The sequence below is a fragment of the Duganella zoogloeoides genome, from assembly GCF_034479515.1.
In the GTDB taxonomy this organism is placed as follows: Bacteria; Pseudomonadota; Gammaproteobacteria; order Burkholderiales; family Burkholderiaceae_D; genus Rugamonas; species Rugamonas zoogloeoides.
Window position 1 is genome coordinate 456,802 of sequence record NZ_CP140152.1, and the last position, 226,396, is coordinate 683,197.

The following is a 226,396-nucleotide window of genomic DNA, read 5'->3' on the forward strand; positions in this document are numbered from 1 at the left end:
TGAACTGTCGGCGCAGTTCGACGAGATCGAAGACCCGTACCTGCGCGAGCGCAAGGCCGACATCCAGCAGGTGGCCGAGCGGGTGTTAAAAGTACTGATGGGCACCGAGCAGATATTGCCGCCGCCGGTCAAGCTGGGCGACGACGAATTCCAGCCGCAGATGATCATCGTCGCGCACGACATCTCGCCGGCCGACATGCTGCAGTTCCGCGACCGCTCGTTCATCGGTTTTGTCACCGATGTCGGCGGCCAGAACTCGCACACGGCCATCGTCGCCCGCAGCCTCGACATCCCGGCCGCCGTGGGCATGTCGGGCGCCTCGACCCTGATCGAGCAGGACGACTGGCTGATCATCGACGGCGACGCCGGCGTGGTCATCGCCAACCCCAGCGTGGTGGTGCTCGAGCAGTACCGCGACCGCCAGAACGCAGCGATCCGCGCCCGCAAGAAGCTGGGCAAGCTCAAGAAAACCCCGGCCATCACGAAAGACGGCACCGAGATCACGCTGCTGGCCAATATCGAGCTGCCCGACGACTGCCCGGCCGCGATGGAGGCGGGCGCCAATGGCGTCGGCCTGTTCCGCTCCGAGTTCCTGTTCATGGGCCGCAAGGGCAAGATGCCGTCCGAGGACGAGCAGTTCGAGCAGTACAAGAAGGCCGTGGTGGCCATGAAAGGCCGCCCGGTGACGATCCGCACGCTCGACATCGGCGCCGACAAGCCGCTCGACCAGGCCGAGCACACGGCATTGAACCCGGCGCTGGGCCTGCGCGCGATCCGCTACTGCCTGGCCGAGCCGCAGATTTTTCTGATCCAGCTGCGCGCCATCTTGCGCGCGTCGGCGTTCGGCAAGGTGCGCATCCTGATCCCGATGCTGGCGCACGCGTTCGAGATCGACCAGTCGCTGGCAATGATCGCGCAAGCGAAGGCCGAGCTGCGCGAAGAACACGTCAAGTTCGACGAGAACGTCGACGTGGGCGCGATGATCGAAATCCCGGCCGCCGCGCTGGCGCTGCCGATGTTCGTCAAGCGTATGAACTTCCTGTCGATCGGCACCAATGACCTGATCCAGTACACGCTGGCGATCGACCGGGTTGATTATGAGGTCGCACACCTTTACAATCCGCTGCATCCGGCTGTGCTGCAATTGATCGCCATGACGATTGCGGCCGGGCATAAAGCCGGGATCGACGTCGCCGTGTGCGGCGAAATGGCGGGCGACGTCAAGCTCACCCGCCTGTTGCTGGGCCTGGGACTGCGCGAGTTCTCCATGCATCCGGCGCAACTGCTCTCGGTCAAGCAGGAAATCCTGAACAGCGACCTTGCGCGCATCATGCCGCAAACCCGCAAGATCATGCGCTCGATGGAACCTGGTGTAATTGCAGACGCGGTCGAACAATTACAGCTCTTGTAAGTCGGTGGGACCCATCCTCGCGGTCCCACCTTGATAGATGGCCCGTGGGGCCGCCCCAATAAAAAAATCGAAACCATCATGTCATCCCTGGGATACGTCACCCCGCAAACCATGCACTTCGCCGAACCGTTGCCGCTGCAAAGCGGCGCGCAGCTGCGCGACTACATGCTGATGTACGAAACCTACGGCACCCTGAACGCCGACAAATCGAACGCGGTGCTGGTCTGCCACGCCCTGAACGCCTCGCACCACGTGGCCGGCGAATACGAAGGCAAACCGAAAAGCACCGGCTGGTGGGACAATATGGTCGGCCCGGGCAAGTCGCTCGATACCGACAAGTTCTTCGTCATCGGCATCAACAACCTCGGCTCGTGCTTCGGCTCCACCGGCCCGATGCACACCAATCCCGCCACCGGCAAGCCGTACGGCGCCACCTTCCCGGTCGTCACCGTGGAAGACTGGGTCAGCGCCCAGGCGCGCCTGGCCGACCGGCTGGGCATTACCCAGTTTGCCGCCGTGATGGGCGGCTCGCTGGGCGGCATGCAGGCGCTGGCCTGGAGCATCATGTACCCGGACCGCCTGCGCCACTGCGTGGTGATCGCGTCCACCGCCAAGCTGTCCGCGCAAAACATCGCCTTCAACGACGTCGCCCGCCAGGCTATCCTGTCCGACCCCGACTATCGCGGCGGCGACTTTTACGAGTACGGCGTGGTGCCGAAAAACGGCTTGCGGGTCGCGCGCATGGTCGGTCACATCACCTACCTGTCGGACGACGACATGGCCGAAAAATTCGGCCGCAAATTGCGCGCCGTGGCCGACGACATTGCTGCCACCGGCACCTATAAATTCGACTTCGGCGTGGACTTCGAGATCGAATCGTACCTGCGCTACCAGGGCGACAAGTTCAGCGAATACTTCGACGCCAACACGTACCTGTTGATCACCAAGGCGCTCGACTACTTCGATCCGGCGCGCCACCACGGCGGCGACCTGTCGAAGACGCTGGCCGCCACGCGCGCCAATTTCTTCCTGGCGTCGTTCACCACCGACTGGCGCTTCTCGCCCGAGCGTAGCCAGGAGATCGTCAAGGCCCTGATCGACAACCGCCGGCAAGTGACTTACGCCGAAATCGACGCCCCCCATGGCCACGACGCCTTCCTGCTGGAAGACCCGCGCTACCTGAACCTGGTGCGTGCGTACTACGACCGGGTCTGGAATGACATCAACGCAGTCAAGGAGGCCGCATGAATTTCGACGACTTGAGCGCGGCCCGTCCCGATCTCGCCTTTATCGCCCACTGGGTGCCGGCCAACGCGCACGTGCTGGACGTCGGCTGCGGCGACGGCGTGATGATGGACTACCTGCAAAGCGACAAGCGCTGCAGCGGCTACGGCATCGAGATCGCCGACGACAAGGTGCTGGCCAGCACCCGCCGCGGCGTGCAGGTGGTGCAGCAGGATATGGAAAAAGGCCTGGCGCTGTTTGGCGATAACAGTTTTGACACCGTGCTGTGCCTGTCGTCGCTGCAGATGATGAAGCACGTGGAAGCGCTGCTGCGCGACATCGTCCGGGTGGGCAAGGAGGTGATCGTCTCGTTTCCCAACTTCGCCTACTGGCCGCACCGCGTGGCGCTGCTGCGCGGACGCATGCCGGTGTCGAAATCGCTGCCGTACGAATGGCACGACACGCCCAACCTGCGCTGCGCCACCATCAACGATTTCCGCGACCTCGCGCACGACTGCGGCGTCGAAGTGATCGACTGCGTGGCGCTGGCCGAAGGCAAGCGCGTCGATTTCCTGCCCAACCTGCGCGGCGATTTGGCGGTATTCCGCCTTCGCAAGAAAGCCCATTGATGAACGCCCCGGAACAGAAGAAAAGCTGGATCAGTTACCTGAACGGCCGCACCATTTCCATCCTGTTCCTGGGCTTTAGCTCCGGCCTGCCGCTGTACACGCTGATCTACCTGATGCAGGCGTGGCTGGCCACGGCCGGACTCGATGTGAAGGCGCTCGGCCTGTTCGGCCTGATGACGTTCCCGTACACTTTCAAATTCCTGTGGGCGCCGCTGATGGACCGCTACAGCATCGGGCGCCTGGGCCGGCGCCGGGGCTGGATGGCGGTCACGCAGATCGGCCTGTTCCTGGTGATCGGCGGCGTGGGCATGTTCGATCCGAAGCAGGAGCTGTCCCTGATCGTGCTGGCGGTGGCGGCGATCGCCTTCCTGTCGGCCAGCCAGGACGTGGTGGTGGACGCCTATCGCCGCGAAATCCTGGCCGAGGAAGAGCAGGGCCTGGGCGCGGCCATTATCGTCAATGCCTACAAGGCGGCCAGCCTGATTCCCAGCGCGCTGGGACTGGTACTGGCGGACAGCATGTCGTGGCAGGCCGTGTTCTGGATCGTGGCCGCGTTCATGCTGCCCGGTTTCATCTGCACCTTGCTGGCCAGGGAGCCGGCCGTGTATGGCGCACCACCAAAAAACCTGGAGGAAGCGATCGTCCTGCCGTTCAAGGAATTCATCCAGCGCGACGGCTTGAAACAGGCGATCATTATCATCATGTTCGTGCTGCTGTATAAAATCGGCGACACCATGGCCACCGCCTTATCGACCAAGTTCTTCCTCGATATCGGTTTTACCACCAAGCAGATCGGCCTGGCCGCCAACGCCACCGGCTGGTGGGCCAGCCTGGCCGGCGGCGCGGTGGGCGGCATCTGGATGATCAAGCTTGGCATCAACCGCGCGCTGTGGGTATTCGGCGTGTTGCAGGCGATCGCGATTCTTGGTTTTGCCTGGCTGGCCAAGGTGGGGCCCGACCCGTTCCTGCTGAGCGCCGTGTTCGGCTTCGAGGCGTTCGCCAGCCTGGGGCTCGGTTCGGCGGCACTGGTGGCGTTCATGTCGCGCGCCACCGACCCGCGCTACACGGCTACCCAGTACGCGTTGTTTTCCAGCCTGGCAGCGGTGCCGCGCACATTCATCAATGCGTCGGTAGGGTATATTGTCGCGGAAACCGGCTGGTTCTGGTTCTTTATGGTCTGCTTCATGCTGGCCTTTCCAGCCATGCTGATGCTCCCGAAAATCGCTCCATGGAATAAACGAGATGAAAAAGCTTAAATTCAAGAGCGCCGCGCTGGCGCTGGCCTGCGCGATCAGCGTGCTGCCGGCGCTGCCGGCCCTGGCCCAAAACGACGGCATCCCGGTCGAGAGAATGTCGCGCATGCGCAGCATCGGTGGCGACGCCGACCAGGTCAACCAGCAGTCCAAACTGCAATATGACCAGATGCTCAAGCAGGCCCACGAAAAAGACGCTGTGGCCACCGACAGCAATCCACAATTGATACGGCTGCGCGCGATTGCCAACCGCCTGATCCCGTTTACCAAGCGCTGGAATCCGGATTCCGCCAACTGGAAGTGGGAAGTGAACCTGCTCAATTCGCCCACCGTCAATGCATTCTGCATGCCGGGTGGACGCATCGCCTTTTACAACGGTATCCTGACCAAGCTCAATCTCACCGACGACGAAGTTGCCGCCGTGATGGGCCACGAAATCGCCCACGCGCTGCGCGAGCATGCGCGCGCGCAGGCCGGCAAGAACGCCGTCACCAGCACCGTTGCACGCGTGGGCGGCTCGCTGCTGGCCGGCTACTTCGGCCTCGACCCGCGCCTCGGTGACGCTGGCGGCAGCGCCGTGGCGCAGGTCTCGGCATTAAAATTCTCGCGCAATGACGAATCCGAAGCCGACCTGGTAGGCCTGGACCTGGCCGCCCGTGCCGGCTACGATCCGCGCGCCGGCGTGGCGCTGTGGCAGAAGATGGCGGCCGTGAACAAGAGCCAGCCGATCGGCTTCCTGTCCACCCACCCGACCGGCAGCGACCGCATCAAGAACATGAACGACCACATGAACCTGGTGCTGCCCGTGTACGCGCGCGCCAAGGGGCTCGACGTCAACAAGCTGCCGCCATACCGTTCGCTGGCGCTGCCGAAATCCTGATGTCGGCGCCGTCCCCGGCGCATCGTCAGCAGCATCCGCTGCCGATGCGCGACGGTGTCGCGCCCAGCTATTTATGGCTGCCTGAAGGCCAGTGGCCCGACATGATCACCTTCCTGGCCGCGCATTTTGCCGACGTACCGGAATCCACCTGGCGCGAACGCATGGCGCGCGGCCACGTGGTCGATGGCGACGGCAAACCACTGGCGCCGCACAGTGCCTACCGGCGCGGCATGCGCATCTTTTACTACCGCGAGTTGGACGAAGTCGAAACGCCAATCCCGTTCCAGGAAGAGATCCTGTTCATGGACGACCACCTGGTGGTGGTGGACAAGCCGCATTTTCTGCCGATGACGCCGACCGGGCGCTTTCTGCACGAGACGCTGCTGGTGCGGCTGAAAAAGACGCTGGGAGAACCGGCGTTGACGCCGATCCACCGTCTCGACCGGGAGACTGCCGGCGTGGTGATCTTCTCGCGCCGCCAGGAGAGCCGGGGCGCGTACCAGTCGCTGTTCCAGCAGCGCGTGATCGAGAAAGAATACGAAGCGCTGGCGCCGCGCCTGGACGGCGTGCAGTTCCCGTTCACGTATCGCAGCCGCATGGTCGATGGCGACAAGTTCTTCATCATGAAGCAGGAGGAGGGCGCACCGAATTCGGAGACCATCATCGACGTCATCGAACACCGGATGGAGCACACGCGTTACCGCCTGTTCCCCCACACGGGCCGCAAGCACCAGCTGCGCCTGCACCTGTCCTCGCTGGGCATCCCGATCCTGAACGACGCCTTTTATCCAGTGGCATTGCCAAGCGGGCCTGACGACTACGCCAAGCCGCTCAAACTGCTGGCCCGCCGCATCTGCTTCCTCGACCCGCTCAGCGGCGACTGGCGCGAATTTTCCAGCCAGCGCAGTTTGTAGGGTATTAAAACGGGACGGCCTGGAACTTGGCTACCGGGGAGTGCTTAAACGGTACGCGATAGGCGCCGCCAGCGACCAGTTCTGAATAGGCCACTACCTGTGGCCACCATTTGACCAGACGTTCCGACTGCGCCCAGAACCTTTGAGTGGACCACTGTGCATCGAGAATGAACACGGTGTGCCCCGCGCGCCGGATGGCCTCACGTTCAGCGCCGTGCTGTTTCTTGAAACGATCGATGGAAATAATGTACCACTGTCCATCCTGGGCCAGCTCGCCAATCCAGGTCAGATCTTTCGCGTCCCGCGCGAAGCGGTCGGTCAAGTGGATGACGTTTTCTACTTGAGGAGCAACCTTCGATAATTCCCTGATGCCGTGGGCAAGATAGGGCGATAAATATCGAAGAATAATTCAAGCTGCGAGTCTTTCTTCGAAGTCGATGGCTTCGGTTACCATCCTCGGCGTGATATCGAAGACTCTGGACACCATGTCCTTGTCCCGGCCTTCCGCGAGAAACGAGGCGTAAATGGTGTCGGTGGGAATGCCGGCGCTGGCGATGATCGGGGTGCCGAATTGCAGCGCGGGATCGAGCACGATGGTCTTGCGTTTGCCCAGTGGGAACCAGCGCACGGCACTCTCCTCATCGTACTCGATGCCGACGTACAGGGACGAACTGACGATGTCCGCGAAAACAAATTGCCTGTGCACGACATCGACGATCTTTTCATCGCCGGTGGCCGCTTCCACCGCTTGCAGAAAGATGCGCTTGCCATCGGTGCGGAACTGGCGGTTGGTCAGCGGATAATCGTTGCCGAAGTATTCAGTAGCGGCTTCAATCGTGGCGCGGATGACATTAAGGTCCACACCGTGCTCGACAAACGCCGCCACCATGCGCAGCTCCAGCAAGTCGCGAAAACCAATGACCTCGCCTGGCAAGTCCTGGCCGGTGAACTGCGTGGTCCATAAGGGCTCCGACCGCACATGCTCGCCTTTGTATTTGCGCGTGTAACCTTGCAGCCAGCGTCGCAGTGAGCGCGAATCCGTCCCGACCAGGCGTGCAGCCTGGTGCAGCGGGTAGATGCCGGTGCCGATGAGGTCCATGAGGTCGATGAAAGAGCAATATGCGTGTGGTTGACGTTATCAGAACCCCCGCGCTTGATCAATCTTTACGCGCAGCGGTGCGCAAAAATCACTCGTGCGCGTAGTCGATAATCAGCGGCGCATGATCGGAAAATTTCTCTTCCTTGTACACGGCCACAGTGGTGGCGCGGGCGGCGATGCCGGGGGTGGCGACGTGGTAGTCGATGCGCCAGCCGACGTTCTTGGCGTAGGCCTGGCCGCGGTTGCTCCACCAGGTGTACTGCTCTTCGCGCGGGTCGAGGCCGCGGTGCACATCGACATAGCCCACTTCGTCGAAGATGCGGGTCATCCATTCGCGCTCTTCGGGCAGGAAGCCGGAGTTTTTCTTGTTGCCTTTCCAGTTCTTGAGGTCGATCTCTTTATGGGCGATGTTCCAGTCGCCGCAGATCACCACTTCGCGGCCTTCCGCGTGCAGCAGTTGCAGGTGCGGCAGGAACAGGTCCATGAAGCGGAACTTGGCTTCCTGGCGCTCGGGGCCGGACGAGCCGGACGGGCAGTACACGGAAATCACGGTCAGGTTGCCGAAGTCGCAGCGCACGTAGCGGCCTTCGCGGTCGAACTCGGGAGCGCCGAAGCCGATCACCACGCGGTCCGGCTCGATGCGGCTGTAGATGCCGGTGCCTGAGTAGCCTTTTTTCTCGGCGTAGTGGAAGTGGCCGTGGTAGCCGCCCGGGTTGAGGAATTCCGGCGTCATGTCCGGCGCTTGCGCCTTGAGCTCCTGGACGCAGACGAAATCGGCATCCTGCTTGGCCAGCCAGGTGAAAAAGCCCTTGGACGAGGCGGAGCGGATGCCGTTCAGATTGGCGGAGATGATTTTTGGCATGGGAACAAGTGCTTGAAAAAGCGTCGAAATTTTGGAATGCGTTAGTGTAGCGGTAAAATACCGGCACCTTCCAGAATTGAATAGAAATGAGGCAGCATGAGCAATTTACGTCAGGATTTCATCGCGTTTTCGGTCAAGACCGGGGTGTTGCGCTTTGGCGAGTTCACCACCAAGGCCGGGCGCCAGTCGCCGTACTTCTTCAACGCCGGCCTGTTCCATGACGGCGCCACGCTGGCCCAGCTGTCGCAGTTTTACGCGCAAACCCTGCTCGACTCGGGCGTGGAATTCGACATGCTGTTCGGACCCGCCTACAAGGGCATCACGCTGGCCTCGGCCACCGCGATGGCGCTGGCCGGCAAGGGGCGCAACACGTCGTTTGCCTACAACCGCAAGGAAGCCAAGGACCACGGCGAAGGCGGCACCCTGGTCGGCGCCAAGCTGGCCGGCAAGGTGGTCATCATCGACGACGTGATCTCGGCCGGTACCTCGGTGCGCGAGTCGGTGGACATGATCCGCGCTGCCGGCGCCGAGCCGTGCGCCGTGCTGATCGCGCTCGACCGTATGGAGCGTGCGGGCAAGGACGGCCAACTGTCACCGAACTCGGCGGTGCAGGAAGTGGCATTGCAATACAACATCCCGGTCATTTCCATCGGCAACCTCGACGACCTGTTCGGCTACCTGAACGGCGCCGGCGCCGATCCGCAGCTGCTGCAACACAAGGAAGCGGTGGCCACCTATCGCGAGCGCTACGGAATTGCATAAAGTGCTACATTGGTAGACATCCATATTTCTATGGTGTAACCTTTTAGCGCGGCGTGCAGACCGTGGACAATTGAGGCGCACATGAATATTGCAACATTGAAAGTACACGGCGGCGATGACGGCCTGGCCGACATCCGCGACGGCTTGCCGATCGAGCCCGATGGCGACTGGCGCAAAGGTGACGTCAAGCCGGACGGCCGGGTACGCATCGATTCCGGCTTCTACGTGCGCCTCGCAACCGATGACAATCCTGACGAGCTGCTCAAGGCGATCCGTACCTTCCTGGCCGAATCGTCCGCGCGCGGCATCCACTTCGAGCGCGCCGACGTGGCGGCCGAGCTGCGCATCTCGTTCAGCTCCGAACGCGGCGCGGACACGCCCACGCTCGACTTCTCGCTGGCGGACCTGACCCTGCTGGTGGAAATGGGCATCAACCTCAGCATTACGGCCTGACCTCAGAGTCCCAGCCACAGCCGGTACAGCGGCAACCCCAGTAGCACATTGACCGGGAACGTGATGCCCAGCGCAGCGAGCATCGCCAGTCCGATGTCGGCTTGCGGGATGGCGGCGCGGATCGCTGCCGGCGCCGCGATGTAGGACGCGCTGGCCGTGAGCGCCGCCAGCACCAGCGTGGTGCCCGGTGGCAGTCCCAGCAAGGTGGCGACGGCGATGCCGGCCCAGGCCAGCACGAACGGCGCCACCGCTGCGAACACCATCAGCCGCCAGTGCTGCAACGGCAGTGGCCGGCACACGCGCGCCGTGCACAGGCCCATTTCCAGCAAGAAGATCGCCAGCATCGCCTTGAACCCGCCCAGCATGACCGGCGCGATCGGCGCCATGCCGTGCGGCCCGTACAAAGCGCCGATCAGCACGCCGCCGCCAAGCAGCACCACGCCGCGGCTGGTGAGCGCTTCGCGCCAGATGGCCATGCCGCCGTGGGCCGACGTTGCGCCACCCTGGCGCCGGTGGTGCAACCACAGCATCACCACGATGGCCGGCAGTTCCAGCATCACCAGGTACAAGGTGGTTTGCGGACTGACGGCCAGGCCCTCGTGTTCGGCCAGGGCCAGGGCCACGGCAAAGGTGCCGGCGCTGACCGAACCGTAGTGGGCTGCAATGCTGAGCGCGTTGGGACGGTCGAGCCGCACCAGGCGGCGCAGTACCGGGTAGCACAGCAGCGGCAGCGCCACGCCGAGCGCGGCCACCACCAGCAGTTCGACCACGATGGCGCCGGTGACATGGCCGTGCAGCGCCATGCCGCCTTTTAAGCCGAGCACCAGCATCAGCAGGATGGCCAGCGTGTCGTACGTGGGAGAGGGCAGTTTCAGGTCTGATTTGACGAGGCCTGCGCACAGGCCGAGGGCAAAGAAAGCGATAACGATGTCGGGCATGAAGAGAAGTTTCTAATTGGAATGCTCGTCATTGTGCCCAGCGCAGCGTATATTGAATAATAAAACCTTCTGCAATAGGGCATAGAGCATCATCTATGCATCGACCACCATGAACATCCGCCACCTGAGTTTTCGCCTGCTGCAAATCTACGTTCAAGTGGTGCGCAGCGGCAGCATTTCCGCCGCTGCCCGCGCCATGCACCTGACCCAGCCCACGGTCTCGCTGCAAATGAAACGGCTGGCGGAGGCGGTCGGCGCGCCGCTGTTCGAGCAGCGCGAAGGGCGCTTCGAGCGCACTGCCGTGGGCGAAGAACTGTTTTGCGCCGCCTGCGACGTGCTGGGCCGCTTCGACGATTTCAACGGCTACCTGGAGCGCGCGCGCGGCGGCGCGTCCGGCCACATTAACGTGGCCGTGGTCACCACGGCGAAATACGTTTTGCCGCGCATCATGGGCGCCTTTTACCGGCAGTTTCCCGAGATCGGCATCACGCTCAGCGTGGGCAACCGGGCCCAGATTGTCAGCCGCTTCGAGCGCCAGGAGGATGAACTCTATGTGTTCAGCCATCCGCCGAGCGGCCCGCAGGTGCAGGCCGCGCGCATCCTGCGCAATCCCTTGCAGATGATTGCGCCGCTCGATCACTGGGCCGCTGGCGGGCCGCCGGTGACGATGGCGCAGTTGCGCGGCGAGCGTTTCCTCGTGCGTGAGCCGGGGTCGGCCACGCGGATGATGTTCGAGTCGTGGCTCAGCGCCCAGGGCATGGATCTCGGCAACACCATGCAGGTCGAGAGCAACGAGGCGATTCGCCTGAGCGTGGCGTCGGGGTTGGGGGTGTCGGTGATTTCCGAGCACACCTTGCAGGAGGGCCGCGAACGGCTGGCGGTGCTGCCGGTGGCCGGCTTTCCGCTCGAGAGCAACTGGTACCTGGTGGCGCGCAAGGACCGCCGCCTGTCGGCGCCGGCGCACAGCCTGATCCGGTTTATCGCCGGCCACCTGCACGAGTGCGTGGAACCCGACTGGGTGGCGCCCGGCATTGCCGGGCTGGACGCGCAGTTCATGCCGGCTGCGCGTGCCTGAACCGTTACTCCAGCTTCCAGACGTACATCTCTTGAGCCACGATTCGACCGGCTTCGAACGCTGCCAGGCGTTGCAAATTGTAGCAAGAGCGTAACCACCGTTTGCGCGCGGCGCGGCATTGCCCTCAGCGCGCGCGGTGCCGCCGGAACCAGCGCGACAGCGCCCACCACGCCAGGGCGGGAACGATCCAGATCAGCGGCACCGCGTAGTACGGCAGGTGCAAGGTGTTGTTGCCGGCCAAAACCAGCGTGAGCATCAGGCTGGCAGCGAGTCCCAGTCCCATGCACAGTTGATGCGCCCACGGCGCGCGCGAACGGAACAGGCTGATCACGTACGCGAACAGCAACAGCAGGGTGGGGATCATGCCAAACAAGACGATGGTGGCGGTGCCAGGCGGGGGATGGGCGCTGGCGTCGGTGGCCGCGATGGCCAGCAGCAGTGCCGCACAACCGCGCCTGCACAGCAGGTTCGCAGATTGTTGCGCCCTGCCTGGTGCGGGGTATGCGTGGTGCATGGTGGCCCGGTGGTAGGGGACGGCGCTCGGCAGGATGCCGGCGCCGGTCCGTGGTTTAACCGGCCAGCTTGGCCTTCAGCAGCTCGGTCAGCTGGGCCGGGTTGGCTTTGCCGCGCGAGGCTTTCATGGCCTGGCCGATCAGGGCGTTGATCGCTGCTTCCTTGCCGGCGCGGTACTGCTCGACCGACTTGGCGTTGGCAGCGAGCACTTCGTCAACGATCGCTTCGAGCGCGCCCGTGTCCGAAATCTGTTTTAGGCCTTTCGACTCGATCAGCGCATCGACCAGGTTGTCGTCGTCGGACTTGGCCGCCCACATGTCGCCAAACAGTTCCTTGGCGGTCTTGTTGTTGATGGTGCCGTCGGCGATGCGCTTGAGCATCAGCGCCAGTTGCGCCGGTTTGACTGGTGCGTCGCCGATATCGACACCTTCGCGGTTGACGGTGGACGAGACGTCGCCCATCAGCCAGTTGGCGGCGGCCTTGGCGTTGTCCTTGCCGGCCGCATCGACCACGGCCACGAAATAGGTGGCCATCGCTTTCGAGGCGGTCAGCACCAGCGCGTCGTACTCGGGCAGCGCGTAGTCGGAAATGAAGCGCGCGCGCATGGCGTCCGGCAGTTCCGGCATCGCAGCTTTCACCTGTTCGATCCAGGTGTTGGAGATGACCAGCGGCGGCAAGTCCGGGTCGGGGAAGTAGCGGTAGTCCTGCGCGTCTTCCTTGCTGCGCATTTCGCGCGTTTCCTTGCGGTCCGGGTCGTACAGGCGCGTCGCTTGCACGACCTTGCCGCCGTCTTCGATCAGCTCGATCTGGCGGCGCACTTCGACGTGCACGGCTTCCTCGATGAAGCGGAACGAGTTCAGGTTCTTGATTTCGCAGCGGGTGCCGAATTCAAGCTGTCCTTTCGGGCGGACGGACACGTTGATGTCGCAGCGGAACGAGCCTTCCTGCATATTGCCGTCGCATACACCGAGCCACATCACCAGCGAGTGCAGGGCCTTGCAGTAGGCCACCGCTTCGGCGGCGCTGCGGATTTCCGGTTCCGAGACGATTTCCAGCAGCGGCGTGCCGGCGCGGTTCAGGTCGATGCCGGACATGCCGGCGTAATCTTCGTGCAGCGATTTGCCGGCGTCTTCTTCGAGGTGGGCGCGCGTGAGGTTGACGGTCCTGGTGACGAACTGGCCGTCCTTTTCGTAGCCGAACGTGACCGCGCCGCCGATGACCACCGGGTCTTCGAACTGGCTGATCTGGTAGCCCTTGGGCAAGTCCGGATAAAAATAGTTTTTGCGAGCGAAGATCGAGGCCGGCGCGATTTTCGCGCCCACGGCCAGGCCGAAGCGGATGGCGCGATCGACGGCCTGCTTGTTCATGACCGGCAGCACGCCCGGCAGCGCCAGGTCCACGGGGCTGGCCTGGGTGTTGGGGGCCGCGCCGAACGTGGTCGGCGAGCCGCTGAAGATTTTTGATGCGGTGGTGAGCTGCACGTGGTTCTCAACACCGATGACGACTTCCCATTCCATATTGTTCTCGCTTATGTTCTTTAGATACCGCTCGGTGCGCGGGTGTGCCAGTCGGTCGCCTGCTGGTAGGCGTGGGCGACGTTGAGCAGCTTGGCTTCGCCGAAATGCTGGCCGATGATTTGCAGGCCCACCGGGCGGTTGGCGTTCTTCTCGCCCTGGCCGAAACCGACCGGGATCGACATGCCGGGCAAACCGGCCAAGCTGGTGGACAAGGTAAAGATGTCGGCCAGGTAGGCGGCGACCGGGTCGTCGGACTTGTCGCCCAGGTCCCAGGCCACGGTCGGGGCCACCGGTCCCATGATGACGTCGCACACGGCGTCGGGGCCGTTCAGTACCGCTTCGAAGTCCTGCGCGATCAGGCGCCGGATCTTTTGCGCCTTGAGGTAGTAGGCGTCGTAGTAGCCGTGGCACAGCACGTAGGTGCCGACCATGATGCGGCGTTTGACTTCGGCGCCGAAACCTTCGGCGCGGGTTTTGCGGTACATGTCGCCCAGGTCCTTGTAGCCATCGGCGCGGTGGCCGAAGCGCACGCCGTCAAAACGCGACAGGTTCGATGACGCTTCGGCCGGGGCGATCATGTAGTAGGCCGGAATCGACAGCGCCGTGTTGGGCAGCGAAATATCGACCAGGGTGGCGCCCAGTTCCACGTACTTGGCCAGCGCGGCGCGCACAGCGTCTTCCACGTCCTTGGCCAGACCTGCGCCGAAGTACTCTTTCGGCACGCCGATGCGCAGGCCGGTCAACGGCTGGCCCAGCTCGCGCGTGAAGTCTTCGTCGATGCCGCCCAGTTCGGGCGTCAGGCTGGTGGAATCGCGTTCGTCGAAACCGGCCATGGCGTTGAGCAGCAGGGCGCAGTCTTCAGCGGTTTGCGCCATCGGGCCGCCCTGGTCCAGCGACGAGGCAAACGCGATCATGCCAAAGCGCGACACGCGGCCATAGGTCGGCTTGATGCCGGTGATGCCGCAGAACGCGGCCGGCTGGCGGATCGAGCCGCCGGTGTCGGTGCCGGTCACGCCTGGCGCCAGGCGCGCGGCCACGGCAGCGGCCGAACCGCCGGACGAGCCGCCCGGTACCGCGGTCTTGTCCCAAGGATTCTTGACGGCGCCAAAGGCCGAGTTTTCATTGGCCGAGCCCATGGCGAATTCGTCGCAATTGAGTTTGCCCAGCGTGACCATGCCGGCGGCGCGGAACTTTTCCACGACGGTGGCGTCGAACGGGCTCACATAGTTGGCCAGCATCTTCGAGCCGGCGGTGGAGCGCCAGTCGCGGGTGACGAAAATATCCTTGTGGGCGATCGGTACGCCGGTGAGCGGCGTGGCGGTGCCATTGGCGATACGTTCGTCGGCCTCGGCGGCCTGGGCCAGGGTGAGGGCGCGGTCCACGTGCAGGAAGGCATTCAGGTCGCTTTGCTCGATACGGTCGAGGAAATGCGTGGCCAGCTCGGTGGCGGTGATGGCTTTGCTTTGCAGCAACGCGGACAGCTCTTTGATAGTTTTGGTGTGCATGGCGTTCAATTCAGAATTCGTGGTGCCTTGGTTGTCAGTCGTACAGGTACCGATGACCGTTTTGTTACCCGCCGCTCCGTCATTCCCGCGCACGCGGGAATCCATGGAACGCTGGCATGGCAAACTCGGTATGGATTCCCGCTTTTGCGGCGGTCCGCCGAAGCGGAATGATGGCTTATCGGTCGCGGGCGGCGGACGCGTTACTCAATCACCTTCGGCACCAGGTACAACCCATCCTGGGTCTTCGGCGCCACGGCCTGGTAGTCGTCACGGCGGTTGGCTTCGGTAGCGACGTCTTCACGCAGGCGCAGGGCGATATTATTCATGTGGGCGGCCAGCGGGTGGCTCAGCGGGGCCACACCGTCGGTATCGACTGCCTGCATCTGCCCGGCCAGCGCGAAAATGCCGTTCAGTTGGTCGAGAGCGGTGGCGCTCTGCGCGTCGCTCATCTCCAGTTGTGCCAGCTTGGCAATACGTGTTACGTCGGATAGGGTCAGGGACATGGCGTAGGGCGCGGGGGAAGCCGCGCAAATGTTTAAATTGTTACAATGATAAAAACTTGAAATTCCGCTAAATCGCCGGTAAAAGCCGACGATTGCCGCTTATCTTGCGGACTCGACTGATACACTTTCGGGCCGATTTTCGGTAAATCGCATTCAAATTATAAGGTAGAATGGCGGGTTGATGCGTTGCCGGCGCTGAATCATTGCTGCTGCAGCATTTAAGAATCTCGAAAAAACTGTTGCGCAGGTTTTTCAAGCTTCCCTTCACGGATTTCCTTATAACGGTTACGCGCACGTCAGTGGCGCCACAGGACACACATGTTTGGTTTTTTACGCAGGTATATTTCCACCGATCTGGCCATCGACTTGGGCACGGCCAACACTCTGATCTACGTACGCGGCCAGGGCATCGTCCTGGATGAACCGTCGGTCGTTGCGATCCGCCAAGAGGGCGGCCCGAACGGCAAGAAGACGATCCAGGCAGTCGGCAAGGAAGCAAAGCAGATGCTGGGCAAGGTTCCCGGCAATATCGAGGCGATCCGCCCGATGAAAGACGGCGTGATCGCCGACTTCACCGTCACCGAGCAAATGCTCAAGCAGTTCATCCGCATGGTGCACGACTCCAAGTTCTTCCGTCCGTCGCCACGCATCATCATTTGCGTGCCGTGCGGTTCCACCCAGGTGGAACGCCGCGCGATCCGCGAATCGGCGCTGGGCGCGGGCGCTTCGCAAGTGTACCTGATCGAGGAACCGATGGCAGCGGCCATCGGCGCCGGCCTGCCAGTGTCGGATGCCACCGGTTCGATGGTGGTCGATATCGGCGGCGGCACCACCGAGGTGGGCATCATCTCGCTGGGCGGCATGGTCTATAAAGGCTCCGTGCGCGTCGGTGGCGACAAGTTCGATGAAGCGATCGTCAACTACATCCGCCGCAACTACGGCATGCTGATCGGCGAGCAGACCGCCGAGGCGATCAAGAAGGCCATCGGTTCGGCCTTCCCGGGTTCGGAAGTGAAGGAAATGGAAGTCAAGGGCCGCAACCTGTCCGAAGGCATTCCACGTTCGTTCACCATTTCGTCGAACGAAATCCTCGAAGCGCTGACCGACCCGCTCAACAACATCGTCTCGGCCGTGAAAAACGCGCTGGAACAGACCCCGCCCGAACTGGGCGCCGACATCGCCGAAAAAGGCATGATGCTGACCGGCGGCGCGCTGCTGCGCGACCTCGACCGCCTGCTGATGGAAGAAACCGGCCTGCCGGTGCTGGTGGCCGAAGATCCGCTCACCTGCGTGGTGCGCGGCTCGGGCATGGCGCTCGAGCGCATGGACCAGCTGGGATCGATCTTCTCCTACGAGTGATCCGATAGATAAAACCGGGGCCGCTAAGCGGCCCCGGTTCATTGGGTGAGTTGACAGTCTGGTTGGCGCGGGAGCGCCGGATTATTGAAAGTCATGGAATACAGTCCTCCGCCACTTTTCAAGCAAGGCGCTTCGGCGCGGGTCAAGATGACGGTGTTCGCCTGCATATCGATCGTGCTGCTGCTGGTCGATTCGCAGATGCGCACCCTGGGCACGGTGCGCCAGGTCGTCGGCACCGTGCTGCACCCGCTGCAAATGGTGGCACTGCTGCCGCGCGACGCCATCTATGGCGCCGGCGATTATTTCTCCTCGCTCGCGGAGATGAAAAAACAGGTCGATGAACTCAAGCGCCAGCAGATCGCCGATGCCCAGGCGCTGCAGCAGGCGCAGTTGCGCACGGCCGAAAACAACCAGTTGCGCCGCCTGATGGGCGCGCGCGAGCAGGTACCCACCAAGTCGATGCTGGCCGAAGTGCTGTACGACGCGCGCGACGCCAGCAGCCGCAAGATCATCCTCAACCGGGGCAGCAACAGCGATGTCTCGCTGGGACTGCCCGTGATTGACAACCAGGGCGTGGTGGGGCAGGTCACGCGCGTGTTCCCGTTCACGTCGGAAGTCACGCTGCTCACCGACAAGGACCAGGCCATTCCCGTGCAACTGCTGCGCAACGGCTTGCGCAGCGTGGCCTATGGCCGCGGCAAGATCGGCTCACTGGAACTGCGCTTCACTGCGCCCAACGCCGATATCAAGGTCGGCGACATCGTCGTCACGTCCGGCCTCGATGGCATATACCCGGCCGGCCTGGCCGTGGCCCGCGTGACGCAGGTGGACAGCAATGCCAACGGCGCTTTTGGCGGCGTGATCTGCCAGCCGCTGGCCGGCATCCAGAACAACCGCCAGTTGCTGATCCTGATGTCGCCACCCGAAATCGCGCCACGTCCGCCCGACGAAGAACCACGCGTGCCGCGCAAGGGGAATAACCGCATGGCGCCGATCAAGGATCCGGTCAAGGAAGAGGCGCCGGCGGCTGGTGCTGCGCCTGCCGCCGGTACGGCTGCTGCCACGGGTTCCGACCTGATACCGAAGGCGCCGGCTGCGACGCCGCCAGCCGCAGCGCCGGCAACTGGTGCGCCAACTGCCGCCACGCCAGTTGCTACGCCGGCTGGCGGCACGCCTACTGCTGCTACCCCAGCCACCAGAGTGCCCGCCATCGGCACGCCAACTGCTGCTACCCCGACCACCAGAGCGCCCGCCACCGGAGCACCCGCCGCCGGTACGCCGGCTGTCACCCCGCCAGCGGCAAGGACGCCAGCCACCGTCCCCGCCAACAGGGCACCTGCCACCGGAGCGCCGGCCGCCGGAGCGCCGGCCGCCACCCCCACCAAGGAACCGGCCCGATGAACCGTCCTCACTACATTCTTCTGCCGGTCAGCCCGCTGTTCATCGCTTTCAGCCTGCTGTGCGCCTTTTTACTGAACCTGCTGCCGTGGGGCCACCTGATCGGCGTGCCCGATTTCGTCGCGCTGGCGCTGGTGTTCTGGGGCGTGCACCAGCCGCGCCGCGTCGGCATCGGCACGGCCTTTTTCCTCGGCCTGCTGATGGACGTGCATGACTCCACCCTGCTGGGCGAGAACGCGCTGTCGTACACCTTGCTGTCGTACTTCGCCATCATGCTGCACCGGCGCGTGACCTGGTTCCCGCTGGCGACCCAGGCCACGCACGTATTCCCGCTGCTGGTCATGGCGCAGTCGGTGCAGCTGCTGGTGCGCTTCTTCGCGTCCGGCCAGTCGCCGGCGTGGTATTTCTTCCTGGAGAGCGTGGTGGCCGTATGCCTGTGGCCTGTGGCGTCTTGGCTGCTGCTGGCGCCGCAGCGGCGCGCGGTGGACCGCGATCACACGCGGCCGATCTGACGGTTGGTAGTGCATGACTGAGCTCAAGGACAACCAGCTGGAACTGCACAAGTTCCGTCTGCGCCTGACGGTGGTGGGCGGCGTGGTGCTCACCTGCTTTGTCCTGCTGCTGGCGCGCCTGGTGTGGCTGCAGGTGATCAAGCACGAGGACTACGCCGTCAAGGCCGAGGACAACCGCATCTCGCTCGTGCCGATCCAGCCCAACCGGGGCCTGATTGTCGATCGCAACGGCGTGGTCCTGGCCCGCAACTACTCGGCGTACACGCTCGAGATCACGCCATCGAAACTCACCGCCTCGCTGGACGAGACCATCGACGCGCTGTCGAAATTGGTGGCGATCGACATCAAGGACCGCAAGCGCTTTCGCCACCTGCTCGAAGAATCGAAACGCTTCGAGAGCGTGCCGCTGCGCACCCGCCTGACCGACGAGGAGGTGGCGCGTTTCACGGCCCAGCATTTCCGCTTTCCCGGCGTGGAAATCCAGGCGCGCCTGTTTCGCCAGTATCCGCTGGGCGAAACCGCTTCGCACGTGATCGGCTTCATCGGCCGCGTCAACCAGGCCGAGGCCCGTGCCCTGGCCGACAGCGACCAGGGCGCCAACTACAACGGCGCCGACCATATCGGCAAGGAAGGCATCGAGAAAAGCTACGAGCGCCAGTTGCACGGCACCACCGGCTTTGAGGAGGTGGAAGTATCGGCTGGCGGGCGCGCCGTGCGCACGCTGTCGCGCCGCAACGCCACGCCCGGCAGCAACCTGATCCTGTCGATCGACATCGAACTGCAAAAGGTGATCGAGGAAGCGTTCGGCGAATGGCGCGGCGCGCTGGTCGCCATCGAGCCGGAGACGGGAGACATCCTGGCCTACGTCTCGCGCCCGGGGTTCGACCCCAACCTGTTCGTCGATGGCATCGACACCCAGAGCTGGAACGAACTCAATACCTCGCTCGACCGGCCGATGGTGAACCGTCCGCTGTCGGGCACCTACCCGCCTGGATCGACCTTCAAGCCGTTCATGGCGCTCGCTGCCCTGGAGCGCGGCTACCGCACGCCGGGCCAGAGCATCCACGACGCCGGCTTCTTCACGCTGGGCGGCCACCGCTTCCGCGACGACAAGCCGGGCGGCCACGGCACGGTGGACATGTTCAAGTCCATTTCGGAGTCGTGCGACACCTATTACTACATCCTCGGCAACGAGATGGGCATCGACACCATCAGCGAATTCATGAAGCCGTTCGGCTTCGGCCAGCTGACCGGCATCGACCTCGAACACGAAAAGCAGGGCGTGCTGCCGTCGAAAGAGTGGAAACGCAACCGCTTTAAAAAGAACGCGGCCGCGCAGCGCTGGCAGCTCGGCGACACCATTTCGATCAGCATCGGCAACGGCTATAACAACTACACGCCGCTGCAGATGGCGCACGCAGTGGCCAACCTGGCCAACAACGGTGTGGTGATGAAGCCGCACCTGGTGAAAATCCTCGAGGACGGCGGCACCCATGCGCGCCAGCTGACAGTGGCGCGCGAGAGCTACCGCATCCCGCTCAAGCAGCAGAACGTCGATTTCATCAAGAGCGCCATGGTGGGCGTGACCACCGGCGGCACCGCCAGCAAGGTATTCGCCAACGCCGGCTATGTCTCGGGCGGCAAGACCGGCACCGCGCAACTGTTCGCCATAAAGAAGAACGAGAAGTACAACGCCAAGCTGGTGGCCGCGCACCTGCGCGACAATGCGCTGTATACGGCCTTTGCGCCAGCCGACAAGCCGCGCATCGCGATTGCGGTGGTGGTGGAGAACGGCGGCTTTGGCGCCGCCGTGGCCGCGCCGATCGTGCGCAAGGCGCTCGACTTCTACCTGCTGGGCAAGCGCCCGAACCAGAAAGACACCACGCCGGTGCCGAAGGAAGACGCCGTGCTGCGCTCGGTGGAGGACATCGAGGCCGAACATGGCGTGGTCGAACCTAAACCGGGTGTGGACACCCCGGGCAATACCGAATAAGGAACCCGCAATGCGCATCCACGAAAGGCGCTCCCTGGGGCGCCGCCTTCGCCCATACTTCACGGTGTTCGATGGCCCGCTCACGCTGATCATCGTCGCCCTGCTGACGGTGAGCATGATCACGCTGTACTCGGCCAGCATCGGCATTCCCGGCAAGATGGAAGACCAGGTGCGCAACATCGTGCTGTCGTTCCTGGTGATGTGGCTGGCCGCTAATATCTCGCCGCAGACCATGATGCGCATCGCCGTGCCGGCGTACGCGGCCGGCATGATACTGCTGGTCGGCGTCGCTTTGTTCGGCATCATCAAGCTCGGTGCGCGGCGCTGGCTGCACCTCGGCATCGACATCCAGCCGTCGGAGTTCATGAAGATTGTCACGCCGATGATGCTGGCCTGGTTCTTCCAGCAGCGCGCCGGCCAGTTGCGCTGGCATTCGTACCTGCTCGCCGCCGTGCTGCTGATGGCGCCGGTGCTGTTCATCGTGCGCCAGCCCGACCTGGGTACGGCGCTGCTGGTGGTGGCCGCCGGCTTTACCGTGATCTTCCTGGCTGGCCTGGCGTGGAAGGCCATCGGCGTGCTGCTGGTGCTGTTCGGCGCCAGCCTGCCGGTGATCTGGACCCTGCTGCACGATTACCAGCGCGAACGCGTGATGACGCTGATCGACCCCACCTCCGACCCGCTGGGCAAGGGCTTCCACATCATCCAGTCCACCATCGCGGTGGGCTCGGGCGGCATGACCGGCAAGGGCTGGACCCACGGCACCCAGGCCCACCTCGAATTCGTCCCCGAGCGCACCACCGACTTCATCTTCGCCGTGTATTCCGAGGAGTTCGGCCTGATCGGCAACCTGGTGCTGCTGCTGCTGTACCTGCTGCTGGTAGGGCGCGGCCTGATGATCGCCGGGAATGCCGCCAATTTGTTCAGCCGCCTGCTGGCCGGCGCCATGACGATGATCTATTTCGCCTACGCGTTCGTCAACATGGGCATGGTCAGCGGCATCCTGCCGGTGGTGGGCGTGCCGCTGCCGTACATGAGCTACGGCGGCACCGCGCTGCTCACGCTCGGCCTGGCCGGCGGCATCCTGATGAGCATCCAGCGCCACCGCAAGCTGGTGCAGACCTGATGGCGGCCTTTAACTCGGAGCGCTCCCTGTTCCAGCGCGTGCGCCCGTACGTGGCGGTGTTCGATCTGCCGCTGGCGCTGATCATTTTGCTGCTGCTGTCGGTGGGGTTGGTGACGCTGTATTCGGCCGGCCTGGCCATTCCCGGCAAGGTCACCGACCAGCTACGTAATATCGGCGCGGCGTTCGTCGTCATGTGGCTGGCCGCGAACACGCCACCACAAACCCTGATGCGGCTGGCCGCGCCCGTGTATGCGCTGGCGGTGCTGCTGCTGGTGGCGGTGGCGCTGTTCGGCACCATCAAGGGCGGCTCGCGCCGCTGGATCACCGTCGGCGTGCAGATCCAGCCGTCGGAATTCATGAAGATCGCCATGCCGCTGATGCTGGCCTGGTACTTCCAGCTGCAGGCCGGGCGCCTGCGCTGGCATACCTACGCGGCGGCGGCGGCATTGCTGGCGGTGCCGGTGTTCCTGATCGCGCGCCAGCCCGACCTGGGCACTGCCTTGCTGGTGGTGGCCGCCGGCGGCGCCGTGATCTACCTGGCCGGCCTGGCCTGGAAGGTGCTGGCCGCGCTGGTGGTGATGGGCTGCGCCGCAATGCCGGTGCTGTGGACCATGTTGCACGACTATCAGCGCGAGCGTGTGCTCACACTCATCGATCCGTACCACGATCCGCTGGGGCAGGGCTTCCACATCATCCAGTCGATGATCGCCATCGGCTCCGGCGGCGCGGGCGGCAAGGGCTGGACCCATGGCACCCAGGCCCACCTGGAATTCATCCCCGAGCGCACCACCGATTTCATTTTTGCCGTGTTCTCCGAGGAGTTCGGCCTGGCGGGCAACCTGGTGCTGGTGACGCTGTACCTGCTGCTGATCTGGCGCGCCACGTCGATTGCGCTCAATGCGCCCACCTTTTTCACGCGCCTGCTCGCCGGCGCCATCACCATGATTTACTTTACCTATGCCTTCGTGAACATGGCCATGGTCAGCGGCATCGTGCCGGTGGTCGGCGTGCCGCTGCCGTTCATGAGCTACGGGGGCACCGCGCTGTTTACCCTCGGGATCGGCGCCGGCATCCTGATGAGCATTTCGCACTTCACTCGCACCGTGCGCCATGGCGCCGGCAGTCATGCGCCGGCCTGGGGAGTGACGGCATGATCGAAATCAAGGATACCGAGCGCGAACTGCGCGAGTTCCGCACCCGTATCGCGGTGCTGGTCGGCGTGGTATTCGTCTGCTTTTCGCTGTTGCTGGCGCGCCTGATCTGGCTGCAGGTGATCAAGCACGACGACTTCGCCGTCAAGGCGGAAGAGAACCGCATTGCCATCGTGCCGATCGCACCCAACCGGGGCTTGATCTACGACCGCAACGGCGTGGTCCTGGCCAATAACTATTCGGCCTACACGCTCGAGATCACGCCATCGAAACTCACGGCGTCGCTCGACGACACCATCGAGCAGCTATCGACGCTGGTCAATATCGAGGTCAAGGACCGGCGCCGCTTCAAGAAGCTGATGGAAGAGTCGAAACGCTTCGAGAGCGTGCCGCTGCGCACCCGCCTCTCCGACGAGGAAGTGGCGCGCTTTTCCGCGCAGCGCTTCCGTTTTCCCGGCGTGGAAGTGCAGGCGCGCCTGTTCCGCCAGTACCCGCTGGGCGAGACGGCGTCGCACGTGATCGGCTACATCGGCCGCATCAACCGTGCCGATGCCGCTGCCATCGACGAGCGCGAGGACACCGCCAACTACCGCGGCACCGACCATATCGGCAAGGAAGGGCTGGAAAAAAGCTACGAGCAGCAGCTGCATGGCCGCACCGGCTACGAAGAAGTAGAAGTGTCGGCCGGCGGCCGGGCCATCCGCACGCTGTCGCGCAAGCCCGCCACGCCCGGCGACAACCTGATCCTGTCGATCGACATTGAGCTGCAAAAAGTGGTGGAAGACGCCTTTGGCGAGCGCCGCGGCGCGCTTGTCGCCATCGAGCCGGAGACGGGCGACATCCTGGCCTACGTCTCGCGCCCGGGGTTCGACCCCAACCTGTTCGTGGACGGCATCGACACCCAGAGCTGGAACGAACTCAATACCTCGCTCGACCGGCCGATGGTGAACCGGCCGCTGTCCGGCACCTACGCCCCCGGTTCGACCTTCAAGCCGTTCATGGCGCTGGCCGCGCTGGAACTGGGCAAGCGCACCACCACCTATGCCACCTACGACCCCGGTTTCTACATGCTGGGCGGGCACCGCTTCAACGATGACGTGGTGGGCGGTCACGGTTCGGTGGCCATGCACCGATCGATCGTGGTCTCGTGTAACACGTATTATTACGAGCTCGGTCACGACATGGGCATCGACATGATCCACGATTTCATGAAACCGTTCGGCTTCGGCCAGAAGACCGGCATTGACCTGATCGGCGAGAAAACCGGCGTGCTGCCGTCGCAGGACTGGAAGCGCAAGCGCTTCAAGGGTTCGGCCGGGCGCTGGGTGGGCGGCGACACGATCTCGGTCAGCAACGGCTCGGGCTACAACGCCTATACGCCGCTGCAGATCGCCCACGCCATGGCCAACCTGGCCAACAACGGCGTGGTGATGAAGCCGCACCTGGTGAAAATCCTGGAAAATGGCGGCACACGGGCGCGCACGCTTACGGTCTCCAAGGAGAGTTACCGGATACCGCTCAAGCAGGAAAACATCGACTTCATCAAGAACGCCATGGTGGGCGTGACCACCGAAGCCGGCGGCACCGGCGTGCGCGCCTTTACCGGCGCCGAATATCGCGTGGGCGGCAAGACCGGCACCGCGCAGGTGATCACGATCCGGAAAGGCGAGAAGTACAATGCGTCCCGGCTGGCCGAACGCCTGCGCGACAACGCGCTGTTCGTCGCCTTTGCGCCGGCCGAAAAGCCGCGCATCGCACTGGCGCTGGTGGTGGAAAACGCCGGCATGGGTGGCCTCGAAGCGGCGCCGATCGCGCGCAAGGCCATCGATTATTATTTGCTGGGCAAGCGCCCGGCCGGCAAGGATACCACCAAGGTCGAGAAGGAAGACGCCGAAGAGATCCTGCCGGTGGAAGGCCAGACGCTCGAAGAGCAGGCCGCCGCCGCCCGCCTCGAAGCGCAGGGCAACCAGGCGCCGGGACTGATGCCGACGGCGCAGCCGCCAGGCACGCCGGCACCGGCTCCGGCTCAAACACCAACGCCGGCACCGGCGCCCGCGCCGGCTCCAGTGCCAGCTCCGGCGGCGCCCACGCCCGCCACGCAGCCCGCGCCAGCGGTCCGCAAGAACTGAAAAGGATGACGACATGAGGCCAGGCTTCAACACCACGCCCGCCCGCTCGTGCGGCCACCACGCGGAACATGAATGGGCCGACAACGCGCTGGGCCATGCAGCAGTCCACACGCCAAACCGGGCGTCACGCCAAACGCCACACCGCATGGTGCCAGCAACGGCAAAGGCTCCGCTGCTGGTCCCAGTGTTATTGGCCGCCTTGCTGGCCGGCTGCGCCAGCGCGCCTGACGAACGGCTTCCCCGCACCTCGCGCGTGGGCGGTCCCGTGATCAAGGCGCCGCCCACCGGCAAGGCGCAACCGGGCCTGCCGGTGCTGCCGCCGGCCAATTCCGGGCGCGGCGGTTACTACCAGGACGACGGCCCTGGCGACAATCCGCCCGAGAACCTGGCCGCCGTGCCGGACGCCGAGGTGCGTAACGATCCGCTGCTGCCGCGTTCCAACCGCCCGTACGTGGTGCTCGGTAAAACCTACACGCCGATTACCGACGACGAGCCGTTTACCCAGGTGGGAATGGGTACGTGGTACGGGAAAAAATTCCACGGCCAGCGCACGTCGTCCGGCGAACTGTATGACATGTACAAGATGACGGCCGCCCATCCCACGCTGCCGATTCCATCGTATGCGCGGGTGTCGAACATGCTCACCGGCGCCACGGTGGTGGTGCGCATCAATGACCGCGGGCCGTTCCACTCCAAGCGCGTGATCGATGTGTCGTACACGGCGGCGCTCAAGCTTGGCCTGCTCAACAAGGGCAGTCACGAATTGAAAGTGGAGCGCATCCTGCCGGCCGAGATCGACCGCATGCTGGCCACGCGCGGCGGCGTCTCGACCACCAGCGGGCCGCGACTGGCATCGCAATCGCCGCAGGCATCGCCGGACAAGCGCCTGTCGTCGTTCAGGGGCGATGACGAAAAGCCGGCGCTGGTGCTGGCGCCGCGCGCGGTACCGGCCTCCGAGATCGAAGCACTGATGCTGGGCGACGGCGCAAAGGCCGCGCCTGCAGCAGCCGCCGCGCCGGCCGCGCCGCCGGCAGTGCCGGCAACTCCAGCGACCCAGGACGAGGCGCTCGCTGGCGGCTACTACCTGCAACTGGGCGCCTACTCGCGCCCGGACGGCGCGCGTCAGTTGCAAGGCCAACTGGCCGGCGCCGCGCTGGCGGCGTTGCACGTGGTGCAGAGCGGTCCCGTGTTCCGCCTGTTCAGCGGCCCGTTCGCCAGCCGCCAGGCGGCGCAAGACGCCATCGCCAACCTGCCGTCGGCGCTCAAGCTCAAGCCACTCGTCATCCAGCGCTGACAATTCGGGGTCAGTGCCGACATTCGGACATTTTTGAACTTAATCGCGCGATATTGGTCACCGTAGCGATGAGCTCGTGTCCAAATGTCGGCACTGACCCCGAAGTGGGGGTTAGCGGCAGGTGCGAACGTCGGTGTTGGGGAAGTCGGCGCGGATCTTGTCGAGGTCGGCCTTCAGTGCCGGCGCGACGTCGCGGAACTGGAATGCCAGCAGGCGGCTGCCGCTCATGCGCGGCGTGACGCGCGCCGTGCGCACGCCCTGCTTGACCAGCATTGCCAGCTGGTTTTGCGCTGCACCCTCGGTCTTGAATACGCCGAGCGATATGCCGTAGCGCAGCGGCGAATTATCCGAAATGACGTAGTAGTTGGTCACGCCCAGGCCGCGCAGTTCGGCCGCCTTGCGGTCGGCCGCTTCCTTGCTGCCTTGCGGCGGGATGTGCACGATGTAGCTCGACACCTCGGTGCCGGGCAGGTTGCGGCGCGACTGGCGGTCGCCCAGTTGCAGCGGTGCCAGGCGCGCCTCGAAACGGCGCGCCTCGGCCAGCACGAAGCTGCCGATTTCCACGCAGGCCAGCGGCGGCGCCGGCTTGGCAGCAGGCGTGGTGCCGGCGGCAGTGGCACTAGCTGCGTCAGTGTCGGTGGCGGCATTGGCGGCAACCGCAGGAGCGCTCGCCTCGGTGCGGTGCGCGCGCTCGGACGAGACCAGTGTCAGGTCTTTGGGGTTGAGCTGGCGCTGCAGGCGCTGCGGTTCGCGCTCGTTGCCGCTGAAATGCCCGAGGTAGCCCTGGCCGTACGCGAACAGCGCGGCATTGACGGCCAACAGCGAACAAAAGATAAATTTCAGCACGGGCGTCCCTGGTTAAAACGGTTCAGTGTCGGCGACCGAGGCGTGCAGGCCGATCAGCACGACATTGTCGATCAGGCGGTAAGACACCGTCAGCAGCGGCGCGATATGCGGCGCGGCGCCGCCCGACAGGATGCACATGGCCGCGCCATGCTGGGCGAACGCGTGTTCGATGGCGCCGCTCTGGGCCACCATGCAGCCGCTCAGGATGGCATCGTCGGTGTTGTCGGCGAAGCCGTCGGGCAGTTTGGCATCGTGCGCAATGCGGGGGAGCTGCGCCGTGTTGCGCGCCAGCGCGCCGGCCATCAGTCCCAGTCCCGGCAGGATCATCCCGCCCAGGAAAAAGCCGTCGGCGGTGATGGCGTCGATGGTGGTGGCGGTGCCGCAATTGGCGACGATGATGGACTGCCCCGGCGCCAGCGCATGGCCGCCGATGGCGGCAGCAAAGCGGTCGCACCCGAGTTGGGCCGGATTGCGGTAGCCGTTGGTCACGCCTGCCAATGCCGGCACGGATGCGAACCAGGTAATCGCCTGGTCCAGGTCTAGTGCCGGAAACGCCCGCTGCAACACGTATTCGAGCTGCACCCGCAGCGCGTTGCCGGCCACGTTGGCGATCACGATGCGGCCCACGCCGTGGCGCGCCACGGCTTCGCTCCAGGCCAGCTCCAGCTGCGGCAGGTCGGCATGGGTGACGGCGCCGTGTTCGAGCCAGTCGCCCGGGGTGGCATCATTGGCGGCGAGCGCCCATTTCACGCGGGTGTTGCCGGCATCGATCAGGAGCATGGGGTGTTTCCGGTTGATTGTTCGGGAGAGAGCCGCAGCGAGACATCGCCGGACAGCACTTCGACCCGGCCGCCTGCTGTATCGAGCAGCAGGCGGCCGATGGCGTCCACACCGACGGCGCGGCCCTGTTGCAGCACCTGGCCGTCGTCCAGCAGCACCACCTCGCGGCCGTGCCAGGCGTGCAGCGCGTTCCAGCGTTCGGCAAACGGCGCAAAGCCGGTGTCGTCGAATTCGGCCAGTACCGCTGCCAGCCGGCTCAATAGCGCGGCCACCAGCGCGTTGCGGTCCATTTGCGCCAGCCACGGGGCGGCGGCCACGCTGCGGCCTATCTGCTGTTCCAGCGCATCGGGCATCAGGAGGTTGATGCCTGTGCCTATCACGGCCCAGATGGCGCCATCGGTTTTATCGACGCAGGTTTCGACCAGGATGCCGGCCAGCTTGTCGCCACCCTTCAGCAGGTCGTTGGGCCACTTGATCTGCACCGGCACGCCCAGGCCGGCAAGGGTTTCGGCCAGCGCCACGCCGACGGCCATCGGCAGGCCGGTCATGCGGTGCAGCGGACCCTGGAAGCGCCACGCCAGCGAGAACATCAATGCCGCACCGGGCGCTGACAGCCAGCTGCGACCGGCGCGGCCGCGCCCCGCGCTTTGCTGGTCGGCAATGCGCAGCAGCGGGCCGCTCAAGGTGCCCAGGTCGTTCAGGCGCGCCAGCAGGTCGGCGTTGGTGGAACCGGTCTCAAACACCGCTTCGATCGCCACGTGGCTGGCGCTGGCGGCACACAGCGCGGTGATCGCGGCTGGAGAGACGAGCGTGGCGGGATTGTTCATGAAGTTTGTTTGCGCATTTTGCGCGGTTTGTGCGGCGCCTTGCCGAAGGCGAAGTCGTACACCGGGTTGGGCAGCAGGCGCAGCACCTTGGCCACCACGCCCATCTGCCACGGAATGACGGCATAGCTGCTGCCGGCGTCGATGACACGCGCGGCGCGCGCGGCGAATCGATCGGGCGCCATCAGGAACGGCATCGGGTACGGATTGACGCGGGTCATCGGGGTATCGATATAGCCGGGGCACAGCGTGACTACCTTGATGCCATAAGGCTTAAGCTCCAGGCGCAGCGATTCGCAGTAGCTGATCACGGCGGCCTTGGACGCGCTGTACGCCTCGGCGCCGGGCAGGCCACGGATGCCGGCCACGCTGCCGATGCCCACCAGTCGCGCCGGCGCGCGCTGCGCCTTCATGGTGGCGATGAACGGCGCGAACGTGGCGGCGGTGGCGGTGAGGTTGGTGGCGACGATGTCGGCAAACACCGGCAAATCTTCGGCGTATTCGGTGAGGGTGCCCACCGAGATGCCGGCGTTGGCGATCACCACGTCGATGCCGCCGGTACAGGTGATGAAGTCTTGCGCGGCAGCGGCAATGGCCGCGTGGTCGCGCACATCGACCGCGTAGGCGCGGTGGCGTTCAGGGTGGGGCAGGGTAGCGATCAGCTGGTCGAGCGCAGCGCCGCGCCGGGCCAGCAAGCCCAGTGTGGCGCCCAGTGCCGCGTAATGCGCGGCCAGCGCGGCGCCGATACCGCTCGAGGCGCCGGTGATGAACACGCGCTGGTGGCTCCACTCAGGCTGCATGGTGGCGCTCCACGGGCGCGTCCGGGCGGGACATGCTTACTTCTTTTCCGCTTTCGCCTTGGCGACCAGCACGTCCATCACCTGGAAGCCCTGCGCGTGCAGCTGCGCTTCGGTGGTGGCGGCCTTGGTGGCTTCGTCGGACATGGCCGGCGACGTCACGTACTTGCCGTCGATGGCGAACATCGGCCACGAATCGACACCGTAGGTATCCATCAGCGACGAGGCGCGGCGCACCTGGCCCTGCACGCCGAAGCCGCGGTAGGTATCGATGAACTTCTGGCGATCGACGCCCTGCTTGGCGATGAAGTCGAACACCAGCTCGTCGCGGTTCATGCGATTGCGGTTGACGTGCATCTCGGTGAAGATCTTGGTGTTCATGGCGTCGTTCATCAGGCCCATCGATTCGAGCGTGTAGAACATTTTTTGCTGCGGTAGGTCCGTCCCGGTACGCGAGATGTGCACGCGCTTGAAGATGATGGCGCCGCCTTGCTTCTTGATCCAGGCTTGCAGCGACGGGTCGAGCGCGTAGCAGTGCGGGCAGGCGTAGTCGAAGAATTCGATCACTTCCACCTTTTTCGCGTCGGCCTGTTGTGGCGTGGGCAGGGTGCGGTATTCGACGCCGTTTTTCGGGTCGGTAGGCGAGGCCGAGGCCGACAGGACCACGGCGCTCATCAGCATGGCGCTTACTGCGTATTTCAGGACTCGCATCTTCACTCCTTGGATTTACTTTTGATTGCGTACGACAGCCACATCGATGCCGTTTTCCGACAGCTTGCTGCGCACCTTGTTCATCGCCTCGACCTGCTGGAACGGGCCGATGCGCACGCGGTGCAGCACGCCGGTATCGGTGGTGCGGTCCGACAGCGTGGCTTCGAAGCCCAGCAGCGCCAGCTTGCCGCGCGCGCTTTCGGCGTCGGCCACTTCGCGGAACGCGCCAGCTTGCAGGTAATAGATGTATTTCTCGTCGCCGGCGGCCGCTGGCGTGGCGGCCGCAGTGGTTGGCGCCTTGCCGGTCGGTACCGGCGTGACGTTGGAAGCGCGCGGCTTTTCGGCCGGCGTGCCCTGGATGCGATCGACCACGGCCTGCAACTGGTCGGCAGCCTTGGCCGGTGCCGGCTCAGGCGGCGGCGGGGTGGCCGGCGCCGGTGGTGGCGGTTCGCGGCCCAGGTCCTTGGCGGCGGCGCGCGCCGCTTCCTTGTTGCCGTACATCGGCTTGTTCGGATCGGCCGCCTGGCCTGCCGTGGTTTCGGCCGACTTGCTGTTACGCGCCTTGTCGGTAAACGGCGAGGCGCCCTTGTTGATCACCAGCGCCACGACCACCGCCACGGCCAGGCCGATGACCAGGCCGATAACGATGCCGACGAAGGTATTGCCCTGTTGGCGCGGGGTACGGAGCTGCGGAGTGCGGAAAGTCATGGTGCTGGAGATCCTGGTCATTACATTTTATTGGGAGCCGAAACGCCGATCAGCGCCAGGCCGTTGCGCAGCACCTGGCGCGTGGCGACCATCAGCGCGATACGCGCAGCCTTGAGGGCCTCGTCGTCCACCAGCACGCGCTCGGCAAAATAGAAGCTGTGCAGGTTGGCGGCCAGGTCGCGCAGGTAGAACGCGATCTGGTGCGGGCCCAGCTCCGCTTGCGCGCGCGCCAGCGTGTCCGGGTACGCGGCCAAAGTAGCCAGCAAGGTCGCCTCGGTAGGCGCGGTGAGCGGCGCCAGGTCCACGTCGGCCAGCGCGGCTTCGTCGCCGGTCCATTGTTCCAGCATGCGGCAAATGCGCGCGTGGGCGTACTGCACGTAATAGACCGGGTTCTCGTCCGAGGTTTTCAGCGCCACATCGACGTCGAACACGAATTCGGTATCGGCCTTGCGCGAGATGAGGAAGAAGCGCACGGCATCGCGGCCCTTGGTGATGTCGCCGCCGCCCGACCATTCGATCAGGTCGCGCACGGTGACGTACGAACCGGCGCGCTTGGAGATTTTGACTTCTTCGCCGCCCTTCATGACGGTGACCATTTTATGCAGCACGTAGTCGGGGAAGCCTTGCGGTATGCCCAGGCCCACGGCCTGCAGGCCGGCGCGCACGCGGGCGATGGTGCCGTGGTGGTCGGAACCTTGCACGTTGATGGCCTGGTTGTAACCGCGCTGGAACTTGACGATGTGGTACGCAACGTCGGGCACGAAATACGTGTAGGTGCCGTCGGTCTTGCGCATCACGCGGTTCTTGTCGTCGCCGTAGTCTTCGGTGCGCAGCCACAGCGCGCCTTCTTCCTCGTAGGTCTTGCCCGACTTGTTGAGCATGTCCACGGCCGCGTCGACCTTGCCGTCCTGGTACAGCGACGATTCGAGATAGTAATTGTCGAACTTGACGCCGAACGCCTGCAGGTCGATATCCTGCTCGTTGCGCAGGTACGTCACGGCAAACGCGCGGATCGATTCGATGTCATCGATATCACCCGAGGCGGTGGCAGGCGCACCGTCGGAAGCCGACACCGTCTTTTGGGCCAGGAAGTCGGCCGCGATGTCGGCGATATAGTCGCCGTTGTAGGCCGATTCGGGCCAGGCGGCGTCGCCGGGCTTGTGGCCGCGCAGGCGCGCCTGCACCGAGTTGGCCAGGGTTTGAATCTGCACGCCGGCGTCGTTGTAATAGAACTCGCGCGTGACGTCGTAGCCCTGGCTGCCGAACAGCGACGACAGCGCATCGCCCAGCGCGGCCTGGCGGCCGTGGCCCACGTGCAGCGGACCGGTGGGGTTGGCGGAGACGAATTCGATGATCACTTTCTGGCCGGTGCCGGTGGCGCTGCGACCGTAAGCTTCACCTTGGGCCAGCACGGCCTTGACCACGGCCTGCTTGGCCGCTGCGGTCACGCGCAGGTTGATGAAGCCGGGGCCGGCGATATCCACGGACTCCACCAGGCCGGCGGCGGCAGGATCGGCGCGCAGCGCATCGACCAGGCGCGTGGCCAGTTCGCGCGGGTTCATCTTGAGCTGCTTGGCCAGTTGCATGGCGATGTTGCAGGCGACGTCGCCGTGCGACGGATCGCGCGGGCGCTCGAGCACGACGTTGGCGGAGACTTCGGTGCCAGCGAGGATCGGAGCGAGGGCGGCCTGGAACAGGGCGGTGATATCTTGTTTTTGTTGGGCGAGCATGAGCAGGGTGGCGGCGGGGCCGCGCTAAATAATCATCAAAATGCGAAGTGTTACGCTTCGGGCAGGCGCGGAAGCACGAGCCAAACTGCAAATATTATACTGGTTTGCCCGACCCCGGTCACCGCGCGTCGGTATCTGAAACGAGATTTACATCTGCGGCCCGCGCAACTCATCGCCATATGAAAGGTGCTGCTGTATACTGCGCGATCACGGCTGCCGGCCGCCATCTGGAATTAGCATATGAACAAGCAGCGACCGACACTCTCCCTGAAGTCCCCCGCCAAGCCCGCCGCGCCCAAGCTGCGCGCCAGCCACGCGCGCGACCTCAAGCCGGCGCTGCAAACAGGTTTTCATACCGGCCTCAAACCCGATTCCCTCGCATTTTCCCTGATCGGCGCGGCGCAAGCCGTGGCGCTGGTGCGCACCGGCACCAATCTGCCGCAGGCGCTGGTGCAGGTGTGGGCCCGCCTTGGTGGCGACGCCACGCCGCAGGCGCGCGGCGCCATGCAGGACATCAGCTACCGCTGCATGCGCCAGTTGGGCCAGAGCGAAACCCTGGTAGGCCTGATGGCGCCCAAGGCGCCCGAGCCGCTGGTGGCGGCCCTGCTGGCCTGCGCGCTGGCGCTGATCAACGCCCCGGACGAGACCGCGCCGTACGAAGAATTCACCGTGGTCGATCAGACCGTGACCGCCGCCGAAGCGCACCCGGACACCGCCCGTGCCAAGGGCATGGTCAACGCCGTGCTGCGCCGCTTCCTGCGCGAGCGCCAGAACCTGCTCGATACCGCCTCGCTGCAGCCGCTGGCGCGCTGGAACTACCCGCAATGGTGGATCGACGCCGTGCGCGCGGCCTGGCCGCAGGACTGGCAGGGCGTGCTCACCACCGGCAACACCGCGCCGCCGCTGACCTTGCGCGTCAACGTGCGCAAAAGCTCGGTGGAAGACTACCTGGCCGTGCTGGAGCAGGCCGGCATGGCCGCCACCCGCATCGGCCCGTCGGCCGTGCGCCTGGTCAAACCGGTGGCCGTCAGCCTGATCCCCGGCTTTCACGACGGCGTGGTGTCGGTGCAGGACGCCGGCGCCCAGCTGGCCGCGCCGCTGCTCGATGTGGCCGACGGCATGCGCGTGCTCGACGCCTGCGCCGCCCCGGGCGGCAAGACCTGCCACATCCTGGAACTGGCCAACGTGCGCGTGACCGCGCTCGACGCCGATGCCAAGCGCCTGGCGCGGGTGGGCGAAAACCTCGAACGGCTGCAACTGGACGCCGAACTCAAGGCCGCCCCGGCCGAGACCTCGGACTGGTGGGACGGCCAGCTGTTCGACCGCATCCTGGCCGACGTGCCGTGCACGGCGTCGGGCATCGTGCGCCGCCACCCCGATATCCGCTGGTTGCGCCGCAAGGGCGACACGCTCCAACTTGCAACACTTTCGGCCAAAATCCTCGACAACCTTTGGCAGATGCTTGCCCCCGGTGGTAAATTGCTGTTCGTGACATGTTCCTTGTGGCCCCAGGAATCCGAGGCGCAGGCGGCCGCGTTTGCCGTGCGCCACGGTGCCGCGCGCCTCGACGCGCCGGGCCAATTGCTTCCCGCCGGTGGCGACGGGCAGGATCACGATGGTTTGTTCTACGCGCTGTTCCAGAAAAATGCGTAACCGTTTTGCCCGCGATTTTGCCCAAGCTTTAGCCACCCCGCACCTGTTGAGCACCGTGACCCTTCGATTTCTGCGCCTGTTGATCGGCCCCTTGCTGCTATTGATTGCCTGCGCCATGCCGCAGGCGGCACGCGCTGCGGACGGCGTCGAGATCAAGCGCGCCTTTGTCGAAGCGACCGAAGAGGGCTACCGCCTGTCGGCCACATACGGCTTCGACCTCAATCACGGCCTCGAAGACGCGCTGCAATACGGCGTGCCGCTGTACTTCACCACCACCATCGAATTCTCGCGCCCGCGCTGGTACTGGTTCGACGAAAAAGCCATCGTCGCGCGCCAGACCGCCAAGATCTGGTTCAACGTGCTCACCCGCCAGTACACGGTGGGCATTACCGGCAGCGTGGCGCAAAGCTATTCGTCGCTCGACGATGCGCTGTTCCAGGTACGCCGCCCCAACCGCTGGATCGTGGCGCCGCGCGGCGCGCTCAAGGTGGGCGAGACCTACACTGTCAAGCTGTCGATGGGGCTCGACCCCAACTACCTGCCCAAGCCGATCCAGATCAACGCCCTCAACAACAATGAATGGCGCCTGGCGTCGGACAAGAAATCCTTCCTCTACAGGGCCGAATAAGTGACCAGGATGCTGCGGTATTTTGCCGTCATCGGCGGCGCCTTCGTCAGTATCCTGCTGTTCCTGCTGGCGTCGGCCTCCGACAATTCCGGCTTTTTCGACCGCTACTATGCCTGGCTGCTGGGGCTGAACGCGGCGGTGGCCGGTGCGCTGCTGCTGCTCGTCGCCATCTCGCTGTACCGCCTGTATGCGCGCTACAAGGATGGCAAGTTCGGCTCCAGGCTGATGACCCGGCTGGTGCTGCTGTTTGCCGCCATCGGCGTGTTGCCGGGTCTGGTGATCTTCCTGGTGTCGGTGCAGTTCGTCTCGCATTCGATCGATTCCTGGTTCAATGTGCCGGTGGAAGAAGCGCTCGAGGCCGGTATCGACCTCAGCCGCGCCGGGCTCGACGCCGCGCTTGGCGAGCTGACCGTGACCGCCTCCCGCGCCACCGAACGGCTGGCGCAGGAACCGACCGGCACCGAGCGCCAGATGCTTGCCGAACTGGTCAAGAACCATCCCGGCATGCAGAACGCCATCATCGTCGATGCCGAAGGCGGACTGGTGGTGAGCGCCCGCGCCAGCAGCGGCGGCAACCTCAGCGCCGACCTGCCCACCAGGGAGATGATGGCCCGCGCCAAGAGCGAGGTGGCCTACGGTGCACCCGAGGGCGGCAACGAACTGCGCAGCAACCTGGTCGACGTTCCCACCGCGCCCGTCAACCAGCCGGACAGCGCCAGCCAGCTGCGCCTGCGCGTGGTGATGGCCATTCCCGAGGTGGTGCGGCCCAACGGCTTCCGCCTGGCGCCGCGCTACCTGCAACTGATCCAGCTGGCGCCCGCCAAGCTCGCTGCCAACGGCGAGACCATCCGCAGCGCCTATTCCAACTACAAGGAACGCTTTGTCGCGCGCGTGGGTCTGCGCAAGATGTACATCGTCACCCTGACGTTGACCCTGCTGCTGGCCGTGTTCGGCGCGATTGCCAGCGCCTTCCTGATCGCCCGCGACCTGGCCCAGCCGCTGCTGCTGCTGGCCGAGGGCACGCGCGCGGTGGCCGAGGGCGACCTGTCGCCACGCCCGATCGTGGCCACGTCCGACGAGCTGGGCACGCTGACGCAATCGTTCAATACCATGACGCGGCAACTGTCGGACGCCCGCAGCGCGGTCGAGCGCAACCGCACGGCGCTGCAAAACGCCAAAGCCCACCTGGAATCGGTGCTGGCCAATATGTCGGCTGGGGTGATGGTGCTCGATGCCGAATTCCACCTGATCAGCTTTAACGATTCGGTCGAGCGCATCCTGCAATTGCCGGGCATGACCATGATCGGCCGCAAGCTCGACGAGGTAGATGGCATGCAGGAATTCGGCGCCGCCATCGTGGCCGGCTTTGCCGCCCAGAGCGCGCAGTCGGCCGCCGGGCGCACCGCCCAGCGCACCCACTGGCAGCGCCAGATCGAGGTGCCGCGCCGCTCGGCCAGCCTGGACGACCACGACCTGACCCTGCTCACGCGCGGTTCGCGCCTGCCGATCGAAGGCGGCAGCGGCTACCTGGTGGTGTTTGACGATATTTCCGACGTGATTTCGGCGCAGCGCTCGATTGCCTGGGGCGAGGTGGCACGCCGGCTGGCCCACGAAATCAAGAATCCGCTGACGCCGATCCAGCTGTCGGCCGAGCGCCTGCAAATGAAACTGGAAAGCAAGCTGGTCTCGCCTGATACCGAACTGCTGGCCAAGAGCACGACCACCATCGTCAACCAGGTGGCGGCCATGAAGCGCATGGTGGACGACTTCCGCGACTATGCGCGCACGCCGCCGGCGGTGCTCCATCCGCTCGACCTGAACGCGCTGGTGGGCGAAATCCTCGACCTGTACCTGAGCGGCGAGAGCAGTGACATCATCCACCCGCAACTGGCGCAAAACTTGCCGCCAGTCATGGGCGATGCGACCCAGTTGCGCCAGGTCATACACAACCTGCTGCAAAACGCCCAGGATGCCATGGCCGAGCTGCCGGCGGACGCCCCGGCGCCGCGGATTGACGTGGTCACCGAAGCGATTCATTATCGGGGCGCGGACGGTGGCGAACGGATGGCGGTGCGGCTGTCGATCAGCGACAATGGTCCCGGTTTCGCGCCCAAGATCCTGGCGCGCGCATTTGAACCATATGTCACTTCCAAGGCGCGCGGAACCGGCCTGGGCCTGGCGATGGTGAAGAAGATTATCGACGAACACGGCGGCAGGATCGATATCCAGAACCACACTGAAAGAAGTGGCGCGTCCATATTGATTTTGCTGTTAAAGTTAGCGCCGACAATGCAAAATGTTTAATCGAAGTAAGCTACGCATTTGGCAACTCAGTAAGCAAATAAATAAGCAAAACGACGCCGCACGACGGCGACATGTAGAAGGCGAGGGAAGATGGCAAACATACTGGTAGTGGACGATGAGATGGGCATCCGCGAGTTGCTCTCGGAAATCCTCAGCGATGAAGGACACGCAATTCAACTGGCGGAAAATGCCCAGCAGGCGCGCGAGGCGCGTGCCGCCGGCGCACCCGACCTGGTGTTGCTCGATATCTGGATGCCCGATACCGACGGCGTGACCCTGCTCAAGGAATGGCAGCGCGACGGCTTGCTGACGATGCCGGTGATCATGATGTCGGGCCATGCGACCATCGATACGGCGGTCGAGGCCACCCGCATCGGCGCACTGAACTTCCTCGAGAAGCCGATCGCGCTGCAAAAACTGCTCAAGGCGGTGCAGGCGGGTCTCACGCGCGCCCAGGAAACCGTGCGCACGCCGCCGGTGGCGCCGCGCCCTGTACTGGCGGCCCAGCCCGAGGAAGCGCCTGGCGCGGCCTTCAACGCCCCGAACCCGGCAGCGGCGATTGCCGTGCGCGGCGGCGCCACCGTGGCTGGCGCCGACAACCACTCGTTCAGCCTGTCGTTCGACCTGCCGCTGCGCGAGGCGCGCGACGCGTTCGAACGCATGTACTTCGAGCACCACCTGGGACGCGAAGGCGGCAGCATGACGCGCGTGGCCGAGAAAACCGGCCTTGAGCGTACCCACCTGTACCGCAAGCTCAAGCAACTGGGCGTGGAGCCGGGCAAACTGGCAAAAAAGGCCGCCTCGGCCCGTGACTGACGTCAACGCCACGGTGGCCGCCGGCCCCCGGGGGCCGGTGCCCACGTGGCTGGTCACGGGCCCCCGCGCCGGCGCGCGCGAGACCGCCATTGCCGCGCTGCTGCAGCCGGGCGTGCCCAGCGCCATCATCCTCGAAGGCCTGTCCGATGGCGGCTCGGCCCTGGTGTTTGAAGATTCCCCTCCAAAATATGCCGCGAATGTTATCCGGATCGCACCCGGCTGTTTGCATTGCAGCGGTAATCTCGTTTTACGGGTAACATTGAACCGTGTGCTGCGCCGTCCCCCCGCTCAGCTCTACATCAGCCTGGCCTCGGCCGAGCACCTGGCACTGCTGCGCGAGTGGCTGTCCGGGCCGCCGTACGATGCACTGCTGGCATTGCAACCCGATATCGCGGCCTGAACCCAGCCGGCAGATCGGCTCTTTGATCTACAGCAAGCCCTTGAATCGAACGCTTTCAGCCCCATTTCTGAAGCTGAAAGTGAAACCAAGCAGGCCCCCTGGAGAAAGGAAGCAATATGAATCTCATCTATAACAGCGAGCAGTACAGCGTTGTCGAGTTTGGCGCCGACCGTACTCTGGACGCCTTGCGCTTTGGCGGCTACGAAATCGTCGACAAAGGCGGCAAGCGCGAGATCTTCATCAATGGCGTCCTGGCGCAAAACTTCCGTCGCGATGTCAACGAACTGATCGCCAACGAGCCCACCATGGCTGAAATCGATGAATTTTTGGGCAGTTACGATGAGCTCATGAGTCAACCGGTGCTGTTGCATTAAGGTATAAATACTGCGCAGATACTCTTTGTGGCTGCGCATCGGGGGCCGATTCGGTTACGATGCGCACGCCAGCTTCACTTTAAGAGATCATCATGTGCCAACTTCTGGGCATGAACTGCAATGTGCCAACCGACATTGTGTTCAGCTTTACCGGCTTCGCCATGCGCGGCGGCCGCACCGACCACCACCACGACGGCTGGGGTATCGCCTTCTTCGAGGGCGCCGGCGTGCGCCACTTCGTCGATCACCAGGCCGCGATCGCTTCGCCGATTGCCGAGCTGATCAAGAACTACCCGATCAAGTCCACCAACGTCATCGCCCACATCCGCAAGGCCACGCAAGGCCAGGTCGCACTGGAAAATTGCCACCCGTTCGTGCGCGAGCTGTGGGGGCAATACTGGGTATTCGCCCATAACGGCGACCTCAAGGAATTCAAACCGCTGCTTAACGGTGCTTTCCGCCCGGTCGGCACCACCGACAGCGAGCGGGCTTTTTGCTATATTTTGCAGCAGCTGCGCGCGCGCTTCGGCGAGCAGCGGCCCACGCGCGACGATTTGCACGCGGCGCTGCAGCCGCTGGTGGCCGAGATCGCCACTCACGGCACCTTCAACATGCTGCTGTCGTCGGGCGGCGAGCTGTTTGCCCATTGCTCCACCCGCCTGTTTTACCTGGTGCGCCAGCACCCGTTCGACACCGCCATGCTGTCGGACGAGGATGTCACCGTCGATTTCGCCCAGGTCACCACGCCGGACGACCGCGTGGCCGTGATCGTCACCGAACCGTTGACCACCAACGAGCGCTGGATTGCCTTCGCCCCGGGCGAGCTGAAGCTGTTTATTGATGGCGCCCCGCAACAAACCATGCAAAGCGGCGATTAAAGCGGCGAAACGCAATCAGCGATCGCCACATGGGCAGGCATTGCTGTCAAAATGGTAGGCGACCTGCCCAATATCTTTGACTGATGCACATGATCGATCTTTCCGCCAACGACGACGGCGCCCGCAAGCTGCGCGTGCGCGAATTTTACCTGGGCCGCCAGCCCATCCTGGACCGCAACCAGGCGCTGTTCGGCTACGAGTTGCTGTTTCGTAACGAGCCGGTGGGGCCGGCGCTGGTCACCGACGAGCTGTCCGCCACGGCGGCCGTGATCGCCCACGCTTCGCAACTGGGCATGGAGCGCACCATCGGCGAGGCCCGCGGCTTCGTCAATGTCGATGCCGACGTGTTGCTGACCGATATCTTCGCTTTCCTGCCGCCCCAGCGCGTGGTGCTGGAGATCGCCGACACCATGGTGGCCACGCCGGAGTTGCTTGAGCGCATGCACGAATTGGCCAGCCACGGTTTCCAGTTCGCCCTGCATGGCAGCCACGAGGCTGGGCAAACCGCCGCCCTGTTGCCGTTGGTGCAATACGTCAAGATGGACGTGCACCACACGCCGCTGTCCATTCTGATGCAGCTGGCGCCGCAGTTCCACCAGCAGCGCAAGAAGCTGGTGGCGGAAAAGGTCGAGACGCGCGAGGAATTCAAGAACGCGCTCGACCTCGGCTTCGACTATTTCCAGGGCTATTATTTCTCCAAGCCCGTGATCATGAGCGGCAAGAAGCTGTCGCCGTCGCAGCTGGCCGTGATGGAACTGATGACCCTGGTCACGTCCGACGCCGACAACCCTGAAATCGAGCGCGCCATTAAGCGCGACGTTTCGCTGGCGCTGAACCTGCTGCGACTGGTCAACACGCCTGCCGTGGGCGCGCGCCAGCGCATCGATTCGCTGGGCCAGGCCCTGACCCTGCTGGGCCGGCGCCAATTGCAGCGCTGGCTGCAAATCATGCTGTATGCGGAACCGAGCAAGCGTGGCCACAGCATGACGCCGCTGCTGATGCTGGCCACCACGCGCGGCCGCCTGCTCGAACTGCTGGCCAGCCGGCTGCGCCCGCGCGAACCGCACGCGGCCGATGTGGCCTTCACGGTCGGCATCATGTCGCTGATGGACACGCTGTTCGGCATGCCGATGTATGAAATCCTCGGCCAGATCCCCGTGATCGACGAAGTCGCGGCCGCCTTGCTCGACCGTGCCGGTTTCTATGGCGAGCTGCTGACCCTGGCGGAGTCGCTGGAACGGATCGAGGAACTCGACCACCAGGTATTGCCCGCGCTGCGCGAACTGGCGATGAGCCCGGAAGAGCTGGTCGAGCTGGAGCTGGCCGCATTCGAATGGAGTGACAACGTCGTCCGCTACGCTTTGTGATGGGGCGCTCGCAAACCTGCTGCGCGGCTTGCGCCGGTTTTCGAGGCACCCCGAGACGACTGTTGTATGTTGGGGAAAAACCTGAGATTGCTGATTTGTAACTTGCTGCATAGATAGCAAAACGCTATGCTCGTTTGCTATCAAAACGGCAAGGATAATCATGGTTGCAGGATTACCGGTATTACTGCAGGTGGACGGCATCAGCAAATCGTATGGCGAGCGGCGCGCGGTCGATGGCGTGTCGTTCCAGGTGCGGCAGGGCCAGACCGTTGGCCTGATCGGCCCCAACGGCGCCGGCAAATCGACAACGGTCGGCATGATCTGCGGCCTGCTGCTTCCCGACACCGGCACCATCACGCTGGACGGCGCGCCGGTCGGTCAGGGCGCCAGTCCCGCCAAGGCCAATATCGGCTACGTGCCGCAAGACCTGGCGCTGTACGAAGACCTGCCCGCCATCGACAACCTCAAACTGTTTGGCGCCCTGTATGGCTTGAAAGGCGCGCACCTCAAGCAGCGTTGCGACGCGGTGCTGGCGCTGGTCAACCTGGCCGACCGCGCGCGCGACAAGCCCTCGACCTTCTCCGGCGGCATGAAGCGCCGCCTCAATATCGCCGCCGCGCTGCTGCACGACCCGCAATTATTGATCCTTGACGAGCCGACCGTGGGCGTCGATCCGCAAAGCCGCAACGCCATCTTCGACACCTTGGAGACCCTGCAGGCGCAAGGCCGTGCGCTGATCTACACCAGCCATTACATGGAAGAGGTGGAGCGGTTGGCCGACCATATCGTCATCATCGACCACGGCCGCGTGCTGGCCGACGAGACCCCGGCCGCGCTGTACCAGCGCCTGCCCGCGCAGGCGGCGCTGCACGCGGAACTGGCGGTGCCGCCCACGGCCGCGCTGCTGAGTGCCTTGCGCGCGCAACCGGGTGTGACCGCCATCCGCACCGAGGGGGCTGCGCTCGATATCGATCTCGCTGCCAGCGTGCACGCGGCGCCGGTGCTGGCCTGGCTGGCCGCGCAAGACATCCCGGTACTGCATTTCGCCACCGCCCGCACGTCGCTGGAAAACATCTTCCTCAACCTTACCGGCCGCAGCCTGCGCGACTGACGGGAACCACCATGACAGCCATCACTCCCTTCCTCGCACTGGTCCGCAAGGACCTGATCCTGTACGTGAACGACAAGCGCGCGCTGATGCTGCACTTGCTGATGCCGGTGCTGCTGGCGGCGATTTTCGGTTCGCTGTTCGGCGGCGCGTCGAAATCGAATACCGGCAAGATCGACATCGGCCTGGTGGTGCTCGACCAGTCGGCCAGCGGCCGCAAGATCGCCGCCGGCCTGAAAGCCGAAAGCACATTGCGGGTCACCGAGCTGACCGAAGCGCAAGCGCAGGAAAAGGTGCGCGCCGGTAAACTCGCGGTCGCGGTGGTGATCCCCGCCGGCTTCGGCGACGCCGCCGACAGCGCGCTGTTTGCCGGCCCCAAGGGCAAAAAGCCCGAGCTGCCGCTGTACTACGACCCATCGCAATCGACGGTGCTGGCGATGGTCAAGGGCCTGCTCACGCAGCAGGTGATGCAGACCACCAGTTCGGCCGTGATGGGCAGCGCCGGTGCCGCCACCACCGCCAGACAGCTGGCCGAAGTGCGCGCGGCGGCCCGCACCGATCCCGCCGCCGCGCAGCTGGGCGACTTCCTCGACAGCCTGAAAAAATTCCAGGACCAGCGCGCGGTGGCGGACGCGGAAAAGGCGCGCACCGGCGCCAAAGCCGATTCGGCATCCGAGGCGGGCGGCATGTCGATGCCATTCGCTACCCGCGACGAGGCCCTGTCCAGCGGCCCCAAATACAACGGCTACGCTCATTCGTTCGGCGGCATGGGCGTGCAGTTCATCCTGTTCATGGGCATCGAGATGGGCATCGCCATGCTGGCCGCGCGCCGGCTCGGCATCTGGAACCGGCTGCTGGCAGCGCCGATCTCGCTGGCCACCGTGGTGGCGGGGCGCGCGGTGTCGGCGACCGTGATCGCGGTCGGCCTGTTGTGCGCGATCTTCCTGTGTGCGGCGCTGATTTTCGGCGTGCAGGTGGGCAGCCTGGCGGGCTTCCTCGGTGTGGCCGTGGGCTTCGCGCTGGTCACCGCATCGTTCGGCCTGTTGATCGCGGCCTTCGGCAAGACGCCGGAAGCGGCGCGCGGCATCGCCGTGTTTGCGACCCTGATCATGGTGGTGCTGGGCGGCGCGTGGGTGCCGTCGTTCATCTTCCCGCAGTGGATGCAGACGGCCACGCTGGTCATGCCCACGCGCTGGGCCATCGATGGTTTCGACGCCGTCACGTGGCGCGGCCTGGGACTGGCCGGCGCGGCGCCGTCGATCGCGGTGCTGCTGGGTTTTGCGGTACTGTTCGGCGGACTGGCGGTGGCAAAATTTACCCGCGACGGGCGCGGGTAAGTTTTAATCAGCTCAGCTTAGCTCAGCTCAAGTTAGGCGCAAGCCAGCGCTCCACTTCCAGCTTGTCCACGCCACGGCGGGCGGCCATGTCGCTCACCTGGTCGTCGCCGATCTTGCCGACCACGAAGTATTTCGATTCAGGATGGGCAAAATAGAAGCCGGAGACGGCGGCGCCCGGGTACATCGCATACGACTCGGTCAGCACCATGCCGATGTCTTCGGCCTGCATGGTGTTGAACATCTCGCGCTTGACCGTGTGCTCCGGGTTGGCCGGGTAGCCGGGCGCCGGACGGATGCCCAGGTATTTTTCGGCGATCATCTCGTCGTTGGTCAGTGCCTCGTCCGGCGCATAGCCCCACAAGTCCTTGCGCACGCGCTCGTGCAGGTATTCGGCAAACGCTTCGGCCAGGCGGTCGGCCAGCGATTTGAGCATGATCGACGAATAGTCGTCGTGCGCATCCTCGAAGCGCTTTTCGTACTTCTCGATGCCGAGACCGGCCGTCACCGCGAACATGCCGATGTAATCCTTGATGCCGGAGTCTTTCGGCGCGATGAAGTCGGACAGGCACTGGTTCGGGCGCTGCACGCCATCGACCACCGGTTTCACACCCTGCTGGCGCAGGCCATAGTAGGTGAAGTCCACGGTGGTGCGGGTGTCGTCGGTATAGATCTCGATGTCGTCGTCGTTGACAGTGTTGGCCGGCAGCAGCGAGATCACGCCGTTGGCGGTGAGCCAGCGGCCGTCGATCAGTTTTTTCAGCATGGCCTGGCCTTCTTCATAGACCCTGGTGGCCGCTTCGCCCACCACCTCGTCGGTGAGGATGGCGGGGAACGGGCCAGCCAGGTCCCAGGTCTGGAAGAACGGACCCCAGTCGATGTATTTCGCGATCAGGGCCAGGTCGATATTGCGGAACTCGCGGCGGCCGATGAACTTCGGCTTGACCGGTGCGCAGGCGCCGTCGAACGACAGCTTCATGCGGTTGGCGCGCGCATCCTTGATCGACAAAATCGGCAGCGCCTTCTTGTTGGCGTGCTGCTCGCGGATGCGCTGGTAGTCGTCGGTGATCTCCTGGATGTACTGCTCGCGGCTCTCGGGCGTGAGCAGCGACTGCGCCACCGACACCGAACGCGACGCATCGGGCACGTACACTACCGGGCCCTCGTAGTTGTGGGCGATTTTCACGGCCGTGTGGGCGCGGCTGGTGGTGGCGCCTCCGATCAAGAGCGGAATTTTCAGCATGCGGAAGTGATCGTCGCGCTGCATCTCTTTCGCCACGTACGCCATCTCTTCGAGCGACGGCGTGATCAGGCCGGACAGGCCGATGATGTCGGCGTTTTCCAGCTTGGCGCGCGCCAGGATTTCGGAGCAGGGCACCATCACGCCCATGTTCACGACCTCGAAGTTATTACATTGCAGGACCACGGTGACGATGTTCTTGCCGATATCGTGCACGTCGCCCTTGACGGTGGCCATGACGATCTTGCCCTTCGGCTTGGCGACGATGCCGGTGCGCTTTTCCTCGGCCAGCTTTTCTTCCTCGATGTACGGGATCAGGTGGGCCACGGCCTGCTTCATCACGCGCGCCGATTTCACCACCTGCGGCAGGAACATCTTGCCCTGGCCGAACAGGTCGCCGACGATGTTCATGCCGTCCATCAGCGGGCCTTCGATCACGTGGATCGGGCGGCCGTTGGCAGCGAGCACCTGCTGACGCATCTCTTCGGTGTCGTCGGTGATGAACTGGGTGATGCCGTGCACCAGCGCGTGCGCCAGGCGTTTTTCCACTGGCGCGTCGCGCCATTCGAGGTTTTGCGCATCCTGCTTGCCGGCGCCGGCCTTCAAAGTGCCGGCGATGTCGATCATGCGCTCGGTGGCGTCGTCGCGGCGGTTGAGCACCACGTCTTCCACCCGCTCGCGCAGTTCGGCCGGCAGGTCGTCATAGACGCCCACCATGCCGGCGTTGACGATGCCCATGGTCATGCCGGCCTTGATGGCGTGGTACAGGAACACGGTGTGGATCGCTTCGCGCGCCGGGTCGTTGCCGCGGAACGAGAACGACACGTTCGACACGCCGCCCGAGATCTTCGCGTGCGGCAGGTTGTCCTTGATCCAGCGCGTGGCGTTGATGAAGTCCACCGCGTAGTTATTGTGCTCTTCGATGCCGGTGGCAATGGCAAAGATGTTCGGATCAAAGATGATGTCTTCGGGCGGGAAGCCAACGGTGTTGGTCAACAGTTTGTAGGCGCGCTCGCAGATTTCGATCTTGCGCTCGAAGGTGTCGGCCTGGCCCTTCTCGTCGAACGCCATCACGATGACGGCGGCGCCGTAGGCCAGGCACAGCTTGGCCTGGCGGATGAATTCTTCTTCGCCTTCCTTCATCGAGATCGAATTGACGATCGATTTACCCTGCACGCATTTGAGGCCCGCCTCGATCACCGACCACTTCGACGAGTCGATCATGATCGGCACGCGCGAGATGTCGGGTTCGGACGCGATCAGGTTCAAAAAGCGCGTCATGGCGGCGAGCGAATCGAGCATCGCCTCGTCCATGTTGATGTCGATGACCTGGGCGCCGTTTTCCACCTGCTGGCGCGCCACGCTCAGTGCTTCGTCATACTGCTCGTTGAGAATCATGCGCGCAAACGCTTTCGAGCCGGTGACATTGGTGCGCTCGCCCACGTTGACGAACAGCGAGCTCTCGTCGATGGTAAAAGGTTCGAGGCCTGACAGGCGCTGCGCCACCGGCACTTGCGGCACGGTGCGCGGCTCGGTCTTGGCCAGGATCTCGCCGATGGCCTTGATGTGGTCGGGCGTGGTGCCGCAGCAGCCGCCGGCGATATTGACAAAGCCCGCTTCGGCGAATTCGCGCAGCAGCGCCGAGGTGTCGGCCGGCAGCTCGTCGAAGCCAGTGTCGCTCATCGGGTTGGGCAGGCCGGCATTCGGGTAGATGCACACGAAGGTATCGGCAATCTGCGACAGCTCCTGGGCGTAAGGGCGCATCAGCGCCGCGCCCAGCGCGCAATTGAGGCCGATGGTGAGCGGGCGCGCGTGGCGCACCGAGTTCCAGAATGCCGGCACGGTCTGGCCGGACAGGATGCGGCCCGACGCGTCGGTCACGGTCCCGGAGATCATCAGCGGCAGGCGTTCCTGGCCCGGATTCTCGTCGTAGAATTTTTCGATCGCGAACAGCGCGGCCTTGCAGTTGAGGGTATCGAAAATGGTTTCGACCAGCAGCACATCGACGCCGCCTTCGACCAGCGCGCGGGTTTGTTCGTGGTATGCAGCGACCAGCTGGTCGAACGTGACGTTGCGGGCGGCGGGGTCGTTCACGTCCGGCGAGATCGACGCGGTTTTCGGCGTGGGGCCCAAGGCGCCGGCCACGAAGCGCGGCTTGTCGGCGCTGCTGTACTTGTCGCACGCGGCGCGCGCCAGCCTGGCCGCCTGCAGGTTCATCTCGTAGGCCAGGTGGGCCATGTGATAGTCGTCCTGGGCGATCGTGGTGGCGCCGAAGGTATTGGTTTCGATCAGGTCGGCGCCGGCCGCCAGGTAGCGCTCGTGGATTTCCTGGATGATCTGCGGCTGCGTCAGCGTGAGCAGCTCGTTGTTGCCCTTGACGAACAGCTCGCGCGCGCCGCTGTCGGCCGGCGCGGCGAAGTCGATGAAGCGCCCTGCGGGTCCGCCACGGTACGCGGTTTCATCGAGCTTGTACTGCTGAATGATGGTGCCCATCGCGCCGTCGAGGATCATGATGCGGCGCGCGAGGATCTCGCGCAGCTGGGCATCGGCCTTGGACATGACGGGACGGAACACGGAGTTATTCATTTGATACCTTCAGAGGATGGGGCAGGGACATCGCGGGTCTAAAATTATACGGCATTGCTGAATAAGCTTCAGCGGACCGCTGCGTTGGAACAACAATCTGCGGTTTTCCGGAAGTCCGAACCGGCTGGCCCGGCGCAGGTAGTGCTATGAAGTAACACCCGCCTACCTTTATACTGGCAGCTCCCTCGTTTAAGGAATTTTTGATGACTATTTCGTCTTTACTCCGCCTGGCGGTCGCCACCGCCGCGCTTGGCCTGACCCTGCAAGCGCAGGCCGAGAGTTTCGCCTCGTCGGCGTCGAGCGCCGGTTCCGCGTCGAGCGGCAGCGTCTCGGACTCGCTCGGCGATTCGAGCAACAGCTCGAGCGGCGACAAGCGCAAGGTGGCCGACGGTAATTACCGCATCCTCGAGATCGGCATCACCCCAGGCGTAAAAGGCGGCGCCGAGCGCACCCGCCTGACCTTGCAGCGTGAAGGCGAGGGCCAGCAGCGCGTGGTGCTCGATATGCCGCAATCGACGTTCACCCAGCAGAAGCTGGCTGCCGGCGACGCGCTGTATGCGCAGAACCGCGTCTATGGCATCGAGTTCGGCCGCATCGACAACCGCCAGCCGTTCTACCTGGTGCTGGCCGACGAGTGGTATGGCGAGCTGGCCTCGCGTCCGGTCACGCTGTAACGCCTTGCAGCGTTTTGCCACGCTGGCGCTGGTCTGGCTGGCCTGGCTGGCGGCTGCGGGCAGCGCCCACGCCGGCAGCAGTTCGGGCACCTCGCGCTTCTGCGACCGCTCGCAGGAGCTGACGGCCGTCGAACAAAGCCGCCTGCTGCGCTTTGCCGGCGTGCTGCGCGAAGAGTTGGCCCGAACCGACGGCGAGAGCGTGGCGCTGGTCAGCCGCTCCGGCCTCGACCTCTCGCGCTTTGGCATCCGCTATTCGCATGCGGCGCTGGCCTGGCGTTCCGACGCCGGCGTCTGGGCCGCGCGCCAGCTCTATTACGCCTGCGACGAACGCCGTCCGCGCATCTTCGACCAGGGCCTGGCCGGTTTTGTCATCGGTACCGACGACCCCAGGCTCGGTTACATCAGCATCGTGCGCATGCCGCCCGAGGCGGTGCTGGCGCTGCGCCCGGCCTTGCTCGACGGCCCGCGCGTGGGCCATTTGCTGGCCGCGCAATACAGCGCCAACGCCTATGCCTTCAGCACGCGCTACCAGAACTGCAACCAGTGGGTGGTGGAGATGCTGGCCACCGGCTGGGGCGACCTGGCCGACGATGACCAGTTAAGGGAACGGGCCCAGGACTGGCTGCGCACAGCGCGGTACACGCCGGCGCCGGTGCCGGTCGATTCGTGGTGGCTGATGCAGGCCGGCCGTTTCGTGCCGCTGCTGCACCTGGACGACCATCCCGACCACGACCGCGCGGCGCGGCAACTGGTGGTCAGCCTGCCGGCGGCGGTCGAGCGGTTTATCCGTGGCCGTTTTCCCGCCAGCGAACGGGTGGAACTGTGCCACGACGACAAGCAGGTGGTGGTGCGCCACGGCTGGACGCCGATCGCCGACGGCTGTATTCCCGATCCCGAACAGGGCGACCGGGTGATATCGCTAACCGATTAAGAGCACCTGGCTGCGCAGGCGCTCAAGCTTCTTACACTTCGGAGACGACCTGCGCCAGCGGACGGCGCACTTTTTTCAGGCCGGCCAGCCAGTCGCCTTCGGCTTCGCGGTAGCCGAGCGGCAGGATCACCACGCTTTTCAGCTTGCGCTCGCCCAGGTTCAGGATCTCGTCCACGGCTTTCGGGTCGAAGCCTTCCATCGGGGTGCTGTCCACGCCGTCGAAGGCGGCAGCAACCATCGCCACGCCCAGCGCGATATAGACCTGGCGCGCGGCGGCTTCGGCATTCTGCGCGTCGGTACGGCCCGCAACAATGGCTTTCAGTTGCTTGCGATACGCTTCCCAGCCTTCGTTGATGAAGCCGCGCTGCTCGTTGGTCATGTCGAACATCATGTCGATGCGTTCGTCGGTGATGTTGTCCCAGGCCGCGAACACCAGCAGGTGCGACGCTTCGCTCACGCCGGACTGGTTCCACGCCACGGCGCGGATCTTGGCGCGCAGGTCGGGGTTTTTCACGACCAGCACTTCGAATGGCTGCAAGCCGGAGGAGGTGGGCGCCAGGCGGATCGCTTCCAGGATGCGGTCGAGCTTGTCCTGCTCCAGGGCTTTGGCGGGATTGTATTTCTTGGTGGCGTAGCGCCAGTTCAGTTTGTCGATCAGGTCGGACATGTAAGCTCCAGTTGGATATGGTTGTCCAGTTTAAGGCAACTTGCAAATCCGCGTACGCGCCCGCCTGAATTCGACCCTCAAGCGAAGGTCTGTCCTTCGAGCGCGAAGCCCTTGATGAATTCCGCCGCCGGCAGGCGCTTGCCGCCCGGCTTTTGCAGCATGGTCAGGCGCAGCGCACCGCTGCCGCAAGCGACCACGATGCCATGGGCGTCGGCCGCCAGCACCTGGCCCGGATGGCCGGCGCCTTCGGTGACCTCGGCGCCCCACAGCTTGACGACCACGCCGCCCACGGAACCATGCGCGCCGGGGAACGGATTGAAGGCGCGGATCTTGCGATCGAGTTCGATGGCCGGCTGGCTGAAATCGAGCGCCGCTTCTTCCTTGCTGATCTTGGCCGCGTAGTTGACGCCTGCTTCCGGTTGCACCACGGCTTCCAGCTGGCCGTGCTTCATTTGGTTGAGCGCCTCGACGATCATCTTGCCGCCCAGGGCCGCCAGCTTGTCGTGCACCATGCCGGTGGTGTCGTGCGGACCGATGGCGATTTTTTCCGTCAGCAGCATCGGGCCGGTGTCGAGCCCTTCTTCCATTTCCATGATGGTGATGCCGGTTTCAAGATCGCCGGCTTCGATGGCGCGGTGGATCGGCGCGGCGCCGCGCCAGCGCGGCAGCAGCGAGCCGTGGATATTCAGGCAGGGCTTGATGTCGAGCGTACTGACCGGCAGGATCAGGCCATAGGCGGCCACCACCATCACCTCGTACGGCGTATTCAAGAGGCGCTCGTGCGCAGCCAGGGCCTGCTCGGCGCGCACGGGGTCGCGGCTGTCGGTGCGCAGCGACAGCGGCTGCAGCACTTCCATGCCGTGCGCCACCGCGTACTGCTTGACGGCGGACGGCTGCAGCTGCATGCCGCGACCGGCGGGGCGGTCGGGCTGGGTGAGCACCAGCGCGATCTCGAAGCCTGCTTCGTGCAGGGCTTGCAGGGCGACGGCGGCAAACTCCGGGGTGCCGGCAAAGACGATCTTCATCTGCTCTTTCTTGATTAGTAGCGGCGACCCTGGGCGCGCAGCGCCGCTTCGCGTTCCATGCCGCGTTCTTCCTTTTGCAGCTTGGCCTTGATGCGGTTGCGCTTGAGCGGCGACAGGTATTCGACAAAGACCTTGCCCTTCAAATGGTCCATTTCGTGCTGGATGCACACGGCCAGCAGGCCGTCGGCTTCCACTTCGAACGGCTGGCCCTTGACGTCAAAGGCGCGTACCTTGACCTTCGATGGACGCTCGACGCCGTCGTAGATGCCGGGCACCGACAGGCAGCCTTCGTCATACACCTGCTTGTCGTCGCTGGCCCACACGATTTCCGGGTTGATGTAAGCGACCAGTGCGTTTTTCTCTTCGGTGATGTCGATCACGACCACCTGCTCGTGCACGTCCACCTGGGACGCGGCCAGGCCGACGCCGGGGGCGTCGTACATGGTCTCGGCCATGTCGGCCACCAGTTGCTCGAGGCGCGCATCGAAAACCGTGACCGGCTTGGCAACCTTGTGCAGGCGTGGATCGGGGTAACGCAAAATGTTCAGGATGGCCATATATTTAGTCAGTACGGTAAACGCGCAATCACGCCGGAGGCGGGCGCTGTTTTGCTTGCTAGTTCAGGGGTTTGTGGGCAGAATTTGATTCAATACGGGCAACGCTTGCTGCCGCATCGATTGGATCGCGAATGAAAAATTTTATCACAGTCGGCCCATGCTTAGCGGCAGCCCTGCTATTTAGCGCGGTCCCGGCCATGGCAGCCCCGACCAGTTGCCAGTTCCGCACCGATGCCCCCGACCGCCACGTGGTCGTGCGCGGCGATACCTTGTGGGATATCGCCGGCAAGTTTCTCCAGCAGCCGTGGTGCTGGCCCACCGTGTGGGACATGAACCGCGACGAGATTGCCAACCCGCACTGGATTTACCCGGACCAGGTGATCTGGTTCGACCGCGCCGCCGGCCGCCTGCGGCTCGGTGACAACACTGGCGCGCAACATACGCCGGCGGTGCCCACCGAACGCCGCTCGCCGGCCGTGCGCAGCAGTGCCATCGGCGCCGCTGCCATCCCCTCGATTCCGCCCGGCGCGATCGAGCCGTTCCTGTCGCAGCCCCTGATCATCGAAAACGACGAACTGGCCCGCGCGCCGCGCATTGTCGCCACCGAAGACGGCCACGTTTTTATTGGCGAAGGCGACAAGGCTTATGTGCGTGGCGATCTCGGCGGCGCCACCACGTTCCAGGTGTATCGCCCGGGCCGGCCATTGAAAGACCCGGACAGCGGCCAGGTGATCGCCCACGAAGCCTATTATTTAGGCACGGTGACGGTGCAGCCGGCCGCGCCCGGCAGCGACGTGCACACGGCGCGCGTGACCAGCACCAAGGAGGAAATGGGCAAGGGCGACCAGTTGAAACCGCTGGCGCCGGCGCCGGCGCAAAACTACGCACCGCACGTACCCGCCACGCGGATCGATGCGAAGGTGCTGGCCGTGCATGGCGGCGTCACGTATGCCGGGCGGCACCAGGTGGTCAGCATTAATCGCGGCAAGCTTGACGGACTCGACATCGGCTCGGTGCTGCGCCTGTACCATGCGGGAAGAACTGTGCGCGACGCGACCGCCCCCACGGGCTGGTTTGGCCGCGAACAGCAGGTCAGGTTGCCCGACGAACAGGTGGGCAGCCTGTTTATCTTCCGCGTGTTCGGCCGCGTGTCTTACGGCCTGATCATGCAGGCGACAGCGCCCGTGGTCGTGGGCGACGCCGCCACCTCGCCGGAGTGAGAACCTATGTCAGCAGGGAGCAGGCAGCAGATTGCGATGGATCTGCATCGGGGCCAAGGCGCGAGGAAGAAGCATGGTCTTCCATGCGATGACGAGCAACGCCGGCCCCGTTGGCGAGACGCGCAAGCAGCGCCTTGCTCGCTGCTGAGATAGGTTCTCGATCACGCCGTGCAAGCCACGGAATCTTCTCTACTCCCCACGGCGTCCGCGCTGGCGGCCTGGCTGCGCCTGGAGCAAACCGGCGGCGTGGGCCTGATGACGGCGCACGCGCTGCTCGAACGCTTCGGCACGCCGGAAGCGATCTTCCAGGCCGGGTACGATGCGCTGCGCGCCGTCGTCAAGCCCGTCAGGGCCCGCGCCCTGCTGGCACCGCCGTCCGCCAATCTCGATCCGCAAGTGGACGCGGTGCAAGCCTGGCGCGCCCAGCCGGGTAACCTGCTGCTTACCTACGATCATCCCGAATATCCGGCGCTGCTGCGGCAGATTGCCGCCGCGCCGCTCATGCTGTACGTCAAGGGCAACCCCGCGCTGCTGCACCGCCTGTCGGTGGCCATGGTGGGCTCGCGCAATGCCAGCCTGATGGGCATGCAGAACGCCGAGCGCATGGCGCGCGCGCTGTCGGAGGCGAGCGTGACCATCGTCTCCGGGCTGGCGCTGGGCATCGACGCTGCCGCCCACGCGGGCGGACTGGCGGGCGCGGGCGGTACCGTGGCCGTGATTGGCACCGGCGCCGACCGTATCTATCCGGCCAGCAACGAGGCGCTGGCGCGCCGCATCGCCGAGCAGGGCTGCATCGTCAGCGAATATGCGCTGGGCACACCACCCCTGCGCGACAACTTCCCAAGGCGTAATCGCGTGATCAGCGGCCTGGCGCGCGCGGTGCTGGTGGTGGAGGCGGCCGCCAGGTCCGGTTCGCTGATCACGGCGCGGCTGGCCGTCGCCCAGGACCGCGACGTGTATGCCATGCCGGGCTCGGTCCACGCAACCTTGTCGAAAGGCTGCCACCGCCTGATCCGCGATGGCGCCAAGCTGGTGGAGACGGCGGCCGACGTGTTGTCGGAATTGAATATGGGGGTTGATGCGATGGCAACAGGGTCGCATTTTGACGACAGTTTTGTCGATCGCGTGCTGATCGCCATGGGCGACGAACCGATCCGCGCCGAGGCCCTGGCTGTGCACTTGCAGCAATCCGCTGCCGAACTGCAAGGGCAGCTGCTGGCGCTGGAGCTCGCCGGCTTGCTGGAAAGGTTGCCGGGCGGCTGGTTTCAGCGCCTGCGTTCGTAAATAGTGTTGCACACGGTAAATGGGGCGCTACTTGTGCCCGATCTGTTTTAACTGATAGAGTAGAGCCATGTTCGACATCCTAGTTTATCTCTACGAGACGTATTACCGTCCCGATGCCTGCCCGGAACCGGAGGCATTGGCCAAGAAGCTGTCGGCTGTCGGTTTTGACGACGTCGAGATCTCCGAGGCGCTGGTATGGCTTAACGATCTCACGGCCATGGCCGGCGTCGAGCACTCGCTCACCGCCGCTTCCACCGGCATGCGGATTTACGTCGACGAAGAGCGCGATGTGCTGGGCACCGATGCAATCGGTTTCATCCAGTTCCTCGAATCGGCCAAGGTACTCACGCCGCTGCAGCGCGAAATCGTCATCGAGCGCGCGTTGTCGCTGGAAGAAGCGCCGGTATCGCTGGGCCAGCTGAAGGTGATCGTGCTGATGCTGCTGTGGAGCCAGGGCAAGGAACCGGACGCACTGATGTTCGATGACCTTTTTGGCGCCGACGACGACGCTCCTCCCCGTCTTCTCCACTAGGCAAACCCGCGTGTACCGTTAGCCGCCGCGCCGTCATACCCGCGCAGGCGGGTATCCAATTTTCACGCTATCATTCCGACAACACTGTCACGCCACCCCCTTGCCATCGGCGACGCAAAAGTGCAGACTGCGGCGCGATCCATGTATGATGCGCATGCTAAACCACCCCAAGTGTTAAAAAACGAGATACCAAATATGAGCAAAACCCTCATCATCGCCGAGAAGCCATCTGTCGCGAACGACATCGCGAAGACGCTTGGCGGCTTTACCAAGCACGATGAGTACTTTGAATCCGACGAGTACGTGCTGTCCTCCGCCGTCGGTCACCTGCTGGAAATTGCCGTGCCGGAAGAGTACGACGTCAAGCGCGGCAAATGGAGCTTTGCCCACCTGCCGATGATCCCGCCGTACTTCGCGCTCAATCCGATCGCCAAGACCGAATCGCGCCTCAAGGTACTGAACAAGCTGATCAAGCGTAAAGACGTGTCCGCCCTGATCAACGCCTGCGATGCCGGGCGCGAAGGGGAACTGATTTTCCGCCTGATCGCGCAAAACGCCAAGGCCAAGCAGCCTGTGAAACGCCTGTGGCTGCAATCGATGACGCCGGGCGCGATCCGCGACGGCTTTACCCAGTTGCGCAGCGACGAAGAAATGATGCCGCTGGCCGATGCCGCCCGTTGCCGCTCGGAAGCCGACTGGCTGATCGGCATCAACGGCACCCGCGCCATGACCGCGTTCAACTCGAAAGAGGGCGGTTTTTATCTGACCACCGTGGGCCGCGTGCAAACGCCGACCCTGTCGATCGTGGTCGAGCGTGAAGAGAAGATCAAGAAGTTCGTGCCGCGCGATTACTGGGAAGTGCGCGCCGAGTTCGTGTGCGCCGCCGGCGTGTACGAAGGCCGCTGGCTCGATACCAAGTTCAAGAAGGACGACAACGATCCGGAAAAACGCGCCGAGCGCCTGTGGAGCAAGGCTGCCGCCGACAGCATCGCGCTGGCTTGCCGTGGCAAGCAGGGCGTGGTCACCGAAGAAGCCAAGCCCACCACGTCGATGGCGCCGGCATTGTTCGACCTGACCAGCCTGCAGCGCGAAGCGAACTCGCGTTTCGGCTTCTCGGCCAAGAACACCCTGGGCCTGGCCCAGGCGCTGTACGAAAAGCACAAGGTGCTGACTTACCCGCGTACCGACTCGCGCCACCTGCCCGAAGACTACATGGACACGGTCAAGCAGGCGCTGGAAACGGTGAAGGAGAATTCGAACTACCACCAGTTCGCCAAGCAGATCCTCGACAAGGGCTGGGTCAAGCCGAACAAGCGGATTTTCGACAATACCAAGATCTCCGATCACTTCGCGATCATCCCGACCACGATCGCGCCGAAAAACCTGTCCGAGCCGGAACAGAAGCTCTACGACCTGGTCACGCGCCGCTTCATGGCCGTGTTCTTCCCGGCTGCCGAGTTCCAGGTCACCACCCGTTACACCGAAGTGTCGGGCCACCAGTTCAAGACCGAAGGCAAGGTCATGACCAACCCCGGTTGGCTGGCGGTGTACGGCAAGGAAACCTCGGACGACGAAAAAGGTGACAAAGCCAACGGCAACAAGAACATCGTGCCGGTCGCCAAGGGCGAAAAAGTGTTGACCGACAAGGTCGATGCCAACGGCCTGGTCACCAAGCCGCCCGCGCGCTACACCGAGGCGACCTTGCTGTCGGCCATGGAAGGCGCGGGCAAGCTGGTGGAGGACGACGAGTTGCGCGATGCGATGGCCGGCAAGGGTCTTGGTACGCCAGCGACGCGCGCGGCCACCATCGAGGGCTTGATCAGCGAGAAATACCTGCTGCGTGAAGGCCGCGAGCTGATGCCGACCGCCAAGGCGTTCCAGCTGATGACCTTGCTGCGTGGACTCGGCGTGAACGAGCTGACCGCGCCGGAACTGACGGGCGAGTGGGAATACAAGCTGTCGCAAATGGAAAAGGGCAAGATTTCGCGCGATGAATTCATGCGTGAAATCGCCCAGATGACGCAGGTCATCGTCAAGCGCGCCAAGGAATACGACAACGACACCATCCCCGGCGAGTACGCCACGCTGGTCACGCCTTGCCCGAACTGCAGCAGCGTGGTCAAGGAAAACTACCGCCGCTTTGCCTGCACCAAGTGCGATTTCTCGATGAGCAAGACGCCGGGCAGTCGCCAGTTCGAGATCCCGGAAGTGGAACAACTGCTGCGCGACCGCACCATCGGCCCGCTGCAAGGCTTCCGCTCGAAAATGGGCCGGCCGTTTGCCGCCATCCTGCGCATCGTCCGCGACGAAGACATCAAGAATTTCAAGCTCGAGTTCGATTTCGGCCAGAACGACGATTCGGAAGATGCGGAACCGGTCGATTTCACCGGCCAGACCGCGCTCGGACCTTGCCCCAAGTGCAGTGGCGGCGTGTACGAAATGGGCCTGGCCTATGTTTGCGAACAAACCGTGGCGAAACCGAAAGGTTGCGATTTCCGCAGCGGCCGCATCATCCTGCAACAGGAAATCCTGCCCGAGCAAATGGCCAAGCTGCTCAACGACGGCAAGACCGATTTACTGCCGGGCTTTGTCTCGCAGCGCACGCGTCGGCCGTTCAAGGCCTTCCTGGTAAAAGGCAAGGACGGCAAGATCAGCTTCGAGTTCGAAGAGCGCAAAGCCAAGGCCCCGGCCAAGGGCAAGGCCGCAGCGAAAGCTGAGCCGGAAGCCGAAGGCGGCGCCGAAGAAGCGGCAGTCGCCAAGAAAGCCCCGGCCAAGAAGGCTCCTGCCAAAAAGGCTGCGGCTACCAAGGCGACCGCTGTCAAGAAGCCTGCTGTCAAAAAGGCACCTGCCAAGAAAGCGGCCGCCACGGCGGAGTAACCGGCAAAAAAGGGACGCTGCGGCGTCCCTTTTTTCTTGAATGGTGGAAATTCGTGGTCTATATTGGAAAGACCATGACTGTCTCCTTCAACCCTTCTTCGCCCAGCACCAGCAGTTTGTTTGCGTCGGCTGCGCCGGTTGCCGCCTCGCGCAATGCTGCGGCGCTGTCGTCGGAAGCGGTTGACCTGTCGGCGCAAGCGGCCGTGGTGGCCACGCTGGGCGGTAGCGGTAGCGGCGCCCCCGTGTATTCCGCCGCCGGATTGCTTAATACCCTGGCGCAGGCTGGCGTCAGCGAGGAAACCATCGCGGTGCCCAACGCCGGCAGCGACACCGATTCCTCGCAGCTTGCGGAACAGGTGCTGGACCAGGGAATATTGTCTGCTTATGCTGCTGCGGCTGGTGCCTCGGGCATCTATACCGCAGGTGGCAGCAGCGGCCTGTCCGATCAGGTATCGAGCAACTGGGCCGACATCCTCACATCCAATCCTTCCTACGCCAGCGCCGTTGTCGGCAGCTCGTTTGCCTCCGGCATCATAAGCACCCTCAGCGTCTCTGCCTGAGGTTCTGCCAGTTCAAGCTTTGTAGTGAGGATGTCATTACTGATGGTTACAATAATTGCCGTGTTACACTGTCATGCATAGCGGCAACTAATTCACATCGGTTGCATGCGGTTTCCTTCGCTTTATTCCTTTTTGTACTCCCACTCACAATGAAAAATTTGACTATCGGCACCCGCCTGGCGGGCGGCTTCGGCCTGGTTTTAGCCTTGATGACCCTGGTAACCTGGTTCGGCCTGAGCCATATGCACGGCGTGGCCGAAGCCACGCGCGACATGATGCAGCAGCCACTGGCCAAGGAGCGCATGATCAGCGACTGGTATCGCCTGATCTACACCAGCGTGCGCCGCACGTCGGCGATTGCCAAGAGCAGCGATCCATCGCTGGGACAGTTCTTTGCCGAAGAAACCAAGGCGTCGGTGGCGGAAATCGAGGCCTTGCAGAAGAAGATCGTGCCGCTGCTGGACAGCGCCGAGGAAAAGCGCCTGTTCGACGCCATGCAGGTCACCCGCAAAACCTACCTGGCCGAGCGCGACCAGATCATTGCGCTGAAAAAGGACGGCAAGGTGGAAGAAGCGGAACAAGTGCTGGTACAGCGCTTCATCCCGGTGGCCGCTAACTACCAGAACGCGCTGGCGTCGCTGCTGACCATGCAGCGCCACACCATCGACACCACGGCCGAAGCCATCGAAACCAGTTACCAGTCCAGCCGCCGCTTCATGATCCTGTTTGGACTCGGTGTGCTGGCGCTGGGGGCCGGATTCGCATGGCGACTGACGCGCGGCATCACGGTACCGCTGAGCCGGGCCGTGGACATTGCCGTGGCCGTCGCCAACAAGGATCTGACCAGCCGCATCGAGGTCGACAGCAGCGACGAGACCGGCCGCCTGCTGGCGGCATTGCGCACCATGAACGACGGCCTGATGGGCATCGTCAACGAGGTGCGCAACGGTACCGAAAGCATTTCGTCGGCCTCGAGCCAGATTGCCGCCGGCAACCTCGACCTGTCGGCGCGCACCGAAGAGCAGGCGTCGAGCCTGGAGCAGACGGCCGCGTCGATGGAAGAGCTGACCTCGACCGTGCGCCAGAACGCCGACAACGCGCGCCAGGCCAACCAGTTGGCGGTCAACGCGTCGGACGTGGCGCGCCGTGGCGGCGCCGTGGTGTCGGACGTGGTGGCGACGATGGAAGCCATCAACGGCTCGGCCCGCAAGATTGCCGACATCATCTCGGTGATCGATGGCATCGCCTTCCAGACCAACATCCTGGCGCTGAACGCTGCCGTGGAAGCGGCCCGCGCGGGCGAGCAGGGCCGGGGCTTTGCCGTGGTGGCCAGCGAAGTACGCACCCTGGCCCAACGCAGCGCCACTGCCGCCCACGAAATCAAGGCCCTGATCGACGACTCGCTCGCCAAGGTCGATACCGGCAGCGCCCTGGTCACGCAAGCGGGCATGACCATGAGCGACGTGGTGGACAGCATCCAGCGCGTGACCGACATCATGGGAGAGATCAGCTCGGCCACGCTGGAGCAAACCTCGGGCATCGAACAGGTCAACCAGGCCGTGAGCCAGATGGACCAGGTCACCCAGCAGAACGCCGCGCTAGTGGAAGAAGCCGCCGCCGCAGCCTCCGCCCTGCACGACCACGCCGACGCCCTGACCGCCGTCGTCCAGGTCTTCAAACTCCGCTAACACTTCGGGGTCAGTGCCGACATTCGGACATTTTTGAACTTTATCCTCCGGCGTTGGTCGTCACAGTGATGGGTTCGTGTCCAAATGTCGGCACTGACCCCGAACCTTTATATTGGTCGTCACAGTGATGGGTTCGTGTCCAAATGTCGGCACTGACCCCGAACCTTTACTGACCCCGAACCTTTATAGCTCGACGTTGATCATGTTGTCGTCGGGTTTGCGGCATTAGGGTCAGTGCCGACATTCGGACATTTTTGAACTTTATCCTCCGGCGTTGGTCGTCACAGTGATGGGTTCGTGTCCAAATGTCGGCACTGACCCCGAACCTTTATAGCTCGACGTTGATCATGTTGTCGTCGGGTTTGCGGTCGATCAGCTTGTTGTCGGGGTCGATGCCGGCCTTGGCGGGGCGGGCTTTGACGATGACCGTGTAGCGGTTGTCCTTCTGGTCGATCAGCTTGCGCTCGCGCAGCAGCGGCGCGCCGTTGTCGTCGTCCACGCCAATGTCGATGTAGTCTTTCAAGGTCACGTCGCGTTCCACGCCCTGGCCGCTCGAGCGCGACTTGGCGGCGCTCACCACCAGGTTCACCTCGTAGCGGCCGTCCGCCAGCTTGCGCGCGGTGCTGGCGACTGCGCGGTTGTCGTACAGGACGATGTGGTTGAACAGGTCGTCGATCAGGTAGGCCTGGTCGGGCGTGACCACCTTGCGCAGGGCGTCGATCAGCACCGTCACGCCCGGGTACCGGCCGCTGCCGCCTTTCGTGGCGTGTTCGGCCAGCAGCTGCTTGAGCACGGCGTTGATCTTGTCCTCGCCCACCAGGTCCTGCAACTGGTACATGGCCAGGCTGCCCTTGCGATAGTGGATATAGTCCTGGTTTTCATTGTCGGCCAGCGGCATTTCTTTCTTGCGCTCGAGCGCGCGCCCCACCAGGTACTGGTACAGGTCGTAGTACAGGAAGCGCCGCATTTTCGCTTCGCCGTAGGCGTGCTTCATCACCATCAGCGCCGAATATTCGGCCAGGGTTTCCGACAGCACACTGGCGCCGCGCACGTTGCCGCCAACTAGCTGGTGGCCCCACCACTGGTGCGCCACTTCGTGCGCGGTCACGTAAAACGGGTAGTCGATATCCTTCGGATTGCTGTCGTTGACGCGGGCGATGAAGCCCAGCGATTCCGAATACGCGATCGTGTTCGGATACGCCTGCGCATACGTGGCGTAGCGCGGGAACTCGACGATGCGCACCACCTTGTGCTGGTACGGGCCGAAGTTGCGGGTGTAGTAGTCGAGCGACTGCTTGATGCCCCGGTTCATCCGTTCGAGGTTGGCCTCGTGGCCCGGGTGATAGTAAATCTCGATGCCGACATCCTGCCACCAGTCGCGTTTTACAAGGTAGCGCGCCGACTGGAAGGCGTAGAAATTGAGCATCGGCTGCGCCACCCGGTAATGGTAGTAATGGCGCCCCTTGGCGCTCCATTCCTTGACCAGCGTGCCCGGCGCCACCGCTACCTGGCTGTCGCTGGTGCTGACCACGGCATCGAAGGTAATGGCGTCGGCGTCGTTGGCGGCGAAGTTGTTGGCCAGGCCGCCGGCGTCGTCGCGCGGCAGCATGCGTTCGCGCGCCGCCAGGCCGTGCTTGCGGCGGTCGCGGGCGTCGGCCAGTTCGTTCGAGGGCTGGTAGCCGATGTGCGGCAGCACGCCGTTGTTGAAGAAGGTGCCGTTGTTTACCACCGGCGTGTCCTGGCCCATGCCGAGGATGCCACGGGGAATGAACTCCACGTCGAATTCGAGCGCCAAGCGCGCACCGGGCGCCAGCGGCGTGGCCAGCCTGTAGCTGTAGAAGCCCAGATTGGCATCCTGCACGCCGGGACGCACCGCCTGGCTGAAGCGCGCGCGCCAGCCGGTGGCGGTCGGGTCCTGGTGGATGATGATGTCGGCCACCGGCTGCGCAGTCTTGTTCTGCAGGACGTAGCGGCCGTGCACGACCAGGCTGCGTGTTTCGGGCGTGATGGCCACATCGAGCTTGACGTCGGTGATGCGCGGCTGCGGCAGCACCGCGTACTGCTTGTAGCGGCGCTCGTAGTCGGCGCGGGCCACATCTTTTTGCCAGGCCGACTGGTAGCGGTTGAGCACGTGAGTGTTATAGAACAGCACGGCGCCGGCGCCGGCGAACACCAGGGTGCCCGCCGCCATTGCCGTCAGTACCGGCAAGCTCAGGCGGCGGCGCGCCAGTTGCAGGCGCTGGCGCCAGCCGTCGTTGGTGCCGCGCGCCCAGAACAGTACCGCCAGCACCATCAGCACGATCGCCGCGCCAAGCCAGTAGGCTTCGAACCAGCGCTCGCGCGGCAGGTAGTGGCCGTAGCCGTTCATGGCCGAGTACACGAAACGCGGCATTTCGCCATACAGCAGCAGCGGGTCGCCCAGCCCCAGCGAGGAGATGGTCACCGCCGCCACGTAGTACACGATCATGGCGAAGTACGCCAGGTAGCGCTGGTTGATCAGCACTTGCAGCGCGACCGCCAGCACGGCGCCCAGCGCATAGCCGGGAAGTTGCAGCAGGAACAGGTGGTACAGGTACAGCCCTGGTTCGAGCACAAAATATCCCTTGCCGATCTGGATCGCCATGCCGGTCAACATCACCACCAGCATCAAGAGCGCCTGCAGGCCGATCAGCGCGAACAGCTTGGCGAGCAGCGGCAGCCAGCCCGGCACCGGCAGCGCGTCGAGCATCTGCCCCATGTGCGCTTCGCGTTCGCGCCACACCAGTTCGCCCGCGTAGAACGTGGTGATCACCATCATGAACAGCGCGAACGTCTCGGATGCCGATTCGAGCACCAGGTACGTGGCAGGGTAGGTGCTGGTGCCGTACAGCGGTGCGAATTCCAGTCCGCTGGCCACCATCATCAGCACGCCGGCCAGCACCAGCACCAGGAAATAGATGTTCTTGATGGTTTCGCGCAGGTTCAGCCAGCTCATGCGTACCAGCAGCAGGCCCAGGCTGCGCGAAGCGAAGTCGGGTGTTTCTGCGGTATTGGTGGCGGCGGCAGTCAGCACGCGCGGCGCCTCGGCGCCGCCCTGGCGGCCGCTGTCGCTGGTGGCGATGAAGTGGAAGCGCCAGTAGCCGAGCAGCAGGCCGGCCAGCGCGAACGACGACCACAGCGCGCGGTTGACCAGGTACACGCCTTCGGGCCAGAACATGCGCGTGTTGCGCTCGACGATGGGCCAGTATTCGGTGAGGCGGATCACGGCCGTGGTGCCGAACGGATCGATCAGCGCGGCCAGGGTTTTGAAGTCGAGATCGCGCGCCAGGCTGGGCGCGATGATGTAGCCGATCAGCATGACCACGCTGCTGATGTACACGGGCAGCATGCGCCGGGTGAGCGCGGCCAGGATGAAGAACACGGCGCCGAAAATGAAAATGTTCGGCAAAATCACCACCAGGTACGGCACCAGGTAACCGGGCGCGCCGGGCTGGCCCAGCCGTTCCGGATCGATGCCCGGCAGCAGGCTGCCCAGCCAGGTGCCGAGGATGATGCTGGTGAAAATCACCGCCAGGGTCAGGTAGGCGCCGAGGAAGCGGCCGAAGATGTACTGGTGCTTCCTGATCGGCGCGCTGAAGAAGAAGTGCTGCATGTCGTGCTCGAAGTCCTGCTGCACCGAGCGCCCCATCACTGCGGCAATCACGATCACCCCGAGCGAACCGAGCGCGCTGACGGTAAACATCAGCGAGCGCGGCGAGTTGATGGCGGTGGCGCCGAAGGCGATGCTCGAGCCCTTGAAGTAGCCGCCGGCAGCGGCCATCCACAGCAGGGTCAGCGCCAGAAAGCCGGCGAAATACACCCAGGTGGAGAGCAGCCTGAGGCGCTGGCGCGCTTCGAAGAGGGCGATGGCGAACATGATGCAGCCTTAGTCGCAGTTCGCGGCGGCGCGGTGGCGGCCGGCGATGGTGGCGAAGTACACGTCTTCCAGGTCGCCCAGCGCTTCTTCGAAGCCGTCGCCGGGATCGGTTTCGCTGTACACGTGGATCAGGGTGCGGCCAGACAGCAGGCGCGAGGAAATGACCGGATGGCGGATCTGGAACGAGGGCAGGTCGCGCTTGTCGATGAAGCGGGCCCAGATCTTGTCGCTGACATCGTGGATCAGTTCCTGGGTGGGGCCGCACAGCAGCAGGTGGCCCTGGTTGATGATGGCCATGTTGGCGCACAGGTCGGCCACGTCGCTGACGATGTGGGTGGATAAAATCACGGTCTTGTCGTCGCCGATGTCGGACAGCAGGTTGTGGAAGCGTACCCGCTCCTGTGGATCGAGCCCGGCCGTGGGTTCATCGACGATGATCAGCTTGGGGTCGCCCAGCAGCGCCTGGGCGATGCCGAAACGCTGGCGCATGCCGCCCGAAAAGCCGCCGAGACGCTGGTGCCGCACCTCGAACAGGTTGGTTTGCTGCAACAAGCCATCGACCACTTCGCGCCGGCGGTTACGATTCGACAAGCCCTTGAGCGTGGCGAAATGGTCGAGCATCTCGTACGCCGTCACCTTCGGGTACAGGCCGAAATCCTGCGGCAGGTAGCCGAGCACGCGGCGCACCGCGTCTTTTTCGTCGAGCACGTCGATATCGTCGAGGAACACCGAGCCGGCATCGCACTCCTGCAAGGTGGCCAGGGTGCGCATCAGCGTCGATTTGCCGGCGCCGTTCGGGCCGAGCAAGCCGAACATCCCGGCCGGGATGGTGAGCGAAATATTGTCCAGCGCCACCACGCCATTCGCGTAGGTCTTGGACAAGTTGCTGATGCGTAATTCCATGGTAATTCCTCGATTCTGCCTGCGCATGGACCATGTTTCTACAAGGCCATACACTTTTCACATGATGGCATTGTATTGAATTTGTTCCATACATGGGGGGCGCTTGCGACAGGCGGCCGAAACCGCCGGCCAGACTGCGCAAACTGCCCACCAAAACGAGGTTCCCGGGCCTTAATTCCTGAACAGGACCTGCTCGCGGTTGAACCACCACCGGCACATGGCCAGCAGCAGCCCGGCCGTGACCGTGGACGAGAGCATGATGGCGGACAACATGCGGTATTCCATGGTGCCCTTGACCAGCTCCTTCATGGCCAGCGCCACGTTGGTCAGCGGCACCATGGCCCAGCCCCAGTTCATTTCCACGCCGGGCAGCAGCGCCACCATGGTGGGCAGGATGATGACGATGATCAGCGGCGAGATCATGCCGGCCGCCTCCTTGTAGCTCTTGGCGTAAATCGAGATCGCCAGCAGTATGGCGGCAAAGATGGCTGCCGTGGGCACCAGCATTACTGCCAGCAGTGCCAGGTCGAGCATGTTAATCGAACGCACCACCTGGGCCAGGTCGCCGCTGAACAAGTGGCCGCCAAAGGTGAGCACCGCGCCCAGGCTCGCGATCATCAACAGCGCCGAGGTCAGTCCCACCGTAAACAACATCAGGAACTTGGCCAGCACGATGGCCGTGCGCGAGACTGGCGCGAGCAGCAAGGTTTCCAGCGTGCCTCTTTCCTTTTCGCCAGCGCCGGTGTCGATGGCCGGGTACATGGCTGCCAGCAGGCACACCATCAATAGCAAATACGGCACCATGCCGCCCATCATCGCGCCCATTTGTTCGCGCTTGTTGGCAGTAGAGCGGTCGAGCAGGGCGACCGGGTCGAGCACGTAGCGCTGCTGCGGCGCGGAGAGGCCCATGTCGGCCAGCGCCTGCTGGCGCAAGGCATTGTTTTCAACGGCCAGCACCGCCATCACCCGCTTGCGGGTGACGTCGATGGTGGCGGCGCTGTTGTAATGCAGCTCGATTTGCGATTGTTCGCGGCGCGCCAGGGTATTCTGCGCCGCTGCCGGGATCACCAGCGCGAACTTGATCCGTTCGTCGGCAATCGCGGCGCGGATGTCGGCAGGCGCGGCCAGCGCCACCCGCTTGAAGCTCGGTTCGGCGGCGAAGCGCTGCGCCAGCGCGGGCGCGTGCTCCTGGCCGAAGATTGCGTATGCCATCTCCGCTTCGCGCGCCTGCTTGAACATCGACGAGGACAGCATGCCGAAGGCGGCAAAGATCAGCGGCATGGCAAACACCGGGATGACGATGGTGAAAATGAAAGTCTTGCGGTCGCGTATCAGCTCCAGCAATTCTTTCAGGTAGATGGTCCACATGGTCTAGCCTCCGCGATGGATGACGCCCACAAAGGCGTCGTACAGGTCGGCGCTGCCGCCCAGGTGGCGCAGCGCGTCCACGGTGCCGTGGAAAGCGGTCACGCCGTGGTTGACGATGCACACGCGGTCGCACACTTTTTCCACCTCGTGCAGGTGGTGGGTGGAAAAGATCAGCGGCACCCGCAGCGCCTTGTAGCTGGCGATAAAGTCGAGCAGGATCTTGGCCGACATCACGTCCAGGCCGGTGGTGGGTTCGTCGAGGATGACGATTTGCGGCTCGTGCACCACGGTGCGGGCGATCGCGCATTTCTGCTTCATGCCGGTGGAGAGCTGGTCGGCGCGCTTGTTGCCGTACTCGTTCATGTCCAGCAACGTAAACAGTTCGTCGCAGCGGCGTTTCAGGTGATCGGGCCGCATGCCGTGCAGCTTGCCGAAGTACTCGACGTTTTCGCGCGCGGTCAGGCGGCCGTACAGGCCGGTGCTGCCGGACAGGAAGCCGATATACTGGCGCGCCACCAGCGGATCGCGCAACAGGTCGACGCCGTTGGCGTGGATGCTGCCGGCGTCCGGCGTCAGCGCGGTGGAGAGCAGGCGCAGGGTGGTGGTCTTGCCGGCGCCGTTGGGGCCGAGCAAACCCAGCACTTCGCCGGGAGCGCAACTGAAGGACACATCGCGCACCGCGTGGAACCAGCCGTCGTGCTCGCGCACATCGCGCGCGGAGGCCGGCGCGGCGCCACGCTTGGGCAGGCGGAAACGTTTCGCCAGGCCTTTCACCTCGATCATAAAGTTGTCCTTTTTTTAAAATGTGCCCAAGAGTAACATGAGAAAAAACATTCGTCCAAGCCACACTTTGCTACCTGGCGCGCTACAAATCGCCCCCGGTGCTTGCTATAGTGATTACAAAGAAAGGCGCTCATGTTGACTCCCCAAATCAAAGACAAAATGTTGGCGGTCATGCAGGCCGGCGTGGATCGCAGCGAAGCGACGGGATTTTTTCGCACCGCCCTCGGGCTGTTCTACCTGTCTAGCCTGATGACCAAGGAGACCCTGGACTTCAAGCAGATCGACCGCGACTACAACCGCTTCATCTATCACGCAATCGGCAAGGGCCACACCATCACCAGCATCCTGCAATACATGAGCGGGGAAAAAGTGGTGCGGGTGGTGGAATCGAAGCGCTTTCTCAAATCGTTCGGCGAACTGTGTACCGAGGTGCCGGTGGAAAGCATTCCGTTTTTGCTGGGACTGAACCTGGGCGTGGCCAAGGACATCTCGAAAATCGACGTGCGCGGCCCGGTGGCCGACTACATCGAGCGCCAGCGGCAGCTGCGCGAAGAGGCGGATTCGTAACCGGCGTCTTATAATGGCGCTTTCAACAAGCGAGTTGACCATGGCTGCCCATTTCCACAATCCCCTCGACCGTTTTATCTCCGGCGCCGACAAGGCCCTGCGCGTGATCGCTGGCGTTGCCTCGGCTTCGCGACCGACCCCGGGCCAGTTTGCGCCTGATGCCGAGCTCAGCGAAGAAGAACGCCGCCACGCCGCCGGCCTGATGCGGGTGAATCATGTGGGGGAAGTGTGTGCGCAGGCGCTGTACAACTCGCAGGCGCGCTTTGCCCGCACCGAGCAAATCCGCCAGCAGTTCGAGCACTCGAGCCGCGAGGAAGAAGACCACCTGGCCTGGACCGCGCAGCGACTGGGCGAACTCGGTTCGCATACCAGCGTGCTCAATCCCCTGTTCTACGCCGGTTCGTATGCGCTGGGCACGGTAGCAGCCTTGCTGGGCGATCCGAAAAGCCTGGGGTTTGTGGTAGAAACCGAACGCCAGGTGGAAGCCCACCTGCAAAGCCACCTGGAAAAACTGCCGCCGCAGGATATCAAATCGCGCGCGATCGTGGACCAGATGCGGCTCGATGAAATCGAACACGGCGCGGCCGCGCAGGCGCTGGGCGCGGCAGAGATGCCGGCGCCGGTGAAAGCAGTCATGGCAGTCATGGGCAAGGTGATGACCACGACTGCTTACCGCGTCTAAATAATAACTAAGCGACCTCTACTATTTCAAACGAGTGGGTGATCTCGGCGGTCTTGCCGATCATGATCGATGCCGAGCAATACTTGTCGTGCGACAGCGAGATCGCCCGTTCTACCGCTTCCGGTTTCAGGCCCTTGCCGGTCACCGTGAAGTGGAAGTTGATCTTGGTGAACACCTTCGGATCGGTCTCGGCGCGGTCGGCCTTGAGCGTGCATTCGCAGCCGCGAATGTCGGCGCGGCCTTTTTTCAGGATCAGCACCACGTCATAGGCGGTGCAGCCACCGGTACCCAGCAACACCATTTCCATCGGCCGTGGCGCCAGGTTGTTGCCGCCGCCCTCGGGCGCGCCATCCATGTTGACCAGGTGGCCCGAACCGGTCTGGGCCAGGAAACTCATGCCCGACGGGCCATTCCAGCTGACTTTGCATTCCATCGCATTCTCCAAGTTATGTGGCCTTATTGTAATGGCCCGCGCCCAGCCTGTGTTTTCAGGGCCTGCACGCCACAGCGGGCTTGACGCCGCCAGTCGTTGCCGCTTATACTTGTCGGCTTTCCGTTCGCTCAGGAAAGTAAATAAGAAGGCCGAGTCCGCTGAAACCATGGCGGAACCACCATTTGAGCGTGTTTTAATATTTAGGAAGTCAACATGAAAACTTTTTCCGCTAAGGGCCATGAAGTCCAGCGTGATTGGTTCGTGATTGACGCGACGGACAAAGTCCTCGGACGTGTTGCCAGCGAAGTGGCACTCCGACTGCGCGGCAAACACAAGCCAGAATTTACTCCTCACGTCGATACCGGCGATTACATCGTCATCATCAACGCAGGCAAACTGCGCGTGACCGGCACCAAAGCAACCGAGAAGACCTACTACCGTCACTCGGGCTACCCAGGTGGCATCTACGAGACCAACTTCCTGAAAATGCAACAGCGTTTCCCAGGTCGCGCTCTGGAAAAAGCCGTCAAGGGCATGCTGCCAAAAGGCCCACTGGGCTACGCCATGATCAAGAAGCTGAAAGTGTACGCCGAAGGTTCGCACCCGCACGCTGCCCAGCAACCTAAAGCACTCGAAATCTAAGGAACTGACATGATCGGTAACTACAATTACGGCACCGGCCGTCGCAAGAGTGCAGTAGCTCGTGTGTTCATCAAAGTTGGCACTGGCCAAATCATCGTTAACGGCAAGCCAGCTGCTGAGTACTTCTCGCGCGAAACCGGCCTGATGGTTATTCGTCAACCACTGGAACTGACCGGCAACGTCGAGCGTTTTGACATCAAAGTCAACGTGCACGGCGGCGGCGAGTCGGGCCAGGCAGGTGCTGTGCGTCACGGCATCACCCGCGCCCTGATCGACTACGATGCAGCGCTGAAACCGGACCTGGCCAAAGCCGGCTTCGTGACCCGCGATGCACGTGAAGTTGAGCGTAAAAAAGTTGGTCTGCGCAAAGCACGTCGCGCAAAACAATTCTCGAAGCGTTAATTTTTCGCTTCCGGCATGCGGGCTTGCCCCGCGTGCCGTACAAAAAGCCGCCGGCCTTGTGTCGGGCGGCTTTTTTGCTATCTGGCTACTGTCATGCGGCGGTAGTCGTTGCCTGATAAAATGGCATTCGAATATTTCTCCACGCATCACTACTCAAGGATTAGAACATGATCAAAGTTGGCATCGTCGGCGGCACCGGATACACCGGAGTGGAATTGCTGCGACTGTTGGCAGTCCACCCTGACGTGCAGTTGACGGCCATTACGTCGCGCAAGGAAGATGGCTTGCCGGTTGCCGATATGTTCCCTTCGCTGCGCGGCAGCGTGGACATCGCTTTCTCGTCGCCCGACAAGGCCGACCTGACCCAGTGCGACGTGGTGTTCTTCGCCACCCCGCACGGCGTGGCCATGGCCCAGGCGCCGGCGCTGTTGGCGGCCGGCGTCAAGGTCATCGACCTGGCGGCCGACTTCCGCATCAAGGACAAGGCCGTCTTTGAAAAATGGTACAAGATCGAGCACACCTGCCCGGAACTCCTGGAAGAAGCCGCCTATGGCCTGGCCGAACTGAACCGCGCAGCGATCCAGGGCGCGCGCCTGGTCGCCAATCCTGGCTGCTATCCGACCACCATGCAGCTCGGCTACTACCCGCTGCTCAAGGCCGGCCTGATCGACGCCGGCGGCCTGATCGCCGACTGCAAGTCGGGCGTGTCCGGCGCCGGTCGCAAGGCGGAAATCGGCACCCTGTTCTCCGAGTCGAGCGACAACTTCAAGGCCTACGGCGTAGCCGGCCACCGCCACACGCCGGAAACCTCGGCCCAGCTGCAAAAGTTCACCGAAGATAAAGTGGCCCTGGTCTTCACGCCGCACCTGGTACCGATGATCCGTGGCATGCATTCCACGCTGTACGGTCGCCTGACCAAAGATGTCACCAACGAGGAACTGCAGGCATTGTTCGAAGAGCAGTACAAGGACAGCCCGTTCGTCGACGTGATGCCGTTCGGCTCGCATCCTGAAACCCGCTCCACCCGCGGCTCGAACATGCTGCGCCTGGCGCTGCACCGTCCGGACAACGGCAATACCGTGATCGTGCTGGTAGTGCAGGACAACCTGGTCAAGGGTGCATCCGGCCAGGCCGTGCAGTGCATGAACCTGATGTTCGGCCTGGAAGAGACCACCGGACTGAAACAAATCGCGCTGTTGCCTTGATTTGTGGGTTTTCGATGCCAAATCTGAGGGTGTCGGAGCAGGAAACCCGGCAGGGGTCTATAATGGCCGCTAAATGCTTAACTCGTAGGAGTCTCAAATGAATGCTGTTGCTGAAAGTCTGGACGTAATGCCAGCTCCTATCGTGTTTACCGATAGCGCTGCCGAAAAAGTCGCCCAACTGATCGAGGAAGAGGGCAATCCCGACCTGAAATTGCGCGTGTTCGTGCAGGGTGGCGGTTGCTCCGGCTTCCAGTACGGTTTCACGTTTGATGAAATCGTCAACGAAGACGACACCACCATGGTCAAGAACGGCGTCGAGCTGTTGATCGATTCGATGAGCTACCAGTACCTGGTCGGCGCGGAAATCGACTACAAGGACGACCTCGAAGGCGCCCAGTTCGTGATCAAGAACCCGTCGGCCACCTCGACCTGCGGTTGCGGTTCGTCGTTCTCGGTGTAAGTTTCGGACATACACGCGGCGCCCGGCGCCATGTAAAAAGGCGGTACAACCTCGGTTGTGCCGCCTTTTTTATGCGTGGTCCTGAAACAGTCAGCGCGGGTACAGCGCGCCCAGCACCCGTTCGCCGGCAGCGCCGGTAACAGCCGGCAGGTTGCCCGCCAGCCGCTCGGTGAACCGGAAACCGAGCCAGGCAAACGCCAGCGCCTCCACCCGGTTCGGCGCCACGCCCAATGCCTGAGTGGACGCCACCATCACCTGCTTGCCCAGCGCCGCACCGAGTTCGCTCATCAGGACGCTGTTGTAGGCGCCGCCGCCGCACACATACACGGCGTCCGCGCCGCTGCCGTGGGCCTGGATGGCCTGGGCCAGCGACAAGGCCGTCAAGCGGGTGAGCGTGGCTTGCACGTCCGCGGGCGCGGCCTCGCGGTATACGGCCAGGCGCGCGTCGAGCCAGTCGAGGTGGAACAGGTCGCGGCCCGTGCTTTTCGGCGGCGGCAGGGCCAGGTATGGTTCGCGCAGCAGTTCCGCGAGCAACTCCGGCAGCACCGCGCCGCTGGCGGCCCAGGCGCCGTCGGCGTCGTACTCCTTGTCCTGGTGGCGGGCGATCCAGGCGTCCATCAGTACATTGCCCGGACCGGTATCGAAGCCGGTGACCGCGCCATCGCCGCCCAGCACGCTGATATTGGCGATGCCGCCGATATTGGCCACTACCCGGGTGCTGCCGGCCTTGCCGAACAGCGTCTGGTGGAAGGCTGGCACCAGCGGCGCGCCCTGGCCGCCGGCGGCTACGTCGCGACTGCGGAAGTCGGCAATCACGTCGATGCCGCACAACTCGGCCAGCAGGGCGGGGTGGTTGACCTGGCGAGTAAAGCCCAGTTCGGGGCGGTGGCGGATGGTCTGGCCATGCACGGCCACCGCAGTGATCTCTGCGGCGGCGAGACTGGCATCGGCCAGCAGGGCCGCCACGCAGTCGGCATAGTGCCGCGCGAGTTGAATCGCCGCAGCCGCTTCGCGCTCGATCTCGTTGTCGCCGGGCGCCTGCAGCGCCATCAGCTCGGCGCGCAGCGCGGGCGGGAAGGCGATGTAGGCGGCGCCACGCGTGGTGATGTCGGCACCGGAAAAGTCCGCCAGTGCACCATCAACACCGTCGAGGCTGGTGCCCGACATCAAACCGATATACAGAGCCATGTCGCGTCCTTACGTCATTCGTTGGGAAAAATGTATTTTGCCTGAGCTTGCGTGTGCTGTCGCACGGAAGCGGACGCCGTGGCGGCGCATGATGATAAAAAAACAGGCCGATGCGGCGGCCTGTTTTCTAGAGTGAAGATTTACAGCGGGAAAAAATTACTTGGCAGCCATGCGGGTGTTGCCGCCGTTGAAGCCGGACTGGCCCGATTGCAGCAGGGCGATGCGGTGCGTCATGTCCGAAGCATAGACCTTGAAACGCGACATTTCTGCGGCGGTCAGAGGGGCCTGGGCTTGCACGTTCATCTTGTTCGGATCACGGGCTTCGCCGCCAACACGGAATTCATAGTGCAGGTGGGCGCCGGTGGACCAGCCAGTGTTGCCTACGTAACCGATGATGTCGCCCTGGCTCACTTTACCGCCCTTTTTGATGCCCGAACCAAAACGGCTCATGTGGGCGTAGGCGGTGCTGTAGTTGTTCCAGTGCTTGATGGTGACCAGGTTGCCATAGCCATTCTGGGTACCGGCAAATTCGATCGTGCCATCGCCAGCGGCGCGGATCGGCGTGCCGATAGGCGCTGGGAAATCGATGCCCTTGTGGGCTTTCCACTGGCCCGAGACAGGGTGCACGCGCATCGAGAATCCCGACGAAATGCGGGTGAACTCCACCGGCGACTTCAGGAATGCTTTTTTCAGCGACTTGCCGTCGAAGCTGTAGTAGCCGCCACCTTGCTTGCTTTGCGGATCTTCGTACCAGACCGACTGGTACGTCGTACCACGGTTGGTGAATTCGCCAGCCAGGATGCGGCCTGCCTTGACGAATTCGCCATCTTGCCAGAAGGTTTCGTACACCACGTTGAAGCGGTCGCCACGTTTCACATCGCCGCGGAAGTCGATATTGGTGGAGAACATTTCAATGATTTGCTTGACGATGGCGTCAGGCAGCTTGGCGCCATCCTTGTCGGAATCGGTTGCCGCGTACAGGTTGCTCGAAATGGTGCGCGCGTGCATTTCAACGCGGCGTTCCAGCTTCGCAGCTTCTTCCTGTGCAACAAAACTGTCGCCCTTGCGGGTGACCGTGATGTTTTTCACTGGCATGTCCTTGCCATCGACCACCGTCGCCCGCAGCCATTGCAGATTGCCGATTTCATCGGTTTGCGCTTGAACGCGCTTGCCGGTTTTCAGCTGCATGACGCCTTTGGCGATCTTGTCCTTCTTGATGAAGGACTCGGCGTCGTTGTCGTCCACGCCGAGGCGGGTCAACAGCGTTGCCAGCGTATCGCCGGAGCGTACGCGTTCTTCATGGACGAACTGTTCGGTGGAGGATTGCTGCTCGAGTGCGGAGATTTGCTTGCCGAGATCCGGCATGGCAACGGCTTCCTGAATCGATGTCACTGGCAAATCCGACGCGTCGGGAGCGAGTGGCGCCACTGCGGCAGCGCCAAAAGCACATACTGTGAGGGCGAAAGCCGAAGCGGAGATGATGCGCTTCTTCGGCGTGGAACCGACCAGTTTATATAAGCGTGAGCTCGTGAATTTATGTATTTGGTTCATGCAATCAGTTAGAATTTACCGCTTGAACTATTCAGGAACGTTTATTTTCTTCTAATTCTAATCGTTGTTCGTTTTCGTAGAGCAAGATTGATGGGATCACGGATTATAACAAAGTCCTGGCAACTGCTACCTTTTTCTGAAAAAAAACCTCTCAAAAGTTATGACTACCTCTTCCTCGACGCCGGCCCCTTCGAAAGCACTGCCCTTGAGCGACAATGTACAGGAGGCACTCGCGATCACCAAGCGCGGTGTCGACGAGTTGCTCATTGAAAGCGAGTTCGCCCAAAAGCTGGCCCGCTCCGAGCAATCGGGCGTACCGCTGCGCATCAAACTGGGCCTGGACCCGACCGCGCCCGACCTGCACCTGGGCCACACCGTGGTGCTCAACAAGATGCGCCAGCTGCAAGACCTGGGCCACCAAGTGATTTTCCTGATCGGCGACTTCACCTCGATGATCGGCGACCCGTCCGGCCGCAACGCCACCCGTCCGCCGCTGACGAAAGAGCAGGTCGAGCAAAACGCCATGACCTACTTCAAGCAGGCTTCGCTGGTACTTGACGCTGCCAAGACCGAAATCCGCTACAACTCCGAGTGGTGCGACCCGCTCGGTGCGCGCGGGCTGATCCAGCTGGCCTCGCGCTACACGGTGGCGCGCATGATGGAGCGCGACGATTTCACCAAGCGTTTCAAGAGTGGGACACCGATTGCGGTCCACGAGTTCCTTTATCCTTTGATGCAGGGTTACGATTCGGTCGCGCTCAAGGCCGACCTCGAGCTGGGCGGCACCGACCAGAAGTTCAACCTGCTGGTGGGCCGCGAACTGCAAAAAGACTACGCGCAAGAGCCGCAATGCATTTTGACCATGCCGCTGCTCGAAGGTTTGGACGGCGTGGAAAAAATGTCGAAGTCCAAGAACAACTACATCGGCATCACCGAGCCGGGCAACACCATGTTCGCCAAGATCATGAGCGTGTCCGACGAGATGATGTGGAAATACTATGATTTGCTGTCGTTCCGCTCGATTGCCGACATTGCGGCATTGAAGGCGACAGTCGCCGGCGGCGCCAACCCGCGCGACGCCAAGGTGGCAATCGCCCAGGAAATCGTCGCCCGTTTCCACTCGCAGGCCGCTGCCGAGGAAGCGTTGAACGACTTCGTCAACCGCTCCAAGGGCGGCATCCCGGACGACGTGGCCGAAGTCGCGCTTACCGGCGCGCCGCTGGGCCTGCCGCAACTGCTCAAGCAGGCCGGCCTGTGCCCTTCGACCTCGGAAGCGATGCGCATGGTCGATCAAGGCGGCGTACGCCTCGACGGTACCGTGCTCAGCGACAAATCGTTAAAAGTTGAAGCCGGCACCTTCGTGCTGCAAGTGGGCAAGCGCAAGTTCGCCCGCGTTACGCTCACAGTATGATCGCGCTGTTGCAACGGGTGTCCAGCGCCAGCGTGGTGGTCGATGGCGCCACCATCGGCGCCATCGACGCCGGCCTGATGGTGCTGGTTTGCGCCGAGCGCGGCGACACCGAAAAGGAGGCCGACACCTTGCTGGCCAAACTGCTCGGCTACCGCGTGTTCGGCGACGATGCCGGCAAGATGAACCGCAGCGTCGCCGACGTTGGCGGCGGTGTGCTGCTGGTGCCGCAATTTACGCTGGCCGCCGACACCCGTTCGGGCACGCGACCGTCGTTTACGCCCGCCGCCGCGCCGGCCGATGGCTTGCGCCTGTTTTCCCATTTCGTGGACCAGGCCAGGCTCAAGCATCCGGTGGTGCAGACCGGCCAGTTCGGCGCCGACATGAAAGTAACGCTTACCAACGACGGGCCGGTAACGTTCTGGTTACAAGTATCGGCGAAACCGAGTCCCACATAAAGGAAGCAGCAATGAAGCTGGTGAGTGACAGTGTGCGTAATGGCCGCCCCTTGCCGGCCGAATTCGCGTTTGGTGCGTTGGACCGCGGCGGCAAGGTGGTGCTGTCAAGCAACCGTAACCCGCACCTGGCCTGGTCCGACGTGCCAGCCGGCGCCGAGTCGCTGGTGCTGCTGTGCATCGACGGCGATGCGCCGGTCGATGTTATCCACGCCAACCGCGCCGATGCGTCGCTGTCCGCGCTTGAGCCTCGCGGCGATTTTTTCCACTGGAGCCTGGTCGATATTCCCGTGTCGCGCCGCGAAATGCCGGCTGGCGCGTTTTCAAACGGCATCACGCCGCATGGCAAGCCGGGGCCCGAGGTCACCATGGGCGACCTGGCGCTGCGCCAGGGACTCAACGATTACACCGGCTGGTTCGCGCACGACGCCGCCATGGCTGGCGACTACTACGGCTACGATGGCCCGTGCCCGCCGTGGAACGACGAACGCGTGCACCACTACATTTTTCGCCTGTACGCGCTCGACGTGCCGCGCCTGGACCTGGCCGCGCGGTTTACCTGCGCCGACGTATTGAATGCCATCCACGGCCACATCATCGATGAAGCGCAACTGATCGCCACCTACACCCTCAATCCCGCCCTGGCGCCCCACGCTGCCAAGGGCAAACCGAAGACTGCATGAACACTACCAAGATAGTACTGATTCGCCATGGCGAAACGGCGTGGAACGCCGTGCGCCGCCTGCAAGGCCATATCGATATTCCGCTCAACCTCGAAGGCGAACGCCAGGCGCGTGCCCTGGCCGAGGTGCTGGCGGGGGAGGGGCTGGACCTGGTCGTCTCGAGCGACCTGCAACGCGCGCTGCAAACGGCGCAGGCGGTGGCGGTGCACTACGACCACGCCACCGTGCACACTGACGCCGCCTTGCGCGAGCGCGGTTATGGCGCGTTCGAAGGCATGTTGTACACCGAGATCGAGCAGCAATACCCGCAGGATTTCGTGCTGTGGCAGGCGCGCGATATCGACGCGGTGATGCCGGCCGGCGACCGCGTGGCCGAAAGCTTCCGCCAGTTTTATGCGCGCGCGATTGGCGCCATCGGCCGCTGGGCGGAGCAACATCCGGGCAAGACGATTGCCATCGTGGCCCACGGCGGCGTGCTCGAATGCGCGTACCGCGAGGCGGTCGGCATGCAGCTCGACAGCCCGCGCGATTTCCAGGTCAAGAATGCCAGCATCAACCGGTTTCATTATGCCGACGGCAAGCTGGTGCTCGACAGCTGGGGCGAGGTGGCGCACCTGGCCATCGCCCTGGACGACATCATCTGAACAAAGTCAAGCGCACACCCTTGCCGATTTAATAAAAAAATAGTGCTTATTAAATGAGCAGTCCTTGGGTTAAAATAGAAGGTTCCTCCTTTCCCACCAGGTAACGTCTGTGCAAATCGGTCCTCATTTACTGCGTAACAACGTATTTGTCGCTCCCATGGCGGGTGTGACCGATCGGCCGTTCCGCCAGCTGTGCAAGCAGTTGGGGGCTGGCTACGCGGTATCCGAGATGGCGGCGTCCAATCCACGCCTGTGGGCGACCGAAAAAAGCTCGCGCCGCACCGACCACGCGGGCGAAATGGAGCCGAAAGCCGTGCAAATCGCCGGCGCCGATCCGCAAGACCTGGCCGACTGCGCGCGTTTCAATGTCGAGCGTGGCGCCCAGATCATCGATATCAACATGGGTTGCCCGGTTAAAAAAGTGTGCAACAGCTGGTGCGGTTCGGCCCTGCTGCAAAACGTGCCGCTGGTGCGCGAGATACTCGCTGCCGTGGTCGGCGCGGTGGATGTGCCGGTCACACTGAAATTCCGTACCGGCTGGAACCGCGAGAACAAGAACGCGCTGGCGATTGCCCGCATCGCGGAAGACGCCGGCATCGCCATGCTCACCCTGCATGGCCGTACCCGCGCCGACGGCTACACCGGCGACGCCGAGTACGACACCATTGCTGCCGTCAAGCAATCGGTGCTGATCCCGGTGGTCGCCAACGGCGACATCACCACGCCCGAAAAAGCCAAATTCGTACTCGATTACACGGGCGCGGATGCGGTGATGGTGGGACGCGCGGCGCAGGGCCGGCCGTGGATCTTCCGCGAGATCGACCATTTCCTGCAAACCGGCAACCACCTGCCGGCACCGACTATCGCCGAGGTACGTGCGCTGATGGACGAACACCTGCGCGCCCACTACGGTTTCTACGGCGACTATCTGGGCGTGCGCACCGCACGCAAGCACATCGGCTGGTACGTGCGCGACCTGCCTGGCGGCGAGGAATTCCGGCAACGGATGAACCTGCTGGAGTGCACCGAGGCGCAGCTCGAAGCGGTGGACCAGTTCTTCGAATCGCAGCGGCAGTGGGGCGAGCGGTTACAATACCGCCTCTCCGAAGATTTGCAAGCCGCATAGCCTGTCGTGATCAGCGAGCCGCAAGCCAGCCAGCACTAAAAAAGTCATATCAAAAGGGTAAGCGCCCGGGCCACAAGCCTGGTGATGATTTACCAGCGTCAACAGATTATTGAGAACGTACAAAATGAGCAAAGAAAGTATCCAGGAAGTAGTGCAGAAAAGCCTTGAAGACTACTTCAACGACCTGGGCGAGCAGCAGGCGTCGAATATCTACGACATGGTCGTGCTGACCGTCGAGAAGCCGATACTGGAAGTGGTCATGACGCGCGCGGACGGCAACCAGTCGCACGCGGCGCAGATGCTGGGCATCAACCGCAATACTTTGCGCAAGAAATTGCAAGAGCACGGCCTGCTGTAACGGCCTGCGTTTTCCGGCGTGGACGGCTGGGGATCGGCCGTTGTGCCGATTGTTTCTCCTCATTCAAACCACCTAGCTAAACGACTTAGCCTTCAGCCATGATTAAATCAGCTCTCATCTCCGTTTCCGACAAAACCGGTGTGCTGGACTTCGCCCGCGCGTTGTCCGCCATGGGCGTCAAGCTCCTGTCCACCGGCGGCACCGCCAAAATGCTGGCCGACAACGGCCTGGCCGTGACCGAAGTGGCCGACTACACCGGCTTCCCGGAAATGCTCGATGGCCGCGTCAAGACACTGCACCCGAAAGTGCACGGTGGCATCCTGGCCCGCCGCGATTTCCCCGAGCACATGGCCAAACTGGCCGAGCACGACATTCCGACCATCGACATGGTGGTGGTCAACCTGTATCCGTTCCAGGCGACTGTTGCCAAGGAAGACTGCTCGCTCGACGACGCCATCGAAAACATCGACATCGGTGGCCCGGCCATGCTGCGCTCGTCGGCCAAGAACCACAAGGACGTGGTCGTGATCTGCGATCCGGCCGACTACGGCGTGGTGCTGGCGGAAATGAAAACCACCGACAACACCCCCGGGTTCGTCAGCTACGAAACCCGCTTCCGCCTGGCCACCAAGGTGTATGCCCACACGGCCCAGTACGATGGGGCCATCGCCAACTACCTGACCAGCCTGGGCCCGGACCGCGCCCATGCCACCCGTGGCGCGTATCCGAAGAACCTGAACGTGGCGTTTGAAAAAGTGCAGGACATGCGCTACGGCGAGAACCCGCACCAGTCGGCCGCGTTCTACCGCGACGTGATGGCAACGCCGGGCGCGCTGGCCAACTATCGCCAGCTGCAAGGCAAGGAACTGTCGTTCAACAATATCGCGGACGCCGATGCTGCATGGGAATGCGTGAAGAGCATGGGCGGCTTCGACCAGAGCGCCGCGTGCGTGATCGTCAAGCACGCCAATCCGTGCGGCGTGGCCCTGGGCACCGACGCTGCCGACGCTTACAAGCGCGCGCTGCAAACCGATCCGACCTCGGCATTCGGCGGCATCATCGCCTTCAACGTGGAAGTCGATGCGGCTGCTGCCGTGGAACTGGCCAAGCTGTTCGTCGAAGTGCTGATCGCGCCAGTGTTTACCGCTGAAGCGAAACAGATCCTGTCGGCCAAGCAGAACGTGCGCCTGCTGGAAATTCCTTTGGGCGATGGCGTCAACGCCATGGACTTCAAGCGCGTCGGTGGCGGCTTGCTGGTGCAGTCGGCCGATTCGAAAAACGTGCTGGTCGGCGACCTGAAAGTGGTCTCGAAGCTGCAACCGACGCCGCAGCAACTGCAAGACCTGATGTTCGCCTGGCGCGTGGCCAAGTACGTCAAATCGAACGCCATCGTCTTCTGCGGCAACAACATGACGCTGGGCGTGGGCGCCGGCCAGATGAGCCGCATCGACTCGGCCCGCATCGCATCGATCAAGGCGCAAAACGCCGGCCTGTCGCTGACCGGTTCGGTCGTGGCGTCGGACGCGTTCTTCCCGTTCCGTGACGGCCTCGACGTGGTGGTCGATGCGGGGGCGACCTGCGTGATTCATCCTGGTGGTTCGATGCGTGACCAGGAAGTGATCGATGCGGCTGATGAGCGCGGCGTAGTAATGGTTTATACGGGCGTTCGCCATTTCCGTCATTAATCATTAATCATTAATCTTTAGCGACAGTTTGATCCTTCATCCCCGCTTTTGCGGGGATGGTCATTTTTAGCCATAGTACAATCCCGGCATGATTATTCTCGGCATCGACCCCGGCCTGCGCACCACTGGCTTTGGCGTCATCCACAAGCAGGGCGCCAAGTTGCGCTACATTGCTTCCGGCACCATCAAGAGCGGCGAGGGCAATTTGCCTACCCGTCTCAAGGTGATCCTGGACGGCGTGGCTGAAGTCGCGCGCATTTACCAGCCCGAGTGCTCGGCCATCGAGCAGGTGTTCGTCAACGTCAATCCGCAATCGACCTTGCTGCTGGGCCAGGCCCGTGGCGCGGCCATTTGCGCGCTGGTGTCGGCCAACCTGGCGGTGGCCGAATATTCGCCGACCCAGATCAAGCAGGCCGTCGTCGGCACGGGCCGCGCCGTCAAGTCGCAGGTGCAGGACATGGTGGCGCGGTTGTTGTCGCTGCCCGGCCTGCCCGGCACCGACGCAGCGGATGCGCTCGGCATTGCCATCTGCCACGCCCACAGCCGCGACACGCTGACCCTGATCGCCAGCGCCGGCATCAAGACCACTACTGCTGGCGCCACCGCGCTCGGTGGTCCGCTGGCTGGCATGCGCATGAAGCGCGGCCGCCTAGTTGGCTAATTTATCCCCATTCACAAGGTGTACACACGATGATCGGTCGTCTCTCCGGTATTTTGCTTGAAAAAAATCCGCCGCAATTGCTGGTCGATTGCGGCGGCGTCGGCTACGAAGTCGATGTCTCGATGAGCACGTTCTACAACCTGCCCAACGTGGGCGAGAAGGTGGTGCTGTTCACCCACCAGGCCATCCGTGAGGATGCCCATTTGCTGTTCGGCTTTGGCCACGCCGACGAGCGCGCCGTGTTCCGTTTGCTGATCAAGATCAGCGGCGTCGGCGCGCGCACCGCGCTGTCGATCCTGTCCGGCATGTCGATCGCCGACCTGGCGCAGGCGGTGACGCTGCAGGAATCGGGCCGCCTGATCAAGGTACCCGGCATCGGCAAGAAAACCGCCGAACGCCTGCTGCTGGAACTCAAGGGCAAGCTGGGCCCGGACCTGGGCTCGGCCGGTTCGCCCTCGGTACCCGACTCGCAATCGGACATCCTCAACGCGCTGCTGGCGCTGGGCTACTCCGACAAGGAAGCGTTGCTGGCGCTCAAAACCGTTCCGGCCGGCGCCGGCGTGTCGGATGGTATCAAGCAGGCGTTGAAGGCGTTGTCCAAGGGGTGATGTTCTGGCTGGGCGGTTTGCGCAAACTAGCCTACACTGTGCATAGGCAGGCCGGGCATCCGCCTGTTTTGCATGCATTTCGCACCAATTCACCACGACCAAGTAACGCATGAGCATCCAGACCGACAGCTTCACCGAACAGCGCATTATCGACGCAGCGCCTACGTCGCCCAACGAAGAGGCCATCGAACGGGCCTTGCGTCCCAAGCTTCTCGATGAATATGTCGGGCAGTCCAAGATCCGCGACCAGCTCGAGATTTTTATTGCCGCCGCGCGCAATCGCAGCGAGGCGCTCGACCACACTCTGCTGTTCGGCCCGCCCGGTCTCGGTAAAACCACGCTGGCCAACATCATTGCCCGCGAGATGGGCGTCAACCTGCGCCAGACGTCGGGCCCGGTGCTCGAGCGTCCCGGTGACCTGGCCGCGATTCTGACCAACCTCGAAGCGAACGACGTGCTGTTCATCGACGAGATCCACCGCCTGTCGCCGGTGGTCGAGGAAATCCTGTACCCGGCGCTCGAAGACTACCAGATCGATATCATGATCGGCGAAGGGCCGGCTGCGCGCTCGGTCAAGCTCGACCTGCAACCGTTTACCCTGGTCGGCGCCACCACCCGCGCCGGCATGTTGACCAATCCGCTGCGCGACCGCTTCGGCATCGTCGCCCGCCTCGAGTTTTATAATACCGAGGAACTGACCAGGATCGTCACCCGCAGCGCCGCGCTGCTCAAGGCCAATATCCATCCGGACGGCGCGGTGGAAATCGCCCGCCGCGCGCGCGGCACGCCGCGTATTGCCAACCGCCTGCTGCGCCGCGTGCGCGACTACGCGGAAGTGAAAAGCAATGGCGACATTACCAAGGCCACGGCCGATGCCGCGCTGGTCATGCTCGACGTCGATACCGTCGGCTTCGACGTGATGGACCGCAAACTGCTCGAAGCGGTGCTGTTCAAGTTCGGCGGCGGCCCGGTGGGCATCGGCAACCTGGCGGCAGCCATCGGCGAAGCGGCCGACACCATCGAGGACGTGCTCGAACCCTACCTGATCCAGCAAGGCTTTTTGCAGCGCACGCCGCGCGGCCGGGTCGCCACGCCGGCCGCCTACCGCCACTTCGGCGTCACGCCGCCGCGCACCAGCCCCAACGGTGAACTGTGGACGGACCTGTGATGCAGATCTGGGTCGATGCCGATGCCTGTCCGGCGGTGGTAAAAGATATCCTGTACCGGGTAGCCGACCGCATGCAGTTGCAGGTCACGCTGGTAGCCAACCAGTTACTTAGAGTGCCGCCGTCGCGCTTTATCCGTTCGGTGCAAGTGCCGTCCGGCGCCGACGTGGCCGACCAGGAAATCGTGCGCCTGCTGGCGCCGGGCGACCTGGTGGTAACGGGCGACATTCCGCTGGCGTCCGATGTATTGAAGAAGGGCGGCTTTGCGCTCAACCCGCGCGGCGAGTTCTACACCAACGACAACATCGCCCAGATGTTGACCATGCGGGCCTTCATGGACGAACTGCGCGGCAGCGGGGTGGACACCGGCGGCCCGGCAGCCTTCAGCCAGAGCGATCGCCAGAGCTTTGCCAACAGCCTCGACCGGCACTTGCGCAAGCATGCGACGCCGCCAGCTTAGTCCGGCTTTTTCGCCAGCGCCATGGTCGGTACAAAGCGCGTCAGATAGATCGTCACACCCGCGCCGATCACCACCAGCAGCACTTGCAACGTCGGCAAATGCTGCAAGCGCCACATCGAATACCCCATCGAGCACCACATGAAGATCAGCACCCAGACCTTGGCGCGCAGCGGCATGCCGTGGCCGTTTTCGTAGTCGCGCAGGTATTTGCCGAACACGCGGTTGGTTTGCAGCCAGTTGTGCATGCGCGAGGAGCCGCGCGCGAAGCAGGCGGAAGCGAGCAGCAGGAATGGCGTGGTGGGCAGCAGCGGCAGGAAGATGCCCAGCACGCCCAGCGCCACGGCGATCCACCCCACCAGGATCAGGAATATTTTCATCGTCGCAATCGTAGCACCTGTATCACTTACTTGGCGAAAACGTGTATATTGATCAGTCCGATGTTAGCGCTAACTAGATCAAAATCACGGAGACAACCATGCGAAAAATCCTGCTGGCCGTGCTGGCTATCGCCGCCTTGCTGCTGGCCGCGCCCAGCCGCGCCGACACCCAGTACAAGATCCTGGTGTTTGCCATGCCCGGCAAATACCACTACGAATACATTCCGATCGCGCGCGACAGCCTGGAACAGCTGGGCAAGCTGCACGCGTTCGAGGTGGTGTACACGCACCGCCCGGAGATGTTCGACGGCGACCTCAAGCAATACGCCACCATCATGTTCCTCAACACGCCGGGCGAGGAACTGAACGAAGCGCGTCGTAAAAAGTTCGAGGACTACATGCGCGGCGGCGGCAACGCCATGCTGGTGCACCGCTCGCTGATTATTCCGCCCAACACCTGGCCATGGTTCGAAAAGCTGGTGGGCCGCCGGGTGGGCAACCATCCGATGCTGCAAACCGGCGTGGCGTACGTGGTCGATAAAAAATTCCCGGCCACGTTCGGCATTCCCGACCGCTGGATCTGGAGCGACGAATGGTACATCTTCGACAATCCCCACAACGTCGCGATCCACCCGGTGCTGAACGTCGATGAAAGCACCTACGACCCGACCAAAATCTGGCCCGGCCAGACCACGCAAGGCATGGGCCGCGACCACCCGGTGGCGTGGTATCACCAGGTTGAAAAGGGGCGGGTATTCGTCACCTCGCTCGGTCACAACGGCGAAATGTACCGCGACCCGCAATACCTGGCGCACCTGATGGGCGGCATTTACTGGACTGCCACCGGCAAGGGCATACAGCAGTAGGCCGGAGCTGAACGCATCGTTTCCCTCAGTGATATAAAAAAAGCCGGCATCACGCCGGCTTGGTGTCGTTGCAGGCAGTTCAATCAGTCTTGCCGTACCCAGGTCTTCGAACGGCCCAGCATCGGCGTGCCGATGTAGCCGCGTACGCTGAGCTTTTTACCGCCGTCGGTCAGGTGCATCTTGCTCTTGTAGGTTTTGCCCTTGGCCGGGTCGAGGATTTCACCGCCCGTGTATTCGTCGCCGTCTTTCTTCAGGCCGGTGAGGATGACCATGCCGGTGATCGGCTGGTCCTTCCTGGCGCCTTCGCATTTCACGCACAGCGGATTCTGGTCTTCGCCGGCATCTCGGTACAGTTTTTCGATCTGGCCTTGCAGCACACCGTTGCTGTCGGTAATGCGGATCAGCGCCTTGGGCTTGTTGGTCTCGTCGTCGATGTTTTGCCACAGTCCCACCGGCGACGCCAGGTCGGCAGCGTGGGCAAGCGGGGCGGTAAAAGCAAGCAGGGCGGTGGCGGCGGCAGCCGTGGCGGCAAGCAGTTTCATGATCGGTCTCCAATGGTTGTTGTGGGACCATTATACGAACTGTCCCGCGCTGCGGCGCACCGCTACGCCTGGATTAGAGGACGGTGTCAAAAACCGCACACCGGTCCGCCGCCCGGTTAGCGCTTGACGTGACGACCGAGAAAATCGCGCATCAGGGCGCCAATGGCGGCGCTGTCTTCTTCCAGCGCGAAGTGGCCGGTGTCGAGCAGGTGCAGCTCGGCCTTGGGCAAGTCGCGCAGGTAAGGATGGGCGCCGGCCGGCGGGAAGATCTTGTCGTTCTTGCCCCAGGCGATCAGCATCGGCGGCTGGTACTTGCGGAAGTACGCCTGCCAGGCCGGATAGTGCGGCGGATTGGTGCCGTAGCTGTGCAGCAGTTCAAGCTGGATGGCGCCGTTACCGGGACGATCGAGGTAGGCCTGGTCCACGGTCCAGGCGTCGGGGCTGACCCGTTGCGGGTTGCGCGCGCCTTCCAGGTATTGCCACTTGGTCGCTTCCAGCGCTACGAGCGGGCGCAGCTTGGCGGCGTTGGCTTCGCTCTTGTCGGCCCAGTACGCCTTGATCGGTTGCCAGAATTCGTTGTCGAGTCCTTCGTCGTAGGCATTGCCGTTCTGGACCACGATGGCGGTCACGCGCTCGGGATGGGCGGCGGCCAGGCGGTAGCCGACCGGCGCGCCATAATCCTGCACGTACAGCGCGTAGCGGTTCACGCCCACTGCCGTGGTGAACTTGTCGATGGTGGCGGCCAGGTTATCGAAGCTGTAGGTGTAGCTGGACATCGAGGGCATGTCGCTCTGGCCGTAGCCGGGATAGTCGGGCGCGATCACGTGGTACTTGTCGGCCAGCAGCGGGATCAGGTTGCGGAACATTTGCGACGACGTGGGGAAACCGTGCAGCAGCAACAGGGTAGGTGCGTTTTTCGGTCCCGCCTCGCGGTAAAAGATATTCACGCCATCGACCTTGACGGTGCGGTAGCTGACGGCAGCGGTGTTGGCGACATTGGCGGCGTCCTGCGCGACCGGAGCGGCCGCAGGGGCGGCAGAAGCAGCAGGGGCAAACTGGGTCAACAGGGCCAGGCTCAGTGCAGTGGCGCTGCGGGCAAGAAGGCGGGAGGCAGACATGGCGATTTCCTTTCGAATGGTGGCCGCCGGGTAGCGGTGATGCCATTCTAGGCACTCAGGCATGATAGAAAAACAATGCCAGCGTCAATTCATCGTTTCGCCAGCCGCAACGATGCTCGAGTTTACGTACGGATGCGCGCGCAGGTGGGCCACCAGCAGGTCGATGAAGTACCGCACCTTCGATGAGCCGAATTTGCCCTCGCGGTGCACCACGTGCACCGGCCACGGGGGTTCCTCGTGCTCGGCCAGGAGGATGCGCAGGCGCCCGGCAGCGACATCGTCGGCCACCTGGTACGACAGCAGGCGGCAAATGCCGAGCCCGGCGACGGCTGCGGTGATGGCTGCATCATTGCTGGTGACCGTCAGGCGCGCGTGCAGGCGTACCGTGGTCGGGTTGTCCTGCGCGCCGAACTTCCACTCCACGCGCGGCGACATGTGATTGGCGGAGATGATGGTGTGCCGTGACAGGTCGGCCGGGTTGGCGGGCACGCCGTGGCGGTCGAGATAGGCGGGCGCCGCGCACAGCACGCGCCGCACCTGGCCCACGCGCGCCGCTTTCAGGCCGGAGTCGGGCAGGTGGCCGATGCGCACGGCCACGTCGATGCCTTCATCGACCAGGTTGACCACCCGGTCGAGAAACCAGGCGGACACGTCCACCTCGGGATACGTGTCCAGGAATTGCACGATGCCGGGCATGACGAACAATTTTCCGAACAGCACCGGCGCCGTCACCGACAGATTGCCGCGGGGCGCTGCGTTGATGCCGGCCGCAGCCTGGTTGGCTTCCTCGAGGCTGGCCAGGATGGTGCGGCTGTCGTCGAGGTAGCGCTGGCCCGCCTCGGTCAGGCGCACGTGGCGCGTGGTGCGCTGCAAGAGCTTGACGCCCAGCAGTTCCTCGAGCGCGGCAATGGCGCGGGTAACGGCCGCCGGCGACAGGTCCAGGCGCCGCGCCGCCCTGGCAAAGCTGGCTTCCTCGCCCGTGGCAACAAAAACATTCATCAGGTGAAACTGGTCCATTCTTTCTCCAGGCGAAACGGTGATTGTCGCGGCACGGCTATTCTCGCGTGGCCCATTATTTCGCACAATCACAACATCAGCAATCGATCGGGAGACAGACCATGGACGACCATACTTTTCATGCGGGCGAGCTGGCAGTGCAGCAACGCGCTGGGCAGCGCCATATCGCCGAGCAGCGCACCGGGATGGTGTCGGCCACCGTGATGGCGGGCGCGCGGCCGTTCATTGCCGGCCAGTTCATGGTCGTGCTGGCCAGTGCGGACAGCGCCGGACGGATGTGGTCGTCGCTGCTGTTCGGCCAACCGGGCTTTGCTCACGCCGAGGGCGACGCGGTGCTGATCGAGGCGCCGGCTGCCGCGCGCGATGCCGCCGATCCGCTGTGGGCCAACCTGGTGGTGGGCGGGCAACTGGGCATGCTGTTCATCGACCTGGGCAAGCGCCGCCGTTACCGCGTCAACGGCGTGGTCCGCCATCTCAATGGGCGCCATGTCGAGGTTGACGTGCGGGAAGCGTATCCGAACTGCCCGCAGTACATCCAGCGCCGCCAGCTGCGCCAGCGCAGTGACCCACGCCTGCCGGTGCAGGCGGAGCTCGCCGTACGCGGCACCACGCTCGGCGGCACCGTGGCAGAGATCGTGCGCCAGGCCGACACCGTGTTCGTCGCCAGCCACCACGCCGACAGCGGCGCCGATGCCTCGCACCGGGGCGGCAACCGGGGCTTTGTGCAACTGCTGGACGACAGCACCTTGCGCATCCCCGATTACCACGGCAACAGCCTGTTCAACACGCTGGGCAACTTCGCGGTCGATCCCCATGCGGGGCTGATCATTCCCGACTTCGAGCAGGGCCGCCTGCTGCAACTGACCGGCACCGTCACGCTGCAATGGCACGAGCTTGCCCCCGGCCATCTCGACGGCGACACCGGGCGTTCGCTCGATTTCAAGGTGGAGCAATGGCTGCTGCGCGACATGCCACTGGCGCTGGAATGGGAATACCTCGACGCATCGCCATTCAATCCAGGTATTGTACAAAAAGTCTAAAACAAGATAATATGTTTGGATGAAAAAAACTTCCGAACACCAGAACCTGCTGGCCCAGCTCCAGCAGGTGGCCGATGGCCTGGGCAAGACGCTGGCGCCTTTTTGCGAAGTGGTGCTGCACGACCTGACCGAGCCCGAACATGCCATTCTGGCGATCCATAACAACCTGTCCGGGCGCAGCGTGGGCGAGCCCGCCACCGAGCTGGGCCTGGCGCGCGCGGCCGATCCCGACTTCGACCAGGTGATCGCCAACTACCCCAATACCTTCCCGGACGGCCGCCTGGCCAAGAGCACGTCGGTCGGCATCAAGGACAGCGACGGCCGTTACGTGGCTGCGCTGTGCCTGAATGTCGATCTCACCGTGTTCCGCAGCCTCAACACCATGCTGACGCAATTCGGCAGCGTGGACACGGCCGCCGCCGTCAACGATACCTTGCAGCCCACCGGCGCCGACGCCATCCGCCTGCGCATCGACGACTTTGCCGCCCGCCACGGCACCACGCCGCGCGCGCTCAAGGCCGACGAGCGCCGCGCGCTGATGCGCGAGCTCAAAGACAGCGGCCTGTCCGACGTGCGGCGGGCGATGGATATCGTAGCTGCCTATCTCAATGTTTCCCGCGCCACCGTGTACAACGATGCCCGCTGACCAAGCCGGCTACGGAGAGCGAAGAGCTCGTGTCCGAATGTCGGCACTGACCCCGAAGTGTATTGAAAGGAGTGGATCATGAACCAACAGAGTTTGCCAACTTATGCTGACGTGGTGGCGGCGTCGGAGCGGATTGCCGGCGTTGCCCACCGCACGCCGGTAATGACTTCGCGCACCGCCAACAGCGAGCTGGGCGCCGAGGTGTTTTTCAAGTGTGAAAACTTGCAGCGCATGGGTGCGTTCAAGTTCCGCGGCGCGTATAACGCGCTGGCCAAGTTCGATGCCGGGCAGCGCCGTGCCGGTGTCGTGGCTTTCTCGTCCGGCAACCATGCGCAGGGCATCGCGCTGTCGGCGCAGTTGTCCGGCATTCCGGCCACCATCATCATGCCGCACGATGCGCCGCCATCGAAAATCGCCGCCACCCGTGGCTATGGCGCGGACGTGGTGCTGTACGACCGCTACACGCAAGACCGCGAACAGATCGGCCGCGACCTGGCGCAGCAGCGTGGCATGACCCTGATTCCACCGTATGACCACTTCGATGTGATCGCCGGCCAGGGTACGGCCGCCAAGGAGCTGTTCGAGGAAGTCGGCCAGCTCGACGCGCTGTTCGTGTGCCTCGGTGGCGGCGGGTTGCTGAGCGGCTCGGCCCTGTCCACGCGCGCGTTGTCGCCCGCGACCAAACTGTACGGTGTGGAGCCGGAAGCGGGCAATGACGGCCAGCAATCGTTCCGCAGCGGCAGCATCGTTCACATCGATACTCCGAAGACGATCGCCGACGGCGCCCAGACCCAGCACCTGGGCAACCTGACGTTCCCCATCATCCGCCGCGATGTCGACGACATTGTGACCGTGAGCGATGAGCAGTTGCGCGCGGAAATGCGTTTCTTTGCCGCGCGCATGAAGCTCGTGGTGGAACCGACCGGCTGCCTGGGCCTGGCTGCCGCGCGCGCCATGAAGGAGCAATTGCAAGGCCAGCGCGTGGGCGTCATCATCAGCGGCGGCAACGTCGACGTGGCGCGTTACGCCGAGTTGCTGGCGCAATAACTGGGCGATCAGGCGATGACGCGCAGCGCCAGGTATATCGCCAGGAAATCTTTTTCGAAGCGTTCGGCCTGCAGCGTGATTTCGGCAATGCTGTCGGCCGGGTCATCGAGCCGCACGCCGTCCCTGACTATGCGGTGATCCTGCGACGACAGCGTGTTCCACACGAAGTCGGTGAGGGCGGCCACGCCGCGCAAGCCTTGCGCGTGCGCCAGCAGGAACAGCTGCACGATGCGCGGCGCCGACACGCCCGCGCCCAGCACCGGCGACGCGACAAAGGCGATTTCCTCGCTGCTGCGCGCATGCTCGAACAGGGCCAGGTTCAGGCGCTGGGCAGTCGCAGTAGCCGCCTCGATGGCATCCGGTTCCTGCGCCAGCATCAGGTTGCCTTTGCCGATCATCACCAGCATTGCCTCGAACACCTGCGTCAGCGTCAGGCCCTGGTCCGCCAGCGCCGCTTCCAGTTCGCCCACCGTGTGCGGCTGGTAGTCCGCCAGCAGTTGCAGCAGCGGCAGGTAGATCGCTTCGCTCAACTGGCCTTCGATGGCGCGGCCCGTGATTTTCAGCTCGAACAAATGCGGTGGCGCCACCAGCACCACGCGCTGGCGGCGCATGGTTTCGGCCTTTTCCAGCAGCAACAGCGGGCGCGCGCCCTTGACCCAGTAATCGCAGCGGAAATTCTGGTTGACCATGAAGTCGCGCACGCTCTGGAAGAAGACCGGGTCGGTCAGCTCGGCCAGCAGCGCATGCTGGGGCTGGCTCAAGTTCAGTTCGACGATGTGGTCGAGATACTGGGCCGAGCAGGCATAGGTGAGCTTGGCTTCCCCAAGGATGTCCGCCATCTCGGCAAAGCTCGTCGGCTGCCAGTCGCGGCCGAAGTATTCGTGCACCAGGTATTGACGGTTTTGCGCACGCAGCGACTTCAATCGTTCCGCCACGCGCGGATAAGCGGCGAAATAGGCGGGTGTGGTGTCCAGCAGGCGGTCGGTGAAATCGAGCGCGCTGTCGATGCGCTGGGCGCGGCCGGCGCCGGGGGCGGTCATGGTATTGGTGTAGCTGGTGAGCAAGCCGCGCACCGGCGCCATCGGCGCCCAGCCGGGCTGGCAGTTGTAGCTGATGAAGAGCACGCCGCCCACCTTGAGCTTGCGGCGCACGAAGTCGACGATCAGCGCCTGGTTCGCGGGCGACACCCAGCACCAGATGCCGTGCACGCAAATGTAGTCGAAGTCGGGCAGGTCGTCGCGGGCGGCGAATTCGGCAAACGACTGGTCCACCAGTTGCGCGCCATTGCCCGAGACTGCGGCCAGGTCGCGCGCGAACGCCGCCTGTGCCGGATTGAAGTCGGTGCCGTGCCAGCGCGTGATGCCGGCGGCCGCGTGGATATTGGCGGAGACACCCTGGCCGAAGCCGAGTTCGCAGGCTGTCCCGCTCGCCGGCGTTTGCAGACCGGCGCTGGCAAAAGCCATGCCAATCCGCAAGGGGCTGAGTTCCTGGTAGTAGCCGTGGGTGTAGTTGAGATCTGCGACATAGCCGCCGGTCCAGTCGTTCATGGTGCGAATCCTTGGTTTGACTTGATAATATTCAAATGCATCACGCAGTATCGGCAATGCCCAGCAGTTGGTACATGGCCAGGTACGCGCTTTCGAAAATTTCCGCCTTGCGCCGCAGTTCGGCCAGCTGGTCGGCGGCGGTGGCCAGCGGCCCGCCGTCGCGTTGTAGCGGCACATCCTGGCCGGCCACGATGGCCCACGCAAACTCGCTCCAGGCCGCCGCACCGCGCACGCCTTGCGACTGTGCGAGCAGAAACAGTTGCGGAATGCGGGGCATGGCCAGGCCGCCGCCCACGACCGGCGACGCCAGGTAATGGATGTCGTCGCTGCCGCGCGCATGGGCCCACAGCGCCAGGTTCAGCCGGCGGCTGCTCGCCTGCGCGGCAGCCACCGTGGCCGGTGTCTGCGCGGGCGCCAGCACGCCGGTGCCGCACAGGATGAAGATTGCCTCGTACAGCTGGCGCAAGCCACCGCGCATCGGCACCGCGCGCTCGATTTCGGCCACTGTGCGCGGCTGGTGGTCTTGCAGCAGGTCGAGCAGCGGCGTGTAGGCGGCCTGGTTCAGGGCGATATCGAAGGTGCTGGTCCGCACCCGCAGTTCGACGTCGGTGCGCGGCATCACCATCACCACGCGCTGGCCGCGCAGCGCGGCGTCGTGCTCGGCGGGAGCCAGGCGCTGCCGGTCTGCGCTCTTGACCCAGTAGTCGCGGCGGAAGTTCTGGTTCATCATCAAGTCGCGCACGCCCTGGCACAGCACCGGGTCGGGCAATTGCGCCAGCAATGCGCGTTGCGCTGCGCTCAGGTTGAGCAAGCCGATCTGATCGAGGTGGTGGGCGTCACACGCGAATTCGAGGCCTGCCGCGCGCAGCGCGGCCGCCTGCTCGGCAAAACTGACCGGTTGCCAGTCCTGGTTGAAATATTCATGGGCCAGGTAGCGGCGGTCCTGCTGTTGCAGGGCTGCCACGCGTTCGGCCAGTTGCGGATGCGCTTCCAGGTAGGCGGGGCGGGTGGCCAGCAACTTGCCGGCAAACGCCAGCGCGGCGTCGATGCGGCGATCGATGCCGGCGCCCGGCGCCGTCATGCGCGCGGCATAGCCGCTCAGCAGTTCGCGCACCGGCACCATCGGTGCGCCGCCGGGATGGCAGTTGTAACTCAGGTAGAGCACGCCGCCGGGTTTGAGCTTGCGTTGCACGAAGTCGAGCAGCAGCGCCCGGTTCTCTGGCGACACCCAGCTCCAGATGCCGTGCAGCGCGATGAAGTCGAAATCGGGCAGATCAGGGCGTGCGCAATAGTCGGCAAACGACTGGTCCACCAGTTGCGCGCCGCTGTCGGCCGCCTGCGCCAGGTGGGCGGCAAACCGGGCCTGCGACGGATTGAAATCGGTGCCGTACCAGGCGACGCTGCTGGCGGCCGCGTGGATGTTGGTGGACAGGCCCTGGCCGAAACCGAGTTCGCACGCATGGCCGACCGTGGGCATGCGCACGCCGGCATGGGCCAGCGCCATGGCCGCGTGCAACGGACCGAGTTCGCGATAGTAGCCGTGGGTGTAGTCGATCCCTTCCACATAGCCACCGGTCCACTGCGTCATCGCTAGCCTTGTTAAAGGAATATCATATTATTCTAGCAGTGAAGGCTGGGCGCGTGGGCGAAAAAAAAGCCGCCCGCAGGCGGCTTTCGTGCCGGGAGCCGGAATCGCGGTATCAGGCCGCCGGCAGCTTGGCCAGCTGCTCGCGCATCTTGTCCAGCGTGGCCGAGAAGTTGGCGACGCGTTCCTTCTCCTGCGCCACCACTTCCACCGGCGCGCGGGCGACGAAACTCTCGTTCGACAGCTTGCCGTTGGCCTTGGCGATCTCGCCCTCCACGCGCGTGATTTCCTTGGCCAGGCGCTCGCGCTCGGCTTTCACATCGATCTCGACCTTGAGCATCAGCTTGGTCGTGCCGACAATCGCGACTGCTGCCGGCGAATCGGGCAGGGCATCGACGATCTGCACTTCAGCCAGCTTGCCCAGCGCCTGGATGTACGGTGCGCACAAGGCCAGCGCCTCTTTGTCGGCAGCGTTGGCTGGCTCGACGATCAGCGGCACGCGCAGCGACGGCGCCAGCTGCATTTCGCCGCGCAGGTTGCGGGTGGCGTCGATCAGCGATTTCAGTTGCAGCATCCACGTTTCGGCTGCTTCGTCGATGTAGTCGGTGTTGGCGATCGGGTACGGCTGCATCATGATCGACGCATTGGTGTCACCGGCCGATTTGCCGGCCAGGGGCGCCACCGCCTGCCACAGCGCTTCGGTCACGAACGGGATGATCGGATGGGCCAGGCGCAGCACCACTTCGAGCACGTGCAGCAGCGTGTGGCGGGTAGCGCGCTGCTGGCCTTCGGTGCCGTGTTGTACCTGCACCTTGGCTACTTCCAGGTACCAGTCGCAATATTCGTCCCACACGAACTTGTAGATGGTGGAAGCGATATTGTCGAAGCGGTAGTCCTCGAAACCCTTGGCCACGTCCAGCTCGGCCTTTTGCAGCAGCGAGATGATCCATTTATCGGCGTTCGACAGGTCGGCGTCGCTGGCGCTGCAATCCTTCTCTTCCGTGTTCATCAGCACGAAGCGGGTGGCGTTCCACAGCTTGTTGCAGAAGTTGCGGTAGCCTTCGGCGCGGCCGAGGTCGAAGTTGATGTTGCGGCCCAGCGAAGCGTACGACGCCATGGTAAAACGCACGGCGTCGGTACCGTAGGCGGCGATGCCTTCCGGGAATTCCTTGCGCGTGGCCTTTTCGATCTTGACCGCGTCTTTCGGGTTCATCAGGCCGGTGGTGCGTTTGGCCACCAGCGCATCGATGCCGATGCCGTCGATCAGGTCGATCGGGTCGAGCGTATTGCCCTTCGACTTGGACATTTTCTGGCCGGTCGAGTCGCGCACCAGGCCGTGCACGTACACGGTCTCGAACGGCACCTTGCCGGTGAAGTGCAGGGTGAACATCACCATGCGCGCCACCCAGAAGAAGATGATGTCGAAGCCGGTGACCAGCACCGACGACGGCAGGAACGCTTTCAGGTCGGGCGTTTCTTCGGGCCAGCCCAGGGTGGAGAACGGCACCAGCGCCGACGAGAACCAGGTATCGAGCACGTCGGCGTCGCGGCGCAGCGGACCGGTGCTGCCGGCTGCCTGCTGCTTGACCAGCGCTTCGGCTTCGGTCTTGGCGACAAAGATATTGCCGGCTTCGTCGTACCACGCCGGGATTTGATGGCCCCACCACAGCTGGCGCGAGATGCACCAGTCCTGGATGTTGTTGAGCCACTGGTTGTACGTGTTGCTCCAGTTTTCAGGGACGAACTTGATGTCGCCGCTGGCCACTTTTTCCAGTGCGGTTTCAGCGATCGATTTGCCGGGGAAGAACGTGCCTTCCGGCGCCGGCTTGCTCATGGCGACGAACCACTGGTCGGTGAGCATCGGCTCGATGACCACGCCGGTCCGGTCGCCGCGCGGCACCATCAGCTTGTGCTTTTTGACTTCTTCGAGCAGGCCGGCAGCTTCGAGGTCGGCAACGATCTGCTTGCGGGCGACAAAACGGTCCATGCCGCGATATTGCTCGGGCGCTTCGTCGTTGATCTTCGCTTCGAGCGTGAAGATCGACAGCATCGGCAACTGGTGGCGCTGGCCGACCGCGTAGTCGTTCTGGTCGTGCGCCGGGGTGATTTTCACGCAGCCGGTACCGAACGCCTTGTCGACGTATTCATCGGCGATGATCGGGATTTCGCGGCCGACCAGCGGCAGGGTCAGCATCTTGCCGACCAGCGCAGCATAGCGTTCGTCGGTCGGATCGACCGCCACGGCGACGTCGCCCAGCATGGTTTCCGGACGGGTGGTGGCCACCGTGATGGTGCCCGAACCGTCGGCCAGCGGGTACTTGATGTACCACATCGAGCCGTCTTCTTCTTCCGACACCACTTCGAGGTCGGAGACGGCGGTGCCCAGTACCGGGTCCCAGTTGACCAGGCGCTTGCCCCGGTAGATCAGGCCCTGCTCGTGCAGGCGCACGAAGACGTCGGTCACGACCTTCGAGCGGGTGTCGTCCATGGTGAAGTATTCGCGCTGCCAGTCGGGCGAGGCGCCCAGGCGGCGCATCTGGCCGGTGATGGTGGAGCCCGATTTTTCCTTCCACTCCCACACGCGCTTGATGAATTCGTCGCGGCCGAGGTCGTGGCGCGAAATCTTTTGCGCGTCGAGCTGGCGCTCCACCACGATCTGGGTGGCGATGCCGGCGTGGTCGGTGCCCGGGATCCAGGCCGTGTTATGGCCCAGCATGCGGTGGTAGCGCGTCAGGCCATCCATGATGGTCTGGTTGAACGCGTGGCCCATGTGCAGGGTGCCGGTGACGTTCGGCGGCGGCAGCTGGATGCTGAAAGAAGGTTTGCCGGCGTCGAGGGTGGCGGTGTAGTAACCGCGCGATTCCCACTCCGTACGCCAGAATTGTTCAATGTCGGCGGGCTCGAAAGACTTGGCTAATTCCATGATTGGGCAGAGTAATTTGCGAAAACAGCCATTATAGATGACGCGGCGCGGCATGGGCTGGCGACTGGCGCCAGCCCGGCGCTTTCAGAGAGCTTCTTACTGTCCGCAGGCGTTGGTGTTGATATCCCAGGTCCAGTTGTTGTTGATCGCATCATAGACGCGCGGCGCCTGCCAGCGTTCCTTGCGGCCATTCTCGAAAGTGCGCACGCAGCTGCCGTTGGTGCACGAGTTGGAGCAGCGCACCACGTTGCGTTGCGTGCTGGCCACCCGGGTTGCGGCGCGCTTTTCGGCGGCGGCGCGGGCTACGGCAGCGGCCCGTTTCTTGGCCACGGCGGCGATATCGGGCAGCGGCACACCATCTTCGCGGGTTTTGTCGAAGCCGTTGAACGCGCCGGCCTTCGTCCATGGCTGGTCCAGGGTGGCCCGGATGGCCGCGAGCGAGGCGCCGCGCGCGCAAGTGGCTTCGTCATCACCGACATACAGCCCGGCCGAATTGTCCGCAGGCAAGCGCGGCGCGCGATCGGACGGCGGTCGCGCGCTGAGGCCGAACAAGGCGAAACAGACTCTCTCATTGTCCTTCTTCATGGTAAAACTGCTGTTGTACAGCACAGCAGTAACGTGGCGGTAATCAACCGCGGCGCCCAGGTCGTAGCCGTGCAGTGCATCGAAGGCGGCTGCTTTGGTACTGTCGCTGACGTCCTGCGAGGACAGATTGATCATGCCGTTGTCTGCCTTTTGATTGGCGCGCGTGCCGCCGCTGCCAAGCAGCCGGCGCATCGCCTCGACAGACGGCACCGGCGCCCTGGCCAGCGTCGCAATGGCTTCGCGCAGCGCCTCGGCGCGGCAGTCGCCGCTGTCCCAATCCTTGGTCACGTTTTCGTAGCGCATGATGGTGTCGTGCGTGGCCGCTGGCCGGCGCGCCATGCGCCCGTCCGCGCTGGCGATGGTGAGGCCAGCCACGGCCACGCAATAGCCGTTGTTTTGCACGCGAATCGCGCTGGTGATCGCCCACGTGGCCAATCCGCGCTCGGCCATGGTTGCCTTCATCGACGCCGGCAGGTTGGTGTCGAGGTAATCCTGTAAGCCGTTCAGACCGGTCTGGTCGATCACGGCAGGCTTGGCGGCCATGGCCGGGCCAGCCAGGCACAGCGCGGACAGCAGGGCAGCGAAGAACAGTTTGCTGTGATGTTTCATGGTGCGGAACTCCTCGTATTGAAATGATTGTTCTGGAATCAGCGCGGCGCGCTGGAATTGAGCAGGTACACGCCCTGTTGCAAGCCGTCCTGCGACAGGCGCCAGTAGTTGCCGGCGTCGGCCACGGTGGGCTGGCGGCAGTCCCACCTGGTGCCGGCCGGCGCCAGGTGGCACAGCGACAGCGCTTGCGTGCTCGGGAAGCGGCTCTTGGCGATGGTGAACACCACGCTGCCGCTGGCCGGCGTAAAGTTGCTGACGAATTCGAAGCCATCGACGTGGTAGCCTCCGGCCTGCGCCATCGGCAGCGCCGGTTGCCAGTAGCTGGTCCAGGTCAGTTGCGGCAAGTTGTAGCCCGGTGTGGCGCCCGGCAGCCAGGCGGGCGTCGTGTAGCGCAACCGCGCCACCTGCGACACGCAGGCCACCGAGTTGCGGCCCAGCGCCGACGACATCCGCACGCCCATGCCGGTGGCCGCGTCGGCGACGCCGCTGGAGACGACGCTGCCTTCGATGCCACGATAATCCTCGATCGACACATTCATGGCGAATGGACCGGTGCTGGTCTCGGTGTTGCCGCCGGCCGAGACGACGGCATGCGAGTAGTAGGTCGGATTGCCGGTGTGCATGGGGCGTTCCTGGCTCCAGCCGTTGGCGGCGGCATCGGCGGCCGTCGGGGTGCGGGCGCCGCAATACTCGACCAGCGGCAGGAAGCTGGCGCTGTCGCCGGGCGGCAACTGCACCTCGTCGCCGGCTGCGGCGCCGCAGCCGGCCAGCAGGCCGGCCATCATGGTGGTCAGGATCAGGGAGAAGCAAGGCAGGGCAGGTTTCATGGAGCGCTTTCGGACAAGTTGGAAGGTTGGCGACTGGTAACCATTCTCGTCCTTGTACGCGCTCCTGCCACGGGCGCAATCGACACCCGCAGTGTCGAATATTCTACAACACGAAGTTGTTGAAAAGAAATAACATAGTTTATAATCGGCAATATTTTTTGCCGGTATGATCCCGGCCTAGCCGGAGAACTCCATGCCCGCACTCCCCGCCGACCACGTCTCGCCCGCCATGCTGGCGCTGGCCGCCAGCGGCGAGCGGCGCCATTACCCGCGCCGCACCCGCTTCATCAGCGAGGGCGACGAAGGCGACGCCATCTTCGTGATCCTATCCGGCCGGGTCAAGGTGTTTGCCAGCGACGAACAAGGCAAGGAATTCCTGTTCGGCACCTACGATGCCGGCACCATCCTCGGCGAGATGGCGCTCGACGGCCAGCGCCGCAGCGCCTCGGTCGAGGCGCTCACCGACGTGCAGTGCGCCGTGGTGCCGATCACCGTGCTGCGCCAGCGTATCGCCGACGATCCCGTGTTCACGCTGGAACTGATCCGCACGCTGATCCAGCGCAGCCGCAATACCACCACTTTTTCGCGCCGGCTGGCGCTCGACAGCGCCTACCAGCGCCTGGCCGCCATGCTCAACGAACGCGCTGTCATGCGCGACGGCCAGCGCGTGGTGGCCGAGGCGCTGAGCCAGCAGGCCATCGGCGAGCGCATCGGCGCCTCGCGCGACATGGTCTCCAAGCTGTTCAAGGAACTGGTCAAGGGCGAATACCTGCGCCACGACAAGCAGCAGATCGTGTTGCTGCGGCCGTTGCCGGCGCGGTGGTAGCGCGCCGGATACGCGGTGCCATGGGGCGCTGGCGTGACGGTCGTCGCGCTGTGCTGGCGCGCCTGGCAGGTCGGCGCGAGTCAGCGTGGGCGCCGCGGTTGCGGCGACTCGCGCTGGTGCCGGCCGTGGTGCTGGCCTGCCTGGCGCTGGCTGCCACGGCGCCGCTGCAGCGGCTGGCGCTGCCATGCCTGGACCTGGGCTGGCAGCTGTTGCGCGGCCTGCCGCCTGCCAACGATGAGGACAAGGGCCGGCAGGTGCTCATCGTCGGCATCGATGAGGCGTCGATTGCCGCCAGCGGCAAGCCATTTGCCCTGATGCACGGCGAACTGGCGCAATTGCTCGATGGCCTGCGTCTCGGCGGGGCCAGCGCGGTCGGCCTCGATCTCGTGCTGCCGCCCCGCAGCCACGCCGCGCTGCTGCCCGGCGCCAGCCGGCAACTGGCGCTGGCGCTGGCATCGGTGCGCGATCACGGCATGCCGCTGGTGATCGGCGCGCCGCCCACGGCTGCGGCTGCCGCCGATGATGCGGCGCGCCTGTATGCCGCCATCGTTGGCGAAGCGGGGCTGGCATCGTTGCAGGTGCCGCAGGACGCGGACGGCGTGCTGCGCCGGGCGCCGGTGGTGGCGGCGGGCGCGGGCGCCGCCACGCAGGGCGGCTGGCCGGCGCTCAGCGCGCAACTGGCGGCGCAGCTGGGCGCGCCGGTGCGCGCCGGTTACGTCGATTTCCGCCTCGGCGCACCATTCGATTACGTGTCGCTGGCGCATGTACTGGCGTTGGTGCGCCAGGGCGACCATGACCGCCTGCGCGCCCTGTTCGGCGCCCGCGCGGTACTGGTCGGCGCCATCCTGCCCGACCAGGACCGGCAACGCTTGCCCGTGGCGCTGGCCGGGTGGGAACGGGGCACGACAACGGCAGGCGTGGTATTCCAGGCGCAATTGCTGCGCAGCCAGCTGGCGCAGCGCATGGTGCAGCCGCTGTGGCTGGCCGAGGCGGGCGCCGCGCTGGTGGCGGGGCTGCTGCTATGGCGGCTGCGCCACCGGCCGCGTGCCGCCACCGTGGCTGCTGCCAGCGTGGCCGTGCTGGCAGCGATGTTGACGCTGCTGGGCCTGTACTACCGGTGGCTGGCCCTGCCGCTGGCCTGCTGGCTGGTGCTGCTGGCGGGCGTAACCTGGTGCTGGTGGCGCGCCTACCGCGACCAGCGCGCCGGCCAGCGCCGGCTGCGCAGCATCTTTGCCGGCTACGTCAGCCCGGCCATACTCGAGACCATCGTCAGCGGCGACCTGCGCGCCGGCCTGGCCAGCCAGCGCCAGCCGCTCGCCTTCCTGTTCGCCGACCTGCGCGGCTTTACCGCCCTGTGCGCAGTGCTGCCGCCGGAACAGGTGATCGCGCTGCTGAACCGCTACTACGCCGCCATCACGGTGCCGCTGCACCACCACGGCGGCACCATCGACAAGTTCAGCGGCGATGGGGTGATGGTGTTTTTCGGCGCCCCCGCACCCAGCGCCAATCCTTGCCGCGACGCGCTGCTGGCGGCCCACGGCGTGCTCGCTGCCCTGGCGCTGCTCAATGCCGAACTGGCGCGCGAAGGCAGGGCGCCGCTGCGCGCGGGCATTGGCATCGCCTACGGCGACGCCGTGCTCGGCAACGTGGGTACGCCCGAGCGCCACGATTACACAGCCACGGGCGCCGCCACCGCGCTGGCTGCCCACATCCAGCAACACTGCAAGCGCACGCCCCACGCGCTGCTGATGGCGCGCGAAGTGCTGGTGCGCGCTGCGCTGGCGCCCGCAGCTGCCGCCGGCTACGTGCTGCTGGACTGCCATCTCGACAAGCATGGCCAGGTGGCGCTGGCCGCCTACCCCGATGTGAAAGGAAGCTGATGGACAAGCGATGGACTGGATGGCTGCTATTCTCGGCGCTGACCGGCTCGGTGCTGGCGGCACACGCCGCGCCGCTGCAGGTAACGCAAGTGCACGGCACGGTACAGCAAGGTGCGCGCAGCGTGCGCCTGCTCGACATGCTCGACGATGGCGCCAGCCTGACGCTGGCCGAGGCCGCCATACTGGTGGGGTGGGACGCGCAGTCGGACCGGCGCTATGTGTTTGCCGGTCCCTCCCGCGTAACGCTGACCGTCAACGGCCCGGTACTGGCCGGATCCGGCAGCATGCAGGTGCTGGCGCCGCGCCGCCCGCTGCGCGCCGCCCCGAACGAGGCGACGGTCATGGCCGGCGCCATCATGCGCTCGGCCACGCCGTCCGCGCCGGCGCCAGCCCATGCCGCGTTGTCACCGGCATCGACTGGCGCGCCGGCACAGCAGGCGGACCGGGTGCTGCCGCTGGCGCTGGCGACGTTCAACTGGCGCAACCGGCCACACATCGGTGACTGGATTTTCCGGCTCCACGACGGCAGCGGCGCGCTCGTGCACGAGGCCACGGTGGCGGCGCCGCGCTACCGCCTGCCGCCACAGCTGCTGCTGGCGCCTGCGCAGGCTTACCGCTGGTCGGTGGCCTGGCACGATGGCAGCGCCGTGGTGCAGGGCCCTTCCCAGCCGGTGCAGACGATGGCGCGGCAGCCGGTGGTCATGCCGGGTGCGCACGCCAGCGCCGCTGAACGCGCCGGCGCGGCGCTGCTGTTGCGCGACAACGGCCAGCTCGAACAGGCGCGCCAGCTGGCGCCGGCGCTGCTGGATGACACGCCATGAGCGGGCCGGCCTGGCCCGGGTCGCATTCACTGCGCCGGCAGCAGGGCCGCGCTGCGCTGGCGCTGGCCGTGCTGCTGTCGCCAGCCATGGCGCCAGCGTCGGTCGCAGCCGCGCCCGTGTCCGCGCCCGTGTCGGCAGCACCATTGCGGGCGCAGGTCGAAGACCTGGCCGGTTCCGGGCGCTACCGTGCGGCGCTGGCGCAAGCGGAACCGGCGCTGGCGCTGGCCGAGCGCAATTTCGCATCCGGCACGCCGGCGGCGCAGATGGCGCTGCTAGAAGCCCTGTACGCCGTTGGCCACCTGCGCTACCTGGCCGGCGACGCGCAACTGGCACTGCAGCATTACAGTCGTGCGCTGGCCGTCAGCCAAGGCGTTGCGCCGCAGCTGGCGCTGCGCTGGGCACCGATCCTGGTGCCCGCTTTTGACGAGCTGGCGAAACGGCGCGGCGCCCATGCGCTGGCCGTGCAACAGCTCGCACCCGTGCTGGCCTACCCCGGCATGGAGTCCGCCGCCGCCTGGTCGTTGCGCTTCGATGTGCGCAGCCGCCTCGGACGCGCCGCCCTGCGCGCCGGCGACGCGGCAGTGGCGCAGCGCGAGCTGGCGCTGGCCTTCGAGGAGCGCGTGGCGGCGATCGGCATCACGCTGCAAACACCGATCATGGTGGCGCACCAGCGCCAGGTGCGCGGCGACCTGACCACCTTGCGCAACGTCCAGCAGCGCATGCTGGAAACCGTGGGCGCCCTGGGCCAGACCCGCCAGATCAGCCGTGACGATGGCCGGCCTGCACGCGATTATGCGGTGCGCCATGACTGGCTCGAAGCCGATACCCCCGCCGCCAACCTGGTACGGCTGCACGCAGCCGAGCCGGAATGGCTGCTGGCGTTTTATCACGGTGCGTTTGCCGACTACGCGCGCAAGATGCAGCAGGTGCCGCAGGAGGAGGGCTATGTCGAACTGGAAATGGAATACGCCGTATTCGGCGCCTACCTGTCGGCTGCGGGCCGCTGGGCGCCGGCCGCCGAGGCCATCGTCCAGGCATTGCGCCTGAATGCGCTGCGCTTGCCGGCAGAGCAGGCGTACCTGACGCCGGATCACATGGTGGCGGCATTGGCCACGCGCCGCGCGCTCGTGCACCTGGCCGTATCGCACCAGCTGGCAGCCGATGCTGCCGATGCAGCCGGTACTGCAGGCGCCGCCGGCGTGCGCACCGTGGTCGGCGAACTCATGCAGATCAAGGAACTGTCCGGCGCTGTACGCCTGGGCCGCGCCGCCGCCCTGCGGCAGGCACTGGCGGCAGGTTCGGACCCTGTCGAGGTCGTGCTGGCGGCGCTGAACCGGCTCGACCCCAATGCCTCGTTCGAGGCGTATGCGCAGTACAGCAACCTCGACTTGCAACTGCAGACGCTGCTCGTGCCCTATACGGCGCCGTTGACGCTGACGCCCGGCGCCCGCCTGCTGGCCCAGGTGCAGGGCGCACTCGGTGACGAGGTGCTGCTTGCCTACAGCGTCCATCAACCGCTCGACTTTGCCACGATGACGTGGCAGCCGCCGCGCTACCTGGGCCAGCTGGTCAGCGCGCAGCGCGTCACCATGGCGGAGCTGGGGCCGGCCGCAGCCATCAACGCGGAGCTGGCCGACTGGCGCGCGGCCCTGCTGGCGGGCGCCGCCACCGAGCACGCAGGCGGCGCAGCAGCAGCCACTCCCGTTGCCGCCGTTGCTGGCCTTGCCGACGCATTCGGCGTCGAGGCTGTCGCCGCGGGCGGTTCCGACGTGCCGTATCGGCGCCTGTTACAGCCCTTGCTGGGCAAGCGCGCCGCCGCCGCGTCCTACGTGGTGTGGCCCGATGCCGAACTGGCGCAACTGCCGTTCGAGGCGCTGGTCGATGACAGCGGCCAGTACCTGCTGGCGCGCGGTCCGTGGCGTTACCTGGGCGCGGTGCGGCAGTTGCTGGCGGCGCCGTCCGCCAGTCGCAGCGGCGGCGCTGCCGTGGTGCTGGGCGCCCCTGATTTTGACGCCGGACCGGCCCCGGTGGCGCCGGCCGTCGCAGCGGCGGCGCTGCGGCCAGCGTTGCAGCAGCTGCGCTTCAAAGCCTTGCCGGCGGCGGCAGGCGAAGCTGCTGCAGTGGCGGCGGCGTTGCGCGGCGCCGGCCAGCCGGTGCAGTTGTACTCGGGCGCGCAGGCCAGCACGCAGGTGCTGCGCAAGCTGCATGGCCCGCGCTACCTGCACCTGGCCACGCACGGCTTTTTCCTCGGCGAAGCCGGTGGCGGCAGCGAAGAAGTGCTCGGCAAGGATGGCCAGGCTTACCTGCACGACATGCAGGTGCCGCAATTTAACAGTGGCCTGGCGCTGGCCGGCGTCAACCGTGCCCCGGCCGCCATCGGCAATCCCGGTCTGCTGTTCGCTTCCCAGCTGGCGCAGCTCGACCTCGACGGCACGGAACTGGCGGTGCTGTCGGCCTGCGAGAGCGGCGCCGGCATGGTCGTGGCAGGCGAAACCGTGGACAGCCTGCGCCAGTCGCTCGAGGCGGCCGGCGCGCGCAGCGCCGTCACCACGCTGTGGCCGGTATCGGATGCCGCCAGTGCCGACCTGATGGGACATTTTTACCGCGGCCTGGCCGCCGGCTTGGACAAGGGCGAGGCGTTGCGGCAGGCCAAGCTGGCGCTGGCGCCGCGTTGGCACCACCCGTATTTCTGGGCGCCCTACGTGCTCAGTGGCGCGCGCTGATGCAGCGTCAGTCGGCCAGCCACCAGGTATTGCGTCCCGCCGCCTTGGCGCGGTACAGCGCCACGTCGGCCTGCTTGTAGAGCTGTTCGTGGCTGTGGCCGCGCTGGTGCACCGCCGCGCCCACGCTGGCGCTGATCTCGATCGTCGCCCCTGCGGGCAGCAGCAGCGGTTGGGCCAGGTCGTGAAGCATGCGTGCGCACATGGGCGCCAGGGTGGCGCGGTCGGTGGCCTGGCCCAGCAATACGGCGAACTCGTCGCCGCCCAGGCGGAACACCCGGTCCGACTCGCGCACCGCCGCCAGCAGGCGTCCGGCGGCCGCCACCAGCAGGGTGTCCCCGGCGTCGTGGCCATAGGTGTCGTTGACCGGTTTGAAGTGGTCGAGATCGACCAGCAGCAGGGTGAAGCCGGGGCTGCCGCGCTCGGTTTGCGCCACCAGCAGGCGCAGTTCGTCGCTGAACAGGCGCCGGTTGGCCAGGCCGGTGAGGGGATCGCTGTAGGCCAGGGTTTCCAGCTGGGCCTGGGTAGCGCGCAGTTCGGCGGTGCGTGCTTGCACCATCGCCTCCAGTTCGCGCTGGCGCCGGCGCAGGTACCGGGTGCGGAGCTGCATCAGGCCGGCCAGCAGCAACAGCGCCAGCAGCACCGCGCCCAGGCGCGCCCACGGTTGCTGGTGCCAGGCGGTGAGCACCCGCACCGGCACTTCCAGCGGCGCCGACCATTCGCCGTTGCGGTTCGAGCCGCGCAGCAGCAAGATGTAGTCGCCCGGCGGCAGGTTGGTGTAGCTGGCGCGGCGGGTGGTGGCGTCGGTGCCGATCCAGTTGCGATCGAAGCCCTTGAGCTGGTAGGCATAGCGGTTGCGTTCGGGCGCGGAATAGTCGAGCGCGGCGAATTCGAGCGAGAAGCCGCGCTCGCGGCCTTCCGGCGTGACCGTGATCGGCGCGGCCTTGCGGCCGGCGACGTTGTAGATGCCGCTGGGGATTTCCTGGTCGCCCAGCAGGATGCGGGTCACTGCCACTGGCGCCGCGTAGCGCCACGGTACCTGGGCGCGGGTGCGCAGCACGGTCAGGCCGGACAGGCCGCCGAACACCAGTTCGCCGGACGCGGTGCGGGTGCCGGAATTGGTCCAGTACAACGGCAGCTGCACGCCGTCGCCGGCGCCGAACGCCTGCACCGCCAGCGTGCGCGGCGCGATGCGCGCCAGGCCATTGTCGGTGCTGGCCCAGATCGCGCCATCGACATCTTGCAGCACCATGTTGGCGCTGTTGTCGGGCATGCCCTGCAGCTTGCTGAAGCGGCGGAAGCGCCGCTGGCCGTCCGCGTCGGTGCGTTCGAGCAGGATCACGCCGGTGCCGAAGTTCGACAGCCATAACCGTCCCTCGCGGTCGAGCAGCAGCGACGACACGTAGCCGGGCGGCAGGCGGTCGGCCGTAGCGAGTTCTGTGGGCACCAGTTCCACGCCGGCGCTGGCGCCGTCGTGGCGGCCCAGGCGCGCCAGCCCGGTGCGGGTGCCGATCCAGAGATCGTCGCCGGCCACCAGCAGCGCCGTCACGCGCGGATCGCCCAGGCGCTGGATTTCGTGGCGCAGCAGGCGCGCCGTGTCGCGGCTGTCCGCAGCCGGCAGTTGCAACGCCCGCACGCCTTCCAGGTCGCCCAGCCACAGCATGCGGTCGCTTACCGCCAGCGCCCACACTTCCTCTTTGAGCGCGCGGCCCGGCACCGGCACCACGCGCGCGCTGCGGCCGTCGGCGTCCGCGCGGTACAAGCCTTGCTGGGTGCCGAGGTAGATCTCGCCATCGGGCCCGGGCACGATGGCCAGTACCCGGCCCTTGGGCAGCCCGGGCACGGTCGCCGCCTGGCCGCCCAGCGGATCGACGATCTTGACGCCGCCGCTGGCGATGGACAGCCACAGGCGGCCGTCCGGCGCCTGCATCATGGCCGGCACGCTGAGCACGCCGCTGGCGTCGGCACCGAGGTCGCGCACCGTGGCGATCGCGTCCGACACCGGTCCGTGCTGGCTGACGCCGCCCATGGTGGCCACGAAGACGATGCCGCCGCGCTCGCGGAACATGGTCATGATGTTGTTGTCGGGCAGGCTGTCGGGCGTGTCGGCGCGGTGGCGGATGCGGCGCGACTCGCCGCTGCGCACGTCCAGCACCACGATGCCGCCCGCGCTGCCGTCGGTGCCGATCCACAGCTGGTCGGGCGCCGCTTCGATAATCGATACCACGCGCTCCTGCTGCAAGGTCGATGCCGGCCCGCTTTCGCGCACCGCCGTGGCTTGCAGCGTGGCCGCATCGAGCAGGAAGGCGCCGTTGGCGCGGGTGCCGGCCCAGATGCGCCCGGCGCTGTCCTGGAACAGCGCGGTGAACGCCGGCACGGTTCCATCGCCCACGGCCACCGGCCGCACGCGTTGTTGTTTATCCAGCAGGAACAGGCCGCGTTCGGTAGCGATCCACAGCCGGCCATCGGCCGCGCGCAGCAACTGGTTGATGCCGGCGACCGGCAGCGACGCTCCTGCAGCGTAAGCCATGCGGGTGACCACGCCGGCGGCGTCGATGCGGTCGATGCCGGTGCCATGGCCCACCAGCAGGCCGTCCGCGCCGTCGTCGGCCATGGCGGCAACGCCGCCATTGGCCAGGCCGCCGGGACCGGCGCGGTAGCGCACGAAGTTGTCGTGCGCAGCGTCATAGCGCGCCACGCCGCCCGAATTCATGCCGATCCACAGGCGGCCCCGTTGGTCGATGTGCAGGCTCAGGATGTAGTTGTCGGGCAGGGTGTCGGTGCGGGCGGCGTCCGCCCCGTACTTGGTATAGCGGTTGCCATCCCAGCGCAGCAGGCCGGTCTGGGTGCCGATCCAGACAAAGCCCTGCCGGTCCTGGACAAACGCTTCGCCGCCGGACATATCGGCTTGCTGGTAGTGCCTGAACGCGGTGTGGGCCAGGCGGCTCCAGCGCTCGGCGGCGCAGGCATCGGCGGCGCATGCCAGGTGCAGCATGACCAGCATGACGATGGCAAGCAGGCGGCCCCATGCCGCCTGCGCCAACGCTGGCCATGCGCCGCTGGCGCCGCCGCGTGCGGGGCGCGCCGGCATGACATGGCAGCGATATCTATTGCTTATTAGCATGAAGCCACTATACCGTAGCGTCCATGGTGAGCGTTGTGGCATTTTTGCTACGAGCGGGGCGTCTTTCATCGAAGGTCGCGCAATCGCGGCGGGGCGGTTATAATCGTCGCGCTGCCCGGTGGCTTACACCGGGCGGCACACGCTAGGGGTCCTGCGCACGGCATACAGCTGTGGCGCGGGTGAGAAATACCCTCCGAACCTGATCTGGATAATGCCAGCGAAGGGAAGCTCAGGACAACGCCGCCACGGTTTTCGTGGATATCTGGTGTCGTCCTACCTCCTTTGCTGGCTCCTGTAGCCAACCAAGGAGCCACATGAACGCCCACCAGAAATTCCTGTCCGCCACCGCCACGGTGGACCAGGCAGCGATCCACCCGCTGCCCAATTCCAGCAAAGTCTATATACAAGGCAGCCGTCCCGACCTGCGCGTGCCGATGCGCCGCATCACCCAGGCCGACACGCCCGCCTCGTTCGGCTTCGAGACCAATCCACCGGTTTACGTGTACGACACGTCGGGTCCGTACACCGACCCCGAGGCCGTGATCGACATCCGCTCGGGCCTGGCCGCCACGCCGCGCCTGCCTTGGATACTCGAGCGCGACGACACCGAGGAACTGAGCGGTCCCACGTCCGAGTACGGTCAGGCGCGCCTGGCCGATCCGGCGCTCGCCGAGCTGCGTTTTAATTTGCACCGGCTGCCGCGCCGCGCACGGGAAGGGCGCAACGTCACCCAGATGCACTATGCGCGCCAGGGCATCGTCACGCCCGAGATGGAATACGTGGCGATCCGCGAAAACCTGCGTCGCCGCGAGTACCTGGCCGAATTGAAAGACTCCGGCCCGATGGGCCAGCGCCTGGCCGATTTGATGGGCCGCCAGCACCCGGGGCAGTCGTTCGGCGCCAGCATCCCGCTGGAGATCACGCCCGAATTCGTGCGCGACGAAATCGCCCGTGGCCGTGCCATCATCCCCGCCAACATCAACCACCCGGAAGTGGAGCCGATGATCATCGGCCGCAATTTCCTGGTCAAGATCAACGCCAATATCGGCAACTCGGCGGTCACGTCCTCGATCGGCGAGGAAGTGGAAAAGATGACCTGGGCCATCCGCTGGGGCGGCGACAACGTGATGGACCTGTCCACCGGTAAGCATATCCACGAAACGCGCGAATGGATCATCCGTAACAGCCCGGTGCCGATCGGCACGGTGCCGATCTACCAGGCGCTGGAAAAAGTCAACGGCAAGGCCGAAGACCTGACCTGGGAAATCTTCCGCGACACCCTGATCGAGCAGGCGGAACAGGGCGTCGACTACTTCACCATCCACGCCGGCGTGCTGCTGCGCTATGTGCCTCTGACCGCGAAAAGGCTGACCGGCATCGTCTCGCGCGGCGGTTCGATCATGGCCAAGTGGTGCCTGGCGCACCACCAGGAGTCGTTCCTGTACACGCATTTCGAAGAGATCTGCCAGATCATGAAGGCCTATGACGTGTCGTTCTCGCTTGGCGACGGCCTGCGCCCCGGCTCGATCTACGACGCCAACGACGAAGCGCAACTGGGCGAACTGAAAACCCTCGGTGAGCTCACGCAAATCGCCTGGAAGCACGACGTGCAGGTAATGATCGAAGGCCCCGGCCACGTGCCGATGCAGCTGATCAAGGAGAACATGGACCTGCAACTGGAACAGTGCCACGAAGCGCCGTTCTACACGCTGGGGCCCCTGACCACCGATATCGCGCCCGGCTACGACCACATCACGTCCGGCATCGGCGCCGCGCAGATCGGCTGGTATGGCACGGCCATGCTGTGCTACGTGACGCCGAAGGAGCACTTGGGCCTGCCCGACAAGAACGACGTCAAGGACGGCATCATCACGTACAAGATCGCCGCGCACGCGGCCGACCTGGCCAAGGGCCACCCGGGCGCGCAGATCCGCGACAACGCCTTGTCGAAAGCGCGCTTCGAATTCCGCTGGGACGACCAGTTCAACCTGGGACTCGATCCCGACAAGGCGCGCGAATTCCACGACGAGACGCTGCCGAAAGACTCGGCCAAGGTCGCGCATTTCTGTTCGATGTGCGGCCCGCATTTCTGCTCGATGAAGATCACCCAGGAAGTGCGCGAGTACGCGGCTGCCAACGGCATGACCGACGGCGCCGCGCTGGCGCAGGGCATGCAGGTCAAGGCGGTGGAATTCATCAGGAACGGCGCCGAGCTGTATCGCAAGTTGTGAAGGGACGCTATCGATGATCGAAATCGAATTGAATGGCGCGCCGCACGCGGTGCCGGCGCGCCAGACCCTGGACCAGCTGATCGATGGCTTGTCATTGACGGGCCAGGCGCTGGCGCTGGCCGTCAACCGCGCAGTGGTGCCGCGCCAGCAATGGCCGTACCGTGAGCTGCAACCGCAGGACAAGGTGGACATCGTGCGCGCCATCGGCGGCGGCTGAACAACAAGGAAGCTATATGAACCAAGACTTATTGACCATCGCAGGAAAAACCTATCAATCGCGCCTGCTGGTCGGCAGCGGCAAGTACCGCGACCTGCAACAGACCCGCGAGGCCACCGATGCGGCCGGCGCGGAAATCATCACCGTGGCGATTCGCCGCGTCAACATCGGCCAGGATCCGACAGCGCCGAGCCTGCTCGACGTGCTGCCGCCGTCGCAGTACACGATCCTGCCCAACACGGCCGGCTGCTACACGGCCAAGGACGCGATCTATACCTTGCAGATGGCGCGCGAACTGCTCAACGGTCACAAGCTGGTCAAGCTCGAAGTGCTCGGCGACGAAAAAACGCTGTTCCCGCACATGCCGGAAACCCTGATCGCGGCCGAGGCACTCGTCAAAGACGGCTTCGACGTGATGGTGTATTGCAGCGACGATCCGATCCAGGCCAAGATTTTAGAGGACATTGGCTGCGTGGCGGTGATGCCGCTGGCGTCCCTGATCGGCTCCGGCATGGGCATCCTCAACCCGTGGAACCTGTCGCTGATCATCGAGCAGGCCAAGGTGCCGGTGCTGGTCGATGCCGGCGTGGGCACGGCGTCGGACGCGGCGATCGCCATGGAACTGGGCTGTGACGGCGTGCTGATGAACACGGCCATTGCCGGCGCGCGCGACCCGGTACGCATGGCGCGCGCCATGCAGCTCGGTGTGCAGGCCGGGCGCGAAGCATTCCTGGCCGGCCGCATCGCCCGCAAATTCGCCGCATCGCCGTCGTCGCCGATGGCGGGCCGGCTGGCATGAGCGCCCGCGTGATGGCGCCCGCAAAGCCGGCGAAACATTACGGCATAGCGACGGCAGGCGCGCGTGCGGGCATGGCTGGCGGCGTGCCGGCGACGTCGATGGTTGGAACCGTTGGCGGCGCCCCGGCGACGGCGACCGCCGTGCCCGTTGCCGGGGCGACGACGTCCGCGACGCCGGCAACCGTGCGGCGCGCGCGCCCATGAGTGCGGTCACTGCGCCGGTTCAGCGCCCGTGCGTGCTGGTGTTTTCCGGGCTCGATCCGTCCGGCGGCGCCGGCCTGGTGGCCGATGCGCAGGCGGTGGCGGCGCAGGGCGCGCACGCGCTGACCGTGTGCACGGCGCTCACGGTGCAGGACAACGACCGGGTGTTTGCGGTCGAACCGGTGGCCACCGACCTGGTGCTGCGCCAAGCGCGCGCGCTGACCGGCAAGATGGCGATCGGCGCGGTCAAGATCGGCATTCCCGGCAGCGCCGCCAATGCGCTGGCGATTGCCGACGTGATCCGCGCACTGCGGCGCGTGCAGCCGCAGCTGCCGGTCGTGCTGGACCCGGTGCTGGCCAGCGGCCACGGCGACGTGCTCACGCCCGGCGATGCGGTGGCCGCGCTGGCGCCGTTGCTGGCGCTGGCGACAGTGCTCACGCCCAACGGCCCGGAGGCATATCGCCTCACCGGTGTCGAAGCAGGCGCGGCGCAAGCGGCCATGCTGCGCGGGCAGGGCTGCCGCAACGTACTGATCACGGGCGGCCACGACGATGGTCCGCACCTGCTCAACCACTGTTACGGTGATGTGGACCACCAATGGCAGTGGCAGCGCCTGCCGGGCCAGTTTCACGGCAGCGGCTGCACCCTCGCCGCCGCCATCGCCGGCCACCTGGCGCTGCGGCTGCCACTGGTCGCTGCGCTTGAGCGAGCCCAGCATTACTGCTTTGGCGCGCTGCGCGACGCCTACGCGGTGGCCGCCGGGCAGCGCATGCCGCACCGATGAAGTTAGCCACCCCTTACCGACCACCTACCCACCACTTTATCCGCAGGCCGCATCGGCGCAGCGCGACCGCCGGCCTTGCAAGGAGAGCATCATGCAAGGACTTTACCTGGTCACTCCCAACTGGGACGACACCGATCAACTGCTGGCCGTGACCGAGCAGGCGCTGCAAGCCGGCAAGGGCAGCATCGCATTGCTGCAATATCGCCACAAGGACGCCGGCCCGGCCCGGCGCCGCGCGCAGGCCGCGGCGCTGCTGGCGCTGTGCCGGCGCTATGGCGTGCCGTTCATCGTCAACGACTTCGTCGATCTGTGCCAGGAAATCGGTGCGGACGGCGTACACCTGGGCGGCACCGACGCCGGCGTGGCTGCCGTGCGCGCGCAACTGGGCGCCGACAAGATCATCGGCGCCTCGTGCTACGGCGACCTGGCGCTGGCGGTGGCCGCGCAGAACGACGGCGCCAGTTACGTGGCGTTCGGCGGTTTTTATCCGTCGCTGGTCAAGAAATATGATTTCGTCACACGGCCCGAATTGCTCGACCAGGCGCGCGCCGTGATCCGCGTGCCGACCGTGGTGATCGGCGGCATGACCCCGCAAAACGCCGCACCGCTGGTTGCGCGGGGTGCCGATATGGTGGCGGCAATCACCAGCGTTTATCGGACCGAAAATCAGGCCGACAGCGTGGCGCGGGCGGTGCATGCTTTTGCAGCGTTGTTTTCCAGGCCTGTGGCAGGGTAATTCTCCACAGGAAAACCTTGAGTGATGGAAGCTTTTCGGCTTTATAATGGGGTCGTTAGCAATAGCCCAAGGTTGCCGCCACATGCCCAATTCCCTGCCCCAGAAGCGTCCCATCCTGATTGTCGATGACGACCCGTTATTGCTCGATTTCCTGGGCGAAGTGCTCGGCCATGCCGGTTACGACATCCTCAAGGCCTCGTCGGCAGAGCAAGCGCTGCAACTGATCGCCCAGCGCGAACCCGATATGGCGCTGCTGGACATCCACATGCCCGGCATGACCGGCCTGGAACTGGCCAAGCAGTTGCACGCCACCAGTTCGGTGCCGTTCATGTTCCTGTCCGGCCGTGGCGATGCCGATGCCGGCAAGCAGGCCGCCTCGTATGGCGCGGTCGGTTTCCTGGTCAAGCCGGTGGACGAGAAGCAGCTGATGCCGGCGTTTGCCGCCGGCCTGGCGCGCGCCGACGAAATCCGCCAGCTGCGCCGCACCGAGTTGAACCTGAACGCGGCGCTGGCCGCCGGCCGCGAAACCAGCCTGGCCGTGGGCCTGTTGATGTGCAAATTCCAGACCGACCGCAACACCGCGTTCGAAGTGTTGCGCGACCATGCGCGCTCGAACCGGCGCAAGGTCAACGAGGTGGCCGACCAGTTGCTGGCGGCCGAAGAAACCCTCAATGGCTTGCATGCTGCATTCAGCCAGCGTCTGAAAAAATAGACAGCAATGCCGTCGAGCTGCTTGCTCTACGGCATTTTTGTTGTACACTGTGAACTGTCTGCGGTATATCCATGCTGCAGCACGATGCAGCAGGCCGCGTGATCGCGCTCCGCCTGCCACCGTTCGGGCCGCCTTTTCCCTGCGCCCGTCCCCCAGTTCTCGGCCCAACTCCGCCGATCGTTTCCGTCAGTCTTGCTGACGGCTGTGATTTTTTGCGGAGACCGCCATGCCTTTCGATACTTCCAGCAACACCCAACGTTCCGACCAGGACCAGAGCGCCGCCATCGGCTTTTCCATTTACGTCACCGCCCCGCGCGTGCTGCACATCGACAGCGATGCCGACACCGCGCTGGTGCTGACCGCGCTGCTGGTGCCGGAAACCCGCGTCACCCACGTCACGACCATTGCTGCCGCCCAGGACTTGCTGCTGAGCGAACAGTTCGCGCTGGTGGTGATCGATCCCGAACTGCGCGACGGCGACGCCGGCCTGCTGCTCGACAACCTGCACCATTTGCAGCCGGGCGCCCGCGTGCTGGTGTATTCGGCGCGCCACCCCGAAGCCGACATCCGCGGCGGCGCCTTCCTGCCCAAGCCGTGGACGTCGCCGCGCCAGCTGTGGCGCACGGTTTCCGATTTGCTCGATCTCGGCAGCACCATGCCAGTAGAACCGCAGTAAGCGCCTGACAAAATCTCCAGAGCGGCGTTACAGCTCCTCGCCGTACATTCGTACTGTCTTCGTCGCTGTGCCTTGCTCTGGAGGCTTTGTCAGGCGCTTACATAAAAGTGGGGAGCCCACAGATCGTCCCTGGCTTGTTATCATGGAGCATTCCAGATAACAGCCAGAGGACGAACGATGAAAACCAAAGCAGCCGTAGCATGGAGCGCGGGCCAGCCGTTGACGATCGAGGAAGTGGACCTGCAAGGCCCGCGCGCCGGCGAGGTGCTGATCGAACTCAAGGCCACCGGCATCTGCCATACCGACTACTACACGCTGTCCGGCGCCGACCCGGAAGGCATTTTCCCGGCGATTCTCGGCCATGAAGGCGCGGGCATCGTGGTCGATGTCGGCCCCGGCGTGACCACCCTCAAAAAAGACGACCACGTCATCCCGCTGTACACCCCGGAATGCCGCCAGTGCAAATTCTGCCTGTCGCGCAAGACCAACCTGTGCCAGGCGATCCGTTCCACGCAAGGCCGGGGCCTGATGCCCGACGCCACCAGCCGCTTCTCGCTCGACGGCAAGCCGCTGTTCCATTACATGGGTACCTCGACTTTCTCGAACTACATCGTGGTGCCGGAAATCGCACTGGCGAAAATCCGCGAAGACGCGCCGTTCGACAAGGTTTGCTACATCGGTTGCGGCGTGACCACCGGCGTGGGCGCCGTGGTGTTCTCGGCCAAGGTGGAGGCGGGCGCCAACGTGGTGGTGTTCGGCCTGGGCGGCATCGGCCTGAACGTGATCCAGGCGGCCAAGATGGTGGGCGCCGACAAGATCATCGGGGTCGATATCAACCCGAACCGCCAGGAGATGGCGCGCAAGTTCGGCATGACGCACTTCATCAACCCGAAAGACACGCCAAACGTGGTTGACCACATCGTGCAACTGACCGACGGCGGCGCCGACTACAGTTTCGAGTGCGTGGGCAACACGCAACTGATGCGCGAAGCGCTCGAGTGCACCCACAAGGGTTGGGGACAGTCGTTCATCATCGGCGTGGCGGCGGCCGGCCAGGAAATCTCGACCCGGCCGTTCCAGCTGGTGACGGGCCGCGAGTGGAAAGGTTCCGCCTTTGGTGGCGCCCGTGGCCGCACCGACGTGCCGAAGATCGTCGACTGGTACATGGAAGGCAAGCTCAATATCGACGACCTGATCACCCACCGTTTGCCGCTCGAGCGCATCAACGAAGGTTTCGACCTGATGAAGTCGGGAGAGTCGATCCGCTCCGTGGTACTTTATTAATTTTTACTCCCCGGTGGAAGTAGAAAAAAAGTTCTAGACTTAATTATCTAGATAATTTATTCTACATTCCATCACAAGGGGAGTGCGGCATGGACGTATTGCAAACTCTGGTGCCTGCCGTCGGCTGGGCGCTGTTGCATTTTATCTGGCAGGGCCTGCTGATCGGCTGGGCCGTGGCGTTGTCCATGCACCTGCTGCGCCGCGCCCGGCCGCACACCCGTTACGCGGTGGCCTGCGCTGGCTTGCTGCTGTGCGCGGCGCTGCCGGTTGCCAGCGTCCTCAGCCAGCTCCACGCCGCCGATGCCTCTCCTGGCGCCAGCCTCGGCGCCATCACCCTGATTCCTTCGTTTGTATCCGGCGCCAATGCCGCGCCTGTCTCCTTGCTGGACCAGCCCGCGCTGGCCGGCTGGGAAGCCGTGCTGCGCGGCCAGCTGCCGTGGGTCGTCGGCCTGTGGCTGGCCGGTGCGGCGCTGATGTCGCTGCGCCTGGCCATCGGCCTCAAGTGGGTAGCCGAACGCACCCGCAGCGACCGCTACACCGTCAACCACTACTGGCAGCGCCGCCTCTCGTGCCTGGCGCGCCGCGCCGGCCTCGACCTGCACGTGCGCCTCGGCGTGGCCGATGGCCTCGACAGCCCGGTCACGGCCGGCTGCTGGCGTCCGATCGTGCTGGTGCCGGCATCCCTGATCACCGGCATGCCGCCCGAATTGCTCGAAGCGTTGCTGGCGCACGAGCTGGCGCACATCAAGCGCCGTGATTACCTGGTCAACCTGATTCAAAGCGCGGTGGAAATCGTGCTGTTCTATCACCCAAGTGTTTGGGCCTTGTCGCGCCGCATCCGCATAGAGCGAGAACAAATCGCCGATGACCTGGCAGTGTCCATGCTCGGTCAACCGCAGATGCTGGCAAAGGCCTTGTCCGAGCTGGATAAATTCCAGTTCGATACCGTACAACTTGCCCACGCGGCGCATGGAGGAAATCTTATGTCTCGTATTAAACGCTTGCTGCGTCCCGATGTCGAACCGGTCAGCTGGAAAATGGTGGTCCCGCTGCTGGGCCTGTGCGCAGCCAGCGCCGTATTCTATGTGCAGGCCGCGCCCAACCCGCCGGCCGCTGCGCAGCCTGGCGCCGCACTGGCGCCGACAGCGGCTGCCGTGGCCGCTGTGCAGGAGGCATCGAATGCGCTTGATGTGTCGAATGCTACAGATGCGGCCGATGCGCCGAGTTCGCCCGATGCGATGGATGCGGCCGAGGCGTCGGAAGTTGCTGCTTCTGCCGAGCCGTTAGCCGCAGTGGCCCCGGCCGCGCCGGCCATGCCCGCACTGCCGCCAGTCCCTGCCGCGCCGAAAGCTGTTCCGGAACTGGTCGCGCTCGCTGCCCCCGCAGCCCCCGCTGCCCCCGCAGCCCCCGCTGCGCCGGCAGCACCAGCAGCTCCAGCGGCCCCAGCAGCCCCGGCAGCGCCGATGGCTGACCATGCCATGCAATCCCAAGTCAGTATCGAGGGGATGACCATGCTCAGAGGCAAGCGCGACAGCGCGTATGCGCTGGTGCCGCTCGACCGTAGCCGCATGCTGATCGCCGGCAACACCGACGACATGCTCAAGGTGGCTGACCTGCGCAAGACCATCAAGGGCGAATTCATCTGGTTTGCCGAGCGCGACAAGAGCTACGTGATCGAAGACCCGGCGCTGGTGGCGCAAGCGATTGCCGCCTGGGTGCCGGTGCAGAAACTCGACGCGCAAATGAAGGTTCACGGCGACAAGATGCAGGCGCAAGGCAAGGTGATGGAAGCGGCCGCCGAGAAAATGCGCCTGAACCTGGAGGCCAATGGCGGGCTGCGCGAGGTCGAGCAGCGTGGCCACGAGATCGGCCGCGCCGCCGCCCAACAGGCCATCATTGCCCAAAGCCTGGCACAGGTGGCGCTGGAGCGCGCGGCCTTGCCCGCCTCGGACACCGACAAGCGGGCCGCGCTCGACGCCCGGCGCGCGCAGTTGCAGGCGCAGCTGGCGCCACTGGCGCGCGAGATGGACGCCCAGCAACTCCGCCTGGTGGCGCAGTCGGCCAAAGTGGGCCAGGACATGGGCCGCCGCATGGCCGAACTGAGCAAGCCGATGGGCGTGATAGGCCGCGAAATGGGCGCACTGGGGCGCCAGCGTGCGCAAGCCCAGCGCGAGGCCGAACTGGCCATGAAAGCGGTATTCAAACAAGCGCTCGGCAGCGGCAAGGCCGTGGCCACCACGCCGTCGGCCTGATGGTGCGACTGGCACCCCGGGCGTGATGCCCGGCGTGCCACCTTGCCCAACCGGCGCCAGCACCCGCCAGCACGGCGTCACTTTGCCGCCATGCGACTGCCAACCGACTGCCTGCCGGCTGTCAAACGACTGCCAACTGGCTTCCAACTGGGTGCCACTGACTATCCACCGACTGCCAACGCGCGACCAACCTGGCGCCAGCCGGTGTCCGGGCCCGACGCGGTGGCTGGCGGTGCTTGACCAGGCATCCCGGTATAATCACGGGATGCAAAATCTTCTCCATAACCTGAACGACGAACAACTGGCCGCCGTCACCCTGCCGGCCCAGAGCGCCCTGATCCTGGCGGGCGCCGGTTCCGGCAAAACCCGCGTGCTGACCACCCGTATCGCTTGGTTGATCCAGACCGGGCAGGTGTCGCCGTCGGGCATCCTGGCCGTGACCTTTACCAATAAAGCCGCCAAGGAGATGATGACGCGCCTGTCGGCCATGATGCCGATTAACACGCGCGGCATGTGGATCGGCACCTTCCACGGCCTGTGCAACCGGCTGCTGCGTACGCACTACCGCGACGCCGCGCTGCCGCAGACGTTCCAGATTCTCGATTCGCAAGATCAGCTGTCCGCCATCAAGCGCCTGATCAAGGCCAATAATGTCGATGACGAAAAGTTTCCACCGAAAGAGGTGATGTACTTCATCAACGGCGCCAAGGACCAGGGCCTGCGTGCCGACAAGATCGAACCGTACAACGCCGATGAGCGCAAGAAGGTCGAGCTCTACCAGCTGTACGACGATCAATGCCAGCGCGAAGGCGTGGTCGATTTTGCCGAGCTGCTGCTGCGCACGTATGAACTGCTGAGCCGCAACCAGCCGCTGCGCCAGCACTACCAGCAGCGCTTCCAGCACATCCTGGTCGATGAGTTTCAGGATACCAACGATTTGCAGTACAAGTGGCTCAAGCTGCTGGCCGGCCATGGCGAAGGCGGCGGCGGGGCCTTGTTCGCGGTTGGCGACGACGACCAGAGCATTTACGCGTTCCGCGGCGCCAACGTGGGCAACATGATTGCGTTCGAGCGCGAGTTTCACGTCAAGAACCTGATCAAGCTGGAGCAGAACTACCGCTCGCACGGCCATATCCTCGATGCGGCCAACGTGCTCATAGCCAACAACAGCAAGCGCCTGGGCAAGAACCTGCGCACCGACGCCGGCCACGGCGAGCAGGTGCGCGTGTATGAAGCCACGTCCGACCTGGGCGAGGCGCAGTGGATCATCGAGGAAACGAAAAACCTGATCGCCGACGGCGCCGCGCGCAGCGAAATCGCCGTGCTGTACCGGTCCAACGCGCAGTCGCGCGTGATCGAGCACGCGCTGTTCTCGGCCGGCATTCCGTACCACGTGTACGGCGGCCTGCGCTACTTCCAGCGCGCCGAGGTCAAGCACCTGATCTCGTACCTGCAATTGATGGACAACCCGCACAACGACTCGGCCTTCATGCGCGTGGTGAACTTCCCCACGCGCGGCATCGGCGCCCGCACCATCGAGAACTTGCAGGGCGCGTCAGCCCAGTACGGCGTGTCGCTGTACGCGGCCGTGCCTTACATGACCGGCAAGGGCGGCACGTCGCTGGCCGGGTTCGTCAAATTGATCGAAAGCGCGCGCTTCGAGAGCCAGCAGATGGCGTTGCCGGAGCTGGTGCGCCTGGTATTGGAAGCGAGCGGCCTGCTTACCCACTACCAGACCGAGAAGGAAGGCGCCGACCGCATCGAAAACCTGGAGCAAATGGTCAGCGCCGCCACCCAGTTCGTGGCGGAAGAGGGCTACGGTCACGGCGCCCCCGCGCACCTGGGGCCGCAGTCGCAGGCGCAGGCGGGCGCGGCCATTGTCAACGAGGATGGCGTCGAAATTTTAGATGCCGACGCGCCGCTGGCTACCGTGATGTCGCCGCTGTCGGCGTTCCTGTCGCACGCATCGCTCGAAGCGGGCGACAACCAGGCCACGGCCGGCCAGCAGGCGGTGCAGATGATGACCGTGCACTCGGCCAAAGGCCTGGAATTTAACAACGTGTTCATCACCGGGCTGGAAGAGGGCCTGTTCCCGCACGAGAGCAGTTCGCGCGAGGAGGGCGGCGTGGAGGAAGAGCGGCGCCTGATGTACGTGGCGATCACGCGCGCGCGCCAGCGCCTGTACCTGTGCTTCGCGCAAACGCGCATGTTGCACGGCCAAACCCGTTACAACATGAAATCGCGCTTCTTCGACGAGTTGCCGGAAGATGCACTCAAGTGGCTGTCGGCCAAGGCGCAAACCCACTGGTTCGCCAACAAGAAAACCGCGTGGGACGAGGCGCCATTGATCGGCTCGGACAATGCGATCGCCCAGAAAATGCAGCAAAAGTCATCGGGCTGGCGCATCGGCGAATCGGTCGAGCATGCCAAGTTCGGCGAGGGCGTGATCGTCAACATCGAAGGCAGCGGCGCCAATGCCCGCGCGCAGATCAATTTCGGCAGCGCCGGGATGAAGGTGCTCGATTTGAGTATTGCCAAGCTGGAGCGGTTGGGGCGATAACTGATACAAGAAAGGGCGCACTCTGCGCCCTTTTTTTACGCCATCGTATCCGGCCTGTCGTGCTTTTCCAGATCCACCGGCGCCGCTGCCTGCGGGTGGTCGAACATGTCGCGGTACGCCACATACAGGGTGCAGTGCGCCAGCACGATCAACAGCAGCAACAGCGTGAAAATCCCCGCCATCGCCATTTGCGACGCACCGAAGATCATCGCGACGATGTTGGAGCTGACGAAATACAGCAGGTGCAGCGCCGCCGTCGCGATGAACATCGGCTTGAAGGCGCGCACCACCGATACCACGCTGAAGAACAACGCCTTGCCCACCGTGATTTTTTGCCAGAACACCAGCGGCGCGGCAAAGCAGGTCAGGATCCAGGTGATGGTGTACATGGCCGAGGCGATCAGCATCGGCACCACCATGGTTTGCAGCAGGGCGGGATCGACCTTGTCCGGATGCTCGGCGATGCGGGCCAGCACGTCGCCCGACATGCTGTAGACCACGACGGCAGCGAGCAGCAATACCACCAGGTTGAGCGCGCCCAGCGTCAGCAGCGGACCGCGGGCAGGCTTGCGGAAGCCGCTCAGCAACAAATTGGGCAGTGCGCGCTTGCCCTCGTCCGCGTGCCGGCAACCTTCGAGCATGGCCACCGAAAATAGCGGAGTGAGCAGGAATACGGCCAGTTGTCCGACCGGGATGATCATGATGAACATCGACAGGAACATGCAGCAAAAGAACAGCGCCATCAGGCCGCCGGGTTGCTTGCGGAACAGCAGCAGGCCCTGTTTAACCCAGTGCACGCCGGTGCGGGCGGTGTATTTAGTCATCAAAAAAGCTTCGGCGCCAGCGTGGCGATACGTTCGCGCAAGATGCGCTCAAAGTGGGTGGGATCGTGTGGCGTAAGCATTTCTGCCTCCCGCGGCTGGTAGTAATCATACAGCCGCGAGAGCCAGAACCGCAGCGCGCCTGCGCGCAGCATCGGTTGCCAGGCGGTTTGTTCGGCGGCGGTGAACGGCCGCACGCCGTGGTAGGCGTCGAGCAGGGCGCGCACGCGCGCCACGTCGAGCACGCCGGTGTCGAGATCGATACACCAGTCGTTGACGGTGACGGCCACGTCGAACAGCCAGGTGTCGCAGCCGGCAAAGTAAAAGTCGAAGAAGCCGGTCAGGCGCTCGCCGTCGAACATCACGTTGTTGCGGAACAGGTCGGCGTGCACGGGTCCGGTCTGCAACTGCTTATATGTGTCGCAACCGGCAAATGCTTCCTGGAAATGCATCTCGGCCCGCAGCAGGTGCGCATTGCTGTCGGACAGGTGCGGCAAGACCTTGGGCGTGGTGTCGTTCCACCAGTCCAGGCCGCGCAGATTCGGTTGTTGCAGCGGATAGTCGCGGCCGGCCAGGTGCATGCGCGCCAGCATGGCGCCCACTTCGGCGCAGTGCACCGGTTGCGGCGCCATTTGCGAACTGCCTTCGAGCTTGGTGACGATGGCGGCCGGCTTGCCGTGCAGGGCGACAATCAGCTCGCCCCGGTGGTTGGGAATCGGCGCCGGCACCAGTACCTGGCGGTCTGCCAGGTGGCGCATCAGTTGCAGGTAGAATGGTAGCTGCTCAAACGACAGGTTCTCGAAGATAGTGAGTACATACTCACCTTGCTCGGTGTCGAGGAAAAAATTGCTGTTTTCGATGCCGGAAGCGATGCCTTTCAAGGCGGTTGGCTTGCCGAGGGGAAATTGCGTGATCCACTGGTTGACGTCGTCCAGGGTGACCGGAGTAAACACTGCCATGAGAAGCTTGATGGGTTCGGTGAACGGGCGCGCCGCTGCACAGCGTGCGCGCCGAAATCCTGCGCTGCGCCGGAGCGCAGCCGCAGGTGCTTATTTGGTGACGGGCGCGGCGGGCGGCGGTACGTCAGTGGTGCTGTCGTCTTCTACCGGGGTCTTTTTCTTGGGGCCGCCGAATTCCAGCACCTTCCATTGCGGGCCACTCAAGGTAGGGCCCGGACCTTCGCCGACCGGTACCGGGCCGGCCGGGTGGGCCGGACGCACGGTATAAGTGCTGCCACCGGCGGTAACGGTGGTGTTGATCAGGTTGCCGTTATTGTCGCGGTTATCCTTGATCTGGGTACCCTGCTGCGACTGGTTGGATCTGACGTTGACGCCATCTTCGGTGACCTCCTCCAGCTTTTCCAGCTTGGGCGGCTTGTCGCTGGGCGGCGTTTGTGCCATGGCGTGAGCGCCGATGGCGAGGAGCAGGACAGGCAAAAGGGAGGAGGTGCGCTTCATGATGGATCGCCTTGACGTAGTCTGACCGGGTGGGGAATGCGTGATATTTTTAAGTATGGTCCATTGTAACAAACGTGCACGAATCCCTGCTCTAAAAAGCCCATTTCCGCCTCTTCAGTAAGGTTTCCTTAAGAAACCATTTCAGTTTTGGAAATCCCGTGCGGCGGGCGAAGCGCTGCTTAAAACCTGCGATAATGCGCCATTCACTCTGCGAGTCGCCGCTGCTGTTACTGTTGCGGCCACCGCACGCCCCTCACATAGATCAGTTTCTTATGCAAAATACCCTGCTGTTAGTCGACGGTTCCAGTTACCTTTATCGCGCTTTCCACGCGCTGCCCGACCTGCGCAGCCCGGACGGCTACCCCACCGGCGCCATGCACGGCATGGTCAATATGTTGCGCCGCCTGCGCGCCGACTACCCGGCCGCCTACATCGCCTGCGTGTTCGACGCCAAGGGTAAAACCTTCCGCGACGATATGTATCCCGAATACAAGGCCACGCGCGCGCCGATGCCGGACGACCTGCGCCTGCAGATCGAGCCGATCCACGAGGCGGTCAAGGCCATGGGCTGGCCGATCCTGATGGTCGATGGCGTGGAAGCGGACGACGTGATCGGCACCCTGTGCGTGGATGCGGTCAAGGCCGGCATGAAGGTGGTGGTGTCCACCGGCGACAAGGATCTGGCGCAACTGGTCAATCCGAACGTCATGCTGATCAACACCATGAACAACGAGAAGATGGACGAAGCCGGTGTGCTGGCCAAGTTCGGCGTGCCGCCGAACCGCATCATCGACTACCTGACCCTGATCGGCGACACGGTCGATAACGTGCCGGGCGTCTCGAAATGCGGCCCGAAAACCGCGCTCAAATGGCTCACCGCCTACGACTCGCTCGACGGCGTAATGAGCAATGCCGACAAGATTACCGGCGCCGTCGGCGAAAACCTGCGCACCGCGCTGGCCTGGCTGCCGCGCAGCCGCGAGCTGATCACGGTAAAAACCGACTGCGACCTGGCCGATCACATGATGTCGATCAGCGAATCGCTGGTGGCGCGGCCCGAGGATGGTCCCACCCTGGTCACGTTCTTCACCACGTACGGCTTCAAAACCCTGATGCGCGAGCTGAGCGCGGTGACACCCACCGCTGCGGCCACGGCTGCTGCTGCCAAGGCAGTACCGGCCGGCGGCGCGGTCTCGGCCACGCAGGACATGTTTGGCGAGCCGCCCAAGGTCAACGTCAACTACGAGATGGTGCTGACCGACGCCCAGCTCGATAAATGGCTGGCGCTGATCGATGCGGCCGTGTTGACGGCAGTCGATACCGAAACCACGTCGCTCGAACCGATGACCGCGCAACTGGTGGGCATCTCGCTGTCCACCGAGCCGGGCATGGCCTGCTACATCCCGGTCGCGCACGCGTACGCGGGCGTGCCGGAGCAGCTGTCGCGCGAGCACGTGCTGGCAAAACTCAAGCCATGGCTCGAAGACGACAGCAAGCTCAAGGTGGGCCAGAACCTCAAGTACGACAGCCACATCTTCGCCAACCACGGCGTCCAGCTGCGCGGCATCCACCACGACACCCTGCTGCAATCGTACGTGTTCGAATCGCACCGCACCCACGGCATGGACGACCTGGCCCTGCGCCACCTCGATCACACCACGATTCCGTTCGTGGACGTATGCGGCAAGGGCGTCAACATGATCACGTTCGACAAGGTGGAACTGCAACGTGCCACCGACTACGCGGCCGAGGACGCCGACATCACCTTGCGCCTGCACGGCGTGATGGCGGCCCAGGTGGAAAACGACGACAAGCTCAACTACATCTACCGCCAGATCGAGCTGCCGACCGCCGTGGTGCTGCAAAAGATCGAACGCAACGGCGTCCACATCGACGCCGCGCTGCTCGACATCCAGTCCGCCGAACTGGGCGCGCGCATCGTCGAACTCGAAGCACAGGCGCACGAGTTGGCCGGCCAGCCGTTCAACCTCGGTTCGCCCAAGCAGATCGGCGAAATTTTCTTCCAGAAGCTGCAACTGCCGGTGGTGAAAAAGACCCCGAGCGGCGCACCATCGACCGACGAGGAAGTGCTGCAAAAGCTGGCCGAGGACTACCCGCTGCCGAAAGTGCTGCTCGAATACCGCAGTCTGTCCAAGCTCAAGTCCACGTACACCGACAAGCTGCCCAAGATGATCAACCAGGACACCGGCCGCGTGCACACCAACTACGCGCAGGCGGTGGCGGTGACGGGCCGGCTGGCATCGAACGACCCCAACCTGCAAAACATCCCGGTACGCACCAGGGAAGGTCGCCGCATCCGCGAAGCGTTCATTGCGCCGCCGGGCAGTCACCTGGTGTCGGCCGACTATTCGCAGATCGAGCTGCGCATCATGGCCCATATCTCGGGCGACGAAGCAATGCTGCGCGCCTTTGCCGACGGCGAGGACATCCACCGCGCCACCGCCGCCGAGATCTTCGGCGTGCCGCCGGCCGAGGTGACCAGCGAGCAGCGCCGCTACGCCAAGGTGATCAATTTTGGTTTGATCTACGGCATGAGCGCGTTCGGCCTGACCGCCAACCTGAACATCGAGCGCGCCGCCGCGCAAAATTACATCGACCGCTACTTCGCGCGCTTTTCGGGCGTGAAGCAGTACATGGACGACACCCGCCTGCAGGCGAAAGCGCGCGGCTACGTGGAAACCGTGTTCGGCCGCCGCCTGTGGCTGCCTGAAATCAATTCCCCGAACGGCCCGCGCCGCCAGGGCGCCGAGCGCGCGGCAATCAACGCGCCGATGCAAGGCACGGCCGCCGACCTGATCAAGCTGGCCATGGTGGCAGTGCAGAACTGGCTGGAAGCGGACAAATTGCAAACCCGCATGATCATGCAGGTACACGACGAACTGGTGCTGGAAGTGCCCGATGCCGAGCTGGAGCTGGTCAAGCAGAAGCTGCCGGAACTGATGGCAGGCGTGGCGCAATTGAAAGTGCCGCTGCTGGCGGAAGTGGGTGTCGGTAAAAACTGGGAAGAGGCGCACTAATTTAGTTATTTCACTGACGGAGAAAACGCATGGATGACTTGCAACGCGACGCAGAGAGTTTGTTGAAAACCCCGCTATCGGACGGCCTCGACCGCCGTGACTTCATCAAGGTCGCGCTCGGTACGGGCTTTGCCGTGGCCGCCATGCCGGTGGTCGCGCAAAACGTCATCAAGACCGATACTGCCGGCCTCACCGCCGGCACCATCACGCTCGACGTGGCTGGCCAGGCCGTGCCGGTCTATCGCGCCCAGCCGGAAGGCAAGACCAACCTGCCGGTGGTGCTGGTGATTTCCGAAATCTTCGGCGTGCACGAACATATCGCCGACGTGGCCCGCCGCTTCGCCAAGCTCGGCTACCTGGCGCTGGCGCCCGACCTGTTCGTGCGCCAGGGCGACCCGCAAAAGGTCGCCTCGATCGCCGAACTGCAACGCGACATCATCGCCAAGACCCCGGACGCGCAGGTGATGACCGATCTCGACGCGCTGGTGGCATGGGCCAAGGCCAACAACGGCAATCCGGACAAGATCGCCATCACCGGTTTCTGCTGGGGCGGCCGCGTGACCTGGCTGTACGCCGCCCACAATCCGGCCATCAAGGCCGGCGTGGCGTGGTATGGCCGGCTGGTGGGCACTACCAGCGCCAACACGCCCAGGCATCCGGTCGATATCGCGCCATCTCTGACCGTGCCGGTGCTGGGCCTGTACGGTTTGAAAGATACGGGCATTCCGCAGGAATCGGTCGAAGCGATGAAAGCGGCGCTGGCCAAGGGCGCAAACAAGTCGACTTTCGTGGTCTATCCGAACTCGGGCCACGCCTTCCACGCCGACTACCGGCCCAGCTACGTCGAGGCGGACGCCAAGGATGGCTGGGGCCGCATGCTGGCGTGGTTCAAGCAGAACGGCGTGGCGTAAAGCCAGACTAAAGAGGGACCGATGGGCCAGGAAGGCTGTTTTTAGCCAAAAATGAGCAGAAATGCGTGCCGGGCGGTAAAATAACGCCCCGGCCCCCTCTGTGGACGGGCCAGGCACAAGAGGCTATACCATCGATCCCGTACTCATTTCCATCATTCTGGCGACCACGCTCGCCGGCGTCGTCAGCATATCGGCCGCTGCCGTGTTCTCGTTTACGCTGCTGTCGAAGGTGGTCGAGCGCATGGTCAGCCTGTCGGTCGGCCTGATGCTGGCCACTTCGCTGCTGCATGCACTGCCTGAAGCATTCGATTCCACCGCCAGCCCGCGCAGCCTGTTCGCGACCCTGCTGGCGGGCCTGCTGGCGTTCTTCGTGCTGGAAAAGCTGGCCATCATGCGCCACTCGCACCACCACGAACACGACGGCCATCACCACCACCACGGCCACGACAAGTCCGAGGCCGGCAAGGCCGGCTGGATGATCCTGGTCGGCGACGGCATGCACAATTTTACCGACGGCATCCTGATCGCGGCCGCCTTCCTGGCCGACCCGCAACTGGGCCTGGTGACGGGCCTGGCCATCATCGCCCACGAAATCCCGCAGGAAATCGGCGACTTCATCGTGCTGCTCAACGCCGGTTTTTCGCGCACGCGTGCCTACATCTACAACCTGCTGTGCAGCCTGTTGTCGATCGCCGGTGGCCTGCTCGGCTACTACTTCCTCGACCGCGCCAGCAGCCTGATCCCGTACGTGCTGGTGTTTGCGTCGTCGGGCTTCATCTACATCGCCGTGAGCGACCTGATGCCCCAGATGCAGCGGCGCGCCACGCTGCGCGAATCGGTGCAGCAAGTGCTGTTGATCGCCACCGGCGTGGCGATCGTGGTGTTCTTTACCAGTCACCGCTGACCATAAAGCCCAGCTTGCTTGCAGTCTGGAGCGGGAGGGGTAAGATGGCGGGATGGACCTTCCTTCTCAAAAGCAGGCAGCGGCGCTGGCAGCACTATCGGCTGCGGACTCTGCGCGCCTTGAGCGTCTGGCAAGCAAGGCCAACGTCAGCGTGGACAGTATCTGGCCCGAGATTTACCTGTACGGCTTCGACGATATCGAGGATTCGGTGCAAGCCAATCTCAATGCCGATGAGGACATTGCAGCAGGGTGCACTGTCGCTCACGACGATGTGATGGCACAGGCACGACGCATCTTGGACGCCAATGTGCGCGGCAAGCGTAAAGCAGGCTAAGCGGACTGTAAGGTGGTCGGCAGCCGCACAGCGAGCGCTCGACCAGACCATGGCGCACGTCAACGCGCAGGATTATTCCACCGGACTCCTGGTATTGCAGAGGGTCACTAAGGTGATCGACCTTTTGTCTACTCAGCCTGATATCGGCACGCGACGTATTTGCCAGCGCTACGCCGCTATCCGGTTCCCAAAACTGGACACACCATCGAGTATCGTGTGACAGCCAACGACATCGTCATCGTCCGTTGGGTACGCAATGTAAGAATCCGAAAAACTTAATCCTGTCCCGTCGCCACCGGCCGCGCCGGATCGGCGCACCACTGGCTCCACGAACCCGGGTACAGCGCCGCGCCCGGCAAGCCCGCCACTTCCAGCGCCAGCAGGTTGTGGCAGGCGGTTACGCCCGAGCCGCATTGCATGATCGCCTGCGGTGCGCTGGCAAACAGCGGCGCCCACTCGGCCTTCAATTGCGCCGCATCCTTGAAACGGCCGTCAGGCGCCAGGTTATCTTTGAAAAAGCGGTTACGCGCGCCGGGGATATGCCCGCCCACCGGATCGATGGTTTCGTTCTCGCCGCGATAGCGGTCGGCGGCGCGCGCATCGACCACGGTTTTATTTTGCGTGGCCAGGTTGGCCACCACATCGTCCACCGCTACCGTCTGCGTCAGGCTTGGCCGTTCGGCAATAGCACCCCGCGCGCGTGGCGCCACCGGCGTGACCAGCGGCTCACCGGCGGCCTGCCAGGCGGCCAGGCCGCCGTCGAGCACGGCCACGGCCGGGTGGCCGATCCAGCGCAGCAGCCACCACAGGCGCGCGGCAAACATGCCGCCGTGGGCGTCGTAGGCCACCACTTGCGTGTCGTCGTCGATGCCCCAGGCGCGCAGCGTCTCGATCAGGACGGTGCGCTCGGGCAGCGGGTGGCGGCCACGGAATACGCCGTCGAGCCCGGTCTTGGCGCCGGACAGGTCGGTATCGATATTGGCGAACTGGGCGTTCTGGATGTGGCCGGCCGCAAAGGCGTCGCGGCCGGCGTCCGGGTTCATCAGGTCGTGGCGGCAGTCGAGCACGACCCAGCGGCTGTCGAGAACGTGCTGGGCCAGGTCGGCGGCGCTGATCAGGGTGGTATGCATGGCGAACACTCCGTGGACTACACTTCGCTGGAAATCGGGTCGGCCTTGTCGATGGCCTTGCCGCGCTCTGTATTGCGGGTATTGTAGAACGTTGCGGCCACGCCGGAAGCGAGAATGATGGCGATGCCGGTCCAGCTCATCCAGCTGAACACGTCGCCGAACACCAGCACGCCCCAGATGCTGGAAAACACGATGCCCGTGTATTGCAGGTTGGCCACCACCAGGGTCTGGCCCAGGCGGTAGGCGCGCGTCATGGCCACTTGCGCGCTGGTGGCGCAGATGCCGATGCCCAGCAGCAGCAGGCCGCCGTGCCAGCTGTTGATCGGGTGCCAGGTCACCGGCTGGTCGCCGCTGAGCAGCAGGTTGCCGAGCAGGCCGGCCACGATGTTGGTGACGGCAAAATAAAACACCACGCGGCTTTCCGGTTCGCCGGCCAGGCCCAGCTTGCGCACCTGCATATAGGCCATGGCCGTCAACAGGCTGGAGAACAGGGCGACCAGGGCAGGCGTGAGCTGGTTGGCGTGGAAGGCCGGTTGCAACAGCAGGACCACGCCCACAAAGCTCATCATCACGGCCATCATCAGCGGCCACTTGATGTCGCCCTTGGCGTGCCACCAGCCGAGCGCGAACAGCCACACGGCGATCCAGATCGGCGACAGGTAATTGAGGGTCATGGCCGTGGCCAGCGGCAGTTCGGCAATCGAGTAATACCAGAGCCACAGCGACACCACACCAATGATGCAGCGCCACAGGTGGGCCAGCGGCATGGTAGTGCGGAAACTGCCGCCCTGCGACTTGATGATGATGGCCAGCACGATCACGCCGACCACCCCGCGGTACATGACGATTTCGGAGGTGGAGAATTCTTCGGATGCCAGCTTGACGCACACCCCCATGACGGCGAACATAAAGCTAGCGAACAACATCCAAAGCGATTGCATCCAGTTTCCTTTTTATAAATCTATCTTGGATCGGTACCATTCGTGGAAGTGCTGCATGCCATCTTCCATCGGTGACTGATAAGGGCCGGCGTCGGTCTCGCCCCGGGCGCGCAGGGCTTTGCGACCGGCATCCATGCGCAAGGCGATTTCGTCGTCTTCCGACACGGTTTCCATGTACGCGGCGTGCTCGGCCTCGATGAACTCGCGCTCGAACAGCACGATTTCCTCGGGGTAGTAGAACTCGACCACGTTGCGGGTGCGCTGCGGACCATCGGGCCACAGGGTGGATACGACCAGCACGTGCGGATACCACTCGACCATGATGTTCGGGTACAGCGTGAGCCAGATCGCGCCATACGGCGGCGCCTCGCCACCACGGAATTTCAGTACCTGCTCCTGCCAGCGCTTGTAGACTTCGGAGCCGGACTTGAGCAGGCCCTTGTTCACGCCCACGGTTTGCACGCTGTAGTCCTGGCCGAATTCCCAGCGCAGGTCGTCACAGCTGACAAAGCCGCCCAGGCCAGGGTGGAATGGCTCGACGTGGTAGTCCTCCAGGTAGACTTCGATAAAAGTCTTCCAGTTGTAATCGCACGTTTGCACTTCCACGCGGTCGAACATATAGCCGGAGAAATCGAGATCCTTCGTGACCGAGAGGTTCTTGAGCTTTTCCATGACGTTATAGCCGTTCTGCTCGAACTGCAGGCCGTTCCAGCTTTGCAGCTTTGTCTTGGGCAGGTTCAGGCACGGCGTTTCGGCGAAGTGGGGCGCGCCGATCAGTTCACCCTTGAGGTCGTAGGTCCAGCGGTGCAGCGGACAGACGATATTATTGGCGTTGCCGCGGCCATTGAACATCAGCGCCTGCCGGTGGCGGCAGACGTTGGACAGCAATTCGAGCCCATTGGCGTTGCGCACCAGCATGCGGCCTTCGTTTTCGGCCGCGAGCGTGGCAAAGTCGCCGACCTCGGGCACCATCAGTTCGTGGCCGACGTAACGCGGACCACTCTGGAATAACTGCTGCTTTTCGCGCTGTAACAGCGCCTCGTCAAAATAGACGTCAACCGGAAGTTGCGCGTTAGAACGCGCCAGCTTGGCGTGGGTACCCAGATCGGACATCCAAACCCCCCTTAATTAAAATACATCAAACCAAGAAGAGACAGAATCCGCAAATTCCTGAATTCAAGTAAGTTGAAAATAGTATTTCGGACAGAACCGGCAATTATACCGTTTTTTACCGGGCGGGGGCAGAGGGAGCACTGGTCCAACTTGTAGGGAAATGCAAGAAATGCATGCACTTCACGTATACAGTGGCGATTACGATAAAATCCGTCATCCGTCCGGGTGGCGTCCGTATTGTTCCACCGGAGTGGGTGGTTTGTTCTAAAATAACGGGCTACACTGCCTGGCAAGCTTTTTTGCCTTGAAACCTGAGTGACCATGTCTGAAAACGACGAATAACGATGTCTAAGAAATTATCTGCCGAAGCTGCAACGACCGCCGCCGCCGCCAACGTCTCGTTTGAAGAAGCGATGGCAGAGCTGGCCCAACTGGTTGCGCAAATGGAAGCCGGCCAGCTGCCGCTCGAAGCATCGGTGGCCGCCTATGCGCGCGGTTCCGAGCTGGTCAAGCTGTGCGCGGCCCAGCTCGAAAAAGTGGAGTCCCAGGTCAAGGTGCTCGAGGGCGACATGCTCAAGCCATTCGAACAAGCCGCCGAGGCCGAACAATGACCGCCGCCTTCGACGACTGGATGAAAACCGTGCAGGCCGGCTCGGAAAACGATTTATCGGGTTTCCTGCCCGCTGCCACCGCCACGCCCACCAGGCTGCACGCCGCCATGCGCTATGCGCTGCTCGGTGGCGGCAAGCGCGTGCGACCGTTGCTGGCCTACGCGGCCGGCGCGCTGTTCGATGCCGATGCCGCCATCGTGGCGCGCGCGGCAGCGGCCGTGGAAATGATCCACGCCTACTCGCTGGTGCACGACGACATGCCTTGCATGGACGACGACGCGCTGCGCCGTGGCAAGCCCACGGTCCACATCGCCTACGACGAAGCAACCGCGCTGCTGGTCGGCGACGCGCTGCAATCGCAGGCCTTCGTGGTGCTGGCCGAGGCCGACACCAGCCTGATTCCACCGACGCGCCTGGCGGCCATGTTGAAGGTGCTGGCCCATGCATCGGGCTCGGCCGGCATGTGCGGCGGCCAGGCCATCGACCTCGACAGCGTGGGCCTGAGCTTGACCCTGGAACAACTGGAACAGATGCACCAGCTCAAAACCGGCGCCTTGCTGCGCGCAGCCGTGCTGCTGGGCGCGCTGGCCGGCAAGGACCTCGATGCGGCCGCGATGGCGGCGCTGGACCAGTATGCGCGCGCGATCGGCCTGGCGTTCCAGGTCGTCGATGACGTGCTGGATGCCACCGCCGATTCGGCCACGCTGGGCAAGACCGCCGGCAAGGACGCGGCTGACAACAAGCCGACCTACGTGTCGATTTTGGGGCTGGAGCCATCGCGCGCGCTGGCAGAAACATTGCGGCTCGATGCGCACGCAGCGCTCGCGCCGTTCGGAGACAAGGCTCTGCGGTTACGCGAACTCGCGGATTTGATCGTGCAGCGGAAGGCATAAATGAACTTGCTAGAAAAAATAGATTCACCGGCCGACGTACGCGCACTGCCGTACCATCAACTCACGCCGCTGGCGCACGAACTGCGCGCCTACCTGCTCGACTCCGTCTCCAAGACGGGCGGTCACTTGTCGTCCAACCTGGGCACGGTCGAGCTGACGGTAGCGCTGCACTACGTGTTCAACACGCCGGAAGACCGCATCGTGTGGGACGTGGGCCACCAGACCTATTCGCACAAGATCCTCACCGGCCGCCGCAGCCGCATGCACACGCTGCGCCAGCTCGACGGCATCTCGGGCTTTCCCAAGCGCGACGAGAGCGAGTACGACACCTTCGGCACCGCCCACTCGTCGACGTCGATTTCGGCCGCGCTGGGCATGGCGCAGGCGGCCAAGATCAAGGGCGAGCACCGCCACGCGATTGCCGTCATCGGCGACGGCTCGATGACCGCCGGCATGGCCTTCGAGGCGCTGAACAACGCCGGCGTGCAGGACGACATCAACCTGCTGGTCATCCTCAACGATAACGATATGTCGATTTCGCCGCCGGTCGGCGCGCTCAATCGCTACCTGGCGCGCCTGATGTCGGGGCAGTTCTACGCCGCCGCCAAGAACGTCGGCAAGTCGGTCTTGCCCGGCCCCGTGCTGGAACTGGCCAAACGCCTGGAAGAACACGCCAAGGGCATGGTGGTGCCTGCCACCATGTTCGAGGAATTCGGCTTCAATTACATCGGCCCCATCGACGGCCACGACCTCGATTCGCTGATTCCCACGCTGCAAAACATCAAGCAGCTCAAGGGGCCGCAGTTCCTGCACGTGGTGACCAAGAAGGGCCAGGGCTACAAGCTGGCCGAAGCCGAACCGATCCTGTACCACGGCACCGGCAAATTCAACCCGGCCGAAGGCATCAAGCCGGCCACGGCGCCGGCCAAGATGACCTACACCGAGGTTTTCGGCAACTGGCTGTGCGACATGGCCGCTGCCGACAAAAAGCTGGTCGGCATCACGCCTGCCATGCGCGAAGGCTCGGGCATGGTGCGCTTCGAACAGCAATATCCCGACCGATACTTCGACGTCGGCATCGCCGAGCAGCACGCGGTCACCTTCGGCGCCGGCCTGGCCTGCGAAGGCCTGAAACCGGTCGTGGCGATCTACTCGACCTTCCTGCAACGCGGTTACGACCAGCTGGTGCACGACGTGGCGCTGCAAAACCTCGACGTCACGTTTGCGCTCGACCGCGCCGGTTTGGTCGGCGCCGACGGCGCCACCCACGCCGGCAATTACGACCTGGCCTACCTGCGCTGCATCCCGAACATGGTGATCATGGCCGCGTCGGACGAAAACGAATGCCGGCAAATGCTCACCACCGGCTACCGCTATCCGGGCCCGGCCGCCATCCGCTACCCGCGCGGCGCCGGCATCGGTGCAGCGATGGAACAGGAGCTGACCACCATTGCGCTCGGTAAAGGCGAAATCAAGCGCCAGGGCGCCCGCATCGCGATCCTGGCATTCGGCTCGATGGTCGCGCCATCGGTCACCGCCGGCGAGACGCTGGGCGCCACGGTCGCCAATATGCGCTTCGTGAAACCGCTGGACGTGGAGCTGGTCAAACAACTGGCCGCCAGCCACGACTACCTGGTGACGGTGGAAGAGGGCGCCATCATGGGCGGCGCCGGTGCCGCCGTGGCCGAAGCGCTGGCCGCCGAGGGCATCGTCAAGCCGCTGCTGATGATCGGCCTGCCCGACAAGTTCATCGACCATGGCGATCCAGTCAAGCTGCTCTCGAGCGTGGGACTCGATGCGGCCGGCATCACGGCGTCGATCAGGCAGCGCTTCGGCAATGCGGGCAATGCGGGCAACGAGATAAACGCTGGCGGCGACGAGCCACGCCTGGTGGTCAACAACGGCTGATGCCGCGCCGTACCCCAGTGGGGGCGGCGTCAGCCTGCGCCAGCGCCGTCAGCGACGCGCTTGCGCCTTAGTCCAGGAACATGCGCAGCTTCGCCAGCTGCCCTTCCTTGTTCAGCTCGCCGATGACGATCAGCGATTCTTCCGTAAAATTGAAGCGATAGCGATAACTGATCGCTTCTGCCACGCTCGTGCGTGACAGCAGCTCGACGGTTTTCAACTCGCCCAGCCTGGTCAGGCCCGTGCGATATTTGGGCAGCATGTCAGGCCCGAACTGCTCTGCAACGGCTGGCGTCATCCGTGCCGGCGGTTCGCCTGCAGCAAGGCTGGTAATTGCCGCACGTAACTTGACCGTTACTTCCGGACTGCGGTCGGGAATCGCTTTGGCTGGCTCGACTGCCAGCGCTGGCATGAAGTGCCCGGTAATCATGCTGGTAAATTTTCCCGGCTTGGCGCTGGCCGAGTTGGCCAGCACGATCACGGTGAACTTGTCATCGACGTAGCGGTCGATTTGCGATTTGAAGCCCTGCCACGCTCCACTATGGGACACCAGGCGATGACCTTTGAGCTCGCCGATCATCCACCCATAGCCGTAACCGGAATTGTCGCCGTTGGCCAGTTTGGGTGGCGTCCAGCTGGCAGCGCGCATGCGTGTGGTGAGTATGCTGTCACCGTACAACGCCTGGTCCCATTTGGCCAGGTCGCGCGCGGTCAGGTACAGGCTGCCGTCGGCAGTGGTGTTGAGCATGGGCGCTACCCAGCTCTGGTTGCGCAGCACGCCGTTGTTCCATGTATAGCCGGCGGCGCGATGGGGCACGATGTCTTCCTCGGTAATCACCTTCGTCTCCATGCCCAGCGGCGCGAAGATACGCTCACGCAGCTGGTCGCCGTAAAACTTGCCGCCTGCCTTGTTGCAGATAAAGCCGAGCAGGTGATAGCCCATATTGCTGTACGAGTAGCGTTCGCCCGGCGCGAACAGCATCGGAATACCGGCCTCCAGCGCGATCAGTTCCTCATCCGAATAGTCCTTGCGGAAATCGAGCACCTTGTAGGGATCACCGAGACCAGACGTGTGTGTCAACAGGTGGCGGATGGTGATGCCGTTCCACGCCGGCGGCGTGTTCGACAGATGGCGCGCGATCGGGTCATCCAGGCTCAGCTTGCCGTCCTCGGCCAGCAGCATGACCAGTGCGGCGGTGAAGGTCTTGCCTACCGAACCCGACTGGAACACGGTCTTTTCGGTCACTGGAACGCTGTGCTCGAGATTGGCGTAGCCATAGCCTTTCTCCTTGAGGACCTTGCCATCCTGGATGACCAGCACCGACAGACCGGGAACATGGCGCCGCGCCATCTCCTGCATGATCTTATCGTCCAGCACGTCGGCACAGGCGAGGGGCATGACAAGCAACAGCGGCAGCAATACAAAACGCATGAGAATTCCTAGCTAGGTGGTGCGCCGGGATAGCCACAGCGGTCAACATTTCAATCAGTAACCGATAGCGGCTGCGCGGGGGCGATTATAACCGACCGACTTTTAGCCATCGGGCCGGACCAGGCGCGTGTCCCGCATCAGTCGGCCTTGCCCAGCGCTGCCGCCACCGCTGCTGCAATCGCCTCGTAACCTGCATCGCCCGGATGCAGGTGGTCGCCGCTGTCGAAGCGCGCCAGCAGGCGCGCCCGATGCTGTGGATCGCGCAGCGCCGCATCGACGTCGGCCACGGCGTCGAATTCCCCACTCTCCAGTATCCAGCGATTGACCTCGCGCCGCACATCATCCTTGGCCGGCGTGTAATAGCCGTCGAACGGCGTGCCGTGCAGCGCGCCCTCGAACGGCGCCAGCGTGGCGCCGACGATGCGCACCTTGTGCAAGCGCGCCTGCGCGATCAGCTGGCGGTAGGCGGCAATCATGCGCGGCGCCGTCATCGCCGGTTCGTCGGGCGCAAAGGCGCTGCCCGGCCAGCCGATGTCGTTGATCCCCAACAGCACTACCACGGTAGCCACGCCCGGCTGGTCCAGCACGTCGGGGCCGAAGCGCGCGGCAGCGTTCACACCCATGCGGTCGCCCAGCAACCGCGCGCCGGAGATGCCGGCATTGACCACCGCGACGCCCTGTTGCGCCATGGTCGCGGCCAGCACGTCGGGCCAGCGCAGGTCCTGGTCCGGCGTGGAACCGTTGCCGTCGGTGATAGAGTCACCGAATGCGACGACGACGTCACGCCCCGTGTCGGACTGCACCAGGATGCCGGCCAGCAGCGCGCGGCCGTGCAGTACTTGTACCTGTACCTGTGCCTGTGCCTGTGCCTGTGCCTGGTACTGGTGCGGCGGCGCCGCCGTCGTATCGCCGGCTTCGATCGTGCCGGTCTGCTGCGCGCCCCAGTGGAAGGTGGCAAGCGGCGTGGCCTGCGGCAGGTAGACGCTGACCGCCAGTTGTTCGAGCGCCGCCACCGGCAGGTCCACCGGGTCGCTGACCAGCGGGGCGCCCGGCGCGATGATGGCGGCGGTCTGGCCGCCGAAGGTCAGCGGTATGCCGGCCGCTGTCGCCGCTGTCGCCGCCGCCGGAGCCGAAGAAGCCGCCGGAGCCGGAGCCGCCGCAGCCGCAGCCGCAGCCGAAGCCGGAGCCGCCGCAGCCGCAGCCGCAGCCGAAGCCGAAGCCGAAGCCGCAGCCGTGGCGCCGGCTGTCGCGTTGTGTGCAGCGGGGACGGCCCGCGCCACCGTTGTCGCATTGGCCACGCGGGTCACCCGCGCCGCGCCCACGTGCACCGGCTGCGTGCCGTAGCGGTTCGACAGCACGATCCTGACCCGCGTGCCGCCCACGCTCAGGCGCGCAGTCTCGCGCACGGTCTGCCGGGCCAGTACCGGCGGAACACCAGTAGGCAGCGCGAAGTCGGCGCCCCAGGTGGCGTGGGGACTGGCGTACCAGCTCGCGGTCCAGGTGCTGGTTGGTGCCTGCGGGGCCGCCAGGGCCGGGAGGCCAGCGGCCAAGATGCTGGACAGGGCCGCGATGGCCGCCAAAGAGATCGTGCGTGTTGCCATGATGGGCTCCGTGATGAATGTCGCCACCACGGTAGGCTATTCGCAAATCGATTTGAAGACGCGTGATTCGACTATACTTCATTCAAAATTGGAATGAGGGCATTGCATGGACACGATCCGTTCGCTGCGCTGCTTCGTGCGCGCCGTGGAACTGGGCAGCCTGTCGGCCGTGGCGCGCGAGGAGGGCACCACGCAACCGACCGTGAGCAAGCTGATGGCCGCGCTTGAGCGCGAGCTGGGCGTGCGCCTGCTCGAACGCAGCACCACCAGCCTGCGGCCCACGCCGCAAGGCAGCCAGTTTTACCAGCGCGCGCTGGGCGTGCTGGCGCAGTACCACGAAGCCGTGGCCGAGGCGCGCGGCCAGACCGAAACGCCGGCCGGCCTGATCCGCATTAACGCCCCCGCCGCGTTCGGCCAGTTCCGGCTCAATGCCCTGCTGGCAGACTTCATGGCGCGCCATCGGCAGGTGCAGATCGAACTGGTACTGGACGACCGCATGGTGGACCTGGTGCGCGACGGCGTGGACATCGCCGTGCGCCAGGGCACCGACCTGCCCCTTGACGCGGTGGCGCGTGCAGCAGGCGTTTCGCCGCGCCACCTGGTGGCCGCGCCGTCGTACCTGGCGCGCAGCGGCACGCCGCAGCACCCGCAGGACCTGGCCACGCACGATTACATCCGCTTTGCCTGGCTGGCCGATGGCGATGCTCTCACGCTGTATCGGCAAGAGCAGGTGGTGACTGTCGTCACGCATGGGCGGTTCCGCGTCAACCACGCGCTGGCGATCCGCGACAGCCTGGTGGCGGGCGGCGGCATCGGCATGTGCCCCCTGTGGCTGGTGCAGGACCTGCTCGATACCGGCGCGCTGGTGCGCGTGCTGGCGCCCTGGGAAGGCGCGCCGCAACCGCTGCACCTGCTGTCGCCTACGCGCCGGTACCAGCCGCTGCGGGCGCGGTTGCTGCTTGATTTTCTGGCAGAGCGGGTGCAGGCATTGCCTGGCTTCGGCTTGACGGTCGCGACTTATCCGCGCTTGCGCTCATGCTGCCACAACACATCGCTGCCACCGGCGTAGCGGTTGAGCACGCGCGACAGCACGAACAGCAGATCCGACAGCCGGTTCACGTACTGGCGCGGATGCTCGTGGATGGTTTCGGTTTTGCCCAGCGTGACGATGGCGCGCTCGGCGCGGCGGCAGACGGTGCGGCAGACGTGGGCTTGCGACGCGGCGCGCGAGCCGGCAGGCAGGATGAATTCGGTCAGCGCGGGCAGGGTGGCGTTGTATTTTTCCAGCAGTGCGTCGAGCCGCAGCACGTGGGCGTCGGTGATCATCTGGTAGCCGGGGATGCACAATTCGCCGCCGAGGTCGAACAGGTCGTGCTGGATCGTCACCAGCTCGTCGCGCAGGTCGGCGGGCATGTCTTCGCACAGCAGCAGGCCGAGATGCGAATTGAGTTCGTCGACTTCGCCGATGCTGTGGATGCGCACGCTGTCCTTGTCGGTGCGGCTGCCGTCGCCGAGGCCGGTGGTGCCGCCGTCGCCGGTGCGGGTGGCGATTTTGGAGAGTCGGTTGCCCATGGATGTTCCGGTTGATTGTAAGAGTCACAGAAGAATACAGCAGTTCCGCTTTTATGCTTACAATCGAGGCCTGTAGTGCTACCAGGGCCCGTCCATGACTGTTGCGGTTTCCACCCGGCTTGACGATGTTGCAGCCCACGACCAACTGCGCGCGCAGGTGACCGATGCCTTGCTGCGGGTGCTGCCCGCGCGCGCCGTGCTCTCGGCGCCCGAAGACACACGTCCCTACGAATGCGACGGCCTGGCCGCCTACCGCCAGTTGCCGATGATCGTCGCGCTGCCCGACAGCGAGGCGCAGGTGGTGGCCGTGCTGCGCGTGTGCCGCGAGCTCGCGGTGCCGATCGTGCCGCGCGGCGCCGGCACGGGACTGTCCGGCGGCGCCATGCCGATTGTCGATGGCGTGGTGCTGTCCACCGCGCGCCTCAATCGCATCGTGCGCCTCGACGCCTATTCGCGTACGGCGGTCGTGCAGCCCGGCGTGCGCAACGCCGCCATCTCGGAGGCGGCTGCGCCGCATGGCTTGTACTACGCGCCCGATCCGTCATCGCAAATCGCCTGCACCATCGGCGGCAACGTGGCGGAAAACTCGGGCGGCGTGCATTGCCTCAAGTACGGCCTCACCATCCACAACGTGCTGCGCGTGCGCATGGCCACCATCGATGGCGAGATCGTGGAACTGGGCGGCGCTGCGCTCGATTCCCCCGGCCTCGATTTGCTGTCGGTGTTCATCGGCTCCGAGGGCATGCTGGGCATCGTCACCGAGGTAACCGTCAAGCTGATCCCCAGGCCGGCCGTGGCGCGCGTGATCATGGCGTCGTTCGCCCAGGTGGCCGATGGCTGCCACGCGGTGGCCGCGCTGATCGCCGCCGGCATCATCCCCGCCGGGCTGGAGATGATGGACCAGACCTCGTCGCGCATGGTCGAGCCGTTCGTCCACGCCGGCTACGATACCGACGCCGCCGCCATCCTGCTGTGCGAAGCCGATGGCACGGCCGAGGAAGTGGAAGAAGACATCGCCCGCATGTCGGCGGTGCTGGGCGCGGCCGGCGCGGTGGCTATTACCGTCTCGCAGTCGGAGGCCGAGCGGCTGCGCTTCTGGTCCGGGCGCAAGAACGCCTTTCCGGCGGCCGGCCGCATCTCGCCCGACTACTACTGCATGGACGGCACCATTCCGCGCAAGCGCCTGGGCGAGGTGCTGGCCGGTATCGCCCAGATGGAAATCAGGTATGGCCTGCGCTGCGCCAACGTCTTCCACGCCGGCGACGGCAACCTGCATCCGCTGATCCTGTTCAACGCCAACATCCCCGATGAATTTGCCCGGGCCGAAAGCTTCGGCGCCGAGATCCTGGCGCTGTGCGTGGCCGTGGGCGGCACCATCACCGGCGAGCACGGCGTGGGCATCGAGAAGATCGATTCGATGTGCGCGCAGTTCGCGCCGCTGGAACTGGAGGCGTTTTTCGCGGTCAAGCGCGCGTTCGATCCGGCCGGCCTGCTCAATCCCGACAAGGCGATCCCCACCCTCAACCGCTGCGCGGAATTCGGCAAGATGCGCGTGTGCGGGGGGCTGCTGCCGTTCGCCCACCTGCCGCGCTTTTAAGGCGACGACCATGACCCCGACCGACATCGCCAGCGCCTTCAGCGCCCGCACCCGCGCCGCCACGCAAACCGGCCAGCCGCTGCGCCTGCGCGGCGGCGGCACCAAGGACTGGTACGGCGGCGCGCTGGCGGGGGAGGTGCTCGATACGCGCGCCTACACCGGCGTGGTGTCGTACGAGCCGACCGAACTGGTCATCACCGCGCGCTGCGGCACGCCGCTGGCCGAGATCGAGGCGCTGCTCGATCACCACCAGCAGATGCTGGCATTCGAACCGCCGCGCTTCGGGCCAAGCTCCACCATCGGCGGCGTGGTGGCCAGCGCCCTGTCCGGGCCGCGCCGCGCCAGTGCGGGCGCCGTGCGCGACTTCGTGCTGGGGGCGGTGCTGATGGATGGCAGCGGCGAGGCGCTGCGCTTCGGCGGCCAGGTCATGAAAAACGTGGCCGGCTACGACGTCTCGCGCCTGCTGGCCGGTTCGCTTGGCACGCTGGGCCTGATCCTCGAGGTGTCGCTCAAGGTGCTGCCCAAGCCCGTGTGCGAAGCGAGTCTGCGTTTTGAAATGAGCGAGATCGATGCGCTTGCCAGGATGAACGAATGGGCCGGCCAGCCGTTGCCGCTGTCCGCCAGTTGCTGGCATGACGGCGTGCTGACGCTGCGCCTCTCCGGCGCGCAGGCGGCGGTGGACGCGGCGCGGCGCAGACTGGGGGGGCAGGAGCTGGCCAACACTGTGGATAACGGCGCAGGTACTGCCGCCTGGGCCGCCAGCGCTGCATCGGGCGCCGATGCAGCCGCGTTCTGGGCCGCGCTGCGTGACCAGACCCACGGCTTTTTCGACGGCGGCGCCGTGTGGCGGCTGTCGGTGCCAACGGCCGCCAGCGCCATCGTCAATGGCGGCGAGCAGTTGATCGAGTGGGGTGGGGCACAGCGCTGGCTCAAGCTGGCCGATGGTCGCATTGGTGATGCGGACGCCATCCGCCGCACGGCGGCAGCGGCGGGCGGCCATGCCACGCTGTACCGCGCGCAAGACAAGGCTGCCGGCGTGTTTCACCCGCTGGCGCCGGCCGTCGCCGCCATCCACCAGCGCCTGAAGGCCGCCTTCGACCCGGCCGGCATCTTCAACCCTGGACGCTTATATTGAACACCTGAGCCATGCAAACCAATCTCGCCGATTTTATCCAGCACACGCGCGAAGGCGAAGAGGCCGACGCGATCCTGCGCTCCTGCGTGCATTGCGGCTTTTGCACGGCCACGTGCCCCACGTACCAGCTGCTGGGCGACGAACTCGATGGCCCGCGCGGGCGCATCTACCTGATCAAGCAGGTGCTCGAAGGCGCGCCCGTTACCGGTAAAACCCAGTTGCATCTCGACCGGTGCCTGACCTGCCGCAGCTGCGAAACCACCTGTCCGTCCGGCGTACGTTACGGGCGCCTGCTCGATATCGGCCGCCAGGTGGTGGAACAGCGCGTGCGGCGCCCGGCCGCCGAACGTTTCAGGCGCTGGCTGTTGAAGGAAGCCCTGCCGCGCCAGCGCGTGTTCGCGGCGGCGCTGCGCGCGGGCCGGTTGTTCCGGCCCGTGTTGTCGCCAGCCTTGCAGGACAAGATTCCGGCGCGGCAGGCGGCCGGCAAGCTGCCCGCGCGCACCCACGCGCGCAAGATGCTGGCGCTGGCCGGCTGCACCCAGCCGGCCATGGCGCCCAACATCCACCACGCCGCCGCGCGCGTGCTCGATGCGGCGGGTGTGCAGTTGATCGTCGCGCCCGAGGCCGGCTGCTGCGGCGCGCTGCGCCACCACCTGAACGACCAGCAGGCGGCGCTGGACGACATGCGCCGCAATATCGACGCCTGGTGGCCGTACGTGGAGCGGGGCGAGGTGGAAGCGATCGTGATGACGGCCTCCGGTTGCGGCGCCACCGTCAAGGAATACGGCCACTTGCTGGCACACGACGTCGATTATGCGGCCAAGGCGGCGCGCATCGCCGCGCTCACGCGCGACCTGTCCGAGGTGATGCCGGAGTTCGAGGCGGAACTGGCACGGCGCACCGCAGCGATCGCGGAACGTGTGGCGTACCACCCGCCGTGCACGCTGCAGCACGGCCAGCAGATCCGCGGCAAGGTGGAAAGCGTGCTGCGCGCGGTGGGCGTGGACGTGGTGCTGTGCGCCGACAGCCACCTGTGTTGCGGCTCGGCGGGGACGTATTCGCTGCTGCAACCAGACTTGTCGCTGCAACTGCGCGACCGCAAACTGGAGGCGCTGGCCGCTACCGGTGCCACTACCATCGTTTCGGCCAATGTGGGCTGCACGGCGCATTTGCAGTCGGGCACGCAGACGCCGGTAGTGCACTGGATCGAGCTGGTGGACCGGATGCTGGTCCGCTCAGCCTAGCGGGATCAGCGTGGCCGGCGGCGGCTCCAACACCTCCACCACCTCCTTGTGCAAACTCACGATCGGCGCCAGCTGCGCCGCTGCCTGCCACAACGGCGCACGGTGCTCGAACGCCGCCACCCAATCGAGCACCTCGTCCGCCGGCATTGGCCGGGCGATGCCGTAGCCTTGCACCAGGTCGCAGCCCAGTCGCATCAGCATGGCGCCGTGTTCCACCGTCTCCACGCCTTCGGCGATGACCGCACGGCCGAACGACTTCGCCAGGCCGATCACCGCGCTGACCAGGTGCAGGTCGTCGCGGTCTTCCAGCATATTGCGCACGAAGCTCTGGTCGATCTTCAGCACATCGGCTGGCAGGCGTTTCAGGTACGACATCGACGAGTAGCCGGTGCCGAAATCGTCGAGTGCGAAGCCGATGCCCAGTGCCTGGCAATCCTGCATGATGGTGCGCACGTGGTTGATGTCCGACAGCGCCGACGACTCCAGGATTTCCAGCTCCAGCATGTGCGGCGGCACGTCGGGGAACTCGGACAGGATGGCGGTGATGCGCTCGACAAAATCGGCGCGCTGGAAATGGCGCGCGGCGATATTGACGCTGATGACCCAGTCAGGATCGGCATGGCGCCACTGCTGCAACTGGCGCAGCGCCTCGCGCAGCACCCATTCGCCGATGTCGATGATGACGTCGCTGTGTTCGACAATGGGCAGGAACTCCATCGGCGCCACGATGCCGCGTTGCGGATGCTCCCAGCGCAGCAGTGCTTCCATGCCGATGATGCGGCCGCGCCGCATGTTCAGCTTGGGCTGGTAGAACAGCCGCAGCTCACCGGCGCGCAGCGCCGCGCGCACCTCGGTGCGGCGGTTGTGATGGGTGCGCACCTGTTCGTCCAGGTCGGCGTCAAAAAAGTGGTAGCGGTTGCGGCCCATGATCTTGGCCTGGTACAGCGCCTGGTCGGCTTGGCGCAGCAGGCTGTCGGCGCTGGCCTCGTTGCCGGTATAAACCGCGATGCCCACGCTGGCCGACATGGCCACCGGCTTGGCGTCGCAGGTGTAGTCGCGAGATAGCGCTATCAACAGCTTGTCCATCGCTTGCTCCACATCGCCGCGTCCGCGCAGTTCCGGCAGCAGCAGCACGAATTCGTCGCCGCCCAGGCGCGCCACGTAGTGGCGCTGGCCCGCAAAGTCGTGCAAGCGGCTGGCGGCCTGCTTGAGCACCTCGTCGCCGGTGAGCTGGCCGAGCAGGTCGTTTACCTGCTGGAAGTGATCGAGGTCGAACAGGCATACCGCCAGCAGGTAGTTGTGTTCGCGCGCGCGCGTGACTTCGTTTTCGAAGCGGGCCGCCAGCGCGGTGCGGTTGGGCAGACCGGTGAGGATGTCGTGATTGCTCTGCCACGAGATCTGCTGCATCAGCTGGCGCCGTTCCGTCACGTCGCGGAACACCAGCACCGAGCCTTCCACCTTGCCCTGGGCGGTGCGGATGGCGTTGGCCGTGTATTCCACCGTCAGGGCCCGGCCCGAGCGGTGGCGCAGGCTCTGGTTGCCCACCTTGATCACTTCGCCGCCGGCATACAGCGCCGCCATCGACTTGAGCAGCGAATGCTGGCCGAAGTTATTCGCCAGCACGAACACCTGGTGCAGCTCCCGGCCGCGCGCGCGCGACTCGGGCCAGCCGGTGAGCTGCTGCGCCGCCTCGTTGATGGTCTCGATACGGCCCGTCAGGTCGGTGGTGATGACGGCGTCGCCGATCGAGGCGAGCGTCACTTCGATGCGCTCCTTCTGCGCCTGCAGTTGTTCCTGTGCGCGCAGGGTGCGCTCCAGTTGTTCGCTGAGGCTTTTCTGGCTGTCCTGCAGCTTGTCCACCAGCGCCTGCACCCGCTGCGCCATGTTGTTGAAGGTCTCGGCCAGCATGCGGGCCTCCAGCGTGCCGGACACTTTCATGCGGGTGGCGTAGTCGCCGCCATGGAAGCGGATGGTGGCGGCGTTGAGCCGCTTGAGCATGCGCTTGTTGACGAAGATGATGAAGCCGAGCAGGGTGTAGATGATGAGGATGTTGGTGGCCGAGATCACCGCCTGCTGGCGCAGCGTGCGCCATACGTCGGCCAGCGGCAAGGTCGGCTCGAACGCCAGTTGCAGGCTGGCGTCGCCGATGCGCACGCTCTGGCGTAGCGGTTGCAGCGCCTCGATGGCGCCGAACCAGGCGGGATAGGACGGCAGCGGCACTGGCGCGCGGCGGGCTTCGAGGTGGCCGCCGGGGAAGTCGAGCGAGAGTGCGGTCAGGTCGGGGTTGAGCAGCAGGGCGTCGCGCAGGGTGCGTTCGATGGCAACCCGGCCTATCGCGGCCCGGTCGGAGGCTTGCACCGCCGGCCGCAAGGTGTTGTGCAGATAGGTGGCCAGCTCGCTGGCGCCGTGCTGGTAGCGCGCACTGGCGCTCGTGGTCTCCGACTCGAAGATCATCGAATATCGCACGACCAGCACCAGCGTGATGATGACGAAGATGGGCAGGAACAAGCGCGCATACACGCCCATCCGTAACCATGGCGCCAGGAGTTTTCCAAACAGGGACATAGTTAACGTTTCACGTTGGGAAATGACCGAAGACCATTATTACTGAAAAGTTAACCTAAAGCACGGTTTTAACCTATTGTTTTCACGATTTTACTTTCTGTGCTGCACAAATCGTTGCTGCGTGAGCCCATTATTGCTCTGCCAGCAGCTTTTCGATGTCGGCGACGATGCTTTCCGGCTTGGTGGCGGGCGCATAACGGGCAAACACGGTGCCATCCTTGCGGACCAGGAACTTGGTGAAGTTCCACTTGATCCGCTCGGTGCCGAGGATGCCTGGTGCATCGTGTTTCAGCTTGGCGAACAGCGGGTGGGCAGCGTCGCCGTTGACGTCGATCTTGGCGAACAGCGGGAAGGTGACGCCGTAGTTCTTTTCGCAGAAGGCGCCGATCTCGCTGGCGCCGCCCGGCTCCTGGGCGCCGAACTGGTTGCACGGGAAGCCCAGCACCTCCACGCCCTTGTCGCGGAACTGCTGGTACACGGCTTCCAGCCCCTGGTACTGCGGCGTGAAGCCGCACTGGCTGGCGGTGTTGACGATCAGGAGCACCTTGCCCTGGTAACGGCGCAGGTCCACCGGCGCGCCGGCCAGGTCGCTGGCGGTGAAGTCGTAGATGCTGCTCATAATGTGAAACTCATAGGATGCCCAGTTGTCTGGCGCCGGCAGGCGGCGCCTGCTCCGGCGTGGTTTTGCTTTCGAGCTTGATGGCCAGGCGCAGGTCGTTGACCGAATCGGCATTGCGCAGCGCGTCCTCGTACGTGATCAGGCCCGCCTCGTGCAGGTCGAACAGCGACTGGTCGAAGGTTTGCATGCCGAGCTCGCGCGATTTTTTCATCAACTCCTTGATGTCGTGTACCTGGCCCTTGAAGATCAGGTCCGAGATCAGCGGCGTGTTGAGCAGGATTTCGATTGCCACCGCGCGCCCCGGCGCGCCCTTGCGCGGCACCAGTCGCTGCGAAACCAGTCCCTTGAGGTTGAGCGACAAATCCATCAGCAGCTGTTGGCGGCGTTCCTCGGGGAAGAAGTTGATGATGCGGTCGAGCGCCTGGTTGGCGCTGTTGGCGTGCAGCGTGGCCAGGCACAGGTGGCCGGTCTCCGCAAACGCGATCGCGTGGTCCATGGTTTCGCGGTCGCGGATCTCGCCGATCTGGATCACGTCCGGCGCCTGGCGCAGCGTGTTCTTGAGCGCCGTCTCCCAGTCGTCGGTATCGACCCCCACTTCGCGCTGGGTCATGATGCAGTTCTTGTGCGGGTGGACGAATTCCACCGGGTCTTCGATGGTGATGATATGGCCGTAGCTGTTCTCGTTGCGGTACCCGACCATGGCCGCCAGGGTGGTCGATTTGCCGGAACCGGTGGCGCCCACCATGATCACCAGGCCGCGCTTGGCCATCACCACTTCCTTCAGCACTTCCGGCAGGCCCAGGTTGTTCAGGTCGGGGATGGTGCTGGTGATCACCCGCAGCACCATGCCCACCGAGCCCATTTGCACGAACGCCGAGACGCGGAAGCGTCCCAGGTCGGGCGGACTGATGGCGAAGTTGGCTTCCTTGGTCTGCTCGAACCCGGCGGCCTGCTTGTCGTTCATGATGGCGCGCGCCAGGTCCAGCGTGTGCGCGGGCGTGAGCGCCTGCTGCGACATCGGGGTCATCTTGCCGTCGATTTTCATCGCGGGCGGAAAACCGGCGGTGATGAACAGGTCCGACCCTTTTCTCGCAAGCATATTGCGCAGCAGGTCGAACATGAATTTTGAAGCGTTGTCGCGTTCCATGATCAGCCCGGGAAGTTGTCGGGGGTCTTGGCCGCGCTGCGCGCGGTGGCCGACGCGATCACGTTGCGGCGCACCAGGTCCGTCAGGTTCTGGTCCAGCGTCTGCATGCCGAAGTTGCTGCCGGTCTGGATCGCCGAATACATCTGCGCGATCTTCGCCTCGCGGATCAGGTTGCGGATGGCCGGCGTGCCCACCATGATTTCATGCGCAGCCACGCGCCCGCTGCCGTCCTTGGTCTTGAGCAGGGTCTGCGAGATCACCGCCTGCAGGGACTCCGACAGCATGGCCCGCACCATTTCCTTTTCCTCGGCCGGGAATACATCGACGATACGGTCGATGGTCTTGGCGGCCGACGATGTGTGCAGGGTGCCGAACACCAGGTGGCCCGTTTCGGCGGCCGACAGCGCCAGGCGGATGGTTTCCAGGTCGCGCAATTCGCCCACCAGGATGCAGTCCGGGTCTTCGCGCAGCGCCGAGCGCAGCGCGTTACTGAACGAATGCGTGTGCGGTCCCACCTCGCGCTGGTTGATCAGGCATTTTTTCGAGTCGTGCACGAATTCGATCGGGTCTTCGATCGTCAGGATGTGGCCATGCTCGGTCTCGTTGAGATGGTTGACCATGGCCGCCAGCGTGGTCGATTTGCCCGAACCGGTGGGGCCGGTCACCAGCACCAGGCCGCGCGGTTTCAAGGCGAAATCGGCAAAGATCTTGGGCGCGTTCAGCTCTTCGAGCGTGAGGATTTTCGACGGGATGGTGCGGAACACCGCCGAGGCGCCGCGCTCCTGGTTGAAGGCATTGACGCGAAAACGCGACAGGCCGGGAATCTCGAACGAAAAGTCGATCTCCAGGCGTTCTTCATAGACCTTGCGCTGGCCGTCGTTCATGATGTCATAGATCATGCGGTGCACTTCCTTGTGCTCGAGCGCATCGACGTTCAGGCGCCGCACGTCGCCGTGCACGCGCAGCATCGGCGGCAGCCCGGCCGAAAGGTGCAGATCCGAGGCCTTGTTCTTGACGGAGAATGCGAGAAGTTCGGAAATGTCCATTTATAATCCTTGTGCCTGACTTTAATGATTGCCTGAAGAGCCCAACGATTATGTCCCTGATCCCCCAGAACTTGCAAGCTGTCACCGCGTCTATCGTTGCTGCCGCCGCCGAAGCGGGCCGCGCCCCGGACGCCGTGCGGCTGCTGGCCGTGTCCAAGACTTTCGGGCCGCAAGCCGTGCACGAGGCGGTGGCCGCCGGCCAGCGCGCCTTCGGCGAAAATTACCTGCAAGAGGGCGTGGACAAGATCCGCGCGCTCAAGGAACTCGGCGCGCCCGCACTGGAATGGCATTTCATCGGCCCGATCCAGAGCAACAAGACCCGCCCGATTGCGGAAAATTTCGACTGGGTGCACACGGTGGAGCGCGAAAAGATCGCCCAGCGCCTGTCCGAGCAGCGCCCCGAAGGCATGGCGCCGCTGCAAATCTGCCTGCAAGTCAATATCAGCGGGGAGGCCAGCAAGAGCGGCGTTGCCCCGCACGAACTGGCGGCGCTGGCCCACAAGGTCGCAGCGCTGCCCAATCTCGCCCTGCGCGGCCTGATGGCGATCCCCGAGCCGGCCGAGCAATTCGAACAACAACGCGCGGCTTTCGCGCAACTGCGCGCGCTGTACGAGCAACTGCGCGCCGACGGCCTGGCGCTCGATACGCTCTCGATGGGCATGTCGTCCGACCTGCGCGCGGCGGTGGTCGAAGGCGCCACCATCGTGCGCGTGGGCTCCGCCATATTCGGTGCAAGACAATACAAGGAATAAGATGAAAATCGCATTTATCGGCGGCGGCAACATGGCCTCCGCCCTGATCGCCGGCCTGGCCGGCAAACTGACCGCCGGCGCCGACATCCACGTGGTGGACCCGAACGCCGACGCGCTGGAACGCCTGCGCACCCAGTACGGTGTGACCACTGCCACGGCGGCCGACGCCGATGCAGCGGTAGCAGCCGCCGACGTCATCGTGCTGGCGGTCAAGCCGCAAAGCATGCGCGACGTCGCAGCGCAACTGCGGCCGCTGATCGACACCGCGCGCCAGCCCCTGGTCGTCTCGATTGCGGCCGGCATCCGCAGCGCCGACCTGGCGCGCTGGCTCGGTTACGGCGCCATCGTGCGCTGCATGCCCAACACGCCGGCCTTGATCGGCATGGGCATCACCGGCATGACCGCCACCGCCGGCGTCTCTGCGCAGCAGAAGCAGGCCGCCGACGACATCCTGCGCGCGGTGGGCCCCACCGTGTGGCTCGACGATGAAGCGCAGATCGATGCGGTGACAGCCATTTCCGGCAGCGGCCCGGCCTACGTGTTCTACTTCATCGAAGCGATGCAGCAAGCGGCAAAAGAACTGGGCCTGTCCGACGAGCAGGGCACGCAACTGGCGCTGGCCACGTTCGCGGGCGCCGCGCAACTGGCCACGCAATCGAGCGAACCGGTCTCGCTGCTGCGCGAGCGCGTGACGTCCAAGGGCGGCACCACGTACGCGGCATTGACCAGCATGGAGCAGAGCGGCGTCAAGGCGGCCATCGTCAAGGGCGCCAAAGCCGCCGCCGCGCGCGGCAAGGCACTTGGCGACGAACTGGGCGCCGCCGGCTAAGGCGTACGCTGCGCGGAGCGGCACCGCGCGATCAACAGGGCGCTGGCGGGACTGATGGCGCAAGCCAATGAAACAAGCCGGTCCGCCCGTCACTGGCAGCACCACAATGCCGAGAGAGGCAATGCGGTGCGCAGCTTCGAGGGGACCGGCTTTATCGAACGTTAGCCGGGGGGAGCTAGGCGGCGCTTAGCGGCGCGAGACCAGCAGGCCTGCCAGCAGGCCGATGGCCGCGCCGATGCCCACTGCTTTCCACGGGTTGTCGTGCACGTACACGTCGGCCTGGCGGGCGGCGTCGCGGCTGTGGGCCAGGACCGTGTCTTCGAGCTTGCGCAGGTCGATGCGGGCGTTGCGCAGCGAGTCTTCGAAACGCGTGCGCGCTTCCGAGATCGCTTCGCCGGCCTTATCGCTGGCTTCGCTGATGTAGTCTTGCGCGTCGTGGGCGGCGGTTTTCACACCGGCGACTACCTTGTCGCGCGCTGCGCTGCTGGCATCCTTGATCTCGCCCAGGGTACCGTTGCCGTTTTGTGGTTGATTCATATTCACCTCGTCGTTATCGCTGCGGTAGAAAAAAAATACCCAAAAGTGCCCATGCCAAGCGCTTGCGGGATACCGCAAACGCTTAGCGCACGACGTAGTCTAACGCGATACCGCCAAATACCGCCGCACCCAACCAATTGTTGTGGCGGAAGGCATAAAAGCAGGCGTCGCGTTCGCGTCCGCGTATCAAGGTGTAGTGATAGACGGCAATACCGGCCGCCACCACCAGTCCGGCCAGGAACCACACGCCCATTCCCATCTGCAAGCCCACCCACAACAGCAGCAGCAGGTGCACCGCGTAGCACACCATGATGGCAGCGACGTCATAACGACCAAACGTGATCGCCGAGGTCTTGATGCCGATTTTCAGGTCGTCGTCGCGATCCACCATCGCGTACTCGGTGTCGTACGCCACCGCCCAGAACACGTTACCGATCAACAGCACCCAGGCTGCCGCCGGCACCGTATCCTGGATCGCCGCGAACGCCATCGGGATGCCGAAGCCGAACGCAATGCCGAGGTACGCTTGCGGAATCGCGAAGAAGCGCTTGAAGTACGGGTAGGTGCCGGCGATGATCAGCGCCGCCACCGACAGCTGCTTGGTCAGCGCATTGAGCGGCAGGATCAGGCAGAACGAGATCAGCGACAGCAGGCCGGCGATGGCCAGCGCTTCCTTGCCGCTCACGCGGCCGCTGGTGATGGGGCGGTTCACGGTGCGCTTGACGTGGCGATCGAAGTCCTGGTCGGCATAGTCGTTCATGGCGCAGCCGGCCGAGCGCATGAGCAGGGTGCCGAGCGAAAAAATCAGCACCAGCACCAGGTTGGGCCGGCCGTCGGAGGCGAGCCACAGCGCGCACAGGGTGGGCCACAGCAGCAGCAGCGTGCCGATCGGTTTGTCCAGGCGGACCAGGCGGAAATACAGGGCAAGCTTGTTCATCGAGTGGCGTGTCGGCGACGGCGAAATAACAGTAAGGCCGCCATTATCGCAAATATCGTGTCAAGGCTCTTCGCACAGGTTGGTAATGCCGGGCAGGTTGCACGCGGCGACCACGTCGCACACGGCGTCGATGGCCGCCTTGCGGGTAAAACTCTTGCGCCAGACGATGACCACGCGGCGCGACGGCGCCGGCGCGTCGAAGGGGCGGAACTGCAGCATGCCGTCGTTGGCGTTCATGTCCGGCACCGAGGCGCGCGGCAGCACGGTCAGGCCGATGCCGCTCGAGACCATGTGGCGGATGGTTTCCAGCGACGAGCCCTCGAACGTGCGCTGCATGCCGTTGCCGGGCGTGGAGAAGCGCGCCATTTCCGGGCACACTTCCAGCACCTGGTCGCGGAAGCAGTGGCCGTTGCCGAGCAAGAGCATGTTTTCGGATTTGAGGTCGTTGGCGGGAATGGCGCGGCGCTTGGTCCACGGGTGGTGGGCCGGCATGGCCACCACGAACGGTTCGTCGTACAGCGCCTGCATGGTCATGCCGTGGTCGGGCAGCGGCAGCGCCATGATGGCGGCATCGAGCTCGCCCTGGCGCAGCATCTCGAGCAGGCGCACGGTGAAGTTCTCTTGCAGGATCAAGGGCATCTGCGGCACCTTGTCGATCATGCCTTTTACCAGCGGCGGCAGCAGGTACGGGCCGATGGTGTAGATCACGCCCAGGCGCAGCGGGCCGGCCAGCGGATCCTTGTTCTGTTTTGCCAGCTCCTTGATGGCGGCGGTCTGTTCGAGCACCAGTTCAGCCTGGGCGATGATTTGCGCGCCCAGCGGCGTGACCGAGATCTCGGCGCCACCGCGTTCGAACAGCACCACGCCCAGTTCATCCTCGAGCTTCTTGATGGCGACCGACAGCGTAGGCTGTGCAACGTAGCAGGCTTCGGCCGCGTGGCCGAAGTGTTTCGCTCTTGCGACGGCGACAATATATTTCAGTTCGGTCAGTGTCATGTGAGGTATTTGAACACAGGCGATGGGGGGATGCAATAATAGCGTCCCAAGCAGGAACAACCAATACAACCATTTTCAACCACTAACAACCAAGCCATTCTAGCCGAGATGACTGCCATGCCCGACTTCGAACAGAAAATCTGCACCCGCGACCAACTGGCGGCCCGCGTGGCGGCGCTGCCCAAGCCGGTGGTGCTGACCAACGGCGTCTTCGATATCCTCCATCGCGGCCACGTCACATACCTGGCGCAGGCGCGCGCACTGGGCGCCTCGCTGGTGGTGGCGGCCAACACCGACGCCTCGGTCAAGCGCCTGGGCAAGGGCGACGACCGTCCGCTCAACAACTGCGCCGACCGCATGGCGCTGCTGGCCGCACTCGAATCGGTGAGCCTGGTGGTGGACTTCGACGAAGACACGGCGCTCGAAGTGGTGCAGCAGGCGCGCCCCGATATCTACGCCAAGGGCGGCGACTATCAAATGGATGCGATTCCCGAAGGGCAGGCAGTGCTGGCCTACGGCGGCCAGGCCGTGGCGATCGACTTTGAACATGACCGCTCCACCACGCGCCTGTTGACCAAAGTGCGCGCCTTCCATCCCAAATGAGGCTGGTGCTGATCATCCTGGCGACGCTGGTCTTCATCGTCGTCCAGTGGGGACCGGTGCTGTACGTGGCGCGCCGGCAGTGGCTGCGCGGCGACCCGTACTCGTTCCGCCAGCTGCGCTTCATGATGCCGGCGCAGTTGCTGGCCACGGTGTCGCTGGCATTTACTGCCGACTTGCTGGGCATGCGCAATCCGGCGGCGCTGTTTGCCGGCGCCGCCATCGTGGTCAGCGCGGCGGGCGCCGGGGCGCTGGCGCTGTACTACCGGATCAAACGTCGGAAGTAGCAATCAAGGTCGCAATGCGCGCCGGCGCGATCGGCATGCGCACCGCATCCGGCCGCCAGCCATACAGCACCTCGGTCGCGCCGCCGCAAATGCGGCCCTGGCATGGGCCCATGCCGCAACGGGTTTGCAGCTTGGCGCTGCGCCAGCTGGTATGCGCGCGTAATTCTCCGTGCGGTACATCCTCGCAGCGGCAGACGATGGTGTCGTCGGCCGCCAGCGTGGCCAGCTCGGGGCGCAGTGCAAAAGCGCGCGCCAGGCGGGCGGCGAATTTTTTCCAGCGGGCGCGCTCGTCGAGCGCCGCTTGCATGCGCTGGGTCTGGCCGCTGGCGGCCAGGCCGGCGATGCGGCCTTCCACCAGCGCCAGGTCCACACCGCCGATGCCGGTGCCTTCACCGGCGCAGTAAACGCCGGGAACATCGGTTTGCTGCCAGCTGCCGGTCTGCACCACGGTCTGGCCGTGGTGCACGGTGGTGGCGCAGCCGAGCGCCTGCGCCAGCTCCAGGTTGGGCAGCAAGCCGTAGCCGCAGGCCAGGTAGTCGCAGTCGAGTACCTGTTCTGTACCGCTCTTTCCCCGTCGTACCCGCACCGCATCCAGTGCGCCTGCTGCGTTGCTACGTGCCGATACCACGTGGCTGTGGCGCACATAGGCAATGCCGCGCAACTGCGCGAACAGGCGCAGCGCCTGCGCCGCCTTGGCCGGCGTGGCGGCCAGGCTGCCGGCAAAGCGCGCCAGCGCCGGCAAGGGCGCCTGCTCGACGATGGCGACAACGTGGGCGCCGCGTTCCCTCAGCGTGGCCGCCACCGCCAGCAGCAGCGGGCCGGTGCCGGCCACCATCACCCGTTTGCCGGCTACCGGGTAGCCGCCCTTGACCAGCGCCTGCAAGCCGCCGGCGCCGGTCACACCGGGCAGGGTCCAGCCGGGGAAAGGCAGCAACCGTTCGCGCGCGCCGGTGGCGATGATCAGGTGATTGAAGTGCAGCGTAGTCGCTGAACCAGCCGAACCTGCAGCAGCGGCCGTCTGCACCTGCAACTGGCCGGGCGCGGGCGCGTACAGCACCCGCGTGTGCGGCAGGAAGCTGACGTTGGGCGCCGCCTGCAACGCCGCCCACATGGCGCCGGCCCGGATGTCGCTTTGCTGCTGCGGGCCGCCGCGCCAGATCTGGCCGCCGGCAACCGGGTTGTCATCGACAACGGCGATCGAACCGCCACCGGCCGCCGCCGCGTTTGCGGCCGCGAGGCCAGCCGGCCCGGCGCCCACCACCACGATGTCGAAATACTTCATGCCGCGCCTCCCAGGGTTTGCACCTGCATGCCGGGCGCGCACAGCGTCTGGCACGACAACTGGTGGGCGCGGCCGTCGATGGTCACGCGGCATTCGTGGCAAACGCCCATGCCGCACAAGGGCGCGCGCGCGGCGCCGCCGACGGCGCGCCGGGTAAGCGCCGCGCCATCGCACGCCAGCGCAATGGCGGCAGCCACGGTCACGCCGGCCGGCACGTCGATGGTGCGCGCGTCGATCGTCAGGGAAAGCAGGGCTGCTGTCATTGGAAGCGGTGCGGCAAATAGGGGTGGTAGGAAATGCGGGAGCTTTCGCCCTGCATTTGCGCGGCCAGCAGTTGCGCCGTGGCCAGCGCGGTGGTGATGCCCAGTCCTTCGTGGCCGGTGGCCAGCCACAGTCCGCGCCGCGCGCTGGAGGGGCCGATCAGCGGCAGGCCGTCCGGCGTGGCGGCGCGCAGGCCGGTCCAGCAGCGCAGTACATTGAGCTCGGCCAGCGCCGGCGTCAGGGTGGCGGCATGGCGCAGCATGCGCGCCAGCATGGCCGGCTCCACGACCGGATCGACGGTGTCGAACTGGCGCGACGAACCGATCAGGATCTGGCCCGTGGGACGTGGCTGCAGGTTGAAGGCCACCGAGTCGCCGCTGGCCGCATGCGCGCTCTTGATGTAGCCCAGCTCCACCAGCTGGTGCCGCACGAAACCGGGATAGCGGTCGGTGATGGCCAGGTGGCCTTTTTTCGGTTGCACCGGCAATTCCGGCAACAGCGCACGCGAGCCGGTGCCGGCCGCCAGCACGATGTGCTGCGCCTCAACGCGGGCGCCGTCGTCCAGCACTACCGCGTGGTCCTCGATGGCTGTTACGCGTGCGCGGCGGGTGACGGCGCCCCGGCGCATGGCGCGGTCGAGCAGGATGCGGGTGCTTTTCGGCGCATAGACCAGGCCGTCGCCAGCCACCAGCAAGCCGCCGGCCAGGCCGGGACGCAACTGCGGCTCGCGCGCGTACAGCTCGGCCGGCGACAGCAACGTGCAGGCGAGGTTGAAGGTCGACAAGGTGTGCGCCTTGGTGCGCGCAGCGGCGAGTTCCTCTTCGTCGGCGGCCACCCAGATGGTGCCGCAGTTGCTGTATTCGTGGCGTTGCGGGCGTTCGCCCACCAGCTCGCGCCATAGCGCCACCGAGTAGGACGTGAGCGCCAGTTCGGCCAGGTTGTCGTCCATGACCACCAGGTGGCCCATGCCGGCAGCGGTGGCGCCGCCACCGGCCGTGTCATGCTCGATGACCGCCACCCGCAGCCCGCGCTCGCTCAGCGCATCCGCACAGGCGGCGCCCACGATGCCGGCGCCGATGACGATCGCATCGGCAGCATTCAACGGATGCCCCAGGCATAGGGATCGTCCGGGTCCAACACCAGGTGCGCCTGCGACGTGACCCAGGCGCGGCCCCGGATCGACGGCACCAGGTTGCCGTCGCGGTAGCGGTACGACGCTTCGAACACGCTGCCGATCACGCTTTCCTGCTGCCACAGGTCGCCCTCGGCCAGCTTGCCGTCGGCCGCCAGGCAGGCCAGCTTGGCGCTGGTGCCGGTGCCGCACGGCGAGCGGTCGTAGGCCTTGCCGGGGCACAGCACGAAACTCTGGCTGTCGGCGCCGGTGCGCGAGGGGCCGAACAGTTCGATATGGTCGATCACCGCGCCGTGGTCGCCGGTAATGCCGGCCTGGGCCAGGGCTGCGCCCACCGCCACGCTGTAGCTGGTCAAATTTTCGACGTTGGCGAGGCTGATGTCCTGGCCATGGCCATCGACCAGGAAGAACCAGTTGCCTCCGTACGCGACATCGCCGGTGACGGCGCCGTGGCCCGGCACCTCGACTGCGACCGCATGACGGGTGCGGCGCGCTGGCACATTCTCGATGGTGACGCTGCCGTCGTCGTGCAGGACCGCTTCCACCACGCCGGCCGGCGTGTCGATGCGGTGGCGGCCGGCGGCGATGCGGCCCATGAAGGCAAGCGACGCCACCAGGCCGATGGCGCCGTGGCCGCACATGCCCAGGTAGCCGACGTTGTTAAAGAAGATCACGCCGGCCACGCAGTCGGGGGCATGCGGTTCGCACAGCAGTGCGCCCACCAGCACGTCGGAGCCGCGCGGCTCGCACACCACCGCCGTGCGGAACTTGTCGTGGTCCTGCCGGAAGCGCGCCAGGCGTTCGTCCAGGGGGCCGGCGCCCAGCGGCGGACCGCCGGCGGTGATTAAACGGGTCGGCTCGCCGCCGGTGTGGGAATCGATGATGGAGATGAGTTTCATACCGGGATGGTAGGCTTGCCGGCGTACGCTGTCTTGCATCGGCTACGCATGATGGATGACGAAATCTGCACAATCAATAAAATTGTCGCGACGGCGCAATGCGATGCTGGCACAATCGGCACCATGCACAATCACGACATCGAAAATCGGACCCCTGACGCCGCACGCCGCATGGTCGCTGGTGCAATCGCCGATCCGTTCTTTGCCGAGGCGCTGTTCGACGCGCTGCCCGACGTGGTATTTTTCGTCAAGGATGAACGTGGGCGCTACGTGGTGGTCAACCAGACGCTGGTCCAGCGTTGCGGCCAGCGGCACAAGTCGGCGCTGCTGGGACGTTCGGCCGATGAGCTGTTCAGGGCGCCGTTCGGCCAGACCTTTCTGGCGCAGGACCAGGCGGTGCTGGCCGGCGGCAACGACATCGAAGACCAGCTGGAACTGCACCTGTACCCGAGCCGCGATCCCGGCTGGTGCCTCACCCGCAAGACCGCCCTGCGCGATGCGGCGGGCCGCATCGTGGGGCTAACCGGCATCTCGCGCGACCTGGCGATGGCGGACAAGAAAAATCCCGCCTACCGCAAGGTGGCGGCGGCGGTGAACCTGATCCAGGAAGCGTATGGCGAACCGCTGCCGCTGGCGGCGCTGGCGCGCATGGCCCACATGTCGGTGGCGCAGATCGAGCGGTACTTCCTGCGCATCTTCCACATCACGCCGCGCCAGATGATCATCAAGACCCGGGTGGAAGCGGCCTCGCGGCTGCTGGCGGGGGAGGCCAGCGTGGCGGAGATCGCGCAGGCGTGCGGGTATGGCGATCATTCGGCGTTTACGCGCCAGTTCAAAGCCACGACCGGGTTTACGCCGACGCAATTCCGCCAGCTTAATTTGCCGTAGTGGTCATGTCTGCCAGTTCCACCCGGTTGCGCCCCAGCTGCTTGGCGCGGTACAGCGCCGTGTCGGCGGTCTTGAGGAAATCGACGATGGAATTCTGGTCGCCCGGGGTGGTCACCGCCACGCCCAGGCTCACCGTCAGCACCCCGAACGGGGAGTGCGGGTGCGTCAGCTTCAGGCCGGCGATCGCCTGGCATATCTCGTCCGCCATTTCCAGCGCGTGCTCCTCGCCGCCGGCCTGGGCGATGATGGCGAATTCCTCGCCGCCATACCGCGCCACCAGGTCGCCGGCGCGGCGCATGCGCCTGGTCAGTTCGGCCGCCACCTGGCGCAGCACATTGTCGCCGGCCTGGTGGCCGTAATGGTCGTTGTACTGCTTGAAATGGTCCACGTCCAGCATCGCCAGCGTGAGTTGTTGGCCGTTGCGCCGCGCGCGGCTCCACTCGGCGGCCAGGGTCTCGTCGAAGTGGCGGCGGTTGGCGATGCCGGTCAGGCCGTCGGTGGCGTTCATGGCGGTGAGGCGGCGGTTCGACCGTTCCAGTTCGCGCGTGCGTTCGCGCACCCGGCGTTCCAGCTCGCGCTCGCGCGCTTGCAGTTCGCTGATCAGCACCGCGAAGCCGATGCCGATCATCGACAGGGTGAGAATGAATTCCTGCGCCCGCACCACTTCCAGGTGCACCGGCACGTCGCCAAACGGCCGCAAGCCGGTGGTCATCATCATCGCGGCAGACAGCGACACCAGCGCCACGAACAGCGTAGTCAGGCGCACGCCGAAGCGGAAGGCAATCACGGCGGCCGCCGGCAGCAGCAGCGTGGGCGTGACCGATACGCCGTCGATTTCACCACCGTGAGCCGACAACACGGCCCCCGCCAGCAGCAGGGTTCCGGCCAGGATGGCGTCGTCCAAGCGCGTCAAACGCAGCCGCTGGTGCTGGCGGCCGGAGAAGGCCAGCAGCAGCGGCGTGTAGATCAGCAAGCCCAGGCCGTCGCCGAACCACCACAGGCGCGCCAGCGTAAAGTAGGGCGTGGCCGAGCCATACTGCTGCAGCACCAGCGCGGCGGCCAGCCCCGCCAGCATGGCGGCAAACACCGGGCCGGCCACGAAGAACTTGATGAAATCCTGTAACCGCTGCAGGCGCGGCGAGGCGTTGTAGCGCCGCATGAGCCCATACGTGGTGAGGATCTCGAGCTGGTTGACGGCGCTGAGCAGCATTGCCATCTGCCAGCTGAAGGCATTCAGGTTGGCCAGTACGTCGGAAATGTACGTGAGGGTGCACAGCAGCGGCGCGCGGCGGCCGCGAAAGCGCAGCAGCGCCGCCAGCAGCACGGCATTGGGGAGCCACACCACCACCGCGTTTTCCGGCGTGACGGCGCAAAAGAACGTCAGCTTGACGGTGGCGAAGTGGAACAGGGGCAGCAGCAGGCAAACCAGCCACCCCGGCTGCCCACGGCGGAAGGAACGGGCAATCATCATGCGCGATGATTACCCGGCCGGCGCACCGGTGTCAAATTCCGGGCGCCGCCCTGTGGCTAGCGATCCACTACCAACCTGTCGCCCACGTAGGCGCGGTAGCGGCGGATGCGGCCCGTGACTCCCTCCGGACCCTGGCGCGGCGTGTAGCGCATGCCGGCCACGGTATCGGTTTTGCCCAGGTCGATGATGATGCGGTGCGGGTGGCCGGTGGTGCGTGCTTTACCGCTGTACGACGTGTGCCAGTGGTCGGTGTTCTGGCCATTGATGGCGTTCAGCGCACCGCCGTCTTCCTTGCTCACTTCCTCGCTATCGACAAAGGCGATGGTCCAGTTGGACTGGTTGAGGGTTTTGCCGTCGGGGCCCAGCAGCGCCAATTCGGCAATCGCGGCGAACTGCTTGCCGTCGAAGGCATCGAGCGACTCGAGGCAGAACTGGCGGCCGGTGGCCGGCTGCGCAAACTTGACGTCCTGCGTGGCGGCGCCGCGCTGGAACTCGCCCTCGTGCACCGGTTTCACGCCATCGAGCTGGGCGCGCGCGGTGCTCGGTGGCCGTGGCAGGTCGCGGTCCGGTTTCAGCTGGTCGAGCACCGGGGTTTTCAGGCCGGCGCTGCGCGCCACCTGCGGGCCGGTCAAATCCAGCACCACGACTTCGTTGGCGCCGCGCTTGAGCCACGGGCCGGGCAGGTACATGGTTTGCGTGGGGCCGATGCTCCAGTAGCGCCCCAGGCAGCGGCCGTTGACCCACACGATGCCCTGGCCCCAGGTGGACATGTCGAGGAAGGTGTCGCCGGTGCTGGCCACGTCGAAGCTGGCGCGCCAGAAGGCCGGGCCGGCGGTGCGGCCGGTTTTCCAGGCCAGCGGCGGCAGCACGGCGTCGGCATCGAAATCGATGGCGCGGATATCCCAGTTTTCCAATGGCTGGCCGGCCAGCGTGACCGGGCCGTGCATGCCCTTGCGGTCGTGGATTTCCACGCCAAAGTTGACGCGGGCGATGGTGTAGAGCAGGATCTCGAGCGTGACCGGCTTGCTGCGCGCGGGCAGATCGACCTTGAAGCGGCGGTAGCGCGTATCCATGGTGCCGGCCAGCTTGCCGTCCAGGTACACCCATGCCAGGTCGCGCACCTTGGCCGCTTCCAGCGTGCCAGCCGGTCCGGCGGGCAGCGTGATGCGGTACGAGACGATGCCACGGCTGATGTCATACGTTTCGAGCGGCTGCGGCGATACGGCCTTGATCAACTTTGGCGGCAGCGACGTGAAGACCGACGCCGACTGCTTGAACGAAAACGGCGCCACCGCGATCACCGGGTTGTGCCTGGGGGCCGGCGGCAGTGTTTCGCCAGGCAGCAGGTATGGCTTCATGCCCGCGCGGTAGGCCTCGAATTTTTCGCCCATCCAGCCTGCCTCGCTGATCGGCGCGTCGTAGTCGTAGCTGCTGGTGTCGGGCCGGAACGGGCGGTCGCACCCGCCCCACAGGCCGAACGACGTGCCGCCGTGCGCCATGTACAGGCTGAACGAACCGTTCGCCTTGAGCATGGCCTGGATATCGGCCACGGCGCGGTCGGCGGGACCGCGCTTGTGCGGCGAACCCCAGGTGTCGAACCACCCGGAATAGTATTCGCCGCACATGCGCGGCCCCTTTTGTACCTGGTCCAGCGCCTTGAAGCCGGCGGCCGGATCGCTGCCGAAGTTCGCCACCGAGAACAGTTCGGGGATGTGGGTTTTGACCACGGCATTGGTGGGATTGCACTGGAACAGCGGTACATCGAAGCCGCCGTCGAGCAGCACCTGGCGCATGGCGCGCATGTAGTCGAGATCTTCGCCGAAGAAGCCGTATTCGTTTTCGACCTGCACCATCAGGATCGGCCCGCCGTGGGTGATCTGCTGCTGGCCCAGCACGCGGCCCACTTCCTTCATCCAGCGCCGCGCCGGCGCCATGAAACCTTCGTCGCGGGTGCGCAGGAAGGCGTCGCCCGGGTGCTTGAGCAGCCACCATGGCAGTCCGCCCATTTCCCACTCGGCGCACGCGTACGGGCCGGGTCGCAAAATCACCCACAGGCCTTCCTGCTGCGCCAGGCGGCAGAATTCGGCGGCGTCGCGCTGGCCTTCCCAGTCGTATTTGCCTTCGCGCCATTCGTGGTAATTCCAGAACAGGTAAGCGCACACGGTGTTCAGGCCCATGGCCTTGATGGCTTTCAGGCGGTGGCCCCAGTATTCGCGCGGCACGCGCGCGAAGTGCATCTCGCCGCAGCGGATTTGCAGGCGCTGGCCGTCGAGCACGAAGTCGGTGTCGGTGATGGCAAAGCGCGGCGAACCGGCCGCATGCACGGTGGCGGCCATCGGCAGCAGCAGGCCGCCGGCGACGGCGCCAAGTTCTGCGGCCCGGCGCAGTACGCGGCGCCGGGCCGGGGAAGAAAGGGAGGAGGGGATCTTGGTGTAGGTGGTCATCTCAATAGTTTACCGGGTAATCCTTGGGGAAGCGGGCGCCCGCGAACGCCTTTTTCTGCGTCCAGTCCTGCGCGGGGGCGGTCCAGTAGGTGTCGGTGGGCGCCAGGCCTAGTGGCAGCAGGCTGGCCGAGGCGATGTACATGCTGCCATTGTTGGAGTACCAGTCGCCCAGCTCGGGCTGGTGGCCGACGAAGCCGATGGTCAGGTAGCCGTCTTTCGTAAAATTGCCGGGCGCGGTCCATACCGCCTTGTGCACCGCCTGTAATGCGGCGCGTACCTGGCCCTCGGGCAGGCTGACCGGCAGCTGCTTGCGCAGCGCCAGCAGGGCCAGCGGCTGGAATGCCGCAGTGCGGTACGTGAGCGAGCGGCCGATTGGCGGGAAGCTGCCGTCGGTACCGATGAAGCGTTCGAGGTGTTCGCCAAAGCGCTGCATGCGCTTGACCGCCTGCGCGCGCAGCTCTTCGGGCTTGCCGTTCCAGAACGCGCCCTTTTTGTCGTCGAGCACATCGAGGATCTCGACCAGCATCGGATGCATCACGAAGGCGTTGTAGTAGTCGAAGTGGAAGGCGTCGCCGTCCTTGATCCAGCCGTCGCCCACGTACCACTCGTTGATCTTGCGGATCGCCACGTTCATGCGCAGCGGATCGAATTCTTCGCCGATCGACATCAGCCAGGCTTCGTTCATGGCGGCGAACAGCATCCAGTTGATGTACGGCGGCTCGATGCGGCGCAGCGCCTTGATCTCGGCGATGATGCGGGCCTTGGTGGTGGCGTCGAGCGGTTCCCACAGCGCTTTCGGCGCGCGCATCAGGGCATTGGTGAAGTAGGCCGAATCAACCAGGGTCTGGCCCGGACCTTTCCACAGCAGGTAGTCGGGGTTGCTTGGGGCGACCGAGTTGGTATAGCTTTGCAGCGCCATTTGCTGCAGGCGCTTGCGGGTGCGGCCTTCCGGCGTGCCGTCGTCGGGCAGGGCCAGCCACGGCGCAATGCCGGCGATCAGCCGGCCGAAGCATTCGAGGTAAGCGACGCCCTGGTCGCGGCCATCCCAGGTGGGGCTCACTTCGAGCGCGAAGTTTTTTTTCAACGTGCCGGCAGCCATGTTGGACAGCACCGGCTCGCTCATTTTCTGCGCCAGCGCGGCCAGCTCGGCGCGTGATTTGTCCGTCACCGGCTTGGCCGCTGCCGGAACCGGCTTGGTAGCGGCGCCGGCCATTTGTGCCACCCCGAGCATGGCGCCGGCCGAACCGGCAGCCAGCGACTGTATGAAATTACGTCGTTCCATCGTGTCTCCGTGTTATTTTCTGAGCAGGCGGACCATCTCCGACGACGCCAGCAGATAGGCCCCCACGCCGAACGGCGTGGTCGAATTCTGGTCCACCACCTGGCCCGGAATCGCCCGCTCGCCGATCGGCTGCACATAGCCTATCTTGCCATCGGGCTGCAGTGCAACCTTGGAAAGGTAATGCCAGCCTTTACGGACGACCGGCAGGTACTCGTCGCGATCGAGCACGCCGTGGTTGATGCCCCACAGGTAGCCATAGACGAAGAACGCGGTGCCGCTGGTTTCCGGGCCCGGCGCGTGCGCGGCGTCGAGCAGGCTGCGGGTCCAGTAGCCGTCCGGCGTTTGCGCTTTTTTCAGCGCTTCGGCCATGCCCCGGTACTTGGCGACGTAGTCGGCACGGTGCGGGTCGTCCCTGGGCAGGTCTTGCAGCACCTTGGCCAGACCGGCAAATACCCAGCCGTCGCCGCGCGACCAGAAGTCCTTCTTGCCGTTGGCGCTCTTGTGTTTCGGGTACACGTAGCGCGCATCGCGGTAGTACAGCTTTTCGTCGGCATCGTACATGATGGTGTTGGCATACTCGAAGTACGTGTGCAGCTTCTCGAGGTACAAGCGATTGCCGGTGATGTTATACAGCTTGGTCATCACCGGCATCACCATATACAGGCCGTCCGACCACCACCAGTAGTCGTTCTGCGCAGTGCTCATCTGGTACTCCATCACCTCGCGCGCACGGGCGATCTTGCGCGGATCTTTTTGCGCGTCGAGCGCATAGAGGTCGGCGTAGGTCTGGAAGGCGATCTGCCAGTCGCCGAACAGCACGTGTTCGTCGGTCTCGCCGTACTGGTACTTCCACTTGCTCCTGTCGGTGGACTTGGCGCCCTGCCAGGCGTTGTGGACGGCCCAGTCTTCGGAGTACTGGCGGTAGCGCGGATTGCCGGTGATCTGGTACGCCTCCATATTGCCCGTGTGGTAGGCGGCGATATCCCAGAACGCCCACTGCTGCGGCTTCTCGCGCGCCTGCCAGTAGTCGTTGACCTTGGTGATGATGGCGACCACCTCCTGTTCGGAGGTGCCCACGGCCGGCGCGTTGGCATTGCCGGTGGCGCAGCCTGCCAGTGCCAGCGCCACTGGCAGGGCCAATGCGCCGGTCATAAACGAACGTCTGATCACAGTTTCCCCCGGATGCCGAACTTGATGGTGCGGCCATCATACTTTGCATAGTCCATCCGCGTTTTCTTGCCGCTGCCGTACTGGCCGCTGGCGTCCTCGAAGTAATCGTAGGCCAGCGTGTTGGACAGGTTGAGCGCATCGATGCGGAACTCCAGGCTCTCGCTGATCTTGTAGCTGATGTTGGCATCGAGGTAGCCACGGCCGGCGCGCCAGCGTATCAGGTCGTCGCCGTTGTTGCGCGGATTATCGCCGTGCAGCGACTTGCCCTTGTAGTTATAGGACATGCGCGCGGCCAGTGGTCCCTGTTCGAAGTACAGCGTGGTGCTGTACGCGTACTTTGGCACCGAGTTGACTTCGATCTCGCGGCCGCCGTTGGTGATCCACTTGGCGCTGTTGAACGGATCAATGTGGGTGTAGCTGGCCAGCGCGCCCATGCCGTCGAACGGCTTGGGCAGGAAGCTGAAGGCCTGCTGGTACGCCAGCTCGTAGCCCTTGAGCTTTTGCTTGCCGGCGTTGGTGTAGCTGCGCAGCGTCATCGCCAGGTTCGGGTCCACGCGGCCGCTCGCATCCTGGAACAGCGGTCCCAGCGCGGTATCGGGCAGGCCCAGGGAACCGAAGGTGACCACCTGCGTGTTGGCGACGGTGGCGTCGGTCAGGTCCTTCTGGAAGATCGCGGCCGACAGCAGGCTGCCCGGCTTGAAATACCATTCCAGGCCGGTGTCGAGGTTTTTCGACTGCTGTGGGCGCAGGTTCGGATTACCCGACGTGGCCGAGTTGTCGAACTGGTTCGGGATCACGGTTTGCGCGGCGATGATCGACAGCGAAGCGCGGGTGATGGTCTTGCCCCACGAGGCGCGCCACATCAGGGTATCGGTCAGGTCGAAGGCGGCGCTGAGCGACGGCAGCACATTGCTGTACGAACCCTGCTCGTGGTTGGGGCCATAGACCAGGCTGGTGCCTTGCTGCTTGAAGTTGTCGATCTTGGTGTCGGTCTGCGAGTAACGCACGCCGGCATTGAAGCGCAGTTCGCGTTCGCCGATCTTGCCCTTGAAGTCGGACTGGACGAAGCCGGTCTTGACGTTTTCTTCCGCCGCAAAGCTTTGCGACGGCGTGAAGGTGGACGCCGGGTTGTAGGTGTTCGGATCGAAGTTGTTGTAGAAGTAGTTGCTGTCCCAGGTGCTCCAGGATTTCGGCCAGCCGCTGCCCATATCGAGATTGTTGATCGGCAGGTTGCTGGTCATGCCGCTGCGCAGGCCGGCCGCGCCGATGCGGTTCAACTGCGCAGTGGCCAGCGCGGTGCCGTTACGCTTGTTGACGTCCTTGCCGGTGGAGACGTACACCAGGCCCGCCTTCAGGTGACCGGTCCAGTCGCCGGGCAGGTCGTAGTCCCAGTCGGCCACCACGCGCGCCTGCTTGCCCTTGTCGGTTTCCTTGGTCCAGCCGGTGCCGATGGTGAAGCCGCTCCAGTTGTTCGGATCGGTGTAGCTGGTCGGCGACGAGATCGACGGATACACGTGGTCGTCGCCGTAGTCGATGGTCGACTGGGCGCCGTAGATGTAGCCGGCCAACTGGCCGGTGGCGCTGGTGGCGGAGCTGTGATTGAGGCTGGCCTGGCTGGTCAAGGTCAGTTTGTCGCTGACCTTCCAGCTGCCATTCAGGGCGCCGTAGCCGAACTCCGTTTCATCCTTGGTGTAGATGGCGCCGGCGTTGTAGGTGGTGTTGGCGAAGGTGCCGGTGAGCAGGTTGGTGGCCGGATCGATCTTGACGTTCACCGGGATCAGGCCGTTGTTGCCGTTGGCGCCGGCGGGCAGGGCGCGGTTGGTGGTGGCGGTGCTGCGCACCAGGATGCCGAAGATGGTTTCTTCGCGGGTGTTCTTCAGCTTTGAATACATGGTGTCGAAGCTGAGGTTCACGGTTGGCGTCTTGTACTGCAGCGACGACACCAGGCCGTCACGCGTGCGCTCGTTTTCCGAACCGTAGAAGCGGTAGATGCGCGGCAGCAGGGCCTTGTCGATCTGCTCGCGCGTGTAGCCCGACAGGTTGGCGCGCGGATCGTCGTAATCGAGTTTTAATGCGAAGTTGCCCTTGACGGGGCTCTGGCTGCCGTTGAACGAGCTGTTATAGCCGCCGGTCGCTTCAAACCCCGAGCGGGTGTTGACGCTGCCCGAATGCGACACGCCGACCAGGAAGCCCACGTTGTCCCAGGTGTTCGAGTACAGCGCGAAGCCGTTCGGATCGTGGTTCTTGGAGTTGGTGTTGTAGGTGTCGGTCAGGCCGTAGCGGATGGTGCGCTTGGGGTTGTCGAACGGGCGCGGGGTTTGCAGGTCCACCACGCCGCCCAGGCCACCCTCGGTCAGTTCGGCCAGCGGCGACTTGTAGAAGTCCACGCGGCCGAACAGCTCGGACGCGAACACGTCGTAGTTGAAACCGCGCGCGGCGCTGCCGATGGTGGACGTGGACGTGGTGTTGACCGGCGCGCCGTTCAGCGTGGTGACGGAATAGTCGGTGGGCAGGCCGCGGATCGAGATGCGCTGGCCTTCGCCCGAGGACTCGTCGCGGTTGAGGATCACGCCCGGCACGCGCTGCAGCGATTCGGCGACGTTCGCCTCGGGGAATTTGCCGATGTCCTCAGCCACGATCGAGTCGCGCACGCCGATGGCCTGGGCCTTCAGGTTGAGCGCCTTTTGCAGGCTCGAGCGGAAACCGGTGACAACCACGGTTTCCACTTTGCCGTCGGCCGGCGGCGGGGCCGCCTCGTTGGCGGTGCTGGCCGGCGCCGGCACAGCTTCCTGCGCCAGCGCCGCCGGCGCATACATGGCCGCCAGGGCAAGCGGGATCACGGTCTCCAGTATTTTCTTTTTCATTTTTTTATCCTCAGTGTTAGACAGCTGGGTCGCCGGGGCAATGCCCGGCTATAGCTAGACTAAGTCACTTGCCGAACATAGGGCAACAGGGGAGAGGATGTACTGGCGACAATGGGACATTGCGATGATTGATCTGTTGAGCGCGCGGCTAGCCGGGAAAATGCGGCTACTGTGGGAAAAGTGCCTTGCATCCGCGCATGGTGATTGAGCGAATGATCGTTAAACAATCAACAAGGTGATTAATCGATGGGTGAGGTATGACGACTTCGTATAGAGGATCGCAAATTTTCTATAGCGGGTGTGGGGGAAATGTCACGGATGGTCTGGGCCGATGCTTAATTCAACCAGATAGCGATCAAAGCCCAGCAGATTTTCTCCGGCACGTCGCATGCTAAAGTACATCGCGTATTTACCCGGAGCCGTCAATGACACGATACGCATGTGACTGGAGCTGTCGTTGTTCAACTGGTAATGCAGTTGCTTTATACCCCCAGGGGATAGATCAATCCAGCTATTTGAATTTTTGAGTTGCCATCCGCCCTTCTGCAGTTGAGTTTGCACCGACGAAAAAACCGAGACAGCTTCCGAAAAAGATAGAGTTCTAAGAGATGGAGAGGTTCTGATGGTCGATACTTTGCCTTCCGAGTAGGCGATCGCGGCAAATGTGGTTGGAGGAAGTATGAACCCATATCGTGGGGCGTCGAATTTTATAACGACTGATGGTTCCGTTACAAAAGTATAGCCAAAACCACCCTCGTCGTTGCGTGGCGGATTTGAATTTTTCTCGACCGGGTAAGAGGATGTCTTGGTCACTTCTTCAAATTTGCTGCCGATTCGCAGTGAGAGCAAGGTTGGGTCTGGAGCCGGCCAATATACCCAGCCTATACCACATATCAACGCTATCGATAGTGCTTTGGCGAATTTGAAATTCATCGTGCTGCGCCGTTGCTTGCTATATCGTCGATGGAGGCTTCAATGACGGTTTTTCCAGAAGAATTCAATAAGATATTAAACTGATCTGCCGCTTGGTTGACGAATTTCATGCGCTGGTCCTTGTCGTAAAGTTTTGCTCGTTTGTCTTTCGGAAACCATATCCCCTGAGAAGAGGAAAGCGTGCGGCATTCTGAGGAAAGCGTCAGCTGGATTTCGGCCGCCACGCCGGTGGGGAAACCGGTTGCCCAGGAAAATTGGTTGGCACGCAATGCGGCCTGCATGGGGAGATCGTTATAAATCGCCATCTGAAGTATGTTTACTTGTTCATGGAGCGCCATTTTTTTAACGCTGTCGGCAATGCGTCCGACATCAATAAATCTGAATGATTCAAGTATTTCTGTGTGGGCCACTCCGAAGGAAATTTTTTTACTGTCAACAGGCCAGATAATTTGGTCCTTAATCGCTTGCCTGCTTTCCAAACATGTCTCCAGCTGTTTTATTCCACGCAACATGTAAAACCGATGGAGCGGGTAAATGTCGAGGAAAAGCAGGGTGTTACCTAGCGCAAGTTGACGATACATGTACGCTGATCCAGCGCCGATCGTGCTCGGAGTCATACTGACGGCAGCAGCGTCGGTATTACTCATGCTGCCGACGCGTTGCATCGTTTCCTGTACTTCTGCACGTGATTTCTTGATGTTATCGGCCGCATGCAACAACCCGCACCCCACCTGCTTCGATGCAAATGCCGCCAAGCCGGCCCACTGGAACCGCTTATCTTCTTTCCATAGCTGGGCGTAAGCCTGGTTGATCCTGCGGTTGCGCGCCAAGTTGTCTTCGATCAGTTTTCCGCCCGGTGCAATCCAGGCTTCCGCCTCTTTTTGCACCCGCAGCCACACGCCGGTGCAGCCGAGGATTGGTACGTCCAGGGCCTTGCAGGACTGGCCCTTGATGGTCGTGGCATGAATGCCGCATTCGGGTACCGGCACGGTATTGCGGCCCAGTGCCACGGCATCCTGCTGGTGTTTGGTGATGACTTTTTCGGACATGGCCGGCTCCCGATTACTCGATCACCTGCCACGCGACCAGTTGCTTGCGGTCGGCGGCGGCGAATGGCGCGGTGTAGCCGTCACTGTCAGTTTGGCCCTCGACTACCTTGTCGGAGAACTCGAGCCGATAGCGCCTTGCTGCGAGGGGCTGCTGCGAGTAGTCGTCGAGTAGCCGCAATACGATCTGGTCTTCAGGATCTTGCAGCGCATCGCTCTGCATCTGCTGCCGGGCCAGCGAAGCGGCTGCTTCCGGCGAGGTGGCGGAATCACCGTCGAGTATTTGGCATTTCAGGCTCTGGATGGCAATCAGCCTGGGCGGCGATGGACAGCGACATAGACACAGGTCGTCCTGCAACGCGACCTGCTTGCCGTTCCAGCTCTCTGGAATGCGGGTGCCGCACAGTGCGATCTTGCCCGGTGACTTGCAGGCAGGGCAGAGTACCTGGTCGCCCTCAAGCGCCATCTTGACGCCGTTGATCGAGCAGGCGCTGCTGGCGGAAATTACCTTGCCTCCTGCGGAGGTGCTGGCACCCAGGGTGATGTGATAGCGTTTCATGAGCAGTCCGTTGATTGGCGGAAAGCTCAAATGTAGACATTCGAAGCGGTGGTGTTTTGCTCCTGAGCAAATAGGTCGGCAGGCTACTTCAGTTTGTACACCACGTCGACCGACTGGCTGAACCGCAGTGCCGGTGCATTCATGTGCACCCGCAGCGGACCGGTCACCCGGCCCGGGATGTCGGCGCGGCGCTGGTCCGGCGGTCCGAAGCCCATGGCGGTGCTGAGGTTGGCGAGGCTGCCGGCCGAGACGGCGCCCACGCTGTCGATTTTCCGGCCCACGCCAGCGGCGATGCTGTCGGCCTTGACGCGCGCCTTGCGCAGGGCTTGCGCCATCAGGTCGTTTTCGATGCGTACCTGTTCGGTGTTGGAAAAGGTGCTCATCGGCGTATCGAGTTCGCGCATGGTCATCAGGCCGGTGACCAGCGGGCGCCATGCCTCCATGTCGCGCAGCGTGATGGTGACGGTGGCCTTGACTTCCATCAGGGGCGCAGGGGCTTGCGCCGGGTCGTCGGCCGGCGCAGTGGCGGCCTTGTTCGGGCGGGGTTCCTTGCGCAGGTCCTGGATCACGGTAGTGGCGTCCTTGTCGCCCAGGGTATCGACCAGCGCGCGGATCCTGGCGATGCCGGCGTCGACTTCCTGGGTTGCCAGGTCCGCGTCGGCCTGGACCGAGACCACGTCGAGCGAGATCGATACCGTATCGGGCACCACGAAGATGCTGGCGGTGGCGTTCGCATGCACGAACGGGTAGGCCGGCCAGTCGGCAGCCAGCGCCAGGCCGGGTAACAACAGTGCTGCCAGGTACAGCAGTTTGAATCGTTTCATCAATGTCTCCGGAGGGCCCGCACGATCATCATGGCGTTGCCCATTATGTAAATTTCTCGATATTGCAACTAGTCAATCGTATGATTTTTTAATAATTTTCGTCAAGAAACTTTCTAACTTGAAATGAATAATCGATAATTACGGATTTTACAACTCAACAATCCTTCATGAAAACAGCCATCCCGATGCTGGCGGCCGAAATCGTTGCAGTCGCCGCCCTCGGCCTGCATACCGGCGCGCTGGCACAGCAAGCACCTGCCGCCGCCGTGAAGGCCGGGCCGGTTCCACCCACGGCCGCCGACAAGCCTGCGTCCAGGGAAATCGTCCAGGTGGAAATCAACGGCGCCGCCGACTACGATCCGCGCCGCGACGACACCGCCAGCAAGACCATCATCGGCCAGGAAGAGATCCTGAAATATGGCGACACCAATGTCTTCGATGTCTTGAAACGCGCGCCCGGCGTGACCGTGATCGGCGAGAGCATCCGCATGCGCGGCCTCGGTAGCGGCTACACCCAGGTACTGGTCAACGGCGAGCGGCCGCCGCCCGGCTTCAACCTGCAAACGGTGGCGCCCGAGCAGATCGAAAAAATCGAAGTGGTGCGCGCCGCCACCGCCGAGTTTTCCACGCAGGCGATTGCCGGCACCATCAATATCGTGCTGAAAAAAATGGTGAGCAAGCCGCAGCGCGATATGCGCGTGAGCGCTGCCCGTTCGGGCGAGGTCCGGCGTGCAACGGCGCTGGGCACGCTGGCCGACCGCAGCGGCGACCTGTCCTATTACCTCTCGGTGTTCCTGCTGCACAGCGACAGCAGCAACCCCGGCACCTACACCGAACAGCTGGCGTCCAGCGATGGGACGGTGCTGCAACAGCGTGACAGCAGCATCGCCAACAACAGCAAGCTGTCGTTGCTGGGACTGGAGCCGCGCCTGAACTGGAAGCTCGACAACAACGGGCAGTTGAACTGGAGCGCGTCGGTGGGTGCCAACCGCTTCGACAGCGATCAGACTTACCGATACGATAACCAGGTCGGCAGCTTCCCGGCACCGAATTTCCTGTTCCGCGATAACACCAGCGAGAACCGGTCGGTGTACCTCTCCACCAACGTCAACTGGGTCACGCAACTGGCCGGCGGCAAGCTCGATACGACGCTCATCGTCACCCACAGCAATGGGCGCGCGGACAGCGACTGGGCGTCGAGCACGGCCAGCCGCCAGCGCACGCTGCAACGCGACACCGACAGCGACTCGCGCAGCAACTCCGTGCGCAGCAATGGCAAATACACGCGCTCCGTGCTGGGCGAACATGCGCTGGCCACCGGCTGGGAAGTAAGCCGCCAGCGCCAGCGCGAAGACCGCCATCGCGTGGAAGGCTTTGTCGGCAGCGCCCCGGCGATCTTCGACGAACGCTTTGCGCCGCAGGTGGTGCAGGCCGCTGCCTTCGCCCAGGACGAATGGAACGTGACCAGGCAGTGGTCGATGTACCTGGGGGCGCGCTGGGAAACCATCCGCACCGACAGCGCCGTCAGCGGCCGGCCGGACACCAGCTCGCGCAACCACGTGCTCAGCCCCATCGCCCAGACGCTTTACAAGTTCCCCGACAAGAGCGGCCGGCAGCTGCGCCTCGCCCTCACGCGTACCTTCAAGGCGCCGACCGTTGCCCAGTTGACCGCGCGCCGCAACGAGGCCGATCTGAACACGCGCTTTACCGCCGACAGCAGCGGCAACCCCGAGCTCAAGCCCGAACTGGCGACCGGCGTTGATGCAACCTACGAGCATTTCTGGGCGCCGGGCGCCACGTTTTCGGCTACCGCATCCACCCGTCATATCACCGATTACATCCGTACCACCTTGTCGCAGGACAGCGGCGGCCGCTGGCTGTATCAACCGGTCAACGATGGCAAGGCCGACGTGCGCGGCCTGGGCCTGGAGCTGAAATTCCCGTCCAAGCTGGTGTGGCCGACCTGGCCGGCACTCGACCTGCGCGCCGGCGTCAACCGCAACTGGTCGCAGGTGGATTCGGTGCCGGGGCCGGACAACCGGCTCGACCAGCAGGTGCCGCTCACCGCCAATCTCGGCATCGATTACAAGCAGGGGGCTTACACCACGGGCGCCAGCCTGGCATTCCGCTCGGGCGGGCCGGTACGCATCTCGGCCGAACAAAGCACGCGCCTGCAGGCGCGCAACGACCTCGATGCCTACCTGCTGTACAAGGTCAGTCCTGCGGTGCAGCTGCGCTTTACCGGCAAGAACCTGCTGGCGCGCGACAGCGAGACTTACTCGCGCTACGCCGACCGCAATGGCGTGAGTCAGAACTGGGGCCGCAGCGACAATTCGCGCGAGTGGGCGGTAAACCTGGAGCTCAAGCTGTAACCTGCCGCTGCCGCTGCCGCTGCCGCTGCCGCTGCCGCTGCCGCTGCCGCTGCCGCTGCCGCTGCCTACTGCCGCAGCATCCGCAACTGCCGCAGCAGCCGCCACAGCCGCAATGGCCGCAATCGCCGCTGCGACCGCAATCGCAGCAGGTGCACGGTGTGCCTCTCGGCGACCGTGCCGCCGATGAGCACGCGCGTTTCGGCGTGCTCCGGTCCGACCGATATCACCCGCAGCCGCACGCGGCCGCGGTCGATCAGGATCTGCGCGCCGGGACGCACGGTGTCGTACACCTGCTGGCAGAACAGCGGTGCGCGGCGCTCGTCGCCCAGCAGTTCGTGGTCCATGTCGAGGCGGAACGCATCACCCGCCGCCAGCGTCGCGCAGCCGTCGGCAAAGCGGCCCAGGCGCGCCATGCTCAGTGGCGTTGGTGCCGGTGGATGCAGGGGGCGGGCGCCTGGCATTTCAGCGTTCGCCTGCTGCATCGCCGTCGTCGTCGCGCGTCACCAGCAGCGCCCGGAAATCGTTGACGTTGGTGAGCGTGGGACCGGTCACCACGCTGTCGCCCAGCGCCTGGAAAAAGCCGTGGCCGTCGTTGTCGTCCAGCGCGTCGCCCGGGCGCAGGCCTTGTTCCCAGGCGCGCGCCAGCGTATCCGGGGCGATGGCGGCGCCGGCGATTTCCTCCTGACCATCGACGCCGTCGGTGTCGCCGGCCAGGCCGTAGATGCCCGCCCGGCCGCGCAGGGCGAGCGCGCACGCCAGCAGGAACTCCACGTTGCGCCCGCCGCGCCCCTTGCCGCGCACGGTGACGGTGGTCTCGCCGCCGGAGAGCAGCACGCACGGCTTGTCGAACGGCTGGTCGTGATCGACCGCTTGCAGTGCCATGGCCGCCATCACCTTGCCCACCTCGCGCGCCTCACCCTCGATGCTGCCGCCGAGGATGTAGGGCGTCACACCGGCCTGCAGCGCTACCTGCGCAGCGGCCTGCAACGCCATCTGCGGCGTGGCGACCAGGCGCACCTCGGCGCGGGCCAGGCGCGGATCGCCCGGTTTGACCGATTCGCCGCGCCCGCGCCTGAGCACCTCGAGCACGTGATCAGGCAGCTCCAGGCCGTAGCGGCGGATGATGTCGAGTGCATCGGCGCAGGTGCTGGCGTCGGCCACGGTGGGGCCGGAGGCGATGTCGCGCGGGTCGTCGCCGGGCACGTCGGAGATCAACAGCGTGACCACCCGCGCCGGGTGGCAGGCGGCCGCCAGCCTGCCGCCCTTGATGGCGGACAGGTGGCGCCGCACGCAGTTCATCTCGCCGACGCTGGCGCCCGAGCGCAGCAACTGCTGGTTGATCAGCTGCTTGTCCGCCAGCGTGATGCCGTCCAGCGGCAGCGGCAGCAAGGATGAGCCGCCGCCCGAGATCAGGCACAGCACGGTGTCGTCGGCGCTCAGGCCCTGCACGCGGTCGAGCATCCGTCGCGCCGCTTGCAGGCCGGCGGCATCGGGCACCGGGTGCGCCGCTTCGACGATCTCGATCCGCTCGCACGGCACGGCGTAGCCGTAGCGCGTGACCACCAGGCCGGTGAGCGGACCATCCCAGTGGGCTTCCACTGCGCGCGCCATCTCGGCCGAGGCCTTGCCGGCGCCGATCACGATCAGGCGTCCCTCCGGCTTTTCGGGCAGGGCCGGCGGCACGCACAGCGCCGGTTGCGCGGCCGCGATGGCGGCGTCGAACATGCGACGCAGCAGGGCGGCGTCAAGCGATGGGGCGCGCGTCATCATGCCGTGGCCTTGTGCACGACCGCCAGGTCGTTGTGGACCGGTGCCGGCTCGTCGTCGTGATCATGCAGTGCCTGCAGTTCCTCGACGGTCGATGCGCCATCGAGCACGCGGTGCATGCGCTCGCGGTCCAGCGCGCCCACCCAGCCGGCGATCGCCATCGTACCTACCGCGTTGCCGATGGTATTGGTGATGGCCCGCGCTTCGGACATGAAGCGGTCCACGCCCAGCAACAGCACCATGCCGGCCACCGGGATGTTACCGAGCGACGCCAGCGTGGCCGCCAGCGTGATGAAGCCGGAACCGGTCACGCCAGCCGAGCCTTTCGAGGTCAGCATGAGCACGCCGAGCACCACCAGCTGGTCGGTCAGCGTGAGCGGGGTGTTTGTGGCTTGCGCGATGAAGATCGCCGCCATGGTGTAGTAGATGCACTGGCCGTCCGGGTTGAAGGTGACGCCCGACGGGATCACCAGGCCCACCACGGGTTTCGAGACGCCCACGTGTTCGAGCTTGCGCATCAGTTGCGGCACCACCGATTCCGACGAACTGGTACCGAGCACCGTGAACAGTTCTTCCTTGATATAGCGCAGGAACTTCCACAGGCTGAAGCCCGACACCCGCGCCACGAATCCCAGCACCACGGTCACGAACACGAAGCAGGTGATGTACATGGCGCCCATCAGCTGGCCCAGCGAGACCAGCGAACCGAGGCCGTATTTGCCGACCGTGAAGGCGATGGCGCCAAACGCTGCCAGCGGCGCCACGCGCATGATCATGGACACCATCAGGAACATGCTGTTGCAGAAGGCGTCGAGGAAGTCGACCACCGGCTTGGCGCGGCGTCCCATGTGCGAGAGGGCGATGCCAAACATGGTGGCGAACACCAGGATTTGCAGGATGTCATTCTTGGCCAGCGCGTCGATGATGCTGGTCGGGATCATGTGCAGCACGAAGCCCATGAAGCCGTCGCCCTTGCTGGCGGCGGCCGTGTAGCTGGCAATGCTGGCCGTGTCGAGCGTCTTGACATCGATGTTCATGCCCACGCCGGGCTTGGCCACATTGACGACCACGAGGCCGAGCAGCAGCGCAAACGTGGACATCACCTCGAAGTAGATCAGCGCGCGCACGCCCACGCGGCCCAGTTCCTTCATGCTTTCCATCTTGGCGATGCCCAGCACCACCATGGCGAAAATGACGGGCGCGAACACCATCTTGATCAGGCGGATGAAGGCGTCGCCGAGCGGCTTGAGGTCGGCGCCCAGCTGGGGATGGAAATAGCCCAGCAGCCCGCCGGCGACGACGCCGATCAGGACCTGGATATACAGCTTTCCAAAGAAACGCTTATACATGGTTTGTCTCCGTTATAAGAACTGCTCTATGCATTGCGGTCGCACCCTGCCACGCTCTGCGGCGGGTAGGGGCGCGACCTGCGGCCGATGCCGACGCGCGCTTACGCGGCCTGGCGCTGTTCGGCGCCGAGCAGTGCGCACACGGCGTCGGTCACCTGCGCCGTGGTGGCGTTGCCGCCCAGGTCGCGCGTGTGCAGCGCGGTATTGGCGGTGACCGCTTCCACGGCTTCCATCACCTGTTTGGCGGCGGCGTGTTCGCCCAGGTGCTCGAGCAGCATCACCACCGACCAGAAGGTGCCGACCGGGTTGGCCAGTCCTTTACCCATGATGTCGAAGGCGGAGCCGTGGATCGGCTCGAACATCGACGGATAGCGGCGCTCGGGATCGATATTGCCGGTGGGGGCGATGCCGAGACTGCCCGCCAGCGCTGCGGCCAGGTCGCTGAGGATGTCGGCGTGCAGGTTGGTGGCGACGATGGTGTCGAGGGTGGCAGGGCGGTTGACCATGCGCGCGGTGGCGGCATCGACCAGTTCCTTGTCCCATTTCACGTCCGGGAATTCACGCGACACTTCCAGCGCGATCTCGTCCCACATCACCATCGCGTGGCGCTGGGCGTTCGATTTGGTGATCACGGTGAGCAGCTTGCGCGGACGCGATTGCGCCAGCTTGAAGGCGTAGCGCAGGATGCGCTCCACGCCCACGCGGGTCATCATCGAGACATCGGTGGCCGCCTCGATCGGGTGGCCCTGGTGCACGCGGCCACCGACGCCCGAGTATTCCCCTTCCGAGTTTTCGCGCACGATCACCCAGTTCAGGTCTTCTTGCTTGCAGCGCTTGAGCGGGCCGTCGATGCCGGGCAGGATGCGGGTGGGGCGCACGTTGGCGTACTGGTCGAAGCCCTGGCAGATTTTCAGGCGCAGGCCCCACAGGGTGATGTGGTCGGCGATGTCCGGGTCGCCGGCGGAGCCGAACAGGATGGCATCCTTGTTGCGCAGCGCATCGAGGCCGTCGGCGGGCATCATCACGCCGTGCCGGCGGTAGTAGTCGCCGCCCCAGTCGAAGTCCTCGAACTCGAAGCGGAAGCTGTTGCTGGCGGCGGCCAGCGCGGCCAGCACTTGCTGGCCGGCCGGAACGACTTCCTTGCCGATGCCGTCGCCTGGAATGGTTGCGATGTGGTAGGTCTTCATGGTGGTGTCTCCTGGTAGGTTGGTGGAGGCACTCTACAGGCTGGACGTCGGCGCCTGGCAAGGCTAAACTCAAGCCATTGTTAACCTGGAGCTCAACAATGGGTGGTGGATGATGAGTGGTGGATTTCAACCGGCGGAACTGGGTTTTATCGTGGCGCTGGCCAGCGCCGGCAGCTTGAGCGGCGCCGCGCGCGAGCTTGGCATCACCACGTCGGCAGTCAGCAAGCGCCTGGCGCTGATCGAGGCGCGCGTGGGCGTACCGCTGGTCAATCGCACCACGCGCCGCATGAGCATGACGCCGGAAGGCGAGGTGCTGCTCGAACACGCGCGCCGCATCCTCGGCGAGATCGCCGATCTCGACCAGCTGCTCACATCCTCGAAAGGCGTGCCGAAAGGGCAGTTGCGGGTCAATGCCACGCTGGGCTTCGGGCGCCTGCACATTGCGCCGGCCATCTCGCAGTACGTGCTGCGCTACCCGGAGGTGGATGTGCAGCTGCAGCTGTCGGTCGATCCGCCGGCGCTGACCGACGACCAGTTCGACGTGTGCATCCGCTTTGGCGCCCCGAGCGACACGCGCGTGATCGCGCGGCGCCTTGCCTCGAACCGGCGCTTGCTGTGCGCGTCGCCGAAGTACCTGGCCCAGCACGGCGAACCGAAGACCCCTGGCGACCTGCGCAAGCACAACTGCATCTCGATCCGCCAGGGCGACGAGGCGTACGGCCTATGGCGGCTGTACGCGGGCCGCGAAGCCGAGCGCGATGCGCAGGCGGTCAAGGTGCGCGGCAACCTCACTACCAACGACGGCGAAATCGCCGTCAACTGGGCCCTCGACGGCCACGGCATCCTGCTGCGCGCGGGGTGGGACATCGAGCGCTACCTGGACAGCGGACGGCTGGTGGAGGTACTGCCCGGCTACAAGACGCCCGATGCCGATATCTACGCGGTGTATGCGCCGCGGCACCAGCTGTCGGCGCGGATACGGACGTTCGTGGACTTTTTGGGGGAGCGCTTCGGGCCTGATTACGCATGCTAATCACCCATTTATGGGATGTGCCATTCAAGCAATGCCACTAATATATTTATATTAACTAACATAAAAATATACTGGGGTATTTCATGAAAAACGCTTTATTACTGGCATTACTGGCTGGCGTGCTGGGCGCGATGCCGCTGCACGCGATGGCGCAAACGCCGGCACCGGCTTCCGCGCCCGTACCTGCGGTGTCGCCCGCGCCGGCACCGGCCGACAGCGCCGATGAAGAGGAAAAGGAAGAGGGCCAGAATGTGGTCGGCATGAAAAATCCGGCCAATAAGTCGCCGGCGACGACCAGCACGGCTACCAGTGCCACCTCCACTGCGGCCACCACCGCAGCAACGACCACCGTGGGCGCGACCGTGCCGGCGGCGCTCAGCACCACGATGATCATCGGCATCGGTGCTGCCGCTGCCGTCGTCGTTGGCGTGGCCAGTTCCAACGGTTCTTCCACCAGCCACTCGGCGGTTCGCCATTAAGTCCATTAATCTGATTGGTCGCAGGCCCGCCGTGGTAACGCGTGCAACATTGATGGTCTTGTGCTGTGTCGCGCTGCTGGCGGGCTGCGCGGCGCCGAAGCAGGCGGCCGTACCGATGTCGGCCAGCGTGTTGTCGTCCCAGCCGGTGCGCATCGGCGTGGTCATGAGCACCATGCCGAAGGCGGATACGCATTTTCCCGGTGCGGGCTGCCTGCTGTGCATTGCCGCCGTTACCGTCTCCAATACGGCGCTGACGGCGCACGTGCAGACCTTGCCAACCGCTGACCTGCTGACCATCAAGGACGATGTCGCCGAGCGTCTGCGCAAAAAAGGGCACGCGGTGACCGTGATTGCGGCGCCGCTCGATATCGATGCCTTGCCTGACCGCCAGGACCTCAAGCAAAATGGCGCCAGGAAGGATTTTTCGGCATTGGGCCGGCAGTACCAGCTCGACAAGCTGCTGGTCATCCACTTCACCAAGGTGGGCGTCAACCGCAATTACAACAGCTATATTCCAACCGGCGACCCGCAGGGCATGGTGACTGGCGCTGCCTATATCGTCAACCTCGACGATCACGCGTATGACTGGTATCGCGCGGTGCGCCAGCTCCGGAGCGCGACCGGGAACTGGGACGAGCCGCCCGATTATCCGGGCTTGAGCAATGCCTATTTCCAGGCCATCGAAGGCACGCGCGATGTCTTGCGCAAACCCCTGGACTGACATGGCGGTGTTGAAAAAGACCGCGCTTGCGGTAATGGCCTGGTCGCTGTGCGCCGGCGCGCTGGCGCAGCAGCAGGCGTTGCCTGCCACCTGGTCCTTGCGCCTGCCGCCACAGCAGGCGGTGGCATTTCGCGGCCTGGCCAATTTCGACAAGTCTGGCAAGGGCGCATCGGGCACCACCTACATGATGCCCGGCATCGCCGGGTTGGCGGCGGCGGTCGCGGCCCACTCGCTGGTGATCAATCGCGACCTGGAACAGCAGAAAAGCGCGATCGAACTGGCGGCGGACAAGGTGCTCCTGCCTTACCGGCCGGTGCTCGACGCCATGCGGCACGACACCTTGATGGCGCAGGCCCTGGCGCGCGTGGCGCCCGATAGCGCGGCGCTCCTGCTGGCCTTCCAGGACCAGGACCAGCAGGGCTGGCTCGTTGAAAGCACGCCGCTGTTTGCCATGACCCAGGACCAGAGCGCACTGGTGCTCGATAACGCGATTGCCGTGTATGCGCCGGGCGCGCGGCAGCAGGCAGCCTACCGCAACACGGTGCGCGTGGTCTCGCGCGCCAGCACACATGCCGACCTGGAAACGTACTGGAACGCGGCGCAAGGCCGCCAGTTGCAGGACGCCAGCGCCGCCTTGCTGGCGCTGTCGCTGGAAATCGCCTTGCGCCAGGCGCACGGCGGCGCCGCTGCACCTGCCGATCGTGCCGGGTTCAGAACGGTGCGGTACCACGAAGGCCGCAAGGAAGTCGCCGAACGCGCCCAGGTACTGTCCGAACAATGCGGGCGCGCGCTGATCAGCAACCTGCGCGGCTGGCTGATGTCGGTGCCGCTGCCCCAGTCGGGTGCGGATCCGGCCTGTGCCGAAGTGCCGTGAACCGGGCCGGTTTTTACGTCGGCACAGACATCGCCGCTGTTACTGCGCGAGCGGGCGCGTTTTCCTGATTAGTCGTTGCTGTCATAAATCGCCGCTTCAGACAGTTTTCGTGGCCGACGCTGCGCAGCCTTGTACTCGAATTCGATGATGGCGTCGTTGTCCCAATCTTTGCTGGCGATGGGCATGCGGTACATGTGGTCCCTGGGATTCTCGCTCGCTTGCAGCGGCACGCGCCGGCTGCCCTCGACGATCCACGCGCCGCCGGTAGCGGTCCAGGGCCGATGCCAGATGGCCTTGGTGGGACGCTTGCAGCGGTTCCAGCGCCCTGGCGCCCGGCACTGGGTGTCGTACTCCCCCGGGTTGTCAAACATCTCGATGGCGGCGGTGATTTCATAGCGCAGGCGCAGGTCGCCCAGGCGCAGTTTTTCGGGCGGCACGGTACGGGTATGCACGAGCAGGCCGATGCGCAGGGCGCCGCCCTTGAAGTTGCTGACCAGGTCGGCATCTCCGTCAAATTTCGGCAACGGCGGCAGCGTGAACAACTCGCCGTGCTCGAGACGTATCGGCAATTCCTGCCCTTGCTCCGTGCGCACACGCAGCGCGAAATTGGGCGGCAGTGTCATGCCCGCCGGCGGCATCACCGCGAAACGGAATACCGCATCGGGCGCCAGCGATTGGTGTTTTTCGTAGGCCGAGACCGCCGCACGCATGGCGCCATAGCTCTTCCACGGCACTGCCCGCAAGCCGGTGACGCGGACGACGAACATGATGTCGTCGGCCTGGTCGGCGCCTTCTGCAGGCGCCGTGGCGGCAAGATTGAGTTCGTCTGCCACGCGGCGCAGAGTGCGCAACGCCTCGGTGTCCTCAGGATTCCTGGCGAGCGCTGACAAGGCCAGGTTGAGGGTGTCGTCGGTCATGTCGCCATTATCGTCGGCGGTATCTTCCGCCGCTGCGCTGGCCGTCGCGCCAGCCAGGCCGGACGCTGGCGGTGCTGCAAGTTGCGGTACGGCTGCGGCGATGTCTGGATCCCCCGGCCTCGCATCCGCACCACCGACGACACCGGCGAACAGCTTGCCGTCGCGCTGCAGTTGCGTAAGCCGCTCAATCGCCAGCAGGGCGTCGGGGTGGCCCGTCTCTGCGGCCATGCGGAAATAGCGCGCGGCCCGGTCCGGATCGCGCTTCACGCCTTCGCTTCCCTCGGCGTATAAATTGCCCAGGTTGTAAGCGGCCGGGCCGTAGCCTGCTTCGGCGGCTCTGATAAAGTAGCCGATCGCCTCGCTGGTATTCCCGTTCCCGCCGTCGGCAGATAAATGTGCTGCGCCCAGGGCGTTCCATGCCGGGATGAATCCAAACTCGGCAGCCTTGGCATACCATCTTTTGGCCTCGTCCCAGTCTCGTCCGACTTCGTCCCCGAGCTGATAAAGGCTTGCCAGCGTCATGGCAGCGTCGATGCGGGGAGTTGTTTCTTCCGGCTTGCCCGGGTTGAAACGCATCGTGTCCCGGTACGGATTGAATCGCTCCTCGGCAACCGCGCGCAGCCAGCGGATGCCCTGGACCGCGTCCCTGGTCGTGCCGAGCCCCTGGCGATGCATATGTGCCAGCATCAAGGCAGCATCGGGATAGCCCAGTTTCGCATAAGCGCTCTCGAACTGCTTCAGCGCTGACGCATAGTCATGCTGCTCGAAGGCTGCCAGCGCTTCGCTCACGCTCCTGTCCTTGGCCCGAATATGGCTTCTTGCGCACATGATTTTTAAATCGGGATGCGTGATGGGACCACTCAGGCAAGAGCTCAACAATTTCTCCAACCCGCTGGCCTGGCGTTTGACGCTCTTCCTTAAGCGCGCCTCGGCATCCGCCATCGGCTGCCTGACCGGGCGCGGCGCAGTGACCACCACGGTGCTCGATCGCTGCGGCTCCTGTCCCGATGCGGGAGACTGGACCAACGCGCAGCCGGCCAGGCCAGCCGCCAGCCAGAGCAGGGCCACGGCACCGTACCTGTATGCTTTTCTACGCAAAGCGCTCTCCCGCAATCGCAAGTGGGAGTCGAGTATAAAACACGAAAAAAAGCATGACGATCGTCTTGTTGATCATTTCCAAAGATGCAGCATCGAGCCACTTGGCGGCGCGCCCAAACGAAAAAGCCGCCGATTCTTGCGAATCGGCGGCTTTTAAAATTCTTGGTGGTGATAGGTGGACTTGAACCACCGACCCCAGCATTATGAATGCTGTGCTCTAACCAACTGAGCTATATCACCTGCAACGCGAAGCATTATGAGGGTTGCGGCTTTTTCTGTCAACGCCATCGCTACGATTTTCTTCAAAAAAGTGATTTTGGCGGTGAATGCGGAACTTCCATCGTACACCAGTCGTCAAAACGTTGGCATATTGGTATTCTGGGTGCGGGGACATGACGTGGATGTATTTCTAACGGGGGCTGTATGGCGACCAACATCTTTATCAACCTGCCGGTGCGCGACTTGCCGGCATCGATCAAATTTTTTACTCACCTCGGCTACTCGTTCAACCAGCACTACACCGACGACGGCGCCACCTGCATGATCGTGGCCGAGAACATCTTCGTCATGCTGCTCACCGAGCCGCGCTTCAAGACCTTCACGCCCAAGGCCATTGCCGATGCGCGTACGTCCACCGAGGTGCTGGTGTGTTTGCAGGTCGATTCGCGCGATGCCGTCACCGCGCTGGTGAACAAGGCCGTCGAAGGCGGCGGCAGCACCTACAAGGCGCCGCAGGACCACGGCTTCATGTACGGCCACGGCTTCCAGGACCTGGACGGCCATTTATGGGAAATCATTTATATGGAATCGGCGCCGCCCACAAGCTGACAGATGGCGTTAGCCGAGCCGGTCCGCCACGTGCGCCAGGATCTCTGCCGCCGGGTCGGCGCCCAGGCAATCGACGACCACCCGGTCCGGCATCGACCGCAGCCAGGTCAGCTGGCGCTTGGCCAGCTGGCGCGTGGCGATGATGCCGGTCTCGCGCATGGTCTTGTAGTCGATCGTGCCATCGAGGTATTCCCACGCCTGGCGGTAGCCCACGCAGCGCATCGACGGCAGGCCCGGGTGCAGATCGCCGCGCCGGCGCAGCCGTTGCGTTTCCGCGATCAGGTTATCGTCGGCATGCTCGTCGAGCATGATGTCGAAACGGCGTTCGATGCGCTTGTGCAGCACTGCGCGGTCCGATGGTTCGAGCGCCAGCGGCAGCAGCTCGAACGGCAGGTCGGTCTTGTCGCGCAGGGCCAGCAGTTCCGACATCGGCTTGCCGGCCAGGGTGCAGATTTCCAGCGCGCGCTGGATGCGCTGGGCATCGGCGGGCGCCAGGCGGGCGGCGGTTTCTGGGTCGAGCGCGGCCAGCCGGGCGTGCATGGCGGGCCAGCCGATGCGGGCGGCGTCGTCTTCGAGCTGGGCGCGCAGCGCCGGGTCGGCGCCGGGCAGGTCGTCGAGGCCGTCGGCCAGCCCCTTGAAGTACAACATGGTGCCGCCCACCAGCAGCGGCAGCTTGCCGCGCGCGACGATCTCGTCCACCAGCTGCAGGGCCGCCGTGCGGAACTGCGCCACCGAGTATGAATCGAGCGGGTCGATGATGTCGATCAGGTGGTGCGGCACGGCGGCCAGTTCGGCGCGGGTGGGCTTGGCGGTGCCGATGTCCATGCCGCGATACACGAGGGCCGAATCGACCGAGATGATTTCGGACGGGATGCGCGCGGCAATCGCCAGCGCGGACGCGGTCTTGCCCGACGCGGTCGGCCCCATGATGGCGACCGCCAGCGGCTTGCTTGCAATATCACTCATTATTGGCCACGTAAAAACAGCTTGTCGAGCGCGCCGATTTCCACCTGCACCCAGGTGGGACGGCCGTGGTTGCACTGGTCGGCGCGTTCGGTCTTTTCCATCTGGCGCAGCAGCGCGTTCATTTCCTGCACCGCCAGGATGCGGTTGGCGCGCACGGCGGTGTGACAGGCGAGGGTGCCCAACAGCTCGTTCTGGCGCTCGATCAGCACCCGCGAGCCGCCGAATTCGCGCACGTCGCGCAGCACGTCGCGCGCCAGCGTTTGCGCGTCGGCGTTCTTGAGCAGCACCGGCACCGAGCGCACGGCCAGCGTGGTGGGCGACAGCGCGGCGATGTCGAAGCCCAGCGCCTGCAAGGTTTCCTGGTGTTCGTGGGCGGTGCCCACTTCCACCGCGTCGGCATAGAAGGTGACGGGAATCAGCAGCGGCTGCACCTGCATCTCCTCGCCGGCCACGCGGCTCTCGAGCGCGGTTTTCAGCTGTTCGTACAAGATGCGTTCGTGGGCGGCGTGCATGTCCACCAGCACCAGGCCCTTGGCGTTCTGCGCCAGGATGTAGATGCCGTGCAGCTGCGCCAGCGCGAAGCCGAGCGGGAATTCTTCCTGCGCCATGGCGGCGGCCGAGACGGTGAACGGGCTGCCTTGCGGCAGAGCCATGTCGGTTTGGGCGCGGTAGCTGTCCACGCGGCCGCTGCCATTGCCGGCGAAAAGCGCGCCGTACTTGTCCATGCTTTGCGCCACGCCGCCTTCGGGCTGGCCGTAGCGCTGGCCGCCGAAACCGCCTGCGCCCAAGCCACCGGGGGCATCGCCGGCACTGCCAACGCTGCTGTCACCGGCACGACTGCCAGCACCGGGCGGCGCGCCGTACGGCGATGGCGAAAACGTCGGCGTGTAGTCGGGCGCCAGCAGCGAGCCGAACGACGTCTGCTCGCCACGCCAGGTGGCGCTGGTGAGCGTGTCGGCGGCCGGCAGCGGCGACGGCACGCTGCCGTGCGCCGTGGCCGAGGTTTGCGCCAGCGCGCGCTGCACCGCGTGGAACACGAACTGGTGCACCGCGCGGCTGTCGCGGAAGCGCACTTCGATTTTCGACGGGTGGACGTTGACGTCCACCAGCGCCGGGTCGAGTTCGAGCGCCAGCGCATACGACGGAAAGCGGTCGCCGTGCAGCACGTCCTGGTACGCCGCCTTGACCGCGTGCACCAGCACCTTGTCGCGCACGAAGCGCCCGTTCACATAAAAGAACTGGCCGTCGGCGCGCGCCTTGGACGCGGTGGGCAGGCCCGTATAGCCGTGGATGCGCAGCGGGCCGGCCGTCTCGTCAATCGGCAGGCGCGCTTCGGCAAAGCCTTCGCCGAGGATTTGCGCGCTGCGGCGGGCCATGTCGCACACATTCCAGTGGTCGATGGTGCGGCCGTTGTGGGTGAGGCTGAGCGAGACGTCGGGCCGCGCCAGCGCAATGCGGCGCACGACCTCGGCGCAGTGGCCGAACTCGGTCTGCTCCGACTTGAGGAACTTGCGGCGCGCAGGCGTATTGAAATACAGGTCCTGGACATCGATGGTGGTGCCGAGCGCGCCCGACGATGGCGCCACCGTGCCTTCGTGCGAGCCGACCAGCTCCCAGGCGTGTGGCGCGTCGGCCGTGCGCGAGGTGACAGTGACGGCCGCCACCGAGGCGATCGACGCCAGCGCCTCGCCGCGAAAGCCCAGCGTGCCCACGTTTTCCAGGTCGTGCAGCGACGCGATCTTGGACGTGGCATGGCGCGCCAGGGCCAGCGGCATCTGCTCGGGCGGAATGCCACGGCCGTTGTCGGTGATGGCGATGCGTTTGACGCCGCCTTCCTCGAGCCGCACGCTGATCTGCGTGGCGCCGGCGTCGAGCGCGTTTTCCAGCAGTTCCTTGACCACGGCGGACGGCCGCTCGACCACCTCGCCAGCGGCGATCTGGGAGATCAGCTGGTCTGGCAAGGCCTGGATCGGGCGCGGCGTGCGGGCGGCGGCGTGGGGAGCGGTATCGGGGGCGTTCATCCCCGGATTATAACGCCGGACGCACCCGCACCGGGATCGGCGCATTGCACAGCTCTACATAGTTGGCCGCGTACTTGTTCCACGGCCCGCCGCGGTTGCGCTGCGCTTCGATCACCTGCTGGTAGATTGGCGCTTCGCTGCGCATCACTTCCAGCTGGACGCGTTCAGCAGCGGGCACGTCGGCCGCCAGCCGCACGCGGGTGATCGGCATTTTCGCCTCGCTGGCGCCGTAGAAGCCCATCGCCTCGCTGCCGCGCGGCAGCGACGACAGCAGCTCCATGCCCGACACCACGCGGCCCACGGCCGTGATGTTGCGGTCCAGGTGGCGCGGCGCGTGGCCGGTGATGGCGTACAGCTGCGAACCATTGCCGCTGTCGGTATCGGTGTCGCGCGCCACGCCCACGGTGGCATAGCAGTGCGCCACCCAGGTGGTGTTGGTCTTGGGATCGCGTCCGACCGGGAAGCCCTTGGAGTGGCCGATCTCGGGCGCGTAGCCATCGGCATCCTGCTGGCGCACAAAATGTTTATCGAAGCTCGCAGGCACGGTGAACTCGCCCGGCACCTTGGCCTTGGCTGTACCGAGCGGCTTCGGGTTCTTTTCATCGGCGTCGCCCCACTGGGCCACGTAGTTGTCCTGCGAGCGCATCATGGACAGGCCGTCGAAATATTTCTCGCGCACCAGCGTCTTGATGTTGGCGGCGTTCTGCGGCGCGAAGTCCGTTGCCAGTTCGATCACCACGCGGCCGACCGGCAAGTCCAGGTACAGGGTGTTGGCGGGATCGAGCGGGCGCCAGTCGTCCGCCTTCGACTGTTTGACCAGGTCCGCCACCGTGGGCTTGACCGGCAATTCGGCCGCCATGGCCGAGGTCAGCACGCACGCCGTGGCGGAAAATATCACAGCGTTCCTTAACAACGGGTTAAACAGCATTCCGATCTCCTGGATTGAGACAAACCCGCTTGCGGCGGGGATGCCGACGATTGTAAACTGCCATGGGTGGCCGAGGAAACTTAGACCGGCGGCAGCAGCGGTGGTGTATGATTCCGGCGCACACTTTACAGGAAGAATATGGATTTTATGCAATTCTTCGACATGCTGCTCCATGTCGATAAGTCATTGGAAGTGGTGATCCAACAGTACGGCACGCTGGTTTACGTGGTCTTGTTCGCAATTATTTTCTGCGAAACGGGCCTGGTGGTGTTGTTCTTCTTCCCGGGCGATAGCCTGCTGTTCATCGCCGGCGCCTTCTGCGCCACGGGCGACATGAATTTGTTGTTGCTCAATGTGCTACTCGTCACGGCCGCCGTCACCGGCAATACCCTCAATTACAAGATCGGCGGCGCCATCGGGCAACGCGTGTACACGCACGACTATCGCTGGCTGAACAAGGATGCCATGCGCCGTACCCACGACTTCTTTGAAAAGCATGGCGGCAAGACCATCGTGCTGGCGCGCTTTGTCCCGGTGGTGCGCACGTTCGCGCCGCTGGTCGCTGGGGTGTCCGAGATGCCGCATGGACGTTTTCAGTTGTACAACATCAGCGGCGCGCTGCTGTGGGTGGTGTCGCTGACCATGGCCGGCTACTTCTTCGGCAATATCCCGGTCGTGCGCGACCACCTGTCGGAAATCGTGATGGTGGCGATCGGCGTGGTGATGATCCCGATCCTGCTCGGCGGCGCCTGGCGACTAGGAAGACGCGTCATCGGACGCTGAGGGCACCTCGCAAACCTACTGCGCGTCACGCTGTCGCCGAACCAAAGCTCAGCGTACCTCCGTACGCTTCCGCTACTCAAGACGATAGCGAGCCGCTCGCTACGGTTTTCGAGGCACCCTTTGCCGCATTATCACGCGCAGCGTGTCCCCGCAGAAATATATCCCCTTGCCAGACCTCAAGTTTTTCCCAAATGCATCCGTAAACCAGAGGGTAACTGTTACTTCTGGAACCGTATGCGCCTGCTTCTCGCCCTGATCGCCTGCTGTTATTGCGCCGTTGTGTCGGCCAATGACAAACAGGTCGATCCGCTGATTTCGCCCTCGGCCAAGACGCCCTTGTCGGCGCTGGCGGGCGCGCGCGTGTACGGTGGCGCGGTGGGCCTGACCACCACCACGCCGCCGGGCAAGGCGCCCGTCAAGGAAGCGGCCGCCAAAGAGGCGCCCGCCAAGGATGCCAAGGATGCGCCGGCAGCGGGCGCGCGCAAGGGGGCCGAGGCAGCCAGCGACCCGGAAGCGGAACTGTCGGCCAAGATCGCTGCGCGATTGGCGGCCATGCGCGCCACCCAGCAGGCGCGCGCGGCTGCGGCGGCTGCCAATGCCAAAAAAGCGGCGGCTGCCAAGGCCGCAGCGGCAGCGATCCCGCCGCCGCCCAAGGTATACAGCAACGTCTGGTCCTACGAGGGCGAAGCCGGTCCCGCCAGCTGGGCCAGGATCAATCCTGCCTGGGCCAAGTGCGGCGCCGGCAACCGCCAGTCGCCGATCGACATCCGCGACGGCATGCGGGTGGACCTGGAGCAGATCAATTTCGACTACCACCCGTCGTCGTTCAACGTGACCGACAACGGCAAGACCGTGCAGGTGATGGTCGGGCGCGGCAATTTTCTCAGCGTGGGCAACCGGATGTACGAGCTGGTGCAGTTCCATTTCCATCGTCCGTCCGAGGAGCGCATCAACGGCAAGGGTTACGAGATGGTGGTGCACCTGGTGCACAAGGATGGCGAGGGGCGCATCGCCATGCTGGCGCTGCTGCTCGAGCGCGGCCGGCCGCAGCCGGCGATCCAGCAGGTATGGAACAACCTGCCGCTGGAAAAAATGGAAACCATGGCGCCGGCCGAGACGCTCGACCCGATGGACCTGCTGCCGGCGCGGCGCGAGTACTACACCTTCATGGGATCGATGACCACGCCGCCGTGCGAGGAGGGCGTGCTGTGGCTGGTGATGAAGGAGCCGATCCAGGCCTCACCGGCGCAGATGGCGTTCTTCAGCCGCCTGTATCCTTATAATGCACGCCCCGTGCAGCCAAGCTCCGGCCGCATCATCAAAGAATCCAACTAAGAGCGCCTGACCAAGCCTGCATGGCGGCGTTGCAGCGCCTCGCCGTACGTTCATTCTGTCTTCGTCGCTGCGCCTTGCCCTGAAGGCTATGTCAGGCGCTCTGGGTAGTTATACCCCGATGCGGTGGCGACCAATCCACTCGTCTCCGGCGGCCAGCGGCTGCTGGTCCACGCGTGCCGGCTCGATGCAGACGAAGCGCAAATATTCGTCGTCGGCCAGGTCGACCAGCGCGGCGGCGTCAGCATGGCCCGGGTTCCACACCACCCATTCCGTAAAGCCCTGCTGCGACAGGTTGAACGTGGTGCTGGCCGTGTTGAGCATCAGCGTGGGCGTGGACTTGTACAGGCGGTCGTGCTTTTCGTTGAAGTGCAGCGCCGGATAGTCCTGGGTGCGGGTATTGAGTTCGTGGTCGGTGTAGGTCTGGTGTTGCAGGCCGCTGATGGTCGTGGCGTTCAACTGGCCTACGTCGTAATAGGTGTGCAGCGCCACGCCGAACGGGAATGGCGCCGCGCCCGTGTTGCGCACTTTGAAATCGGCTTCGAGCGCGTTGCCGTGCAGGGTGAAACGCAGGGTCAGCGCGAACGCGTGCGGCCACGCCTGCGCGTGTTCCGGCGCCAGGTCGCTCTGGTCCAGCACCAGTTCCACGAACGAGCCGCCGTTGTCGCCGCCGCTGTCGGCCAGGCGCCAGGTGGACACGCGCGCAAAGCCGTGGCGCAGGCCGGGACCGCGCACATTAAACTGCGGGAAGATGACCGGCACGCCGCCGCGGATGGCCTTGCTGCCGTCGAGCGGGGTCTGGCTGCTGACGAACAGCCGTTCCACGCCGTCGCCGGTTTTCCAGGACAGCAGGTGGGCGCCGAACAGCGCGACCGTGGCCTGGGCGCCGTCCGGCGCGGTGAATTGCACTGCGGGCAGCGCGCCAAATTGCGTCATCGTGACAGCCATGTGGTTTCCGTATGAGAGTTCAGGTTAATCTGTTGCGGGCGAGCGGCGGGTTGCGGGCAAAGTAGGTGCGGATGCCCTTGACGATGGCGTCGGCCATCTGGTTCTGGTAATTCTCGTCGCGCAGCTTGGCTTCTTCTTCCGGGTTGGAGATGAAGGCGGTCTCGATCAGGATCGATGGAATGTCGGGCGCCTTCAATACCGCGAAGCCGGCCTGCTCGACCGAGCCCTTGTGCAGGCGGTTGATGCCGCCAATTTCGGCCAGCACCGACTTGCCCAGCTTGAGGCTGTCGTTGATCTGCGCGGTGGTGGACAGGTCGAGCAGCACGCTGGCCAGTTGCCTGTCGTGCGAGCGCACGTTGACGCCACCGATGGTGTCGGCCTCGTTTTCCTTGTCCGCCAGCCAGCGCGCCGCCGACGAGCTGGCGCCTTTTTCCGACAGCGCGAACACCGACGAGCCGCGCGCGGTGGGCTGCACGAAGGCGTCGGCATGGATCGAGACGAACAGGTCGGCCTGCACCTTGCGCGCCTTTTCCACGCGCTTGCCCAGCGGGACAAAATAATCGCCGTCGCGGGTGAGCATCACGCGGATGTTGGGGATGGCTTCGAGCTTGCCCTTGAGGCGCTTGGCGATCGCCAGCACGATGTCCTTCTCGCGGCTGCCGTTGCGCCCGGACGCGCCGGGGTCTTCGCCGCCATGGCCCGGATCGAGCGCGATGGTGATGATGCGTTCGAGCTTGTCGGCCTTGCCGCCCTTGGCTGGCGGGCGGGTTTGTGCTTCGGCAGTCTTGACCTGCTCGCGCAGTTCGGCGCGTGGCTCGGCCTTGATGTCGGGTTTGAGCGCCTGCAACTGGTCCTGCGGCGTGGGCTGGACCGCGATCGGTGGCTGCGCCGGTTGCGCTGCACCGGCGGGCGGGGCGGCCTTCTCGCCGGTGGTCCAGTTGCCTTCCTCGATCATGGCGGCAATCGGGTCCGCTTCCTTGACCGGGTACAAATCGAAAATCAGGCGGTGCTTGTACGCGCCGGCCGGCGCCAGCGTGAACACCTGCGGCTTGATTTCTTCCTTGAGGTCGAACACCAGTCGCACCACGTTGGGCCGGTTCTGGCCCACGCGCACCTGCTTGATGTACGGATCGTTGGACTGGATCTTGGCCACCAGGCCCTTCAGAGTGGGGTTCAGCTCCAGCCCCTCGATATCGACCACCATGCGCTCGGGGTCCTTGACCATGAAGTGGGTGGTCTTGAGTTCGGCGTCGTTTTCCAGCGTGACGCGGGTGTAGTCATCGGCCGGCCACACGCGCACGGCAAGGATTTGCGCGGCAAACGCGGGCAGCGGCGCGATCACCGACAGCAGCAGGGTGGCGCCGGCCTTGAGGACCGTGCGGCGGTTGCGGACCACGGGGGCGAGTGGATCGCTCACAACTGGGCGGCGAATTTGAGGCGTTGAAGGCATGAGGTACCCAGGGCGGTAGACGCCTGCAATTCTACATCACGGCCCACGCCTGCCACGGTCAGATACAGGTCGATATCGGCAGGCGGCAGCACGCCTTCGGCCTTTTCCGGCCATTCGACGATGCAGATGTTGTCACCATTAAAATCTTCGCGGAAGCCGGCGTCGAGGAATTCCTCGGCGCTGCCCATGCGGTACAGGTCGAAATGGATCACGGCCACGGCGCGTCCGTCCAGCTGCACCTGGTACGGTTCCGACAAGGTGTATGTTGGGCTCTTGACCGTGCCCACGTGGCCGGCCGCGTGCAGCAGCGCACGCGTGAGCGCGGTTTTGCCGGCGCCCAGGTCGCCGTGCAGGTAGATCGTCAGGCCAGGCGCCAACGCCCGCGCCAGCGACGCGCCGAGGGCCAGCGTGGCTGCTTCCTCGGCGAGATGGGCTTTGAAATGGGCGTGTTGAGCGTTCATATGGGCTTCAATCTCCGGCATCGAATAAAATGTGATGTTATGGCAGGCAAAATCGCCAGCCATTGTAACCGCCAGCGCTTCTATCTTCCACGCCGATGTCCCTGTCCGAATCCAATTTAGCGCAACTGGCCCTGAGCATCAAGCGCTGGGGTGTGGAGCTGGGCTTTGCCGAGATCCGCATCACCGACATCGACCTGTCCCACGCGGAGGCCGGCCTGCAAGCCTGGCTCGACGCCGGCATGCATGGCGAAATGGACTACATGGCCACCCACGGCATGCTGCGCGCGCGCCCGGCCGAACTGGTGCCGGGCACGGTGCGCGTGATCAGCGCCCGCATGAACTACCTGCCGAGGGACACGGAAAACGACTGGCGCGCGCGCGAGGCGCGCCGCCTGGCGGACCCCGGCGCGGCCGTGATCTCCGTGTATGCGCGCGGCCGCGACTATCACAAGGTGCTGCGCGCGCGGCTGCAGCAGCTGGCCGATAAAGTCAAAGCTGAAATCGGCGACTTCGGCTACCGGGTATTTACCGATTCGGCGCCATTGATGGAATTGCCGCTGGCGGAAAAAGCGGGCCTGGGCTGGCGCGGCAAGCACACGCTGCTGCTCAGCCGCACGGCCGGCTCGATGTTCTTCATGGGCGAATTCCTGGTCGATCTGCCCTTGCCGGTGGACGCGCCCATCAGCGGCCACTGCGGCCAGTGCAGCGCGTGCATCACGACGTGCCCCACCCAGGCGATCCTGGGCCCGGGCCGGCTTGATGCGCGGCGCTGCATCTCGTACCTCACCATCGAACTGAAAAACGCCATACCGCTCGAGCTGCGCCCGCTGATCGGCAACCGCGTGTACGGCTGCGACGACTGCCAGACTGCCTGCCCGTGGAACAAGTTCGCCGAGCGCGCGGTGCTGCCCGACTTCGACCAGCGCCACGGCCTGGGCGATGCGTCGATGATCGAGTTGTTCGGCTGGAGCGCCGAGGAATTCAACCGCAAGATGGAAGGCAGTCCGATCCGCCGCATCGGCCACGAGCGCTGGCTGCGCAACCTGGCCGTGGGCCTCGGTAATGCGGCGGCGGCCGGCGCCAAAGGCGATCCAGCGATTGTCGCGGCGCTGCAGGCGCGCTGCGACGACCCGTCGCCGCTGGTGCGCGAACACGTGCAATGGGCGCTGGCCTGTCACGCCTGACTCGGCTACACTCGTGCGGTTCTTCTTCCGAGTTTTCCTCCACATAAGGGCCGTGCCGATGCAAACTTCCCGTCCACTGTTAGCGCTGTACGTTGCCGCAGCGTTTACCCTCGCCGCTCCCGCAGCCTCCGCCGCCAAATTCGACGACTGGGCCAACCAGGTCGCCAGCGACAAGGTGCGCAAGGACCCCGAGCAAGCCACGCGCATCCAGTACTTCAAGGGCGCCGAGCAGGACAAGCTCGACGGCCTGCTCACACCGAATACTGCCGCCTACCGCGCGGCCGAAGTGGCCAGCGCCAAGGCCACGCTGGCGAAATTGAACGCGATGGACCGGAAGGCGTTGACGCCGCAGGAACGCGCCGGCATGGCCACCATCGCCTGGAATCTGCAAGGCACCATCGACAGCGCGCCGTTCGAGGACCACCGTTTCGTGTTCAACCAGTTTACCGGTCTGCACGTGCAGCTGGTGAACTTCCTCACGCAAGCGCATCCGATCCGCAACCGCCGCGATATCGAGAACTACCTCGCTCGCTTGAAGGCGGTGCCTGGCAAGGTCGATACCGGCATCGGCCGCGCGCGCGACGCGGCCGGCCGCGGCTTCCTGATGCCCACCTTCATCACCAATTCCGCCATCGGCCAGCTCGATCGCTTCCTCGACGGCGGCGCCGACAAGAACGTGTTCGTCACCACCTTTGCCCAGCGCATGGAAAAGGTCAAGGATGTGACGCCCGCGCAGCAGGCCAAATTCGCCGCCGAGGCGCAGGCGATCGTGGCCAAGTCGGTGTTGCCGGCGTTCGAGCGCACCCGCGCGCTGCTGCGCGAGCAGCTGCCGCGCACCACCGACGATGCTGGTCTCTGGCGCCTGCCTGACGGCGACAAGGCCTACGCGGTGGCGCTGCGCCAGATGACGTCCTCGGACTATACGCCACAGCAGGTGCACGACATCGGCCTGCGCGAAGTGGCGCGCATCGAGAAGGAAATGGACGGCCTCCTGGTGTCGATCGGTTACAAGGAGGGCTCGATCAAGGAGCGCATGGCCAGGCTGGAAAAGGACTCGCAGCCCAAGGTCGATCCTCAAGCCGATCCGCGTCCTGCGTTATTGGAACGCTACACGTCGTACATGCGCGACGCCGAAGTGCGCGCCAAAACGCTGTTCGACCACGTACCGAAGGCGCCGGTGGAAGTGCGCCGCGAGCCGCCGTTTACCGAGAAGACTGCGGCCGCCCACTACAGCGGTCCGGCGCGCGACGGCACCTTGCCCGGCATCTTCTGGGCGCCGCTGCCGGGCCCCGACTTCCGCATCGTCGGCATGCGCACGCTGGTCTATCACGAAGCGGTGCCAGGCCACCACTTCCAGATCGCGCTGCAGCAGGAAAATACCAGCTTGCCGCGCTACCGCCAGGACCGCGTGTTCAATACCGGATCGGCCTTCACCGAAGGCTGGGCGCTGTATGCCGAGCAGCTGGCAGCGGAAAACAACTGGTACGAGGGCGATACGGTCGGCCGCCTGGGCCAGCTCGACGCGGAACTGTTCCGCGCCCGCCGGCTGGTGGTCGATACCGGCCTGCACGCGATGAAGTGGACGCGCCAGCAAGGCATCGATTACGGCATTCCGGCGGCGGAAGTGGAGCGCTACGTGGTGATGCCGGGCCAGGCATGCGCGTACAAGATCGGCATGCTGCGCATTCTCGACCTGCGCGCCAAGGCGCAGGCGGCGCTGGGCGACAAGTTCTCGATCAAGGGTTTCCACAACACGGTGCTCGACCTGGGCAACGTGCCGCTGTCGGTGCTGGAGCAGGCGGTGGACGAGTGGGTGGCCAGGCAGAAGGCCGCCTGATACAGCCGGCTATTTCAGCAGGCCCGCCAGCTCCACCGCGGTCTTGACCTGCATCTTGTCGAAGATATGCGCGCGGTGCACTTCCACCGTGCGCATGCTGATGCCCAGTTCATCGGCCACCACCTTGTTCATCTTGCCGGCCAAAATCAGGTCCAGCACCTCGCGCTCGCGCGTCGATAACGTGGCCAGGCGCGCGTGGATCGCCGCCATCTCTCCCGCCTGGCGCGAGCCGGCCAAGCCTTCCTGCACCCGGTCCATCAACTGGTTGTCGTTGAACGGCTTTTCGAAAAAGTCGAAGGCGCCGCGTTTCAGGGTGTCCACCGCCATCGGCACGTCGCCGTGGCCGGTGAGGAAGATCACCGGCATGCGCGCGGTGAGGTGGCGCGCGGCCAGGTGGTCGAACACGGCCACGCCGTTCATGTCGGGCATGCGCACGTCGAGCAGCACGCAGTCGCCGCCGGGGTCGAAATCGCCGCTGTCGACCTGTTGCAGGAATTGCAGGGCGCCCTCGTAGGCGCGCGCGGCGATCCCGCGCGAAGTAGCCAGCCAGGTCAGCGCGTCGCGTACGACCGCTTCGTCATCGACGATATGCAGCATTTGTTCAAGTCTCCTCTGTCGCCACCGCCGGTGCTGCCGGCAATACGAATGTAAATATGGTTCCGCCCTGCGGATTGGCGCTGTAAGTGAGCGAGCCGCCATGGAATTCTATCGCAGTGCGGCAGATGTTGAGCCCCATGCCCATGCCTTCGGACTTGGTGGAGAAAAACGGCGAGAACAAACGCTGCGCCACTTCGTCGGAAATGCCGTGCCCACGGTCGATCACGGCCACGCTCACCTGGTTCGCTGGCGCGTCGTAAGACGCCACCACGCCCAGCAGGCGCTGGTGCGGCGCCACGTTCTGCATGGCGTCGATGGCGTTGCGGGTAAGGTTGAGCAGCACCTGTTCGATCATCACGTGGTCGGCCAGTACCGGCGGCAGGCCCGCTGGCAGTTCGGTCTGGAACGTCACGTAGCGCTGGCGCGCCTGCAGCTCGATCAGGGTGCGGATGCCGTCGAGCAGCGCGGGCAAGGCCACGGCCTGGCGCTGCGGCTCGCGTTTTTTGACGAAACCGTGCACGCTGCGGATGATCTGGCCGGCGCGCTGGGCCTGGGCGCTGGCCTGTTCCAGCGCGGGCTTTAAGAGTCCCCCATCGACCGGCGTGCCCTGGTCGGCGGCGCGTCCCAGTACATTCAGGGCGCCGGTGGTGTAGCTGGAAATGGCGGCCAGCGGCTGATTGAGTTCGTGCGCCAGCATCGAGGCCAGTTCGCCCATGGTGGCCAGGCGCGCGCTCGATTGCAGCTTTTCTTCCTGTTGGCGGTTGAGTTCTTCCACCCGCTTGCGGTCGGAGATATCGAGGATGGAACCCATCCAGCCGGTCTGCTTGCCGAGGTTGTCCACCAGCGGCGCCTCGAATACCAGCACCGGCACGCGCGAACCGTCGGGACGCTGGAAGATGGTCTCGAACTGCGGCGTGGCCTTGCCCGCCAGGACCGATGCGAAGCGGCTCTGGTATTCCTCCATCGCCTCCGGCGCCCAGTAGGGCATCGGCGGCAGCCTGCCCACGATGTCTTCGGGCGGGTAGCCGACGATTTCGCAAAACGCCGGATTGACATACGTGATGCGTCCTTCGAGGTCGCGCGCGCGCAGGCCAGTCACCAAAGAGTTTTCCATCGCGGTGCGAAACGACACCTGCTGGCGCAGCGCGCCTTCGGCCGCCAGCCGTTTCGAGATATGCCCCCATAGCGCCACCAGGCTCCATAACAGGCCGAGCGAGAGCACGATCACCGAGCCGACCAGCAAATTGGGCAGCAGCTTGGGTGCGCTCTTGACGCTGTCGGTCACCAGCCGCACCGAGGCGCCGGGCAGGTCGAGCGCGCGCTTGTGGGTGTACACGCCGTGGCCGGGGCCAGCGGCGGCGCGGCGCGCCAGTACCTTGTCGTCGCGGTCCACCAGCGTGACCTGGTTGTCCTGGGCGAACCACCACGGCACCATTTCGTCGAGCAGGGCGCTGGTGCGGTACGTGGCCACCAGGTCGCCCAGGTACTCGCCGCCGCGATAGAGCGGCACGTGGTAGTCCATCAGCACTTCGGTGGGGTCGGCGGTGGGATCGCCAGGCCGTGCCTCGGGCTGGGTGTACATGGCGCTGCGGGTCTTGCGCGTCAGTTCCATGGTCGCCTGCGAGGCCGGCGACAGTGGCACGGCCGTCGGTTGCGTATCGCTGGTGGCCACCAGGTGGCCGTCGGGCCGCAGCCAGAACACGCGCAGCAGTTCGTTGCCGTTCTTGAGGATGCGCGCCATGCGGTCGTGCAGCTGGTCGTGCTGCAGGCGGCCGTTATTGATTTCTTGCGCCAGCTGGCGCAGGCTTTCCTCGTCGCGCGCCATCTGGAAGCGGATGGTCTGCTCCACCCACAGGGTGTCGGCGATCAGCTGCTCCTGGCGCTCGTTGCTCTCCATCTGGCGCGCCTGCCATGGCAGCCAGATCAGGATCGCCAGGAAGAACAGCACCAGCAGGATCGGCAGCAACCAGCGCAGTGCCGTGCTCCGTTGCGGACGGGGCACGGCAAAAGGGGAAGAAAGCGGCTGGTTCATGCGGTGGGTAGTGATGTCTGTAAAAAAAGCAAATATTGGCTTTGTCCGGGAGAATCGGTCAAACTACCGGCACAGGGGAACCTCGAAAAACCGTAGCGAGCGGTTCGTTATCGTCGGGAGTAGCGCAAGCGTACGGAGGTACGCTGAGCAACGGAGCGGCGATAGCGGACCGCGCAGTAGGTTTATCGAGGTTCCTACAAGTGTATCTTTAAATTCCGGAGACTCCATGAAACTGCGCCTCGCCCTGGCCGCCGCCGTTGTCGCTGTTGCTTTCAGCGCAGCGTTGAGCGGACATGCCTATGCCCAGGCACCGATCGTCATCAAGTTCAGCCACGTCGTCGCGCGCGACACGCCCAAGGGGCAGGCGGCGGAACGCTTCAAATTGCTGGCCGAGCAAGCTACCAAGGGCCGGGTCAAGGTCGAAGTGTATCCGAACAGCCAGCTCTACAAGGATAAAGAAGAACTGGAGGCCTTGCAGCTGGGCGCCGTGCAAATGCTGGCGCCGTCGCTGGCCAAGTTCGGCCCGCTGGGCGTGAAGGAGTTCGAGGCCTTCGATTTGCCGTACATCTTCCCGTCCAAGGCCATGCTCAACAGCGTAACCGAAGGGCCGATCGGCCGCAGCCTGCTGAAAAAGCTCGAATCGAAGGGCATCACCGGGCTGGCGTTCTGGGACAACGGCTTCAAGGTCATGTCGGCCAACAAGCCGCTGCGCAAACCGGCCGACTTCAAGGACTTGCGCATGCGCATACAGTCGTCGAAAGTGCTCGACGCCCAGATGCGCGCGCTGGGCGCCAACCCGCAGGTGCTGGCATTTTCGGACGTGTACCAAGCGCTGCAGAGCGGCGTGGTGGAGGGCACAGAGAACACGCCGTCCAATATGTATACCCAGAAGATGCACGAGATGCAGAAATACGTGACCGTGTCCAACCACGGCTACCTGGGCTACGCGGTGATCGTCAACAAGAAGTTCTGGGATGGCCTGCCCACCGAGATCCGCCGCGCGCTCGACAAGGCCATGCAGGAAGCGACCGCCTACGAGAAAGCCATTGCCCAGCGCGACAACGACGCTGCCCTGGAAGCGATCCGCAAGACCGGCAAGACCCAGGTGATCACGCTCACGCCCCAGGAACAGGCCGAATGGCGCGCGGCCATGGTGCCGGTGCAGCGGGCCATGGAAAGCCGGATCGGCAAGGAGCTGATTGCGTCGATGAACAAGCAGGCGGCGAAGTAGGCGCCAGATTATTGCGCGTAAGTCAAAAAACTTGGACTTTTGCGCTGTATCAAACGCATACCATAAAATTAGTCACTCTTCAGAAAATTTAATTTACTCTTAAAGTATCGCTTCAAGGTTGTCATAAAAAAACTGTATTGCGGAGATAAAGATACGTTATGATTGCTTCGCTCTCAGGGATTAACGCATAAGTAAATGCGAACCTTGAACCAGAGCCCCGAATAGTCAGTGGGGAGTGAAGATAGAATCGGTGATCAAAAACCGGCGATAGATTGAGGAGACACACGTTTTACAGAATGCCGTTGCTTAGCCTCTGCAAGCCGCCACAAGCGTGCGTTAGGGTAGTTACCCGGGCAGATAAACAAGGCGGGTAAATGGCCGGGAACGTGAAGCAGGATTTGAAAGCGCACCCAAGGGTGCGTTTTTTTTTGTGCGTTTTTTTGTCCTGCGCCCCGTACAATGCTGGCTGCCGACGCCGCAAACCGCGCACCGCAGGTCGTCCCCTCTCCCTTTCGTGTAGTAAATGCGCAACATCTTGGTGCATCGGCACAACAGACTGCGACCCTTTTTGGTGCATTTGGATAGAAAAACTGTGACGAAAATACTACAAGTGTATGAAAATTTTTCGGCTGTGCTGGCCCTGCCATTTGGCAAACTGGGCATTCGCACCGTGGCGGGGCAGATTACCGAGCTGTGCTATTTGCCGCCCCATGTCGAGGCAAAGGCGCCCACCGACGCACCCGCCCGCCTGGCCGGCGAGCAATTGCAGCGCTATTGCGCCGACCCGTCCTTTGTCTTCGACCTGCCGCTGCGCCCGGCCGGCACCGACTTCCAGCGCAAGGTGTGGGACGCCATCAGCTCGATTCCGGCCGGCAGCATGCGCACGTACGGCGAGCTGGCCAGGCACGTCGGCTCCGCGCCGCGCGCGGTAGGCCAGGCCTGCGGCGCCAACTGGTTTCCGGTGGTAATCCCGTGCCACCGGGTGACCGCTGCCGGCGGCCTGGGCGGCTTTTCCAATAGCGACGACCCCAACGGCTACCTGCTGGGCATCAAGCGCTGGCTGCTGGCGCACGAAGGATCGAGCGAATACGCATGGCAACAAACAACCCTGATCTGATCGACGAGTTCTGCGACAGCCTGTGGCTCGAGGATGGCTTGTCGAAGAACACGCTCGACGCCTACCGGCGCGACATGCGCCTGTTTGCCACCTGGCTGCAATCGCAGCGGCCCCATCTGGCCGGGGCCAGCCTGCTGGCCGTGGCCGGGCACGATATCGAAGCGTACCTGGCGGCGCGCCATGCCGACAGCGGCAAGGCGACGTCGTCCAACCGCCGGCTGTCGGTGATCAAGCGTTTTTACCAGATGCTGGTGCAGCGGCGCCGGCTGACGGACGATCCCAGCCTCAAGCTCGCGTCTGCCAAACAGCCGCAGCGCTTCGTCCACACCTTGAGCGAAATTCAAGTGGAGGCGCTGCTGGGCGCCCCCGACCTGACCACGCCGCTGGGCCTGCGCGACCGCACCATGCTGGAACTGATGTATGCGAGCGGCTTGCGGGTGTCCGAGCTGGTCGAGCTGAAAATGCTCGAACTGAGCATGAACGACGGCGCGCTGCGCATTACCGGTAAAGGCGCCAAGACGCGGCTGGTGCCGTTCGGCCAGCAGGCGCGGGTGTGGATCGAGCGGTATGTGAAGGACGCGCGTGGCGTCATCCTCAACGGCCAGGTCGATGACGCGCTGTTCGTCACCGGGCGCGGCGGCGCCATGACGCGCCAGATGTTCTGGGTGCTAATCAAAAAACACGCGCTCAAGGCCGGGATTACCGTGCCGCTGTCGCCGCACACCTTGCGCCATGCGTTTGCCACGCACTTGCTCAACCACGGCGCCGACCTGCGCGTGGTGCAGTTGTTGCTCGGCCATTCAGACATTTCCACCACACAGATTTACACCCATGTAGCCCGTGAGCGACTGAAGTTGCTGCATGCGGCGCATCATCCTCGCGGCTGAATTACTTGCGTTTGGCTCAAGTGCGTCATAATGTGGTCAGATGACTCACTAGAAGAGGTAGCAAATGGCAAAGACAAACTATTCGTACGAAAAACGTCAGCGAGAACTGGAAAAGAAGAAGAAGGCTGACGAGAAGGCGCGCCGCAAGGCCGAGCTGAAAAATTCGGGCCAGGAAGAGGGTAGCGAAGGCGCCGAAGGCGCTGACGAAGACGGCGATGCAGACGAAGCGGGCGCCGAGCCTGCCGACCCGGCGCCCAAAGAATAGTTTTAATTCACTCCACCGCCTGCAATGCGGGCGCCGGCGCATCCGCGTGCTGGCGCCGCTTGAAGTACCGCACGCAGCGCTTGCCCAGGTTATCGAGGTAGGTGTACGCCACCGGTACTACCACCAGGGTCAGGATGGTGGACGTGATCACCCCGCCGATCACGGCGCGTCCCATCGGCGCCTGCGTTTCGCCGCCTTCCCCCATGCCGATTGCCATCGGTAACATGCCAAACACCATCGCCAGGGTCGTCATCACGATCGGCCGCAGCCTTACCTGGCCGGCGCGCATGATGGCCTCGAACTGCCCCATGCCTTCCTTTTGCGCCTGGTTGGTAAAGTCCACCAGCAAGATCGCGTTCTTGGTCACCAGGCCCATCAGCATGATGAAACCGATCACCGAGAAGATGTTGAGCGTGCTGCCCGTGACCAGCAGCGCCACCAGCACGCCGATCAGCGAGAGCGGCAGCGACATCATGATCGCCACCGGTTGCAAAAAGCTGCCGAACTGCGACGCCAGCACCAGGTAGATGAAGATCACGGCAATGCCCAGCGCTACCATGGCCGAGGTCATACTTTCCTGCATTTCCTGGGCATTGCCGCCGACGTCGAAGCGCACGCCGTCGGGCAATACGATGCTGTCGATGGCCTGCTTGATATCGCTGTCGATGTCGCCGCCGGGGCGACCCTGGGTGTTGGCGTAAATCGCCACGCGGCGTTGCAGCGCCTGGCGCTTGAGTACCTGCGGGCTGAACGCCGGCACGAAGTCCACCACCTGGCGCAGCGGCACCATCAGCGGCGCGCCGTCCGGCCCCAGCTTGCTTGACGCCAGCGACAGGTCGGCCAGGTCGGCCACGGTCTGCCGGCCCGATTTTGGCAACTGCACATTGACTTCGTAGTTCTGGCCGTCGGCAGCGAGGAAGTGGCTGGTGGTGTCGCCGGCGACGAACGGGCGCAGCGCCATGCCGATCTGCTGCACGGTCAGACCGAGGTCGCTGGCCAGTTCGTTGTTGATCTTGATGTTGGTGGACGGATTGGCGCCTTCCTGGCTGTATTCGAGGTCCACCACGCCACGGATGGCGCGCATCTTGTCCATCAACTGGTGGGCTACCTTGTCGAGCTTGGCCTCGTCGGTGCCGAGGATGGCGATGAAGATCGGCTTCCAGCCCACCGACATGGTGATGCCGGCGATTTTACTTAACCGCTCGCGGATGCGGCGCTCCATCTCCTTTTGCGACGGCCGCTGGTGGTGCGCACGGTCGAGCAGCTTCATGTCGATCTGCGCCGTGTTGCGGCCGTCCTGCGTGCCCACCACGGCGGTCACGCTGGCAATTTCCGGAAACGCCTTCAGGGCCGCTTCCACCTGCTGCACCTTGTTGTCCGTGTATTGCAGGCTGGAGCCAACCGGGGTTTTCATCTGCAGGTTGACCCAGCCGTTGTCCTGCTCCGGCATCATCTCGCCGCCGATCATCGGCACCAGCAGCAGGCTGCCGGCAAACAGCGCCACGGCGGCCGCCAGCGTGAGCTTGCGCCAGCGCAGCGCGACCGCCAGCACCTTGCCATACACCACGTGCAGCTTATCGACGCCACCCTCGAGCCAGTGCATCAGGCGGCCGAGCCACGGCGCATATTTGAAGCGGTCCTTGACCGGGTCGGGCCACACCGACGAGAGCATCGGGTCCAGCGTAAAGCTGACGAACAGCGACACCAGCACGGCCACCGCCACCGTGATGCCGAACTGCAGGAAGAAGCGGCCGATAATGCCCTGCATGAACGCCACCGGGATGAACACGGCTACGATGGCAAACGTGGTGGCCATGACGGCCAGGCCGATCTCGTTGGTGCCGTCCGCCGCTGCCTTGTGGTGGTTCTTGCCCATCCCGAGGTGGCGCACGATGTTCTCGCGCACCACGATGGCGTCGTCGATCAAGAGGCCAATGCACAGCGACAGCGCCATCAGCGTGAGCATATTGAGCGTGAAGCCGAAGAACTTCATGGCGATGAAGCTGGCCAGCACGGAAATGGGCAAGGTCAGCCCGGTGATGATGGTCGAGCGCCACGAGTGCAGGAAGAAGAACACGATCACCATGGTCAGCACCGCGCCTTCGACGATGGTGCGCTTGACGTTGTCGAGCTGGGCCTGCACCTTCACCGATTCGTCGTTGAGGATGGTGAGGGTGATGTCGCTAGGGAGCGTCTGGCGCAACTCAAACGCCACTTTCTGGATGCGCTGGCCCACGTCCACCACGTTGGCGTCCTGCACCTTGGTGATGTCGAGGATGACGGCGCGCTGGCCATTCAGGCGCGAGATCGACATTTCTTCCTGGGCGCCATCGACCACGGTAGCCACCTGCTCCAGGTACACGGGGCCGTTGGCGCGGCGCGCCACGATGATCTTGTTGAATTCGCGCGCCTGCTTCATCTTGCCTTCCACCCGCACCAGGCGCTCGTCGGCGCCCAGGCTGATCGAGCCGGCCGGCAGGTTGGCGTTGGTGGCGGTGATCGCGTTGATCACTTCATCGACGCCGATCGCCTGCGCGGTCATGTCGGCCGGGCGCAGGTTGACCAGGATCTGGCGCGCAGCCATGCCGTTGAGCCGCACCTGGCCCACGCCGGCCACGCCCTGGAAGCGCTTGCCGATGATCTGGTCGGCCATGGTCGATAAATCGCGCAGGCTGTGGGCGCTGGCGGTGAGGCCGATCTGCGCCACCGGCCGGCTGTTTTCACCTGCGAAGCGGACGATGAACGGATCCTTGGCCTCGCGCGGGAAGCGCGGGCGCACCATGGCCACCTTGTCGCGGATGTCCTGCATGGCCTTGTCCATATTGGTGGACAGTTCGAACTCTACGTACACGGCGCCGCGGCCTTCCCACGAGTTGGCGCGCAGGGTCTTGATGCCGCTGACGGTGTTGACCGACTCTTCGATGGGTCGGGTGATGTCGTTCTCGACCGCCTCGGGCGAGGCGCCCGGGTAGTTCACTTCGATCATGGCGCCGGGAATTTCAACGTTGGGCATCGCTTCCATGCCCAGCTCGCGGTACGAGAACAGGCCCAGTACCATCAACGCCACCATGACCATGGTGGCAAACACCGGGTGGCCGATGCTGATTTTGGTGATCCACATGGCTCAGCCTTTCTTCGGCTGGGACGCTGCTGCCGTTGCCGCAGCCGCAGTGGAGGCAGCTTCAGCAGGCAAGCTGACCTGCGCACCCGGTTTCAGGGCAGGCAGTTTTGAAACGATGACCCGCGCGCCATCTTGCAGCCCGGCCACCACCTGCGCCGTACCTTCGTCGTCGTTGCGCAGGCCCAGCGTGACCGGCTGCGCCACCACCTTGCCGTCATCGACGCGGTACACGACCTGGCGGCCGTGATCGTCGCGCAGCGCGGCCAGCGGCACTACCGGCGCCACGTCGGCGCGGTCGGTGACGATGGCGCCCTTGGCGAACATGCCGGCCCGCAAGGCCGCATCAACGTTGCGCACGGCGATATACACGAGCAGCGCGCGCGAGCCGGCCTCGGTGGACGGGTTGATGCGCGCCACCTTGCCGGTGAATTCGCGCTGCTGGTAGCCATCGACGCGGAAGCGCACGTCCTGGCCCACGCGCACGCGCGGAATTTCCGAGGCCGGCACCTGTGCCTCGAGCGTCAGTTCGGCCAGGTTGACGATGCTGAACACCGGCATGTCGGGCGCCAGCTTTTCGCCGGCCTGCACGTGGCGCTTGCTGACCACGCCGGCAATCGGCGCCCGGATCACGCCGTCCTCGAGCGCGATGCGGGCGATCTCGACCATCGCCTGCGCCGATTTGACGGCAGCGCGCGCCAGTTCCACGCTGTTCTGGGTGGAATCGTAGGCGTTTTGCGAGATGTATTTCTGCGCCAGCAGCGCGCCGCTGTTGGCTTCGTTCTTGGTGGCCATCGCCAGCCGGGCCTGGGCCTCGTCGAGTTGTGCATGCTGCTGTTGCAGCCGCGCGCGCAGGTCGGCCTGGTCGATGCGCGCGAGCACCTGGCCGGCAGCCACCGCCATGCCTTCCTGCACCGTGGTCGCTTGCACCACGCCGGAGACCTTGGACTTGATGGTGGCCGATGAAAGGGGCGCCAGCGAGCCGGACAAGGGCAAGCTGAGCGCCAGTGATCGGGCGGAAATGGCGGCCACGTCGGCGCTGCCGAGTTCCAGTACCGGCGGCTTTTCCGCCACCTTGGTGGCCGAAGCCGGCGTGGCAGGCGCCGGCGCACGCTGCAGGGCAAACCAGGCGCCGCCGGCCAGCACGGCCACGACGGCGGCTGCCAGTACCGGCTTGCGCCATGCATGGTCGCGGGCAGGGTGGAGGGGAATCGGGTGCGGGGCGGTCATGGTCATGGCGTTCTTCTGTTTTGTTGTCCGGTGCGCGGGTTTCGCATGCTGGCACTGTAGTCATTTGCAAGGGCGCAAACGACCGCCATGCGACAGGTGGCGCAAAACCATGGCTGAACTGCACAAAACTGCGCCTGAACGCCATCGAACGCGATAAAAAGCATGCGAGCGCGATTGAGGGAGGTCAAACGCGGCCGTTTGATGTAGCGCAAGAATGGCCTAGGCCCGGCAGGGCGCCTTTTGAAAGGTTACCCATGTGGCCCCACCTGGCGGTGTATCAGCACACCAGCGACGCGCTGGCCGTGATCGATGGCGAACGTTTTGTCGATGTCAATCCCGGCGCGCTGCGCATGTTCGGCTGCGCCGCGCCGGCGCTCATGCTCGGCTACCGGCTGGCCGATTTTTCGCCGCTGCAGCAGGTAAGCGGTGTGCTGTCGGCACCGATTCTCACTGCGCTGGGCTGGCGTGCGCGCCAGTCTGGCAACCTGCGTTTCGACTGGCGCTGCGTGGGTCGCGACGGCCGCGAGTTCTGGGTCGATATCATGCTCACCAGCGTGGCCCACGATGGCCGGCAACTGCTGTGCGCAGTCATGCGCGAGACCACCGCGCGCCACCACGAGCAGGCGGCGATCTACCTGGCGCTGATGGCCGGGGTGGCCGTGCGCAGCCGTTTCGACGCTCGCGCCCGCCACCTGGCCGAGCACGATTTTCTGACCGGCCTGCCCAGCCGCGTGCTGCTGCGCGACCGCCTGCGCCAGGCGCTGGCGGCGGCCCGCCGCAATGGCCGCCTGGTGGCGCTGCTGTTCATCGACCTCGACCGCTTCAAGGGCATCAACGACGCGCTGGGCCACCAGGTCGGCGACCTGCTGCTGCGCGAGGCGGCGGCGCGCCTGGTGCGCTGCGTGCGCAGCGTCGATACCGTGAGCCGCCAGGGCGGCGACGAGTTCGTGGTGGTGCTGGCCGACATCGGCGCCATCGACCAGGCCGCGCACGTGGCCGCCACCATACGCCAGGCCATGGCCCGCGAGTTTCGCATCGAGTCGCACCGGCTGCACGTCAGCGCCTCGATCGGCATCGCCATCTTTCCCGCCGACGCCGACGACATCGACACCCTGCTGCAACACGCCGACCTGGCCATGTACCACGCCAAAACCAATGGTCGCGACGGCTTCGAGTTCTTCAGCCCCGACATGAACCGCCAGATCCACCAGCGCGCCGCGCTCGAAGACGAACTGCGCCAGGCCCTGGCGCAGGACCAGTTCATGCTGGCATACGATGCGCAAATCGATTTCGCCAGCGGCGAACCGCTGGCGGCCGAGGCGCTGCTGCGCTGGCGCCACCCGGAGCGCGGCCTGCTGCTGCCCGAAGATTTCCTCGACGTGGCCGAGGGCGCCGGGCTGATGGTGCCGATCGGCGACTGGGTGCTGGCGCGGGCTTGCCGGGACGCGGCGCGCTGGCGCGACGCCGGCCAGCCGCTGGTGGTGGCGGTTAACCTGTCGCGCACGCAATTCATGCAAAAGAACCTGGCCCACAAGGTGGCTGCCACGTTGTCGGCCGCGCAATTGCCGCCGCACTTGCTGGAACTGGAATTGACCGAAGCGGTGCTCATGCACCACGACGGCAACGCCCGCGCCACGCTGGCGGCACTGGCTGCGCTCGGGGTGCGGCTGGCGCTGGATGACTTCGGTACCGGGTACAGCCGGGTAGGGCAGTTGCGCGACTATGCGCTGAGCAAGCTGAAGATCGATTTATCGTTTGTCAGCGGCGGCGTGGATGGCGACGTCGCGCAGGCGGCCGTGGTCACGGCCATCATTGCCATCGCCCACAGCCTGGGACTGACGGTGCTGGCCGAGGGCGTGGAGAGCGCTGCGCAATTCGAATTCTTGCGCCGCCAGGGGTGCGACCAGTACCAGGGGCGGTATGCGCGCGCGAACGGGCAGTTCGACGGCCTCGATGGGTTGCTCGATGGATCAGATTAATGGCGTTCGCTCCGGTCGAACAAGCGCATCCGCACCAGCACCTGCCCATGATCGGACGCTTCCGGCTTGTCCTGCAACAGGTGGTCGTTCAGGTACGTCACATCGAGCACCTCGCCTACCGCGTTCGGTGACGCGGGATTGAATTCTTCCGACACCAGCACGTGGTCGATGGTGGTGTAGTGCCCCTCGTGGATGTGGGTGTAACCGACATGGCGCAGGCGGTCGCGGCCCAGCTGGATCTGGTTGCTGTCGAACAGGCGGCCGCTCAGTTCCTCGCCGGCCACGCCGGCGCAGCCGGAACCCATCACGATGGTGGTGGTGACCGCTTCGATGGTGTCGTTGAAGTCGCCGAGGATGATGCGCGGGCGGCGGCCGTCGCGGTCCATGGCCGACAGCAGCGCGCGCAGGGCGACCGCTTCGGTGCCGCGCCGGATCAGCGAGCGCAGGTTGGCCTGGGCGTACAGCAGCGCGGAGTTGTCCATTCCTTCGCTGCTGTCGCCATGGCGGTAGTCGGGCCGCTTGGATTTTAAATGGATCACCAGCACATCGACGATGCGCTCGTCGGGCAGCACCACCTGGGCGTGCAGCGGCGCACGGGCGAAGCGGTCGAGATCGGGATGGCCGTCGGGCAGGGTGGCGCCATCCGGAAACACCATGTAGGCGGTGGCGGGGCCGGCCAGCGGCAGGCGCGAGATCAGCGCCACCTGGGGCGTCAGGCGTGGTTCGCCGGTGACAGGGTCGGGCGCGGGGTCGAAGCCGCACAGCGTGGCATCGCGGTAGCGGCTGCTGTGGGCGAGCACGTCGCGCAGCGCGGCCATCGAAAAAATCTCCTGCAAGCCGATCACGTCGGCATTGAGCTGGTCGAGCTGCTGCGCCGTCCACAGCACTTTGGCCGCGTATTCGTCCGGCGTGAGGGGCGCCAGATTGTCGTACAATTTCGCCCCGGGCTGGGAAAGATTGCAAACGTTGAAAGTGGCAAAGCGGATTTCCTGCGGCATAATAAGAAACTCCCAGTCGAACTCGTTCACAAACTGACGCAAAAACAGCGTATCACGCATGGCTAAAAAAGAGCACATTTCAGAGACCCCGGCCACCCAGCTGCTGCGCAAGCACAAGGTGGTGTTTTCCGAACATCCTTACGACTACGAGGACCACGGCGGCACCAGCGTATCGTCGCGCGCGCTCGGGGTCGATGAGCACCACGTGGTCAAGACCCTGGTCATGCAGGACGAGGCCGCCAAGCCAATGATCGTGCTCATGCATGGCGACTGCAAGGTATCGACCAAGAACCTGGCGCGCGGCATCGGCTGCAAGTCGGTCGAACCGTGCAAACCGGATGTTGCCACGCGCCACAGCGGCTACCAGATCGGCGGCACCTCGCCGTTCGGCACCCGCAAGGCCATGCCCGTGTATGTCGAGGATAGCATTCTTGCGCTGGAAACAATTTATATCAATGGTGGCAGGAGGGGTTACCTGGTCGGCATCGCGCCGCAGGTGTTGACCCAACTCCTGCAAGCCAAGCCCGTGCACTGCGCACTGGCTGAATAAAACACGCTGGTGTATATTCCGCATCCCCCGAGGGAAGCTTAACTAGAGGAAACAATGAATACAGTTTGGATGACCGTGGCCGCCTACCTGCTCGGCTCGATCTCATTTGCGGTGATCACCAGTAAATTGTTCGGTATCGCCGACCCGCGCACCTATGGGTCGAAAAACCCCGGCGCCACCAATGTGTTGCGTAGTGGTAATAAATCAGCTGCCATCGTTACCCTGATCGGCGACGGCGCCAAGGGCTGGCTGGCCGTGTGGCTGGCAATGCGCTACCAGCAGCAATTGCAGGTGGGCGACACCACCATCGCCCTGGTGGCGATCGCGGTATTCCTCGGCCACCTGTGGCCGGTGTTCTTTCGTTTCGTCGGTGGCAAGGGCGTGGCCACTGCGCTGGGCGTGCTGCTGGGCCTTGATCCCTGGCTGGGCCTGGCCACCCTGGCGACCTGGCTGGTGATCGCGTTCGCGTTCCGTTACTCGTCGCTGGCGGCGCTGGTGGCCGCCCTGTTCGCGCCGTTCTACTATGGCTTGCTGTTTGGCGTCGAGCCGCAACTGCTGGCCGTGTTTGTCATGAGCGGCTTGCTGATCTTCCGTCATAGCAAAAATATCGGCAACCTGATGGCTGGCAAGGAAAGCCGTATCGGCAGCAAGAGCAAGGCTGCAGCAAAGGCAGGAAAATAATCGCTGATTGGCGGTTGATTCCGCCAATGACAGCCCCATCTGTCATAAATCACGTTTTGCAAAGGCCGCGCCATGTCCAGTTCCATCAAGATCGATTTCGTTTCCGACGTCTCCTGCCCATGGTGCGCCATCGGCCTGAAGTCCCTGCAACAGGCAGTCGATAACATCGGCGATGCCGCGCAGATCGACCTGCATTTCCAGCCGTTCGAACTCAATCCCAAGATGGCACCGGAAGGCCAGGACATCGGCGAGCACCTGAGCGAAAAATACGGTTCGTCCCCCGAGCAGCAGGAACAGGCGCGCGCCATGATCCGCTCGCGCGGCGCCGAGGTGGGCTTCGATTTCGCGATGGACAAGCGCAGCCGCATCTACAACACCTTCGACGCCCACCGCCTGCTGCATTGGGCCGGCCTGGAAGGCAAGCAGACCGACCTCAAGCTGGCGCTGCTGGGCGCCTACTTTACCGATGGCGAAGACCCGAGCTCGCACGACGTGCTGGTCCGCGTGGCCGCCGGCGTGGGCCTCGATCGCGAAGGCGCGCTGGCCGTGCTGCAATCCGACCAGTTTGCCGACGAAGTGCGCGAGCGCGAGCAGTTCTTCCAGCGCCACGGCATCAACTCGGTACCGGCCGTGATCATCAACGAGCAATACCTGATTTCGGGCGGCCAGCCTGCTGCCGTGTTCGAACGGGCGCTGCGCGAAATTATCGCCAAGGCTTGACGCCGATACGTAGGGACCCCGGGGCACGGCTTTTGCTTTAAACTTAACGTCTATGCCGTTCCCGAGGATCCCCATGCAGTCCGCAGAACATGTCACGCCGCCTGCCACCGCCCGCCCGGTGGTCGATAATTTCCGTCTGGCTGCGCTGCATCGCTATCACATCCTCGATACCCCCGCCTGCGAGGATTTCAGTTTCCTTACCGAGCTGGCAGCGCGCCTGTGCAACGTCCCGTATGCCTTCGTTTCGCTGGTCGATGCCGACCGCGTGTGGGTGAAAGCCTGCACCGGCATGCAACTGGGGCAATTGCCACGCACCGACAGTTATTGCTCGCTGGCCGTGCTGGGCGCGCCCGACCTTGAAATCCCCGACCTGCTGCTCGATGCGCGCACCGCCCATCTGCCGCTGACCGTCACCGCGCCGTTCATGCGCCGTTACAGCAGCGTGGCGCTGATGTCGTCTGATGGTTTTGCCATCGGCGCGCTGTGCGTGCTCGATACCAGGCCCGGTTGCCTTGACCGCGAACAGCGCGCCATGCTGGGCAAGCTGGCGCGCCAGGTGATGGCGCTGATCGAATTGCGCGCCAGCGAAAAGACGCTGGCCGCCACCGTGCGCGAACTGGAGCAACTGGCCACCACCGACGAGCTGACCGGCCTGCACAACCGCCGCTCGCTGCTGCACCGGCTGCGCTTCGAGACCGCGCGCGCCCGGCGGTTCCGGGCGCCGGTGTCGGCGGTGATGATCGATCTCGACTACTTCAAGCGTATCAATGATGAATTCGGCCACGCGGCCGGCGACCAGGTACTGGCTGCCATCGGCCAGCTGGTGCGTGATCACGTGCGCGTGATCGACATTGCCGGGCGCTACGGCGGCGAGGAGCTGTGCGTGGTGCTGCCCAACACGCCGCTCGACGGCGCGCTGCATTTTGCCGAGTCGCTGCGATTGCGCATTGCCGCACAGACGCACGAAATCGGTCCGCGCATGCTGGCAGTAACGGCCAGCCTGGGCGTGGGCACGTTCGACCACCTCGATGTGACCGACGCCGAAAGCTTGCTGCGCCAGGCTGACGCCGCGCTGTACCGTGCCAAGCGGGGCGGGCGCAACCGCGTCGAAGGCCCCTCCACCGAGCGTCTTTGAATCTAAAGGAATCGCCATGCCCACCGCAACCCTGAACGGCGTCGTCATCGCGCAAGCGGCCGACGACGAAGTCGTGATCGTCGAAAACAACGTCTATTTCCCGCGCCACGCGGTCAATCCCGACTACCTGCAACCGAGCAACCACACCTCGCGCTGCCCGTGGAAGGGCCTGGCCAACTACTACACGGTGTCTGCCGACGGTGAAACCAGCGAGAACGCCGCCTGGTACTACCCGGCGCCGTTCGAGGCGGCAAAAGAGATCCAGGACCGCATCGCCTTCTGGCGTGGCGTGGAAGTACAGCGCTAGATCCATGGCGCTCGCGGCCAAACCGTACTTGCAGCGGATCACGGCGCTGTTTGGCGCCGACGTCGATTGGGACAGCCATCCGTACAGCGTGCCAGCCGTGCGGGCGCTCGAATCCATCGATTTTCATGCCGACGTGACGTTTTTTATTGGCGAGAACGGCGCCGGCAAGTCCACCGTGCTCGAGGCAATTGCGCTGGCGCTGGGCTTTTCGATGGAAGGCGGCACTCGCAGCGTTCGCCTCAATTCGGCCGGCGCCGTTGCGCCGCTGCACCAGGCGCTGCGCCTGGCCAAGAGCTACAAGACGCCGAAGGATGGCTATTTCTTCCGGGCCGAGAGTTTCCATAATATCGCCACCTACATGGACGAAGTGGGGTATCTCGGAAGTTACGGCGGCCGTTCGCTGCACGCGCAATCGCACGGCGAATCGTTCATGGCCGTGCTGCTCAACAAGTTCAAGGGCAAGGGCCTGTACTTGCTCGATGAACCCGAGGCGGCGCTGTCCCCCAACCGCCAACTCGCTGCGCTGCGCGTGATCCACCAGCTGGTGCAGGACCAGTCGCAATTCATCATCGCCACCCATTCGCCGATCCTGCTGGCGTACCCCAATGCCAAGATCCTGTTGTTCGACGGCACCGGGATGAGCGAGGTGGCGTACGAAGACACCGAACACTACGCTATCACGCGTGATTTTCTCAACCACTACCCGCGCCGGCTCGAGCAGCTGTTCGCCCCCGACTGATCCATGGATAACCTTACCCACAGCATCATCGGCTTCGGCGCCGGTGAATTGATACATCGTAGTCTGCCACGAGAGGTCGAGGATCGCGCCCAGCAGGTGCGCCACCGCCTGCTGCTGGTGGCGTGCGCCCTGGCCAGCAATTTCCCCGACCTCGACCTGGTGCTCAACAACCTGTTGCCGCCACCGCTGGGCTACCTGCTGCATCATCGCGGACACACCCACACGGCCTTGCTGGCGATTCCGCAGGCGCTGTTGTTGGCGGCGCTGATCTGGCTGCTGTGGCCGTCGGCGCGAACGTTGCTCAAGGCCAGCACCACCGCACGCTGGGGCCTGGCGGCCAGCATTGCGCTCGGTTTTGCGCTGCACCTGGCGATGGATTTCACCAATTCGTATGGCGTGCACCCGTGGTATCCGTTCGATGGCCGCTGGGTGTATGGCGACATGGTATTCATCATCGAGCCGTTGTTCTGGGTGGCGATCGGGGTGCCGATGGCGCTGATCATGCGCTGGCGCACCGCCCGTTGGCTGGCACTGGCCGGTCTGCTGGCGGCGCTGGTGATGTTTGCTGTTAAAGGTTACCTGGGCTGGATCGCGCTGGCGATCCTGCTCAAGGTGGCGGTGCTGTGCGGTGCCGTGCAGACGCGCTCGGGCCGCGACAGCCGCGCTGGCGTGGCGCTGGGGCTGGCGATCGGCATCGGCTTTATCGCGGTGCAGGGCGTGGCTTCGCACCTGGGCCGGGCGCAGATCGCGGCGGCCTTGCAGCAGGTCGATCCGGCATCGAAGGTGCTGGACGTGGTGATGACGGCGTTTCCGTCGCAGCCGCTGTGCTGGGCATATGTAAGCGTGGAGAGCAACGAGGCGGCCGGCACGTATCGCCTGCGGCGCGGCATTGCCAGCCTGGCGCCGCAGTGGGTCGCCCCATTATCGTGCTCGGCCGGTTTGGTCGAGCATGGCCCGGCGATGGCGCTGGCGCCCGGCGTTGCCCAGTTCGGCATGGAGCAGGACGACCTGGGACGGTTGCGCACGCTCAGCGTCGATAACTGCCGCGTCAATGCCTGGCTGCGCTTCGGCCGCGCACCGGCGCTAGATGGCGAAGGTGACGCCTTGTCCGACTACCGCTTCGCCATGACGCCGCGCGGCAACTTCACCACCATGCCAGTGGCGTCGACGGAACCTTGTCCGACCGGTGTGCCGGGCTGGGGTTATCCACGCGCCGACCTGCTGCACGGTGCTGCCAAATAGGTCGGAGCGCACCACTTTGGACCTTAATGTGTCATAACGTGTGGTATCGGAACCACAATCCTGCTTAGAATGGTGCGGTGGGGGCAGTAACCCCTGATTCTTCTTGGCACAACAATTGCAGTGCCCCTCAGAAAGGAAGATTATCGAACTTAACAGGGAGGACGTTATGAATGTAATCGAAGACAAACCAAAATCGCACGCCGTGCACGAGTCCGCAGCCGATGAACATCGCCTGCGCAGCGAGCGCATTGCCGCCCGTGGCGTGCACCTCGGCAAGGGCAAGGTGCGTTACCTGATCCCGCTGGTCGGTCTGGCGGTACTGGCCTCGATGGCCTTCGCGTCCGGCTCGTAACCGCCGGGCGTTACACGACCTTGATATCGTCCAGCGGCCAGCGCGGACGCACGTTGAAGCTGTAGTCGCGCTGGGCGGCGTCGGGGTTGATCATCAGCCGCATGGCGCCTGCAAAAGCGATCATGGCGCCGTTGTCGGTGCAAAACTCCAGTTCCGGGTAATACACCTTGAACTTCTTCTTGGCGGCTGCCGCGTTCAGCGACGCGCGCAACTGCGCGTTGGCGCCCACGCCGCCGGCAATCACCAGCCGTTTCAAGCCCGTGTGCTTGAGTGCCGAGATGCACTTGGCGGTCAGCACCTCCACGATCGCATCGACAAAGCCACGCGCGATATTGGCCTTGTCCTGCTCGCAAATATTGGCGACTACCTTCTCTTCGTGGTTTTTCACCACCGTCAGCACCGCCGTTTTCAGGCCGGAAAAGCTGAAATTGAAGTCCTTGGTGTGCAGCATCGGACGTGGCAGCTTGTACGCTGCCGGGTCGCCGAACTCGGCCAGGCGCGAGATGGCCGGGCCGCCCGGGTAACCAAGGCCCAGCAGCTTGGCCGACTTGTCGAACGCTTCGCCGGCGGCATCGTCGAGGGTTTCGCCCAGCAGCGTGTACTGGCCCACGCCATCGACGCGCATCAGCTGCGTATGGCCGCCCGACACCAGCAGCGCAATAAACGGAAACTCCGGCGGCTGCGACGCCAGCAACGGCGAGAGCAGGTGGCCTTCCAGGTGATGCACGCCCAGCACCGGGCGATCCAGCGCCAGGCCCAGGCTGCACGCCACCGACGATCCTACCAGCAGCGCACCGGCCAGGCCGGGGCCCTGGGTGTAGGCGATGGCGTCGATATCGGCCAGCGACTTGCCGGCGCCTTCCAGGGTTTGCGTCAGCAGCGGAATGGCGCGGCGGATATGGTCGCGCGACGCCAGCTCGGGCACCACGCCGCCGTATTCCTCGTGCATGGCCACCTGCGAATACAGGGCATGCGACAACAGGCCGTGCTCGGTATCGTAGAGCGCCAGGCCGGTTTCGTCACAGGAGGATTCAACACCGAGAACAATCATGGAAGGGCTGCAAAGGTAAGGAGAAGTCCGCCATTGTAAAGGAAAGTGCGTTGCCCGACCGTGGGCCGTTGCACCACCGGTTGCACCACCCGGGCCCGCGACCGCACTGGCGCAGGGAGAAATTTTGCCATTTGGTCAGGATTGTGCGGCGTTTTGCAGTGTTTGCCTGTGGCACCGGTTTTGCTTAGTAAAAGCACGGATTGACTGCGGGAGGCGAAGATGTCGGGACAATGGAAACAGGTGTGCAAACTCAAGGACGTGCCGCTGGACGGCGCGCGCATCGTGCCGCGCGGCCTGGCGTGGCAGGAGCTGCCGGGCGTGGCGTTGTTCCGCACCGACGAGGAAAGCGTGTTTGCGGTGCTGGAAACGGCCAACGTGGAGCCACGCCAGAGCAACGCCCGCCGCTATTCCGTCAAGATCGAGGATTTCAAGGTCTATCTCGACCTGGCCGAACTGAGCGCGCCAGCCAGCAAGGCGGAAGCGGCGCTGGCCGGCTCCTTTGGCGTCGCCACGCGCGTGATGGCGTTCGGCTGAAAAACAGGCGGCCTGCAACGCATGGCGCGCCGCAGGCCGATGAGCCATCATTGCGCAGCGGTGGCAATCCAATTCGCAGGACGTTAAACCGTCATTGTGCAGCGGCGCCCGGCCGTGCAAGCCGGCCATCCAATGTTTACGGACGCTGCAGCAACTGCTTATGCGCATCGCGCAACATGGTTTCCGTGGTGTCCCAGTCGATGCAGCCATCGGTGACCGAGCAACCATAGGTCAGCTGGCTCAGATCGGCCGGAATCTTCTGGTTGCCGCCCACGATATTCGATTCGATCATCACGCCGACCAGCGACTTGTTGCCTTGCACGATCTGGTGGATGACATCGGCCATCACCAGCGGTTGCAGTTCCGGCTTTTTATAGCTGTTGGCGTGCGAACAATCGACCACCAGGTTGGCTGGCAGCTTGGCCTTGGCCAGCGATTGCTCGGCAATCGCGATCGATACCGAGTCGTAGTTCGGACGGCCGTCGCCGCCACGCAGCACCACGTGGCCGTAGGCGTTGCCGCGCGTGCGCACGATCGCCACATTGCCTTGCGCGTTAATGCCGAGGAACGAGTGCGGGTGCGCCGACGACAGGATGGCGTTGATTGCAATGCTGATGTCGCCATCGGTGCCGTTCTTGAAGCCGACCGGCGTGGACAGGCCCGACGACATCTCGCGGTGGGTTTGCGACTCGGTGGTGCGCGCACCGATGGCGGTCCAGGCGATCAGGTCGCCCAGGTATTGCGGCGAGATCGGGTCCAGCGCTTCGGTGGCGGTGGGCAGGCCCAGTTCGCACACGTCGAGCAGGAACTGGCGCGCTTTTTCCATGCCCTCGTTGACGCGGAACGAATCGTCCATGTCGGGGTCGTTGATATAACCCTTCCAGCCGGTGGTGGTGCGCGGCTTTTCGAAATACACGCGCATGACCAGCAGCATGGTGTCGGCCACTTCCGCTTGCAGCGCTTTCAGGCGGCGCGCGTAGTCGAGGCCGGCGACCGGGTCGTGGATCGAGCAGGGGCCAACCACCACGAACAGGCGTTTGTCTTCGCGGTCGATAATGTTGCGCAGGGCTTCGCGGCCCTTCATCACGGTCTCGGACGCGCTGTCGGTGAGCGGCAGCTTGCTGTGCAAGACTTCTGGCGACGGCATCGGCGCGAACGAGGTAACGTTGATATTTTCGATATCTGGGGAAATCATGGCTTTTTGCGTGAATTTTATTCGGGGGAGGTATAGTGTAGCCGAAGTAAACAATACTGACCTCGTCAGCAGGGTTTTTTCGCCACAGCCAAATTCTTCCAGTAGAAGCTTATGACGACATCCGAACCATTCCTGGCCGCCCGACTCATCAAGGAGATCGGCCGCGGCAAAAACGGCGCCCGCAGCATGTCGCGCGACGACGCCCACGATCTTTATCAGGCCATGCTCGATGGCCGCGTCTCCGACCTCGAGCTCGGCGGCATCCTGCTGTCGATGCGCATCAAGGGCGAATCGATCGAGGAAATCGCCGGCTTTCTCGACGCCGCCGAAGGCTCGTTCGAACCATTGACGGCGCCGCCGGGTCAGTTTGCCCCGATATGCATTCCCAGCTACAACGGCGCGCGCAAGATGGCGAATTTGACGCCGCTGCTGGCCATGCTGCTGGCGCGCGAAGGCGTGCCGGTGCTGGTGCATGGCGTGGCCACCGACCCCGGCCGCGTCACCTCGGCCGAAGTGTTTGCCGCGCTCGACATCACGCCCGCGCGCCACCGGGCCGAGGCGGAAGAAGCGATGGCCCAGGGCCACGTGGCGTTCATTACCATCGATGCGCTGGCGCCCAAGCTGGCGTACCAGCTGTCGCTGCGCCGCCGGCTAGGCGTGCGCAACTCCACCCACACGCTGGTGAAAATCATGCAGCCGTTCGTGGGGCCGGCGTTGCGGCTGGTGTCGTACACCCATCCCGAATACCTGGAAATGCTCGGTGAATATTTCACGACCTCGGCCCTGCACGAGCGCGGCGACGCGTTCCTGATGCGCGGCACCGAGGGCGAGACGGTGGCCAACGCCAACAAGGCGCAGCAGATCGACTGGTTCCACGGCGGCCTGCGCAGCACGCTGGTGCCCAAGCAGACCCAAGTGATCGAACTGCCGCTGCTGCCGGAAGAAAAAGACGCCGCTACCACGGCCGCCTGGATTGAGGCAGTGTTGAAAGGCGACGTGCCGGTACCGGCCTCGATTGCCGAACAGGTGGCGCAATGCCTGCTGGTCTCGCGCACCTTGCAGTCGCGCCAGCGCGTGAGCGAGCCGATCGAGTAGCAAAAGGCGGGCAGGGCGGGGCACTGCTGTACAATCCCGGCCCCCCCCGGCTGAAATGTTGTTGGCCGTTATACCGTCATCCTCGCGTACGCGCGGATCCATGCTGAGCTGGCTACATAAGCGTTCTATGGATCCCCGCTTTCGCGAGGATGACGACTCGGCGGCTGATGGCTTACTGTGGATGGCTAGCGGTCGGCAACCCGCGTCTTTTTTCGCGGGCAACTTATTGGATTGGAACTGGCATGGCAAAGTTTGATGTAGCAGTAATCGGCGCGGGCGCCGCTGGCATGATGTGCGCGGCCACGGCCGCCCAGCGCGGCAAGCGCGTGGTGCTGATCGACCACGCCGGCAAGCTGGCCGAGAAAATCCGTATCTCGGGCGGCGGCCGCTGCAACTTCACCAACATCAATACCACGCCGGCCAACTTCCTGTCCGAGAACCCGCACTTCTGCAAGAGCGCGCTGTCGCGCTACACGCCAGCCGACTTCGTCGCGCTGGTGAAGAAACACCGGATCGGCTACCACGAAAAACATCGCGGCCAGCTGTTCTGTACCGAATCGGCCGAGCTGATCATCGAGATGCTCAAGGACGAGTGCGCCGCCGGCGACGTCCACTGGCGCATGCCGTGCAAGATCGCCAGCGTGGAGCACACCGATGGTGTCTACGTCCTCGAGACCGACACCGGCACCATCGAGGCGGACGCGCTGGTGATCGCCACCGGCGGCCTGTCGATCCCGAAAATCGGCGCGACCGATTTCAGCTACCGCATCGCCAGCCAGTTCGGCCTGCGCATGGTGGAGCCGCGTCCTGCGCTGGTGCCGCTGACGTTCGACCCGCAGGCGTGGGCGCCGTTTGCCGAACTGTCCGGCATTGCGCTCGAGGTGGAGGTGGCAACCGGGTCGTTGAAAGGCCGTAACCCGACCGGCGCGCGCTTCCGCGAAGATTTGCTGTTCACCCACCGCGGCCTGTCCGGTCCGGCCATCCTGCAGATTTCGAGCTACTGGATCCCGGGCACGCCGATTGTGATCGACCTGCTGCCGGGGATCGATGTGGCGGCGACGCTGATCGAAGGCAAGGGCACCATCAAGAAGCAGTTGGGCAATGTGTTGGCGCAGTGGTTGCCCACGCGCCTGGCCGAAGGCCTGCTGCTGGCGCACGGCTTTGCGCTCGACGCCCGCTTGGCCGATATGCAGGATGCCAAACTGCGCGAACTGGGCGCGGCGATCAACCAGTGGACCTTGAGCCCGAACGGTTCCGAAGGCTACCGCAAGGCGGAAGTGACGCGCGGCGGCATCGATACCCGCGACCTGTCGCAGCAGACCATGATGGCGACCAAGGTGCCGGGCCTGTATTTCATTGGCGAGGCGGTGGACGTGACCGGCTGGCTCGGTGGCTACAACTTCCAGTGGGCCTGGGCGTCTGGTGTGGCAGCAGGACAGGCAGTCTGATATACTGACCGTCTTGTTGTAACGGCGCAGGTGCAATGCTATCGCCCGGGAGTATCGGGAGCAGAAAGATTGCCGGAGTTTATGTGGGAGCTGACTCGGCGTCGTCTTGTTGTTTTTGCAGTCAAAGCCGTCTGCGTGGGCCGTTTCGATGGTCCATGGACTTCCATTTTCCTGCAAAAGCTGCTATAGTCTCTGTCTCCCTATAACCTCAAACGGTTTGAATTTTTACATGACCACTATTCGCCTTAAAGAAAACGAGCCGTTCGAAGTCGCAATGCGTCGCTTCAAACGCACCATCGAAAAAACCGGTCTGCTGACCGAACTGCGCGCACGCGAGTTCTACGAAAAGCCAACGGCTGAGCGCAAGCGCAAGCTGGCCGCTGCAGTCAAGCGTCACTACAAACGCATCCGCAGCCAACAGCTGCCGAAAAAACTCTTCTAAGACTGCTCAACCCAATCCGGTCGTGCGGCGTATCTTGCGCCATTGCCCCGGGTCGGATCTTGCTGCATCTAGAGAATGCCCGCTCCGGTTCGCCGCAGCGGGTTTTCGTCTTTGTACGCCGCGTATTTACACTAAACAATTTCATAAGGAGTCCTCATGGGCCTGAGAGAACAAATCACCGAAGATATGAAAAACGCCATGCGCGCCAAGGAAGCCGGCCGCCTGTCGACGATTCGCCTGATCCTTGCTGAAATCAAGCGCAAGGAAGTCGATGAGCGCATCGTGGTCGATGACCAGCAAACGGTTGCCATCGTGGAAAAAATGATCAAGCAGCGCAAGGATTCGATCACCCAGTTCGAAGCCGGCGGTCGCGCCGACCTGGCCGATATCGAAAAAGCCGAACTGGTGGTGCTGGCCGCCTACATGCCGGCCGGCCTGTCGGACGAGGAAATCGCTGCCGAAGTGACCGCCGCCGTGGCTGCCTCGGGCGCCGCCGGTCCGCAGGACATGGGCAAGGTCATGGCCATCGTCAAGCCGAAACTGGCCGGCCGTGCCGACATGACGGTGGTGTCCGCCCTGGTCAAAAAGGCGCTGGCGCCGGCCTGATCTGTTGGTCTGCCGTGCTTGATCGGCGTCAAAGCCGGATCAGTACGGCGGTATAGTCTGAATAATTACCCTGGCACCCCAGTCCTGTGATCCCTCAATCATTCATTGCCGATTTGCTCAACCGCGTCGATATCGTCGACGTCGTCGGACGTTATGTGCAGCTCAAGAAGGGCGGCGCCAATTTCATGGGCCTGTGCCCGTTCCATAACGAAAAATCCCCGAGTTTTACCGTCAGCCCCACCAAGCAGTTCTATCACTGCTTCGGTTGCGGCGCCCATGGCACCTCAATCGGTTTCTTGATGGAATACTCGGGCATGGGCTTTGTCGATGCCGTCAAGGATCTGGCGCAAAACGTCGGCATGGTCGTCCCCGAGCAGGACGACAAGATTCCTCCCGCGCAGCGCGCGCAAATGCAGGCCCAGAGCCTGGCCCTGTCCGACGCCATGACCCAGGCCTGCGACTTTTACCGCGCCCAGCTGCGCACCGCACCGGATGCCATCGCCTACCTGAAAGGACGCGGCCTGACCGGAGAGATCGCCGCGCGCTTCGGCCTCGGCTATGCGCCGCCGGGCTGGGACAATTTAAAGGCGATCTTTCGCGACTACGATGTGGTGGCGCTGGCCGAAGCCGGCCTGGTGATCGACCGCGTGGACGAAGACGGCGGTAACAAGAAGCGCTACGACCGCTTCCGCGAACGGGTGATGTTCCCCATCAAGAACACCAAGGGCCAGGTGATCGCCTTTGGCGGCCGGGTGCTCGATGGCGGTGAACCGAAGTACTTGAATTCTCCCGAAACGCCATTATTTTCTAAGGGCTTCGAGTTGTACGGCTTGTTCGAGGCGCGCCAGGCGATCCGCGATGCGGGCTACGTGCTGGTGACGGAAGGCTATATGGACGTGGTGGCGCTGGCGCAGATGGGTTTCCCGCAAGCAGTAGCAACCCTGGGCACCGCCTGCACCCCGCACCACGTGCAGAAACTGATGCGCCAGACCGACACGGTGATCTTCAGCTTCGACGGCGACAAGGCCGGCCGCCGCGCCGCCCGCCGCGCGCTGGAAGCGTGCTTGCCGCACGTGGCGGACAACAAGACCATCAAGTTCCTGTTCCTGCCCACCGAGCACGACCCGGACAGCTATGTGCGCACCTATGGCAACGAAGCATTCGAGCAAGAGATCCACGAAGCGATGCCGCTGTCGCAATTCCTGATCAAGGAAGTGGTCGGTGAGCATGATTTGCAAAGCCCCGAGGGCAGGGCGCGCGTGCAGTTCGATGCCAAGCCCTTGCTGCAGTCGATGACGCCGACCGCGCTGCGCCTGCAAATCGTGCGCGGCCTGGCGCAATTGACGCAGACCACGCCGCACGAGATCGAATCGCTGTTCGAGCTGGCCAAGCCGGTAGCGCTGTCGCGCAAGGCGCCAAGTCGCAGCGGCCGGCCGGCGCCGGTGGGACTGGAATTGCAGATCGTGCGCCTGATAGTGGCCCATCCGCCGCTGGCGCTCGATATCGACGAAGCGGCGCTGGCGGCGTTCCAGTTCTTCGGCGACGACGCTGCCGAGCGATTGGCGCAACTGGTGGCCGGTGCCCAGGCGCTGGGCCCCAACGGCGGTTTTGCCGCATTTGCCCAGCATTTAAAGTCGCTGGGTGACGAATATGACGAGATCATCAGCGAAATCGCCCAGGGGGCGGAGTCCGATGTCGATGCAGACCGAATGTTCCTGCGCAGCGCCGTGCGCCAGATCAAGGAAGATGCGCTGAAACAGGAGCTGATGCAACTGTCTGCGGCGGGTCTCACACCGGAGAGTATTGCACGCTTTCGCGAGATCACTGCGCAGCAGGCTCAGCTGGAAAGGGAGAAGCAAACGGAGTTTGCAAACCGCTAATATTGTGGCAGTGTGGAGGCGTCTTGACGGCCGTCATCTTTTTGCAGGTTTACAGAGGGGCGGCAAGGGTGCTTCCCTCTGGATATTGAAAAGTGACGTGCTATAATAAAACGCTAAGTGTTGTATGTTTTGGCATCGTTTTTCCGTTCAGAGTGTGTTTGTTTTCAGTGAGTTAGGTTCTTGATCGACAGGCAGGAAATCCAGGTGGGGTACTGGACAAACAAATAATGCAGAGGTGAACCTTGGCTTATGTTTGTTGTCTAACCCAGTCATCGTTTCTTGCCACTACGCATGAGTTTGATGCAGTAGAATTTTGCGGTCAAAGCCCGACCAGGTATAAGTAGTCGTAGTGTTGTCGAACTTGCGAAGTCGGCAAGTTCGAAGACGTGGGTTCCAAGGGAACTGCAAGAAACTTTATCCTAAATAAGCAAGTCGTTGTGTAATCGAAAGCGCCTGTGCCAATCAAGAAACCTGAATCCAATGTGGCTGAAAAGCCGAGCAAAGTGACTGCAAAATCCGCTAAAACAGCGGATAAGGCGGAAACGCGTGTCGCCAGCAACAACCCGCCCGTGGTCAGCCAGACCACGGACGCGGCCACGCTGGCTGCCATCGATACTTCGGGCTACGTACTGCCGTCGGTCAAAGTGCCCGGCCGGCGCGGGCGCAAGCCGAAGGAATTCCAGCCTGAAAACGACGAAGTCGCCGCGCTGAACGCGGTCGAACGCGCCGAACTGAAGGCCGTGGACAAGGCCAAGGCCAAGGACCGCAAGGCCAAGGAAAAAGCGCTGCTCAAGGATGCGTTCTCTTCGGATACCGAAGCGACCGAGGAAGAGCTCGAGCGTCGCCGCCAGAAGCTCAAGACCCTGATCAAGTTCGGCAAGGAACGCGGCTTCCTCACGTATGCCGAGATCAACGACCACCTGCCCGAAAACATCATCGATCCCGAAGCGATCGAAGGCATTATCGGCACCTTCAACGACATGGGCATCGCTGTTTACGAGCATGCGCCGGACGCTGAAACCTTGCTGCTGTCGGACAACGTCGCCACTGTTACCAGCGATGACGAAGCCGAGGCTGCTGCTGAAGCCGCGCTGTCCACGGTCGATTCCGACTTCGGCCGCACCACCGACCCCGTGCGCATGTATATGCGCGAAATGGGTTCGGTCGAGCTGCTCACGCGCGAAGGCGAAATCGAAATCGCCAAGCGCATCGAAGACGGCCTCAAGGACATGATCCAGGCCATTTCCGCTTGCCCGGTCACCATCGCCGAAATCATCGCCGCCTCCGACCGTATCCGCGCCGACGAAATCAAGATCGACGAAATTGTTGACGGTTTAGTGGACGAAAACGACGACGGCGCCGCTGCCGCACCGGCCCCGGCCGCCACCAGCGACGACGACGAGGACGACGACGAAGCCGAGGAAGAGGAAGAAGAGGAAGAGGAAGAAGCGGGCAACTCCGCAGGCGCCGCTGCCGGCTACTCGGCCGAACAGCTCGAAGCGCTGAAAAACACCGCGCTGGAGAAATTCGACACCATCTCGCTGCAATTCGACAAGATGCGCCGTGCCTTCGAAAAAGAGGGCTACAACTCCAAGGCCTACGACAAGGCCCAGGAAGCGATCTCGTCCGAACTGCTGGGCATCCGCTTCACCGCCAAGGTTGTCGAGAAGCTGTGCGATACCCTGCGCGGCCAGGTGGACGAAGTGCGCCACATCGAAAAACAAATTCTCGACGTGGCGGTGAACAAGTGCGGCATGCCACGCGCCCACTTCATCAAGGTTTTCCCGGGCAATGAAACCAACCTCGACTGGGTTGACGGCGAAGTGGCCGCTGGCCACGCGTACAGCGCCATCCTGGGCCGCAACATTCCGACCATCAAGGAATTGCAGCAACGCCTGATCGACCTGCAAGCACGCGTAGTGCTGCCGCTGCCCGACCTGCGCAACATCAACCGCCAGATGGCGGCCGGTGAAATGAAGGCGCGCAAGGCCAAGCGCGAAATGACAGAAGCCAACTTGCGCCTGGTGATTTCGATCGCCAAGAAATACACCAACCGTGGCCTGCAATTCCTCGACCTGATCCAGGAAGGCAATATCGGCCTGATGAAGGCGGTGGACAAGTTCGAATACCGGCGCGGCTACAAGTTCTCCACGTATGCCACCTGGTGGATCCGCCAGGCCATTACACGTTCGATCGCCGACCAGGCGCGCACCATCCGCATCCCGGTGCACATGATCGAAACCATCAACAAGATGAACCGGATTTCCCGCCAGATTCTGCAGGAAACCGGCGCCGAGCCCGATCCGGCGACGCTGGCCATCAAGATGGAAATGCCGGAGGACAAAATCCGCAAGATCATGAAGATCGCCAAGGAACCGATCTCGATGGAGACGCCGATCGGCGACGACGACGACTCGCACCTGGGCGACTTTATCGAGGACAACAACACGCTGGCGCCATCGGACGCAGCGCTGCACGCCTCGATGCGCGGCGTGGTGAAGGATGTGCTGGACTCGTTGACGCCACGCGAAGCGAAGGTGCTGCGCATGCGTTTCGGCATTGAAATGTCAACCGACCACACGCTGGAAGAAGTCGGCAAACAGTTCGACGTCACCCGCGAACGGATCCGCCAGATCGAAGCAAAAGCGCTGCGCAAGCTGCGCCACCCGAGCCGTTCCGACAAGCTGAAAAGCTTCCTGGAAGCCAACTAAGACTTGACGCGCGCTGCTGCTAACCCTTATCCTCGCGCGTTCGTCCAAAAAACGAACGCGCGTCAGCGGGGCCGGCAAGACCTCCAGCGCACAGGTATCACCTCGGGCCTCTAGCTCATGCTTGGTTAGAGCAGCGGACTCATAATCCGTTGGTGCCCAGTTCGACTCTGGGGAGGCCTACCAATTATTCGTTTTATCAATCAAAGGGTTGGCTGCGTGCCAGCCCTTTGTTATGTGCGGCTGGCTCGTCCGTTTGTGACAGATTTGTGGTCGAGACCACCTTCTCCAGCATTGCTCCCACCGTCTCCGCGTGGCGCGACATCTGCGCCGGTCCCAGGTGCGCATACCGCCGCACCATGTCGAGCGACTTCCATGACCCCATTTCCTGCAGGTCGTACACCGGGGTCCCGCTTTGCACCAGCCAGCTGGCCCACGTGTGCCGCAGGTCGTGCCAGCGGAAATTCTGGATGCCCGCCCGCTTGACCGCGTCGCGCCAGCTCTTGGTGTTGAGCTGGCTGACCGGGTAGCAAGCCCGGGTGAACACCCGCTCCGGGTGCTTGCCCAGCTGGCGCTGTAACACATCGACCGCAAACTGGCTCAGCGACACGTGGATGTCCTCGTCGTTCTTCGACTGCTCGGCCGGTATCCACAAGGTCTTGCGCACCAGATCGACCTGGTCCCACGCCAGCCGGTGCACGTTCGACTGCCGCAACCCGGTCGCCAGCGCAAACAAGGTCAAATCGCGCTGGTGGGGCATCAGTTCGGCCAGCAGCGCCTGCACCTCCGCTGGCGTAATCCAGCGCACGCGCCGCCGCACCTCCTTGTACAGCTTGACCTTGGGGACCTTCTCGATCCACTCCCATTCGTCACGGGCGCGGCGCAGGATGGCCCGGATCAGCGCCAGGTAGCGGTTGGCCGTGGCGGCGCTGGCCTCCTTGCGCTTGTGTTCGGCCACGGCGATGAGCTGGTCGCGCGTGATCGTCGCCAGTGGCGTGCCCCGGAAAAACTGGTGCAGCCACGCGATCTTGGCGATGTCGTCCCGGTGCGTGCGTTTATGTTCCGTTTCCATGATCCATTTATAGGCTGCATCGTCCCAGGTGTAGGCCGGTTTCTGTCCGAGAGTGTCGATGCGCCACGTCTCGGCTTTTAATTCGTCGTGGTACCGCTGCGCCGACGCTTTGTCGCTGGTGCGAGCAGAGTGTCTAACGCGCTCTCCTGACGGCGTCGTGAAGCAGACCCACCAGGTGTTTCCGCGCTTGTAGAGTGACATGATTGATACTCCTTTCCAAGGGTCACCCGCATCGCTTGCCGAGGTTCAGGGTAGTGCGCACGGATGTAGGCGACAAGGTCTTCTTCCAAAAAAATCCACGCCCGTCCGATTTTGACGCCGGGGATCAGGCCCTGCTTGGCACGCTTGCGCAGTTCTTCCTTGTGGATGTGCAGGAAGGCGCTGGCCTGGAGAAGGTTCAAGGTGTTCATCTGATGGCCTCGTGAAAGAGGAACGTGGAGGGGGTGGTCCGGTCATTCTCGGAAGCGAGAACCCGCCTACCTTTGAGCGAGCGCAGCAGCAGGCCGACAATTCCGGCGCGCATTTGATCGGACGCAAAGTAGCCCGCGTGCAATCTGGCAGCACGGGTGTGGCGCAGCAATCCTGTGGTGCGGCAACCGCATCACCGTAGCACGCTGCCGTGGCGCCGGCGGTGGGCGAGCGGTGCGATGCTGCCGGCGCTTGATCCCGCGCAGCTGCCATCGGTAGCGTCCGGCTACAGTGGAGCAGTACGCGCCGCCGGTGGGGAGCAAGCCATGTTTTCGCTTCGCTCAAACGTGGCTTGCCCTGCGGGGCCGGGCGCGCTGCGCTTGCCAACACCGGCGAGGTCCACGATGCATGCCGAACTGCCCAAACGTTACGCCAAAGGAGGTCGCCCCCAGGGCGACCCTGCTGACCTGCGCACAGCGACCATCGGCGTGCGGGTGTCCGCTGCCGAATACGCGCTGCTGCGCGAGCGCGCCGCGTCGATGCAGATGAAGCCTGCCCAGTGGCTGCGCACAGCTGCCCTATCGCGTCGCCTGCCGCCACCACCCGTGGCGACAATCAACCGCGAGCAGTACGCCGAACTGGCGCGGCTTGCGGCAAACCTCAACCAGCTTACGCGCCTGGCCAACGAAGGGCAGCATGTAAACATCGCGCCTGCCTTGCTGGCGGAGACGCAGCGCCTGCGACTGCTCCTC

At 64.3% G+C, this 226,396-nt stretch carries 203 protein-coding genes, 2 tRNA genes and 1 riboswitch (2 of these 206 running past the window's edge); of the genes, 119 read left to right on the top strand and 86 right to left on the bottom strand.

Features of this window, described 5'->3' with window-relative positions:
* The 6 genes from ptsP to SR858_RS02085 all read left to right on the top strand — a co-directional run.
* Window positions 1-1,411: the 3' portion of a phosphoenolpyruvate--protein phosphotransferase gene (gene ptsP / locus SR858_RS02060; protein ID WP_019924463.1), read on the top strand. Its footprint begins 338 nt before the window's first position; only the last 1,411 of its 1,749 coding nucleotides appear in the window; its start codon lies beyond the left edge, outside the window; the stop codon is at window positions 1,409-1,411.
* Window positions 1,412-1,489: 78 nt separating this feature from the next.
* The gene (metX, locus tag SR858_RS02065; RefSeq protein ID WP_084670178.1) at window positions 1,490-2,659 is read left to right on the top strand and encodes a homoserine O-succinyltransferase MetX; all 1,170 of its coding nucleotides are present in this window, start codon (window positions 1,490-1,492) and stop codon (window positions 2,657-2,659) included.
* Complete coding sequence (metW, locus tag SR858_RS02070; protein ID WP_019924461.1) at window positions 2,656-3,264, top strand: methionine biosynthesis protein MetW; 609 nt, start codon at window positions 2,656-2,658, stop codon at window positions 3,262-3,264. Before metX ends, metW begins: the two co-directional genes overlap by 4 nt.
* Complete coding sequence (locus SR858_RS02075) at window positions 3,264-4,520, top strand: AmpG family muropeptide MFS transporter (protein WP_019924460.1); 1,257 nt, start codon at window positions 3,264-3,266, stop codon at window positions 4,518-4,520. The genes metW and SR858_RS02075 overlap by 1 nt, the downstream gene beginning before the upstream one ends.
* Window positions 4,507-5,397 carry a M48 family metallopeptidase gene (locus tag SR858_RS02080; RefSeq protein ID WP_019924459.1) on the top strand — a complete coding sequence of 297 codons (891 nt, stop codon included), beginning with the start codon at window positions 4,507-4,509 and terminating at the stop codon, window positions 5,395-5,397. The genes SR858_RS02075 and SR858_RS02080 overlap by 14 nt, the downstream gene beginning before the upstream one ends.
* Window positions 5,397-6,311 (top strand): pseudouridine synthase, encoded by a 915-nt coding sequence (locus tag SR858_RS02085; RefSeq protein ID WP_019924458.1) that lies wholly within the window; start codon window positions 5,397-5,399, stop codon window positions 6,309-6,311. The genes SR858_RS02080 and SR858_RS02085 overlap by 1 nt, the downstream gene beginning before the upstream one ends.
* Window positions 6,312-6,315: 4 nt before the next feature.
* Here the strand turns inward: SR858_RS02085 and SR858_RS02090 are convergent, their stop codons facing one another.
* From SR858_RS02090 to SR858_RS02100, 3 genes are all read right to left on the bottom strand, one after another.
* Window positions 6,316-6,720: a PIN-like domain-containing protein gene (locus SR858_RS02090; RefSeq protein ID WP_026637765.1), complete on the bottom strand. Its 405-nt coding sequence runs from the start codon at window positions 6,718-6,720 to the stop codon at window positions 6,316-6,318.
* Complete coding sequence (locus tag SR858_RS02095; RefSeq protein WP_019924456.1) at window positions 6,721-7,410, bottom strand: DUF433 domain-containing protein; 690 nt, start codon at window positions 7,408-7,410, stop codon at window positions 6,721-6,723.
* An 88-nt stretch (window positions 7,411-7,498) separates the two neighbouring features.
* Window positions 7,499-8,272: an exodeoxyribonuclease III gene (locus SR858_RS02100; protein WP_019924455.1), complete on the bottom strand. Its 774-nt coding sequence runs from the start codon at window positions 8,270-8,272 to the stop codon at window positions 7,499-7,501.
* A 96-nt stretch (window positions 8,273-8,368) separates the two neighbouring features.
* On the opposite strand from SR858_RS02100, the gene pyrE reads away from it, so the two are divergent.
* Entirely contained in the window at window positions 8,369-9,034 is a 666-nt protein-coding gene (gene pyrE, locus SR858_RS02105; protein WP_019924454.1) for an orotate phosphoribosyltransferase, read from the top strand.
* A gap of 81 nt (window positions 9,035-9,115) precedes the next feature.
* Complete coding sequence (locus tag SR858_RS02110) at window positions 9,116-9,487, top strand: hypothetical protein (RefSeq protein ID WP_019924453.1); 372 nt, start codon at window positions 9,116-9,118, stop codon at window positions 9,485-9,487.
* Window positions 9,488-9,489: 2 nt separating this feature from the next.
* On the opposite strand, the gene SR858_RS02115 is transcribed toward SR858_RS02110, so the two are convergent.
* A complete protein-coding gene (locus SR858_RS02115; protein WP_019924452.1) occupies window positions 9,490-10,425 on the bottom strand; it encodes a sodium-dependent bicarbonate transport family permease in 936 nt (311 codons plus the stop codon).
* Between the two features lie 109 nt (window positions 10,426-10,534).
* Between SR858_RS02115 and SR858_RS02120 the strand changes: the two genes are divergently transcribed.
* Entirely contained in the window at window positions 10,535-11,500 is a 966-nt protein-coding gene (locus SR858_RS02120; protein ID WP_019924451.1) for a LysR family transcriptional regulator, read from the top strand.
* A 124-nt stretch (window positions 11,501-11,624) separates the two neighbouring features.
* Here the strand turns inward: SR858_RS02120 and SR858_RS02125 are convergent, their stop codons facing one another.
* The 4 genes from SR858_RS02125 to gatC all read right to left on the bottom strand — a co-directional run bounded on the left by SR858_RS02125 (window position 11,625) and on the right by gatC (window position 15,538).
* Window positions 11,625-12,014 (bottom strand): hypothetical protein, encoded by a 390-nt coding sequence (locus SR858_RS02125; RefSeq protein ID WP_019924450.1) that lies wholly within the window; start codon window positions 12,012-12,014, stop codon window positions 11,625-11,627.
* Window positions 12,015-12,069: 55 nt separating this feature from the next.
* Window positions 12,070-13,545 (bottom strand): Asp-tRNA(Asn)/Glu-tRNA(Gln) amidotransferase subunit GatB, encoded by a 1,476-nt coding sequence (gene gatB / locus SR858_RS02130; protein ID WP_322534604.1) that lies wholly within the window; start codon window positions 13,543-13,545, stop codon window positions 12,070-12,072.
* A gap of 5 nt (window positions 13,546-13,550) precedes the next feature.
* Window positions 13,551-15,035 (bottom strand): Asp-tRNA(Asn)/Glu-tRNA(Gln) amidotransferase subunit GatA, encoded by a 1,485-nt coding sequence (gatA, locus tag SR858_RS02135; protein WP_019924448.1) that lies wholly within the window; start codon window positions 15,033-15,035, stop codon window positions 13,551-13,553.
* A gap of 200 nt (window positions 15,036-15,235) precedes the next feature.
* Window positions 15,236-15,538: an Asp-tRNA(Asn)/Glu-tRNA(Gln) amidotransferase subunit GatC gene (gene gatC, locus SR858_RS02140; RefSeq protein ID WP_026637763.1), complete on the bottom strand. Its 303-nt coding sequence runs from the start codon at window positions 15,536-15,538 to the stop codon at window positions 15,236-15,238.
* A 318-nt stretch (window positions 15,539-15,856) separates the two neighbouring features.
* Here gatC and SR858_RS02145 point away from each other — a divergent pair, with 318 nt between their 5' ends.
* The 8 genes from SR858_RS02145 (at window position 15,857) to SR858_RS02180 (ending at window position 26,497) form a co-directional block, all read left to right on the top strand.
* Complete coding sequence (locus tag SR858_RS02145; protein ID WP_019924446.1) at window positions 15,857-16,897, top strand: rod shape-determining protein; 1,041 nt, start codon at window positions 15,857-15,859, stop codon at window positions 16,895-16,897.
* 93 nt (window positions 16,898-16,990) lie between these two features.
* A complete protein-coding gene (mreC, locus tag SR858_RS02150) occupies window positions 16,991-18,298 on the top strand; it encodes a rod shape-determining protein MreC (protein WP_019924445.1) in 1,308 nt (435 codons plus the stop codon).
* Window positions 18,295-18,807 carry a rod shape-determining protein MreD gene (mreD, locus tag SR858_RS02155; RefSeq protein WP_019924444.1) on the top strand — a complete coding sequence of 171 codons (513 nt, stop codon included), beginning with the start codon at window positions 18,295-18,297 and terminating at the stop codon, window positions 18,805-18,807. The genes mreC and mreD overlap by 4 nt, the downstream gene beginning before the upstream one ends.
* A gap of 13 nt (window positions 18,808-18,820) precedes the next feature.
* A complete protein-coding gene (gene mrdA / locus SR858_RS02160; RefSeq protein ID WP_019924443.1) occupies window positions 18,821-20,800 on the top strand; it encodes a penicillin-binding protein 2 in 1,980 nt (659 codons plus the stop codon).
* Window positions 20,801-20,810: 10 nt separating this feature from the next.
* The gene (rodA, locus tag SR858_RS02165; RefSeq protein ID WP_019924442.1) at window positions 20,811-21,923 is read left to right on the top strand and encodes a rod shape-determining protein RodA; all 1,113 of its coding nucleotides are present in this window, start codon (window positions 20,811-20,813) and stop codon (window positions 21,921-21,923) included.
* Complete coding sequence (rodA, locus tag SR858_RS02170) at window positions 21,923-23,077, top strand: rod shape-determining protein RodA (RefSeq protein ID WP_019924441.1); 1,155 nt, start codon at window positions 21,923-21,925, stop codon at window positions 23,075-23,077. Before rodA (SR858_RS02165) ends, rodA (SR858_RS02170) begins: the two co-directional genes overlap by 1 nt.
* Window positions 23,074-25,203: a penicillin-binding protein 2 gene (gene mrdA / locus SR858_RS02175; protein ID WP_019924440.1), complete on the top strand. Its 2,130-nt coding sequence runs from the start codon at window positions 23,074-23,076 to the stop codon at window positions 25,201-25,203. The genes rodA (SR858_RS02170) and mrdA (SR858_RS02175) overlap by 4 nt, the downstream gene beginning before the upstream one ends.
* Window positions 25,204-25,216: 13 nt before the next feature.
* Window positions 25,217-26,497: a septal ring lytic transglycosylase RlpA family protein gene (locus SR858_RS02180; RefSeq protein ID WP_019924439.1), complete on the top strand. Its 1,281-nt coding sequence runs from the start codon at window positions 25,217-25,219 to the stop codon at window positions 26,495-26,497.
* A gap of 111 nt (window positions 26,498-26,608) precedes the next feature.
* Here SR858_RS02180 and SR858_RS02185 read toward each other — a convergent pair whose 3' ends face one another.
* Genes SR858_RS02185 through argS form a run of 7 tightly spaced genes read right to left on the bottom strand, consistent with a single transcriptional unit; the run spans window position 26,609 to window position 32,893 of the window.
* Complete coding sequence (locus tag SR858_RS02185) at window positions 26,609-27,343, bottom strand: SPOR domain-containing protein (protein ID WP_019924438.1); 735 nt, start codon at window positions 27,341-27,343, stop codon at window positions 26,609-26,611.
* Between the two features lie 12 nt (window positions 27,344-27,355).
* Window positions 27,356-28,123 carry a type III pantothenate kinase gene (locus tag SR858_RS02190; protein ID WP_019924437.1) on the bottom strand — a complete coding sequence of 256 codons (768 nt, stop codon included), beginning with the start codon at window positions 28,121-28,123 and terminating at the stop codon, window positions 27,356-27,358.
* Window positions 28,114-28,950 (bottom strand): biotin--[acetyl-CoA-carboxylase] ligase, encoded by an 837-nt coding sequence (locus tag SR858_RS02195; protein WP_019924436.1) that lies wholly within the window; start codon window positions 28,948-28,950, stop codon window positions 28,114-28,116. The genes SR858_RS02190 and SR858_RS02195 overlap by 10 nt, the downstream gene beginning before the upstream one ends.
* On the bottom strand, window positions 28,947-29,747 hold the full coding sequence (locus tag SR858_RS02200; RefSeq protein ID WP_019924435.1) for an SDR family oxidoreductase: 801 nt from the start codon (window positions 29,745-29,747) through the stop codon (window positions 28,947-28,949). The genes SR858_RS02195 and SR858_RS02200 overlap by 4 nt, the downstream gene beginning before the upstream one ends.
* A 36-nt stretch (window positions 29,748-29,783) precedes the next feature.
* The gene (locus SR858_RS02205) at window positions 29,784-30,455 is read right to left on the bottom strand and encodes a thiol:disulfide interchange protein DsbA/DsbL (protein ID WP_026637762.1); all 672 of its coding nucleotides are present in this window, start codon (window positions 30,453-30,455) and stop codon (window positions 29,784-29,786) included.
* A gap of 15 nt (window positions 30,456-30,470) precedes the next feature.
* On the bottom strand, window positions 30,471-31,163 hold the full coding sequence (locus SR858_RS02210) for an SPOR domain-containing protein (RefSeq protein WP_026637761.1): 693 nt from the start codon (window positions 31,161-31,163) through the stop codon (window positions 30,471-30,473).
* Window positions 31,164-31,183: 20 nt separating this feature from the next.
* The gene (argS, locus tag SR858_RS02215; RefSeq protein WP_019924432.1) at window positions 31,184-32,893 is read right to left on the bottom strand and encodes an arginine--tRNA ligase; all 1,710 of its coding nucleotides are present in this window, start codon (window positions 32,891-32,893) and stop codon (window positions 31,184-31,186) included.
* 240 nt (window positions 32,894-33,133) lie between these two features.
* Here argS and rsmB point away from each other — a divergent pair, with 240 nt between their 5' ends.
* From rsmB to SR858_RS02265, 10 genes are all read left to right on the top strand, one after another.
* On the top strand, window positions 33,134-34,546 hold the full coding sequence (gene rsmB, locus SR858_RS02220; RefSeq protein WP_019924431.1) for a 16S rRNA (cytosine(967)-C(5))-methyltransferase RsmB: 1,413 nt from the start codon (window positions 33,134-33,136) through the stop codon (window positions 34,544-34,546).
* Complete coding sequence (locus tag SR858_RS02225; RefSeq protein ID WP_019924430.1) at window positions 34,539-35,174, top strand: DUF4390 domain-containing protein; 636 nt, start codon at window positions 34,539-34,541, stop codon at window positions 35,172-35,174. Before rsmB ends, SR858_RS02225 begins: the two co-directional genes overlap by 8 nt.
* 9 nt (window positions 35,175-35,183) lie before the next feature.
* The gene (locus tag SR858_RS02230) at window positions 35,184-37,478 is read left to right on the top strand and encodes a HAMP domain-containing histidine kinase (protein ID WP_019924429.1); all 2,295 of its coding nucleotides are present in this window, start codon (window positions 35,184-35,186) and stop codon (window positions 37,476-37,478) included.
* A 90-nt stretch (window positions 37,479-37,568) separates the two neighbouring features.
* Window positions 37,569-38,294 (top strand): response regulator, encoded by a 726-nt coding sequence (locus tag SR858_RS02235; protein ID WP_019924428.1) that lies wholly within the window; start codon window positions 37,569-37,571, stop codon window positions 38,292-38,294.
* On the top strand, window positions 38,287-38,694 hold the full coding sequence (locus tag SR858_RS02240) for a hypothetical protein (RefSeq protein ID WP_019924427.1): 408 nt from the start codon (window positions 38,287-38,289) through the stop codon (window positions 38,692-38,694). Before SR858_RS02235 ends, SR858_RS02240 begins: the two co-directional genes overlap by 8 nt.
* 116 nt (window positions 38,695-38,810) lie before the next feature.
* Complete coding sequence (locus SR858_RS02245; protein ID WP_019924426.1) at window positions 38,811-39,068, top strand: BTH_I0359 family protein; 258 nt, start codon at window positions 38,811-38,813, stop codon at window positions 39,066-39,068.
* A 92-nt stretch (window positions 39,069-39,160) separates the two neighbouring features.
* Complete coding sequence (locus SR858_RS02250; RefSeq protein WP_026637758.1) at window positions 39,161-39,946, top strand: class II glutamine amidotransferase; 786 nt, start codon at window positions 39,161-39,163, stop codon at window positions 39,944-39,946.
* Between the two features lie 89 nt (window positions 39,947-40,035).
* The gene (locus tag SR858_RS02255; protein WP_026637757.1) at window positions 40,036-41,313 is read left to right on the top strand and encodes an EAL and HDOD domain-containing protein; all 1,278 of its coding nucleotides are present in this window, start codon (window positions 40,036-40,038) and stop codon (window positions 41,311-41,313) included.
* Between the two features lie 160 nt (window positions 41,314-41,473).
* A complete protein-coding gene (locus SR858_RS02260; RefSeq protein ID WP_019924423.1) occupies window positions 41,474-42,424 on the top strand; it encodes an ABC transporter ATP-binding protein in 951 nt (316 codons plus the stop codon).
* 11 nt (window positions 42,425-42,435) lie between these two features.
* Window positions 42,436-43,758 carry an ABC transporter permease gene (locus SR858_RS02265; RefSeq protein WP_019924422.1) on the top strand — a complete coding sequence of 441 codons (1,323 nt, stop codon included), beginning with the start codon at window positions 42,436-42,438 and terminating at the stop codon, window positions 43,756-43,758.
* 22 nt (window positions 43,759-43,780) lie between these two features.
* Here the strand turns inward: SR858_RS02265 and metH are convergent, their stop codons facing one another.
* A complete protein-coding gene (gene metH, locus SR858_RS02270) occupies window positions 43,781-47,554 on the bottom strand; it encodes a methionine synthase (protein WP_019924421.1) in 3,774 nt (1,257 codons plus the stop codon).
* Between the two features lie 230 nt (window positions 47,555-47,784).
* On the opposite strand from metH, the gene SR858_RS02275 reads away from it, so the two are divergent.
* Together SR858_RS02275 and SR858_RS02280 are read left to right on the top strand one after the other, a co-directional pair.
* On the top strand, window positions 47,785-48,255 hold the full coding sequence (locus tag SR858_RS02275) for a hypothetical protein (RefSeq protein ID WP_019924420.1): 471 nt from the start codon (window positions 47,785-47,787) through the stop codon (window positions 48,253-48,255).
* Window positions 48,221-49,186, top strand: a complete 966-nt coding sequence (locus SR858_RS02280; RefSeq protein WP_051120399.1) for a DUF2145 domain-containing protein — start codon at window positions 48,221-48,223, stop codon at window positions 49,184-49,186. Before SR858_RS02275 ends, SR858_RS02280 begins: the two co-directional genes overlap by 35 nt.
* Window positions 49,187-49,217: 31 nt before the next feature.
* Here the strand turns inward: SR858_RS02280 and SR858_RS02285 are convergent, their stop codons facing one another.
* From SR858_RS02285 to def, 3 genes are all read right to left on the bottom strand, one after another.
* Window positions 49,218-49,853 carry an NAD(P)H-dependent oxidoreductase gene (locus tag SR858_RS02285; protein ID WP_019924418.1) on the bottom strand — a complete coding sequence of 212 codons (636 nt, stop codon included), beginning with the start codon at window positions 49,851-49,853 and terminating at the stop codon, window positions 49,218-49,220.
* Between the two features lie 77 nt (window positions 49,854-49,930).
* Window positions 49,931-50,878 (bottom strand): methionyl-tRNA formyltransferase, encoded by a 948-nt coding sequence (gene fmt, locus SR858_RS02290; protein ID WP_019924417.1) that lies wholly within the window; start codon window positions 50,876-50,878, stop codon window positions 49,931-49,933.
* 14 nt (window positions 50,879-50,892) lie between these two features.
* Window positions 50,893-51,435 (bottom strand): peptide deformylase, encoded by a 543-nt coding sequence (def, locus tag SR858_RS02295; protein ID WP_019924416.1) that lies wholly within the window; start codon window positions 51,433-51,435, stop codon window positions 50,893-50,895.
* Between the two features lie 131 nt (window positions 51,436-51,566).
* Between def and SR858_RS02300 the strand changes: the two genes are divergently transcribed.
* The 6 genes from SR858_RS02300 to SR858_RS02325 all read left to right on the top strand — a co-directional run bounded on the left by SR858_RS02300 (window position 51,567) and on the right by SR858_RS02325 (window position 59,596).
* Window positions 51,567-52,655: a LysM peptidoglycan-binding domain-containing protein gene (locus tag SR858_RS02300; RefSeq protein ID WP_026637755.1), complete on the top strand. Its 1,089-nt coding sequence runs from the start codon at window positions 51,567-51,569 to the stop codon at window positions 52,653-52,655.
* Window positions 52,656-52,823: 168 nt separating this feature from the next.
* Window positions 52,824-53,939, top strand: a complete 1,116-nt coding sequence (gene dprA / locus SR858_RS02305; RefSeq protein ID WP_019924414.1) for a DNA-processing protein DprA — start codon at window positions 52,824-52,826, stop codon at window positions 53,937-53,939.
* 67 nt (window positions 53,940-54,006) lie between these two features.
* A complete protein-coding gene (locus SR858_RS02310; RefSeq protein ID WP_019924413.1) occupies window positions 54,007-54,471 on the top strand; it encodes a DUF494 family protein in 465 nt (154 codons plus the stop codon).
* Window positions 54,472-54,666: 195 nt separating this feature from the next.
* Complete coding sequence (locus SR858_RS02315; RefSeq protein ID WP_019924412.1) at window positions 54,667-57,348, top strand: DNA topoisomerase III; 2,682 nt, start codon at window positions 54,667-54,669, stop codon at window positions 57,346-57,348.
* Between the two features lie 74 nt (window positions 57,349-57,422).
* Window positions 57,423-57,908, top strand: coding sequence for a hypothetical protein (locus SR858_RS02320; RefSeq protein WP_019924411.1), 486 nt, complete (start codon window positions 57,423-57,425; stop codon window positions 57,906-57,908).
* Window positions 57,909-58,057: 149 nt separating this feature from the next.
* Window positions 58,058-59,596: a methyl-accepting chemotaxis protein gene (locus SR858_RS02325; protein ID WP_026637754.1), complete on the top strand. Its 1,539-nt coding sequence runs from the start codon at window positions 58,058-58,060 to the stop codon at window positions 59,594-59,596.
* Window positions 59,597-59,924: 328 nt separating this feature from the next.
* Here SR858_RS02325 and SR858_RS02330 read toward each other — a convergent pair whose 3' ends face one another.
* From SR858_RS02330 to SR858_RS02345, 4 genes are all read right to left on the bottom strand, one after another.
* Window positions 59,925-63,491 carry an ABC transporter permease/M1 family aminopeptidase gene (locus SR858_RS02330; RefSeq protein ID WP_019924409.1) on the bottom strand — a complete coding sequence of 1,189 codons (3,567 nt, stop codon included), beginning with the start codon at window positions 63,489-63,491 and terminating at the stop codon, window positions 59,925-59,927.
* A gap of 9 nt (window positions 63,492-63,500) precedes the next feature.
* Window positions 63,501-64,394, bottom strand: a complete 894-nt coding sequence (locus tag SR858_RS02335; RefSeq protein ID WP_019924408.1) for an ABC transporter ATP-binding protein — start codon at window positions 64,392-64,394, stop codon at window positions 63,501-63,503.
* Window positions 64,395-64,565: 171 nt separating this feature from the next.
* Entirely contained in the window at window positions 64,566-65,762 is a 1,197-nt protein-coding gene (locus tag SR858_RS02340; RefSeq protein ID WP_019924407.1) for an ABC transporter permease, read from the bottom strand.
* Window positions 65,763-65,765: 3 nt separating this feature from the next.
* Complete coding sequence (locus tag SR858_RS02345) at window positions 65,766-66,545, bottom strand: ABC transporter ATP-binding protein (RefSeq protein ID WP_019924406.1); 780 nt, start codon at window positions 66,543-66,545, stop codon at window positions 65,766-65,768.
* Between the two features lie 132 nt (window positions 66,546-66,677).
* Here SR858_RS02345 and SR858_RS02350 point away from each other — a divergent pair, with 132 nt between their 5' ends.
* Window positions 66,678-67,112: a hypothetical protein gene (locus SR858_RS02350; protein ID WP_322534320.1), complete on the top strand. Its 435-nt coding sequence runs from the start codon at window positions 66,678-66,680 to the stop codon at window positions 67,110-67,112.
* 40 nt (window positions 67,113-67,152) lie between these two features.
* A complete protein-coding gene (gene coq7, locus SR858_RS02355; protein ID WP_026637752.1) occupies window positions 67,153-67,794 on the top strand; it encodes a 2-polyprenyl-3-methyl-6-methoxy-1,4-benzoquinone monooxygenase in 642 nt (213 codons plus the stop codon).
* A 7-nt stretch (window positions 67,795-67,801) separates the two neighbouring features.
* Here coq7 and SR858_RS02360 read toward each other — a convergent pair whose 3' ends face one another.
* Window positions 67,802-68,227, bottom strand: coding sequence for an OsmC family protein (locus tag SR858_RS02360; RefSeq protein ID WP_019924403.1), 426 nt, complete (start codon window positions 68,225-68,227; stop codon window positions 67,802-67,804).
* Between the two features lie 213 nt (window positions 68,228-68,440).
* Here SR858_RS02360 and rplM point away from each other — a divergent pair, with 213 nt between their 5' ends.
* From rplM to erpA, 4 genes are all read left to right on the top strand, one after another.
* Complete coding sequence (gene rplM / locus SR858_RS02365) at window positions 68,441-68,869, top strand: 50S ribosomal protein L13 (protein ID WP_019924402.1); 429 nt, start codon at window positions 68,441-68,443, stop codon at window positions 68,867-68,869.
* 9 nt (window positions 68,870-68,878) lie between these two features.
* Window positions 68,879-69,271 (top strand): 30S ribosomal protein S9, encoded by a 393-nt coding sequence (gene rpsI / locus SR858_RS02370; protein ID WP_019924401.1) that lies wholly within the window; start codon window positions 68,879-68,881, stop codon window positions 69,269-69,271.
* A 167-nt stretch (window positions 69,272-69,438) separates the two neighbouring features.
* Complete coding sequence (gene argC / locus SR858_RS02375) at window positions 69,439-70,476, top strand: N-acetyl-gamma-glutamyl-phosphate reductase (protein ID WP_019924400.1); 1,038 nt, start codon at window positions 69,439-69,441, stop codon at window positions 70,474-70,476.
* Window positions 70,477-70,573: 97 nt separating this feature from the next.
* A complete protein-coding gene (gene erpA / locus SR858_RS02380) occupies window positions 70,574-70,936 on the top strand; it encodes an iron-sulfur cluster insertion protein ErpA (protein ID WP_026637751.1) in 363 nt (120 codons plus the stop codon).
* 90 nt (window positions 70,937-71,026) lie between these two features.
* On the opposite strand, the gene SR858_RS02385 is transcribed toward erpA, so the two are convergent.
* Both SR858_RS02385 and SR858_RS02390 read right to left on the bottom strand, forming a co-directional pair.
* Window positions 71,027-72,124, bottom strand: coding sequence for an anhydro-N-acetylmuramic acid kinase (locus SR858_RS02385; protein ID WP_019924398.1), 1,098 nt, complete (start codon window positions 72,122-72,124; stop codon window positions 71,027-71,029).
* Between the two features lie 156 nt (window positions 72,125-72,280).
* Window positions 72,281-73,675: a M23 family metallopeptidase gene (locus tag SR858_RS02390; protein ID WP_026637750.1), complete on the bottom strand. Its 1,395-nt coding sequence runs from the start codon at window positions 73,673-73,675 to the stop codon at window positions 72,281-72,283.
* 160 nt (window positions 73,676-73,835) lie between these two features.
* Between SR858_RS02390 and tyrS the strand changes: the two genes are divergently transcribed.
* From tyrS to SR858_RS02445, 11 genes are all read left to right on the top strand, one after another.
* The gene (gene tyrS / locus SR858_RS02395) at window positions 73,836-75,086 is read left to right on the top strand and encodes a tyrosine--tRNA ligase (RefSeq protein WP_026637749.1); all 1,251 of its coding nucleotides are present in this window, start codon (window positions 73,836-73,838) and stop codon (window positions 75,084-75,086) included.
* Window positions 75,083-75,541, top strand: a complete 459-nt coding sequence (dtd, locus tag SR858_RS02400; RefSeq protein WP_019924395.1) for a D-aminoacyl-tRNA deacylase — start codon at window positions 75,083-75,085, stop codon at window positions 75,539-75,541. The genes tyrS and dtd overlap by 4 nt, the downstream gene beginning before the upstream one ends.
* A gap of 11 nt (window positions 75,542-75,552) precedes the next feature.
* Window positions 75,553-76,221, top strand: coding sequence for a YbhB/YbcL family Raf kinase inhibitor-like protein (locus SR858_RS02405; RefSeq protein WP_019924394.1), 669 nt, complete (start codon window positions 75,553-75,555; stop codon window positions 76,219-76,221).
* The gene (locus SR858_RS02410; RefSeq protein WP_019924393.1) at window positions 76,218-76,865 is read left to right on the top strand and encodes a histidine phosphatase family protein; all 648 of its coding nucleotides are present in this window, start codon (window positions 76,218-76,220) and stop codon (window positions 76,863-76,865) included. Before SR858_RS02405 ends, SR858_RS02410 begins: the two co-directional genes overlap by 4 nt.
* Before the next feature lie 109 nt (window positions 76,866-76,974).
* The gene (gene dusB, locus SR858_RS02415; protein ID WP_084670176.1) at window positions 76,975-77,991 is read left to right on the top strand and encodes a tRNA dihydrouridine synthase DusB; all 1,017 of its coding nucleotides are present in this window, start codon (window positions 76,975-76,977) and stop codon (window positions 77,989-77,991) included.
* 124 nt (window positions 77,992-78,115) lie between these two features.
* A complete protein-coding gene (locus SR858_RS02420; protein WP_008445162.1) occupies window positions 78,116-78,349 on the top strand; it encodes a helix-turn-helix domain-containing protein in 234 nt (77 codons plus the stop codon).
* Window positions 78,350-78,447: 98 nt separating this feature from the next.
* Window positions 78,448-80,034 (top strand): bifunctional phosphoribosylaminoimidazolecarboxamide formyltransferase/IMP cyclohydrolase, encoded by a 1,587-nt coding sequence (purH, locus tag SR858_RS02425; RefSeq protein WP_019924391.1) that lies wholly within the window; start codon window positions 78,448-78,450, stop codon window positions 80,032-80,034.
* A gap of 88 nt (window positions 80,035-80,122) precedes the next feature.
* Entirely contained in the window at window positions 80,123-80,695 is a 573-nt protein-coding gene (ruvC, locus tag SR858_RS02430) for a crossover junction endodeoxyribonuclease RuvC (RefSeq protein WP_019924390.1), read from the top strand.
* 29 nt (window positions 80,696-80,724) lie between these two features.
* Window positions 80,725-81,303, top strand: a complete 579-nt coding sequence (ruvA, locus tag SR858_RS02435) for a Holliday junction branch migration protein RuvA (RefSeq protein WP_026637748.1) — start codon at window positions 80,725-80,727, stop codon at window positions 81,301-81,303.
* Between the two features lie 109 nt (window positions 81,304-81,412).
* Window positions 81,413-82,471 carry a Holliday junction branch migration DNA helicase RuvB gene (ruvB, locus tag SR858_RS02440; RefSeq protein ID WP_019924388.1) on the top strand — a complete coding sequence of 353 codons (1,059 nt, stop codon included), beginning with the start codon at window positions 81,413-81,415 and terminating at the stop codon, window positions 82,469-82,471.
* Window positions 82,471-82,929 (top strand): YaiI/YqxD family protein, encoded by a 459-nt coding sequence (locus SR858_RS02445; RefSeq protein ID WP_019924387.1) that lies wholly within the window; start codon window positions 82,471-82,473, stop codon window positions 82,927-82,929. Before ruvB ends, SR858_RS02445 begins: the two co-directional genes overlap by 1 nt.
* Here SR858_RS02445 and SR858_RS02450 read toward each other — a convergent pair.
* A complete protein-coding gene (locus tag SR858_RS02450) occupies window positions 82,926-83,306 on the bottom strand; it encodes a YbaN family protein (RefSeq protein ID WP_019924386.1) in 381 nt (126 codons plus the stop codon). The genes SR858_RS02445 and SR858_RS02450 overlap by 4 nt on opposite strands.
* Before the next feature lie 98 nt (window positions 83,307-83,404).
* Between SR858_RS02450 and SR858_RS02455 the strand changes: the two genes are divergently transcribed.
* Window positions 83,405-84,172 (top strand): ThuA domain-containing protein, encoded by a 768-nt coding sequence (locus SR858_RS02455; protein ID WP_019924385.1) that lies wholly within the window; start codon window positions 83,405-83,407, stop codon window positions 84,170-84,172.
* An 83-nt stretch (window positions 84,173-84,255) separates the two neighbouring features.
* Here SR858_RS02455 and SR858_RS02460 read toward each other — a convergent pair whose 3' ends face one another.
* The 3 genes from SR858_RS02460 to SR858_RS02470 form a co-directional block, all read right to left on the bottom strand.
* On the bottom strand, window positions 84,256-84,714 hold the full coding sequence (locus SR858_RS02460) for a DUF2147 domain-containing protein (RefSeq protein ID WP_019924384.1): 459 nt from the start codon (window positions 84,712-84,714) through the stop codon (window positions 84,256-84,258).
* 116 nt (window positions 84,715-84,830) lie between these two features.
* Complete coding sequence (locus SR858_RS02465; protein WP_019924383.1) at window positions 84,831-85,832, bottom strand: alpha/beta fold hydrolase; 1,002 nt, start codon at window positions 85,830-85,832, stop codon at window positions 84,831-84,833.
* Between the two features lie 84 nt (window positions 85,833-85,916).
* Window positions 85,917-86,849 carry a LysR family transcriptional regulator gene (locus SR858_RS02470; protein ID WP_019924382.1) on the bottom strand — a complete coding sequence of 311 codons (933 nt, stop codon included), beginning with the start codon at window positions 86,847-86,849 and terminating at the stop codon, window positions 85,917-85,919.
* A gap of 101 nt (window positions 86,850-86,950) precedes the next feature.
* Here SR858_RS02470 and SR858_RS02475 point away from each other — a divergent pair, with 101 nt between their 5' ends.
* The 3 genes from SR858_RS02475 to SR858_RS02485 all read left to right on the top strand — a co-directional run bounded on the left by SR858_RS02475 (window position 86,951) and on the right by SR858_RS02485 (window position 89,582).
* A complete protein-coding gene (locus tag SR858_RS02475; RefSeq protein WP_019924381.1) occupies window positions 86,951-87,889 on the top strand; it encodes a PNPOx family protein in 939 nt (312 codons plus the stop codon).
* 19 nt (window positions 87,890-87,908) lie between these two features.
* Window positions 87,909-88,535, top strand: coding sequence for a helix-turn-helix transcriptional regulator (locus SR858_RS02480; protein ID WP_019924380.1), 627 nt, complete (start codon window positions 87,909-87,911; stop codon window positions 88,533-88,535).
* Window positions 88,536-88,613: 78 nt separating this feature from the next.
* Window positions 88,614-89,582 (top strand): threo-3-hydroxy-L-aspartate ammonia-lyase, encoded by a 969-nt coding sequence (locus SR858_RS02485; protein ID WP_019924379.1) that lies wholly within the window; start codon window positions 88,614-88,616, stop codon window positions 89,580-89,582.
* A gap of 8 nt (window positions 89,583-89,590) precedes the next feature.
* On the opposite strand, the gene SR858_RS02490 is transcribed toward SR858_RS02485, so the two are convergent.
* The 5 genes from SR858_RS02490 to SR858_RS02510 all read right to left on the bottom strand — a co-directional run bounded on the left by SR858_RS02490 (window position 89,591) and on the right by SR858_RS02510 (window position 97,658).
* Complete coding sequence (locus SR858_RS02490; RefSeq protein WP_019924378.1) at window positions 89,591-91,129, bottom strand: class I SAM-dependent methyltransferase; 1,539 nt, start codon at window positions 91,127-91,129, stop codon at window positions 89,591-89,593.
* Between the two features lie 40 nt (window positions 91,130-91,169).
* Window positions 91,170-92,717 (bottom strand): class I SAM-dependent methyltransferase, encoded by a 1,548-nt coding sequence (locus tag SR858_RS02495; protein ID WP_019924377.1) that lies wholly within the window; start codon window positions 92,715-92,717, stop codon window positions 91,170-91,172.
* Window positions 92,718-92,829: 112 nt separating this feature from the next.
* Entirely contained in the window at window positions 92,830-95,637 is a 2,808-nt protein-coding gene (locus SR858_RS02500) for a valine--tRNA ligase (protein ID WP_026637747.1), read from the bottom strand.
* 96 nt (window positions 95,638-95,733) lie between these two features.
* On the bottom strand, window positions 95,734-96,831 hold the full coding sequence (locus SR858_RS02505) for a hypothetical protein (protein ID WP_019924375.1): 1,098 nt from the start codon (window positions 96,829-96,831) through the stop codon (window positions 95,734-95,736).
* Window positions 96,832-96,869: 38 nt separating this feature from the next.
* Window positions 96,870-97,658 (bottom strand): hypothetical protein, encoded by a 789-nt coding sequence (locus SR858_RS02510; RefSeq protein WP_019924374.1) that lies wholly within the window; start codon window positions 97,656-97,658, stop codon window positions 96,870-96,872.
* 193 nt (window positions 97,659-97,851) lie between these two features.
* On the opposite strand from SR858_RS02510, the gene SR858_RS02515 reads away from it, so the two are divergent.
* From SR858_RS02515 to SR858_RS02530, 4 genes are read left to right on the top strand one after another with little or no spacing between them, the layout of a single operon-like run.
* Window positions 97,852-98,484 (top strand): Crp/Fnr family transcriptional regulator, encoded by a 633-nt coding sequence (locus SR858_RS02515; RefSeq protein ID WP_019924373.1) that lies wholly within the window; start codon window positions 97,852-97,854, stop codon window positions 98,482-98,484.
* 20 nt (window positions 98,485-98,504) lie between these two features.
* Window positions 98,505-100,364, top strand: a complete 1,860-nt coding sequence (locus SR858_RS02520) for a CHASE2 domain-containing protein (RefSeq protein ID WP_084670174.1) — start codon at window positions 98,505-98,507, stop codon at window positions 100,362-100,364.
* Window positions 100,364-101,185: a hypothetical protein gene (locus SR858_RS02525; protein WP_019924371.1), complete on the top strand. Its 822-nt coding sequence runs from the start codon at window positions 100,364-100,366 to the stop codon at window positions 101,183-101,185. Before SR858_RS02520 ends, SR858_RS02525 begins: the two co-directional genes overlap by 1 nt.
* Complete coding sequence (locus tag SR858_RS02530; RefSeq protein WP_019924370.1) at window positions 101,182-103,908, top strand: CHAT domain-containing protein; 2,727 nt, start codon at window positions 101,182-101,184, stop codon at window positions 103,906-103,908. Before SR858_RS02525 ends, SR858_RS02530 begins: the two co-directional genes overlap by 4 nt.
* A 7-nt stretch (window positions 103,909-103,915) precedes the next feature.
* Here SR858_RS02530 and SR858_RS02535 read toward each other — a convergent pair whose 3' ends face one another.
* Complete coding sequence (locus SR858_RS02535) at window positions 103,916-106,996, bottom strand: ligand-binding sensor domain-containing diguanylate cyclase (protein ID WP_019924369.1); 3,081 nt, start codon at window positions 106,994-106,996, stop codon at window positions 103,916-103,918.
* Between the two features lie 167 nt (window positions 106,997-107,163).
* Window positions 107,164-107,272: riboswitch (TPP riboswitch) on the top strand.
* Between the two features lie 71 nt (window positions 107,273-107,343).
* Between SR858_RS02535 and thiC the strand changes: the two genes are divergently transcribed.
* The 10 genes from thiC (at window position 107,344) to SR858_RS02585 (ending at window position 119,481) form a co-directional block, all read left to right on the top strand.
* Window positions 107,344-109,260 carry a phosphomethylpyrimidine synthase ThiC gene (gene thiC, locus SR858_RS02540; RefSeq protein WP_019924368.1) on the top strand — a complete coding sequence of 639 codons (1,917 nt, stop codon included), beginning with the start codon at window positions 107,344-107,346 and terminating at the stop codon, window positions 109,258-109,260.
* 13 nt (window positions 109,261-109,273) lie between these two features.
* Complete coding sequence (gene thiS / locus SR858_RS02545) at window positions 109,274-109,477, top strand: sulfur carrier protein ThiS (protein WP_019924367.1); 204 nt, start codon at window positions 109,274-109,276, stop codon at window positions 109,475-109,477.
* A 16-nt stretch (window positions 109,478-109,493) separates the two neighbouring features.
* Window positions 109,494-110,276, top strand: a complete 783-nt coding sequence (locus tag SR858_RS02550) for a thiazole synthase (protein ID WP_019924366.1) — start codon at window positions 109,494-109,496, stop codon at window positions 110,274-110,276.
* Between the two features lie 199 nt (window positions 110,277-110,475).
* Complete coding sequence (gene thiD / locus SR858_RS02555; protein WP_019924365.1) at window positions 110,476-111,261, top strand: bifunctional hydroxymethylpyrimidine kinase/phosphomethylpyrimidine kinase; 786 nt, start codon at window positions 110,476-110,478, stop codon at window positions 111,259-111,261.
* Window positions 111,262-111,352: 91 nt separating this feature from the next.
* The gene (gene thiE, locus SR858_RS02560) at window positions 111,353-111,997 is read left to right on the top strand and encodes a thiamine phosphate synthase (protein WP_019924364.1); all 645 of its coding nucleotides are present in this window, start codon (window positions 111,353-111,355) and stop codon (window positions 111,995-111,997) included.
* Between the two features lie 82 nt (window positions 111,998-112,079).
* Entirely contained in the window at window positions 112,080-112,709 is a 630-nt protein-coding gene (locus SR858_RS02565) for an ANTAR domain-containing response regulator (RefSeq protein WP_019924363.1), read from the top strand.
* A gap of 226 nt (window positions 112,710-112,935) precedes the next feature.
* The gene (locus tag SR858_RS02570) at window positions 112,936-113,385 is read left to right on the top strand and encodes a response regulator (RefSeq protein WP_019924362.1); all 450 of its coding nucleotides are present in this window, start codon (window positions 112,936-112,938) and stop codon (window positions 113,383-113,385) included.
* 177 nt (window positions 113,386-113,562) lie between these two features.
* A complete protein-coding gene (locus SR858_RS02575; protein ID WP_322534335.1) occupies window positions 113,563-114,669 on the top strand; it encodes an S-(hydroxymethyl)glutathione dehydrogenase/class III alcohol dehydrogenase in 1,107 nt (368 codons plus the stop codon).
* A gap of 89 nt (window positions 114,670-114,758) precedes the next feature.
* Entirely contained in the window at window positions 114,759-116,921 is a 2,163-nt protein-coding gene (locus tag SR858_RS02580) for a M56 family metallopeptidase (protein ID WP_019924669.1), read from the top strand.
* 265 nt (window positions 116,922-117,186) lie between these two features.
* A complete protein-coding gene (locus tag SR858_RS02585; RefSeq protein WP_019924668.1) occupies window positions 117,187-119,481 on the top strand; it encodes a UvrD-helicase domain-containing protein in 2,295 nt (764 codons plus the stop codon).
* A gap of 35 nt (window positions 119,482-119,516) precedes the next feature.
* Here the strand turns inward: SR858_RS02585 and SR858_RS02590 are convergent, their stop codons facing one another.
* The 3 genes from SR858_RS02590 to SR858_RS02600 all read right to left on the bottom strand — a co-directional run bounded on the left by SR858_RS02590 (window position 119,517) and on the right by SR858_RS02600 (window position 121,759).
* Window positions 119,517-120,305, bottom strand: coding sequence for a BPSS1780 family membrane protein (locus SR858_RS02590; RefSeq protein WP_019924667.1), 789 nt, complete (start codon window positions 120,303-120,305; stop codon window positions 119,517-119,519).
* Window positions 120,305-121,261: a homoserine kinase gene (locus SR858_RS02595; RefSeq protein WP_019924666.1), complete on the bottom strand. Its 957-nt coding sequence runs from the start codon at window positions 121,259-121,261 to the stop codon at window positions 120,305-120,307. The genes SR858_RS02590 and SR858_RS02595 overlap by 1 nt, the downstream gene beginning before the upstream one ends.
* A gap of 90 nt (window positions 121,262-121,351) precedes the next feature.
* Window positions 121,352-121,759, bottom strand: coding sequence for a hypothetical protein (locus tag SR858_RS02600; protein ID WP_019924665.1), 408 nt, complete (start codon window positions 121,757-121,759; stop codon window positions 121,352-121,354).
* Window positions 121,760-122,031: 272 nt separating this feature from the next.
* On the opposite strand from SR858_RS02600, the gene polA reads away from it, so the two are divergent.
* From polA to SR858_RS02620, 4 genes are all read left to right on the top strand, one after another.
* On the top strand, window positions 122,032-124,797 hold the full coding sequence (polA, locus tag SR858_RS02605; RefSeq protein WP_019924664.1) for a DNA polymerase I: 2,766 nt from the start codon (window positions 122,032-122,034) through the stop codon (window positions 124,795-124,797).
* 29 nt (window positions 124,798-124,826) lie between these two features.
* Window positions 124,827-125,708, top strand: coding sequence for a dienelactone hydrolase family protein (locus tag SR858_RS02610; RefSeq protein WP_019924663.1), 882 nt, complete (start codon window positions 124,827-124,829; stop codon window positions 125,706-125,708).
* A 202-nt stretch (window positions 125,709-125,910) separates the two neighbouring features.
* Window positions 125,911-126,612 (top strand): ZIP family metal transporter, encoded by a 702-nt coding sequence (locus SR858_RS02615; RefSeq protein WP_322534605.1) that lies wholly within the window; start codon window positions 125,911-125,913, stop codon window positions 126,610-126,612.
* Between the two features lie 52 nt (window positions 126,613-126,664).
* A complete protein-coding gene (locus tag SR858_RS02620) occupies window positions 126,665-126,946 on the top strand; it encodes a hypothetical protein (protein ID WP_019924661.1) in 282 nt (93 codons plus the stop codon).
* A gap of 275 nt (window positions 126,947-127,221) precedes the next feature.
* Here the strand turns inward: SR858_RS02620 and SR858_RS02625 are convergent, their stop codons facing one another.
* The 3 genes from SR858_RS02625 to SR858_RS02635 are packed head-to-tail and all read right to left on the bottom strand — an operon-like array spanning window position 127,222 to window position 130,130.
* Complete coding sequence (locus SR858_RS02625; RefSeq protein ID WP_019924660.1) at window positions 127,222-128,076, bottom strand: sulfurtransferase; 855 nt, start codon at window positions 128,074-128,076, stop codon at window positions 127,222-127,224.
* Window positions 128,077-128,093: 17 nt separating this feature from the next.
* Window positions 128,094-129,017, bottom strand: coding sequence for a DMT family transporter (locus SR858_RS02630; protein ID WP_019924659.1), 924 nt, complete (start codon window positions 129,015-129,017; stop codon window positions 128,094-128,096).
* Window positions 129,018-129,029: 12 nt separating this feature from the next.
* A complete protein-coding gene (locus tag SR858_RS02635) occupies window positions 129,030-130,130 on the bottom strand; it encodes an aromatic ring-hydroxylating oxygenase subunit alpha (protein ID WP_019924658.1) in 1,101 nt (366 codons plus the stop codon).
* 344 nt (window positions 130,131-130,474) lie between these two features.
* On the opposite strand from SR858_RS02635, the gene SR858_RS02640 reads away from it, so the two are divergent.
* From SR858_RS02640 to dxs, 3 genes are read left to right on the top strand one after another with little or no spacing between them, the layout of a single operon-like run.
* Window positions 130,475-130,741, top strand: a complete 267-nt coding sequence (locus SR858_RS02640) for an exodeoxyribonuclease VII small subunit (protein ID WP_019924657.1) — start codon at window positions 130,475-130,477, stop codon at window positions 130,739-130,741.
* Entirely contained in the window at window positions 130,738-131,634 is an 897-nt protein-coding gene (locus SR858_RS02645; RefSeq protein ID WP_019924656.1) for a polyprenyl synthetase family protein, read from the top strand. The genes SR858_RS02640 and SR858_RS02645 overlap by 4 nt, the downstream gene beginning before the upstream one ends.
* The gene (dxs, locus tag SR858_RS02650) at window positions 131,635-133,542 is read left to right on the top strand and encodes a 1-deoxy-D-xylulose-5-phosphate synthase (RefSeq protein ID WP_019924655.1); all 1,908 of its coding nucleotides are present in this window, start codon (window positions 131,635-131,637) and stop codon (window positions 133,540-133,542) included. It abuts the gene before it with no gap.
* A 67-nt stretch (window positions 133,543-133,609) separates the two neighbouring features.
* Here dxs and SR858_RS02655 read toward each other — a convergent pair whose 3' ends face one another.
* Window positions 133,610-134,971: a serine hydrolase domain-containing protein gene (locus SR858_RS02655; protein ID WP_019924654.1), complete on the bottom strand. Its 1,362-nt coding sequence runs from the start codon at window positions 134,969-134,971 to the stop codon at window positions 133,610-133,612.
* 137 nt (window positions 134,972-135,108) lie between these two features.
* A complete protein-coding gene (locus tag SR858_RS02660) occupies window positions 135,109-136,572 on the bottom strand; it encodes an SGNH/GDSL hydrolase family protein (protein WP_084670222.1) in 1,464 nt (487 codons plus the stop codon).
* Window positions 136,573-136,678: 106 nt separating this feature from the next.
* Between SR858_RS02660 and SR858_RS02665 the strand changes: the two genes are divergently transcribed.
* Entirely contained in the window at window positions 136,679-137,641 is a 963-nt protein-coding gene (locus SR858_RS02665) for a LysR family transcriptional regulator (RefSeq protein ID WP_019924652.1), read from the top strand.
* On the opposite strand, the gene SR858_RS02670 is transcribed toward SR858_RS02665, so the two are convergent.
* On the bottom strand, window positions 137,590-138,144 hold the full coding sequence (locus SR858_RS02670; protein ID WP_019924651.1) for a cob(I)yrinic acid a,c-diamide adenosyltransferase: 555 nt from the start codon (window positions 138,142-138,144) through the stop codon (window positions 137,590-137,592). The genes SR858_RS02665 and SR858_RS02670 overlap by 52 nt on opposite strands.
* 94 nt (window positions 138,145-138,238) lie before the next feature.
* Between SR858_RS02670 and SR858_RS02675 the strand changes: the two genes are divergently transcribed.
* Genes SR858_RS02675 through glcF form a run of 3 tightly spaced genes read left to right on the top strand, consistent with a single transcriptional unit; the run spans window position 138,239 to window position 142,120 of the window.
* Window positions 138,239-139,741 (top strand): FAD-linked oxidase C-terminal domain-containing protein, encoded by a 1,503-nt coding sequence (locus SR858_RS02675; RefSeq protein ID WP_019924650.1) that lies wholly within the window; start codon window positions 138,239-138,241, stop codon window positions 139,739-139,741.
* Between the two features lie 10 nt (window positions 139,742-139,751).
* Window positions 139,752-140,876 (top strand): glycolate oxidase subunit GlcE, encoded by a 1,125-nt coding sequence (glcE, locus tag SR858_RS02680; protein WP_019924649.1) that lies wholly within the window; start codon window positions 139,752-139,754, stop codon window positions 140,874-140,876.
* 11 nt (window positions 140,877-140,887) lie between these two features.
* A complete protein-coding gene (gene glcF, locus SR858_RS02685) occupies window positions 140,888-142,120 on the top strand; it encodes a glycolate oxidase subunit GlcF (RefSeq protein WP_019924648.1) in 1,233 nt (410 codons plus the stop codon).
* Here glcF and SR858_RS02690 read toward each other — a convergent pair.
* From SR858_RS02690 to SR858_RS02705, 4 genes are all read right to left on the bottom strand, one after another.
* Complete coding sequence (locus SR858_RS02690; protein WP_019924647.1) at window positions 142,112-144,646, bottom strand: putative bifunctional diguanylate cyclase/phosphodiesterase; 2,535 nt, start codon at window positions 144,644-144,646, stop codon at window positions 142,112-142,114. The genes glcF and SR858_RS02690 overlap by 9 nt on opposite strands.
* A gap of 169 nt (window positions 144,647-144,815) precedes the next feature.
* Window positions 144,816-145,304 carry a glutathione peroxidase gene (locus SR858_RS02695; protein ID WP_019924646.1) on the bottom strand — a complete coding sequence of 163 codons (489 nt, stop codon included), beginning with the start codon at window positions 145,302-145,304 and terminating at the stop codon, window positions 144,816-144,818.
* A gap of 10 nt (window positions 145,305-145,314) precedes the next feature.
* A complete protein-coding gene (locus SR858_RS02700) occupies window positions 145,315-146,451 on the bottom strand; it encodes a PilT/PilU family type 4a pilus ATPase (RefSeq protein WP_026637801.1) in 1,137 nt (378 codons plus the stop codon).
* Between the two features lie 2 nt (window positions 146,452-146,453).
* Window positions 146,454-147,497: a type IV pilus twitching motility protein PilT gene (locus SR858_RS02705; protein ID WP_019924644.1), complete on the bottom strand. Its 1,044-nt coding sequence runs from the start codon at window positions 147,495-147,497 to the stop codon at window positions 146,454-146,456.
* A gap of 50 nt (window positions 147,498-147,547) precedes the next feature.
* Between SR858_RS02705 and SR858_RS02710 the strand changes: the two genes are divergently transcribed.
* The gene (locus SR858_RS02710; protein WP_019924643.1) at window positions 147,548-148,249 is read left to right on the top strand and encodes a YggS family pyridoxal phosphate-dependent enzyme; all 702 of its coding nucleotides are present in this window, start codon (window positions 147,548-147,550) and stop codon (window positions 148,247-148,249) included.
* 1 nt (window position 148,250) lies between these two features.
* Window positions 148,251-149,078, top strand: a complete 828-nt coding sequence (gene proC / locus SR858_RS02715) for a pyrroline-5-carboxylate reductase (RefSeq protein WP_019924642.1) — start codon at window positions 148,251-148,253, stop codon at window positions 149,076-149,078.
* Window positions 149,079-149,264: 186 nt separating this feature from the next.
* Here proC and SR858_RS02720 read toward each other — a convergent pair whose 3' ends face one another.
* The 3 genes from SR858_RS02720 to SR858_RS02730 all read right to left on the bottom strand — a co-directional run bounded on the left by SR858_RS02720 (window position 149,265) and on the right by SR858_RS02730 (window position 151,548).
* The gene (locus tag SR858_RS02720; protein ID WP_051120404.1) at window positions 149,265-149,615 is read right to left on the bottom strand and encodes a DUF883 family protein; all 351 of its coding nucleotides are present in this window, start codon (window positions 149,613-149,615) and stop codon (window positions 149,265-149,267) included.
* Between the two features lie 82 nt (window positions 149,616-149,697).
* On the bottom strand, window positions 149,698-150,552 hold the full coding sequence (gene ubiA, locus SR858_RS02725; protein ID WP_019924640.1) for a 4-hydroxybenzoate octaprenyltransferase: 855 nt from the start codon (window positions 150,550-150,552) through the stop codon (window positions 149,698-149,700).
* Between the two features lie 60 nt (window positions 150,553-150,612).
* Entirely contained in the window at window positions 150,613-151,548 is a 936-nt protein-coding gene (locus tag SR858_RS02730) for a hydrogen peroxide-inducible genes activator (RefSeq protein WP_019924639.1), read from the bottom strand.
* Between the two features lie 117 nt (window positions 151,549-151,665).
* Here SR858_RS02730 and rfaE2 point away from each other — a divergent pair, with 117 nt between their 5' ends.
* Window positions 151,666-152,151 carry a D-glycero-beta-D-manno-heptose 1-phosphate adenylyltransferase gene (gene rfaE2 / locus SR858_RS02735; protein WP_026637799.1) on the top strand — a complete coding sequence of 162 codons (486 nt, stop codon included), beginning with the start codon at window positions 151,666-151,668 and terminating at the stop codon, window positions 152,149-152,151.
* Complete coding sequence (locus SR858_RS02740; RefSeq protein WP_019924637.1) at window positions 152,148-152,435, top strand: hypothetical protein; 288 nt, start codon at window positions 152,148-152,150, stop codon at window positions 152,433-152,435. Before rfaE2 ends, SR858_RS02740 begins: the two co-directional genes overlap by 4 nt.
* On the opposite strand, the gene SR858_RS02745 is transcribed toward SR858_RS02740, so the two are convergent.
* Genes SR858_RS02745 through SR858_RS02760 form a run of 4 tightly spaced genes read right to left on the bottom strand, consistent with a single transcriptional unit; the run spans window position 152,419 to window position 156,009 of the window.
* Window positions 152,419-153,717 carry an NAD(P)/FAD-dependent oxidoreductase gene (locus tag SR858_RS02745; protein WP_019924636.1) on the bottom strand — a complete coding sequence of 433 codons (1,299 nt, stop codon included), beginning with the start codon at window positions 153,715-153,717 and terminating at the stop codon, window positions 152,419-152,421. The genes SR858_RS02740 and SR858_RS02745 overlap by 17 nt on opposite strands.
* Entirely contained in the window at window positions 153,714-153,980 is a 267-nt protein-coding gene (locus tag SR858_RS02750) for a (2Fe-2S)-binding protein (RefSeq protein ID WP_019924635.1), read from the bottom strand. Before SR858_RS02750 ends, SR858_RS02745 begins: the two co-directional genes overlap by 4 nt.
* A complete protein-coding gene (locus SR858_RS02755) occupies window positions 153,977-155,080 on the bottom strand; it encodes an NAD(P)/FAD-dependent oxidoreductase (protein WP_019924634.1) in 1,104 nt (367 codons plus the stop codon). Before SR858_RS02755 ends, SR858_RS02750 begins: the two co-directional genes overlap by 4 nt.
* On the bottom strand, window positions 155,077-156,009 hold the full coding sequence (locus SR858_RS02760) for a 4-hydroxyproline epimerase (protein WP_019924633.1): 933 nt from the start codon (window positions 156,007-156,009) through the stop codon (window positions 155,077-155,079). Before SR858_RS02760 ends, SR858_RS02755 begins: the two co-directional genes overlap by 4 nt.
* A 123-nt stretch (window positions 156,010-156,132) precedes the next feature.
* Between SR858_RS02760 and SR858_RS02765 the strand changes: the two genes are divergently transcribed.
* The gene (locus SR858_RS02765) at window positions 156,133-156,897 is read left to right on the top strand and encodes an AraC family transcriptional regulator (RefSeq protein WP_026637798.1); all 765 of its coding nucleotides are present in this window, start codon (window positions 156,133-156,135) and stop codon (window positions 156,895-156,897) included.
* On the opposite strand, the gene SR858_RS02770 is transcribed toward SR858_RS02765, so the two are convergent.
* The 9 genes from SR858_RS02770 to SR858_RS02810 all read right to left on the bottom strand — a co-directional run bounded on the left by SR858_RS02770 (window position 156,884) and on the right by SR858_RS02810 (window position 169,490).
* Complete coding sequence (locus SR858_RS02770; RefSeq protein WP_322534346.1) at window positions 156,884-158,368, bottom strand: GGDEF domain-containing protein; 1,485 nt, start codon at window positions 158,366-158,368, stop codon at window positions 156,884-156,886. The two genes, SR858_RS02765 and SR858_RS02770, sit on opposite strands and share 14 nt — an antisense overlap.
* Before the next feature lie 56 nt (window positions 158,369-158,424).
* Window positions 158,425-160,812 carry a beta-galactosidase gene (locus SR858_RS02775; RefSeq protein ID WP_019924631.1) on the bottom strand — a complete coding sequence of 796 codons (2,388 nt, stop codon included), beginning with the start codon at window positions 160,810-160,812 and terminating at the stop codon, window positions 158,425-158,427.
* 1 nt (window position 160,813) lies between these two features.
* On the bottom strand, window positions 160,814-162,094 hold the full coding sequence (locus tag SR858_RS02780) for a DUF2264 domain-containing protein (protein WP_020647641.1): 1,281 nt from the start codon (window positions 162,092-162,094) through the stop codon (window positions 160,814-160,816).
* 12 nt (window positions 162,095-162,106) lie between these two features.
* Window positions 162,107-163,246, bottom strand: a complete 1,140-nt coding sequence (locus SR858_RS02785; protein ID WP_019924628.1) for a glycoside hydrolase family 88/105 protein — start codon at window positions 163,244-163,246, stop codon at window positions 162,107-162,109.
* Window positions 163,247-163,260: 14 nt separating this feature from the next.
* A complete protein-coding gene (locus tag SR858_RS02790) occupies window positions 163,261-166,128 on the bottom strand; it encodes a TonB-dependent receptor (RefSeq protein WP_019924627.1) in 2,868 nt (955 codons plus the stop codon).
* 312 nt (window positions 166,129-166,440) lie between these two features.
* Window positions 166,441-167,061 (bottom strand): hypothetical protein, encoded by a 621-nt coding sequence (locus tag SR858_RS02795; protein ID WP_154820149.1) that lies wholly within the window; start codon window positions 167,059-167,061, stop codon window positions 166,441-166,443.
* Window positions 167,058-168,110, bottom strand: coding sequence for a DUF2515 family protein (locus tag SR858_RS02800; RefSeq protein WP_019924626.1), 1,053 nt, complete (start codon window positions 168,108-168,110; stop codon window positions 167,058-167,060). The genes SR858_RS02795 and SR858_RS02800 overlap by 4 nt, the downstream gene beginning before the upstream one ends.
* A gap of 13 nt (window positions 168,111-168,123) precedes the next feature.
* Window positions 168,124-168,666 carry a PAAR domain-containing protein gene (locus tag SR858_RS02805; RefSeq protein ID WP_084670220.1) on the bottom strand — a complete coding sequence of 181 codons (543 nt, stop codon included), beginning with the start codon at window positions 168,664-168,666 and terminating at the stop codon, window positions 168,124-168,126.
* 83 nt (window positions 168,667-168,749) lie between these two features.
* Window positions 168,750-169,490, bottom strand: coding sequence for an SIMPL domain-containing protein (locus SR858_RS02810; protein ID WP_019924624.1), 741 nt, complete (start codon window positions 169,488-169,490; stop codon window positions 168,750-168,752).
* A 167-nt stretch (window positions 169,491-169,657) separates the two neighbouring features.
* On the opposite strand from SR858_RS02810, the gene SR858_RS02815 reads away from it, so the two are divergent.
* Window positions 169,658-171,862, top strand: coding sequence for a TonB-dependent receptor plug domain-containing protein (locus tag SR858_RS02815; protein ID WP_084670218.1), 2,205 nt, complete (start codon window positions 169,658-169,660; stop codon window positions 171,860-171,862).
* 65 nt (window positions 171,863-171,927) lie between these two features.
* Here SR858_RS02815 and SR858_RS02820 read toward each other — a convergent pair whose 3' ends face one another.
* The 4 genes from SR858_RS02820 to SR858_RS02835 form a co-directional block, all read right to left on the bottom strand.
* Window positions 171,928-172,275 (bottom strand): pyruvate kinase, encoded by a 348-nt coding sequence (locus SR858_RS02820; RefSeq protein ID WP_026637795.1) that lies wholly within the window; start codon window positions 172,273-172,275, stop codon window positions 171,928-171,930.
* 49 nt (window positions 172,276-172,324) lie between these two features.
* Window positions 172,325-173,629, bottom strand: a complete 1,305-nt coding sequence (locus SR858_RS02825; protein ID WP_019924622.1) for a glycerate kinase type-2 family protein — start codon at window positions 173,627-173,629, stop codon at window positions 172,325-172,327.
* Window positions 173,629-174,978, bottom strand: a complete 1,350-nt coding sequence (locus SR858_RS02830; RefSeq protein ID WP_019924621.1) for a dicarboxylate/amino acid:cation symporter — start codon at window positions 174,976-174,978, stop codon at window positions 173,629-173,631. The genes SR858_RS02825 and SR858_RS02830 overlap by 1 nt, the downstream gene beginning before the upstream one ends.
* Window positions 174,979-175,079: 101 nt before the next feature.
* Complete coding sequence (locus SR858_RS02835) at window positions 175,080-176,165, bottom strand: tartrate dehydrogenase (protein WP_019924620.1); 1,086 nt, start codon at window positions 176,163-176,165, stop codon at window positions 175,080-175,082.
* A 109-nt stretch (window positions 176,166-176,274) separates the two neighbouring features.
* On the opposite strand from SR858_RS02835, the gene SR858_RS02840 reads away from it, so the two are divergent.
* The 4 genes from SR858_RS02840 to SR858_RS02855 all read left to right on the top strand — a co-directional run bounded on the left by SR858_RS02840 (window position 176,275) and on the right by SR858_RS02855 (window position 179,272).
* Complete coding sequence (locus SR858_RS02840; RefSeq protein WP_019924619.1) at window positions 176,275-177,198, top strand: LysR family transcriptional regulator; 924 nt, start codon at window positions 176,275-176,277, stop codon at window positions 177,196-177,198.
* Between the two features lie 83 nt (window positions 177,199-177,281).
* Window positions 177,282-177,677, top strand: coding sequence for a hypothetical protein (locus SR858_RS02845; RefSeq protein ID WP_019924618.1), 396 nt, complete (start codon window positions 177,282-177,284; stop codon window positions 177,675-177,677).
* A gap of 52 nt (window positions 177,678-177,729) precedes the next feature.
* The gene (locus SR858_RS02850) at window positions 177,730-178,398 is read left to right on the top strand and encodes a hypothetical protein (RefSeq protein WP_019924617.1); all 669 of its coding nucleotides are present in this window, start codon (window positions 177,730-177,732) and stop codon (window positions 178,396-178,398) included.
* A gap of 1 nt (window position 178,399) precedes the next feature.
* Window positions 178,400-179,272, top strand: a complete 873-nt coding sequence (locus SR858_RS02855) for a hypothetical protein (RefSeq protein WP_019924616.1) — start codon at window positions 178,400-178,402, stop codon at window positions 179,270-179,272.
* 68 nt (window positions 179,273-179,340) lie between these two features.
* Here the strand turns inward: SR858_RS02855 and SR858_RS02860 are convergent, their stop codons facing one another.
* Window positions 179,341-180,978, bottom strand: coding sequence for a tetratricopeptide repeat protein (locus SR858_RS02860; protein ID WP_019924615.1), 1,638 nt, complete (start codon window positions 180,976-180,978; stop codon window positions 179,341-179,343).
* 37 nt (window positions 180,979-181,015) lie between these two features.
* On the opposite strand from SR858_RS02860, the gene SR858_RS02865 reads away from it, so the two are divergent.
* Window positions 181,016-181,444, top strand: coding sequence for a hypothetical protein (locus tag SR858_RS02865; RefSeq protein ID WP_322534350.1), 429 nt, complete (start codon window positions 181,016-181,018; stop codon window positions 181,442-181,444).
* Between the two features lie 6 nt (window positions 181,445-181,450).
* Here SR858_RS02865 and SR858_RS02870 read toward each other — a convergent pair.
* A tRNA-Met gene (locus SR858_RS02870) sits at window positions 181,451-181,527 on the bottom strand.
* A gap of 183 nt (window positions 181,528-181,710) precedes the next feature.
* Between SR858_RS02870 and SR858_RS02875 the strand changes: the two genes are divergently transcribed.
* Complete coding sequence (locus SR858_RS02875; RefSeq protein WP_019924614.1) at window positions 181,711-182,115, top strand: VOC family protein; 405 nt, start codon at window positions 181,711-181,713, stop codon at window positions 182,113-182,115.
* Window positions 182,116-182,124: 9 nt separating this feature from the next.
* Here the strand turns inward: SR858_RS02875 and miaA are convergent, their stop codons facing one another.
* Genes miaA through SR858_RS02890 form a run of 3 tightly spaced genes read right to left on the bottom strand, consistent with a single transcriptional unit; the run spans window position 182,125 to window position 186,030 of the window.
* Window positions 182,125-183,081: a tRNA (adenosine(37)-N6)-dimethylallyltransferase MiaA gene (miaA, locus tag SR858_RS02880; protein ID WP_019924613.1), complete on the bottom strand. Its 957-nt coding sequence runs from the start codon at window positions 183,079-183,081 to the stop codon at window positions 182,125-182,127.
* Window positions 183,081-185,102: a DNA mismatch repair endonuclease MutL gene (gene mutL, locus SR858_RS02885; protein WP_019924612.1), complete on the bottom strand. Its 2,022-nt coding sequence runs from the start codon at window positions 185,100-185,102 to the stop codon at window positions 183,081-183,083. The genes miaA and mutL overlap by 1 nt, the downstream gene beginning before the upstream one ends.
* Window positions 185,103-185,109: 7 nt before the next feature.
* Window positions 185,110-186,030 carry a peptidylprolyl isomerase gene (locus SR858_RS02890; protein ID WP_019924611.1) on the bottom strand — a complete coding sequence of 307 codons (921 nt, stop codon included), beginning with the start codon at window positions 186,028-186,030 and terminating at the stop codon, window positions 185,110-185,112.
* A 138-nt stretch (window positions 186,031-186,168) separates the two neighbouring features.
* Here SR858_RS02890 and SR858_RS02895 point away from each other — a divergent pair, with 138 nt between their 5' ends.
* Both SR858_RS02895 and SR858_RS02900 read left to right on the top strand, forming a co-directional pair.
* The gene (locus SR858_RS02895; protein ID WP_019924610.1) at window positions 186,169-186,813 is read left to right on the top strand and encodes a VTT domain-containing protein; all 645 of its coding nucleotides are present in this window, start codon (window positions 186,169-186,171) and stop codon (window positions 186,811-186,813) included.
* Between the two features lie 234 nt (window positions 186,814-187,047).
* Complete coding sequence (locus tag SR858_RS02900) at window positions 187,048-188,148, top strand: carbonic anhydrase (RefSeq protein WP_019924609.1); 1,101 nt, start codon at window positions 187,048-187,050, stop codon at window positions 188,146-188,148.
* A 108-nt stretch (window positions 188,149-188,256) separates the two neighbouring features.
* Here SR858_RS02900 and SR858_RS02905 read toward each other — a convergent pair whose 3' ends face one another.
* The 3 genes from SR858_RS02905 to tsaE are packed head-to-tail and all read right to left on the bottom strand — an operon-like array spanning window position 188,257 to window position 191,004.
* Window positions 188,257-189,093 (bottom strand): D-hexose-6-phosphate mutarotase, encoded by an 837-nt coding sequence (locus tag SR858_RS02905; protein WP_019924608.1) that lies wholly within the window; start codon window positions 189,091-189,093, stop codon window positions 188,257-188,259.
* Window positions 189,094-189,112: 19 nt separating this feature from the next.
* Window positions 189,113-190,543 (bottom strand): N-acetylmuramoyl-L-alanine amidase, encoded by a 1,431-nt coding sequence (locus SR858_RS02910; RefSeq protein ID WP_084670214.1) that lies wholly within the window; start codon window positions 190,541-190,543, stop codon window positions 189,113-189,115.
* On the bottom strand, window positions 190,507-191,004 hold the full coding sequence (gene tsaE / locus SR858_RS02915; RefSeq protein ID WP_026637791.1) for a tRNA (adenosine(37)-N6)-threonylcarbamoyltransferase complex ATPase subunit type 1 TsaE: 498 nt from the start codon (window positions 191,002-191,004) through the stop codon (window positions 190,507-190,509). The genes SR858_RS02910 and tsaE overlap by 37 nt, the downstream gene beginning before the upstream one ends.
* 95 nt (window positions 191,005-191,099) lie before the next feature.
* On the opposite strand from tsaE, the gene queG reads away from it, so the two are divergent.
* Together queG and SR858_RS02925 are read left to right on the top strand one after the other, a co-directional pair.
* On the top strand, window positions 191,100-192,188 hold the full coding sequence (gene queG, locus SR858_RS02920; RefSeq protein ID WP_019924605.1) for a tRNA epoxyqueuosine(34) reductase QueG: 1,089 nt from the start codon (window positions 191,100-191,102) through the stop codon (window positions 192,186-192,188).
* Between the two features lie 58 nt (window positions 192,189-192,246).
* Window positions 192,247-194,025, top strand: coding sequence for a DUF885 domain-containing protein (locus SR858_RS02925; protein WP_019924604.1), 1,779 nt, complete (start codon window positions 192,247-192,249; stop codon window positions 194,023-194,025).
* A gap of 9 nt (window positions 194,026-194,034) precedes the next feature.
* Here SR858_RS02925 and SR858_RS02930 read toward each other — a convergent pair whose 3' ends face one another.
* Together SR858_RS02930 and SR858_RS02935 are read right to left on the bottom strand one after the other, a co-directional pair.
* On the bottom strand, window positions 194,035-194,622 hold the full coding sequence (locus tag SR858_RS02930; RefSeq protein WP_019924603.1) for a response regulator transcription factor: 588 nt from the start codon (window positions 194,620-194,622) through the stop codon (window positions 194,035-194,037).
* 4 nt (window positions 194,623-194,626) lie between these two features.
* Complete coding sequence (locus tag SR858_RS02935) at window positions 194,627-196,654, bottom strand: sensor histidine kinase (protein ID WP_026637790.1); 2,028 nt, start codon at window positions 196,652-196,654, stop codon at window positions 194,627-194,629.
* 226 nt (window positions 196,655-196,880) lie between these two features.
* On the opposite strand from SR858_RS02935, the gene SR858_RS02940 reads away from it, so the two are divergent.
* The 4 genes from SR858_RS02940 to SR858_RS02955 all read left to right on the top strand — a co-directional run bounded on the left by SR858_RS02940 (window position 196,881) and on the right by SR858_RS02955 (window position 200,154).
* Entirely contained in the window at window positions 196,881-197,885 is a 1,005-nt protein-coding gene (locus tag SR858_RS02940; protein ID WP_019924601.1) for a TRAP transporter substrate-binding protein, read from the top strand.
* Between the two features lie 592 nt (window positions 197,886-198,477).
* Window positions 198,478-199,002, top strand: a complete 525-nt coding sequence (locus SR858_RS02945) for a methylated-DNA--[protein]-cysteine S-methyltransferase (protein WP_322534354.1) — start codon at window positions 198,478-198,480, stop codon at window positions 199,000-199,002.
* Complete coding sequence (xerD, locus tag SR858_RS02950; RefSeq protein WP_019924599.1) at window positions 198,978-199,889, top strand: site-specific tyrosine recombinase XerD; 912 nt, start codon at window positions 198,978-198,980, stop codon at window positions 199,887-199,889. Before SR858_RS02945 ends, xerD begins: the two co-directional genes overlap by 25 nt.
* 64 nt (window positions 199,890-199,953) lie before the next feature.
* Window positions 199,954-200,154 (top strand): hypothetical protein, encoded by a 201-nt coding sequence (locus tag SR858_RS02955; RefSeq protein WP_019924598.1) that lies wholly within the window; start codon window positions 199,954-199,956, stop codon window positions 200,152-200,154.
* 7 nt (window positions 200,155-200,161) lie between these two features.
* Here SR858_RS02955 and SR858_RS02960 read toward each other — a convergent pair whose 3' ends face one another.
* Together SR858_RS02960 and SR858_RS02965 are read right to left on the bottom strand one after the other, a co-directional pair.
* Window positions 200,162-203,275, bottom strand: coding sequence for an efflux RND transporter permease subunit (locus SR858_RS02960; RefSeq protein WP_019924597.1), 3,114 nt, complete (start codon window positions 203,273-203,275; stop codon window positions 200,162-200,164).
* A 3-nt stretch (window positions 203,276-203,278) separates the two neighbouring features.
* Complete coding sequence (locus SR858_RS02965; RefSeq protein ID WP_019924596.1) at window positions 203,279-204,508, bottom strand: efflux RND transporter periplasmic adaptor subunit; 1,230 nt, start codon at window positions 204,506-204,508, stop codon at window positions 203,279-203,281.
* A gap of 248 nt (window positions 204,509-204,756) precedes the next feature.
* Here SR858_RS02965 and SR858_RS02970 point away from each other — a divergent pair, with 248 nt between their 5' ends.
* A complete protein-coding gene (locus tag SR858_RS02970; RefSeq protein WP_019924595.1) occupies window positions 204,757-206,481 on the top strand; it encodes a putative bifunctional diguanylate cyclase/phosphodiesterase in 1,725 nt (574 codons plus the stop codon).
* Here SR858_RS02970 and SR858_RS02975 read toward each other — a convergent pair.
* Window positions 206,478-207,479 (bottom strand): endonuclease/exonuclease/phosphatase family protein, encoded by a 1,002-nt coding sequence (locus SR858_RS02975; protein WP_026637789.1) that lies wholly within the window; start codon window positions 207,477-207,479, stop codon window positions 206,478-206,480. The two genes, SR858_RS02970 and SR858_RS02975, sit on opposite strands and share 4 nt — an antisense overlap.
* Window positions 207,480-207,537: 58 nt before the next feature.
* On the opposite strand from SR858_RS02975, the gene ybaK reads away from it, so the two are divergent.
* The 8 genes from ybaK (at window position 207,538) to SR858_RS03015 (ending at window position 213,205) form a co-directional block, all read left to right on the top strand.
* Window positions 207,538-208,029, top strand: coding sequence for a Cys-tRNA(Pro) deacylase (gene ybaK / locus SR858_RS02980; RefSeq protein WP_019924593.1), 492 nt, complete (start codon window positions 207,538-207,540; stop codon window positions 208,027-208,029).
* Window positions 208,030-208,083: 54 nt separating this feature from the next.
* Window positions 208,084-208,710 carry a glycerol-3-phosphate 1-O-acyltransferase PlsY gene (gene plsY / locus SR858_RS02985; protein WP_026637788.1) on the top strand — a complete coding sequence of 209 codons (627 nt, stop codon included), beginning with the start codon at window positions 208,084-208,086 and terminating at the stop codon, window positions 208,708-208,710.
* A 72-nt stretch (window positions 208,711-208,782) separates the two neighbouring features.
* Window positions 208,783-209,430, top strand: coding sequence for a DsbA family oxidoreductase (locus tag SR858_RS02990; RefSeq protein WP_019924591.1), 648 nt, complete (start codon window positions 208,783-208,785; stop codon window positions 209,428-209,430).
* Window positions 209,431-209,503: 73 nt separating this feature from the next.
* Complete coding sequence (locus tag SR858_RS02995) at window positions 209,504-210,565, top strand: GGDEF domain-containing protein (protein WP_019924590.1); 1,062 nt, start codon at window positions 209,504-209,506, stop codon at window positions 210,563-210,565.
* A gap of 16 nt (window positions 210,566-210,581) precedes the next feature.
* The gene (locus SR858_RS03000) at window positions 210,582-210,872 is read left to right on the top strand and encodes a DUF427 domain-containing protein (RefSeq protein WP_019924589.1); all 291 of its coding nucleotides are present in this window, start codon (window positions 210,582-210,584) and stop codon (window positions 210,870-210,872) included.
* A 4-nt stretch (window positions 210,873-210,876) separates the two neighbouring features.
* Window positions 210,877-211,611: an AAA family ATPase gene (locus SR858_RS03005; protein ID WP_019924588.1), complete on the top strand. Its 735-nt coding sequence runs from the start codon at window positions 210,877-210,879 to the stop codon at window positions 211,609-211,611.
* 3 nt (window positions 211,612-211,614) lie between these two features.
* Window positions 211,615-212,853 (top strand): metal-dependent hydrolase, encoded by a 1,239-nt coding sequence (locus SR858_RS03010; RefSeq protein WP_019924587.1) that lies wholly within the window; start codon window positions 211,615-211,617, stop codon window positions 212,851-212,853.
* Between the two features lie 166 nt (window positions 212,854-213,019).
* Complete coding sequence (locus tag SR858_RS03015; RefSeq protein ID WP_019924586.1) at window positions 213,020-213,205, top strand: hypothetical protein; 186 nt, start codon at window positions 213,020-213,022, stop codon at window positions 213,203-213,205.
* A 10-nt stretch (window positions 213,206-213,215) separates the two neighbouring features.
* Here SR858_RS03015 and tsaD read toward each other — a convergent pair whose 3' ends face one another.
* Window positions 213,216-214,256 carry a tRNA (adenosine(37)-N6)-threonylcarbamoyltransferase complex transferase subunit TsaD gene (gene tsaD / locus SR858_RS03020; RefSeq protein WP_019924585.1) on the bottom strand — a complete coding sequence of 347 codons (1,041 nt, stop codon included), beginning with the start codon at window positions 214,254-214,256 and terminating at the stop codon, window positions 213,216-213,218.
* A gap of 219 nt (window positions 214,257-214,475) precedes the next feature.
* Here tsaD and SR858_RS03025 point away from each other — a divergent pair, with 219 nt between their 5' ends.
* Entirely contained in the window at window positions 214,476-214,790 is a 315-nt protein-coding gene (locus SR858_RS03025; protein WP_051120403.1) for a Rieske (2Fe-2S) protein, read from the top strand.
* Window positions 214,791-214,926: 136 nt separating this feature from the next.
* Here SR858_RS03025 and SR858_RS03030 read toward each other — a convergent pair whose 3' ends face one another.
* Window positions 214,927-215,985 (bottom strand): 3-deoxy-7-phosphoheptulonate synthase, encoded by a 1,059-nt coding sequence (locus SR858_RS03030; RefSeq protein WP_019924583.1) that lies wholly within the window; start codon window positions 215,983-215,985, stop codon window positions 214,927-214,929.
* A gap of 111 nt (window positions 215,986-216,096) precedes the next feature.
* On the opposite strand from SR858_RS03030, the gene ybiB reads away from it, so the two are divergent.
* The 7 genes from ybiB (at window position 216,097) to SR858_RS03065 (ending at window position 224,350) form a co-directional block, all read left to right on the top strand.
* Window positions 216,097-217,080 carry a DNA-binding protein YbiB gene (gene ybiB, locus SR858_RS03035; RefSeq protein ID WP_019924582.1) on the top strand — a complete coding sequence of 328 codons (984 nt, stop codon included), beginning with the start codon at window positions 216,097-216,099 and terminating at the stop codon, window positions 217,078-217,080.
* Window positions 217,081-217,322: 242 nt separating this feature from the next.
* Window positions 217,323-218,528, top strand: a complete 1,206-nt coding sequence (locus SR858_RS03040) for a BaiN/RdsA family NAD(P)/FAD-dependent oxidoreductase (protein ID WP_019924581.1) — start codon at window positions 217,323-217,325, stop codon at window positions 218,526-218,528.
* A gap of 229 nt (window positions 218,529-218,757) precedes the next feature.
* On the top strand, window positions 218,758-218,970 hold the full coding sequence (rpsU, locus tag SR858_RS03045) for a 30S ribosomal protein S21 (protein WP_008451879.1): 213 nt from the start codon (window positions 218,758-218,760) through the stop codon (window positions 218,968-218,970).
* Window positions 218,971-219,126: 156 nt separating this feature from the next.
* On the top strand, window positions 219,127-219,576 hold the full coding sequence (locus SR858_RS03050) for a GatB/YqeY domain-containing protein (RefSeq protein ID WP_019924580.1): 450 nt from the start codon (window positions 219,127-219,129) through the stop codon (window positions 219,574-219,576).
* An 86-nt stretch (window positions 219,577-219,662) separates the two neighbouring features.
* Window positions 219,663-221,456 (top strand): DNA primase, encoded by a 1,794-nt coding sequence (dnaG, locus tag SR858_RS03055; RefSeq protein ID WP_026637787.1) that lies wholly within the window; start codon window positions 219,663-219,665, stop codon window positions 221,454-221,456.
* A gap of 455 nt (window positions 221,457-221,911) precedes the next feature.
* On the top strand, window positions 221,912-224,167 hold the full coding sequence (gene rpoD, locus SR858_RS03060) for an RNA polymerase sigma factor RpoD (protein WP_051120402.1): 2,256 nt from the start codon (window positions 221,912-221,914) through the stop codon (window positions 224,165-224,167).
* A gap of 104 nt (window positions 224,168-224,271) precedes the next feature.
* Window positions 224,272-224,350, top strand: a tRNA-Ile gene (locus SR858_RS03065).
* Between the two features lie 13 nt (window positions 224,351-224,363).
* On the opposite strand, the gene SR858_RS03070 is transcribed toward SR858_RS03065, so the two are convergent.
* Both SR858_RS03070 and SR858_RS03075 read right to left on the bottom strand, forming a co-directional pair.
* The gene (locus tag SR858_RS03070; RefSeq protein WP_322534372.1) at window positions 224,364-225,236 is read right to left on the bottom strand and encodes a tyrosine-type recombinase/integrase; all 873 of its coding nucleotides are present in this window, start codon (window positions 225,234-225,236) and stop codon (window positions 224,364-224,366) included.
* Window positions 225,237-225,313: 77 nt separating this feature from the next.
* Window positions 225,314-225,646 (bottom strand): helix-turn-helix domain-containing protein, encoded by a 333-nt coding sequence (locus SR858_RS03075; protein WP_154820145.1) that lies wholly within the window; start codon window positions 225,644-225,646, stop codon window positions 225,314-225,316.
* Window positions 225,647-226,048: 402 nt separating this feature from the next.
* Between SR858_RS03075 and SR858_RS03080 the strand changes: the two genes are divergently transcribed.
* Window positions 226,049-226,396, top strand: the 5' portion of a protein-coding gene (locus SR858_RS03080; RefSeq protein WP_019924575.1) for a plasmid mobilization protein. It continues 33 nt past the right edge of the window; only the first 348 of its 381 coding nucleotides appear in the window; the start codon lies at window positions 226,049-226,051; its stop codon lies off the right edge, out of view.

What these genes read in the sequence shown, in the direction of transcription:
- metX (WP_084670178.1), top strand. Translation starts at nt 1,490, where the DNA reads ATGTCATCCCTGGGATACGTCACCCCGCAAACCATGCACTTCGCCGAA.
- metW (WP_019924461.1), top strand. Translation starts at nt 2,656, where the DNA reads ATGAATTTCGACGACTTGAGCGCGGCCCGTCCCGATCTCGCCTTTATC.
- SR858_RS02075 (WP_019924460.1), top strand. Translation starts at nt 3,264, where the DNA reads ATGAACGCCCCGGAACAGAAGAAAAGCTGGATCAGTTACCTGAACGGC.
- SR858_RS02080 (WP_019924459.1), top strand. Translation starts at nt 4,507, where the DNA reads ATGAAAAAGCTTAAATTCAAGAGCGCCGCGCTGGCGCTGGCCTGCGCG.
- SR858_RS02085 (WP_019924458.1), top strand. Translation starts at nt 5,397, where the DNA reads ATGTCGGCGCCGTCCCCGGCGCATCGTCAGCAGCATCCGCTGCCGATG.
- SR858_RS02095 (WP_019924456.1), bottom strand. Translation starts at nt 7,410, where the DNA reads ATGGACCTCATCGGCACCGGCATCTACCCGCTGCACCAGGCTGCACGC.
- SR858_RS02100 (WP_019924455.1), bottom strand. Translation starts at nt 8,272, where the DNA reads ATGCCAAAAATCATCTCCGCCAATCTGAACGGCATCCGCTCCGCCTCG.
- pyrE (WP_019924454.1), top strand. Translation starts at nt 8,369, where the DNA reads ATGAGCAATTTACGTCAGGATTTCATCGCGTTTTCGGTCAAGACCGGG.
- SR858_RS02110 (WP_019924453.1), top strand. Translation starts at nt 9,116, where the DNA reads ATGAATATTGCAACATTGAAAGTACACGGCGGCGATGACGGCCTGGCC.
- SR858_RS02115 (WP_019924452.1), bottom strand. Translation starts at nt 10,425, where the DNA reads ATGCCCGACATCGTTATCGCTTTCTTTGCCCTCGGCCTGTGCGCAGGC.
- SR858_RS02120 (WP_019924451.1), top strand. Translation starts at nt 10,535, where the DNA reads ATGAACATCCGCCACCTGAGTTTTCGCCTGCTGCAAATCTACGTTCAA.
- SR858_RS02125 (WP_019924450.1), bottom strand. Translation starts at nt 12,014, where the DNA reads ATGCACCACGCATACCCCGCACCAGGCAGGGCGCAACAATCTGCGAAC.
- gatA (WP_019924448.1), bottom strand. Translation starts at nt 15,035, where the DNA reads ATGCACACCAAAACTATCAAAGAGCTGTCCGCGTTGCTGCAAAGCAAA.
- gatC (WP_026637763.1), bottom strand. Translation starts at nt 15,538, where the DNA reads ATGTCCCTGACCCTATCCGACGTAACACGTATTGCCAAGCTGGCACAA.
- SR858_RS02145 (WP_019924446.1), top strand. Translation starts at nt 15,857, where the DNA reads ATGTTTGGTTTTTTACGCAGGTATATTTCCACCGATCTGGCCATCGAC.
- mreC (WP_019924445.1), top strand. Translation starts at nt 16,991, where the DNA reads ATGGAATACAGTCCTCCGCCACTTTTCAAGCAAGGCGCTTCGGCGCGG.
- mreD (WP_019924444.1), top strand. Translation starts at nt 18,295, where the DNA reads ATGAACCGTCCTCACTACATTCTTCTGCCGGTCAGCCCGCTGTTCATC.
- mrdA (WP_019924443.1), top strand. Translation starts at nt 18,821, where the DNA reads ATGACTGAGCTCAAGGACAACCAGCTGGAACTGCACAAGTTCCGTCTG.
- rodA (WP_019924442.1), top strand. Translation starts at nt 20,811, where the DNA reads ATGCGCATCCACGAAAGGCGCTCCCTGGGGCGCCGCCTTCGCCCATAC.
- rodA (WP_019924441.1), top strand. Translation starts at nt 21,923, where the DNA reads ATGGCGGCCTTTAACTCGGAGCGCTCCCTGTTCCAGCGCGTGCGCCCG.
- mrdA (WP_019924440.1), top strand. Translation starts at nt 23,074, where the DNA reads ATGATCGAAATCAAGGATACCGAGCGCGAACTGCGCGAGTTCCGCACC.
- SR858_RS02180 (WP_019924439.1), top strand. Translation starts at nt 25,217, where the DNA reads ATGAGGCCAGGCTTCAACACCACGCCCGCCCGCTCGTGCGGCCACCAC.
- SR858_RS02190 (WP_019924437.1), bottom strand. Translation starts at nt 28,123, where the DNA reads ATGCTCCTGATCGATGCCGGCAACACCCGCGTGAAATGGGCGCTCGCC.
- SR858_RS02195 (WP_019924436.1), bottom strand. Translation starts at nt 28,950, where the DNA reads ATGAACAATCCCGCCACGCTCGTCTCTCCAGCCGCGATCACCGCGCTG.
- SR858_RS02200 (WP_019924435.1), bottom strand. Translation starts at nt 29,747, where the DNA reads ATGCAGCCTGAGTGGAGCCACCAGCGCGTGTTCATCACCGGCGCCTCG.
- SR858_RS02205 (WP_026637762.1), bottom strand. Translation starts at nt 30,455, where the DNA reads ATGCGAGTCCTGAAATACGCAGTAAGCGCCATGCTGATGAGCGCCGTG.
- SR858_RS02210 (WP_026637761.1), bottom strand. Translation starts at nt 31,163, where the DNA reads ATGACTTTCCGCACTCCGCAGCTCCGTACCCCGCGCCAACAGGGCAAT.
- argS (WP_019924432.1), bottom strand. Translation starts at nt 32,893, where the DNA reads ATGCTCGCCCAACAAAAACAAGATATCACCGCCCTGTTCCAGGCCGCC.
- rsmB (WP_019924431.1), top strand. Translation starts at nt 33,134, where the DNA reads ATGAACAAGCAGCGACCGACACTCTCCCTGAAGTCCCCCGCCAAGCCC.
- SR858_RS02225 (WP_019924430.1), top strand. Translation starts at nt 34,539, where the DNA reads ATGCGTAACCGTTTTGCCCGCGATTTTGCCCAAGCTTTAGCCACCCCG.
- SR858_RS02230 (WP_019924429.1), top strand. Translation starts at nt 35,184, where the DNA reads ATGCTGCGGTATTTTGCCGTCATCGGCGGCGCCTTCGTCAGTATCCTG.
- SR858_RS02235 (WP_019924428.1), top strand. Translation starts at nt 37,569, where the DNA reads ATGGCAAACATACTGGTAGTGGACGATGAGATGGGCATCCGCGAGTTG.
- SR858_RS02245 (WP_019924426.1), top strand. Translation starts at nt 38,811, where the DNA reads ATGAATCTCATCTATAACAGCGAGCAGTACAGCGTTGTCGAGTTTGGC.
- SR858_RS02250 (WP_026637758.1), top strand. Translation starts at nt 39,161, where the DNA reads ATGTGCCAACTTCTGGGCATGAACTGCAATGTGCCAACCGACATTGTG.
- SR858_RS02255 (WP_026637757.1), top strand. Translation starts at nt 40,036, where the DNA reads ATGATCGATCTTTCCGCCAACGACGACGGCGCCCGCAAGCTGCGCGTG.
- SR858_RS02260 (WP_019924423.1), top strand. Translation starts at nt 41,474, where the DNA reads ATGGTTGCAGGATTACCGGTATTACTGCAGGTGGACGGCATCAGCAAA.
- SR858_RS02265 (WP_019924422.1), top strand. Translation starts at nt 42,436, where the DNA reads ATGACAGCCATCACTCCCTTCCTCGCACTGGTCCGCAAGGACCTGATC.
- metH (WP_019924421.1), bottom strand. Translation starts at nt 47,554, where the DNA reads ATGTCCAAGGCCGATGCCCAGCTGCGCGAGATCCTCGCGCGCCGCATC.
- SR858_RS02275 (WP_019924420.1), top strand. Translation starts at nt 47,785, where the DNA reads ATGACTATTTCGTCTTTACTCCGCCTGGCGGTCGCCACCGCCGCGCTT.
- SR858_RS02280 (WP_051120399.1), top strand. Translation starts at nt 48,221, where the DNA reads ATGGCGAGCTGGCCTCGCGTCCGGTCACGCTGTAACGCCTTGCAGCGT.
- SR858_RS02285 (WP_019924418.1), bottom strand. Translation starts at nt 49,853, where the DNA reads ATGTCCGACCTGATCGACAAACTGAACTGGCGCTACGCCACCAAGAAA.
- fmt (WP_019924417.1), bottom strand. Translation starts at nt 50,878, where the DNA reads ATGAAGATCGTCTTTGCCGGCACCCCGGAGTTTGCCGCCGTCGCCCTG.
- def (WP_019924416.1), bottom strand. Translation starts at nt 51,435, where the DNA reads ATGGCCATCCTGAACATTTTGCGTTACCCCGATCCACGCCTGCACAAG.
- SR858_RS02300 (WP_026637755.1), top strand. Translation starts at nt 51,567, where the DNA reads ATGAAAAATTTTATCACAGTCGGCCCATGCTTAGCGGCAGCCCTGCTA.
- SR858_RS02310 (WP_019924413.1), top strand. Translation starts at nt 54,007, where the DNA reads ATGTTCGACATCCTAGTTTATCTCTACGAGACGTATTACCGTCCCGAT.
- SR858_RS02315 (WP_019924412.1), top strand. Translation starts at nt 54,667, where the DNA reads ATGAGCAAAACCCTCATCATCGCCGAGAAGCCATCTGTCGCGAACGAC.
- SR858_RS02320 (WP_019924411.1), top strand. Translation starts at nt 57,423, where the DNA reads ATGACTGTCTCCTTCAACCCTTCTTCGCCCAGCACCAGCAGTTTGTTT.
- SR858_RS02325 (WP_026637754.1), top strand. Translation starts at nt 58,058, where the DNA reads ATGAAAAATTTGACTATCGGCACCCGCCTGGCGGGCGGCTTCGGCCTG.
- SR858_RS02330 (WP_019924409.1), bottom strand. Translation starts at nt 63,491, where the DNA reads ATGTTCGCCATCGCCCTCTTCGAAGCGCGCCAGCGCCTCAGGCTGCTC.
- SR858_RS02335 (WP_019924408.1), bottom strand. Translation starts at nt 64,394, where the DNA reads ATGGAATTACGCATCAGCAACTTGTCCAAGACCTACGCGAATGGCGTG.
- SR858_RS02340 (WP_019924407.1), bottom strand. Translation starts at nt 65,762, where the DNA reads ATGTGGACCATCTACCTGAAAGAATTGCTGGAGCTGATACGCGACCGC.
- SR858_RS02345 (WP_019924406.1), bottom strand. Translation starts at nt 66,545, where the DNA reads ATGATCGAGGTGAAAGGCCTGGCGAAACGTTTCCGCCTGCCCAAGCGT.
- SR858_RS02350 (WP_322534320.1), top strand. Translation starts at nt 66,678, where the DNA reads ATGTTGACTCCCCAAATCAAAGACAAAATGTTGGCGGTCATGCAGGCC.
- coq7 (WP_026637752.1), top strand. Translation starts at nt 67,153, where the DNA reads ATGGCTGCCCATTTCCACAATCCCCTCGACCGTTTTATCTCCGGCGCC.
- SR858_RS02360 (WP_019924403.1), bottom strand. Translation starts at nt 68,227, where the DNA reads ATGGAATGCAAAGTCAGCTGGAATGGCCCGTCGGGCATGAGTTTCCTG.
- rplM (WP_019924402.1), top strand. Translation starts at nt 68,441, where the DNA reads ATGAAAACTTTTTCCGCTAAGGGCCATGAAGTCCAGCGTGATTGGTTC.
- rpsI (WP_019924401.1), top strand. Translation starts at nt 68,879, where the DNA reads ATGATCGGTAACTACAATTACGGCACCGGCCGTCGCAAGAGTGCAGTA.
- argC (WP_019924400.1), top strand. Translation starts at nt 69,439, where the DNA reads ATGATCAAAGTTGGCATCGTCGGCGGCACCGGATACACCGGAGTGGAA.
- erpA (WP_026637751.1), top strand. Translation starts at nt 70,574, where the DNA reads ATGAATGCTGTTGCTGAAAGTCTGGACGTAATGCCAGCTCCTATCGTG.
- SR858_RS02385 (WP_019924398.1), bottom strand. Translation starts at nt 72,124, where the DNA reads ATGGCTCTGTATATCGGTTTGATGTCGGGCACCAGCCTCGACGGTGTT.
- SR858_RS02390 (WP_026637750.1), bottom strand. Translation starts at nt 73,675, where the DNA reads ATGAACCAAATACATAAATTCACGAGCTCACGCTTATATAAACTGGTC.
- tyrS (WP_026637749.1), top strand. Translation starts at nt 73,836, where the DNA reads ATGACTACCTCTTCCTCGACGCCGGCCCCTTCGAAAGCACTGCCCTTG.
- dtd (WP_019924395.1), top strand. Translation starts at nt 75,083, where the DNA reads ATGATCGCGCTGTTGCAACGGGTGTCCAGCGCCAGCGTGGTGGTCGAT.
- SR858_RS02405 (WP_019924394.1), top strand. Translation starts at nt 75,553, where the DNA reads ATGAAGCTGGTGAGTGACAGTGTGCGTAATGGCCGCCCCTTGCCGGCC.
- SR858_RS02410 (WP_019924393.1), top strand. Translation starts at nt 76,218, where the DNA reads ATGAACACTACCAAGATAGTACTGATTCGCCATGGCGAAACGGCGTGG.
- SR858_RS02420 (WP_008445162.1), top strand. Translation starts at nt 78,116, where the DNA reads ATGAGCAAAGAAAGTATCCAGGAAGTAGTGCAGAAAAGCCTTGAAGAC.
- purH (WP_019924391.1), top strand. Translation starts at nt 78,448, where the DNA reads ATGATTAAATCAGCTCTCATCTCCGTTTCCGACAAAACCGGTGTGCTG.
- ruvC (WP_019924390.1), top strand. Translation starts at nt 80,123, where the DNA reads ATGATTATTCTCGGCATCGACCCCGGCCTGCGCACCACTGGCTTTGGC.
- ruvA (WP_026637748.1), top strand. Translation starts at nt 80,725, where the DNA reads ATGATCGGTCGTCTCTCCGGTATTTTGCTTGAAAAAAATCCGCCGCAA.
- ruvB (WP_019924388.1), top strand. Translation starts at nt 81,413, where the DNA reads ATGAGCATCCAGACCGACAGCTTCACCGAACAGCGCATTATCGACGCA.
- SR858_RS02445 (WP_019924387.1), top strand. Translation starts at nt 82,471, where the DNA reads ATGCAGATCTGGGTCGATGCCGATGCCTGTCCGGCGGTGGTAAAAGAT.
- SR858_RS02450 (WP_019924386.1), bottom strand. Translation starts at nt 83,306, where the DNA reads ATGAAAATATTCCTGATCCTGGTGGGGTGGATCGCCGTGGCGCTGGGC.
- SR858_RS02455 (WP_019924385.1), top strand. Translation starts at nt 83,405, where the DNA reads ATGCGAAAAATCCTGCTGGCCGTGCTGGCTATCGCCGCCTTGCTGCTG.
- SR858_RS02460 (WP_019924384.1), bottom strand. Translation starts at nt 84,714, where the DNA reads ATGAAACTGCTTGCCGCCACGGCTGCCGCCGCCACCGCCCTGCTTGCT.
- SR858_RS02465 (WP_019924383.1), bottom strand. Translation starts at nt 85,832, where the DNA reads ATGTCTGCCTCCCGCCTTCTTGCCCGCAGCGCCACTGCACTGAGCCTG.
- SR858_RS02470 (WP_019924382.1), bottom strand. Translation starts at nt 86,849, where the DNA reads ATGGACCAGTTTCACCTGATGAATGTTTTTGTTGCCACGGGCGAGGAA.
- SR858_RS02475 (WP_019924381.1), top strand. Translation starts at nt 86,951, where the DNA reads ATGGACGACCATACTTTTCATGCGGGCGAGCTGGCAGTGCAGCAACGC.
- SR858_RS02480 (WP_019924380.1), top strand. Translation starts at nt 87,909, where the DNA reads ATGAAAAAAACTTCCGAACACCAGAACCTGCTGGCCCAGCTCCAGCAG.
- SR858_RS02485 (WP_019924379.1), top strand. Translation starts at nt 88,614, where the DNA reads ATGAACCAACAGAGTTTGCCAACTTATGCTGACGTGGTGGCGGCGTCG.
- SR858_RS02490 (WP_019924378.1), bottom strand. Translation starts at nt 91,129, where the DNA reads ATGAACGACTGGACCGGCGGCTATGTCGCAGATCTCAACTACACCCAC.
- SR858_RS02495 (WP_019924377.1), bottom strand. Translation starts at nt 92,717, where the DNA reads ATGACGCAGTGGACCGGTGGCTATGTGGAAGGGATCGACTACACCCAC.
- SR858_RS02500 (WP_026637747.1), bottom strand. Translation starts at nt 95,637, where the DNA reads ATGGAATTAGCCAAGTCTTTCGAGCCCGCCGACATTGAACAATTCTGG.
- SR858_RS02505 (WP_019924375.1), bottom strand. Translation starts at nt 96,831, where the DNA reads ATGAAACATCACAGCAAACTGTTCTTCGCTGCCCTGCTGTCCGCGCTG.
- SR858_RS02510 (WP_019924374.1), bottom strand. Translation starts at nt 97,658, where the DNA reads ATGAAACCTGCCCTGCCTTGCTTCTCCCTGATCCTGACCACCATGATG.
- SR858_RS02515 (WP_019924373.1), top strand. Translation starts at nt 97,852, where the DNA reads ATGCCCGCACTCCCCGCCGACCACGTCTCGCCCGCCATGCTGGCGCTG.
- SR858_RS02520 (WP_084670174.1), top strand. Translation starts at nt 98,505, where the DNA reads ATGGGGCGCTGGCGTGACGGTCGTCGCGCTGTGCTGGCGCGCCTGGCA.
- SR858_RS02525 (WP_019924371.1), top strand. Translation starts at nt 100,364, where the DNA reads ATGGACAAGCGATGGACTGGATGGCTGCTATTCTCGGCGCTGACCGGC.
- SR858_RS02530 (WP_019924370.1), top strand. Translation starts at nt 101,182, where the DNA reads ATGAGCGGGCCGGCCTGGCCCGGGTCGCATTCACTGCGCCGGCAGCAG.
- SR858_RS02535 (WP_019924369.1), bottom strand. Translation starts at nt 106,996, where the DNA reads ATGCCGGCGCGCCCCGCACGCGGCGGCGCCAGCGGCGCATGGCCAGCG.
- thiC (WP_019924368.1), top strand. Translation starts at nt 107,344, where the DNA reads ATGAACGCCCACCAGAAATTCCTGTCCGCCACCGCCACGGTGGACCAG.
- thiS (WP_019924367.1), top strand. Translation starts at nt 109,274, where the DNA reads ATGATCGAAATCGAATTGAATGGCGCGCCGCACGCGGTGCCGGCGCGC.
- SR858_RS02550 (WP_019924366.1), top strand. Translation starts at nt 109,494, where the DNA reads ATGAACCAAGACTTATTGACCATCGCAGGAAAAACCTATCAATCGCGC.
- thiD (WP_019924365.1), top strand. Translation starts at nt 110,476, where the DNA reads ATGAGTGCGGTCACTGCGCCGGTTCAGCGCCCGTGCGTGCTGGTGTTT.
- thiE (WP_019924364.1), top strand. Translation starts at nt 111,353, where the DNA reads ATGCAAGGACTTTACCTGGTCACTCCCAACTGGGACGACACCGATCAA.
- SR858_RS02565 (WP_019924363.1), top strand. Translation starts at nt 112,080, where the DNA reads ATGCCCAATTCCCTGCCCCAGAAGCGTCCCATCCTGATTGTCGATGAC.
- SR858_RS02570 (WP_019924362.1), top strand. Translation starts at nt 112,936, where the DNA reads ATGCCTTTCGATACTTCCAGCAACACCCAACGTTCCGACCAGGACCAG.
- SR858_RS02575 (WP_322534335.1), top strand. Translation starts at nt 113,563, where the DNA reads ATGAAAACCAAAGCAGCCGTAGCATGGAGCGCGGGCCAGCCGTTGACG.
- SR858_RS02580 (WP_019924669.1), top strand. Translation starts at nt 114,759, where the DNA reads ATGGACGTATTGCAAACTCTGGTGCCTGCCGTCGGCTGGGCGCTGTTG.
- SR858_RS02585 (WP_019924668.1), top strand. Translation starts at nt 117,187, where the DNA reads ATGCAAAATCTTCTCCATAACCTGAACGACGAACAACTGGCCGCCGTC.
- SR858_RS02590 (WP_019924667.1), bottom strand. Translation starts at nt 120,305, where the DNA reads ATGACTAAATACACCGCCCGCACCGGCGTGCACTGGGTTAAACAGGGC.
- SR858_RS02595 (WP_019924666.1), bottom strand. Translation starts at nt 121,261, where the DNA reads ATGGCAGTGTTTACTCCGGTCACCCTGGACGACGTCAACCAGTGGATC.
- SR858_RS02600 (WP_019924665.1), bottom strand. Translation starts at nt 121,759, where the DNA reads ATGAAGCGCACCTCCTCCCTTTTGCCTGTCCTGCTCCTCGCCATCGGC.
- polA (WP_019924664.1), top strand. Translation starts at nt 122,032, where the DNA reads ATGCAAAATACCCTGCTGTTAGTCGACGGTTCCAGTTACCTTTATCGC.
- SR858_RS02610 (WP_019924663.1), top strand. Translation starts at nt 124,827, where the DNA reads ATGGATGACTTGCAACGCGACGCAGAGAGTTTGTTGAAAACCCCGCTA.
- SR858_RS02620 (WP_019924661.1), top strand. Translation starts at nt 126,665, where the DNA reads ATGGACCTTCCTTCTCAAAAGCAGGCAGCGGCGCTGGCAGCACTATCG.
- SR858_RS02625 (WP_019924660.1), bottom strand. Translation starts at nt 128,076, where the DNA reads ATGCATACCACCCTGATCAGCGCCGCCGACCTGGCCCAGCACGTTCTC.
- SR858_RS02630 (WP_019924659.1), bottom strand. Translation starts at nt 129,017, where the DNA reads ATGCAATCGCTTTGGATGTTGTTCGCTAGCTTTATGTTCGCCGTCATG.
- SR858_RS02635 (WP_019924658.1), bottom strand. Translation starts at nt 130,130, where the DNA reads ATGTCCGATCTGGGTACCCACGCCAAGCTGGCGCGTTCTAACGCGCAA.
- SR858_RS02640 (WP_019924657.1), top strand. Translation starts at nt 130,475, where the DNA reads ATGTCTAAGAAATTATCTGCCGAAGCTGCAACGACCGCCGCCGCCGCC.
- SR858_RS02645 (WP_019924656.1), top strand. Translation starts at nt 130,738, where the DNA reads ATGACCGCCGCCTTCGACGACTGGATGAAAACCGTGCAGGCCGGCTCG.
- dxs (WP_019924655.1), top strand. Translation starts at nt 131,635, where the DNA reads ATGAACTTGCTAGAAAAAATAGATTCACCGGCCGACGTACGCGCACTG.
- SR858_RS02655 (WP_019924654.1), bottom strand. Translation starts at nt 134,971, where the DNA reads ATGCGTTTTGTATTGCTGCCGCTGTTGCTTGTCATGCCCCTCGCCTGT.
- SR858_RS02660 (WP_084670222.1), bottom strand. Translation starts at nt 136,572, where the DNA reads ATGGCAACACGCACGATCTCTTTGGCGGCCATCGCGGCCCTGTCCAGC.
- SR858_RS02665 (WP_019924652.1), top strand. Translation starts at nt 136,679, where the DNA reads ATGGACACGATCCGTTCGCTGCGCTGCTTCGTGCGCGCCGTGGAACTG.
- SR858_RS02670 (WP_019924651.1), bottom strand. Translation starts at nt 138,144, where the DNA reads ATGGGCAACCGACTCTCCAAAATCGCCACCCGCACCGGCGACGGCGGC.
- SR858_RS02675 (WP_019924650.1), top strand. Translation starts at nt 138,239, where the DNA reads ATGACTGTTGCGGTTTCCACCCGGCTTGACGATGTTGCAGCCCACGAC.
- glcE (WP_019924649.1), top strand. Translation starts at nt 139,752, where the DNA reads ATGACCCCGACCGACATCGCCAGCGCCTTCAGCGCCCGCACCCGCGCC.
- glcF (WP_019924648.1), top strand. Translation starts at nt 140,888, where the DNA reads ATGCAAACCAATCTCGCCGATTTTATCCAGCACACGCGCGAAGGCGAA.
- SR858_RS02690 (WP_019924647.1), bottom strand. Translation starts at nt 144,646, where the DNA reads ATGGGCGTGTATGCGCGCTTGTTCCTGCCCATCTTCGTCATCATCACG.
- SR858_RS02695 (WP_019924646.1), bottom strand. Translation starts at nt 145,304, where the DNA reads ATGAGCAGCATCTACGACTTCACCGCCAGCGACCTGGCCGGCGCGCCG.
- SR858_RS02700 (WP_026637801.1), bottom strand. Translation starts at nt 146,451, where the DNA reads ATGGAACGCGACAACGCTTCAAAATTCATGTTCGACCTGCTGCGCAAT.
- SR858_RS02705 (WP_019924644.1), bottom strand. Translation starts at nt 147,497, where the DNA reads ATGGACATTTCCGAACTTCTCGCATTCTCCGTCAAGAACAAGGCCTCG.
- SR858_RS02710 (WP_019924643.1), top strand. Translation starts at nt 147,548, where the DNA reads ATGTCCCTGATCCCCCAGAACTTGCAAGCTGTCACCGCGTCTATCGTT.
- proC (WP_019924642.1), top strand. Translation starts at nt 148,251, where the DNA reads ATGAAAATCGCATTTATCGGCGGCGGCAACATGGCCTCCGCCCTGATC.
- SR858_RS02720 (WP_051120404.1), bottom strand. Translation starts at nt 149,615, where the DNA reads ATGAATCAACCACAAAACGGCAACGGTACCCTGGGCGAGATCAAGGAT.
- ubiA (WP_019924640.1), bottom strand. Translation starts at nt 150,552, where the DNA reads ATGAACAAGCTTGCCCTGTATTTCCGCCTGGTCCGCCTGGACAAACCG.
- SR858_RS02730 (WP_019924639.1), bottom strand. Translation starts at nt 151,548, where the DNA reads ATGACACTGACCGAACTGAAATATATTGTCGCCGTCGCAAGAGCGAAA.
- rfaE2 (WP_026637799.1), top strand. Translation starts at nt 151,666, where the DNA reads ATGCCCGACTTCGAACAGAAAATCTGCACCCGCGACCAACTGGCGGCC.
- SR858_RS02740 (WP_019924637.1), top strand. Translation starts at nt 152,148, where the DNA reads ATGAGGCTGGTGCTGATCATCCTGGCGACGCTGGTCTTCATCGTCGTC.
- SR858_RS02745 (WP_019924636.1), bottom strand. Translation starts at nt 153,717, where the DNA reads ATGAAGTATTTCGACATCGTGGTGGTGGGCGCCGGGCCGGCTGGCCTC.
- SR858_RS02750 (WP_019924635.1), bottom strand. Translation starts at nt 153,980, where the DNA reads ATGACAGCAGCCCTGCTTTCCCTGACGATCGACGCGCGCACCATCGAC.
- SR858_RS02760 (WP_019924633.1), bottom strand. Translation starts at nt 156,009, where the DNA reads ATGAAACTCATCTCCATCATCGATTCCCACACCGGCGGCGAGCCGACC.
- SR858_RS02765 (WP_026637798.1), top strand. Translation starts at nt 156,133, where the DNA reads ATGCACAATCACGACATCGAAAATCGGACCCCTGACGCCGCACGCCGC.
- SR858_RS02770 (WP_322534346.1), bottom strand. Translation starts at nt 158,368, where the DNA reads ATGATGATTGCCCGTTCCTTCCGCCGTGGGCAGCCGGGGTGGCTGGTT.
- SR858_RS02775 (WP_019924631.1), bottom strand. Translation starts at nt 160,812, where the DNA reads ATGACCACCTACACCAAGATCCCCTCCTCCCTTTCTTCCCCGGCCCGG.
- SR858_RS02780 (WP_020647641.1), bottom strand. Translation starts at nt 162,094, where the DNA reads ATGGAACGACGTAATTTCATACAGTCGCTGGCTGCCGGTTCGGCCGGC.
- SR858_RS02785 (WP_019924628.1), bottom strand. Translation starts at nt 163,246, where the DNA reads ATGACCGGCGCATTGGCCCTGCCAGTGGCGCTGGCACTGGCAGGCTGC.
- SR858_RS02790 (WP_019924627.1), bottom strand. Translation starts at nt 166,128, where the DNA reads ATGAAAAAGAAAATACTGGAGACCGTGATCCCGCTTGCCCTGGCGGCC.
- SR858_RS02795 (WP_154820149.1), bottom strand. Translation starts at nt 167,061, where the DNA reads ATGAATTTCAAATTCGCCAAAGCACTATCGATAGCGTTGATATGTGGT.
- SR858_RS02800 (WP_019924626.1), bottom strand. Translation starts at nt 168,110, where the DNA reads ATGTCCGAAAAAGTCATCACCAAACACCAGCAGGATGCCGTGGCACTG.
- SR858_RS02805 (WP_084670220.1), bottom strand. Translation starts at nt 168,666, where the DNA reads ATGAAACGCTATCACATCACCCTGGGTGCCAGCACCTCCGCAGGAGGC.
- SR858_RS02810 (WP_019924624.1), bottom strand. Translation starts at nt 169,490, where the DNA reads ATGAAACGATTCAAACTGCTGTACCTGGCAGCACTGTTGTTACCCGGC.
- SR858_RS02815 (WP_084670218.1), top strand. Translation starts at nt 169,658, where the DNA reads ATGAAAACAGCCATCCCGATGCTGGCGGCCGAAATCGTTGCAGTCGCC.
- SR858_RS02820 (WP_026637795.1), bottom strand. Translation starts at nt 172,275, where the DNA reads ATGGCGCGCCTGGGCCGCTTTGCCGACGGCTGCGCGACGCTGGCGGCG.
- SR858_RS02825 (WP_019924622.1), bottom strand. Translation starts at nt 173,629, where the DNA reads ATGACGCGCGCCCCATCGCTTGACGCCGCCCTGCTGCGTCGCATGTTC.
- SR858_RS02830 (WP_019924621.1), bottom strand. Translation starts at nt 174,978, where the DNA reads ATGTATAAGCGTTTCTTTGGAAAGCTGTATATCCAGGTCCTGATCGGC.
- SR858_RS02835 (WP_019924620.1), bottom strand. Translation starts at nt 176,165, where the DNA reads ATGAAGACCTACCACATCGCAACCATTCCAGGCGACGGCATCGGCAAG.
- SR858_RS02840 (WP_019924619.1), top strand. Translation starts at nt 176,275, where the DNA reads ATGATGAGTGGTGGATTTCAACCGGCGGAACTGGGTTTTATCGTGGCG.
- SR858_RS02845 (WP_019924618.1), top strand. Translation starts at nt 177,282, where the DNA reads ATGAAAAACGCTTTATTACTGGCATTACTGGCTGGCGTGCTGGGCGCG.
- SR858_RS02850 (WP_019924617.1), top strand. Translation starts at nt 177,730, where the DNA reads ATGGTCTTGTGCTGTGTCGCGCTGCTGGCGGGCTGCGCGGCGCCGAAG.
- SR858_RS02855 (WP_019924616.1), top strand. Translation starts at nt 178,400, where the DNA reads ATGGCGGTGTTGAAAAAGACCGCGCTTGCGGTAATGGCCTGGTCGCTG.
- SR858_RS02865 (WP_322534350.1), top strand. Translation starts at nt 181,016, where the DNA reads ATGATTTTTAAATCGGGATGCGTGATGGGACCACTCAGGCAAGAGCTC.
- SR858_RS02875 (WP_019924614.1), top strand. Translation starts at nt 181,711, where the DNA reads ATGGCGACCAACATCTTTATCAACCTGCCGGTGCGCGACTTGCCGGCA.
- miaA (WP_019924613.1), bottom strand. Translation starts at nt 183,081, where the DNA reads ATGAGTGATATTGCAAGCAAGCCGCTGGCGGTCGCCATCATGGGGCCG.
- mutL (WP_019924612.1), bottom strand. Translation starts at nt 185,102, where the DNA reads ATGAACGCCCCCGATACCGCTCCCCACGCCGCCGCCCGCACGCCGCGC.
- SR858_RS02890 (WP_019924611.1), bottom strand. Translation starts at nt 186,030, where the DNA reads ATGCTGTTTAACCCGTTGTTAAGGAACGCTGTGATATTTTCCGCCACG.
- SR858_RS02895 (WP_019924610.1), top strand. Translation starts at nt 186,169, where the DNA reads ATGGATTTTATGCAATTCTTCGACATGCTGCTCCATGTCGATAAGTCA.
- SR858_RS02900 (WP_019924609.1), top strand. Translation starts at nt 187,048, where the DNA reads ATGCGCCTGCTTCTCGCCCTGATCGCCTGCTGTTATTGCGCCGTTGTG.
- SR858_RS02905 (WP_019924608.1), bottom strand. Translation starts at nt 189,093, where the DNA reads ATGGCTGTCACGATGACGCAATTTGGCGCGCTGCCCGCAGTGCAATTC.
- SR858_RS02910 (WP_084670214.1), bottom strand. Translation starts at nt 190,543, where the DNA reads ATGCCTTCAACGCCTCAAATTCGCCGCCCAGTTGTGAGCGATCCACTC.
- tsaE (WP_026637791.1), bottom strand. Translation starts at nt 191,004, where the DNA reads ATGAACGCTCAACACGCCCATTTCAAAGCCCATCTCGCCGAGGAAGCA.
- queG (WP_019924605.1), top strand. Translation starts at nt 191,100, where the DNA reads ATGTCCCTGTCCGAATCCAATTTAGCGCAACTGGCCCTGAGCATCAAG.
- SR858_RS02925 (WP_019924604.1), top strand. Translation starts at nt 192,247, where the DNA reads ATGCAAACTTCCCGTCCACTGTTAGCGCTGTACGTTGCCGCAGCGTTT.
- SR858_RS02930 (WP_019924603.1), bottom strand. Translation starts at nt 194,622, where the DNA reads ATGCTGCATATCGTCGATGACGAAGCGGTCGTACGCGACGCGCTGACC.
- SR858_RS02935 (WP_026637790.1), bottom strand. Translation starts at nt 196,654, where the DNA reads ATGAACCAGCCGCTTTCTTCCCCTTTTGCCGTGCCCCGTCCGCAACGG.
- SR858_RS02940 (WP_019924601.1), top strand. Translation starts at nt 196,881, where the DNA reads ATGAAACTGCGCCTCGCCCTGGCCGCCGCCGTTGTCGCTGTTGCTTTC.
- xerD (WP_019924599.1), top strand. Translation starts at nt 198,978, where the DNA reads ATGGCAACAAACAACCCTGATCTGATCGACGAGTTCTGCGACAGCCTG.
- SR858_RS02955 (WP_019924598.1), top strand. Translation starts at nt 199,954, where the DNA reads ATGGCAAAGACAAACTATTCGTACGAAAAACGTCAGCGAGAACTGGAA.
- SR858_RS02960 (WP_019924597.1), bottom strand. Translation starts at nt 203,275, where the DNA reads ATGTGGATCACCAAAATCAGCATCGGCCACCCGGTGTTTGCCACCATG.
- SR858_RS02965 (WP_019924596.1), bottom strand. Translation starts at nt 204,508, where the DNA reads ATGACCATGACCGCCCCGCACCCGATTCCCCTCCACCCTGCCCGCGAC.
- SR858_RS02970 (WP_019924595.1), top strand. Translation starts at nt 204,757, where the DNA reads ATGTGGCCCCACCTGGCGGTGTATCAGCACACCAGCGACGCGCTGGCC.
- SR858_RS02975 (WP_026637789.1), bottom strand. Translation starts at nt 207,479, where the DNA reads ATGCCGCAGGAAATCCGCTTTGCCACTTTCAACGTTTGCAATCTTTCC.
- ybaK (WP_019924593.1), top strand. Translation starts at nt 207,538, where the DNA reads ATGGCTAAAAAAGAGCACATTTCAGAGACCCCGGCCACCCAGCTGCTG.
- plsY (WP_026637788.1), top strand. Translation starts at nt 208,084, where the DNA reads ATGAATACAGTTTGGATGACCGTGGCCGCCTACCTGCTCGGCTCGATC.
- SR858_RS02990 (WP_019924591.1), top strand. Translation starts at nt 208,783, where the DNA reads ATGTCCAGTTCCATCAAGATCGATTTCGTTTCCGACGTCTCCTGCCCA.
- SR858_RS02995 (WP_019924590.1), top strand. Translation starts at nt 209,504, where the DNA reads ATGCAGTCCGCAGAACATGTCACGCCGCCTGCCACCGCCCGCCCGGTG.
- SR858_RS03000 (WP_019924589.1), top strand. Translation starts at nt 210,582, where the DNA reads ATGCCCACCGCAACCCTGAACGGCGTCGTCATCGCGCAAGCGGCCGAC.
- SR858_RS03005 (WP_019924588.1), top strand. Translation starts at nt 210,877, where the DNA reads ATGGCGCTCGCGGCCAAACCGTACTTGCAGCGGATCACGGCGCTGTTT.
- SR858_RS03010 (WP_019924587.1), top strand. Translation starts at nt 211,615, where the DNA reads ATGGATAACCTTACCCACAGCATCATCGGCTTCGGCGCCGGTGAATTG.
- SR858_RS03015 (WP_019924586.1), top strand. Translation starts at nt 213,020, where the DNA reads ATGAATGTAATCGAAGACAAACCAAAATCGCACGCCGTGCACGAGTCC.
- tsaD (WP_019924585.1), bottom strand. Translation starts at nt 214,256, where the DNA reads ATGATTGTTCTCGGTGTTGAATCCTCCTGTGACGAAACCGGCCTGGCG.
- SR858_RS03025 (WP_051120403.1), top strand. Translation starts at nt 214,476, where the DNA reads ATGTCGGGACAATGGAAACAGGTGTGCAAACTCAAGGACGTGCCGCTG.
- SR858_RS03030 (WP_019924583.1), bottom strand. Translation starts at nt 215,985, where the DNA reads ATGATTTCCCCAGATATCGAAAATATCAACGTTACCTCGTTCGCGCCG.
- ybiB (WP_019924582.1), top strand. Translation starts at nt 216,097, where the DNA reads ATGACGACATCCGAACCATTCCTGGCCGCCCGACTCATCAAGGAGATC.
- SR858_RS03040 (WP_019924581.1), top strand. Translation starts at nt 217,323, where the DNA reads ATGGCAAAGTTTGATGTAGCAGTAATCGGCGCGGGCGCCGCTGGCATG.
- rpsU (WP_008451879.1), top strand. Translation starts at nt 218,758, where the DNA reads ATGACCACTATTCGCCTTAAAGAAAACGAGCCGTTCGAAGTCGCAATG.
- SR858_RS03050 (WP_019924580.1), top strand. Translation starts at nt 219,127, where the DNA reads ATGGGCCTGAGAGAACAAATCACCGAAGATATGAAAAACGCCATGCGC.
- SR858_RS03070 (WP_322534372.1), bottom strand. Translation starts at nt 225,236, where the DNA reads ATGGAAACGGAACATAAACGCACGCACCGGGACGACATCGCCAAGATC.
- SR858_RS03075 (WP_154820145.1), bottom strand. Translation starts at nt 225,646, where the DNA reads ATGAACACCTTGAACCTTCTCCAGGCCAGCGCCTTCCTGCACATCCAC.